The sequence below is a fragment of the Fimbriimonadaceae bacterium genome (assembly GCA_019454125.1).
In the GTDB taxonomy this organism is placed as follows: Bacteria; Armatimonadota; Fimbriimonadia; order Fimbriimonadales; family Fimbriimonadaceae; genus JALHNM01.
Genome location: CP075365.1, coordinates 283,450 through 508,703 on the forward strand (window position 1 = coordinate 283,450; position 225,254 = coordinate 508,703).

At 64.1% G+C, this 225,254-nt stretch carries 235 protein-coding genes, 3 tRNA genes and 1 riboswitch (2 of these 239 only partly in view); of the genes, 97 read left to right on the top strand and 141 right to left on the bottom strand.

All coding sequences use genetic code 11. From position 1 onward, the window contains the following. Positions 1–646: the 5' end (the start) of an alpha-mannosidase gene (locus KF733_01385; protein QYK56137.1), read on the bottom strand. 2,492 nt of this gene lie to the left of the window's left edge; 646 of the gene's 3,138 nt are visible here — the first part of the coding sequence; its start codon is at positions 644–646; its stop codon lies beyond the left edge, outside the window. A gap of 20 nt (positions 647–666) precedes the next feature. Here KF733_01385 and KF733_01390 point away from each other — a divergent pair, with 20 nt between their 5' ends. Next, entirely contained in the window at positions 667–1,626 is a 960-nt protein-coding gene (locus KF733_01390; protein ID QYK56138.1) for a DNA-processing protein DprA, read from the top strand. Here KF733_01390 and ruvC read toward each other — a convergent pair. Then, a complete protein-coding gene (gene ruvC / locus KF733_01395; protein QYK56139.1) occupies positions 1,544–2,080 on the bottom strand; it encodes a crossover junction endodeoxyribonuclease RuvC in 537 nt (178 codons plus the stop codon). The two genes, KF733_01390 and ruvC, sit on opposite strands and share 83 nt — an antisense overlap. 11 nt (positions 2,081–2,091) lie before the next feature. Continuing rightward, positions 2,092–2,355 (bottom strand): hypothetical protein, encoded by a 264-nt coding sequence (locus tag KF733_01400; protein QYK56140.1) that lies wholly within the window; start codon positions 2,353–2,355, stop codon positions 2,092–2,094. 175 nt (positions 2,356–2,530) lie between these two features. Between KF733_01400 and KF733_01405 the strand changes: the two genes are divergently transcribed. After that, entirely contained in the window at positions 2,531–3,784 is a 1,254-nt protein-coding gene (locus KF733_01405) for a type IV pilus twitching motility protein PilT (GenBank protein QYK56141.1), read from the top strand. 86 nt (positions 3,785–3,870) lie between these two features. On the opposite strand, the gene KF733_01410 is transcribed toward KF733_01405, so the two are convergent. The 4 genes from KF733_01410 to KF733_01425 form a co-directional block, all read right to left on the bottom strand. Next, positions 3,871–4,203, bottom strand: coding sequence for a hypothetical protein (locus tag KF733_01410; GenBank protein QYK56142.1), 333 nt, complete (start codon positions 4,201–4,203; stop codon positions 3,871–3,873). Positions 4,204–4,302: 99 nt separating this feature from the next. Then, on the bottom strand, positions 4,303–5,448 hold the full coding sequence (locus KF733_01415) for a hypothetical protein (GenBank protein QYK56143.1): 1,146 nt from the start codon (positions 5,446–5,448) through the stop codon (positions 4,303–4,305). 112 nt (positions 5,449–5,560) lie between these two features. Next, positions 5,561–6,358, bottom strand: a complete 798-nt coding sequence (locus tag KF733_01420; GenBank protein ID QYK56144.1) for a PEP-CTERM sorting domain-containing protein — start codon at positions 6,356–6,358, stop codon at positions 5,561–5,563. A gap of 204 nt (positions 6,359–6,562) precedes the next feature. Beyond that, positions 6,563–7,483: a trypsin-like serine protease gene (locus tag KF733_01425; protein ID QYK56145.1), complete on the bottom strand. Its 921-nt coding sequence runs from the start codon at positions 7,481–7,483 to the stop codon at positions 6,563–6,565. 125 nt (positions 7,484–7,608) lie between these two features. Here KF733_01425 and KF733_01430 point away from each other — a divergent pair, with 125 nt between their 5' ends. The 3 genes from KF733_01430 (at position 7,609) to KF733_01440 (ending at position 11,298) form a co-directional block, all read left to right on the top strand. Further along, positions 7,609–9,027 carry a helix-turn-helix domain-containing protein gene (locus tag KF733_01430; protein QYK56146.1) on the top strand — a complete coding sequence of 473 codons (1,419 nt, stop codon included), beginning with the start codon at positions 7,609–7,611 and terminating at the stop codon, positions 9,025–9,027. A gap of 38 nt (positions 9,028–9,065) precedes the next feature. Beyond that, positions 9,066–10,295 carry a type II secretion system F family protein gene (locus tag KF733_01435; GenBank protein QYK56147.1) on the top strand — a complete coding sequence of 410 codons (1,230 nt, stop codon included), beginning with the start codon at positions 9,066–9,068 and terminating at the stop codon, positions 10,293–10,295. A 76-nt stretch (positions 10,296–10,371) separates the two neighbouring features. Beyond that, positions 10,372–11,298: a TIM barrel protein gene (locus KF733_01440; GenBank protein ID QYK56148.1), complete on the top strand. Its 927-nt coding sequence runs from the start codon at positions 10,372–10,374 to the stop codon at positions 11,296–11,298. Positions 11,299–11,392: 94 nt separating this feature from the next. Here KF733_01440 and KF733_01445 read toward each other — a convergent pair whose 3' ends face one another. The 5 genes from KF733_01445 to dnaA all read right to left on the bottom strand — a co-directional run bounded on the left by KF733_01445 (position 11,393) and on the right by dnaA (position 15,406). Next, positions 11,393–11,548: a hypothetical protein gene (locus KF733_01445; GenBank protein ID QYK56149.1), complete on the bottom strand. Its 156-nt coding sequence runs from the start codon at positions 11,546–11,548 to the stop codon at positions 11,393–11,395. 20 nt (positions 11,549–11,568) lie between these two features. Next, positions 11,569–12,525 carry a prepilin-type N-terminal cleavage/methylation domain-containing protein gene (locus KF733_01450; protein ID QYK56150.1) on the bottom strand — a complete coding sequence of 319 codons (957 nt, stop codon included), beginning with the start codon at positions 12,523–12,525 and terminating at the stop codon, positions 11,569–11,571. 156 nt (positions 12,526–12,681) lie between these two features. Continuing rightward, complete coding sequence (locus tag KF733_01455) at positions 12,682–13,221, bottom strand: hypothetical protein (protein ID QYK56151.1); 540 nt, start codon at positions 13,219–13,221, stop codon at positions 12,682–12,684. 5 nt (positions 13,222–13,226) lie between these two features. Further along, the gene (locus KF733_01460) at positions 13,227–13,988 is read right to left on the bottom strand and encodes a creatininase family protein (GenBank protein ID QYK56152.1); all 762 of its coding nucleotides are present in this window, start codon (positions 13,986–13,988) and stop codon (positions 13,227–13,229) included. A gap of 32 nt (positions 13,989–14,020) precedes the next feature. Further along, on the bottom strand, positions 14,021–15,406 hold the full coding sequence (dnaA, locus tag KF733_01465) for a chromosomal replication initiator protein DnaA (GenBank protein ID QYK56153.1): 1,386 nt from the start codon (positions 15,404–15,406) through the stop codon (positions 14,021–14,023). Positions 15,407–15,602: 196 nt separating this feature from the next. Between dnaA and KF733_01470 the strand changes: the two genes are divergently transcribed. Continuing rightward, positions 15,603–16,241 (top strand): thiamine diphosphokinase, encoded by a 639-nt coding sequence (locus KF733_01470; GenBank protein ID QYK56154.1) that lies wholly within the window; start codon positions 15,603–15,605, stop codon positions 16,239–16,241. A 94-nt stretch (positions 16,242–16,335) separates the two neighbouring features. Then, a complete protein-coding gene (locus KF733_01475) occupies positions 16,336–16,755 on the top strand; it encodes an FHA domain-containing protein (protein QYK56155.1) in 420 nt (139 codons plus the stop codon). Between the two features lie 4 nt (positions 16,756–16,759). Here KF733_01475 and purM read toward each other — a convergent pair whose 3' ends face one another. Beyond that, positions 16,760–17,800 carry a phosphoribosylformylglycinamidine cyclo-ligase gene (purM, locus tag KF733_01480; protein ID QYK56156.1) on the bottom strand — a complete coding sequence of 347 codons (1,041 nt, stop codon included), beginning with the start codon at positions 17,798–17,800 and terminating at the stop codon, positions 16,760–16,762. Positions 17,801–17,868: 68 nt separating this feature from the next. Between purM and KF733_01485 the strand changes: the two genes are divergently transcribed. Further along, a tRNA-Lys gene (locus KF733_01485) sits at positions 17,869–17,941 on the top strand. Between the two features lie 2 nt (positions 17,942–17,943). On the opposite strand, the gene KF733_01490 is transcribed toward KF733_01485, so the two are convergent. Beyond that, positions 17,944–20,082 (bottom strand): alpha amylase N-terminal ig-like domain-containing protein, encoded by a 2,139-nt coding sequence (locus KF733_01490; GenBank protein QYK56157.1) that lies wholly within the window; start codon positions 20,080–20,082, stop codon positions 17,944–17,946. 174 nt (positions 20,083–20,256) lie between these two features. Here KF733_01490 and KF733_01495 point away from each other — a divergent pair, with 174 nt between their 5' ends. Next, on the top strand, positions 20,257–21,060 hold the full coding sequence (locus KF733_01495) for a zinc ribbon domain-containing protein (protein ID QYK56158.1): 804 nt from the start codon (positions 20,257–20,259) through the stop codon (positions 21,058–21,060). Here the strand turns inward: KF733_01495 and KF733_01500 are convergent. Further along, the gene (locus tag KF733_01500) at positions 20,993–22,015 is read right to left on the bottom strand and encodes a stage II sporulation protein M (protein ID QYK56159.1); all 1,023 of its coding nucleotides are present in this window, start codon (positions 22,013–22,015) and stop codon (positions 20,993–20,995) included. The two genes, KF733_01495 and KF733_01500, sit on opposite strands and share 68 nt — an antisense overlap. Positions 22,016–22,143: 128 nt before the next feature. Between KF733_01500 and KF733_01505 the strand changes: the two genes are divergently transcribed. The 4 genes from KF733_01505 to lpxA are packed head-to-tail and all read left to right on the top strand — an operon-like array spanning position 22,144 to position 25,009. After that, on the top strand, positions 22,144–22,998 hold the full coding sequence (locus tag KF733_01505) for a sigma-70 family RNA polymerase sigma factor (protein QYK56160.1): 855 nt from the start codon (positions 22,144–22,146) through the stop codon (positions 22,996–22,998). Positions 22,999–23,023: 25 nt separating this feature from the next. After that, on the top strand, positions 23,024–23,722 hold the full coding sequence (locus tag KF733_01510) for a VTT domain-containing protein (GenBank protein ID QYK56161.1): 699 nt from the start codon (positions 23,024–23,026) through the stop codon (positions 23,720–23,722). Between the two features lie 13 nt (positions 23,723–23,735). Beyond that, positions 23,736–24,164 (top strand): 3-hydroxyacyl-ACP dehydratase FabZ, encoded by a 429-nt coding sequence (gene fabZ, locus KF733_01515; GenBank protein ID QYK56162.1) that lies wholly within the window; start codon positions 23,736–23,738, stop codon positions 24,162–24,164. A 5-nt stretch (positions 24,165–24,169) separates the two neighbouring features. After that, positions 24,170–25,009: an acyl-ACP--UDP-N-acetylglucosamine O-acyltransferase gene (lpxA, locus tag KF733_01520; protein QYK56163.1), complete on the top strand. Its 840-nt coding sequence runs from the start codon at positions 24,170–24,172 to the stop codon at positions 25,007–25,009. 124 nt (positions 25,010–25,133) lie between these two features. Here the strand turns inward: lpxA and KF733_01525 are convergent, their stop codons facing one another. Together KF733_01525 and motA are read right to left on the bottom strand one after the other, a co-directional pair. Further along, positions 25,134–26,021, bottom strand: coding sequence for an OmpA family protein (locus tag KF733_01525; protein QYK56164.1), 888 nt, complete (start codon positions 26,019–26,021; stop codon positions 25,134–25,136). Between the two features lie 57 nt (positions 26,022–26,078). Then, positions 26,079–26,936 carry a flagellar motor stator protein MotA gene (motA, locus tag KF733_01530; GenBank protein ID QYK56165.1) on the bottom strand — a complete coding sequence of 286 codons (858 nt, stop codon included), beginning with the start codon at positions 26,934–26,936 and terminating at the stop codon, positions 26,079–26,081. Positions 26,937–27,140: 204 nt separating this feature from the next. On the opposite strand from motA, the gene mutL reads away from it, so the two are divergent. Then, positions 27,141–28,922, top strand: coding sequence for a DNA mismatch repair endonuclease MutL (gene mutL, locus KF733_01535; GenBank protein ID QYK56166.1), 1,782 nt, complete (start codon positions 27,141–27,143; stop codon positions 28,920–28,922). 71 nt (positions 28,923–28,993) lie between these two features. Here mutL and KF733_01540 read toward each other — a convergent pair whose 3' ends face one another. Beyond that, a complete protein-coding gene (locus KF733_01540) occupies positions 28,994–29,260 on the bottom strand; it encodes a flagellar biosynthesis anti-sigma factor FlgM (protein ID QYK56167.1) in 267 nt (88 codons plus the stop codon). A gap of 24 nt (positions 29,261–29,284) precedes the next feature. Beyond that, a riboswitch (cyclic di-GMP riboswitch) is annotated at positions 29,285–29,360 on the bottom strand. A 104-nt stretch (positions 29,361–29,464) separates the two neighbouring features. Next, positions 29,465–31,219, bottom strand: a complete 1,755-nt coding sequence (locus KF733_01545; GenBank protein ID QYK56168.1) for an Rne/Rng family ribonuclease — start codon at positions 31,217–31,219, stop codon at positions 29,465–29,467. Positions 31,220–31,443: 224 nt separating this feature from the next. Here KF733_01545 and KF733_01550 point away from each other — a divergent pair, with 224 nt between their 5' ends. Further along, positions 31,444–31,563 carry a prepilin-type N-terminal cleavage/methylation domain-containing protein gene (locus tag KF733_01550; protein ID QYK56169.1) on the top strand — a complete coding sequence of 40 codons (120 nt, stop codon included), beginning with the start codon at positions 31,444–31,446 and terminating at the stop codon, positions 31,561–31,563. A gap of 102 nt (positions 31,564–31,665) precedes the next feature. Here KF733_01550 and KF733_01555 read toward each other — a convergent pair whose 3' ends face one another. Next, positions 31,666–32,337: a class I SAM-dependent methyltransferase gene (locus KF733_01555; GenBank protein QYK56170.1), complete on the bottom strand. Its 672-nt coding sequence runs from the start codon at positions 32,335–32,337 to the stop codon at positions 31,666–31,668. A 105-nt stretch (positions 32,338–32,442) separates the two neighbouring features. Here KF733_01555 and KF733_01560 point away from each other — a divergent pair, with 105 nt between their 5' ends. After that, positions 32,443–33,567, top strand: coding sequence for a hypothetical protein (locus tag KF733_01560; protein ID QYK56171.1), 1,125 nt, complete (start codon positions 32,443–32,445; stop codon positions 33,565–33,567). Here the strand turns inward: KF733_01560 and KF733_01565 are convergent. After that, positions 33,564–34,259, bottom strand: coding sequence for a VOC family protein (locus KF733_01565; protein ID QYK56172.1), 696 nt, complete (start codon positions 34,257–34,259; stop codon positions 33,564–33,566). The genes KF733_01560 and KF733_01565 overlap by 4 nt on opposite strands. 123 nt (positions 34,260–34,382) lie before the next feature. Between KF733_01565 and KF733_01570 the strand changes: the two genes are divergently transcribed. The 4 genes from KF733_01570 (at position 34,383) to KF733_01585 (ending at position 36,878) form a co-directional block, all read left to right on the top strand. Then, entirely contained in the window at positions 34,383–35,006 is a 624-nt protein-coding gene (locus tag KF733_01570) for a PEP-CTERM sorting domain-containing protein (protein ID QYK56173.1), read from the top strand. Between the two features lie 82 nt (positions 35,007–35,088). Further along, positions 35,089–35,685, top strand: coding sequence for a DUF1211 domain-containing protein (locus tag KF733_01575; protein QYK56174.1), 597 nt, complete (start codon positions 35,089–35,091; stop codon positions 35,683–35,685). Positions 35,686–35,702: 17 nt separating this feature from the next. Further along, a complete protein-coding gene (locus KF733_01580; GenBank protein QYK56175.1) occupies positions 35,703–35,927 on the top strand; it encodes a hypothetical protein in 225 nt (74 codons plus the stop codon). Positions 35,928–36,020: 93 nt separating this feature from the next. Continuing rightward, positions 36,021–36,878, top strand: coding sequence for a hypothetical protein (locus KF733_01585; GenBank protein ID QYK56176.1), 858 nt, complete (start codon positions 36,021–36,023; stop codon positions 36,876–36,878). Here the strand turns inward: KF733_01585 and KF733_01590 are convergent. After that, positions 36,875–37,723 carry a M48 family metallopeptidase gene (locus tag KF733_01590; protein ID QYK56177.1) on the bottom strand — a complete coding sequence of 283 codons (849 nt, stop codon included), beginning with the start codon at positions 37,721–37,723 and terminating at the stop codon, positions 36,875–36,877. The genes KF733_01585 and KF733_01590 overlap by 4 nt on opposite strands. A gap of 85 nt (positions 37,724–37,808) precedes the next feature. Between KF733_01590 and KF733_01595 the strand changes: the two genes are divergently transcribed. Further along, positions 37,809–38,600 (top strand): PhzF family phenazine biosynthesis protein, encoded by a 792-nt coding sequence (locus tag KF733_01595; protein ID QYK56178.1) that lies wholly within the window; start codon positions 37,809–37,811, stop codon positions 38,598–38,600. 4 nt (positions 38,601–38,604) lie between these two features. Here the strand turns inward: KF733_01595 and KF733_01600 are convergent, their stop codons facing one another. The 7 genes from KF733_01600 to KF733_01630 are packed head-to-tail and all read right to left on the bottom strand — an operon-like array spanning position 38,605 to position 43,291. Beyond that, positions 38,605–39,087, bottom strand: coding sequence for a chemotaxis protein CheX (locus tag KF733_01600; protein ID QYK56179.1), 483 nt, complete (start codon positions 39,085–39,087; stop codon positions 38,605–38,607). 4 nt (positions 39,088–39,091) lie between these two features. Next, positions 39,092–39,457, bottom strand: coding sequence for a response regulator (locus tag KF733_01605; GenBank protein QYK56180.1), 366 nt, complete (start codon positions 39,455–39,457; stop codon positions 39,092–39,094). Continuing rightward, positions 39,439–40,251: a protein-glutamate O-methyltransferase CheR gene (locus KF733_01610; protein ID QYK56181.1), complete on the bottom strand. Its 813-nt coding sequence runs from the start codon at positions 40,249–40,251 to the stop codon at positions 39,439–39,441. The genes KF733_01605 and KF733_01610 overlap by 19 nt, the downstream gene beginning before the upstream one ends. Continuing rightward, a complete protein-coding gene (locus KF733_01615; protein ID QYK56182.1) occupies positions 40,241–41,278 on the bottom strand; it encodes a chemotaxis response regulator protein-glutamate methylesterase in 1,038 nt (345 codons plus the stop codon). The genes KF733_01610 and KF733_01615 overlap by 11 nt, the downstream gene beginning before the upstream one ends. Beyond that, entirely contained in the window at positions 41,275–42,141 is an 867-nt protein-coding gene (locus tag KF733_01620; GenBank protein QYK56183.1) for an HDOD domain-containing protein, read from the bottom strand. The genes KF733_01615 and KF733_01620 overlap by 4 nt, the downstream gene beginning before the upstream one ends. 11 nt (positions 42,142–42,152) lie before the next feature. Continuing rightward, entirely contained in the window at positions 42,153–42,665 is a 513-nt protein-coding gene (locus KF733_01625) for a chemotaxis protein CheD (GenBank protein QYK56184.1), read from the bottom strand. 5 nt (positions 42,666–42,670) lie between these two features. After that, complete coding sequence (locus KF733_01630; GenBank protein QYK56185.1) at positions 42,671–43,291, bottom strand: chemotaxis protein CheC; 621 nt, start codon at positions 43,289–43,291, stop codon at positions 42,671–42,673. 129 nt (positions 43,292–43,420) lie between these two features. Between KF733_01630 and KF733_01635 the strand changes: the two genes are divergently transcribed. The 8 genes from KF733_01635 (at position 43,421) to KF733_01670 (ending at position 49,106) form a co-directional block, all read left to right on the top strand. Then, positions 43,421–43,825, top strand: coding sequence for a hypothetical protein (locus KF733_01635; protein ID QYK56186.1), 405 nt, complete (start codon positions 43,421–43,423; stop codon positions 43,823–43,825). Beyond that, positions 43,825–44,211: a hypothetical protein gene (locus KF733_01640; GenBank protein ID QYK56187.1), complete on the top strand. Its 387-nt coding sequence runs from the start codon at positions 43,825–43,827 to the stop codon at positions 44,209–44,211. The genes KF733_01635 and KF733_01640 overlap by 1 nt, the downstream gene beginning before the upstream one ends. Continuing rightward, on the top strand, positions 44,211–45,572 hold the full coding sequence (gene accC, locus KF733_01645; GenBank protein QYK56188.1) for an acetyl-CoA carboxylase biotin carboxylase subunit: 1,362 nt from the start codon (positions 44,211–44,213) through the stop codon (positions 45,570–45,572). The genes KF733_01640 and accC overlap by 1 nt, the downstream gene beginning before the upstream one ends. Beyond that, positions 45,562–46,167 (top strand): transcription antitermination factor NusB, encoded by a 606-nt coding sequence (nusB, locus tag KF733_01650; protein ID QYK56189.1) that lies wholly within the window; start codon positions 45,562–45,564, stop codon positions 46,165–46,167. Before accC ends, nusB begins: the two co-directional genes overlap by 11 nt. Before the next feature lie 14 nt (positions 46,168–46,181). Continuing rightward, entirely contained in the window at positions 46,182–46,508 is a 327-nt protein-coding gene (locus KF733_01655) for a hypothetical protein (GenBank protein QYK56190.1), read from the top strand. Positions 46,509–46,590: 82 nt separating this feature from the next. After that, on the top strand, positions 46,591–47,337 hold the full coding sequence (locus KF733_01660) for a YebC/PmpR family DNA-binding transcriptional regulator (protein ID QYK56191.1): 747 nt from the start codon (positions 46,591–46,593) through the stop codon (positions 47,335–47,337). Positions 47,338–47,364: 27 nt separating this feature from the next. After that, positions 47,365–48,441: a rhomboid family intramembrane serine protease gene (locus KF733_01665; GenBank protein QYK56192.1), complete on the top strand. Its 1,077-nt coding sequence runs from the start codon at positions 47,365–47,367 to the stop codon at positions 48,439–48,441. Continuing rightward, on the top strand, positions 48,438–49,106 hold the full coding sequence (locus KF733_01670; GenBank protein QYK56193.1) for a lysophospholipid acyltransferase family protein: 669 nt from the start codon (positions 48,438–48,440) through the stop codon (positions 49,104–49,106). The genes KF733_01665 and KF733_01670 overlap by 4 nt, the downstream gene beginning before the upstream one ends. Here KF733_01670 and KF733_01675 read toward each other — a convergent pair. From KF733_01675 to KF733_01715, 9 genes are all read right to left on the bottom strand, one after another. Beyond that, positions 49,082–50,542, bottom strand: a complete 1,461-nt coding sequence (locus KF733_01675) for an HlyC/CorC family transporter (protein ID QYK56194.1) — start codon at positions 50,540–50,542, stop codon at positions 49,082–49,084. The two genes, KF733_01670 and KF733_01675, sit on opposite strands and share 25 nt — an antisense overlap. Positions 50,543–50,577: 35 nt before the next feature. Then, positions 50,578–51,288, bottom strand: coding sequence for a diacylglycerol kinase (locus tag KF733_01680; protein QYK56195.1), 711 nt, complete (start codon positions 51,286–51,288; stop codon positions 50,578–50,580). A gap of 162 nt (positions 51,289–51,450) precedes the next feature. Further along, entirely contained in the window at positions 51,451–51,909 is a 459-nt protein-coding gene (gene ybeY / locus KF733_01685; protein ID QYK56196.1) for an rRNA maturation RNase YbeY, read from the bottom strand. A 7-nt stretch (positions 51,910–51,916) separates the two neighbouring features. After that, positions 51,917–53,401 (bottom strand): HDIG domain-containing protein, encoded by a 1,485-nt coding sequence (locus KF733_01690; GenBank protein ID QYK56197.1) that lies wholly within the window; start codon positions 53,399–53,401, stop codon positions 51,917–51,919. Positions 53,402–53,443: 42 nt separating this feature from the next. Then, complete coding sequence (rpsU, locus tag KF733_01695; protein QYK56198.1) at positions 53,444–53,614, bottom strand: 30S ribosomal protein S21; 171 nt, start codon at positions 53,612–53,614, stop codon at positions 53,444–53,446. Positions 53,615–53,638: 24 nt separating this feature from the next. Then, entirely contained in the window at positions 53,639–54,217 is a 579-nt protein-coding gene (locus KF733_01700) for an HDIG domain-containing protein (GenBank protein ID QYK56199.1), read from the bottom strand. Next, the gene (locus KF733_01705; GenBank protein QYK56200.1) at positions 54,214–54,696 is read right to left on the bottom strand and encodes a very short patch repair endonuclease; all 483 of its coding nucleotides are present in this window, start codon (positions 54,694–54,696) and stop codon (positions 54,214–54,216) included. The genes KF733_01700 and KF733_01705 overlap by 4 nt, the downstream gene beginning before the upstream one ends. Position 54,697: 1 nt before the next feature. Continuing rightward, positions 54,698–56,734, bottom strand: a complete 2,037-nt coding sequence (locus tag KF733_01710) for a S9 family peptidase (protein QYK56201.1) — start codon at positions 56,732–56,734, stop codon at positions 54,698–54,700. Between the two features lie 29 nt (positions 56,735–56,763). Further along, positions 56,764–57,096, bottom strand: a complete 333-nt coding sequence (locus tag KF733_01715) for a histidine triad nucleotide-binding protein (protein ID QYK56202.1) — start codon at positions 57,094–57,096, stop codon at positions 56,764–56,766. 101 nt (positions 57,097–57,197) lie between these two features. On the opposite strand from KF733_01715, the gene KF733_01720 reads away from it, so the two are divergent. The 5 genes from KF733_01720 to KF733_01740 all read left to right on the top strand — a co-directional run bounded on the left by KF733_01720 (position 57,198) and on the right by KF733_01740 (position 61,333). Then, a complete protein-coding gene (locus KF733_01720; GenBank protein ID QYK56203.1) occupies positions 57,198–58,697 on the top strand; it encodes a 2-oxo acid dehydrogenase subunit E2 in 1,500 nt (499 codons plus the stop codon). Beyond that, positions 58,694–59,419, top strand: coding sequence for a gamma-glutamyl-gamma-aminobutyrate hydrolase family protein (locus KF733_01725; protein ID QYK56204.1), 726 nt, complete (start codon positions 58,694–58,696; stop codon positions 59,417–59,419). The genes KF733_01720 and KF733_01725 overlap by 4 nt, the downstream gene beginning before the upstream one ends. After that, positions 59,416–59,847, top strand: a complete 432-nt coding sequence (locus KF733_01730) for an acetyl-CoA carboxylase biotin carboxyl carrier protein subunit (protein QYK56205.1) — start codon at positions 59,416–59,418, stop codon at positions 59,845–59,847. The genes KF733_01725 and KF733_01730 overlap by 4 nt, the downstream gene beginning before the upstream one ends. Continuing rightward, on the top strand, positions 59,844–60,233 hold the full coding sequence (locus KF733_01735) for a hypothetical protein (GenBank protein QYK56206.1): 390 nt from the start codon (positions 59,844–59,846) through the stop codon (positions 60,231–60,233). Before KF733_01730 ends, KF733_01735 begins: the two co-directional genes overlap by 4 nt. A 215-nt stretch (positions 60,234–60,448) precedes the next feature. Next, on the top strand, positions 60,449–61,333 hold the full coding sequence (locus tag KF733_01740; protein ID QYK56207.1) for a hydroxymethylglutaryl-CoA lyase: 885 nt from the start codon (positions 60,449–60,451) through the stop codon (positions 61,331–61,333). Here the strand turns inward: KF733_01740 and KF733_01745 are convergent. From KF733_01745 to KF733_01760, 4 genes are read right to left on the bottom strand one after another with little or no spacing between them, the layout of a single operon-like run. Continuing rightward, entirely contained in the window at positions 61,221–62,186 is a 966-nt protein-coding gene (locus KF733_01745; GenBank protein QYK56208.1) for a hypothetical protein, read from the bottom strand. The genes KF733_01740 and KF733_01745 overlap by 113 nt on opposite strands. Beyond that, positions 62,176–63,354, bottom strand: coding sequence for a glycosyltransferase (locus KF733_01750; protein QYK56209.1), 1,179 nt, complete (start codon positions 63,352–63,354; stop codon positions 62,176–62,178). The genes KF733_01745 and KF733_01750 overlap by 11 nt, the downstream gene beginning before the upstream one ends. A gap of 38 nt (positions 63,355–63,392) precedes the next feature. Further along, positions 63,393–63,716, bottom strand: a complete 324-nt coding sequence (locus KF733_01755; protein ID QYK56210.1) for a zinc ribbon domain-containing protein — start codon at positions 63,714–63,716, stop codon at positions 63,393–63,395. Between the two features lie 17 nt (positions 63,717–63,733). Beyond that, positions 63,734–64,429, bottom strand: a complete 696-nt coding sequence (locus KF733_01760; protein ID QYK56211.1) for a hypothetical protein — start codon at positions 64,427–64,429, stop codon at positions 63,734–63,736. Between the two features lie 98 nt (positions 64,430–64,527). Between KF733_01760 and KF733_01765 the strand changes: the two genes are divergently transcribed. From KF733_01765 to KF733_01780, 4 genes are all read left to right on the top strand, one after another. Further along, positions 64,528–64,758, top strand: a complete 231-nt coding sequence (locus KF733_01765) for a DUF2905 domain-containing protein (GenBank protein QYK56212.1) — start codon at positions 64,528–64,530, stop codon at positions 64,756–64,758. 35 nt (positions 64,759–64,793) lie between these two features. After that, positions 64,794–65,447 carry an HAD-IA family hydrolase gene (locus KF733_01770; protein QYK56213.1) on the top strand — a complete coding sequence of 218 codons (654 nt, stop codon included), beginning with the start codon at positions 64,794–64,796 and terminating at the stop codon, positions 65,445–65,447. Continuing rightward, positions 65,444–66,451 (top strand): tRNA preQ1(34) S-adenosylmethionine ribosyltransferase-isomerase QueA, encoded by a 1,008-nt coding sequence (gene queA / locus KF733_01775; protein QYK56214.1) that lies wholly within the window; start codon positions 65,444–65,446, stop codon positions 66,449–66,451. Before KF733_01770 ends, queA begins: the two co-directional genes overlap by 4 nt. Positions 66,452–66,757: 306 nt before the next feature. Beyond that, positions 66,758–67,054, top strand: a complete 297-nt coding sequence (locus tag KF733_01780; protein QYK56215.1) for a helix-turn-helix domain-containing protein — start codon at positions 66,758–66,760, stop codon at positions 67,052–67,054. Here KF733_01780 and KF733_01785 read toward each other — a convergent pair. From KF733_01785 to KF733_01805, 5 genes are all read right to left on the bottom strand, one after another. Further along, complete coding sequence (locus KF733_01785; protein QYK56216.1) at positions 67,051–68,028, bottom strand: Gfo/Idh/MocA family oxidoreductase; 978 nt, start codon at positions 68,026–68,028, stop codon at positions 67,051–67,053. The genes KF733_01780 and KF733_01785 overlap by 4 nt on opposite strands. Positions 68,029–68,037: 9 nt before the next feature. Further along, a complete protein-coding gene (gene tsaE, locus KF733_01790) occupies positions 68,038–68,451 on the bottom strand; it encodes a tRNA (adenosine(37)-N6)-threonylcarbamoyltransferase complex ATPase subunit type 1 TsaE (GenBank protein ID QYK56217.1) in 414 nt (137 codons plus the stop codon). An 86-nt stretch (positions 68,452–68,537) separates the two neighbouring features. Next, positions 68,538–69,935 carry a hypothetical protein gene (locus KF733_01795; GenBank protein ID QYK56218.1) on the bottom strand — a complete coding sequence of 466 codons (1,398 nt, stop codon included), beginning with the start codon at positions 69,933–69,935 and terminating at the stop codon, positions 68,538–68,540. A gap of 168 nt (positions 69,936–70,103) precedes the next feature. Further along, complete coding sequence (locus KF733_01800; protein QYK56219.1) at positions 70,104–71,126, bottom strand: quinone-dependent dihydroorotate dehydrogenase; 1,023 nt, start codon at positions 71,124–71,126, stop codon at positions 70,104–70,106. Next, a complete protein-coding gene (locus KF733_01805; GenBank protein QYK56220.1) occupies positions 71,095–71,964 on the bottom strand; it encodes a ChaN family lipoprotein in 870 nt (289 codons plus the stop codon). Before KF733_01805 ends, KF733_01800 begins: the two co-directional genes overlap by 32 nt. 55 nt (positions 71,965–72,019) lie before the next feature. On the opposite strand from KF733_01805, the gene KF733_01810 reads away from it, so the two are divergent. Both KF733_01810 and KF733_01815 read left to right on the top strand, forming a co-directional pair. Continuing rightward, positions 72,020–72,583 carry a hypothetical protein gene (locus KF733_01810; protein ID QYK56221.1) on the top strand — a complete coding sequence of 188 codons (564 nt, stop codon included), beginning with the start codon at positions 72,020–72,022 and terminating at the stop codon, positions 72,581–72,583. 21 nt (positions 72,584–72,604) lie between these two features. Further along, positions 72,605–73,099, top strand: coding sequence for an HIT domain-containing protein (locus KF733_01815; GenBank protein QYK56222.1), 495 nt, complete (start codon positions 72,605–72,607; stop codon positions 73,097–73,099). Here the strand turns inward: KF733_01815 and KF733_01820 are convergent. Beyond that, positions 73,096–73,752, bottom strand: coding sequence for a uracil-DNA glycosylase (locus KF733_01820; protein ID QYK56223.1), 657 nt, complete (start codon positions 73,750–73,752; stop codon positions 73,096–73,098). The genes KF733_01815 and KF733_01820 overlap by 4 nt on opposite strands. Positions 73,753–73,876: 124 nt before the next feature. Between KF733_01820 and KF733_01825 the strand changes: the two genes are divergently transcribed. Both KF733_01825 and KF733_01830 read left to right on the top strand, forming a co-directional pair. Next, positions 73,877–74,995 (top strand): FAD-dependent oxidoreductase, encoded by a 1,119-nt coding sequence (locus KF733_01825; protein ID QYK56224.1) that lies wholly within the window; start codon positions 73,877–73,879, stop codon positions 74,993–74,995. A 9-nt stretch (positions 74,996–75,004) separates the two neighbouring features. Then, positions 75,005–76,423, top strand: a complete 1,419-nt coding sequence (locus KF733_01830) for a deoxyribodipyrimidine photo-lyase (GenBank protein ID QYK56225.1) — start codon at positions 75,005–75,007, stop codon at positions 76,421–76,423. Here the strand turns inward: KF733_01830 and KF733_01835 are convergent. Beyond that, entirely contained in the window at positions 76,407–76,694 is a 288-nt protein-coding gene (locus KF733_01835) for a hypothetical protein (GenBank protein ID QYK56226.1), read from the bottom strand. The genes KF733_01830 and KF733_01835 overlap by 17 nt on opposite strands. Positions 76,695–76,758: 64 nt before the next feature. Between KF733_01835 and KF733_01840 the strand changes: the two genes are divergently transcribed. Continuing rightward, the gene (locus KF733_01840) at positions 76,759–77,493 is read left to right on the top strand and encodes a 1-acyl-sn-glycerol-3-phosphate acyltransferase (GenBank protein QYK56227.1); all 735 of its coding nucleotides are present in this window, start codon (positions 76,759–76,761) and stop codon (positions 77,491–77,493) included. On the opposite strand, the gene KF733_01845 is transcribed toward KF733_01840, so the two are convergent. Together KF733_01845 and KF733_01850 are read right to left on the bottom strand one after the other, a co-directional pair. Next, positions 77,432–78,037: a hypothetical protein gene (locus KF733_01845; protein ID QYK56228.1), complete on the bottom strand. Its 606-nt coding sequence runs from the start codon at positions 78,035–78,037 to the stop codon at positions 77,432–77,434. The two genes, KF733_01840 and KF733_01845, sit on opposite strands and share 62 nt — an antisense overlap. A gap of 47 nt (positions 78,038–78,084) precedes the next feature. Then, positions 78,085–79,713 (bottom strand): AAA family ATPase, encoded by a 1,629-nt coding sequence (locus tag KF733_01850; GenBank protein QYK56229.1) that lies wholly within the window; start codon positions 79,711–79,713, stop codon positions 78,085–78,087. A gap of 249 nt (positions 79,714–79,962) precedes the next feature. On the opposite strand from KF733_01850, the gene KF733_01855 reads away from it, so the two are divergent. After that, entirely contained in the window at positions 79,963–81,219 is a 1,257-nt protein-coding gene (locus tag KF733_01855) for a metallophosphoesterase family protein (protein QYK56230.1), read from the top strand. Positions 81,220–81,376: 157 nt separating this feature from the next. Here KF733_01855 and KF733_01860 read toward each other — a convergent pair whose 3' ends face one another. Beyond that, positions 81,377–82,543: a trypsin-like peptidase domain-containing protein gene (locus KF733_01860; GenBank protein QYK56231.1), complete on the bottom strand. Its 1,167-nt coding sequence runs from the start codon at positions 82,541–82,543 to the stop codon at positions 81,377–81,379. 146 nt (positions 82,544–82,689) lie between these two features. On the opposite strand from KF733_01860, the gene rlmN reads away from it, so the two are divergent. The 7 genes from rlmN to KF733_01895 are packed head-to-tail and all read left to right on the top strand — an operon-like array spanning position 82,690 to position 89,027. Next, positions 82,690–83,757, top strand: coding sequence for a 23S rRNA (adenine(2503)-C(2))-methyltransferase RlmN (gene rlmN / locus KF733_01865; GenBank protein QYK56232.1), 1,068 nt, complete (start codon positions 82,690–82,692; stop codon positions 83,755–83,757). 50 nt (positions 83,758–83,807) lie between these two features. Beyond that, the gene (gene lptC / locus KF733_01870) at positions 83,808–84,353 is read left to right on the top strand and encodes an LPS export ABC transporter periplasmic protein LptC (GenBank protein ID QYK56233.1); all 546 of its coding nucleotides are present in this window, start codon (positions 83,808–83,810) and stop codon (positions 84,351–84,353) included. Further along, positions 84,353–85,186, top strand: coding sequence for a hypothetical protein (locus KF733_01875; GenBank protein ID QYK56234.1), 834 nt, complete (start codon positions 84,353–84,355; stop codon positions 85,184–85,186). Before lptC ends, KF733_01875 begins: the two co-directional genes overlap by 1 nt. Further along, the gene (gene lptB / locus KF733_01880; protein QYK56235.1) at positions 85,183–85,959 is read left to right on the top strand and encodes an LPS export ABC transporter ATP-binding protein; all 777 of its coding nucleotides are present in this window, start codon (positions 85,183–85,185) and stop codon (positions 85,957–85,959) included. The genes KF733_01875 and lptB overlap by 4 nt, the downstream gene beginning before the upstream one ends. Continuing rightward, positions 85,956–87,062, top strand: coding sequence for an LptF/LptG family permease (locus KF733_01885; GenBank protein QYK56236.1), 1,107 nt, complete (start codon positions 85,956–85,958; stop codon positions 87,060–87,062). Before lptB ends, KF733_01885 begins: the two co-directional genes overlap by 4 nt. A 2-nt stretch (positions 87,063–87,064) precedes the next feature. Further along, a complete protein-coding gene (locus tag KF733_01890; protein ID QYK56237.1) occupies positions 87,065–88,567 on the top strand; it encodes a DUF3084 domain-containing protein in 1,503 nt (500 codons plus the stop codon). 34 nt (positions 88,568–88,601) lie between these two features. Beyond that, the gene (locus tag KF733_01895) at positions 88,602–89,027 is read left to right on the top strand and encodes a hypothetical protein (GenBank protein QYK56238.1); all 426 of its coding nucleotides are present in this window, start codon (positions 88,602–88,604) and stop codon (positions 89,025–89,027) included. Here the strand turns inward: KF733_01895 and KF733_01900 are convergent. Further along, the gene (locus KF733_01900; protein QYK56239.1) at positions 89,024–90,085 is read right to left on the bottom strand and encodes a hypothetical protein; all 1,062 of its coding nucleotides are present in this window, start codon (positions 90,083–90,085) and stop codon (positions 89,024–89,026) included. The genes KF733_01895 and KF733_01900 overlap by 4 nt on opposite strands. A gap of 144 nt (positions 90,086–90,229) precedes the next feature. Between KF733_01900 and KF733_01905 the strand changes: the two genes are divergently transcribed. From KF733_01905 to KF733_01915, 3 genes are all read left to right on the top strand, one after another. Then, a complete protein-coding gene (locus KF733_01905; GenBank protein QYK56240.1) occupies positions 90,230–91,117 on the top strand; it encodes a prepilin-type N-terminal cleavage/methylation domain-containing protein in 888 nt (295 codons plus the stop codon). Position 91,118: 1 nt separating this feature from the next. After that, on the top strand, positions 91,119–91,313 hold the full coding sequence (locus KF733_01910; protein ID QYK56241.1) for a hypothetical protein: 195 nt from the start codon (positions 91,119–91,121) through the stop codon (positions 91,311–91,313). Positions 91,314–91,431: 118 nt separating this feature from the next. Further along, on the top strand, positions 91,432–91,806 hold the full coding sequence (locus tag KF733_01915; GenBank protein QYK56242.1) for a VOC family protein: 375 nt from the start codon (positions 91,432–91,434) through the stop codon (positions 91,804–91,806). A 6-nt stretch (positions 91,807–91,812) separates the two neighbouring features. On the opposite strand, the gene KF733_01920 is transcribed toward KF733_01915, so the two are convergent. From KF733_01920 to KF733_01930, 3 genes are all read right to left on the bottom strand, one after another. After that, the gene (locus tag KF733_01920) at positions 91,813–92,586 is read right to left on the bottom strand and encodes a prepilin-type N-terminal cleavage/methylation domain-containing protein (protein ID QYK56243.1); all 774 of its coding nucleotides are present in this window, start codon (positions 92,584–92,586) and stop codon (positions 91,813–91,815) included. Between the two features lie 118 nt (positions 92,587–92,704). Next, the gene (locus KF733_01925) at positions 92,705–93,220 is read right to left on the bottom strand and encodes a hypothetical protein (protein ID QYK56244.1); all 516 of its coding nucleotides are present in this window, start codon (positions 93,218–93,220) and stop codon (positions 92,705–92,707) included. 374 nt (positions 93,221–93,594) lie between these two features. Continuing rightward, on the bottom strand, positions 93,595–93,960 hold the full coding sequence (locus KF733_01930) for an endonuclease domain-containing protein (GenBank protein QYK56245.1): 366 nt from the start codon (positions 93,958–93,960) through the stop codon (positions 93,595–93,597). Positions 93,961–94,406: 446 nt separating this feature from the next. Here KF733_01930 and KF733_01935 point away from each other — a divergent pair, with 446 nt between their 5' ends. Beyond that, positions 94,407–94,757, top strand: a complete 351-nt coding sequence (locus KF733_01935; protein ID QYK56246.1) for a DUF2200 domain-containing protein — start codon at positions 94,407–94,409, stop codon at positions 94,755–94,757. Here KF733_01935 and KF733_01940 read toward each other — a convergent pair. Continuing rightward, the gene (locus KF733_01940; GenBank protein ID QYK56247.1) at positions 94,675–95,439 is read right to left on the bottom strand and encodes a hypothetical protein; all 765 of its coding nucleotides are present in this window, start codon (positions 95,437–95,439) and stop codon (positions 94,675–94,677) included. The two genes, KF733_01935 and KF733_01940, sit on opposite strands and share 83 nt — an antisense overlap. A 293-nt stretch (positions 95,440–95,732) precedes the next feature. On the opposite strand from KF733_01940, the gene sdhA reads away from it, so the two are divergent. Further along, positions 95,733–97,664 (top strand): succinate dehydrogenase (quinone) flavoprotein subunit, encoded by a 1,932-nt coding sequence (gene sdhA, locus KF733_01945; protein ID QYK56248.1) that lies wholly within the window; start codon positions 95,733–95,735, stop codon positions 97,662–97,664. Between the two features lie 6 nt (positions 97,665–97,670). Here sdhA and KF733_01950 read toward each other — a convergent pair whose 3' ends face one another. The 3 genes from KF733_01950 to KF733_01960 form a co-directional block, all read right to left on the bottom strand. Then, positions 97,671–97,985, bottom strand: a complete 315-nt coding sequence (locus KF733_01950) for a hypothetical protein (GenBank protein QYK56249.1) — start codon at positions 97,983–97,985, stop codon at positions 97,671–97,673. 59 nt (positions 97,986–98,044) lie between these two features. Then, positions 98,045–98,773, bottom strand: coding sequence for a type II secretion system protein (locus KF733_01955; protein ID QYK56250.1), 729 nt, complete (start codon positions 98,771–98,773; stop codon positions 98,045–98,047). Between the two features lie 562 nt (positions 98,774–99,335). Then, on the bottom strand, positions 99,336–99,950 hold the full coding sequence (locus KF733_01960) for a PEP-CTERM sorting domain-containing protein (protein QYK56251.1): 615 nt from the start codon (positions 99,948–99,950) through the stop codon (positions 99,336–99,338). Between the two features lie 187 nt (positions 99,951–100,137). Between KF733_01960 and KF733_01965 the strand changes: the two genes are divergently transcribed. Beyond that, the gene (locus tag KF733_01965; protein ID QYK56252.1) at positions 100,138–100,746 is read left to right on the top strand and encodes a hypothetical protein; all 609 of its coding nucleotides are present in this window, start codon (positions 100,138–100,140) and stop codon (positions 100,744–100,746) included. Positions 100,747–100,775: 29 nt separating this feature from the next. Continuing rightward, positions 100,776–103,358, top strand: coding sequence for a DNA polymerase I (gene polA / locus KF733_01970; protein QYK56253.1), 2,583 nt, complete (start codon positions 100,776–100,778; stop codon positions 103,356–103,358). Here polA and KF733_01975 read toward each other — a convergent pair. From KF733_01975 to KF733_01990, 4 genes are all read right to left on the bottom strand, one after another. Next, the gene (locus KF733_01975) at positions 103,355–103,603 is read right to left on the bottom strand and encodes a DUF1232 domain-containing protein (GenBank protein ID QYK56254.1); all 249 of its coding nucleotides are present in this window, start codon (positions 103,601–103,603) and stop codon (positions 103,355–103,357) included. The genes polA and KF733_01975 overlap by 4 nt on opposite strands. Before the next feature lie 59 nt (positions 103,604–103,662). Then, entirely contained in the window at positions 103,663–104,862 is a 1,200-nt protein-coding gene (locus tag KF733_01980) for a tyrosine--tRNA ligase (GenBank protein QYK56255.1), read from the bottom strand. A 69-nt stretch (positions 104,863–104,931) separates the two neighbouring features. Beyond that, positions 104,932–106,314 carry a DUF1800 domain-containing protein gene (locus KF733_01985; protein QYK56256.1) on the bottom strand — a complete coding sequence of 461 codons (1,383 nt, stop codon included), beginning with the start codon at positions 106,312–106,314 and terminating at the stop codon, positions 104,932–104,934. Between the two features lie 118 nt (positions 106,315–106,432). After that, positions 106,433–106,627, bottom strand: coding sequence for a hypothetical protein (locus KF733_01990; protein QYK56257.1), 195 nt, complete (start codon positions 106,625–106,627; stop codon positions 106,433–106,435). A 204-nt stretch (positions 106,628–106,831) separates the two neighbouring features. Between KF733_01990 and KF733_01995 the strand changes: the two genes are divergently transcribed. Next, entirely contained in the window at positions 106,832–107,254 is a 423-nt protein-coding gene (locus KF733_01995; protein ID QYK56258.1) for a transcriptional repressor, read from the top strand. Positions 107,255–107,323: 69 nt separating this feature from the next. On the opposite strand, the gene KF733_02000 is transcribed toward KF733_01995, so the two are convergent. From KF733_02000 to KF733_02030, 7 genes are all read right to left on the bottom strand, one after another. Further along, on the bottom strand, positions 107,324–108,949 hold the full coding sequence (locus KF733_02000) for a PDZ domain-containing protein (protein QYK56259.1): 1,626 nt from the start codon (positions 108,947–108,949) through the stop codon (positions 107,324–107,326). Between the two features lie 109 nt (positions 108,950–109,058). Next, positions 109,059–110,051, bottom strand: a complete 993-nt coding sequence (locus tag KF733_02005; GenBank protein QYK56260.1) for a hypothetical protein — start codon at positions 110,049–110,051, stop codon at positions 109,059–109,061. A 25-nt stretch (positions 110,052–110,076) separates the two neighbouring features. Beyond that, positions 110,077–110,526, bottom strand: a complete 450-nt coding sequence (locus KF733_02010) for a zf-HC2 domain-containing protein (GenBank protein ID QYK56261.1) — start codon at positions 110,524–110,526, stop codon at positions 110,077–110,079. After that, positions 110,523–111,101: a sigma-70 family RNA polymerase sigma factor gene (locus tag KF733_02015; protein ID QYK56262.1), complete on the bottom strand. Its 579-nt coding sequence runs from the start codon at positions 111,099–111,101 to the stop codon at positions 110,523–110,525. The genes KF733_02010 and KF733_02015 overlap by 4 nt, the downstream gene beginning before the upstream one ends. Positions 111,102–111,170: 69 nt before the next feature. Then, complete coding sequence (locus KF733_02020; protein QYK56263.1) at positions 111,171–112,043, bottom strand: hypothetical protein; 873 nt, start codon at positions 112,041–112,043, stop codon at positions 111,171–111,173. Then, positions 112,024–112,353, bottom strand: coding sequence for a cyclic-di-AMP receptor (locus KF733_02025; protein QYK56264.1), 330 nt, complete (start codon positions 112,351–112,353; stop codon positions 112,024–112,026). The genes KF733_02020 and KF733_02025 overlap by 20 nt, the downstream gene beginning before the upstream one ends. A gap of 18 nt (positions 112,354–112,371) precedes the next feature. Beyond that, positions 112,372–113,154, bottom strand: a complete 783-nt coding sequence (locus tag KF733_02030; GenBank protein ID QYK56265.1) for an FAD:protein FMN transferase — start codon at positions 113,152–113,154, stop codon at positions 112,372–112,374. A gap of 21 nt (positions 113,155–113,175) precedes the next feature. On the opposite strand from KF733_02030, the gene KF733_02035 reads away from it, so the two are divergent. Next, positions 113,176–113,913: an SUMF1/EgtB/PvdO family nonheme iron enzyme gene (locus tag KF733_02035; protein QYK56266.1), complete on the top strand. Its 738-nt coding sequence runs from the start codon at positions 113,176–113,178 to the stop codon at positions 113,911–113,913. Positions 113,914–113,917: 4 nt separating this feature from the next. On the opposite strand, the gene KF733_02040 is transcribed toward KF733_02035, so the two are convergent. The 4 genes from KF733_02040 to KF733_02055 form a co-directional block, all read right to left on the bottom strand. Further along, positions 113,918–115,204, bottom strand: a complete 1,287-nt coding sequence (locus tag KF733_02040; protein ID QYK56267.1) for a Gfo/Idh/MocA family oxidoreductase — start codon at positions 115,202–115,204, stop codon at positions 113,918–113,920. A 155-nt stretch (positions 115,205–115,359) separates the two neighbouring features. Then, positions 115,360–116,115 carry a prepilin-type N-terminal cleavage/methylation domain-containing protein gene (locus KF733_02045; protein ID QYK57150.1) on the bottom strand — a complete coding sequence of 252 codons (756 nt, stop codon included), beginning with the start codon at positions 116,113–116,115 and terminating at the stop codon, positions 115,360–115,362. 63 nt (positions 116,116–116,178) lie between these two features. Then, a complete protein-coding gene (locus tag KF733_02050) occupies positions 116,179–116,472 on the bottom strand; it encodes a hypothetical protein (protein QYK56268.1) in 294 nt (97 codons plus the stop codon). Between the two features lie 114 nt (positions 116,473–116,586). Then, entirely contained in the window at positions 116,587–118,983 is a 2,397-nt protein-coding gene (locus tag KF733_02055; GenBank protein ID QYK56269.1) for a polyribonucleotide nucleotidyltransferase, read from the bottom strand. Between the two features lie 311 nt (positions 118,984–119,294). On the opposite strand from KF733_02055, the gene KF733_02060 reads away from it, so the two are divergent. Then, the gene (locus KF733_02060) at positions 119,295–120,191 is read left to right on the top strand and encodes a DMT family transporter (GenBank protein ID QYK56270.1); all 897 of its coding nucleotides are present in this window, start codon (positions 119,295–119,297) and stop codon (positions 120,189–120,191) included. A 4-nt stretch (positions 120,192–120,195) separates the two neighbouring features. On the opposite strand, the gene rpsO is transcribed toward KF733_02060, so the two are convergent. Beyond that, positions 120,196–120,477 (bottom strand): 30S ribosomal protein S15, encoded by a 282-nt coding sequence (rpsO, locus tag KF733_02065; protein ID QYK56271.1) that lies wholly within the window; start codon positions 120,475–120,477, stop codon positions 120,196–120,198. Between the two features lie 144 nt (positions 120,478–120,621). Between rpsO and KF733_02070 the strand changes: the two genes are divergently transcribed. The 6 genes from KF733_02070 to KF733_02095 all read left to right on the top strand — a co-directional run bounded on the left by KF733_02070 (position 120,622) and on the right by KF733_02095 (position 126,425). Further along, a complete protein-coding gene (locus tag KF733_02070) occupies positions 120,622–121,623 on the top strand; it encodes an NAD(P)-dependent glycerol-3-phosphate dehydrogenase (protein QYK56272.1) in 1,002 nt (333 codons plus the stop codon). Continuing rightward, complete coding sequence (gene folK, locus KF733_02075) at positions 121,620–122,126, top strand: 2-amino-4-hydroxy-6-hydroxymethyldihydropteridine diphosphokinase (protein ID QYK56273.1); 507 nt, start codon at positions 121,620–121,622, stop codon at positions 122,124–122,126. The genes KF733_02070 and folK overlap by 4 nt, the downstream gene beginning before the upstream one ends. After that, positions 122,098–123,414, top strand: coding sequence for a type II secretion system F family protein (locus KF733_02080; GenBank protein ID QYK56274.1), 1,317 nt, complete (start codon positions 122,098–122,100; stop codon positions 123,412–123,414). Before folK ends, KF733_02080 begins: the two co-directional genes overlap by 29 nt. Before the next feature lie 34 nt (positions 123,415–123,448). Continuing rightward, complete coding sequence (locus tag KF733_02085; protein ID QYK56275.1) at positions 123,449–124,705, top strand: type II secretion system F family protein; 1,257 nt, start codon at positions 123,449–123,451, stop codon at positions 124,703–124,705. An 86-nt stretch (positions 124,706–124,791) separates the two neighbouring features. Next, complete coding sequence (locus tag KF733_02090; GenBank protein QYK56276.1) at positions 124,792–125,901, top strand: J domain-containing protein; 1,110 nt, start codon at positions 124,792–124,794, stop codon at positions 125,899–125,901. Positions 125,902–125,939: 38 nt separating this feature from the next. Then, on the top strand, positions 125,940–126,425 hold the full coding sequence (locus KF733_02095; GenBank protein QYK56277.1) for a hypothetical protein: 486 nt from the start codon (positions 125,940–125,942) through the stop codon (positions 126,423–126,425). A gap of 54 nt (positions 126,426–126,479) precedes the next feature. Here the strand turns inward: KF733_02095 and KF733_02100 are convergent, their stop codons facing one another. After that, a complete protein-coding gene (locus KF733_02100) occupies positions 126,480–128,261 on the bottom strand; it encodes an exo-alpha-sialidase (protein ID QYK56278.1) in 1,782 nt (593 codons plus the stop codon). A gap of 21 nt (positions 128,262–128,282) precedes the next feature. Next, positions 128,283–128,975, bottom strand: a complete 693-nt coding sequence (locus tag KF733_02105) for a tetratricopeptide repeat protein (GenBank protein ID QYK56279.1) — start codon at positions 128,973–128,975, stop codon at positions 128,283–128,285. A gap of 624 nt (positions 128,976–129,599) precedes the next feature. Between KF733_02105 and metG the strand changes: the two genes are divergently transcribed. Both metG and KF733_02115 read left to right on the top strand, forming a co-directional pair. Further along, the gene (metG, locus tag KF733_02110) at positions 129,600–131,579 is read left to right on the top strand and encodes a methionine--tRNA ligase (GenBank protein ID QYK56280.1); all 1,980 of its coding nucleotides are present in this window, start codon (positions 129,600–129,602) and stop codon (positions 131,577–131,579) included. A 274-nt stretch (positions 131,580–131,853) separates the two neighbouring features. Continuing rightward, positions 131,854–132,546, top strand: coding sequence for a GGDEF domain-containing protein (locus tag KF733_02115; GenBank protein ID QYK56281.1), 693 nt, complete (start codon positions 131,854–131,856; stop codon positions 132,544–132,546). On the opposite strand, the gene KF733_02120 is transcribed toward KF733_02115, so the two are convergent. Further along, positions 132,500–132,838, bottom strand: coding sequence for a YraN family protein (locus KF733_02120; protein ID QYK56282.1), 339 nt, complete (start codon positions 132,836–132,838; stop codon positions 132,500–132,502). The two genes, KF733_02115 and KF733_02120, sit on opposite strands and share 47 nt — an antisense overlap. Continuing rightward, on the bottom strand, positions 132,817–133,425 hold the full coding sequence (locus tag KF733_02125; GenBank protein QYK56283.1) for a ribonuclease HII: 609 nt from the start codon (positions 133,423–133,425) through the stop codon (positions 132,817–132,819). The genes KF733_02120 and KF733_02125 overlap by 22 nt, the downstream gene beginning before the upstream one ends. Before the next feature lie 102 nt (positions 133,426–133,527). Here KF733_02125 and KF733_02130 point away from each other — a divergent pair. After that, positions 133,528–133,604 (top strand) — tRNA-His (locus tag KF733_02130). A 34-nt stretch (positions 133,605–133,638) separates the two neighbouring features. Here the strand turns inward: KF733_02130 and KF733_02135 are convergent. Then, positions 133,639–133,956: a hypothetical protein gene (locus KF733_02135; GenBank protein QYK56284.1), complete on the bottom strand. Its 318-nt coding sequence runs from the start codon at positions 133,954–133,956 to the stop codon at positions 133,639–133,641. A 56-nt stretch (positions 133,957–134,012) separates the two neighbouring features. On the opposite strand from KF733_02135, the gene pnuC reads away from it, so the two are divergent. Next, entirely contained in the window at positions 134,013–134,654 is a 642-nt protein-coding gene (gene pnuC / locus KF733_02140) for a nicotinamide riboside transporter PnuC (protein ID QYK56285.1), read from the top strand. Here pnuC and asnS read toward each other — a convergent pair. Beyond that, positions 134,651–136,054 (bottom strand): asparagine--tRNA ligase, encoded by a 1,404-nt coding sequence (gene asnS, locus KF733_02145; GenBank protein ID QYK56286.1) that lies wholly within the window; start codon positions 136,052–136,054, stop codon positions 134,651–134,653. The genes pnuC and asnS overlap by 4 nt on opposite strands. A 143-nt stretch (positions 136,055–136,197) precedes the next feature. Here asnS and KF733_02150 point away from each other — a divergent pair, with 143 nt between their 5' ends. The 3 genes from KF733_02150 (at position 136,198) to KF733_02160 (ending at position 139,109) form a co-directional block, all read left to right on the top strand. Then, positions 136,198–136,554: a hypothetical protein gene (locus tag KF733_02150; GenBank protein QYK56287.1), complete on the top strand. Its 357-nt coding sequence runs from the start codon at positions 136,198–136,200 to the stop codon at positions 136,552–136,554. A gap of 135 nt (positions 136,555–136,689) precedes the next feature. Beyond that, a complete protein-coding gene (locus KF733_02155) occupies positions 136,690–137,370 on the top strand; it encodes a hypothetical protein (protein QYK56288.1) in 681 nt (226 codons plus the stop codon). 11 nt (positions 137,371–137,381) lie between these two features. After that, the gene (locus tag KF733_02160) at positions 137,382–139,109 is read left to right on the top strand and encodes an exo-alpha-sialidase (GenBank protein ID QYK56289.1); all 1,728 of its coding nucleotides are present in this window, start codon (positions 137,382–137,384) and stop codon (positions 139,107–139,109) included. Positions 139,110–139,176: 67 nt separating this feature from the next. Here the strand turns inward: KF733_02160 and fahA are convergent, their stop codons facing one another. Together fahA and KF733_02170 are read right to left on the bottom strand one after the other, a co-directional pair. Then, a complete protein-coding gene (fahA, locus tag KF733_02165; protein QYK56290.1) occupies positions 139,177–140,427 on the bottom strand; it encodes a fumarylacetoacetase in 1,251 nt (416 codons plus the stop codon). Next, positions 140,424–141,329: a hypothetical protein gene (locus KF733_02170; GenBank protein ID QYK56291.1), complete on the bottom strand. Its 906-nt coding sequence runs from the start codon at positions 141,327–141,329 to the stop codon at positions 140,424–140,426. The genes fahA and KF733_02170 overlap by 4 nt, the downstream gene beginning before the upstream one ends. Before the next feature lie 66 nt (positions 141,330–141,395). Here KF733_02170 and KF733_02175 point away from each other — a divergent pair, with 66 nt between their 5' ends. Next, positions 141,396–141,962 carry a response regulator gene (locus KF733_02175; GenBank protein ID QYK56292.1) on the top strand — a complete coding sequence of 189 codons (567 nt, stop codon included), beginning with the start codon at positions 141,396–141,398 and terminating at the stop codon, positions 141,960–141,962. A gap of 52 nt (positions 141,963–142,014) precedes the next feature. Here KF733_02175 and KF733_02180 read toward each other — a convergent pair whose 3' ends face one another. The 6 genes from KF733_02180 to KF733_02205 all read right to left on the bottom strand — a co-directional run bounded on the left by KF733_02180 (position 142,015) and on the right by KF733_02205 (position 148,334). Then, positions 142,015–142,500, bottom strand: a complete 486-nt coding sequence (locus tag KF733_02180; protein ID QYK56293.1) for an Hsp20/alpha crystallin family protein — start codon at positions 142,498–142,500, stop codon at positions 142,015–142,017. 117 nt (positions 142,501–142,617) lie between these two features. Further along, a complete protein-coding gene (locus KF733_02185) occupies positions 142,618–145,719 on the bottom strand; it encodes a PD40 domain-containing protein (GenBank protein QYK56294.1) in 3,102 nt (1,033 codons plus the stop codon). A 44-nt stretch (positions 145,720–145,763) separates the two neighbouring features. Then, positions 145,764–146,201 carry a hypothetical protein gene (locus KF733_02190; protein ID QYK56295.1) on the bottom strand — a complete coding sequence of 146 codons (438 nt, stop codon included), beginning with the start codon at positions 146,199–146,201 and terminating at the stop codon, positions 145,764–145,766. A 105-nt stretch (positions 146,202–146,306) separates the two neighbouring features. Then, the gene (gene ccsA, locus KF733_02195) at positions 146,307–147,047 is read right to left on the bottom strand and encodes a cytochrome c biogenesis protein CcsA (GenBank protein QYK56296.1); all 741 of its coding nucleotides are present in this window, start codon (positions 147,045–147,047) and stop codon (positions 146,307–146,309) included. An 8-nt stretch (positions 147,048–147,055) separates the two neighbouring features. Beyond that, positions 147,056–147,784, bottom strand: coding sequence for a heme exporter protein CcmB (locus tag KF733_02200; GenBank protein QYK56297.1), 729 nt, complete (start codon positions 147,782–147,784; stop codon positions 147,056–147,058). Further along, the gene (locus KF733_02205; GenBank protein QYK56298.1) at positions 147,762–148,334 is read right to left on the bottom strand and encodes an ABC transporter ATP-binding protein; all 573 of its coding nucleotides are present in this window, start codon (positions 148,332–148,334) and stop codon (positions 147,762–147,764) included. Before KF733_02205 ends, KF733_02200 begins: the two co-directional genes overlap by 23 nt. 146 nt (positions 148,335–148,480) lie before the next feature. Between KF733_02205 and KF733_02210 the strand changes: the two genes are divergently transcribed. Further along, on the top strand, positions 148,481–150,409 hold the full coding sequence (locus tag KF733_02210; GenBank protein ID QYK56299.1) for a GAF domain-containing protein: 1,929 nt from the start codon (positions 148,481–148,483) through the stop codon (positions 150,407–150,409). Positions 150,410–150,671: 262 nt separating this feature from the next. After that, positions 150,672–150,983 carry a hypothetical protein gene (locus KF733_02215; GenBank protein QYK56300.1) on the top strand — a complete coding sequence of 104 codons (312 nt, stop codon included), beginning with the start codon at positions 150,672–150,674 and terminating at the stop codon, positions 150,981–150,983. A gap of 26 nt (positions 150,984–151,009) precedes the next feature. On the opposite strand, the gene metK is transcribed toward KF733_02215, so the two are convergent. The 4 genes from metK to cdaA are packed head-to-tail and all read right to left on the bottom strand — an operon-like array spanning position 151,010 to position 154,827. After that, positions 151,010–152,188, bottom strand: a complete 1,179-nt coding sequence (gene metK / locus KF733_02220) for a methionine adenosyltransferase (protein QYK56301.1) — start codon at positions 152,186–152,188, stop codon at positions 151,010–151,012. Positions 152,189–152,240: 52 nt separating this feature from the next. Then, positions 152,241–153,014 (bottom strand): GNAT family N-acetyltransferase, encoded by a 774-nt coding sequence (locus KF733_02225; protein ID QYK56302.1) that lies wholly within the window; start codon positions 153,012–153,014, stop codon positions 152,241–152,243. Next, positions 153,011–153,976 carry a hypothetical protein gene (locus KF733_02230; protein ID QYK56303.1) on the bottom strand — a complete coding sequence of 322 codons (966 nt, stop codon included), beginning with the start codon at positions 153,974–153,976 and terminating at the stop codon, positions 153,011–153,013. The genes KF733_02225 and KF733_02230 overlap by 4 nt, the downstream gene beginning before the upstream one ends. Next, positions 153,973–154,827 (bottom strand): diadenylate cyclase CdaA, encoded by an 855-nt coding sequence (gene cdaA / locus KF733_02235; protein ID QYK56304.1) that lies wholly within the window; start codon positions 154,825–154,827, stop codon positions 153,973–153,975. Before cdaA ends, KF733_02230 begins: the two co-directional genes overlap by 4 nt. A gap of 70 nt (positions 154,828–154,897) precedes the next feature. Between cdaA and pheA the strand changes: the two genes are divergently transcribed. After that, complete coding sequence (pheA, locus tag KF733_02240; protein QYK56305.1) at positions 154,898–155,992, top strand: prephenate dehydratase; 1,095 nt, start codon at positions 154,898–154,900, stop codon at positions 155,990–155,992. A gap of 161 nt (positions 155,993–156,153) precedes the next feature. Further along, entirely contained in the window at positions 156,154–156,657 is a 504-nt protein-coding gene (locus tag KF733_02245) for a hypothetical protein (GenBank protein QYK56306.1), read from the top strand. Here the strand turns inward: KF733_02245 and KF733_02250 are convergent. The 4 genes from KF733_02250 to KF733_02265 form a co-directional block, all read right to left on the bottom strand. Continuing rightward, a complete protein-coding gene (locus KF733_02250) occupies positions 156,654–157,208 on the bottom strand; it encodes an isochorismatase family protein (protein QYK56307.1) in 555 nt (184 codons plus the stop codon). The two genes, KF733_02245 and KF733_02250, sit on opposite strands and share 4 nt — an antisense overlap. Positions 157,209–157,231: 23 nt before the next feature. Beyond that, positions 157,232–158,308, bottom strand: a complete 1,077-nt coding sequence (locus tag KF733_02255; protein QYK56308.1) for a M20/M25/M40 family metallo-hydrolase — start codon at positions 158,306–158,308, stop codon at positions 157,232–157,234. Positions 158,309–158,403: 95 nt separating this feature from the next. Then, the gene (locus tag KF733_02260) at positions 158,404–160,317 is read right to left on the bottom strand and encodes an S-layer homology domain-containing protein (protein QYK56309.1); all 1,914 of its coding nucleotides are present in this window, start codon (positions 160,315–160,317) and stop codon (positions 158,404–158,406) included. A gap of 241 nt (positions 160,318–160,558) precedes the next feature. Beyond that, the gene (locus KF733_02265) at positions 160,559–161,899 is read right to left on the bottom strand and encodes a phosphomannomutase CpsG (GenBank protein QYK56310.1); all 1,341 of its coding nucleotides are present in this window, start codon (positions 161,897–161,899) and stop codon (positions 160,559–160,561) included. A gap of 51 nt (positions 161,900–161,950) precedes the next feature. Between KF733_02265 and KF733_02270 the strand changes: the two genes are divergently transcribed. Next, positions 161,951–162,808 (top strand): deoxyribonuclease IV, encoded by an 858-nt coding sequence (locus tag KF733_02270; protein ID QYK56311.1) that lies wholly within the window; start codon positions 161,951–161,953, stop codon positions 162,806–162,808. 194 nt (positions 162,809–163,002) lie between these two features. Here the strand turns inward: KF733_02270 and KF733_02275 are convergent, their stop codons facing one another. The 4 genes from KF733_02275 to pdxS form a co-directional block, all read right to left on the bottom strand. Further along, positions 163,003–163,734: a hypothetical protein gene (locus KF733_02275; GenBank protein ID QYK56312.1), complete on the bottom strand. Its 732-nt coding sequence runs from the start codon at positions 163,732–163,734 to the stop codon at positions 163,003–163,005. A gap of 5 nt (positions 163,735–163,739) precedes the next feature. After that, positions 163,740–163,988, bottom strand: a complete 249-nt coding sequence (gene secG / locus KF733_02280) for a preprotein translocase subunit SecG (GenBank protein ID QYK56313.1) — start codon at positions 163,986–163,988, stop codon at positions 163,740–163,742. A 3-nt stretch (positions 163,989–163,991) separates the two neighbouring features. Beyond that, entirely contained in the window at positions 163,992–165,122 is a 1,131-nt protein-coding gene (locus KF733_02285) for a DUF1385 domain-containing protein (GenBank protein QYK56314.1), read from the bottom strand. 100 nt (positions 165,123–165,222) lie between these two features. Then, positions 165,223–166,131 (bottom strand): pyridoxal 5'-phosphate synthase lyase subunit PdxS, encoded by a 909-nt coding sequence (gene pdxS, locus KF733_02290; GenBank protein QYK56315.1) that lies wholly within the window; start codon positions 166,129–166,131, stop codon positions 165,223–165,225. Positions 166,132–166,206: 75 nt separating this feature from the next. Between pdxS and KF733_02295 the strand changes: the two genes are divergently transcribed. From KF733_02295 to KF733_02310, 4 genes are all read left to right on the top strand, one after another. Further along, complete coding sequence (locus tag KF733_02295) at positions 166,207–167,334, top strand: hypothetical protein (GenBank protein QYK56316.1); 1,128 nt, start codon at positions 166,207–166,209, stop codon at positions 167,332–167,334. A gap of 97 nt (positions 167,335–167,431) precedes the next feature. Beyond that, entirely contained in the window at positions 167,432–168,391 is a 960-nt protein-coding gene (locus KF733_02300) for a hypothetical protein (GenBank protein ID QYK56317.1), read from the top strand. Then, positions 168,388–169,035: a hypothetical protein gene (locus KF733_02305; protein QYK56318.1), complete on the top strand. Its 648-nt coding sequence runs from the start codon at positions 168,388–168,390 to the stop codon at positions 169,033–169,035. Before KF733_02300 ends, KF733_02305 begins: the two co-directional genes overlap by 4 nt. Before the next feature lie 48 nt (positions 169,036–169,083). Beyond that, the gene (locus KF733_02310) at positions 169,084–169,575 is read left to right on the top strand and encodes a hypothetical protein (GenBank protein ID QYK56319.1); all 492 of its coding nucleotides are present in this window, start codon (positions 169,084–169,086) and stop codon (positions 169,573–169,575) included. On the opposite strand, the gene KF733_02315 is transcribed toward KF733_02310, so the two are convergent. Next, on the bottom strand, positions 169,572–170,342 hold the full coding sequence (locus tag KF733_02315) for a TatD family hydrolase (protein QYK56320.1): 771 nt from the start codon (positions 170,340–170,342) through the stop codon (positions 169,572–169,574). The genes KF733_02310 and KF733_02315 overlap by 4 nt on opposite strands. Before the next feature lie 67 nt (positions 170,343–170,409). Between KF733_02315 and KF733_02320 the strand changes: the two genes are divergently transcribed. Continuing rightward, positions 170,410–171,282 (top strand): hypothetical protein, encoded by an 873-nt coding sequence (locus tag KF733_02320; GenBank protein QYK56321.1) that lies wholly within the window; start codon positions 170,410–170,412, stop codon positions 171,280–171,282. A gap of 2 nt (positions 171,283–171,284) precedes the next feature. On the opposite strand, the gene KF733_02325 is transcribed toward KF733_02320, so the two are convergent. The 3 genes from KF733_02325 to KF733_02335 are packed head-to-tail and all read right to left on the bottom strand — an operon-like array spanning position 171,285 to position 174,675. Further along, positions 171,285–172,991, bottom strand: coding sequence for a long-chain fatty acid--CoA ligase (locus tag KF733_02325; GenBank protein QYK56322.1), 1,707 nt, complete (start codon positions 172,989–172,991; stop codon positions 171,285–171,287). Continuing rightward, positions 172,992–173,333 (bottom strand): rhodanese-like domain-containing protein, encoded by a 342-nt coding sequence (locus KF733_02330; GenBank protein ID QYK56323.1) that lies wholly within the window; start codon positions 173,331–173,333, stop codon positions 172,992–172,994. Between the two features lie 22 nt (positions 173,334–173,355). Further along, the gene (locus tag KF733_02335; protein QYK56324.1) at positions 173,356–174,675 is read right to left on the bottom strand and encodes a DUF58 domain-containing protein; all 1,320 of its coding nucleotides are present in this window, start codon (positions 174,673–174,675) and stop codon (positions 173,356–173,358) included. 20 nt (positions 174,676–174,695) lie between these two features. On the opposite strand from KF733_02335, the gene KF733_02340 reads away from it, so the two are divergent. From KF733_02340 to KF733_02355, 4 genes are all read left to right on the top strand, one after another. Further along, positions 174,696–175,442: an RDD family protein gene (locus KF733_02340; GenBank protein ID QYK56325.1), complete on the top strand. Its 747-nt coding sequence runs from the start codon at positions 174,696–174,698 to the stop codon at positions 175,440–175,442. 240 nt (positions 175,443–175,682) lie between these two features. After that, entirely contained in the window at positions 175,683–176,774 is a 1,092-nt protein-coding gene (locus tag KF733_02345; protein QYK57151.1) for a DNA replication/repair protein RecF, read from the top strand. Between the two features lie 17 nt (positions 176,775–176,791). After that, positions 176,792–177,079 (top strand): DUF721 domain-containing protein, encoded by a 288-nt coding sequence (locus tag KF733_02350; GenBank protein ID QYK56326.1) that lies wholly within the window; start codon positions 176,792–176,794, stop codon positions 177,077–177,079. Then, complete coding sequence (locus KF733_02355) at positions 177,045–178,502, top strand: ComEC/Rec2 family competence protein (protein ID QYK56327.1); 1,458 nt, start codon at positions 177,045–177,047, stop codon at positions 178,500–178,502. Before KF733_02350 ends, KF733_02355 begins: the two co-directional genes overlap by 35 nt. Here the strand turns inward: KF733_02355 and KF733_02360 are convergent. The 26 genes from KF733_02360 to lipA all read right to left on the bottom strand — a co-directional run bounded on the left by KF733_02360 (position 178,499) and on the right by lipA (position 208,512). Then, positions 178,499–181,105: a valine--tRNA ligase gene (locus tag KF733_02360; protein QYK56328.1), complete on the bottom strand. Its 2,607-nt coding sequence runs from the start codon at positions 181,103–181,105 to the stop codon at positions 178,499–178,501. The genes KF733_02355 and KF733_02360 overlap by 4 nt on opposite strands. Before the next feature lie 88 nt (positions 181,106–181,193). Continuing rightward, positions 181,194–182,006, bottom strand: a complete 813-nt coding sequence (locus tag KF733_02365; GenBank protein ID QYK56329.1) for a phosphatidate cytidylyltransferase — start codon at positions 182,004–182,006, stop codon at positions 181,194–181,196. A gap of 112 nt (positions 182,007–182,118) precedes the next feature. Then, positions 182,119–183,132, bottom strand: a complete 1,014-nt coding sequence (locus KF733_02370) for a PKD domain-containing protein (GenBank protein QYK56330.1) — start codon at positions 183,130–183,132, stop codon at positions 182,119–182,121. 8 nt (positions 183,133–183,140) lie between these two features. Then, the gene (locus KF733_02375) at positions 183,141–183,929 is read right to left on the bottom strand and encodes a TIGR00282 family metallophosphoesterase (GenBank protein QYK56331.1); all 789 of its coding nucleotides are present in this window, start codon (positions 183,927–183,929) and stop codon (positions 183,141–183,143) included. Positions 183,930–183,950: 21 nt separating this feature from the next. Beyond that, on the bottom strand, positions 183,951–184,406 hold the full coding sequence (locus KF733_02380; protein ID QYK56332.1) for a RecX family transcriptional regulator: 456 nt from the start codon (positions 184,404–184,406) through the stop codon (positions 183,951–183,953). Beyond that, entirely contained in the window at positions 184,403–185,455 is a 1,053-nt protein-coding gene (gene recA, locus KF733_02385) for a recombinase RecA (GenBank protein ID QYK56333.1), read from the bottom strand. The genes KF733_02380 and recA overlap by 4 nt, the downstream gene beginning before the upstream one ends. Positions 185,456–185,514: 59 nt before the next feature. Next, on the bottom strand, positions 185,515–186,300 hold the full coding sequence (locus tag KF733_02390; protein ID QYK56334.1) for a sulfite exporter TauE/SafE family protein: 786 nt from the start codon (positions 186,298–186,300) through the stop codon (positions 185,515–185,517). Positions 186,301–186,348: 48 nt separating this feature from the next. Beyond that, positions 186,349–186,858 carry a rhodanese-like domain-containing protein gene (locus KF733_02395; protein QYK56335.1) on the bottom strand — a complete coding sequence of 170 codons (510 nt, stop codon included), beginning with the start codon at positions 186,856–186,858 and terminating at the stop codon, positions 186,349–186,351. Positions 186,859–187,027: 169 nt separating this feature from the next. Next, positions 187,028–187,103: transfer RNA gene (locus tag KF733_02400), tRNA-Arg, on the bottom strand. A 50-nt stretch (positions 187,104–187,153) separates the two neighbouring features. After that, positions 187,154–188,560, bottom strand: a complete 1,407-nt coding sequence (locus KF733_02405; protein QYK56336.1) for an MBL fold metallo-hydrolase — start codon at positions 188,558–188,560, stop codon at positions 187,154–187,156. A gap of 17 nt (positions 188,561–188,577) precedes the next feature. Beyond that, positions 188,578–189,360 carry a sulfite exporter TauE/SafE family protein gene (locus KF733_02410; GenBank protein QYK56337.1) on the bottom strand — a complete coding sequence of 261 codons (783 nt, stop codon included), beginning with the start codon at positions 189,358–189,360 and terminating at the stop codon, positions 188,578–188,580. A gap of 27 nt (positions 189,361–189,387) precedes the next feature. Beyond that, positions 189,388–189,885 (bottom strand): sigma-70 family RNA polymerase sigma factor, encoded by a 498-nt coding sequence (locus tag KF733_02415; GenBank protein ID QYK56338.1) that lies wholly within the window; start codon positions 189,883–189,885, stop codon positions 189,388–189,390. After that, on the bottom strand, positions 189,882–190,271 hold the full coding sequence (locus tag KF733_02420) for a hypothetical protein (GenBank protein QYK56339.1): 390 nt from the start codon (positions 190,269–190,271) through the stop codon (positions 189,882–189,884). The genes KF733_02415 and KF733_02420 overlap by 4 nt, the downstream gene beginning before the upstream one ends. Positions 190,272–190,289: 18 nt before the next feature. After that, a complete protein-coding gene (locus KF733_02425) occupies positions 190,290–190,955 on the bottom strand; it encodes a metallophosphoesterase (GenBank protein QYK56340.1) in 666 nt (221 codons plus the stop codon). A gap of 168 nt (positions 190,956–191,123) precedes the next feature. After that, positions 191,124–191,855 (bottom strand): matrixin family metalloprotease, encoded by a 732-nt coding sequence (locus KF733_02430; GenBank protein ID QYK56341.1) that lies wholly within the window; start codon positions 191,853–191,855, stop codon positions 191,124–191,126. Positions 191,856–192,120: 265 nt separating this feature from the next. Beyond that, positions 192,121–193,197 carry a peptide chain release factor 1 gene (gene prfA, locus KF733_02435; protein QYK56342.1) on the bottom strand — a complete coding sequence of 359 codons (1,077 nt, stop codon included), beginning with the start codon at positions 193,195–193,197 and terminating at the stop codon, positions 192,121–192,123. Between the two features lie 36 nt (positions 193,198–193,233). Further along, positions 193,234–194,199 (bottom strand): SPFH domain-containing protein, encoded by a 966-nt coding sequence (locus KF733_02440; GenBank protein QYK56343.1) that lies wholly within the window; start codon positions 194,197–194,199, stop codon positions 193,234–193,236. Between the two features lie 6 nt (positions 194,200–194,205). After that, complete coding sequence (locus tag KF733_02445; GenBank protein ID QYK56344.1) at positions 194,206–194,928, bottom strand: M50 family metallopeptidase; 723 nt, start codon at positions 194,926–194,928, stop codon at positions 194,206–194,208. A 54-nt stretch (positions 194,929–194,982) separates the two neighbouring features. Beyond that, positions 194,983–197,754 (bottom strand): alanine--tRNA ligase, encoded by a 2,772-nt coding sequence (gene alaS / locus KF733_02450; protein QYK56345.1) that lies wholly within the window; start codon positions 197,752–197,754, stop codon positions 194,983–194,985. Between the two features lie 46 nt (positions 197,755–197,800). Further along, positions 197,801–198,601, bottom strand: coding sequence for a UDP-3-O-acyl-N-acetylglucosamine deacetylase (locus tag KF733_02455; GenBank protein ID QYK56346.1), 801 nt, complete (start codon positions 198,599–198,601; stop codon positions 197,801–197,803). Next, a complete protein-coding gene (lpxD, locus tag KF733_02460) occupies positions 198,582–199,631 on the bottom strand; it encodes a UDP-3-O-(3-hydroxymyristoyl)glucosamine N-acyltransferase (protein ID QYK56347.1) in 1,050 nt (349 codons plus the stop codon). The genes KF733_02455 and lpxD overlap by 20 nt, the downstream gene beginning before the upstream one ends. Continuing rightward, positions 199,601–200,356, bottom strand: a complete 756-nt coding sequence (locus tag KF733_02465; GenBank protein ID QYK56348.1) for a hypothetical protein — start codon at positions 200,354–200,356, stop codon at positions 199,601–199,603. Before KF733_02465 ends, lpxD begins: the two co-directional genes overlap by 31 nt. Before the next feature lie 218 nt (positions 200,357–200,574). Continuing rightward, positions 200,575–201,219, bottom strand: coding sequence for an OmpH family outer membrane protein (locus KF733_02470; protein QYK56349.1), 645 nt, complete (start codon positions 201,217–201,219; stop codon positions 200,575–200,577). 9 nt (positions 201,220–201,228) lie between these two features. Then, positions 201,229–202,959, bottom strand: a complete 1,731-nt coding sequence (locus KF733_02475) for a BamA/TamA family outer membrane protein (protein QYK56350.1) — start codon at positions 202,957–202,959, stop codon at positions 201,229–201,231. Between the two features lie 150 nt (positions 202,960–203,109). Beyond that, entirely contained in the window at positions 203,110–207,603 is a 4,494-nt protein-coding gene (locus tag KF733_02480) for a hypothetical protein (protein ID QYK56351.1), read from the bottom strand. A 12-nt stretch (positions 207,604–207,615) separates the two neighbouring features. Continuing rightward, the gene (gene lipA / locus KF733_02485; GenBank protein QYK56352.1) at positions 207,616–208,512 is read right to left on the bottom strand and encodes a lipoyl synthase; all 897 of its coding nucleotides are present in this window, start codon (positions 208,510–208,512) and stop codon (positions 207,616–207,618) included. Positions 208,513–208,579: 67 nt separating this feature from the next. On the opposite strand from lipA, the gene KF733_02490 reads away from it, so the two are divergent. Continuing rightward, positions 208,580–209,263: a redoxin domain-containing protein gene (locus tag KF733_02490; GenBank protein QYK56353.1), complete on the top strand. Its 684-nt coding sequence runs from the start codon at positions 208,580–208,582 to the stop codon at positions 209,261–209,263. Positions 209,264–209,265: 2 nt separating this feature from the next. Here KF733_02490 and priA read toward each other — a convergent pair whose 3' ends face one another. From priA to ribH, 3 genes are read right to left on the bottom strand one after another with little or no spacing between them, the layout of a single operon-like run. Beyond that, positions 209,266–211,695, bottom strand: a complete 2,430-nt coding sequence (gene priA / locus KF733_02495; protein QYK56354.1) for a primosomal protein N' — start codon at positions 211,693–211,695, stop codon at positions 209,266–209,268. After that, complete coding sequence (locus tag KF733_02500) at positions 211,661–212,299, bottom strand: hypothetical protein (GenBank protein ID QYK56355.1); 639 nt, start codon at positions 212,297–212,299, stop codon at positions 211,661–211,663. The genes priA and KF733_02500 overlap by 35 nt, the downstream gene beginning before the upstream one ends. Before the next feature lies 1 nt (position 212,300). Continuing rightward, positions 212,301–212,786: a 6,7-dimethyl-8-ribityllumazine synthase gene (gene ribH / locus KF733_02505; GenBank protein ID QYK56356.1), complete on the bottom strand. Its 486-nt coding sequence runs from the start codon at positions 212,784–212,786 to the stop codon at positions 212,301–212,303. A gap of 114 nt (positions 212,787–212,900) precedes the next feature. Between ribH and KF733_02510 the strand changes: the two genes are divergently transcribed. The 4 genes from KF733_02510 to KF733_02525 all read left to right on the top strand — a co-directional run bounded on the left by KF733_02510 (position 212,901) and on the right by KF733_02525 (position 216,492). Next, entirely contained in the window at positions 212,901–213,710 is an 810-nt protein-coding gene (locus tag KF733_02510; protein QYK56357.1) for a GTP cyclohydrolase I FolE2, read from the top strand. A gap of 96 nt (positions 213,711–213,806) precedes the next feature. Then, complete coding sequence (gene efp, locus KF733_02515; protein ID QYK57152.1) at positions 213,807–214,334, top strand: elongation factor P; 528 nt, start codon at positions 213,807–213,809, stop codon at positions 214,332–214,334. Between the two features lie 42 nt (positions 214,335–214,376). Beyond that, on the top strand, positions 214,377–215,441 hold the full coding sequence (locus KF733_02520) for a hypothetical protein (protein QYK56358.1): 1,065 nt from the start codon (positions 214,377–214,379) through the stop codon (positions 215,439–215,441). Between the two features lie 70 nt (positions 215,442–215,511). Further along, a complete protein-coding gene (locus KF733_02525; GenBank protein ID QYK56359.1) occupies positions 215,512–216,492 on the top strand; it encodes a hypothetical protein in 981 nt (326 codons plus the stop codon). On the opposite strand, the gene rpoN is transcribed toward KF733_02525, so the two are convergent. Continuing rightward, on the bottom strand, positions 216,489–217,868 hold the full coding sequence (rpoN, locus tag KF733_02530; GenBank protein ID QYK56360.1) for an RNA polymerase factor sigma-54: 1,380 nt from the start codon (positions 217,866–217,868) through the stop codon (positions 216,489–216,491). The genes KF733_02525 and rpoN overlap by 4 nt on opposite strands. A gap of 89 nt (positions 217,869–217,957) precedes the next feature. On the opposite strand from rpoN, the gene KF733_02535 reads away from it, so the two are divergent. Continuing rightward, the gene (locus KF733_02535; GenBank protein QYK56361.1) at positions 217,958–218,554 is read left to right on the top strand and encodes a riboflavin synthase; all 597 of its coding nucleotides are present in this window, start codon (positions 217,958–217,960) and stop codon (positions 218,552–218,554) included. Here the strand turns inward: KF733_02535 and glyS are convergent. Further along, entirely contained in the window at positions 218,529–220,646 is a 2,118-nt protein-coding gene (glyS, locus tag KF733_02540; protein ID QYK56362.1) for a glycine--tRNA ligase subunit beta, read from the bottom strand. The genes KF733_02535 and glyS overlap by 26 nt on opposite strands. Positions 220,647–220,701: 55 nt before the next feature. Between glyS and KF733_02545 the strand changes: the two genes are divergently transcribed. Then, positions 220,702–221,211: a hypothetical protein gene (locus tag KF733_02545; GenBank protein QYK56363.1), complete on the top strand. Its 510-nt coding sequence runs from the start codon at positions 220,702–220,704 to the stop codon at positions 221,209–221,211. A gap of 53 nt (positions 221,212–221,264) precedes the next feature. Here KF733_02545 and KF733_02550 read toward each other — a convergent pair whose 3' ends face one another. From KF733_02550 to KF733_02565, 4 genes are read right to left on the bottom strand one after another with little or no spacing between them, the layout of a single operon-like run. After that, positions 221,265–221,999, bottom strand: coding sequence for a hypothetical protein (locus tag KF733_02550; protein QYK56364.1), 735 nt, complete (start codon positions 221,997–221,999; stop codon positions 221,265–221,267). After that, complete coding sequence (locus tag KF733_02555) at positions 221,996–222,181, bottom strand: ubiquitin-like protein UBact (protein QYK56365.1); 186 nt, start codon at positions 222,179–222,181, stop codon at positions 221,996–221,998. Before KF733_02555 ends, KF733_02550 begins: the two co-directional genes overlap by 4 nt. Continuing rightward, positions 222,178–223,662: a proteasome accessory factor PafA2 family protein gene (locus tag KF733_02560; GenBank protein ID QYK56366.1), complete on the bottom strand. Its 1,485-nt coding sequence runs from the start codon at positions 223,660–223,662 to the stop codon at positions 222,178–222,180. Before KF733_02560 ends, KF733_02555 begins: the two co-directional genes overlap by 4 nt. Further along, positions 223,663–224,973: a hypothetical protein gene (locus KF733_02565; GenBank protein ID QYK56367.1), complete on the bottom strand. Its 1,311-nt coding sequence runs from the start codon at positions 224,971–224,973 to the stop codon at positions 223,663–223,665. Between the two features lie 138 nt (positions 224,974–225,111). On the opposite strand from KF733_02565, the gene KF733_02570 reads away from it, so the two are divergent. Further along, positions 225,112–225,254, top strand: the 5' portion of a protein-coding gene (locus KF733_02570; GenBank protein QYK56368.1) for a DUF177 domain-containing protein. Its footprint extends 391 nt past the window's final position; only the first 143 of its 534 coding nucleotides appear in the window; the start codon lies at positions 225,112–225,114; the stop codon falls past the right edge of the window.

Below are 225,254 nucleotides of genomic sequence, written 5' to 3' on the forward strand. Positions count from 1 at the left end.
CGTTCAACGCCCTCAGGACGATCTCGCGCTCGGGGGCCCCTTCCGACAGGGCGTCGACAAGCCCGAGCCCGAACGCGAAATCGCAGGCGAGTTGGATCGCCTCGCCGTCGAGGACCATCAAGAGGAAGCCGCGGTACTCCTCCGGCTCTGGCGAGCGCGGATTCTCCCGGCCGTGCACCGTCGTCTCAGAGTTGTGGGCAAAAGTCTGCACGGTGAGTTCGAACTTCTCGCCGCCGGCCACGCGGTCCGCCAGCCGGCAGTGCCGGTGGGCGTGGTCAAGGCCGCCGAGCGCCTCGCCGTCCCGGTAGACCGTGCCCTCGACCTCCTTGCCGCGCGGCCGCGGGGGGACGCTGGGCTCCATGCCGACCCAGATGTCCGTGTCGCCATAGCCGAGGGCGACGTCCATGCCCGCCCACTCCTTGGGGATGCGCACGGGCACCCGGTACCAGGCCTCGCGGTAAGCCGGGCCCCAGTGGTCGCCCCGCTCGATCGGCGCCCAGGATTTGCCGTCGCCGAGCGCCACCCCCTCGCACGGTCGGGAGTCGGCGACGATGCGGCCCCGCAGTTCCCGGTCGAAGAACTGGCGGGCGCGAGAATGCGTGATCGTGAAGTGCTTCAGCATGGCCCGGGCCCAGGGATTGTACACGGGCTAGGATTGCGCAAGTGGTGAGCGGAGAGAGGTTGGGGGCGGAGGCCGTGCTCGCGGCGCTCTACCTGCGGGGGGCTCCGCACAGCCAGCCGCGGGCCCGTCGGCGTTGGCCGCTCGTCCGGGCGGTGCTGCTCGGCGCGCCGGGGCCGCTCGGCTCCGTCGGCGCCTCCTTGCGGGGGGCGGGCCTCTTCGAGGAGGCGTGGTGCCTCGCGCAGTCCGGAGCGCTCGGCTGGGGCGTCGCCCAAGTCGAATCGCGGCGCTGCCTGACGGCCGCTTCGCTCGCATTCCCCTCCCGCTGGGAGTCGGTGCTCGGCGATGCCGCCCCGCCCTGCTTCTGGGTGCGCGGGGCCTGGCCCGCCGCCCCCTCCGTCAGCGTGGCGGGCTCGCGCACCCCTTCGCCGCGGTTGCGCGCCCTCTGCCGGGGGCTCGGCGCGGCGCTGTTGGCCGAGGGCCGGGCGCTCGTGAGCGGCGGGGCGGCCGGGGTCGACTCCCTTGTCGCGGGGGCCACCCTGCTCGCGGGGGGCGAGGGGCGCGTGGTGGAGATCCTGCCCTGCGGGCTCGACTCGGCCCCTGGGCGCGAGGGCGCGTGCCAGGTCTCCCTTTGCGCGCCTGGGGCGGGATTCAGCACGGGGCAGGCGATGGAGCGCAACCTGTTGCTCTACGCCGCCTCTTCCGTCTCGCTCGTGCTCGGGCCCCGGTTCCGGGCGGGGGGCTCTTGGGCGGGCGCGACGGAGTGCCTGCGGCGGCGCGCCTCTCGGCTCGCGGTGGGGGCGGGGGCAGGGGCCGACGGCCGCCGCGCGGCCCAGGCGCTCGTCGCCTTGGGGGCGGCGCCCTTCGCGTCCCTGGCCGACCTCCCCTCCCTGCTCGCCCTGCCGGATCCCCGGTGGGGGCTCTTCAGCGACGCCGAGTTTGGGGTTTCGGAGCCGCGACGGCCTTATCGGGCGTATCGGCAGCCCCAGCAGGGCCGAGCGGCCTGAGCGCCAGGCAGATCGCCACGGCGAGGGCATCGGCGACGTCGTCCGGCCGCGGGGGCTCGGCCAAGCCCAAGAGCCGCTGCACCATGAACTGCACCTGGGCCTTCTCCGCCCCCCCGTGCCCCACCACGGCGAGCTTCACCTCCGGCGGCGTGATCTCCAAGCAGCCCAGTCCCGCGCGGGCACAGACCAGTTGGGCCACGCCCAGCGCCTTCGCCACGTCGAAGACCGTGGTCTGGTTCTTCGCGAAGAAGAGCCGCTCGCAGGCGACGGCGTCGGGACGGTGCGCCTCCAGCACCTTGCAGAGCTGTTGCTCCAGCATCACAAGCCGCTCGGGAGTGGAGACGCGGGGGGTGGAGAGGAGGCCGTAGGCCACCGAGGTCAGGCGCGACCCGCTGCGTCGGACGAGCCCGAAGCCCATCCGCTCAAGACCGGGGTCCAGCCCAAGGACAAGCACCGCTCAGAAGCTTAGCCCGCGAGGAGCCCTTCGTCCACGACGCCGACGTACCAAGGGTCCCCGGTGTCGTCCGGGCCCTGGTGCCAGTCGTAAAGGTAGCCGTCGACGAGCGGCAACTGGGTCAGCCGGGCGTCGAGCCCGATCGTGGGGACCCAGACCTCCCGCAGCACCGGGTACCACTCGTTGGGCAAGGGCTGCCGCATAAAGCGGTAGTCGTCCGTGACATCCACCACCACCACTTTCGCCAGGTTGAAGGCGTGCAGGTTCCTATCCATAAGGGCCATGCTTCGGATCCGTCCGAGCTTTGGGACGGAACAACCCCGCAATTCGCCGCCCCCAGCGTGCTCAAGGCGCGAACGAATGGGCTAAACTTGGCGTCAATAGAGGGCCGAGCGGTTGATTTCGGCCGCTGCTTCCCCCAGGCGCCCGCGCGACGCCGAGAGACCTGCGATGAACGAGAACCAGCCGACGTCAAACCCGATTCCGCCCAGTGTCGTGAACCCTACAGGCCCGGCACCGTCGGCCGCCCCGCCTGCGGACGCAGCGAACGGCGCCCCCGGCGCCGAAGTGCCCCGCATCGGCGCCACGGGCCAGCCCAAGACCCTTGAAGACCTCCACATCGACGAGCTGCTGCACGTGGTGGTCGATCGCAACTGCTCGGACCTCCACATTTCCGCCAACGTCGAGCCGGTCATCCGCGAGGACGGCGCCCTCAAGCGGCTGAACTATGAGAAGTTCTCCCCGCAACAGACCCAGCGCATGCTCTTCGAGATCCTCTCGGACGAGCAGGTCACCCGCTTCGAGCAGAGCCTCGAGCTCGACTTCTCCTACCAGCTCCCGCGCCGCGCCCGCTTCCGCGTCAACCTTTACCGTGACCGGGGCGCCGTCGCCGCCGCCTTCCGCTTGATCAGTAGCCGCATCCCCACCACGCGCGACCTGAACTTGCCGCCCATCCTCGACCAGCTGACCGAGAAGCCCCGCGGCCTGATCCTGGTCACGGGTCCGACCGGTTCCGGCAAGTCGACCTCCCTGGCGGCGATGATCAACTACATCAACACCTCGAAGTCGGTCCACATCATCACGATCGAGGACCCAATCGAGTACCTCCACCCGCACAAGCTCTCCGTCATCAACCAGCGTGAACTTGGCAGCGACACAAGGAGCTTCTCCAACGCGCTCCGAGCCTGCCTCCGCGAAGACCCCGACGTGCTCCTCGTCGGCGAGATGCGCGACACGGAGACGATCGCCCTTGCGATCACGGCCGCGGAAACGGGCCACTTGGTCTTCGCCACGCTCCACACGAACAACGCGGCCGAATCTATCGACCGCATCATCGACGTCTTCCCCCCAGGACAGCAGGAGCAGATCCGCGTCCAGCTCTCGAACAACATCGTCGCGATCATCGCCCAGCAGCTACTGCCCCGCGCAAACGGCCCGGGCCGCATCCCTGCGAACGAGATCATGATCGCCTCGCCGGCCATTCGCAACCTCATCCGCGAAGGCAAGACGCACCAGATCCCTTCGATGATCCAGACCAGCGCCGCGATGGGCATGCTCAGCATGGACCAGTGCCTCCGCGACCTCTACATGAAGGGCATCATCACGATGGAAGAGGCGCTCACACGGTGCCAGAACGTCGACGAGTTGAAAAAGATGATCAACCTCGGCGGACAGCAGGGCGGACCCCCGCAGCGCGGCCGCTAAGCGCACCGCCGCCACGAAAGAAGGCCGAGCCGCAATAAAGGCGACTCGGCCGGCTCCCTTTTCTCTGCCGCCCCGAAGGGCAACGCTTAGCTTGCCGAAATCTCGCGCCCGTCGGCGGCCTTGCGAGCGAGTTGCTCCGCTCGCGTTTCGACCGTGCTGACGGCGCCCTTGACGTGTTCGCGCGTCATGTCGATCTTATCCTTGGCCCGTTCGGCGACCTGGTCGACCACCGCTTGGCCCTTGGAGGCGATCTCCCGGACCCGGTCGGCCCCGCGCTCCGTCATCTCTTGGGCACGGTCCACGGCTTGCTCGAATTCCTGCCGGCGGTAAGTCGCGTACATCATCGTGGCAGCGACGCCGACAGCGGCCCCGAATAAAAACGTCATGAGGTCGAATCCCCTTTCGTGTCGGTCGTACATGTCCATCACTTCCTTTCTACGCCGGAGACCATAGGGGCGGCATAAGAAATCGTCGGCCCTTCGCAAAGAATGCCGCACGGAAGCGGGCCTAGACCGGCTTCAATACCGGAAGATCGCGGCCGCCTCGCGCTCGCCCGGCACCTGATCGCCCTCGGCCACGACAACGAGGCCGTTCGTCCGCAAGGTCTGGCGGACGGCGACCTCCACGAGGTCTTCGCTGGCCTTGCCACCTTCGCGGGCGAGGTTCTCCCCTTCGTCGTACTCGCCCCAGACCGCGACCGTTGGCGAGACGACCAGTGTCTCCACCCGGCCCTCCGAGGCGGCCCGCAGAATCTCCACTACGTCCGAAGAGGCGATGCCGTGGGCTTGGGCGGTACCGAAGCGCTCACCCAGTTCTGCAAACTCCAGCTGCCAGATAGGCTCCATGATCTCGAGCGCCTTCTCGCGCAAGGTCTCATCCGGCACATGCTCCGGATTGCCCGGTATGGCGTGGGGGACGACGTTCTTGCGCTTGGTGGCGTGCATGAAATCCGGCCAAGTCGAATCGGCCCCCGCGACGATCAGAGGGGTCTCGTCGCCGATCACCCGGGTCACGCCTTCGTCGAGCTGTCGCATGAAGAAGGCGGTGTTCTCGCGCAACTCGGGCTCCTGGTCCGGGCCGTGGCCGTGGGCCTGGGTGACCTGCGTTTGAGCCGACGTGCCTCCACCGTGCCGCCACAGGCCGCGGTCGATGTGGTGGTCCTTGCTCCCGATGGCCGCGCTGTACCGCGTCGCCACGTCGTCGGGCAGTTTCACGCGCTCGACCGAGTGACGCCGACACTCCAACAGCCGCACGTCGTTCAGGCTGACCGCGAGAACGTGGAACGGGCGGCTCGCCAGGATCGGCAGCAGCGGCTTCAGCTGGAACCGGTCGTTCACGACCATGAGCTCCTCCGTCTGCAATGGCAGGCGGTACGCGCGGAAGAACCCCTCGGCGATGAAGACCGCGAGCGCATCGCTCGAATAGAGCCAGAAGGTGGGCTCCTCCAGGAGCTCGCGGGCGGGTTGCAGGAGGTCTCGGGCCAAGGTCGGGCGCATCGGCCGTTCGGTCAACTGCTCCTCTGCGTGGCTCAGAAGGTTCTTCAGCCGTGTCGGGTCACCCTGAGTCTCGCGGCCGGACCGGTGCGTCGGCAGGTAGATCGAGATGCAAGGCGGGTTTGCCGCTTCGGCGAGCGCTTGATAGTCCTCAAAGTTCAGTCGGTCCATGATGGTTCCTTAGCTCAGATAAACGTCGTGGACGCCAAAGCGCAAAGGGCGCGGCTCGGCACGAATCGAGCCCGGCCCGTCCCCATTGGGCCAGACCGGGCGAACCGCTGTCCTAGGCGCCTTTTCGGCGACGCCCAAGGAGACCGACGGCGGCGGCGAGCGTGAGGAGCGTCGCCGGCTCTGGAACCGGGTCCCCAAAGCTGCCGTCGCGCCAACCGACGACCTTGGTGTCCCCAATGTACGTCGCCTTGGCCGTATCCAGGTCCAGTGAGTAGAGCCCGCCATTGACGTCGAGCCCATAGAAGGCCGAGCCGCTCCAAGCAACGCCGTCGATGTCCGCCTTCGCGCCCGAGAGCGCGCCGATCTCGGTGGCGTTGCCCGAGGTCGAGGTCTTGAACACTTTCTGGCCGCCGCTGGTGGAGTCGAGCGTGTAGTAGCTCGTCCCGTTATAGCCAAAGGCCATCGCGCGCCCGATCGAGGAGTCAGGCTTCAGCTTCTTGATCGGCCCCTTCGCGGGCGGGCTGATCACAAAGCCGGTCTCGGCCTCGTCGGTGGCCGCGACGAGCGCGTCGCCTTCCGCCGGGTCGTTCCCGAAATCCAAATCCGGCGTGCCGGTGCCGCCGCCGAGCGTGTAAAGGACGTCGCTGAGCTGGCCCGTCTGCAGGTTCAGGACGCTCTTGAGCTCCCCGGCTCCGTTCGTGACGTAGACGGTCCCCGCATAGGGCGAGCCGTCTCCCGCCCAGATGTGCAGGCCGAAGGCCTCTTCCGAAAGGGTGGCGAGCTTGGTCGCGGCCGCGTTGGACACGTCGATGGAGTACAGGCCACGGTCTTGGGCGACCGCGTAGAGGGTCTGCGCCTGGGAGATGCCGCCCAGAGCGAGTACGACGAGGCTTGTTTTGGTTTTATGCATGATTTCCTCCCGACATGGGTGGGGACCTGCTCAAAGACAGTTGCGCGCGGCGCCTGTCTTTGTGACGTTTCTTGCCATGGGGTTCGCGCCCGGCCCCGAAATCCGCGGTGGCGGTCCGCGACACGACCGGCGCACGAACCCGACGACACCCCCTCAAACGCGCTTTGCGGGGGTGTCGTCGGGAGCGATGCGGGGGTCAGAGGCTTAGTCGCGCTTGCGTCGGAGCCGCAGGACGGGCCCGGCCAGGAGCGCGGCGACGGCGAGCATGGTGCCCGGTTCCGGGACGACCTTGGTATCGACCCAAGCCTGGTTGTCGCGAAGCGCCGTGAAGAAGGGCACCGCTCCATAGACGGACGAGTCTGCGCTCTCCGCGACTCCCGCGATGTGCCACTCCTTGCCGACCTTGATGAAGAAGCCTCCCCCGCTGTCACCCGAAGCCGTGCAGCCTTCGAGCGTTGTCGGTGCCGCGACCGACTCGTTCGCGCCCAGTGGGGAGAACTTCTTCATGGTGTTGTTGGCCTCTTCGCCGTTGTCGAAGTCCACCATGAAAGTGTTCTGGATGATCTTTTCGTTGTTCGTCGGGTTAACGAGGTCGATGGCGTCGATCGCGTTGGTGGCCGCCCGTCGCTTGTCGTCTTTGTCGTCCTTGCCCGTCTTGCCGTCGCCGTAATAGCCAAAGCCGGCGAAGGCGGCCTCCGCTGCGTAAAGGGTCTTCGTGTCCCACTTGCCGCCATAGAACTTAGCCGGGTCGGTGCCGGCGACCTTGTCCTTCAGCTTCAGGACAGCGACGTCGTTGCCCTTGCCCTTCGATTCGCCCTCCTTCCAAGGGTTCTTGTCGTTCAGGCAGATCTCTTCGACTTCGTAGTCCTTGCCGTTCAGCGAAAACGTCAGGTCTCGCGCCTTGAGGCCGTCCACTACGTGGGCGGCGGTGAGCACGTACTGCTCGGCGACGAGGGTGCCGCTGCCCCAGCCGCCTTTGTCAGAGACCTTGCCGACGAACTTGAACTCGTCGCCGAACTTGATGTAGTCGGCGTCGGGCTTCGTGTCCAGCCGGATGATGGCGAAGCTGGCGGTGGTTGCGGTGACGAGAGCCGCGAGGGCGATGTTTCGAATCGTGCTGTTCATGGTCCTTTTCCTTGTTCCCCGCCTTGCCCGGCGGGCATGCCGCAGTTATAGGGCAGGGCGGGGCAACCGACGGCGGTTCTGCGGAAAGTGGAACGGCGTATGCTAAAAACCAGGGAGAGAGGCTGATGGAGGGGGTCGCAACGGTCACCACCAAGCTGACGGCGGGCGAATTCGTCCGTGAAAGGCGGCTTGCCGCCGGTCTCTCGCTCTCAGAGCTGGCCCGCCGGTCCGAGGTCGCCAAGTCCACCCTTTCGCGGTGGGAGGCGGGGAAGGTCGAGCCGGATGTGGCCCCGCTCGAACTGGTCCTCGACGCCCTCGGGACTGGGCCGGCCGAGAAGCTCCGGGTCTTCGGGGCCCTGCGGGCGCCGCGCGGCACCCGCGCCGTGAAGGAGTTCGACCAGGAGGACGGCAAGTTCTTCGACCAGATCGGGGTCTCTGCCCCGGCCTTCGGGAGCGCGTTGCGCGCGCTCCGCGGGCGGAGCGGGCTCTCCGCCCAAGAACTGGCTGACCGGCTCGGCGTGGCGCGCTCGACCTTCGGCCTCTGGGAGACGGGGGACCGGGTGCCGAGCCAGGAGAGCTTGGACCGCCTGGCCACACTCTGCGGCGCGACCCCGGAAGAAAGGGCCTCCCTGCGCGGGCGGAGCCTCACCGTCACATCGGCCGAACCGGGTCGGGACGGCCTGGCCGAATGGCTCCAGGCCTTGGTCGAGACGCTCGCCCGCAACCGCACCGTCAACGAGGTCGAAGCGGCCGGCTTCGAGGCCGAGGCGTGGCGACTGGCCCAGCACGACGACTTCGCCGCGGCCCTCCTCGGCCAGTACTACAACGTGCGGGCGGGCGACCTTTGCGAATCGTTCCGGGTCGAGGAGGTGCGGCGGTACGCGCTCAAGGCGCGGGACTTGCCGTTTTGGGAGGCGCCGAAGCTTGTGAGCCACCTCCCCGAAGCCTGCCTCGCCTGGGTTCAGTACGGCACCGGGGGGATCGACCGCATGGCCCGCGCGATCAGGCGGCTGGAAGAGTGCTTCGCCCGTCCCATGACCTGGTACGAGACGTGGTCTCTACACCTCTTCCTGGCCAAGTTCTACGCGGAACAAGGGAGGGTCGCGGAGATGGAGGCCGCCCTCGGGGCGGCGACCGACCTGGCGGCGGCCAAAGGGGCGCCGGAGATGCAGGAACTGACCGATTCTTACCTGGCGGACTGCTGGGACGCGGCCGGTTTCCCAGAAAGGGCGCTTCGATTGCTTCCCGGCGAGCTCCCCGACGTCTGGGCGGTCCCCGCCCACTTGGAGACGACCCGCGCCAGCGCCCTCGTCCGGCTCGGCGACGAGGATGGGGCCAGGAGATCACTGGAAAGGGTCGGATCCTGGATCGAGCGAAACGGCATCGTCACGGTCGAAATGCGGCAAGTCGCCGCCCGGTTCGAGGCTCAGTTCGCCGCTCCATGCAGCGTTCCCCCAGGCAAAGAACCACCCGCCAACGCCGCAATTAGACCAGCCGATATCGTGGACACGCAAAGGGGAACCGAAACTGAACTTGTCGAGTAAACTCGCCGTCTTCTAAGAGAAGCGCGGGCGACACGCAGATGCCAGTCTATTCCTACACCTTTAAAGACCTGAGCGGGGGCCTTCAGAAAGGCACGGCCGAGGCTGAGGACGAGCAGTCCTTAAGGAACCGGTTCAGCGAGCAGGGCCTCGAAGTGGTCGAGGTCAGCATGATCAAGAAGTCTGGAAAGACTTCGACCAAGCGGACCGGCAGGGTCAAGCTGAAGGACTTGGCCGTCTTCTGCCGCCAGTTCAGCACCATGGTGGACGCGGGCGTCTCCCTGGTCCGCTGCCTCGACGTGCTCAGCCGCCAGACCCAGAACCCCAAGCTCAAAAGGATCTTGCTGGACATCGGCGAGAGGGTCGAGGGCGGCGAAAGCTTGAGCCGCGCCATGCAACGCCACCCTCGGGCCTTCAACAACCTCTTCGTCGGCTTGATCCGCGCCGGTGAGGTCGGCGGCGTCTTGGAAGAGACCCTTCAGCGCCTTTCCATGTTCTTGGAAGCGGACGTCGCGCTGCGCCGCAAGGTGCAGTCCGCCCTCACCTATCCGGTGCTCGTCATGGTCGCCGCGATCGGCATCGTCATCTTCCTCGTCAGTTGGGTCGTCCCGCAGTTCGCCCAGCTCTTCAAGGACATCGGCCTGAAGGACGACGAGTTCCCCGCTATGACGAAGTTCTTGATCGACCTCAGCGCGAACTTCAAGAACAACTGGCTGATCATCCTGATCACCATCGCGGTCGTCTGGGGCGGCTGGAAGCTCTTCGTCTCCACCCGCTTTGGCCGGAGGACGGCGGACCGCATCCGCTTGATGCTGCCCGTCTTCGGCAAGCTGCACCACAAGATCTGCATGGCCCGGTTCAGCCGCACGATGGGCACCCTGCTCACCTCGGGCGTCCCCATACTGCAAGCCATGGAGACGGTGAGCGGCACGGTCGGCAACTCGATCATGGCGGACGCCGTGCTCGACGCCCGCGCCCGCATCCGCGAAGGAGACCGGATCGGCGACCCGCTCGAGGCCAGCAAGATGTTCCCGCCGATGGTCGTGCACATGATCGGCGTCGGGGAGGAATCGGGCTCGCTCGACTACATGCTGCAGAAGATCGCCGACTTCTACGAGGCCGAGGTGGAAGCCCAGCTCGCCTCGCTCACGGCGGCCCTGGAGCCGATCCTGATCATCTTCCTCGGCTTCATCGTCGGCTTCATCGTCATCGCGATGTTCCTCCCGCTCATCAAGGTCATCGAGGGCCTCTCAAGCGGCGAAGCGGAATAGCGCGACCGCACAATTCGCGAAAACGTCGTCGGAGGGCGGGCAGAAATGTCCGCCCTCCGGGTGTAATCCGACCTAGATGTCAGACCGTCCTTCGCGGCGCCAAGTGGTGAAAGGGGGGATCGCCCTGATGGGCGCCCCGCTCCTGAACCTGGCCGCCAGGGCGGAAAGGACGCCCCCGCCTATGGAACCGATGCCCTTCTCGCTGAAATATGCCCCCCACTTCGGGATGTTCTCGAACCACGCCGGGGACGACAAGATCGCCCAGCTCCAGTTCGCCGCAGACGAGGGCTTCAAAGCCTGGGAGTGCAACGAGATGAAGAGCTTCCCGGTCGACGAACAGGAAAGGATCGCCAAAAAGATGGACCAGCTCGGCATGACCATGGGCGTGTTCGTCGTGAACCTCGGCACCGCCTGGTCGGCCACCCTCACCACCGGCAAGCAGGACTCGCTCGACAAATTCTTGGACGAGTGCCGCACCTCGGTGGACGTCGCCAAGCGGGTGAACGCCAAGTGGATGACCGTCGTGCCAGGCACCTGCGCCCACTGGCTGGAAATGGGCTACCAGACCGCGAACGTCGTCGAGGCGCTGCGGCGCGGCGCCGAGATCTTTGAGCCGCACGGGCTCGTGATGGTGCTCGAGCCGCTCAATTACCGAGACCACCCCGAACTGTTCCTCACCAAGGTCGCGCAAGGCTTTCAAATCTGCCGCGCGGTCGATAGCCCCTCCTGCAAGCTTCTGATGGACCTCTACCACCAGCAGATCGAGGAAGGCAACCTCATCCCGAACATGGACCTCGCCTGGAGCGAGATCGCCTACTTCCAGATCGGGGACAACCCGGGTCGGAACGAACCGACCACGGGCGAAGTGAACTATAAGAACGTTTTCGGCCACATTCGGGCCAAGGGCTTTACCGGGGTGATGGGCATGGAGCACGGCATCGCCCAAGCGGGGAAGGAGGGCGAGCGCGCCCTGATCCAAGCCTATCGCAGCTGCGATTCTTAAGCTCGCTGCTTTAAAATCCTTCCGGATCGGAGCCCTGGCGAGAAAAGACCTGCCCTCCCCCCGATAGCGTGGAGGGGAGGGCAGGTGCGCGGCCTTAGTTGACCCGGCCTTCGCCGGGCTCGAGCGGCTCGTTCTTGATGAACTCGTCGTTGTACTGCTTCTGGGCGTTGAATTCTTCCTGGATGGCTTGGTCCGAGCGGCCCATCCGGTCCTCGCACCCGACCAAGGCGAAGCCGGCCGCAACGACCACTATCAAGAGTAGGGACCTCATCATTCCAGCGCCCACATCGGCCACGATTTAGTCCAGACCGGAGCGTTGTTGAGCGAGAACCCGCCGGAGTCGATACCGCATCCCCAGCCGATGCTCGAGACCGTGTACTCGGCGCGAGACGGCGTGTTCTCCAGGAACTTGCGGATGTGCATCGTCCGCGCGCTGCCATCGGCCGTTCCTATGGTGATCTGGTCCATGAACGGGTACTTCGTCTTGTCGATCTCGTTGTTATAGACGCAGCCGAATCTGCCGACCTTAGTCATGAACGAAGGGATCCAGAGGTCCTTGATCGCGACCGGATAAGCAGTCTGGCGGACTTGGAAGGACGGCGTGAGATAGACAGAAGAAAACGTGACGTTCGGATTGAACAGCTCCATCAGCATCATCGCAGCGGAAAGGTCGGGGACGGCCGTCTGGCTCCCGCCCAGGAAGCTGTCGCGGAACTGGCCGCTGTCGTTCGGGCCCTTTCCGTAGGTGTTCAACGAGCCGGTCAAGGCCGTGTTGATGGCCATCGTGCCCCCCATCTGGCCGCAGCCCGACCAAACTCCGCCCGGGCAACTTGGAGTGTCCAGATCCATCGGGGGCCGGGCCGAGTGCTTGAAGATGTCCACACTCTTCGTGTAAGGCCGCACCCACTTCTGCCAGGAGTAGTGGTTCACGCGGTAGAAGTACGGAGCGCCGAGGCAACCGACGCCGAACCGGCTATACGTTTTCTTGTTAAGATCGGGGTTCAGCGACGACTGGTCGACACAGTCGTCCTGGCGCGGATAGATGTCGTTGCTGTCCGTCGCGTACATCAAGATCGCAAGCCCGAGCTGCTTCGTGTTGCTGATCATGGTCGTCTTTTTGGCGGCGACCTTGGCCTGGGCAAATGTGGGGAAAAGGATCGCTGCAAGGATCGCGATGATCGCGATGACCACGAGCAACTCGATAAGGGTAAAGGCCTTACGCTTCATAGAAGAGCTCCTTCGGAGGATAGCGGCCCAAGAACCACTACCCCCCGCAGATTGCCCTGTAGCTTGAATAGGCTATGTTAATAACCTGTTAACAGTCGGGACCGACATACCCGGCACGCGCCAAAACCACCCCAAAATCCCTAAGCGGGTGGGGCCTTAGAACCGGACGAGGCCGTACTGCAGCTGGACGCTGAAGCCGCTGAAGTTCAGCCCGTCATAGCTCGGCATGACGTCGTAGCGGGCGCTGACCGTGAACCGCTCGCCGACATTGATGCCGACCTCGGCGTTGGCGTTGAAACCGATCCGCTTGGCCGATTCGCGCCGGACGCCGGTGACGTCCACCGCGTAGTCGATATAGCTCAAGCCGCCGCGCACGGCGAAGTAGGGCCTCGTCATGTTGCCCGCCATGCCGATGGGTTGCACGAGGCCGATCGAGCCGGCCAGCATGAACACCTTGTTGCCGTCCCGCTCCTTGCTGAAGCCGTTCCAGTCGAAGCCGATATTGCGCTTCTTATAGCCGTCGACCTTGATCCGCGACGCGCCGAAGCTGAACCAAGACGCGCCCAGGCGGTCGCGAAGCGTGGAGTCCGAGGGGAGGAAGAAGCCGACCGAGACCCCGCCGTAATTGTCCTGGGCGAGGGCCGAGACTGCCATGGCGAGCGCGAGTGTGCCGGCGACGAAACGTCCGTGCGTCATCCCCGCTAGCGTACCGGATTCGGCGGCAGGCTCTGGAGGGAAACTCCCTCGGCCATGGCCTTAAGTTGCGCGGTCAGGCCCTCTACGGCGGCCTCCAGGATCGCGCGGCCCGTCTCCGGATCGGCCAAGGTCGCATAACCATACGAGCCCTCCTCGCTGACCTCGTCGAAGTTCCAGGCCAGGCCTTTGAGGCTGGGGTCCGCCAAGCCGTCGTCCCGCAGGCGCCCGGTGCGCACTAGGTCGGGGGCGACGTGCATCACCATGCTGGTCTCCGCCTCGCAAGCGTGCCGGATCGAGCGGACCGGCCCCCGCATCGCCTGCTCGAAGACCTCGGGGCCCACAAAGTCCGAGTACATCGCGTGGCCGACCACGACCTCTTCCCGCCCAGCCTTCAGGCGGCGGCAGGCGATGTCGTTCGGCGCGGCGTTGCCGCCGTGGCCGTTGACGACGAAGAACTTCCAGAACCCTTCGCGCGCCAAGGAGTCGAAGACCGCGGCGAGAGCGAGGTCGTATCCCTCGAAGCTCGCCGAGAGGGTGCCCGCGAAGGCGAGGTGGTGCGCGCTCGCGCCGAGCCAGACGGCAGGGGTCAGCAGCACCTGGCCCGGCAGGGCCTGCTCGGCCCGCGCGGCCACGTGGCTGGCGAGGAGGGTGTCCGTGCAAAGCGGCAGGTGCGGCCCGTGCTGCTCGATCGAGCCGGTCGGGACGAGCACCACGACGTCGCGGGAGAGGTCCCGCACTTCCTGCCAAGTCATCCGCTCAAGAACCATCGCTACGGTGAGTTTAGAGCGAACGGACGCGCCTAGATTTCGGGGAAGAGGTTGTTGATGAGCAACTGGACCGAGGCGTTCAGCTCCTTGTCCCGGTTCATCATCTCGCGGATCTTTCGATAGCCGTGCATCACGGAGGTGTGGTCGCGGTTGCCGAAGAGCGCACCGATGTGCTTCCACGAGTCGCCCGTGATCTCACGGGTGACGTAGACCGCCACGTGGCGGGCATGGGCGATGGGCGCCTTGCGACTGGAGCCCTTGATGTCCGAAGGGGGGATTTTGTAGTGCTTGGAGACGCTGTCCAGGATCTGGTCGAAGCTCGGCTTGGCCGCGCCGATGTTGCGGTAATACTTTTCGACCACTGCTTCGGCCAGGCCCAGCGTGATCCGCCCGCCGTCGAGGCTCGCCTCGGTGGCGATCTTGATGAGCGCGCCCTCCAGGATGCGGACGTTCGAGTGGACGGACTCGGCCAGGTACATCGCGACCTCGTGGTCCAGCTGGATGCGGTCCTGCTTGGCCTTGCTCTGGAGGATCGCGCAACGGCACTCCGTGTCCGGCATCTGCACGTCCGCCACGAGACCCATCTCGAAGCGCGACCGAAGGCGCTCGTCCATCAGGAGCAAGTCGCGCGGAGGGCGGTCCGAGCAAAGGACGATCTGCTTGCCCAGCGAGTGCAGGTAGTTGAAGGTGTGGAAGACCTCCTCCTGGGTGCGTTCCTTGCCCGCGATGAACTGGACGTCGTCCAGAAGCCAGACCTGCACGCCGCGCTGCGCCTTGCGGAACGCCTCGATCCGGTTCGACTGGAGCGCGTGGACGAACTCCTCGGCGAACTGCTGGCCGGTCATGTAGACCACGTGCGCCTGCGCGTTGTGGCGGTGGATCTCGTGCGCGATCGAGTGCAGGAGGTGGGTCTTGCCCAGCCCGCACGACCCGTAGATGAAGAACGGGTTGTAGCGGACCCCTGGCGCCGAGGCCACGGCCTTGGCCCCCGCGTGGGCGAGCCGGTTGCTCTGGCCGACCACGAAGGTGTCGAACCGGTAGCGCTCCGACGGTTTGAACGCGGGTTTGGGCTCGACCGTGATCGGTTGCCGACTGATGACGCCGACCTCGGCCTTGGTCGGCTCGGGCTTGCCGCGCTGCTGGATGCGGATGTTGAGCTTGATGGAGCGGCCCAACTGCTCGGAGAGCTTCGCCTCCAAGAGCTCCGCGTACTTCTGGCGCACCCACTCTGCGACGAAGCTGCCGGGAGCGTCGAGGATCACGGTCGTCCCCTCGGTCTCGGCGGGCGTCAGCGGAGAAAGGAACTTCTCGAAGGCGGTGTCGGGCAACTCGGGACGCACTTCTGAAAGCACCTGCTCCCAAGCGTCACGCAAGGTGACGGCGTCCTCCCGGTCCATCAAAGAATATTGGTCAGACATCGATCGGCAAGTCCAGGAAGAGGCCCCTGGGGTGGGCGAGTATACACACGGGATGCCGCCACAAATGGCAGGGGACTTGTGGAAAATTCCGAGGGATGAACCTGCAGTCGTAAGACAGCCGCACGATCTTAGGCCAGGACGCGATAAAAAACCTTTTGACGAAAGGCGGTGTGCCCGGGACGGATAAACTTATGAGGTGCAGCGACGGGTCCTCGGGGTTCTGGGGGGAGGGGAGACCCCAGAGCCGATGCTCCGCGCCTGGACCGAGTCCGCGGACGTGGTCTACGCCGCGGATTCCGGTGCGAACCGCCTGATCCGCATGGGCTTCACGCCGCACGTCATCGGCGACCTTGACTCCTTCGACCCTTCCTTACACAGCCCGGACATCCGCGTCGTGCAGGACGGCGACCAGCATCGCACCGACTGCGACAAGCTCCTTGACCTCGCCATGGCCGAAGGTGCCACCGCCCTCACCCTGATCGAAGCCGAGGGCGACCTGCTGGACCACGTCATGGCGACCCTCTCCAGCCTGGGTCGGTCCGCCCTGCGGGGCCGCATCGTCTTGCGACGGGCGATCGCTTGGAAGTTGGCCCCGGGCGACCAGGTTGCGGTCCCCGCCGTGCCGGGGGGCCGGGTCTCGCTCATCCCGCTCGTCGCCTCCACCGGCATCTCCCTGAGCGGCGTGCGGTGGCCGGTCGAGGACGCGGCGATGGAGCCGGCCGGCTTCCTCAGCATCTCCAACGAGGCCACCGCGGACCGGGTGGTCGCTTCGCTGGGAGCGGGCCTCGCCTACCTGTTCGTCGAAGCGCCGACCCCGGCCGAACCGGCCTGGTGAGTCAAACCAGCGACAAAAAGCGTCAATCCTCCTACGGATTAGGCCCGGGGTAACCTGGTGGGGCCCCCAATCTTTACCGAGGAAGATTTAAGCGATGACGAACGACGCTCAAGAACTCGAGCCGATGGTGGAAGAGATGGAGCCGATGGCCGAGGAGACCTCCGAGGCCGCGGCCGAGCCGGGGCAAGCCCGGGGGCGGCTGACCGTGGTCCGCGCAGGCGTGGAGACCGAAGAAGTCTTCGAGTTCGCGCCGCCGGCCCTCATCGGCCGTTTCGACCCCGAAGTGGGGCCGATCGACGTCGACCTCGGGCCCTTGCCGGAAGGCTCCTACGTCTCCCGCAAGCACGCCCGAATCGAGTGCGCCGACGGGGTCTGGACGATCACCGACCTCGGCTCGTCGAACGGCACCTACATCCGCCGCGACGACTTCGAACGAGTCGAATCGGGCGAGATCGAGGACGGGAGCGAGATCGCCCTCGGCAACGCGCGCCTGCTCTTCCACGTCCTCGGCTGAGCGCCTAGACGAACTGGACGTCCTGCGACCCGGTGCGGAGCTGGCCGATCTCCGCCGCCGCCTCGCCCATTTCGTTTAGACGTCGGACCAGTTCGGACGCGGCGTCCGCGGAGACGACCGCGACCATGCCGATGCCCATGTTGAAGACGCGGTACATCTCGTCCTCGGGCACGTTGCCTTGGCGCTGGATGAAGCGGAAGATCGGCAGCGGCTCCCAAGCGCGCTTTGAGATCTCCGCGCGCATGTTGGCCGGGATCACCCGCGAGAGGTTGCCCGCGATGCCGCCCCCGGTCACGTGGGCGAGCGAATAGAGCCCGGGCAAGTCGTCAATGATCGGCAAAAGCGGCTTGGCGTAGCACCGGTGCGGCTTCAGCACTTCCTCGCCGATCGTGACCTCCGAATCCGGCATGGGGTCGCGGACGGAGAGGCCCCCCTGCTCGAACAGGACCTTGCGGGCGAGGCTGTACCCATTGGTGTGGAGGCCGTCGCTCGCGATGCCGATGATCCGGTCGCCCGCCTGCGGCCGGATGCGGGGAAGCCGCTTGTCCGCCTCCACAACGCCTGTGATCGCGCCGACGATGTCAATCTCACCGTCGTGGTAGACGCCGGGCATCTCCGCCGTCTCACCCCCCACCAAGGCGCAGTCCACCTGGAGACACGCTTCGACGGCGCCCGCGAGCACCTGCTCGAAGATTGGCCCGCTCAGGCGCGAGCAGCCGAAATAGTCAAGGAAATAGAGGGGCCGCGCCCCTTGGCAGAGGATGTCGTTGACGCAGTGGTTGACGATGTCGAACCCGATGTTCGAGAAATCGCCCGCCATCGCCGCGACCTTGGTCTTGGTGCCGACCCCGTCGATACTCGTGACCAGCACGGGCTGGCGCATCTCGGAGAAGACGGCCGAGAACATAGCCCCGAAACCCCCGATGCCGCCCAGCACGCGCTCGTTGTGGGTCTCGCGAATACGGGGCGCGACGATCCGCAGGACGCGTTCCGCTTCGCCGACGTCGACTCCCGCACTGGCGTAGGTCATGCCAAGGTCGCTCACAGGGGCGTTTTACCCCCGGGCCTGCAAGGCTCAAGAATGAGGACTCGGGTAGATTCCTTCTTCGCAACGAGCCGGTAGCTCAGTTGGTAGAGCAGCGCCCTTTTAAGGCGCGGGTCCTGGGTTCGAGTCCCAGCCGGCTCACATTACGGGTCGATCGGGTGTCGAGACCGGTCAGAGGGCGCCTTCTTCTTCGGCCCAAACTGCTTCGCCAGGTCGAACCCGATCAGCGGCTTAAAGACGAGGGTCGCGCAGCCCCCTTTCTCAAGGTCGATCTCAGCGGTGGCAGCGGAGGCGATAGACCCTTCCGCGCCGGCCCTCAGCCTCGCCGTGGCTTTGTTGGCCAGGCTCGCCAACAGACCGTTGGCCGCGAACGAGACTTCGACCCGACGCTTGGCCGGGGCCAGGTTCAGCACCGTCACCGCACTCTCGTCCCGGCCCCGCCGCTCGAAGGCGAAGAGCCCGGTCCGGTCGTCGGCCGCGAGCAGGCGGTACTGCCCCTCCTGCAAGGCCCTGACCCCGAGACGGAGCTTCACGAGGTCTTGGTAGAACGTGAAGAGGCGGACGTCCCACGTCCTTTTCGTCCAATCCATGGTGCGGCGACAGTCCGGGTCCGCGCCGCCTTCCATGCCGACCTCGTCGCCATAGTAAATGCTCGGCACCCCGGGATACGTGAACTGGAGCATGGCAAGTTGCCTCACCTTGTCCATGTCCCCTTTCGCCACAGTCTTGATGCGCGGGGTGTCGTGGCTCCCTAAGAGGTTGAACATCGCATGCTCCACCCCCTTGGGATAGGAATCTCGGAGAGAGGCGAGACGGAGGCCCATCTCTTTGGGAGTGATCCGGTCCTCGACGACGCCGTCCAGGACGATGCGACGCCAGCGATAGTTCATCACGCTGTCGAACTCGTCGCCGCGCAGGAACCGGCGCGCGTCCCCCCACACCTCCCCAAGGAGGAAGGCGTCCGGATTCGCCCCGCGGACGGCCGCGCGGAAGCGCCGCCAGAAGCCCTCGTCGACTTCGTCGGCGACGTCCAGACGCCACCCGTCGGCCCCCATGTCCTTGATCCAGTAGACCCCGACCTTGGCGAAATATTCCTGGACTTCGGGATTGTCCCCGCGTAGTTTCGGCATGCTGCTCACGCCCGCGAACGTGGCATAGGTTTGCTGCCCTTCTTTCACTTCGACCGGGAACCGGTGGACCGTGTACCAATCGCGATAGGCCGAGCCTTCCCCTTTCTCGCGCAAGTCCTTAAACGCAAAGAAGTCGGGGGATGAATGGTTGAAGACCCCGTCGAGGACGAGCCTTATGCCGATCGCCTTTAGCCTCGCGGTCAAGGCCTTAAAGTCGTCCTCGTCGCCGAACCTTTCCGTGATCTTGTAGTAGTCGACGGTGTCGTATGCGTGGTAGGAACCGGCCTCGAAGACCGGGTTCAGATAGAGCGCGTTCACGCCCAGCTCGTGCAGGTGGCCCAGGCGCCTGGCCACCCCTGCGAGGTCGCCGCCAAAGTCTCCGCGCAGGTTCTTCGTACTGCCCCAGGGCTCAAGCCTTTCTGGGTCGTTGTCGGAGCGGCCGTTCTCGAAGCGCTCCGGGAAGATCTGGTAGAAGACGGTCCGGCCCACCCACTTGGGAACGTTCGGCAACGGCCACCCCTTGGCGTCGATCTTGAAGCCCTCGCCTTCGGGCCAAAGCGTCTCGCTCGGGCCGTCGGTCACTTGGAACCGGTAGCCGACCGTCTCGGCACTGGTGGCGGCGTCCCCCTCCCAATAGTCGTAGAGCTGGTCGCTTTCGGTCACCTGGAGCTTCGCGGTGCCGCCGCCGTCCAGCACGACGGAGACCGACTGGACGTCGGCGTGCCGTGTGCGCAGCCGGAAGCGCCATAGGGCCGCGTCCCGACGGACGACGTCGCGCGCATCTGGCGAGTGGGCAAGGGCCTCCATCGTGACGAACCCGTCCCCGACCACGCCGGGTTGCCCGTCGAAGAACGGCGGCACGACCACGAGCATAGAGTTCGTGTTGCCGTTCGAATCCAGCACGGCGGGCGCGCTCGGGTCGGGGACCCATCTCTTTCCGTCCTCCACGAAGCGGTACTGATAGACGCCCGGCGCGATCTCGACCGTGCCGCGCCAGACTCCGTCCGCGCCCTTCGCGAGCGGGTTTCGACCCCGGTCCCAGTTGTTGAACTCCCCGGCCACCGCGACGGAGACGAGCTCGGTCTTCGGCTTATAGGAGAACGAGACCTCGCGCATCGAGGACATAAGCAGGGCCGACGCGATGATCAGCACGGTCAATTCTGACGACTGGTGGCGGGGCCGGTTCGTGGACCCTTTGGGCCTTTCGCCTAGCTCGGGGTTCCTCAAACCAGCGGCCTGCGCCACCGGCCCCGAGTGCCGGACGCCCGCTTTGAAGGCGGCCAAATGTGAACTCTCTGGGCCTTCCGCCTCGTCACTCTTTATCTAATGGAGAAGCTGGTCAGCTTTCTCGGCGTCCTCGCCCTGGTCCCCATCACGGGGGCGGGCGTGGTCTGGATGGTCCACCGAATGGTGGCCGGCGACGTCGGCGCTCTCCAGGGGCTGGTCGGGATCGGTTGCCTCCTCTCTTGCCTCGGCCTTGCTGCCGTCTCCGGGAGCTTGGTCGTGACCGCGACGGTGGCGCTCGTCCTGCTCGCCGTCATGGTCACACTCCCCTTTGCCGAAGAAAAGCTCGCCTTTGCCGACGTGGACGCAGTGGAGGTCGACCGGTTGGAACGCATGCAGGAGGCCCTGCGAGAGCGGCCCGACAACGCCGCCGCCTGGCTCGCCCTGGCGAAGGGGATGCACGATTTCGGCCTCCGCGGCCAGGCCGTCGCCGTGGCCGACCGCGTCTTAAGCGGCATGTCCACCAGCTACGACCCGTTCTCCAACCGCAACCAGAGCGACATCTTCGCGAACGAGGCGCGGCTCTTGGCGCGGTGGAAGGCCGAACTGCGGCCCCGAGACCTCGCCCCCGTGCCCTGCCCCCGGTGCGGGAGCGCGAACGAGCCCGGCTCCATCGCCTGCAACCAGTGCCAGGGGCCCTATGTTCTGGACGTCGTCCGGCTTCGCACGAGCCGGTCCCGCGTCTTGGGGCGGATCGTGGTCTCGTTCGGCGTGGTGGCCGTGACCCTCGGGTCGGCCGCCCTCATCGGGCTCAGCGTGCCCTCGCCACTAAATATCTTTACGTTGTTCGGGGCGCTCGTTCTGGCGGGCGGGATCTTGGCTTGGCTCTTCCGTCCCCAGTGGTGACCTCGCGGCCATAGCCCACGAAGTAGGCGCCATAGGCCAGCATCGAGAGGGCCGCGACCCCGACCTTGGCTTCCTGGGGGACGGCCGGGCTAAAGCTGAAGAAGCCTTCGATAGGGGCAGCGATCACGATCATGACGAGGCCCACCACGAGCAGACCAAAGGCGTCCTTGCCCGCTTCGGCCAGGGCCTGGCCCCTCGTGCGACGCCCCGGACGGACGACGGCCCAACCCAAGACCAAGCCCCCGCTACCCGCAATGAAGAGCCCCCCGATCTCCGAGACGCCATGCGGCGCGACCGAGGACAGGAGGAAGCCGAGCTTGCCCACCGAGTCCATCTCGGCCGCGAGCGCGCCAATGATGGTGCCGTTCGACCACGAGATGTACACTGTGCCGAGCCCCAGGGTCAAGAGGGAAACCGCGTTCATGAGGATACCGACCCGCGGGTTGTTCCCCGCATAGAGCGCGGTCATCGCGATGGACTGGCCCCCTTCGCGCTCCTTGAACTGGCCCTTCTTCCACTCCGTGAAAAGCTCCTCCATTTGCGAGGGCACGAAGTGTTCGCGGTAGGCGGGCGCGCCCTTCACGACGCCGAAGGCGAAGAACGACCCCGCGAAGAAGATCGAGGCACAAAGGGCCACGGCCCACCACTGGCGGCGGACCACCCGCGCCCCTTCCTCCACCAACCCCGGCAGAGACCGCCAAAACGACCGGCGGGGCCGCAAATACAGCTGGCCGTAGGCGCGGCTCACTATGGCGTTCAGGTAGTCGATCACCTCGACGTTGCTGGTGTGGCTTGTGAGGTAGGCGAGGTCGGCCGACGCCTGGCGGTATAGCCGGACGAACTCGAGGACTTCTGCGCCCGAAAGCCGGTCCCAACCGACGTCCACACGGTCGCCTAGCTGCTTCAATCGAATCCAGCCCGCAGACCTCCGGTGAAGGATCGCCTCCTCGTTCATCGAACTCTCTGCATTGTCGCACGTCCGAAGGGGAAGAGGAGCCGCTACGTCGCGCAACCGGGCGGCGTAGTAACTTGTATCCGGTACGGCACGGAACTTGCCGTACTGGAGGAGGAGGAGTTTAGGCCATGGTGTCTCGCGAGGCCTTTGGATACGATGACCAGCTGCCAAGTTATCTTGGTCGGCTGACTCAAACACCCCTCCTGACGGCCGCGGAAGAGATGACCCTCACCCGGGCCGCCCAAGCGGGCTGCTCCGACTCTCGGAAGCGGATCGTCGAGGCGAACATGCGCCTGGTGGTGAACATTGCCAAGGGCTACCGCCACCGGAGCATCTCGCTGGAGGACCTCGTGCAGGAGGGGGCGATCGGGCTGCTGCAAGCCATCGACCGCTTCGACCCGGAGAAGGGCTTCCGATTCTCCACCTATGCCACCCACTGGATCAAGCAAGCGATCGCCCGAGCGATCACGGGCAAGACGAGCGCGATCCGCTTGCCCGCCCACGTGAGCCAAGCCCTCCGCAGGGTCGAAAGAGAGCGGCAGATCGCGGTACAGCAACTCGGCACGGAACCTTCGTGCGAGCAGCTGGCCGAGCGCCTCGGCATCAGTTCGAGCCGCCTGCGAACGCTCCTGCAGTGTTCGCAGGACCTCGTGAGTCTGGACATCCGGGTCGGCGAGAACGATTCCGCCACCCTGGGCAGCCTCATTAGCGACGACAACGCGATCGACCCCGAGGCGGAGGCCCTCAACTCGGAGGCGATCGAAGAGATCCTCCATGCGCTGAGCGAGCTCACCGAACGCGAACAGAAGGTGATGGCCCACCGGCTCCGGATCGAGGAAGGGGGCGGGGACGCCGGACGCGACGAACTCTGTGACGAATTGAAGCTGAGCCGAGAACGGATCCGCCAGATCGAAGTCTCGGCCGTGAAGAAACTGCGCCGCTTGGCCCAGCGGCGTCGGACCCTTGGCTTTGGCACCGATTGACGGTCCAAACATAATCGCCTGAAGCATGGACAACCCTTCCCTGATCGAGGTTCTTTTGCACCTGGACAAGCACCTTGGATCGGTGATCAACCAGTACCAGGGATGGACTTACGCGATCCTTTTCGGGCTGATCTTCTGCGAGACCGGCTTCGTGATCATGCCCTTCCTCCCGGGCGACACGTTGTTGCTGGCCGCGGGGCTCTTCGCAAACCCGATTCATGCCCAGCTGAACATTTTCACGCTGCTTTTCCTGCTGACCGCCGCCTCGATCCTGGGCGACAACACGAACTTTTGGATCGGCCGCTTCCTCGGGCGCAGCCTCTATAGCAACCCGAACTCCAAAATTTTCAAACGCTCGCACCTGGAACACGCAGAGCAGTTCTTCGAGAAGCACGGCGCCAAGGCGATCATCCTCGGCAAGTTCTTGGCGGTCGTTCGCACGGTCGTCCCGTTCGTGGCCGGCATGGACGCCATGCCGTACCGAAAGTTCTTCACGTTGAGCGTCATCAGCGCCTTCGTCTGGGTGTGGACGTGCACCCTGGCGGGCTATTTCCTGGGGCAGATCGCGTTCGTGCGCGATAACTTCGAGTTAGTGATCCTGGGCATTCTCGGGCTCACCGTGCTGCTCGTGGCTAAAGAAGCCTACTTCTCGCGCCGGGAGAAGCACCGAAAGGCGGTGGCTTTGGACGCGCGTGATAAACTCGGGCAGACCGAAGCACCCTGAAACGGTCTGCGACATGGACGTTAACGAAATCATGCGGCTGTTGCCGCACCGCTATCCCATGCTCCTAGTCGACCGAGTGGTCGACATCGAGCCTGGCAAAAAGTGCCGCGGCATCAAGAACGTGACCATCAACGAGGCGTTCTTCAGCGGCCACTACCCTGGACTGCCCATCATGCCCGGAGTCCTCATCGTGGAGGCGATGGCCCAAGCCGGCGCGGTCATCTTGCTCTCCGAACCCCGGTTCGAAGGCATGGTCCCCCTCATCGGCGCGATCGGCGAAGTGAAGTTTCGACGCCAGGTCGTTCCCGGCGACGTGCTAGTCTCAGACGTCGAACTCTTGTGGCTGAAAAGCGCTGTTGGGCGGATCAAAGCGGTGGGACGGGTGGAGGACGAGATCGCAGCCGAAATGGAACTCACCTTCAAGTTAGTGCCGCGAGATTGACCCCCTTGACCCGAATCCACCCTACCGCCGTCGTCGATCCTGCAGCCGAGCTGGCTGAAGGCGTCGACATTGGGCCCTACTGCTTCGTCGAGGCGGGCGTCGTCATCGGCCGGGAGACCCGGCTGGAATCGCACGTGACCGTGCGGGGCGGAACCACCATCGGCGAAAGGAACGTCTTCGCCCAAGGGTCCGTGATCGGCGGCGATCCCCAGGACCGCAAATGGGCGGGCGAGCCGACCTACCTGAACATCGGCCACGACAACGTCTTCCGCGAGTACGTGACCATCCACCGGGCCACGGGCGAGGGCAACGCCACCGTCGTGGGAGACCGCAACTATCTGATGGCCTTCGTCCACCTGGGCCACAACGTCACGATCCACAACGACGTGACCATGGCCAACTCGGTGGGAGTCTCGGGGCACGTCACGGTCGAAGACCTCGTGAACATCGGGGGGATGACGGGCGTCCACCAGTTCGTCCGCATCGGGCGGGTCGCGATGGTCGGCGGGATGTCGCGAATCGTCCGCGACGTGCCCCCCTTCATGCTGGTCGAAGGGCTGGAACAGACCGTCCACGACATCAATGCGGTCGGCCTGCGCCGGATCGGCGTCACCCAGGAGGCGCGCCTCGCCCTGCACAAGGCGTGCAAGCTCCTCTTCAAGTCGAAGCTGGGGCTCTCGGACGCCATGGAAGTCGTCCGGCGGGAAGTCCGGCCGACGCCGGAGATCGACTACCTCCTCTGGTTCCTTGAACGGCTCTTCCGGGGCAAGAACGGACGCGGCGACCAAAACCTGGAGCCCCACCCCCCACCGCCCCTGGCGGGCAGGGCAAGCCAGTTGCAGTGAAGGCAGCTTTTAGGTGTTCCCGAGTCATGCACTTTTCCTATCAATTGGATCGGCATCGCGCTCGAAAAGATGCCCCGGTCCGCGCCGACGACGGCAAGGTCCTGCGCATCCAGACCGAATACGCCTACTCGCGGCGAAGGTCGACTGCGTCCGGCCCCGCCGGCTTGGGAACCCGGAACACGCCCTCGACCGATTCGCGTGAGACGTCAGCCGGGAGCCCGGCGATCGTCGCCTGCTTGAACGAGTATGGGATCAGGATCGAGACGCGTCGGTTGCTGAAGTGATTGGGGTCCTCAGGCCGGCGGGGCTGCCGCGCCGCGAACCCTCGTACTGCCAAGAACTGCTCCTCCGGCACCCCCCCAGAGCGGAGGAGCCGACGCACCGCGTTCGCCCGGTCGTGGCTCAAGTCAAAGTTGTCGTAGTTCGCGGTGGGTAGCGGGCGGGCGTCGGTGTGGCCGTCCACAACCATCTCTCGGCCCGTCTTCGCGAGGATCGGTGCGATCTTCGCCAGGATCTCGCGGGCGGCCGGCCGCACTTCGGCTCTCCCCAGCTTGAAGAACACCTCGCTGTTCTGTTCGTTCTCGGTGAGCTCGACTATGACCCCGTCGGGGGTCAGCTTCACTTCGACGCCCTTCGACTCCAGAAGTTTCCTCGAAGCAGGGTCCGACTCGGCCGCCTGTTCGATCTGGTCGCGAATGGCCCGCATCACGGCGACTTCCTCTTTCTCCTTGTCCGCGGCGCCGGCCTGACCCATCGGGCTGCGAAGGGTGCCGCCCTCGGGGCCCACGTTCACCGACAGCTTGGGCGGGTTCTTCATGAACCCGGCGGGGTCGCGAAAGTAACCCTGGATCACGTCGCGGGTCTCCTGCGACATCCCCATGATCCACATCACCATGAAGAAGGCCATCATCGCCGTGACGAAGTCGGCGTAAGCCACCTTCCAGGCACCGCCATGGTGACCGTGGCCCTGGACCTTCTTCTTCTTGATAATGATCGGGGTTGCTTCTTGCATGGGGATTGTTCGGGTTAGTTCGGGTTGGTTCGGCTGAATTCCTATTGCGCACTCGGGTTACGCCGCATCCTTTTCCTTGACCGCTTTCTCGAGCTCTTGGAAGCCGGGGCGGATGCTGGGGTCGATGTTGCGGCGAGCGAACTCGACACACGTGATCGGGCTCTCGCCCCGGGCAAAGCTGAAGAGGGCGTACCGGATGCAGTTCATGTACGAGCTAAGCGCCTTGTTCTTCGTGGAGATCGCCTTCGACATCGGGGCAAAGATGACGTAGCCCGCGAAGATGCCCATGAACGTTCCGACCAGGGCCACGCCGACGGAGTGGCCGATCCCGGCGGGGTCGCCGCCGATCTTGCCCATCGTGATGATGATGCCGAGGACGGCCGCGACGATGCCGACGGCGGGCATGGCGTCGGCGATGCTCTGGAGCGCTTCGACCGGGCCTTCTTCCTCGTGGTGGGCGACCTCAAGGTCGAGCTCCATCATCTCGGCGAGGTCGTGGGGGCCGACCGCGCCCGTCAAGATCACCTTCATTGTGTCGCAGAAGAAGTGCTCCGCATGGTGGTTCGCGAGGAAGCTGGGGTACTTCTTGATCACATCGCTCTCGTGCGGGTTCTCGACGTGCTTCTCAAGGCCGAGGAGCCCCTCCTTTCTGGCGATCGTGAAGAGCTGGTACATCATCTTCAGCAGGTCGACATAGGCCTGCTTGCCTGGCGGCGGCTTCAAGAGGCCAAGGACCGCCTTGATCGTCGATGTCAGCATCGGCATGCCGTAGCTGGCAAGGAAGATGCCCACGGCCGCCCCCCCCAGGATGATGATCTCGGTGGGCTGGATCAAAATCCCGACGTTGCCGCCGTGCATGGTATAGCCCAGCAGCGTCGCAACGATGCCGACGACGATCCCGATGAAGGCGAACATGGAGAGACTTAGGAGAATTGTCGGGACGCCAGCCCTGGCTTTCCAGTGGGGACACTCCGGTTTGGGCCCAACCCCCGCAGTAGACTCCGGATGGGGAAAACCAGGGGCGGCGAAAGGTTTTTGGGGCCCGTCTAGACTGCTACACTAATTGGCTTTTTGGCCACAACCGCTGTTGGCGGCCCTGACCCAATCTCCCTGTCGCTTATGCCCGAGCCGATCCGCCTCCTTGATCCCCACACGATCAACCAGATCGCGGCGGGCGAGGTCGTGGAGCGCCCGGCCAGCGTCGTGAAGGAACTGGTCGAGAACGCCCTGGACGCGGGCGCCACCCGGATCCAGATCGAGATCGAGGAGGCGGGGCGCAACCTGATCGAGGTCTCGGACGACGGTCACGGGATCCCTTCCGAGGCCATCCCGCTCGCCATGGAGCGGCATGCGACCTCGAAGATCCGTCGGGCCGCCGACCTCTTGCGGGTGGAAAGCTACGGCTTCCGGGGAGAGGCCCTGCCCTCGATCGCCTCGGTCGCCCGGTTGACCCTGGCCTCCGGCACCACGGACGGGTTGCGCTACGAAGTCGTGGCGGAAGACGGCAAGCTGGCCGGCCCCGACCCGGTTTCTGGCCCCAGGGGGACGACCGTCCGGGTCGAGCGGCTGTTCGGTTCGACGCCGGCCCGGCTCAAGTTCCTGAAGACCGACGGCACCGAGTTGGGCGCCTGCGTCGAGGCGGTCGGCAAAGCGGCCGTCTCCCGGCCGGACGTGCGGTTCGTCCTGAAGCACGGCGCGCAGACCCTGGTGGCGACCTCCGGCTCTGGCGACCCCGCCACCGCTCTCGGCGAGGTCTGGGGCCGGGAAGTGGCCAAGGCCCTGGTGCCGGTGGACGCGATGGCCTCCGGCGTGCGCGTGCGCGGCCTTGTCGCCCCGCCCCACTTCACACGGCCCACACGCTCCCAGCAATGGTTCTTCGTGAACGGGCGGCCCGTCCGGTCGCGGACGCTGCAAGCGGCGCTCGACCAGGCCTTCCGCTCCTTGACGCCGGAGAAGCGGTTCCCCGTCGCCGCGATCTTCGTGGACGCCGACCCGGCCCGGCTGGACATCAACGTTTCCCCGACGAAGAGCGAGGTGCGCTTCCAGCAAGAGGGGGCGGTCTTTGACGCCGTCCGGCGGGCGGTCACGTCCGCCTTGCTCGAGCACGGCATGGTCCCGACCCTGGGGCAGGTCGCTGAAGTGAACCAGGCCCTGACCGCGGCCCGGCCGCTCCCCTTTGGCGCGGACCCCGGTTTGCGCATCGAGGCGGGAGGGGCGCCTGCCCTGGGTGCGCTCTCTTTGCTCGCCCAGCAGCCGCTTTTGCCCGTGAACGGGACGGCCGCCCTGGACTACGCGGCAGCCCCGGCCACGCTGCCGGGCCTGCTGGAAGGTCTGCGCGTCTTCGGCCAAGTCGACGCCACCTTCATCCTTGCCGAGAACGCGACGGGCGTGCTGATCATCGACCAGCACGTGGCCCACGAGCGCATCCTCTTCGAGCGGTTGCGCAACACGCGCGGCGGCGGTGCCGTAGAGACCCAAGCCTTGGTCGCGCCGGAAACGCTCCACGTCGGCGCGGCCGGCGCAAAATGTCTGGCGGAAAGGCTGGACGAGCTTCGCGCGGTCGGCTACGAGCTAGAGCCGTTCGGCGGAGAGAGCTTCGTCGTACGCGCCGTCCCGGCGCTTTGGCGTGGGCGCTCGCCCTTGGCCGCGCTGCGGGACATGGCGGAAGAGCTCGTCGACGGCGCGGGGCAAGGCTGCCTTTCGCAACTGCGCGACGACGTCTTTGCGATGGCCTCGTGCAAGATGGCGGTGAAAGCGGGCGACCCGCTCGCGATCCCGGAGATGGAGCGCCTCCTGCACCAACTCGCAGAGACGGAGAACCCCTATTTCTGCCCTCACGGCCGCCCGATCACCTACGTGCTCCCGAAAGGCGAGCTGTACCGAAGGTTCAAGAGGTGTTGAGGGGCGTTCAGGTTAGTTCGGGTTGGTTCGGGTTAGCGGGCTCGCGCACGCCCACCCGAACCAACCCCGCCTCACCGGATCCGGTCAGCCTTGCCGCGCCGGATCATCGCGTCCACGATGTCGTCGCCCGACACGTTGTACGTGCCGGCTTCGATGCGCGCCTTCAGTTCGGCGACCATGTCATCACGGTCGGGCGTTTCCGCCACTCTTCGCGTGACGGCGGCGATGAGGTCCGCGTCCGTTAGTTTGATCACTGCCGTGTCCACCTCGTTCTCGGTGGGGGTGACTCGCGGCCCGTTGGCCGCGACTTTTTCCAGTTGTTCCAGCGAAATTTTCATAAGCCTCCTTCAATCTATCCTTTGCGAGGCAACCCGGCTGTCTGCGTGAGACCCGTGGCTTTGCGTGATCGGGGTCGCCCCCGTCTTGCCCTTAAACTGCCAAGGCTTATTGTTGCTAGTAGGTATGACGGGACGTCCCGGCGACCTCTTTAGGGTGCGCCCGTAAGAAAAATGTAAGAAAAGAGGACACCCCGTTTTTCTGAGTCACCTTCCGGCCAAGATCACGTCCGCGACCGCGAACGCCCGGCGGATGTCTTGCAACACCACCTTCACGCGCCCGCCGACATGGCTCGCGCCGTCGAGCAGCTCGACGTAGTAGCCCGTGTCGGTCCAGCCGATGACCTTGCCCGCTTGGTCCAGCGCAGAACGGCGCACGTTGCACTCCAAAACCTGGGCGCGGCGGAACCCCATGTGCCGCCGGTCCATCTCCTCCATGTTGCCCGTCTCGATCTCGAAGTCTTCGAAGTCGTAGTCCGGGTTGGCGCGGATGTAAAGCCCCCGCTTGAGTTCGTGCTCGAGTTCCTCGATCGCCTCGCCGTCCGCCCCGATCAGGCTCTCGACCACGGCCGGGTGGCATTCGACGTAGAACGCGTTGCCGCTCTCGTTGAGCTTGCGCCGCATCTCGCGCTCGATCCAAAGCGCGACGGTGTCGCTGCTCGCGATGCGCCCGCGCCCTTCGCACGTCGGGCAGATGTTCGTGATGGCCTCGGTGACGCTCTCGCCGGTCCGCTTGCGCGTGATCTCGATCAGCCCGAGCGAGCTGATCTTCCCGACCCGGGTGCGCGCCCGGTCGCGGGCAAGGATCTTCTCAAAGTAATCGCCCAGCTTCTTGCGGTCGGCCGCCTCGTCCAAATCGATGAAGTCGATGACGATGATGCCGCCCATGTCCCGCAACCGAAGCTGGCGGCAGACCTCGTCCGCCGCTTCCAAGTTCGTCTTAAGGATCGTCTCGTTCAAGCTCGTGGTGCCGACCGCCTTGCCCGTGTTGATGTCGATCGCGGTGAGCGCCTCCGTCTCGTCGACGACCAAGTAGCCGCCGCTCTTGAGCCAGACCTTGTGCTCCAGCAAGCGGTCCAGTTCCTTCTCTATGCCGTAGTGGTCGAAGATCGGCTCCTCGCGGTCGTAGAGGAAAATGCGGTCGCGCAGCTTCGGCGCGACGATGCTTGCGACAAGCGAGACCTTCTCGTACTCCTCGGGGTCGTCGATCACGAGCTTGTCGATCTCGTCGCCGAAAACGTCGCGGATCGTGCGGTAGAGAAGGGTTTGGTCGCGGTGGACGACGGCGGGGGCGCGGAGGCGCTTGGCCGCTTCGAGCACCTGGCCCCAAAGCTGCTGCAGGAAGGCGACGTCGTTCTTGAGCTCGGTCTCGGTGCGGCCCTCGCACTCCGTGCGGAGGATGAGCCCAAAGCCCTCGGGCAGGATCTTCTCGCCGATCTTTCTCAGGCGCTCACGTTCCTTGCGGTCCTCGATCTTGCGGCTGACGCCCACGTGGTTGCCTTCCGGCATCACGACCACGTAGCGGCCAGGCAGGCTGATGCGGGTGGTGACGCGGGCGCCCTTGGTGCCGCGCGGCCCTTTGGTCACCTGCACCATGAGTTCCTGACCGGGCTTGATGAGTTCCTTGATCTTGCGGCGCCGAAGCTCGCTTCGGCGAACGCTGGCCGGGCTGTTGTCGCCCATGTCGTCCGGAATGATGTCTGCGACGTAAAGAAAGGCGTTGCGCTCGAGCCCGATGTCGACGAACGCGGCGTCCATGCCGGGGAGCACGTTCTGGACGATGCCCTTGAAGATGCTGCCGACGACGCGCTCTTCCCGCTCGACGCGGTACTCCATAAGCTGGCCGTCTTCCAGCACGGCGATGCGGGTCTCGCGGCTGGCGCAGTTGACGACGATTTCGATGCGCTCTGGCGGGGCGGCCAGGTTGACGGCGCGTTTCTGGGGTTTTGCTCTTCGGCTCAAGGCTGTTCCTTATGGCCTCCACGCGGGCCAGGCGGACCGGGCCGGCATCCTCAGGCGGGACGACACGTCCGCAACGCCTTTGGGTGGCCACACGATCGTAAGGAAGGATACCGCCGGTTCCCCAAAGATTGTCTCCACGTTGGGACGGCGAAGAGAACGCGTTCGAGCCTTAGGGCAATGGGTATTTAGTCCCGTTTAGGGGGCCACGGCTGTACTATTCGCTTGTGGGTCGAACCCCGTGCGCCCGGTACGGTTTCACGCTCGTCGAAATCCTGACGAGCATCGCGATCATAGCGATCCTTGCGGCGCTGACGTTCTCCATGGGGCAACGCGGGGCGCTATAAGCAAGGCTTCGCCTCTTGGGACCAGCAACGCCAGTACTGGGCCGGCCTGCTCCTTTGGCTGGACGGCAAGGGCCCCAAGCCCACAATGAACCCCTAGGCCGGTCAGTCCTTTAACTTGAGGACCATGGTGAGGCCGTCGCCGATCGGCACCAAAGTCGCAAGCGCCTTGGGGTCGGCGAAGGCTATTCGGTTCGTCTCCCGGATCGCGACCACGTTAGGCTCCGAGTTCTTCGGGTCGGCCACGCGCCCGTCTGCGATCGCGTTGTCGAAGCAGAGCACGCCCCCCACGCGCAAGAGCCGCATGCAGCGATCGTAGTAGCCGGGGTAGCCCTCCTTCTCCGAGTCGATGAAGGCGAAGTCGTAGTGGCCGCTCGCCCCGCTCGCGATCATCCGGTCCAGCGTGTCGAGCCCGGGGCCAAGGCGCAGGGTGACCTTGCCCGCGACCCCTGCCTCCTCCCAATAGCGCTTGGCCACGGATGTGAACTCTTCGCTCAGGTCGCAGCAGTCGATGTGGCCGTCCTCGGGAAGCGCCATCGCCACCGCCAGCGAGGAGTATCCGGTGAACGTCCCCACCTCGAGCGCCTTCTTCACGCCAAGGGCCTGCACCAGGAACCGGAAGAACTGGCCTTGCTCGGGCGCGATTTGCATGTCCGCGTCGAAACCGCCAGCCCTCGTCTCCTCGCGGAGGCGGCGCTGAAGGTCGGTCTCCTCGACCGTGTGCTGGACCAGGTAGTCATGGAGCTCCGGGCTCAGACCGTGCGAGCGGGTGGACATTGCGTCATTCTGACAGGAAGGGCCCCTCCCTCACAAATTCCTCACGAGCCCTCGGTAACATCCCGGCACTGAGCCGTTTGGCCCAGGAAGGGAGGAAATGTTCAGATGAATATCGTCCAGCGGACTCTCGTCCTCGCTGCCGCTGCGGTGCCGTGGATCGTGGCCTCGACCCAAGTGCAGTCGATCGCCTATCCGCGCCTGCCTCAAACGCCCTATGTCTATAGCGACGCAGGCGTGCGCTACCCAGCCCACATCCTCGGCCCCGGGGTGCCGGGCAGCCTTCTGATCGACGACAACACTCCGGCCAACAACCCCATCACCGATGCGGGCGCGACCCTCGGCCGCGTGCTCTTCTATGAGACCCAGCTTTCGCGCAACGGCAAGGTCTCGTGCGGGAGCGGCCACCAGCAGAAGAGCGGCTTCAGCGACCCCGAGCGGTTCAGCCGTGGCCTGAACGGCGGCCTTACGAACCGCCACTCGATGGGCTTGGCCGACGCCAGGTTCTATCGCAACGGGAGGTTCTTCTGGGACGAGCGCGCGGCCTCCCTGGAGATCCAGGTGCTGATGCCCATCCAGAACGAGGTCGAGATGGATCTGACCGTTCCGGAAGCAGTGTCCCGCGTCCAGGCCCTGCCCTACTACAAGCCGCTCTTCCAAGCCGCCTTCGGCTCGCCGGAAGTCACCAGCGGCAAGATGTCCCTGGCGATGGCCCAGTTCGTCCGCTCCCTCGTCTCCTATCGCTCGAAGTTCGACACCGCCTTCAACGCGAACGGCCAGCCGAACTTCCAGGGCGTCTTCACGGCCCAAGAGCTCAACGGCCTCAACATCTTCCAAGGCCCCGGCCAGTGCAACCGCTGCCATGTCGCGAACGGGCAGATCGCGACCCAAGCGCGCAACAACGGGCTGGACGCGGTCACACCGGACGGCGGCCGGTTCAAGGTGCCGTCGCTGCGAAGCGTCGAGCTCCGCGGCGCCTTCATGCACGACGGCCGGTTCTCGACTCTCCAACAGGTGGTCGAGTTCTATAACAGCGGCGTTCAGAACAACCCGAACCTCGACCCCATCATGCGGGGAGGGAACGGCCAACCGCGAAGGCTCAACCTCACCCAGCAGCAAAAGGATGCGCTGGTGGCGTTCCTCAAGACGCTCACCGACCAAGGCCTGCTGACGGACCCCCGGTTCTCGGACCCGTTCGTCCGGCCCGCCGGCGAGCGCCTGGTCACCCCCTAGCCTCTCTTCCTCAAGACCTGGCCGAAGGCAATGTCGTGCCCCTCCAGGTCTTGGACCCCGAACTCCCTCGTGCCCCAAGGGGTGTCGTAAAGCGTGAAGTCGATCGGCGCCCCTTTCTTTTGCACCTCCGCGTACATCGCGCGGGCGTCGTCCACCCAGATATAGGCGTTGTTGGTCTTTCCCGCGATCTTCCAGTTGGGGGTGATGGCCGCGCCGTGCGGCACCTGGGCCAGCATCACGGTAGCGCCTCCCCTCCTCACCATCCCAAAGGTCGGCGGCTCGTTGAAAAGCTCCGCGGCAAAGCCGAGCTTTTCTTCCCAGAACTTTGCCGCCTCGACCACGTTGCGAACGAGCAGGACGGGGGCGACGCTGGTCACGAAGGGAGGGAAGCCGTCCGGGCGCAACGGGTCTGCGCTCTCCGTGCCGACCGTGGTCTTCCACACGCGCACCCGCCACTCCTTGACGAGGCCACCCGTGACATAGGGGTCGCCTTGGGCGAACTCTTCGACGACGGCGGCGGACTCCGCCCGGAAGAAGAGGACGGCCTGGTCGGCCGGGTCTGCGAGCGCCCCGCCCATCTGCAGCGTGCCGGCCAGGTGCGCACGCCAGGCATAGTCCAGGTGCGACTCGCGGAACTCGCCCCGGCGCTCCAGATAGTCGTCGGAGACGTCGTAGAACAGCAGAAAATCCATCGCGGCCCGTATACCCGGATTCGTTATGAAGTGCGAACCTGAACAGTTTTCATGCGGGGCGGGGACGCGTAACGTAAGGCCCCGTCTCCTGCATCGAAGCTAGCGACCCTGAGGTCGTCTGCTATGAAAATTGTCAAGGTTTCAACTCTAGCCACCCTTCTCGCCCTCGCCGGATCGGCGTCGGCCATCACCGACCCGGTCGGGGACTTCATCCCCACCTACACCGGCCCGCAGGCGGGCGACGTCGACGTGACAAGCGCCAGCGTCCAATACGACGGCACGAGCTTCATCTTCCACGCGGAGATGGCGGCCAACATCGGTTTGACCCAAGGCGCGCTCTACATCTGGGGGCTGGACCGCGGCCAAGGGACCGCCCGGTTCTTCCCGGACCTGCCGCAGACCGAGCAGATCAAGTTCGACAGCGTCCTCTTGATGCGGCCGGACGGGTCTGCCACGGTCAACCGTATCGTCGGTGGCGGACAGACCAACTTCGACCCGGGCTCGGTGCTCATCTCGGGCAACCGCCTGAGCTTCACCGTGGCCGCGAGCGAGTTCCCCACGCTCGGGCTTTCCCCCGACAAGTACACCTGGAACCTCTGGCCCCGCGTCGGCACCGGCCAGAACAGCCAGATCAGCGACTTTGCCCCGGACACCACGAACGCCAGCGTCGAGGTCGTGCCCGAGCCGGCCACACTCACGTTCGTGGGTGCGGCGGCTTTGGCGCTGCTCCGAAGAAAGCGGAAGTAAGCGGACGCCACGGCGTCGAAAGACTGTCCTCTTGCATGGCGGGGCTCCCAAAGCCCCGCCTTTTTTGGTAAACACCCAAGCCGTGCAAAAGAGCCGTATGGAGGCGTTCAGCGATGGGGTGCTCGCCATCATCATCACGATCATGGTGCTGGAGCTGAAGATCCCGCCCCAGAGCGACTTTTCTGCCCTGCGGGAGATCGCCCCGTTCTTCTTCAGCTACATCCTCAGCTTCGTGTTCCTCGCGATCTACTGGAACAACCACCACCACATGCTCCAGGCCGTGCATAGAGTGGACGGGCGCGTGCTTTGGGCGAACATGCACCTTTTGTTCTGGCTCTCGCTCGTGCCCTTCGCCACCGCATGGATGGGGCACAGCACCTATTCACCGGAAAGTGTGGCGGTTTACGCCACCTTGTTGCTCCTTTGCGGGATTGCCTACTCGATCTTGCAGAACACCCTCGTCCGGAGCCACGGGCGCGAGTCCGCCTTTGCCCGGGCGCTCGGCAACGACTTCAAGGGCCGCGTCTCGCTGCTCTGCTATGCGCTGGCCATCGCCTGCTCGCTGGTCCAGACGTGGGTGAGCGTCGGTCTCATCATCGTGCCGGCCCTGCTCTGGCTCGTGCCAGACACTCGCATGGAGCGCGCCGTCGTCGAAGAGCGCGCAAAACGCGAATCCTAGACCTTCATAATAACGGCATGGTCGCATGGCTTGCCGCCCTCGCCCTCGGCACCGCGCAGGAAGCCCCTGACCGGGACAGTTTCAGGCGCTGGCTCGCCTTCATCCAGCCGAGCGAGAAGGAGCAGGCCTACAAGCTGGTCGGCTGGCGTAACAAGTTCTGGCCCGCAGTCGAAGAGGCGAGGAAACTCGGGCGGCCTATCCTCTTCTGGACGATGAACGGCCACCCGCTCGGCTGCACGTGAAACAACGGCGTCCGTGGACGCCAAGAGGTCTGGTCAGACCCCGAGATCCAAAAACTTAGCCGAGAGTTCGTCACCGTCGCGGACGAGGTCTACATGCTCTATCCGGAGGACTCCGGCAACCTGGCGCGGGTGCAGAACGACCCCGCCCACCTGTTCTTCAAGAAGTTCGGCGAGTCCATGCCCAAGGGCGACTGGAACCATCCCGGGACGAAGCAGGGCGTCTACATGATCGGGCCGAACGCAGAGTATCTGGAGGGGAGGTTCGCCGCTTCTTCGGACCCGGCCGACATGCAAGCCCGCCTTCGCAGGGCCCTCGCCCGCTGGGAAAAGCTGCGCGAGGAGAAGGGATATGCCGGGAAACCGGTGCCTGCGGTGAAAACCACCATGCCACCGGAGGTGGAAGGCGGGTTCGTCCTGCGGGTCAACATGCGCGACCTGCCGCGAGGCGACGGCGACGACAGCGGAGCGAGGCACGAAGACAGGGACAGGAGCGGCGACCCCTGGATCGGGTTCACCCAGTGGGCGTGGAACGAGAAGTGGATCGGTCTGGAGACGGGCTACCCGTTCGTGCCCGAGGGCTCCGAAGTCGAAGTGGTGGACGAGGCGGTCGTCGGCAGGATCTGGCGCGAGATGCTGGTCGACAATGTCCGGGGCCAAGCGCCGGAGTGGCGGCCGCAGGACGTGAAGAAAGCCGTGCTCACGAAGGGCCGCATCGCCGAGGCAGACGGCACCGTCACCATCGAGTTCCGCGGGGAAGCGATGATGAACGACGGAAGCCGAGGCTATGAGGCGACGGTCTACGGCCAGGGCACCTGGAGCAAGGACGCCTGGGAGTTCACGTCGTTCGACCTTGTGGCGGTCGGGATGCGTAAGGGGGCGTCCCGGTTTAACCAGCGCGAGAACGACCTCGGCCCCGCTCCGATGGGCGTGACCCTCAGCCTTTACCGCTAGACCGGTCCGGCGACCTGCCCGTGCTCGACCAGCCGCTCGTAAGCCCCGGAGAGGTACCACTTCTCCAGTTCCTTCGTTCGGTGGACCGGCATGGGGTGGGTCATCCGCGAGCCGTAGAAGAAGAACACGATGGCCTTGCCGATCGAGTCCAGAGCGCTCATGTCTTGGTAAGCCCTCGATTGGTCCAGGAAGCTTTCGACGCTGGCCTCGTTGTTCAACCGCGAGGGCCCGGCCGTGAGCAAAAGGTTGGCCGATGCGCTGAGGTTGAAGTCCTGGGCGCAGAGCAGCCCGGCGCGGTCCGCAGAAAGCTCGGCCTGGCGCGACCACTCCAGGAACGCGAGGGCCAGCCCGATGCCGAGCGTGTCCCCCAAGCCCAGCGTCCGCCGCCCGATCGCTTCCAGCAACGGGAAGATCACGGCCGCGATCGAGTGGAACAGGAGGTGGCCGCTCTTGATGTGGCCGAGCTCATGGCCCATCAAGTGGAACAGCTGTTCGTCGCTCAGGGCGTCGACGATCGAACTACGGACCGTGATGTAAGGGCGCTCGACCCCGCCCGCGAAGGCGTTCGTGAACGGATTGTTGGAAATGTAGAGCTCAGGTTCCGGCACGTCCAAGATCGCGCAGCACTCGCGCATGATCTCGTACAAAGTCCCGTACTGGGTGGGGCCGCACCGAACCGAAACGGCCATGTTGTAGCAGTACATCCAGCGGTCCCAACCCAGCTCGTGGAACTTGCCCAGCACCTGCGGCAGCAGGGGCAGCCGTTCCAAGGCTGCCATCGCCTTCCTGTCCGTGTCGGCGGTGTACTCGTCCGCGTTGAGGCCGGGGAATCGCTTTCGCTGCATCTTTCTGAAATAGTCTACGCCCGCAGGTTTCGGATCGACCGAAGTCTTGCGTCTCGGGCAGTAAGGCCACCTGTATAATCATCGGGTGGCTCACGCGATTTATTTGGTGGACGCCTTTGCCGAGGACAAGTTCCGGGGGAACCCGGCCGGGGTCTGCATCCTAGACTCCCCCGCCAGCGAGGATTGGATGCAGGCGGTCGCGGCCGAGCTGAACCAGGCTGAGACCGCATTCGTGAACCCGGAGAACGACTCCTGGAACCTCAGGTGGTTCACCCCCCGCACAGAAGTCGACCTCTGCGGCCACGCCACCCTGGCCTCCGCCCACGCCCTCTGGGAAGCGGGGGCTGAGACGGCGGCGACCCCGATCGTCTTCAACACCAAAAGCGGCCGCCTGGTCTGCGAGCTCCGCGAGGGCCAGATCGAGATGGACTTTCCTGCGGAGCCGCCGGTCGAGGCCGACCCCCCGTTCGACCTCGCACCGATGCTCGGCGCGAACCCGGTCTGGTTTGGGAAAACGCCGCGAATGTGGTTCGCCATGCTCTCAAACGAAGAGCGCGTCCGGCACATCAAGCCGGATCCTCCGACGGTCTCCGGCATGGGGCTGCTCGGACTGGTCGTCACGGCGCGGTCCGAGACGCCTGGCGTTGACTTCGTCAGCCGCGTCTTCGCGCCCCGGGTCGGCATCAACGAAGACGCGGTCACGGGTTCGGCGCACTGCGCCTTGGCCCCGTTCTGGTCCCCGATCCTCAAGAGGAACGAGATGACGGGCTACCAGGCATCGGGCCGTGGGGGCCGGGTCGGAGTTCGGCTGGCGGGCGACCGCGTCACCCTCGTGGGAGCGGCCACCACCGTGCTTTCGGGGCGGATCCGGGTTTGAGCCGCTAGGCGGCCGCTTCCAGGATCCGCTCCTTCAGCGAGACATTGATCTCGATCTCGCCCACGTCGCCGACCTTGATCGGGATGACGAGCGCGGGGATGTCTAGCGTCGAAATGTTGACGTTCGTGCCTTTGACGATGGTCGGCGGCGTGATGTCACAGGTGAAGCCCTGCGCGGCGAGGAGCGTCATCGCGTTGCCGCTGATCATGTTGCCGAGCTCGGCGATGGCGGACGCGGCAAGCTGGTCGAACGTGACGACGGGCGCCCCTAGCATCAGCGACGCGATCTTGTCCGCGCAGACGATCGTCATGCCATAGATCACCTGGCCCTCGATATCGCCCGTGATGCCACAGACGATGTTCACCTGTTGGGTCGTGAAGACCTGCGGGCGTGCCTTAAGCTGCCCCCTCTCGGGAGCAACCTGGAGCAGCGTCTGGACGACGCTGATGCCCGCCTGGACGAATGGAAGGACGTATTCGACTTTCATCGCCCTAAGCGGCCAGCTGCTTCGTGATCGCCTCTACGACCCTTTCCGCCTGGAACGGCTTGACGATGAAGTCTTTCGCCCCGGACTGGATGGCTTCGACGACCATGTTCTTCTGGCCCATGGCGGTGCACATCACGACCTTCGCGCCGGGATCCTTGGCGCGGATCTGGCGCAACGCCTCTAGACCGTCCATTTCCGGCATCGTAATGTCCATGGTGACAAGGTCGGGCTTCAACTCGTCGTAGAGCTTGACGGCCTCGTTTCCGTTCGCCGCCTCTCCAACCACCTCAAACCCGTTTTGGGTGAGGATGTTTTTGAGCGTCACCCTCATAAAAAGGGCGTCATCAGTGATCAAGATGCGTTTCGCCATTCGCTTACTCCATTATCGGGTTTCTGGTAGAAAAACGGCAGGTTGTTCTGGAAGCCAATTTCCTCTGAGCGGAAAATGCGTTCCGTACTGCCTACAAACAGGTAACCACCTGGCCGCAAAGCGTTGAAGAAGCGCTCGTAGAGCGCAGATTTCGCCTCGTCCGTGAAATAGATGACGACGTTTCGGCAAAGGATTAAGTCGTAGTTCCTTTCGAAGGGATCGGCTAAGAGGTTGTGCTTCTTGAACTTTAGATAGCGCTTAAGGTCTCCGCAAGCCTTCCACCCTCCGTCCCATTCGGCCAGGTACTTGTCCCGGTACTGTTTCGGGACGCCCTTCACGTCCGCGTGGGTGAAGAAGCCTTCGGCCGCTTGGGCCAGCACCGATTGGTCGATGTCCGTGCCAATGATCTGGTGGACACCGGCGAACTCAAGGTCGAGCGTCATCGCGAGCGAATAGGCTTCCGCGCCATAGCTGCACCCCGCGCTCCAACACTTCAGCCGCAAGTTCGACTCAAGCAGTTTCGGGATCACTTTCGTACGGAGGACTTCCCACTTTTCAGGATTGCGGAACATCTCCGAAACGTTGATGGCGAGTTTGTCCAAGAACCAGGCGACGTTCTCCTTTTTCGAAACGACCCATTCGCCAAACTCTTCAAGGTTTGTGCAACCTTGGTTCTCCGCCATCGAGAGCGTCCGCCGCTGTAGCTGGTTGGCCTTGTACTGGTGCAGGTCCAAGCCCGTCGCCTTCTTGATCCTGGAGTAGAAACTGGACCAGTCGGTTTCCTTAGGATGCACGCCGCACGCTCCCGCTGAACTCAGCGACGACTTCCGCGGCCATCCCGTCGAGGTGCACCTCGCGGTCGATGCCGCCGATCTCCTTGGCAGCCCGCGGCATGCCATAGACCACACAGCTCTCTTCGCACTCGCCGAACATCTTTCCGCCCGCTTGTCGGACGGCGAGAGCGCCCTGGGCGCCGTCGCGGCCCATGCCGGTGAAGACAACGCCGAAGCACCGCTTGCCAAAAGCCTTCGCCGCAGACTCAAACATGATGTCGGCGGCCGGTCGCACGCCGTGGATCGGCGCGCGATCGTCGAGCGACACGCGGCCGGCGGCGTCCACCGTCATATGTTTGCCGCCCGGCGCCAGCAAGGCGAGCCCGGGGGCGAGGCGGTCGCCGTCCTCGGCTTCTTTACAGGCCATGCCGCCCAGTGCGTCGATCCGCCTGGCGAGGCTCGCCGTGAAACCGACCGGCATGTGCTGCACGATGAGGCACGGGGCCGGAAAATTCGAGGGTATGCCCTGGAAGAACGCGACGAGCGCCTTCGGGCCGCCGGTGGAACTCGCGACCAGAAGCACGCGGTCGTCGTTGCCGCTGAAACTGGGAGCCACCCCGGGGCGCGTCGTACGCACGGTCTTCTGGAGGCGGACGTACTTCGCCGCCTTCAGCTTCTGGACCAGTTCTGCCTTGCTCTGGACAAACTTGAGGCTCGACCCGCCGCCCGGTTTGGCCAGCAAGTCGATCGCGCCGACCTCCAGCGCAGTGACGCTGGCATCGGCCCCATCCGTGGTGAGGCTGCTCACCATGATCACAGGCGTCGGACACTCTTGCATGATCCGCCTCAGGGCGGCGATGCCGTCCATCTTGGGCATCTCGACGTCCATGGTGACGACGTCAGGCTTTAGCCTCTTGACCGCTTCGACCGCTTCGGCCCCGTCGTTGGCCGTGCCGACCAGCTCAAAGTCGTCTTCCGCCTTGATCCAGTCGGTCAGGATGCGGCGGATGAAGGGGGAATCGTCGACGACGAGGACTCTAAGCTTCATATCCTCGCCAGCTCCGCGAACAGCTTCTCGTACTCCTCGTAGCCCACCACAAAAGTATCGGCCAGCGCATCGAGATCGTCAGGCTTCAGGCCGAGCCGCTCGAAGCTGCCCTCGCAGACTCGGTACAGAAGTCCGTCGCCGCCGAGTCCGAAGCCCATCGTAAGTGTAAGGAAGTTGCCGACGTGGACGCAGTCCACCAAGGCCGAAGGCTCGGGGCACTCGTCGGGCTCGTGGTGGTAGCGGATCGCCGAGACGATCTCGTCAGGAAGGTTCCATTGGCGGCCCAGATGCTCGCCGACCTCGGTGTGGTCATATCCCAGGATCTTGCGCTCCGCCTCGTCAAAGGGGACGTTGGCCTTCGCGCTGTACTCCGCGATCAAATTGCTCTTGTTCTCGAGCCACACGCTGAGCGCGACCTTTCCGATGTCGTGCAACAGGCCGGCGGTAAAGGCGAGGTCCGGGTCGCACTTCTTGCACTCTTGGGCGGCGAGCTGTGCGCCGAGGGCCGTCCCGAACGAGTGCGTCCACAGCTCCTTCGGCCCGAGGTTGTAGCCGTCGAGTTTACGGCTCATCCAGGGGTAGGTCGCCGCGACCATGCAGAGGTTGCGGACGCACCGCATACCGAGCACGACCACCGACTCCTGGAGGTTCGAGACCTTGCGCTGCAGACCGTAGTAGGCAGAGTTCGCAAGGCGCAGCACCCGTGCCGTCAGCGCCTGGTCTTGAGCCAGGATGTTCGCGATGCTCCGAGCGTTGCTGGTGCTGCTGTCCGCTTCGCGCATGACCTTCATGGCGGCGGCGGGCAGGCTCGGCAAGTCGGGTGTCCGCTTGACGATGTCTTCGAGCGTGATGGTAGATGACATGCGTGCCCTCCCTAAACCCTCAGCGAACAAAGCTGCTGTTCGCCCTTATGGATAGTCTTGACCTTTACGACCCCCGTCGTCAGGTCTGCGATCATAGTTCGGCCCGTTCCGCCCCCCACGTCGAAGGCGACGACCCGCCAGCGAGCCTCGCGCAGCCACTTTTCGACGGCCACAGAGTTCCGTGCGCCGACGTCCAAGCGGCTGGTCGAACTGGGGTCGGCGTTCCCGGCCCGGAAGACTTGGGCGCCTCCCGCATAGGCGACGACGACTTTGCTCATGTCCGCACCGAGCTTTGCCATCCCCTCGGCCAAAGCGGGCAAGCCGGTGTCCGCGAACTTGCCCGGCTTGTCCACCGGCTTGTCCTTGAACGCCTCCGGGAGCATGATGTGCACCATCGCGGAGACGCGGCTCGTCGGGTCATAGGCCAGCAACCCGATGCAACTTCCCAAACCTAGGCAGGAGTAGATGATCGGCCGATCGGATACCTGGAGGTCGGCCATTCCCACCATGACGCTCGCTGCCACCGCCACTAGGCGGCCTCCGGGATCCCCAGGCGCCGCATGATGACGGCAAGGCCGGACTGGGAAGGGAAGCAGAGGAACGTGCCCTTCACGAGCGGCACGTCCGTGCTGAAAAGACTGGTCTCGATCGCGAGCGCGGTCAGACACTCAGACTCGGCCTGGGCCAGCATGCTCGAACTGATCGCGCCGAGCGTCTCGACGGAGACCAGCGGGGGCTCTGCGTGAAGCTCGACCTGGGTCATATCAGAGATGGCTCTTAAGAAGCTCCCGCAGAGGATGTTGCCGATCTCCAAGGCGGTGGAGGCGTAAAATTCGTCGATCTCGGCCGGGCTCGCCGGGCTTTGCCCCAGGAGCATCTCCCAGAGAGCGCAAGAACTCTCCCAGGGGAAGATGAAGGCGGTCGTACCAGTTATCTCGCCCCCGAAAGGCACATAGGTCGCCATCGCGACCGCATCGGGGTCATCGCCCAGCTTCGAGGTGTCGGTCCCGTCCAGGGTGAAGACCTCGGGAATGTCCATGTTGAACGGACGCCCGGTCAGGTCGGCGAGCGATGTCGTCGCGTGTCCGAGCCCGACATTGGCCATTTCTTTGACCGCGGAAGTTTCGAGTAACCCAAGTCCGATCGCCATGTTCCCACCCTGTCACGAGGCGTACGCCTCCAAGCCGTTATCACAGGTGTTCCACGGATGCTTTACCGGGAACCCCGTATTCCCGCGAGGTTGGCGACCGGCATTTGATCTGGACGGTAAAATGGTCGGATGCCCGGCTTGGACGAAGAGGCGATCCGAGGGCTTCTTCGGACGGCCCAGAAGCATGGCCTTCGCCAGGTTCGCCTGAAGATCGGATCGAGCGACTTTTCCGCCGTCTTGCCCCGCTCGGCGCCGAAGAAGCGGTCCCCCGACGCGGTGGCCGCCGTGACCGTCCCGACAGGTCCGGAGGAGGTCGATGTGACGGCCCCGGTCGTGGGCTATTTCGACTGGCGCAAGGAGCCGGTGGCGGTCGGGCAGAAGGTCGAGAAGGGCCAGGTGATCGCCGAGATCGTCGCGCTCGGCCTCGCAAACGATGTCGTTTCGCCCGTGGAAGGCGAGGTCGTCGAGGTCTTCGCCGAGAAGGGCCAAGCGGTCGAGTTCGGCAAGCCGCTCCTCAAGGTGAGACCTTCCTGATGCGGCGCGGCTCCAGCATGGTCGGCGTCTTGGTGGCGGGCCTGATCGTCGTCGTCCTGGCCGTCGTCTTCGCGGTGGGAAGCGGATCCTTGACGAGCCTCTTCGGCGGAACCCCGGAGAACAAACGGCCGGACGGCAAGGGCGCGACCCTGGTCGGCCAGAGCCGGTACGCGGCGAAGGACGCCGTCTGCCGCACCCAGCTGAGCCAATGCCGCCAGGCCGTGCAAGTCAATACCGACCCGGTCGAGAACAGCGCGCCGGCGAGCCTGGAAGACCTTCGCTTGGGCTCCGACCTCGTCCATTGCCCGGTCGGCGGCGAGCGCTACGACTACGACCCCGCGACAGGAAGGGTCGGCTGTCCCCATAAAGGTCACGAGAGCTACTGATGTTCAAGAAAGTACTGGTCGCCAACCGCGGCGAGATCGCCTGCCGAGTTATCCGCGCCTGCCATATGCTGGGGGTCAAGGCCGTGTCGATCTACTCCCAGGCGGACGCGGACAGTCGCCATGTCTCGATGGCCGACGAGAGCGTCTGCATCGGTCCTGGCACCAACGTCGAGAGCTACCTGAACGCCCCGAACGTGCTCATGGCCGCCGAGATCACGGGTTGCGACGCCGTCCACCCCGGCTTCGGATACTTCAGCGAGAACGACCGTTTCGCGGAGGAGGTCGCGGTTATGGGCCTCAAGTTCATCGGCCCTTCGGTCGAGGCGATCCGCGCCATGGGCGACAAAGCCTCGGCCAAGGAGGCCGCGGTCCGGGCGGACTGCCCGGTCGTCCCGGGCTCTGACGGCGTGGTGGAAGGAGAGTCGGAGGCGGCCCGCATCGCCGCCGAGATCGGCTACCCCGTCGTGATGAAGGCGTGCGCGGGGGGCGGTGGCCGTGGCATCCGCCGCGTGAACTCGGCCGACGAGCTCGTGCGCAACTGGGACATGGCGCGGCAGGAAGCCCAGGCGAGCTTCGGCGACGCCGGGATGATCATCGAGAAGTGCGTGGTGCAGCCCCGTCACGTGGAGATCCAGGTCCTCGGCGACGAGCACGGGCGGCTGGTCTACCTGGGCGAGCGCGAGTGCTCGATCCAGAACCGCCGGCACCAGAAGATTGTGGAAGAGGCGCCCTGCGCCTTCATCACGGAAAGCCAGCGTAGGGAGATGGGTGAAGCGGCGGTGCGAGTGGCGCGGACGGTCGGCTACTCGAACGCGGGCACCATGGAGTTCCTGCTCGACCAAGACGGAAAGTTCTACTTCCTTGAGATGAACACGCGGATCCAGGTGGAGCACGGAGTCACCGAAGAGGTGACCGGGTTCGACCTCGTCCAGTGGCAGATCCGCATCGCCGCAGGGGAGCCCCTCGACTTCACCCAAGGCGACGTCGCCATCCGGGGCCACGCCATCGAAGCGCGGATCACTGCCCAAGACCCCGACAAAGACTTTGCCCCGTCCACCGGGAAGATCACGAAGTGGAACCCGCCCGGCTTCGGCGGCGTCCGCCTCGATACCCACGTCAGCACGGGCTTCATCGTCGCGCCGTTCTACGACCCCATGATCGCCAAGCTCATCGTGAAGGGGAAAGACAGGGCGGAAGCGGTGCGGCTGCTCGCGGTCGCGCTGCAAGAGTTCGAGGTCGAGGGCATCCAGACCAACATCCCCTTCCTTCGCAGGCTGGTGGCGGACGCGGACTACCGGTCCGGGAACGTGGACACGGGGTTCGTCGACCGCTTCCTCACCGAGGCTCCGGTTGAAGTCTGAGGCCGCTCCCATACGCTCCCGAAGGTTCGCGCGGCGCGCGGCCTTCCAAGCCCTCTATGCGGTCACGATCGGCATGGCCGAACCGGAAGACGCCCTCGCCACCGCCCTGGACGGGGCCGAGCTGGCGCCAGAGACGAGCGAGTTCTGCCGGGACGTCTTTCTGCGCGCGGCGACCGCCCCTGACGAGTTCACCGACCTCTTCAAGCCGCACCTGGCGGCGGGCTGGGCGCTAGACCGGCTCGCCGTGACCGACAAGCTCCTCTGCCTGCTGGCCTGCGTCGAGCTTTGGCACCGGCCCGAGGTCCCGCCCAAGGTCACGCTTGACGAATACGTCGAACTGGCGAAGCGCTTCGGGTCGGAGACCAGCCACCGCTTTGTGAACGGCGTCCTGGCCAACGTCCTGCGCGATTCGCCGAAGGCGGACTGGTCGGGGCCGCCCGTCGAGCCTGAGGTCGAGGAACCGGGGCCGGCCGAAGAGGCCGAACCGGGTCCAGAACAGGAGGCCGAGCAAGAGGAGTTGCACCAGGTGGGGCAGTGGATCATCCGCCAGCCCCAGCCCCTGGCTGAGGCTGACGAGCCGGCCGAGCCGTCTTAGGTAGCATCAAGGCAATGAGTATCGCAGAGGGATCGCGCGTCAGGGTCAAGGACCGGCCGATGAACGCAGAGGACGCCAAGGCGGGCCTTTACCCCCACATGTGCGGTCTGACCGGCGTCGTCGAGAACTACTACAACGACGAAGAGATCGCGGTGAAGGTCGACTTCGCCTCTATGCCGGACGTCTATCGCGACGTCCACACCGAGGCCACCGACCGGATGCGCAAGAAGTTCCGGGAGAACGAGAGCGAGGTCCGCAAGAGCGCCCTCACCAAGGACGAGCTCGACTTTGTGCCGAACTTCGTCGTCCTCGTCCGGAAGTCCGATATCGAGGCGATCTAAGCCGCGGGGAAAGAACCCGCCAATCTCGCTAGCCCCGTGCGGAGAGGACGGGACGGCAAGCTCTGCCAAAATAGAGATGGTTATGGCGGGGCATAGCAAATGGAAGAACATTCGCCTGCGGAAAGGCAAGCAGGACGCGATCCGCGGCAAGCTGTTCACGAAGCTGGCGCGGGAGATCATCGTGGCAGCGAAGTCCGGTGGGGGCGACCCCGCGATCAACGCCACATTGCGCGTCGCGATTGACAAGGCGAAGGCGGCCTCTGTGCCGAAGGACAACATCGACCGCGCCATCGCCAAGGGCGCAGGCGGCGGCGAAGGCACCAACTACGAAGAGATCCTCTATGAAGGCACCGGCCCTGGCGGGGTCGCGTTCATGGTCGAGGTCTTTTCGGACAACCGGAACCGCACGGTCGGGGAGCTCCGCCACGCTTTCACCAAGCACGGTGGCGCGCTCGGTGAGAACGGGTCCGTCGCATGGCAGTTCAAGCAGGTGGGGCAGATCAGCGTGAAGAAGTCGGCCGTGGACGAGGAGACCCTCACGCTTGCCGCGATCGACGCCGGGGCGGACGAGGTCACCGGTGATGACGACGAGTACTGGACCATCGAGACGCCAGTCAGCGCCCTCCACGCCTGCAACGACGCCCTTAACGCGGCCGGCATCCCCACCGAGGACGTCGAGGTCACAAGGCTCCCGACCAACATGGCGACCCCGGACGCTTCCGTGTTGCCGAAGGTCGTCCGACTCCTCGACGCCCTGGAAGAGCTCGACGACGTCAAAGAGACTTACATCAATGTCGAGATTCCCGAAGACGTCTACGAGAACGCGTAACCGTAATTCGTAGACCGTAAATCGTCAATGACCAGCCCTCGCCTCGCCGTCCCCTGGGCGACCATCGCCTTGGTCTTTGCCTGCCTTGCTGTGGCGTTCTTGGGCGTCTTCGACCCGGGGTCGACCGAGCGGCTCGCCTACCTGCCCGCGCGCCCCAGCCTGGCTGCCGCCCTCACGTGCCTCTTCGTTCATGCGAACCTGGTCCACCTGCTCGGCAACATGGTGTTCCTGGCGGCGGTCGGCCCTCGGGTGGAGTCCGCGGCGGGCCACTGGGGCTTGCTCGCGATCTTCTTGGGCGGCGGGGCGGCCGGGGTCCTGGCCCACCAAGGCATCATGGCGAGCCTGGGAGCGAACACCCCCCTGGTCGGCGCGAGCGGCGCCATCGCGGGGATCGCCGGCTATGCGGCGATCCGCTACATGCACCGCCGCGTTCCGCTCGCCCCCCGGGTCACGGTGACGGTCGGCGCGGTGACCCTCGCTTGGGTGGTGCTGCAGGCGGTGGGCGCGTTCGTGGCCATCGGCGGCTTCCCCGTCACCGCGTTCTGGTCGCACCTGGCCGGGTTTTTCTTCGGGCTGGTGGCCAGCCTCGTGATGCGCGCCCCGGAGCAGGCGCGGCTCCAATTCGGCTATGAGACGCTCGACCGCATGGGCGACCGGGGCCCCGGCGCCGTCCTGCGCGCGGCCGAAGCCCACCTCGCCGAGCACCCCGACGACCCACGCGCCCTGCGCGAACTCGCGGAAGCGCTCCACTCCATGGGCGAGACCGCCCACGAAGCCCAGATCCGGGCGCGCCTGGTCGAAGCCGTCCCGGAAGCAGAACGCGCGGCGGCGCTCGCCGACCTCGCGAGGGCGCAGGGGCTGCGGTTCCTCTCCCCCATCCGCCGCATGCGGCTCGCCTCCGAGCTTAGCGACCCGATTCTGCGCCGCTCTCTCTACGAGAGCGTGCTGGCCGAGCCGGAAGGCGAGAGCCAGCGGCCCTTCGCCCTGCTTAACCTGGTGGAGATGGGCGCGGACGAGGCGGGGGCCCACGTCCGCGAGCTGCGAGAGCAATTCGAGTTCCACCCAGCCAGCGACGCCGCCCGCGCGAAGGGGCTGCTGCGTTGAAGCAGCACTGGCGCAACGTGCGGCCCTACGTCCTGGGGCCGCTCATCCTGCGCTTGGCCCGGCTCCTGGGATCCACCTGGAAGATCCGCACGGTGGGGTACGAGGACGTCGAGGCCTTGCCGGGCGGCAAGATCTTTTCCGGCTGGCACGGGACGACCTTCACGGCGGCGGTGCTTTTCCGGGGCAAGGGAGTCTGGACGATCATCAGCCAGAGCAAGGACGGGGACATGCAGAACATCATCTTCTCCGGCTTTGGATTCCGCACCATCCGCGGCTCGACCGGGCGCGGAGGGGCCAGGGCGGCGGCGGAGAGCATCCGCGTCCTGAAGCAAGGCGCGACGATGGCGTTCACCCCGGACGGCCCCCGGGGGCCGACCCACGTCGTCCAGCCCGGCATCATCGTCATGGCGAAGAAGGCGGGGGTGCCGATCGTGCCGGTCGGCGTCTCGGCCGAGCGCCGGTGGCTCGCGCCGACTTGGGACCGCTACATGGTGCCGAAGCCCTTCGCCCGTTGCGTGATGGTCTTCGGAGAGCCGCACCGCATTCCGCGGGACGCCGACGAAGCCGCGCTAGAAGAGGCGAGGCTCGCCTTCGAAAAGGCCATGCTCGAGGTCGAGGCGGAAGCCGAGCGGCTCGCGGGTCACGAGACGGCGACGCCTTCCTGAACAGAACCCTCTTCCACGGGCTCGAGCCGGATTGCCAGGATGCGGCGTCCGTCCGTGTCTTCGACCGTGAACCGGTATCCGCTCTCCTCGATGGCCTCGCCCTTGGCCGGCTGACGCCCGAACAGTCCGAAGACATAACCGCCGATCGTGTCGAACTCCTCGCTGAGGAAGGCGGTGCCGATCTCGTCGTTCAGGTCGAAGAGGTTAAGTTTGCCGCCCACCACGTAGCCGATGCCGTTCTGGACGATGGGCAGCTCCTCGGGGTCGTACTCGTCGATGATCTCGCCGACGACCTCCTCGACGATGTCTTCGATTGTGACCACGCCCGCCGTGCCGCCGAACTCGTCCTGGACGATCACCATCTGCGACCGGGCGGCCCGCAGCTCCTGGAGAAGGTCGTGGAGGTTCTTGTTCTCGGGAACGTGGACGGCCGGGCGCATGATGTGCCGCAACTCTTGCTTGCCGTTGTGCACCAGAGCCTTTAAGATGTCTTTCGCATGCACGATGCCGACGATCTGGTCGTCTGTGCCTTCGTAGACGGGGATGCGCGAGTGGCCAGACTCGTCGATCAGGATCGCGACCTCGCTCAGCGGGGTCTCGACCGGCACCGCGTCCAGGTCCACACGAGGGGTCATGATCTCCCGGGCGACGGTGTCGCCGAACTCGAAGACGGAGTGCAGCATCTCCTTCTCGGTGCCCTCGATCTCGCCCGTCTCCTCCGCGGTGACGAGGATCTCCTTGATCTCCTCCTCCGCCTGGTTCACGGTCGAGAACGACGCCTTCGCCCCGAAGCGGCGAGTGAGGAGCGAGCCGATCGCGGTCGCCAGCCCGCCCGGGACAGAGAAGATCCACGCGAAGACGCCGACCATGCGGCGCAAGCGCATCGAGGTCATGACCGGGTTGGTCACGGCATAAGTGCGGGCGACAAGTTCCACGACCACGTTCAGGGCGATCGCCACAATGCCGATCGCCATGCAGGCGACGACCACCGAGGGCCAGCCTGTCTCCAAACCCGTCCGCGCCGCGACCCAGGGCTCGAAAGCCAGGGCCGGGACGATGCAGACCACATAGACCCAGAAGCGCATCGTCTGCGAGCCCAAGAAGCAGGTCGCGATGTACTGCGGCTTGTTCTCCAAGAGGTCGGTGAGGGACCGCGTTACCGCCTCGTCGCCGGCAAACGACTTGAGGTGCGAAGCCCGAAGGAGGTCGATGGCCGTCTCCGCCGCGACAAAGGCACCGTTCAGCGCCACAACGATCACCAAGGCAAGGAAGACTTCCAGTCCCAAGAGGGCTGACTGGCCCGGGTCGGAAAGACCCGCTTGGGCCAACAGGGCAAAGGGTGCCGTCAACACCGCAAACCCGAGGACGGTGTACATCGCCGAGCCGGTGCTTTCCCGCGCTCGACGACGCCGGATACTATGGCTTGGGTCGCTCATACAGTGGGCGGAAAATAATTGTACATTGATTTTGGCTATTTAGGCGTGATTCCAAAGAGCAGAATGCCCAAAATCACGCCGACTGTCGCTCCCAGGCTTAGTTCGAATAGGGAGTGGAACTTCGCTTCCCACCGGCTCTGGGCGATCACCGCCGCCAACAAAATGGCGATTGCGGAGACGGCCAAATTGTCCGTCAGGAAAAACACGCAAGTCGCGAAGAAGAACCCGAGGGCGCTGTGGCCGCTCACCAAACCGCCCTGTAAGACCTGGCCGTGCTTGCCAAGGCCCTTTCCGATCACCACGATGATGAAGACGAGGAAGACGCCCGCGATCAACCGCCAAATGATCGGGGCGCCGATGCTCTCCGCCGTCAAGCTGATGCGGATGCGTTCCCATTGGTCGTCGCCGACCGCGATCATCGAGCCCACGATGATCGCCATGATGGTGGTCACGAGCACCGCCCCCGCCGCGATGTCCTTGGCGAACTTGGCCAGCGGGTGGTAGTTCGGGCTCACCAAGTCCACCGTGGCCTCGATCGCGCTGTTGAACATCTCCGCTACCAAAACGAAGGTGATCATGAACATGAGCACCAGGATTTCGCGGATGCGCAGGTTCAAGATGAGGGCACCGAGCACCGTGATCAAGGTCACGAACAGATGGATCCGCATGTGCTTCTGCGTGCGGAAGGTGTGGACGATGCCGCTGAACGCCACTCGGAACGGCCCGGTTATGTCTCGCGTCGCCATGCGCCGCCCCTATTCAACCCGTTTTTCCGTATCCCCCCGAGCCCAAGGGGCGCGTATGGAGGATTTCCCCTCCCCCTTTCCCCCTCCCCAAGCCTGGGGAGGGGTGCCTCAATCCTCTCCTAACCGGTTTCGCCCAGTCAATGCTTGGCGCCGTGCCCGCGATCAGTGCGGAGCCGAGTGCCAATGGGGGTCGGTAGGGAGCCCGCATGCGGCGAGGGTCTCGTTCATGAGGGACACCATTTCGCCGCGCCCAGTGTCCGTCTCGTCGTCATAGCCGAGCAAGTGGAGGCCGCCGTGCACGGCGAGGTGGGCGAGTTCGACATGGACGGGCCAGCCGCGCTCGCGGGCCCCGCGCTCGGCGAAGTCCAGGGAAATGGCGATGTCGCCCAGGGGCGTGCCGGGCGCCCCCGGCCCCGGCCAAGAGAGCACGTCGGTCGATTCGTCCAGCCCTCGATGGTCTCGGTTCAGGGCACGGATGCCTTCGTCGTCGGTCAAGAGCACGTCGATGGTCGCATTTGGGACGCGGTGGCGCTCGCAGAGCGTGGCCAGGGCCCCCCGCAGGGTCGATTGCCGGAGCCTTCGGGCCGTTTCGTTCCGGACAGTGATCTTCGGGCTCGGCACGGGAGGCTCAGTAGGTCGTGTGCGACGGGAGGTTCGCCACGCCGGGCGAGGCCGGCGGCTCCAGGATCTCTTGCTGGCCGGGATAGACCACCCGTTCGTGGCGCAGGGCCTGGAGGGTCTTGGCGAAAGACTCCTCGATCTCGCGGAGCTCGCGGAACGTCAGCTCGCATTCGTCTAATTGGCCGTCGGCTCGGGCAGCCTCGACGATCGCGTGAACGACCGCACCGACGTCCTCGTTCCTGGTGAGGGTGCGGCTCCTGGCCTCGATCTGGTCCGCCAGGAGCAGGATCGCGGCCTCCTTGGTCTGCGGCTTGGGCCCCGGATAGCGGAACATGCGTTCGAGCTCGTCAGGCTCGTCGCTGTCCACGCCCCTCTGGGCGCGGTGGTAGAAAAAGCTGATGAGCGAGGTCCCGTGGTGCTGGCAAATGCCGTCGATCAGCACGCTCGGCAGGCGGTTTTCTTGGGCCAGCTTCACGCCGTCGGTCACATGGCTGGCGATGATCTCTCCGCTCAGGATCGGGGATAGGTCGTCGTGCGGATTCTCCCCCGCCTGGTTCTCGATGAAATAGAGGGGGCGGTTGATCTTGCCGATGTCGTGGAAATAGGCCATCGCCCGCACGAGGACAGGGTTGGCGCCGATGCGGCGCGCCGCGTTTTCACCAAGGTGGGCCACCCCCAGGCTGTGCACGTGGGTGCCGGGCGCCCGCAAGACGAGTTCCTTGAGGAGCGGGGTCTCGGGCGAGCAGAACTCTAACAGGGTCCAATCGCTCACCACGCCGAACGCCTTTTCCATCAAGACTACGCCGAGCCAGAAGATCGAAACGGCCGCGACCGCGGCCACACCCGACCACCCCGCGCTCTGAAAAATGTAGAGGAAGGGGGCGCCTTTCGCGATCTGCAAGGCGGCGGCGATGAGGATCTGGGCAAGACCTTGCGTCCAGACGGCGCGGAGCAAGTCGTTCCGACGCTTCATCGGGTTGACGACGTGCGCCCCGACCGCGCCCGCGACCCAGCCGACCGAGACCAAGTCCGGCGGAAGGGCACCCGTGAAGCCGGCCAACAGGCTCGTCACAGAGAGCGCGACGAGGGCCACAGAAGGGCCGAAAAGGCCGCTCACAAGCATCGCCATCGCCACCAGGGGCGCGATGAGCAGGTATTGCGAGGGAAGGTTGGCCCCGCCGCCGAGCGAGAGCCCGCCAAGCTGGACGCCGACGATGGCGAGCAGCGCCGCGACCCAGCTGGCCCGCTCCGCCCTGTCCGCCATCAGCGGCGAGTAATTCACGTGCTGCAGGTGATAGCGCACGAAAAGCAAGGCCGCGACGCTCATCGCGGCGGAGGCCGCGAAGACTCGAGGATCGACCGGCCACGAGCGGTGCACCACGAGCAAAGCGCCCATGACAAAGGCCCCGAACACTCGGGCGACAAGGATCCCCGCCTCGCTCTCCGCGATCTTAGAAAGGGAAGTGGCCCAGTCCTTCTTAGGCTGGCTCATGGGGTGCTACCTGGACGTGCCAGTCGCCGGCTGACCCTGAGATCAGGGTCGGGAGGAACGGCGTCGTTTAGCCCGGCGGCGCTTCTCGCTCGGCTTCTCGTAGTGCGAATGCTCTTTCAGTTCCCTCAAGAGGCCGCTCTGCTGAAGCTTAAGGTTGAAGCGCTTCAAGGCGGCGTCGATCGATTCGTTCGGGTGGACGTTTACGTAGACCAAGGGGACTCTTCCTCTAACCTACCACTATACCTTATCGGCTTGGACGGCGGTTCCCGCTAGGCCAAGCTTCTCCGCCTGGGACTTCATGGCCTCGAGCATGTTGCCGATGTGCTCTTCCGCCGTGAGCCCGATGGCCTCAGTGGCCTTCTGGATGTGGCCACGGTCCACCGGCGCGGCGAAGGAGGGCTCCTTTAGCTTCTTGGTGACGCTCTTCACCTCGACGTCCAGGACGCTCTTGCTAGGGCGGACGTAGGCCACGGCGGCGATGAAGCCGGTGAGCTCGTCGCAGGCGACCAGGTGCCGCTCCAGGCTCGACTCGGGCTGAACGCCCGTCTTCTCCGCATAGTGGCTCGCGATAGCGCGGACGATGACCGGATCGGTCCCTAGGCGCTCCAATTCGGCCATGCCCCAAAGCGGGTGCTCCTCGGGATGGGCTTCGTAGTCGAAATCGTGCAGGAGTCCCGTCACCCCCCAAAGGTCGGGGTCTTCGCCGAGCTTGGCCGCATAGTGGCGGAGGCACGCCTCCACCCCCAGCATGTGGCGGCGGAGCGAATCGCCCTTCGTGTGCAGGCACACCAAGTCCCAGGCCCGTTCGCGGTTCATCGGGACGATTTTGGCCCGGTTTGCGGCCGGTCGCGCAGGCTGAGGACGAGGCCGACGACTTGGTCAAGGCTCTTCTGCAGCTGGCATTCCCAGACCGTGACCACTGCATAGCCCAGGTCGGAGAGGCTGCTCACGGCCCGTGCGTGCCGGGCCTGGTTGTTCGCCACCTTGGCCTGCCAGAAGGCCCGGTTCTGTGCGGGCGAGCGGTCGCGCTGGCAAGAGGGGCAGCCGTGCCAGAAACAGCCGTGAAGGAAGACGGCCACTTTCTGGCGGCCGAAGACCACGTCCGGCGTGCCCGGAAGCTTGCGCACATTCTTGCGATAGCCGCGGGCGCCGGCGGCCCAGAGGGCGCGACGCAAGGTCCGTTCCGGCTTGGTCTCCGTGCCCCGGTTCCCCTGCATGCTGCGCCGCGTCTCTTCGCGCACGACGAGGGTCTCCCGGAGCCGGTTTATCCCATAAAGCCGGACGGTTTCCGACACGTTATGTAGCGAGCCACTTGCCCCACCACGAGACGATCTCGTTCAGGCGGTGAAGGCGCAGGTCTGGCGGGCCGTTGCGCGATAGACCGTGGCTGGTCGAAGCGGGATAACGCACATAGCGCGACTCGACCCCAAGGGATTGCAGCACGAAGAAGACTTGCTCGCTTTGCTCCACGTTGCAGCGCAAGTCTCCTTCACTATGGATGATAAGCATCGGGGTCTTGACGTTGTCAAAATAGGCGATAGGCGACTGTTGCCACAGGGTCTTGATCTTGTCGTGCTCTCCCCAGGCCTGTCCCCCAAAATAACCGTCTTTGTTGGCGGGAAAGTCGCAGTTCCCGGCCATCGAAAGCCAGTTAAAGACGCACCTGTCCGTGATCGCGGCCCGAAAGTCGTTCGTGTGCCCCACGACCCAGTTGGTCATGTACCCGCCATAGGAGCCCCCCATCACGCCCATCCGTCCGGGATGGATGTTCGGATGGTGTTGCATCCAGTGCATCACGGTTTGCACGTCCTGCCAGTCTTCTTCTCCCCAGTTTCCGCGTATCGCAGCGCAGAACTCTTCGCCATAACCTTTGGAACCCCTAGGATTGCTGTAGACCACAAAGTATCCTTCTGCGGCCAGCAACTGGAACTCGTGGAACAAGGCCCAGCCGTATTGCGCGTGCGGTCCGCCGTGGATCTCCAGAACAGCCGGGTACTTTTGCTTTGCGGTGAACCCGATAGGCTTCATACACCACGCGTGGACCTTCACGCCGTCCGTCGAATCCAGCCACATTTCCTCTGGCTCCGAGAGCGTGATCCCTGCCATAAACTCATCGTTCTGGCGGGTGGTCCGGGTGACCTTGTTGCTTTGGTCAAGGCGCAAGACGCCGACTTCTAACAGCTTCGTGGCGTCGCCGACCAGCATCGCCATGGTCGTGCCGTCTTGCGTCACATTAGAGCCTAACGCGAGGTGCTTCCCTTGGGTCACCCATGTCAGTTTGCCGTCCGCGACGTTTACGGCCGCAACGTTCACGGCGCCGTGGAAACCGATGCTCACGAAAATGCGCGACCCGTCCGGAGACCATTGGACCAGCCCGCTCCCGCCTCCGTCCGCGACGAAGCCGAAGGTCGTGTCGCTCAAAGCCAGGACGTCAAGGCAATAATCTTCCTTTTCAGTAAGGCATTTCGGCGCGCCACCTTTCAAGGGTTGCAGCCAAAGGCGTGTGTTGTGGACGCCCCAAGGGTCGTCCGGATTATCACTGCCCAGAAAGGCGACCCATTCGCCGTCCGGCGAGACCTTCGGGGTCGACTTCGCCCCCTTCGTCGTCGATTTAATCTGATGGGGCTTACCCTTCAGAGGCACGACAAAAAGTTGGTCGTTCGGCTCTTCTAAGAGAGGGCTGGCATTGGCGGAATGGGCCACGACCAACCCGCTCGAATCTTTCAACCAGTCGAAACTGTAGGAGCCTAGAGGGTCTCCCTCATAAAGCAACGTGTGCTTGCCCGATGCCACGTCGCAAACATAAACTTTGTACCTTTGGGCGCCGAAGAAGCCGTCGCCGTCGAGGCGGTACCAGATGTCCTCGACGACCCACGGTGGGGTGCTGCCGCCCTTTTCCTCCCGCTCCTTCTTCGCTTTCTCGGTGCGGTCCGGAGCGGTCTCGCGGAACGTGAAGGCGATCTTCTTGCCATCCGGCGACCAGGCGATCGCGCCGACCGAACCCTCCGGCAGGTCCGTAACCTTGGCCGCCTCGCCGCCCTCGGCCGATAGCAGGAAGATCTGGGGGGAAGGCTTTTCGCGCCCACTGACAAAGGCGATCCGCTTGCCGTCCGGCGACCAGCGGCCGAATCCTGCGCCGCCCTCCCCCTGCGTCCACTGGCGCACCTGGTGCGGCTCCGCGACGTCGACCGTGAACAGGTTCGTCACATACTTGTTCTTGTCGTTGATGTGACGCTTGGCGAAGAGGACCTGCCGCCCGTCCGGGCTCACCTGGGCATCGCCCAAGAACTGCATTTTTAGGAGGTCGTCGGCGCGGATCGGACGTTTCGGCATCACGGGGAGATTACCGAAGACCGGCCCCATCAACCGGGCGGCCAGGCCATGGGGCGGCCGCCAAGGAGGTGCGCGTGCAGGTGGGGCACGGTCTGCCCTGCATGCTCGCCTTGGTTGATCACCAGCCGGTACCCGTTCTCGATCTCCAGAATCTCCGCCACCTTCCTAGCCGCGTTCAACAGGTAAAGGTGGTCGCCCTCTTCGGGAACCTCGGCGAGGCCCGCGATCTCCTGCCGTGGGACGATAAGCACGTGGACCGGGGCCTTCGGGTCGATGTCTCGGAAGGCGACCACGTGGTCGTCCTCGTAGACGATGTCCGCCGGGATCTCCCGCGCAATGATCTTCGTGAACAGGGTTGCCATTCCTTTGAAACTCCGCCTGGCCAAATTCGGGGCTCTAGCAAGTTTAGCGCGTCAAAGGACCGATTCTCGGCTCCCTGCGCCTGTGCCAAACTTGAACGACCATGCCGGAAGTTTCGTTGCGGATCCCCCAGATCGGCGAAGGGTTGCAGGAAGCCCGCCTCGTCGCCGTCCTAAAACAACCTGGCGACACCGTAAAACGCGACGAAGCGATCTATCAGATGGAGACTGACAAGGCCGTCATGGACGTCGAGTCCCCCCACGAAGGCCGCGTCGTGAAGTGGCTGGCCGACCCCGACACGGTGCTGAAGATCGGGGCCGAAGTCATGGTCATGGACGTGGCCGGCGCCGCGCCGACAGACAGCTCCGAAACGTCCGTCCCGGGCGCGGAGGCCCGGCAGGAAGGGGCCGCGAACGAGGTGGCCCTCAAGATCCCGCAGATCGGCGAGGGCCTGCAAGAAGCACGACTTGTCTCCGTGCTCAAGGAGCCGGGCGAAAAGGTCGCCCGCGACGAAGCGCTCTACCAGATGGAGACCGACAAGGCGGTGATGGACGTCGAATCGCCCATGGCCGGAACGGTCGTGCGCTGGCTGGCGGAGCCGGACACGATGCTCAAGATCGGGGCGGACGTGGTCGTGCTCGCCACCGAAGGCGGTGCCGCCCAAGCTGCGGCGGCCAAACCCGCCGCAACGACCGCAGCCGCACCGGCAGCCGCTCCGAAAGCGACAGAAACCGGCGGGCAACGCCGCCGCGACGTGCCGCCAAGGACCCGCACCTATGCCAAGGAGAAGGGAGTCTCGGACGCGGACCTGGCGGGCATCCCGGCCGCAGGCGGCAGACTCATGCCGGCCGACATCGACGCATGGCTGAAAGGCGCAGGGCCAGCGTCCAAGACCGCGGTCTCCGCGTCGGGCAAGTCCTTCGAAGAGAAAGCGGTTCCCCAGAAGCAGCGCGTGCTGGCCAGCCGCCTTCAGCGCGGGAACCAGCTCGTGGTGCCAGGGATGATGTCCGTGGTCGCGAACTGGGGCGGCATCGAAGAGGTCCGCGCCGAGATCAAGCGAGGGGGCGGCGACTTCCAACCCAGCGCCTTCACGATGTTTGCCTACTGCGTGGCGAAGGCGGCGGGCGAAAACCCGATCGTCCGCACGACATTGGTCGGTGACGACACGTTCCGAACCTACCACCACATCCAGCTCGGGATCGCGGTCGCGTTGCCGGGCGATGAACTCGTGGTGGCCGTCGTGGAAGACGCGGACAAACTCAGCTGGCGCGAGTTCGCGACCCAGGCGAGAGAGAAGATCGACCTCGCCCGCACCGGGAAGGACCAAGCGAACGAGACCGTCACCCTCAGCATCACGAACATGTCCGGGCACCAGATCCGCGAGGCGATGGCTGTGGTCGTTCCGCCCGGCGCCGCGACGATATTTCTCGGCGAGGCCTACAACGGCCTTTCGAACGAGACCCCTGGCGAGTTCAAGGTCCAGCGATGCGCGAACGTGGGCATCACGATCGACCACCGCATCATGAACGGGGTGGGTGGCGCGGATGTCCTCCTTTCCATCAAGCGGCACGTCGAGAACATCCGCGAGTTGGTCACGCCATGAGAAAACCGGTGATCGGCATCGTCGGCGACTCGATCCCAACCGGGAACGTGGACGGCGAGAAGGAGCGGTACTACGTCGGCCGCTACTACGTAGACTGCGTGCTTCAAGCGGACGGGGTTCCATTTATGCTCCCGATCGGGGTCGAGGCGCGCGACGTGGTTGACCTGATCGACGGGCTCTTGATCCCCGGCGGGGACGACCTTGACGCCTCGAACTTCGGCCAGGAGAACCACCCCAAGTCGGTGCTCGGCAATCCCGGGCGCTTCACCCTTGAGAAAGCGCTCCTTGAATCGTTGCCGCGCGAAGTGCCCGTCCTTGGCATCTGCTATGGCTGTCAAGTTCTGAACGTGGCGCGGGGCGGCGACCTCATCCAACACTTGCCCGAAAAGGTCGGACACGATCAGCACGCGAGCAAGCAGCTCGAAACGGTCCGCGTCGAAAGGGACACCCTGACTCGCGCCCTGCTGGAGGGGGACGAAGTCGTCGCGCACTCCTCGCACCACCAGGCCATCGGGAAAGTCGGGGACGGGTTACGGGTCTCGGCCTGGGCCACCGACGGCACCGTCGAGGGGATCGAAGACTTGAACGGCCGTTGGCTGGTCGGGCTGCAGTGGCACCCCGAGAGGACGCCGGACGACCGCGCGACCCAGACACTATTCAAAAAGTTCGTGGAAGAAGCGGCCCGGAGCCGGGAGGTCAGAGAGTCATGCGGTACTTGGTGAACGGGCACGAAAGCGACCTCGGGCACGCGCCCGAGAACGTGGAGGTCGTCCGACTCTCGGACCGGCTCAGCGTGCGGACGCCCGAAGGGTCGGCCACGGCCCTGGCCGTGCGCCGTGGCGATCGCACCCTGGTCTCGTTCCGCGGCCGGACTTACGTCGTCACGCCCGCCTTCCAACATGCGGCGGCCGAGACTCCCCTGGCCGGAGAATCCCTCACGCCAATGCCGGGGCAGATCGTCGAAGTCTTTGTCAAAGAGGGCGACGAAGTCGAGGCTGGCCAGCGATTGGTCGTGCTGGAGGCGATGAAGATGCAGCACACGATTTCCGCGCCCTTTGACGGTCGCGTGGCGTCCGTCCTTGTAGCCAAAGGTGATCAGATCGGTGAGGGCAAAGAAGTTGTCCAGATCGATCCGGCTCCTGAGCCATGAGCACAAAACTCGAACCAGCCGCCTTCAAGAAGAAGCTCGACGACCTTCTTGCCATCTACGAGCAAGCGGACAACTGGGGACGGCAAGACGCCAGTAAGCGCCTCCAAGCTTCATTGCGCCGACTCCACTACCTAGAGGTCACGCGTGCGACCGTCACCACCAAGACGGACCCCATGATCGAGATGCGGGGCCGCTTCATGGTCAGCCGCAGGGTCATCGACCTCGTTCTGATCGACCTCCAGACCGTCTGGAACGACACCACCGCCGGGGACGAGGAGGCCTACCACTGCTTCGTCATCACCGAAGACGGATTTGGGGCCCGGTTCGCCAGCGTCCAGGGACGCACTCATTCGACGATCTCGCTGGTTGTGACCGCGGTTCGCTAGATTTTTATAGACTTCAGCGATAACTGTGCTATAATAAACGTGCTGTGAGGGATTAGACGCCCTTTTAGCGACAGGATTCTTATCCGAACAAAAGCCCTGCGTCGACCTGCCTGGCACGGCGACGGCGGGGGACTTCCCTGAGAGACTAGAGTGCAAGGCCCCGCTCCACGCGGGGCCATTTTTCCGTCGTCTCTACTTTACGGTAGGGTTCCAAAATGGTAAGAATCGTCGACGTCGCACCCCGGGACGGGCTTCAAAACGAGAAGACCCCGCTCCCCCCGGAGTTAAAGGCCCAATTGATCACGGGCCTGGCCCGGGCTGGCGTGCGCGAGATCGAGGCGACCAGTTTTGTCTCCCCCAAATGGGTCCCTCAACTCGGCGACGCGGAAGAGCTATGGCCGATGCTCCCGCCGGGACCGGCCTATTCGGCGCTCGTCCCGAATCTCAAGGGCCTGGAACGGGCCCTCCAAACGGGGGTGGACCGGATCGCCGTCTTCACGGCCGCGAGCGAAGCGTTCACCAAGCGCAACATCAACATGACCATCGAAGAGTCGCTGGACGTCTTCGCTGAAGTCGTCACCGCCTTCCGCCAAGCGCGCCCGACCGGGTGGGTGCGCGGTTATATCAGCACGGCCTTTGAGTGCCCCTATGCAGGCCCCGTCGATCCTTCCGCGGTCGCCATGGTCGCCCACCGCCTACGGGCCATGGGTGTCGATGAGGTGAGCCTGGGCGACACGATCGGAGTCGCGGTGCCGAGCGAGGTGATCCGGCTTCACAACACCCTCGGCCTGCCGTTCCGCTTCGTCACTTGGCACTTCCACGACACGCGGGGGACGGCGATCGCAAACGTCGCGGCAGCATTGGAATCCGGGTATGCCGCGTTCGACTCCAGCGCGGGCGGCCTGGGCGGCTGCCCCTATGCGCCCGGGGCAGGCGGAAACCTCGCGACCGAAGACCTCGTGTACTTTATGGAGCGGAGCGGGATCTCTACCGGGATCGACCTGGAACAGCTTGCCCAGGCGACGCTGCCCGTTCTGGAGGCGCTTGGACGCCCGGTCTCTGCGAAGAGTCAATTGGCGGTTCTGGCGGCCTGTAAGTAGCGGCCCGATAGATTCCGAAGCCTGCCAAGGCGAGCGCGAGGAGCCCGACGCCGATCGTCGCCGCGCGCTCCTCGCCCGTCAGCTGGAACTCGCGCCTGTTCACCAGGAGCACGGTCGCGCCGATGGGAACCAGCGCCGGGAGCATCCCCAAGCCGATCGGGAGCAACACCACGACGAGGTAAACGGCCAAGACCGGCACCAGCCAGCGCGCCGTCTCTTTCACGCGCATCTTGAACTTGAAGAGGCACACGAGGAAGGTCGCAATGAAGAAGAGGTCGGCGGGGCCGACGAAGGCGATCGGCTCGACGCGGGCAGTCGTCTCGGCCTCGGGGGTCGCGACCTTGAGCGCAGGCACGTCCATCGCGACCGAGCGGAAGAACTCGGGCCGGCCCTGGATGAGCGCGGTCGTCGGCGAGGCCGGGTTGAAGATGAGGAACGCGTCGAACCCGGCAAGGAAGAGCGCCACCGGCAAGATAAGGTTCTTCTCGCGGATCAACTGCGCAAGAAAGGCGCCAAGGCCAAGCGTCCAGACCATCAGCCCGAGTTGGGCGAGCGCCTGCACAAAGACGGTTGCCAAGCCCACCCGGGGGAGGACGCTGCCCAGGAGCACGGCGCAGCCGGCGTGGAGGGCCGCGCCCGCGACCACGAACGCGATCGAAGACTTAAAGCTCCAGGGGAACGACGCCGCGCGAAAGAAGGCGAGGACGGGCAGGCCGACGAAGAGGACGGTCACGACAAGGGTCAGAACCATCGCGACCGGAGGCGGCGCGCTGACCAAACCCAGCACGACCCGAAGCGCGAAGAGACCGAGCGCCACGAGAAAGTAGTCGCGCAGACCCCGGTCAAACGACAAAGGCGGCCCTCCGCAGTTCTTGGCGCGCGCCGATCACGCCCCGATAGACCGAAGCCATGTCCTCCGCCATGCTCGTGACGCTGAGGTTTGAAGCAGTCTTGCGCGCCGCGGCGGAGATGCGCGTGTAGAGGCGCTCGTCGGATTGCAGCCTGAGTGCGGTCTCGGCGAGGTCCGAAGGATCGTTCGGCAAGACGAAGCCGTCCACCCCAGATTCCAAGTGGGTGGAGGCGCCGCCCCCTTGGACCACCAGGCACGGCAAGCCGTAACTCATGGCCTCGGCCACGACCAGACCCTGGGTCTCGGTCATCGATGAGAACCAGAAAATGTCGGCGGCCGCGTAGAAGTCGCCCAACTTGTCGCGGTCGATGAAACCCCAAAACTTGATACGGTCGCCAATGCCTAAGTCGCTCGCCATCTGCGTATAGTCCGCACGCGCCGGCCCGTCGCCCACCACCCACATCACCGCATTCCGGTTCGCGCTGAAAACCATCTGGAACGCCTCCAACAAAACACCGATGTTCTTCTCACCTGCGACGCGGCCGGTGTAGAGCAAGATCGTCTGGTCGGGGCTTGCGCCGAGCGCCTGTCGCACCTCGGCCCGGTCGATCTGCCTTGGGTTCGGAACGCCTGTCGGGATCACCGTGATCGGCGTGCGGACGGCGTGCCGGTTGAGCCACCTCTTGCTCGCTTCGCTGGGAGTCACGACGTGGTCGACTTGCTCGTAATAATAGTTCGTGTGTTTCGCGATCTTGAACTTCAGATAACGCTTAGGGAAGAACGGGACATAGTGGATATATTTATCGTAATGGGTGTGGTAAGTCGAGACGATCGGGATGCCGCACGACTCGGCCCACCTCAGGCCGACAAACCCGACCGTGAAAGGGGTGTGCGTGTGGACGATGTCGAAGTCTTCCCGGCGAAAACGGTCGAACCAGGGATAGAACGGAGGGATGGAGAGGGGATAGTTGGGCGTCCACGGCGTCAGCGTGCTGAAAAAGCGGTGGACGTTCGGGTCGCTATCGCGGTGTCCCCGGTAGCGCGTGGTGTAGAGGTGGACGCTGTGCCCTTGCTCGCGCAAGGCGCCGATCAAGCCGTCGATGCTGACGCTGACCCCGTTCAGGACCGGCAGCGCGCTATCGGAGAAGATTGCGACCTTGAGCCTCGACACCCTTGGCGTTGTACCAGGGCAAAGTGAGCGTGGTCGCGCTAGTCGTCGCCGCCCTCTTCCATGTCCGTCTCGAATAGCTCTTCCATCTCGTCGGCCATATCGTCGTCCATCGCCTTGCCCATCTCGCGGACGAGGGAGCGCATGCCGGAGGAGGAGTCTGGCTCGCCCATCAGCTCCACCCGGTCGGCGAGCTCGTCTACCCGGTCGTCCTCGCTGCGGCCTCGCCGGAACCGGCTGACGAGTTTGGTGAGGTCGGCCGAGCCACAGTGCGGGCAACAGTCGGCGCCGTCAGAAGCGACGACGCCGACCAAAAGTGTGACCTTGCGGCCACACCCGCCACAGCGGAACTCGTAAAGCGGCACAGGGCGCGAAGACCAGGTCAGTCGATGATCGACATCTTGACCTTCCCCGAGATGAGGAAGCCTGCGATCGGCACGTTCGTCCATTCGGACTCTCGCTTCAGGGTCAGGCCCGTGCCCAGTTCCACCCAGATCGTGCCCTTCGCCATGGCGGGGTCGGAACCCTCGAGCTCCTTGGAGGAGTAGCCGAGCTTCACCGCCTTGCGCGAGCCAAAGTCCTCGAAGCCGAGCAGTTCATAGTCCAGCACGGAGGCGACCACGCCTTGCCTGTCGTTCTTCTCGACCTTCACCTGCCACTTGTCGCCAGGGCCGACCTCTTGCTTCGGCCAGACGATAGCCTCCAGGGTCGCCATGCGGAAAGCGTCCGCCGAGACCATGTCGCCGTCCATGTCGGCAATCCGGCCGGAAGCCTCGACAGTGCTCGTGCTGAGCGCGCCCACGTCGGTCGGCGTGTCCATTTCGTTACCGTCCATCACGACCTTCGCGTTCGTCTGCTCGGTCGAGATCTTGTAGGATCCGTCGTCCTTCGCTTCGAGGATCTTGTCCTGGACGGTCGCCTTATAGGTGATCGGCGTGCCGTTCAGCTCGGTGTCGACGACGAGGGAGTACTTGAAGGTCTCGCCCGGCTTGGCGACCCGCTTCAGGAGGACTTTGTCTTGGGCCATCGCGATGGACCCGATGGCCAAAACGGCAAAGAGCGCTGCGACTTTGTTCACGGCAAGGATTTTGACGCCTAAACCCATGCCCTCGGGCCTTTGCGTCCCAGGCCCCACGAGCGGCGACGGCCGGCCGCGCGTTTCGGTAGAACGAGGACGTGCAGGAAATCGGGAAGTGGGCTGTGGCCGCCGGGCTTACGATCGCCGCCATCGGTGCGGCGATATGGCTTCTGGGCGCGTTCCTCCCGGGGTTGAGGATCGGTCGCCTCCCCGGCGACATCGTGGTGGAACGGCCAAACTTCTCGTTCTACTTCCCGATTGCGACCATGATCCTCGTCAGTGCCGTCCTCACCCTCGTGATGTGGATCGTCGGGATGGTGCGGCGCTGATAAGAGCGGTCACGTTCGACTGCGCAGAAACGCTGATGAGCAGTCGCTGGCACCCTGGGGAAATGGCCGCCTCCACAGCCGAGCGACTCGGCTTCGGAACCGAAGAAGGCGCCGCCCACCGGTTCGAGGCGCTCGCGGGCGAACGTTGGGGAGAGTTCCGCGAGATCAATTTGCGGCGCGACCGCGAAGCCGGGGACCGCTTCTGGCTCGAGGTGATGACGGACTGGGCGCGCGGGGAAGGCCTCCCGGACGGCCACGCGGAGAGGCTTGTCGAAGCGGCCAACGAGCGGATCTTCGGGCAGGGCTCGGAGGTCTTCCGAGTGTTCGATGACGTGGTGCCTTGCCTGCGGGCGCTGGGCGCAGCCGGGATTCCGATGGCGGTGGTCAGCAACTGGGACATGAGCCTTCACCGCACGCTCTCCTCTTTCGGCCTGGACTCCTTCTTTTGTGGCGTCTTCGCCTCGATGGAGACGGGCTACGCGAAACCCCAGGCGGAGATCTTTCGCCTGGCGCTCGAATGTCTCGGAACGGAGGCGCACGAGACGCTTCACGTGGGCGACCACCCGGTCGACGACCTGCGCGGCGCGAAGTCGGCCGGAATGCAGGCCCTCATTGTCGACCGGGGCGCGCCTTCTTCCGCGACCTACATTTCGTCGCTAGAGGAGCTTCCGGCCAGGATCGGGTTGTGAGAGTCGCGGACTTCGACTACCACCTGCCCGAGGAGCTGATCGCGCAAAGCCCGATCGAGCCGCGCGACGCCTCGCGCCTGCTCTATCTTCCGCGAGCAGGGGGGCCGGCGCAGCACCTCCAGTTCCGAGACCTTTCTCGGCTGCTGGCCCCGGGAGACCTGCTTGTGATGAACAACACCAGGGTCACCGCCCTTCGCCTTTTCGGCCACCGCAAGACCGGGGCGAAGCTCGAGATGCTCGTCTTGGGCGAAAGCGAGGACGGTTGGGAAGCGCTCGTGAAGCCGGCGCGCAAGCTCGCCGACGGCGAAGAGGTCGAGCTGGAGTCGGGACTGGCCGCGCGGATCCTTGCGGACCTCGGCGGTGGGCGCAAGCGTGTCGCCTTTCTCGGGGCGACGGATGCCCACGCGGAGCTGGCCGGAATCGGGCAGGTGCCCCTGCCGCCCTACGTGCGGGCCGCCCTGGCCAACCCGGAGCGGTACCAGACCGTTTATGCCGCGTCCCCTGGAAGTGCGGCCGCCCCGACCGCCGGGCTGCACTTTACGCCCGGGCTGCTTGAAGAGCTGGCCGCGAGCGGTGTGAAGACCGCGCACGTCACCCTGGACGTCGGGCTCGACACGTTCCGGCCGGTGGCGGTCGAAGAGGCTTCCCAGCACGAGATGCACGGGGAACGATGCTCAGTGCCGGAAGAGACGGCGGAGGCCGTGGCCGAATGCCGGGGCCGGGTCGTCGCGGTCGGAACGACCACCGTGCGGACCTTGGAGAGCTTTTCGACAGGCCCCCGGACCCTGGAGACCGGGAGCCGTGTGACCCGCCTCTTCATAACGCCAGGTTTTTCGTTTAGGACAGTGGACGGGATGCTCACGAACTTTCATATGCCGCGGACGACGATGCTCTTTATGGTTGCGGCCATGGCGTCTCGCGAGCGACTCATGAAAGCCTACGAAGAAGCCCTTGAAATTCGGTATCGATTTTTAAGCTTTGGCGACGCCATGATGATCCTTTGACAGGCTGGCTTGTACAACTTGTGGAAAAGTCCCGACGCAGAAATCACTCCAATGATACATAGTGACGAAGGGCATATGGCCAACTCGGATCGATTCGACCCCGTGGCCTACATTGAAAGCGCATTTCTGGACACCAATCCAGACGGCGCAGTTAGGCCGACGGCAGAGCCAAAAGCGGGCCGCCGGAAGATTCCCAAGGACCGGTCCGTGCGGTTTCGAAAAACCGCGCTTAACGCTCCGAGGCCTCGTCGTGCGAAAGAGGACACCTCGGGGCTGGAGCCACGCTTCAGGGAGATGCTCGAGCATTTGCCGAGAAGCTTGGAGTTTCTGGGGCGGTTCTTTGACGACGAAGTGACCTCGCACTCCTACCCGGGCGGCTTCGGCGAGACCCGCGAGGAGTTGATCAGGCGCCTCGTCGATCCCGAACTCACGCTTGAGGAAGCGAGCCGGTTGCTGGGGGTGTGCCCGGCGACAGTGCGCCGCTACACCAACCGGAAGTGGCTCGAGTGCCACCGCACGAAGGGTGGGCAGCGACGGTTCCGGCTCAGTGCCGTTGTGAAGTTCGTCGACGAGCACGGTCGGGTTCCCGAGAGTTCCAGCTAGGCCACGGAAGAGAGCGGGGCCGGTGCCTCGGTCTTGAGGCTCTCGTATGCGGCGAGGGCGATCCGCGACGCCCGAAGGCCGTCTTCGCCGGTCACGGTCGGCTCGCGCTTCTCTTCGATTGCGGCAAGGAAGTCCTCGACCAGCTCCAGCGTCAAGTCACTTCCCGTGCCCTGGCTGCGCAGACGGTCGGTCGTCACCCCGAGCCCTTGCTCAAAGAGACTGGTCTCGATCACGCCGGTCGTCCCGACCAGCGACAGGTTCACATCGCCCCAAGTGCGGTACCCCGCCGGCCGCGACCAGCTCGCGTCGATCGTGGCAAAGACTCCGCTCGCATAGCTGAGGGTCACATGGGCCGTGTCGTCGAAACCCTCCGAGTGCATGTTGTTCCCGGTCAGCGCGAACACCGAATCCGGCTCATCGCCGAGCAGACGCCACAAAAGGTCGGCCACGTGCACGGTGTGGTCGATCATCGCCCCGCCCCCTGACTGGGAGGGGTCGGTGAACCATCCGCCCGGGCATTGGCCCCGGTTCGTCGTGTTGACGGCCAGAAGCTGGCCGATATCCCCGGCGCGGAGGTGCGCCAAGGTGCTCTTGAAGGCCGGGGAGAAGGGGCAGGGGAAAGCGGTCGACAACAGCGTCCCGCTTTCTTTCATGGAGGCTTCGATCCGGTGGAGGTCGCGGCGGCTCGCGGCCAGGGGCTTCTCGCAGAGGGCGGGTCGTCCCGTGCGCAGGGCCGAGTCCACCAGGTCTGCGTGCCGCAGGTTCGGCGCGCAGACGATCACGGCCTCGCACTCCCGCAACAGGTCGGACACTTGGTCCTGGAAATTGACGTCGAACCGGCCCGCGAACGTCCGGCCCCGGTCCGCGTCGTCGTCGTAGACCGCCACGAGGGTTCCGCGCTGGCTGTGCCTCAGCGCCTCCCCGAAGCCGCCCGCGTGCACGTGCGCCACGCCCATAAGCCCAACCTTGACCATGCGGCAAGCTTACTCGCCTTCGCCGGGCGGAGAGATTTCGATCACCCGCCCGGAACCCTCGGCCTGGATATGGATCCGCCAGACACGGCTGGCATGCAAGAACCCTGCCGCCCGCTCGGGCCATTCGACGACGACCAGGTGGCTCTCCAAATAGTCCTCCAACCCAAGGCCCGCCGCACTGGAAACACGGTAGAGGTCGCAGTGCACGACCGGCGGCGAGGTCGGATAGACCAAAAGGATCGGGAAGGTCGGCGATCGGACCGGCTCCACCCACCCCAATGCGGCCAAGAGGCCGCGCGCAAAGGTCGTTTTTCCCGCGCCCATCTCGCCCTCCAGAAGCACCACGTCGCCAGCCCGCAGTCGGGGGGCCAGGTTCGCCGCCAATTCTTTCGTCGCCTCTTCGCCCGGTGCCGAGTGCCGCACTTCTGCTAGCTAACCCGGGACGACGAAAAAAGCGCCCGGACTTGCGTCCGGGCGAAATCAAGTCTCCAATTGGCGGCGCGGAGAAGTTAGCCTCGGAGGAGGCCAAGGACGGCTTGCGGAGCCTGGTTCGCCTGAGCGAGGACGGCGAGGCCCGACTGCTGCAATATCTGGAAGCGCGTGTAGTTCGTCATCTCTTGGGCGATGTCCACGTCGCGGATGGACGACTCGGTCGAGACAAGGCTTTCCTTCGTGATGCTCAGCGAGCGAACGTTCGATTCGATCGTGTTGCTCATGAAGGAACCGATGTTGGCGCGCCCCGTGCTGACGGTGGCGATGGCCGCGTCGATGGCGGTGAGCGCCGTGGTCATGTCGCTCCCGGTGATGTCCAGGGTCCCTAGGCCGAGCGCCGTCGCCGAATAGTTGCTGAGGTTCAGCCGGGCCGTCTGGTCGCCATTGGCGCCGATCTGGAACGAGCTCTCGCCCGCGGTGACCTGGATGACACCGGTCTGGACGCCGCTGGTGGCGTTGCCCGTCTCGGTGAGGACGATCTGGTTGCCCTCGCTATCGCGCAAGGTGAGGCCGGAGCCGCTGCTAAAGGTGACGGTCGCGCCGTCGTAGGTGACGCTCGCGACCGCGTTGACGCCCGCGTCACTGGCCGAACCTGCACCGGTCTGGATGAGGCCGGCGGTCACGGTGGTCAGGTTGATCGTCTGGCCCGCGCCGTATTCCCGGCTGCGGAAGCGGATGGCACCGCCCGTACCCGTGTACTCGGCAATGACGCCCGTCTGCTCCGCAACGGAGTTGACCTTGTCCACGACGTTGGCGACCGTCTCGCCGGCTTTCACTGTGAAGGCATATCCGTTCACCGAGAAGTTGCCTGCGGCGATCGTGCTCGCAGATGTCGCGTAAGTCTGAGAACCCGTGATCGTGGCTTGCTCGCCGACGGTGGTGACGTCCACGCTGACCGGCCCGTTCGCGATCATCGCAGCCCCGCCGAACGTGCCCGTGAAGTTGACGCTCTTCACCCGCTCGGGGTTGTTGACCGTGCCGAAAGCGCCCGCCGTCCCGTTCAAGATCTTGCGGTTGCCGAAGGCCGTCGTGGTCGAAATCCTGGTTATGGACGCAAGCATGTTGTTCACCTGCGTTTGGTTCGCCTGCTTCTGGGCCGCGTCGACCGAGCTGTTCGCGTTGGCGACAGCGAGGGCACGAGCGTCACGCAGCAGCTTGCTGACTTCGTCGAGCGCACCGTCCGCCGTTTTGGCGTAGTTGAGCGCGTCTTGGTTGTTTCGCAGGGCCGCGTCCATTCCGCTGATCTGTCGTCGGAAGTTCTCCGATGCAATAAGACCCGCAGGGTCGTCCGCCGCCGAATTGATGCGGAGCCCAGTAGAAAGTCGTGTAATCGACTTGCTGAGTTCCATGCCGCTCTGGCTCAGGTTCCTGAACGCTCCCATGGCGGGGATGTTCGTGTTTACTCGAAAGGACATTTCGTTTCCTCCGGTCAAGCCCAGACGTCGTCGCATTTCGCGCGGCGTTTCGGGCCTTTCAAAATCCCGTGTTCCTGGTTGGACTACCAGGAGTAACAAGTAAAAATACTGTATATAGGCGCAATTGCTGGTTTTATGGCAAACCGGGAATCTTGCTGACCGGAGAAACTACGTGCCTGGAAGGCTCGCCACGATGCGGCCCGGCCACTCCGGGCCGCCATAAACGAAGCCCGTGTAAGCCTGGATAAGGTCTGCCCCGAGGGCGAGCTTCCGCCGGGCGGACTCCCCATCGGTGACCCCGCCGACCCCGACCACGACTTTCTCCGGGCCCAGGATGCGCCGGAGGACTTCGAGGGCGTGATCGGCCCTCGGCTGCAGGAGCCGTCCGGAGAGGCCCCCTTCGAGCTCAGCCATCGGATAGCCAGGATCATCGGGGCCTGGCCGCCGCAAAGTCGTGTTGGTCGCCACGACCCCAGCGAGATCCAGGTCCTGGACCACCTGGGCGACATCGCTCAGGGCCTCTGGACCAAGGTCCGGGGCGATCTTCACGAGCAACGGCTTCGCCTGGTCGATGGCCTTGAGTTCGGAAAGGATCGCAGTTAGGGCGGGCCGGTCCTGAAGGCTCCGCAAGCCGGGCGTGTTCGGCGAGGAGACGTTCACGACCACATAAGTCGCCAGATCTTTCAGCCGGCGGAAAGAATAGGCGTAATCGGAGGCCGCTTCTTCCAAGGGAGTCACCTTGGACTTGCCGATATTCACCCCGACAGGCAGCGAGGGGGTGGAGCGCTCCAGTCGCCGTGCCACCGCGTCCGCCCCTTCGTTGTTAAACCCGAGACGGTTCACCAGGCTCTGCCACTCGGGGATGCGGAACATCCTCGGCTTGGGATTGCCGGGCTGGGCGTGGCGCGTGACGGTGCCGACCTCGACGAAGCCAAACCCAAGGTCGGCCCAGAAATCGACCGCCACCGCGTTCTTATCGAACCCGGCGGCTAAGCCCAACGGATTGCGAAACTGCACGCCGAACCTTTCGACAGGACGGTCGGGCACATCAAAGGTGGGCGCGAAGCCGTGGGCGATCGCCCAAAGACCGAGCTCGTGCGCCCGTTCCGCATCCAGCCGGAAGAGGAGCGGGCGCAGCCATTCATAGAGCGTCATGACCTCAGCGCGGGGGCGGCGGGGAAGCGAAGACAAAGTCTCCCAAGCCCTTGCTCACCTCACGAGGCTCGTCCAGATCGATGCACACAACGTTCAGGCTCTTGCCGGCTTTCCGCTGTGAGATCCTAAAGTTGATGCCCTCGCCATACATCATGTGGCCCGCGCCCACGACGACCACCATCACCTTGTCCGGACGGGAATCAGCCTCGAGACCGTCGATCGCGGCGTTCGCCATAGCCACGTCCCAGGCGCACTGGGCGGCGTACATGCGCTCCATGGCGTCTCCCTCCATCGGGTGGCCGCCGATCAGGGCTTCGAAGACGGCGCGGTGGTTCTTGTTCGAAGTGTCCAGGTTCGGGATCCACTTCTTCTGCTCCTCCGTCAGGGTCTGCGGCCCTTGGCGAGAGATTTGCCGCACCCAGTCGCGAGGGATGTTCAAGGCGAGCAACGGCAGGTCGTTCCACCGGGCCACCTGGAAGATCGGGCGATAGAGCCGGAAGGGCATGCCCCATTGCTCTTTCCACTTGATCTGGCTGAGGAAGTCGGCCTCGACCCCGGGCATCTCGTTCCAGGGCTTTAAGAGGCTCTGGTTGTCCCGCGTGAACATTTCGAAGCCGACCGTGACAGAACGCCCCGAATCTACGAGCGCTTGAATGATGTCGGCTTGGGCTTGGTGGTGCGCGGGTGAGTCGTGCGACTCGCCCACAAAGACGAACTGCGCATCCTTCGCGGCTTCGGCGACCGTTCGGGCCGAGGCCCGGGCTCCGTTCGCCAGGTTTGTGTACCCCATCCCTACCTGCACCCGTTCCGGTCCGTGGAGATCGAGGAGGTAGGGGTCAACGTCGGCCATTGCGGCGACGATAAAGCTGATCACAGACCCATTCTCCGGTACTGAGAGCCCGTAAGTCAACAGGTACCCTTCCCACAAAGTGCGCATATGGCTTGGTGGAGTCGCGGCAGGCCTCATCGTCTTCGGTTGCCGTCCTGCCGAGGAGTCGACGATCGTGGTCCAACCCCCGACCCATAGCGGCTACCGCGCAGAACCTTTAGACACCGACGCGGAACTGGCCGAACAATTGCGGTCGGGGGCCGTTCAGGCTTCGGCCGCCAGCGAGACGATCGAAGAGGCGCTCAAGTTTGCGAAACTCGTGGCGGCGGAGTCTCCGGACGAGACGCGCGAAGCCGCGGAGAACATCTCTGACTACGTCGACAGCGCCGGCGCGACGGTGGTCGACGCGGGTGCGAACCCACCGGTGCTAGGCGACGTGAAGGCCAACTTTGTGAAAGCCGACGACGAGCGCAAGAAGAGGATCGAGAACCTGAACGACGCCTTCCGCGACTTGCAGGAAGCCCTGGGCGCCGCCAAAAGCCTGAGCGAGCAGGACGATCGCTTCGCCCAACTCGCCGACCTGATCCAAGTCGCCATGGACGACACGGGCGACGCGGTGAAGGCCTACGGCGGACAGATCGAGGACGCCGACGCCGGCGAATGAAGGGGCGGTAGGCTTAACCCCATGAGCGAACGGCTTTGGGCGCCTTGGCGGTTCAACTACGTCCAAAAAGCGGACGCCCAGAACGCGACGGGCAACATCTTCGTCGACCTCCCCGCCATGGACGACGACCGCCAGAACCTCATCCTCTATCGGGGTGAGACCGCGTTCGTCCTCATGAACGCCTATCCTTACACGAGCGGCCACCTGCTCGTCGCGCCGTTCCGCAAGGTCGCCGACATTGTCGGGCTTTCGCCCGAAGAGCTCAGCGAGATCAACCAATTGGTGGTCAAGTGCGTCCAGTGGACGCGCGCAGCTTACTCACCAGACGGTTACAATATCGGCGTGAACATGGGCCGTGCCGCAGGCGCGGGGATCCCGGGCCATATCCATTGGCACGTGGTGCCTCGCTGGTCTGGGGACACGAACTTTATGGGCACGGTCGGCGACGTCCGAGTGATCCCTCAAGACCTCACCCAGGCTTACGACCTCCTGCTGGGAATCGTCAAAGGCAGTTAGAACTCCAACCCCAATTGACGGGCTTCCTCGACCGGAGGCGTCCTTTCGCGAAGGCGCACCGCCGTCTCCCAGGCTTTGGCTATATCTTCCACCAAAAGGCGGTACCCGCCATCTGACGAAGCCCCTTGGTTCCGCAAGATGTAGGCGGGGTGCAAGGTCGCGATGGCGCACCGGGCGAACTCGCTGGGAAAGTAGCGCCCCCTCTCGGCCGTGATCTTGAACGCCTTCTTGATGAGGTTCTTCGCCGAAGGGGCGCCGATGCAGAGGACGACCTCCGGCGCGATCGCGGCAAGCTGCGGCAGCAACCAGGAGCGGCAGGCGGCGGTCTCCTCTTCGGCCGGGGGTCGGTTCACGGGCCGCCCCGTAGACCAGTCGCACGCCCGGCACTTCACCGTGTTGCAGATGTAGACCTTGGTGCGGTCCAAGCCGTTCTCCGCCAAGGCCTGGTCCAGGAGCTTGCCCGCCCTGCCGACGAAGGGGCGGCCCGTCCGGTCCTCCTCGTCGCCCGGCCCTTCGCCCACGAGCACCAGAGGGCTAGACGGGTTTCCCTCGCCGAAGACCACGTTCCGACGCCGCTCCGCCAAGGGGCACAGCCGGCACGAATGAGCCCGCAGGGCAAGCTCTTGGAGGCCAGAGCCGGTCAATGTCGCCACACCATTTCGGACGATTCGGGCGGCCCCTGGGTGCCGCTATGGCCCGGCAGGTTTTCAACATTGGAACGCAGGTAACGGAATTTCGGCAAGGGCCGAACCGCCCGGGCCTGCCAATATTGGCAATGTGCGTGTCGCCGTTGTTGGTGCTGGGATCATGGGGCTCTGCACCGCCCGCGCCCTGGCCGATCGTGGCCACCAGGTCGTCGTCTTTGAGAAGGCTGAGCCTGGAAACCGGCTGGGCAGCACTTCGGGCCGCTCGCGGATCGTGCGACAGGCGTACCCCGACCGCTTCTATTCCGAGATCCTCTTGGAAGGGCACGCCCTTTGGCAAGAATTGGAACAGGCAGCGGGCAAAAGGCTGGTCCATGCCGTCGGCCTACTCTATATCGGCCCTCGGGACGAAGCTGAGATCCAGATGGAGGTGCAGACCCTCTCCAGCCTGAACCAGGTGCACAAGCTGGTCGGCCCGGAAGAGGTCCGCTCGGTCAGTCCCACCATCCGCCTGCAGCACCACGAGATCGCGATCCATACGCTCGAGGCGGGCTGGGCCGACGTGCCGGCCGTGCTCGACGCGGTCGCGCTCCTGGCCATGCAGGCCGGCGCCGAGTTCGCGACAAAGGAGGTAAGCCCCGACGAGCAGTTCGAAGATTTTGACCGGGCCGTCGTCACGGTCGGCCCCTGGGTGACGCGCTGGGGCAAGTTGAGACAGGGATCGAACGGGAAAAGCTCCGTCTATGGCGAATCCAGCAACCGGAAGCAGACCGGACTGGCAGTGACTCTGCAGACCTACGCCTATGTCCGAGGCCACCACCAGGGCCCGGTGTGGATCGAGGGCTTTGGCGACCATCTCTATGGTTTTCCGAACGAGCCGGGCAAGGACTGCTTTAAGATCGGGCTCCATTCTCCGGGACCGGTGACGGACCCGGACGACCCCCACCGCATCCCGGACCGGCGCGTGCAGTCCGAGATCAAGGAAGCGGCGCGAAGGCGCTTCGACCTGAAGAGCCCGGAAATCATCGAGGCCCACACGTGTCCCTACACCACGGCCCCGAACGACGACTTCAAGATTGGGTGGCGTGACGACAAAACGCTGCTGGCTTCGCCCTGCAGCGGGCACGGCTTCAAATTCGGCCCTTGGATGGGCCAGTTCCTGGCCGACCTCGCGGAAGGCAAGCAGAAGATCGACGCCTATCCGCGCTGGCACTGGAAGTCCTCAGACGACGCGGCCAAGGCCATCGCGTAGTAACGCCACGTGCCACGCTATAAGTCGATCGTTTGCTGGCTTCGCCGTGACCTGCGACTGGAGGACAACACGGCCCTGGCCGAGGCGACCCGGTCGGCTGAACACGTCGCGGTCGCGTTCGTTTACGACCGTGAGATCCTTGACCCGCTTCTGGACAGGGACGACAGGCGCGTCACCTTTATCCATGAGTCGGTCGGCGAACTTGAGAGAAAGCTTGCGGCAAAGGGGTCAGGGATCGTTACGCTCTATGGCACCCCCGGTGAAGAAATCCCTCGTTTAGCCGAGCAAGTCGGCGCTGAGGCGGTCTTTGCTAGCCATGATGACGACCCTTATGCCCTAACCCGGGACCACCTCGTAAAGGCCAGCCTTAAGTCTGCAGGCCGCGAGTTTTATACATTTAAAGATATTGTCGTCTTCGAACGCACGGAAGTCTTGAACCAATCAGGCGAACCCTTCAAAGTCTTTACCCCTTATAGCAAGGCGTGGAAGGCGGCTCTCCAACCGCCTATGATCCAGCCGGCTGAAGCAGACACCTCGCGACTTGCGCCGCGTAAGCTCTTGCCTTCTTTCGGAAACTTGAGTCTCGACCAGATCGGGTTTCAGAAAGGGGATTTGTGGCTGGAGCCGGGCGAGGACGCAGCGCTACGCCGCCTAGAGGATTTCTTCGCGGGCGCCTGCGACGACTATGCTGAAATGAGGGACTTCCCGGGCATCCAGGGCACCAGCGGCCTGAGCGTCCACCTCCGCCACGGCACGGTCTCGATCCGGCAGTGCTTCCGAAGAGCTTACGAGGAAGAGGGGCGGGGTGCGGCTAAATGGATCGACGAGCTGATTTGGCGTGAGTTCTATCACATGATCCTTGCTAACTTTCCCAATGTCGTCCAGGAGAGCTTCCGTCCAGAATATAGAAACCTTGAATGGCCAGGGTCCGATGAAGACTACAGGGCCTGGGAAGAGGGGCGAACGGGCTACCCAATCGTCGACGCGGCGATGCGCTGCCTTAACGCGACGGGATGGATGCACAACCGGCTCCGGATGGTGACGGCCATGTTCCTCACAAAAGACCTCCTGGTGGACTATCGAAAGGGCGAAGCTTATTTTGCCCGGAAACTCCTCGACTTTGAGCTTTCCAGCAACAATGGAGGATGGCAATGGAGCGCAAGCACGGGGGTGGACGCCCAACCCTATTTCCGCATCTTCAACCCGGTCCTGCAAAGCAAGAAGTTCGACCCCGAAGGGAAATTCATAAAAACCTGGTGCCCCGAGTTGAAGAACTTTAGCCCGGAGCATGTGCACTGGCCGTCCGGGGCCCCGCTGATGGAACAGCAGCTGGCGGGGTGCGAGGTCGGCAAGGACTACCCCTTGCCGATCGTCGACCACGGCACCATGCGGGAGAGGGCCGTGAAGCTCCTTACGCTTCCTTCTTGATAGAATTCAGCGCGTGCCTGCTAATCGGGCACTTGGTGCAAGCCTCATGGATCTGGAGCAGCGTCTCTTGATGGTCGCGCGAGGGGAAGCCTTCGCGCTCATCGCCAAGCTGGGAGAGGGCCGCGAGGGTCTGCGACATGGTGAAGTTGAGCCGACAGGCGAGTTCTTCCGGTTTCGCGTCGTGCAGAGCGTCCAGAATGATGAGCAGCGCCTGCTCGTGGATCGTCCGCGCGACGTGGACGATATCGGGCGTGGCAAGTCTGTTTGGCATAGAACCTAGGAGCCCTTTGAAGTGGAGGCATTCAAGATTGTTGGATAGCGAGAACGTTCCATCTATGACGAAAAACAGGCAGTCAACTCGGATCCAGCTCCCAAGAGAGAACCGGGGCTGGTACGGCTTCGCGGCCTGGCTTGTCCGCAGCCTCCTGGCGACCCTCGGCGGCGGGATCGAGCGGATCGGGTTGGAAAACGTCCCCCTGGAGGGCCCCACCTTGATCGCCCCCGTCCACATGAGCTTCCTCGATCCGCCCGTCATCGGCTCGCTCTGCCCGCGACGGCTCAGGTTCATGGCGAAGGAAGAGCTGTTCCGACCGGCACTTCTCAACGTCCTGATCCGCAGTTTGGGCGCCTTTCCCGTGCGGCGGGGCCACAACGATTCCACGGCCGTGAAGAACGCCCTCGCCATGCTGGCGGACAAGCAAGCCGTGCTCGTCTTCCCCGAGGGAGCCCGCAATGACGGAGAGACCATGCTTCCGATTCAGATCGGCCTCGCGATGATGGCCAAGCGCAGCGGGGCCAAGGTCGTCCCGGTCGGCCTGCAGGGCACCCAGAAGATGCTGCCCAAAGGGGCGAAAGGGCCAAGGCGCACCCGCGTGACCATCGCCTTCGGCAAGCCCTTCACCTATGCCGAGGTCACCGAGGGGCTCCCCGACCGCGAGGCTCGTGCCCGCTTCGTCGAGGTTCTCGGAGCGCGGATCGCGGAGGCTTGCGCCCTAGCGGGCAACCCGATCAAAAGCGCGTCGTCAGACCCGCCGAGAACAGAGTCCCACCCCGTTCAAACACAGCCTTAAACGTTGCGAACGGCACAGGGCGCAGCTCGATGCCACCGGCAAGCCGCAGGCTGTCGTGCTCCGCCAGAAACAGGAGTTTATCGCTGATCGGCAAGCTCACGGCGAAGAACAAAAGCCCGCTTTTGCGGCTCCAAAAGCCGATTGTAAGGTCGGTCGGCACGTCTTGGTTCAGGTCGCCGACGTTTCCGTAGCGATAGGTCATCGCGAGGTAACCGGCCCGCCCCCCTTCCGTCTTGTTGGCCAGGTCGAGAAGCCCGACGCTGATGCCGGGAGCGATGTCCGTGATCGGGGGCGTGAAGTTGTAGGCAAGGTCAAGAGTCGGTTCCCACTGCCCGCCCTCGTTGCGCACGAAGTTGATCTCCCCATCGTACGACTGCAGGAACCCGGCCCCCAGCCAAGCCTGCGCCCGCTCCTCGCCGGGCTGGAAAAGCGCCTCGATCCGGACCTGGCCCTCCAGGAGCTTTCGCCCCATCGGCACCCGAATCTCGCGGTCGGCATGAGCCACGCTGGAAAGCAGGGCCAGGACGAGGGGTGACAGACGCACCCCCGCACCATACCCACCGGGCCGCCGCATCCCTGGCACCCCCGGCTCTAAGCCAGCCGCACCGGCAAGATCCGCAACCGCCGCGCCGGGTCTTGGCCGACACACTCGGCCGCGAGCCGCTTGGACTCCACGATCTGAAGTTGCATCTTCCTCACAGAGGAGTTCTGCGGCGTGAGTTCCACCGGACGCCCGGTGCGAAGCACCGTTGCCACCGCGTCGCTCACCTCTTGCAGGGCGCCCGCCTCAGCGTCTCGGTCGATCCCGCTTCCTCGCAGAACCTCCTCCAGGGCCGAGGCGATCTGGCTGAACGTGTTCGACTTCACCACCACCGTCGGCAAGGGTCGGCCCAGCTCGCGGAGCTTGGCCGGCTTGGCCTGCGCCGTCGAGCGGATCGCGATCACCGCGTCGGCCTGGTGGATGTCGTTCGTGATGTAGGCCGGCGCCTTTCTCTCGCGGATCGCCCGCTCCAGCCTTGTCCGAGCGATCCCGTACGGAAAGATGCGCATCACCTTGGCCGGTTTGGGCTGGGGCTCGGCTTTGGGCGCCTTCTCTGGCTCGGCGGTGGCGGTGCGGCCCTTGCGCCCTCCCCGCTCCGGCGGGTCGGGCGGCTGCGGCTTGCGGGCCGAGAGCGAGGGGAAGCGCTCGTTGAAGCCCGGCTCGTCGATCTCGCCCACCACCTCTTGCTGCACGACCTCGACGTCGCCCTCGGCCCGGCGAACCCGGACTTCCGGCCTCGGCAGCACCCCGCGCAACATCAGGTCCACCGTCTTCTGCACGTCGTGGTGCACGGCCAGCTTGTCGTAGTCGATCAGCTCGATCACCACCTGGAAGGTCGGCGGGGCCTTGCGCTCCAGGATCGTCTTCTGCGTGCCCCTGCGCCGCGCCTCGTCGTCGCTCAAGGTCACCGCCTGGATGCCACCGATGAGGTCCGCCAGCGAGGGGTTCAGCATCAGGTTCTCCAGAGTCTGCCCGTGGGCGGTCGCGATTAGCTGCACGCCGCGCTCGGCGATGGTGCGGGCGGCCATGGCTTCCGCCTCGTTGCCGATCTCGTCGATCACGATCACCTCGGGCATATGGTTCTCCACCGCCTCGATCATCACGTTGTGCTGCTCGCTGGGGCGGCGCACCTGCATGCGGCGGGCACTGCCCACGGCCGGGTGCGGCACGTCGCCGTCGCCCCCGATCTCGTTCGAGGTGTCCACGATCACCACCCGCTTCTCGACCTCGTCCGCCAGAACCCGGGCCACCTCGCGCAACTTCGTGGTCTTGCCCACTCCCGGCCGTCCCAAGATCAAGATCGACTGCCCCGCACGAACGATGTCGTCGATGATGTCGATCGTGCCCTCTAGCGCTCGGCCCACCCGGCAGGTCAAGCCCACCACCCGCCCCTGGCGGTTGCGGATGCAGGAGATGCGGTGCAGCGTGCGCTCGATGCCCGCACGGTTGTCCTCCCCAAAGTCGCCGATCTTCTTGACCACGTGCTCAAGGTCGTGCTCGGTCACCGTGATCCCGTGCCACCGCTCAAAGCCGCTCCGGTACCGCGCCTCGGCAGGGCGGCCGTAGTCCAGAACCACTTCGACAAGTTCGTTGAGGTCCGGGCTCGTGACCAGTTTCTCTTTTATGTGGGAGGGAAGGACGTCGAGGAGCTGCAGCAGGCCGTCATGGATCAAAGACATCGGCTACCTCAATATGGACGCCCACTCCGCCCCACATGTACCAGCGGGGCCCAGAAGATTAAGAAAGGTTAATGGGGAAAGGGTGGGGGCTCAGGCTCGGACTTATGGCTAAACCGAGACCCGCCGCCCCCTGCCCCCTCTCGCCGGACTTCTGTCCAACGCCTGGCCTCCGACTCAAGTCTAACCGCACCCAGGCAGCCTTCACTTGTCCCGGCCGTTCCAGGGACGGGGCGGGTATTTCTGGGGGGTATGGGACCCGTAGCACTTGCCCTAGCCCTTCTCTTACAGCCCGGCGCGCCCCAGCGGGTCTGCCTGACCTGGTCGGGCGACCCCGCGACCACCGCGACCGTCACCTGGCGCACGGACGGAGACCTGGGCGACCAGAAGGCGGAGTTCGCCCTCGCCTCGGCCGACCCCCGCTTTCGCGGGAGCGCCCAGACCGTGGGCGCGCTGAACACCCGGGTGGAGCTCGACACCAAGGCCAGCGCTTGGTACCACCGGGCGACCCTCACCAACCTGAAGCCGGAGACGATTTACGCCTACCGGGTGGGCGACGGCAAGGCCTGGAGCGAGTGGTTCCAGTTCAAGACGGCCTCGCCCGAGTTCAAACCGTTCGAGTTCGTCTACTTCGGCGACGCCCAGAACGAGATCAAGTCCATGTGGAGCCGGGTGGTGCGGCAGGCGCACCGGGACGCCCCCTATGCGGCCTTCATGCTGCACGCTGGCGACCTCGTGAATACGAACGACAGCGACAAGGAGTGGGGCGAGTGGTTCGAGGCGGGCGGTTGGCTGCACTCGCAGATCCCGGTGGTCGCGACCCCCGGGAACCATGAGTACGGCAAGGCGGCGGACGGGAAGCGGCTGACCCCGCTCTGGACGCCGCAGTTCGCCTTTCCCGCGAACGGTCCCGCCGGGCTGGAAGGGTCTTGCTACTATGTGGACTTCCAAGGGTGCCGGGTGGTCAGCCTCAACTCCAATGAGAAGGTCGAGGAGCAGGCCGTCTGGCTCGACCGAGTGCTGGCCGAGAACCCCAACCGCTGGACGTTCGTGACTTTCCACCATCCGGTTTACTCGACGGCGGTGGGCCGGGACAACCCTAAGGTGAGGGGCCAGTGGCAGCCCATCTTCCAGGAGCACAAGGTGGACCTGGTGCTGCAAGGGCACGACCACACCTACGGCCGGAGGAACGTGCCTACCGGTGCGAACGTCCGCGACGGGGCCGGGGTGGTCTATGTGGTGAGCGTGGCCGGGCCGAAGATGTACCGCCTGGGCGAGACGGCGCTGAACGACATGAAGCGGGTGGCCGAGTACACCCAGCTCTACCAAGTGGTGAAGGTCGAGTACGACAAGCTGCGGTTCGAGTCTCGCACGGCGACGGGCGAGCTCTACGACGCCTTTGAGCTGCGCCGTCGACCAAATGGTGGAAACGATCTGGAAGAGATCAAGCCCGAGGTGCCGCAAAGGATCGACCCGAAAGGCGCCTCGGACGAGAAAGACGGGGGATAACCCCCTCCCCCTTACCCCCTCCCCAAGCTTGGGGAGGGGGGGTACCGGTGCCTTGCGTCTTGCCGCGAGGCATGGATCCAGCGCGGAGTGGCGCCAAGTCCCCCCTCCCCAGGCTTGGGGAGGGGGTCAGGGGGAGGGGTGCGCGGGACGCCCAGGTTTATTCCTCTCCCTTCGCCTCGGCGAGGGTGAGGCTGACGTCCTTGACCGCGCCGGACTGCCACACCTTGACCGTGACCTTGGCGCCGGGGCGGAGGGGGGAGACGGCGGCGAAAAAGTCGGTCGGCTCTTTCACCTCCTTGCCGTTGATGCTGGTAATGACGTCCCAGCGGCCGATGCCGGCTTGGGCGGCGGGGAGGCCCTGCTGCACATCCAGCACGACGACGCCATGGTCGGGCGGGTCGGTGGAGGCATTGGCATACTGGCGGAGTTCGGCGCGGGCGTCGGCCATGGCGAGCAGCTGGGAGCGCGGGCTGAGCGAGACCCCGAGGATGCCGTACTTGGCGTAGCCGAACTTCAGGATGTCCTCCACGACCGTCTTCATCCGGTTCACGGGGATGGCGAAGCCGATGCCCACGTTGCCGCCGTTGATGCTGGCGATGCTGGAGTTGATGCCCACGAGCTGGCCGGCCGAGTTCACGAGGGCCCCGCCCGAATTGCCCTGGTTGATGGCCGCGTCGGTCTGGATGCCGTCGATGAAGACGGAGTTGGTCTGGCTGGGCAGTTGCCGGCCGATGCTGCTGACCACGCCCGCGCTGAGCGTGTTCTTGAAGCCGAGGGGGTTGCCGATGGCGAGCACCCACTCGCCCACCTCGAGCTTGCTGCTGTCGCCGAGGTCGATCGGCACGAGGTTCGGGAGCTCGACCTTGAGCACGGCGAGGTCGGCCCGGGGATCGGTGCCGACGATCTTGGCGGGGGCGGTGCGGCCGTCGCTGAGGGTGACGCTGACCGCATCGGCCAGACGGCTGCCACGGAAGCCCATGTCCACGCGGACGACGTGGTTGTTCGTCACGATGTAGCCGCTCTGGTCGATGACGACGCCGGAGCCCTGGGAATAGGGCCGGTCCATCACCTCGCCGAACATGCGGCCCCGCACCCGGGTATCGATGCTGACCACGCTGGGCAGCACCTTCTTCGCGGTCGCCCGGAAGTCGTTGTCGGCGACGCCTTCCAGGCTCGCGTTTTTCAGCACGACGGGGGGCTGGTTCAGCCTGGTGCTGACCTGCCGGGTCTCGACGACGCGGTTCAGTTGCAGCGCCCCGAAGACCCCGGCGAACACGGCCAGGAAGACGCCGACGACCAACAAGACGAGCACGCCTTTCTTCATTGTTAAATTCTACACGCCGATACGGCGGGCGAGTGCCCCGAATGGCGAAGGAAGCGAAAGAGCCCTAGGCGGACGCGCTCCCGGCACAGTCCCCAGCCGGTCTACCGGCACGGGCTTCTGCAGGCCAGGGGGCGTAGAATGAGTTTGTGGACAACCGGCCCGCGCTTGCCGGGCTCCCGCCCGACCGCATGGTCGAGGTGGCGCAGGCCCTTGGGCAACCCTCGTACCGTGGGCGGCAGCTCACAAAGTGGGTCTATCAAAAGGCGGCCCGGAGCTTTGAGGAGATGGCGGATCTGCCCGCCGCCTTCCGCACCCAGCTGGAAGAACACTACCGGGTCTCGCCGCTTGTGGTCGCCGACCACAAGACCAGCCGCGACGGGGTGGAAAAGCTGCTCGTGCACAACGGCGACGAACAGGTCTACGAGTGCGTGCTCTTGCCCTATGCCGACCGCGTCTCGTGCTGCATCAGCAGCCAGGTGGGGTGCCCGATGGGGTGCACGTTCTGCGCGACCGGCCTGGGCGGTTTCGACCGCAACCTGACGGCGGCGGAGATCATCGGCCAGTACCTGCTTCTCCAGTCGCTGAGCCCACGCCGAGTGAGCCACGTGGTCTTCATGGGCATGGGCGAACCGTTGCTGAACCTGGAGGCGCTCGTGGAGGCCATGCGGCTGCTGCACGAAGAGGTCGGGCTGAGCTACCGACACCTCACCGTCTCGACCGTCGGCCTCGTACCGCAAATCAGGCAGCTCGCTCGCCTGAAGCTTCCCATCCACCTCGCCCTCTCGCTCCACTCCCCGCTCGACTCGGTCCGGGAGACGCTCATGCCTGTGAACCACAAGTGGCCGGTGGCGGAGGTGATGCAGGCCATGCGCGAATACCAGGCCGCGACCGGGAGAAAAGTCACGTTCGAATACCTCCTGATAGACCAGGTGAACGATACGCCCGACCAGGCGGAGGCGCTGGCACGTCTAGTGAAGGGCCTCCCGTGTTTTGTGAACCTCATCCCGTTCAATTGGGTCGACACCGGCCAGGGCTTCCGCCGTCCGGAACGCGAGCGCGTCGCCGCATTTCGCCGGGTCTTGGAGAAGTTCGGGGTGGAGGTGGCCGAACGCGTGGAGCGCGGTCACGACATCGCCGCCGCCTGCGGCCAATTGGCGGGGCAGCACACGGGACGGTTCGGCAAGCGGGGACTCACACCCCTACGCGTAGAGTGAAGGACACTTCACGGTTGGGAGGCGGGTCGCGGGCCGGAAAAATCCTCGGCTTGGTCCTGCTTGCCCTCCTCCTCGTCTCCGGCTGCTCCGTCCCCAAGAGGCAGAGGCCGGCTCCAAAGCCGGAAGAGCGGGAGCCGGAGAAGATCACGGCGATCGCGCCCGAGATCACGGTGACCGACAAGGAGGGCGAGAAGGCGTTCGTCGTCCGGAGCGACTCGACCCGGCTTGAGCTCCGCGAAGGTGAAGGAAGCCTCGCGCGCCTCAACCGGATCACGGGCGAGATTTACCGGAACGGGAAGATCGCGAGCCGGATCGAGGCGGATACGGCCCGAGTCGACCAGGCGGCCAAGACCCTCACCGCGTTCGGCAACGTGCGCATGACCCGCGAAGAGGGCGTGGACGCGGGACAAGGCGGCAAGCCCGACCTCGGCGGCCTCGTGATGAACGCGCGCCGGATGGTCTATTCCAAGGGACAAGAACGGATCGAGGCAGAAGGCGACGTCACGGTATCCTCCGACAAGTTCGTGATGGGCCCGATCCCGAAGCTCTGGGCGAACGAGGACCTGACGACGTTCGCCACCCCCGACAAGTTCTAATGCGACGAAACCTCCTGCGCCTGCTCGCCTTGTCCGCTCTCGTGGGAGTCGCCCTGACGGCTGGCTCGCAGCGCGCCCAGCGGCCCTTCCTGGCGGACAAGCAGGGGCGCTTCGCCATCTTCAACGTCGCTTCCGGCCGGGCGGACTTTCAACCGGGCGGAGGGATCGCCTTCGAGGCGGCGGGCACGCCGGTGAACGGATACTCGCTGGAACAGAACCTGGAGTTCAAGATGCGAGAGATCAAGGGCGAGACGGTCCAAACCAAGGGCGGGCCGATGCGGCTGAAATCCGGCCAAGCCCGCGGCGGGGTCGAGATCACCGTGAACCGCAACGCTTCGCGCACCACGCTCGGCACCGAACTCGCCACCATCGCCGACGACGGCGAGGCGGCCAGGATCACGCTGCCCGGCACGTTCACCATGAACGACGAGACGGCAACCGCCAACCGGCGACGGTCGATCCAGGTGCGGGGCACCTCAGGGCGGTTCGTGCTGGAGACCCTCACGAACGCCAAGACTGACCCCTTGCGCACCGCAGACGTCAGCGGGCCCGTGACCTTGCGCATGGTGACGGACTCCGCGCGCCAGGCGGGCACCGACAAGAACGTGATCGACGCCCGGGGCGACTCGATGACCTACAACCGCGCGACCCGCCGCCTGGTGCTCTCGGGCGACGTCACCATCAACAGCCTGCAGTCCCCCGCCCAGGGCGCCGGCTTCGAAGGCGTGATGACAGTCGACCGCATGGAGGTCGAGTTCGACGAGAACTACCAGATCAAGACCGTCCGCACCAGCACCGGGCGGGGCGACTTCCAGGAATCAAGGGGCGGATGAAGGTCCGTTCTGAATCGCTGGTCAAGGCTTATAAAGGGCGCCGCGTGGTGGACGGCGTCAGCGTCACCCTGGAGGAGGGAAGGGTGGTGGGGCTGCTCGGCCCGAACGGGGCGGGCAAAACCACGACCTTCTACATGGTGACGGGGCTGATCAAACCGAACCAGGGGCGCGTGTTCCTCGACGACCGCGACGTCACCTCCTTGCCCATGTTCCGCCGCGCCCGGATCGGGATCGGCTACCTCGCCCAAGAGAGCAGCGTCTTCCGCCGCCTTTCCGTGGAGGACAACTTGAAACTCGTCATGGAGCAGCGCGGGGTGCGGCCGGAAGAGCGCCGGAGGCGCGTGAATAAGCTCTCCGAAGACCTGCACATCTCGCACCTCCTCGGCCAGCCGGGCGGCGTCCTCAGCGGGGGCGAGAGGCGGCGCGTGGAAATCGCCCGCGCCCTCGCCACAGAGCCGCGCTTCATCCTGCTGGACGAGCCCTTCACCGGCATCGACCCCGTCACGATCGAGGAGCTCCAGGGCATCATCCGCCGCCTGGCCGCGAACGGCATCGGCATCCTCATCACAGACCACAACGTGGACGCGACCCTGAGCATCACCGACCACAACTACATCCTGATCCAGGGGAAAATCACCGCCGAGGGGGACGAGGCCCAAATCCGCGCCAACGACCACGTGCGGAAGTACTACCTGGGGCACGGCTTCGGCGTCGACGGCCGGCGCGGCGAAGAACCGGACGGCGACCCCGAAGAGAGGGCCGACCAAGATTGAGCCGGCTGGACCGACTCGTCCTCAGCGAACTGATCGGCCCCTGGGCGTTCGGGGTCGGCATCTTCACCGTGCTCATCATGGCGGGCTCCTTCCTCTTCGAGCTGACGCGCTACCTTTCTGAGGGAGTCTCGCCCGCCATCGTCCTGCAACTGACGGTTTTGCTCCTGCCGGGAGTCCTCGCCAAGACGTTCCCTATGGCCGTGCTCCTGGCAAGCCTGCTCGCCTTCGGCCGCCTCAGCGGGGACAGCGAGATCGTCGCCCTGAAGGCGGCGGGCATCAGCGTCGCGCGGATTGTGGCGCCGGTGGCCGTGTTCGGCCTGTTCGTCAGCGTCCTGGCGTTCGGCTTTGGCGAGGTGCTCGTGCCGAGCGCCACCCAGCGCGCCGTCGACCTGCGCGGGCAAATCGACGCGGACTCCAAGGGCCGCACCGCCCAACCCCGTTCGCGGCCGATCTATGAGGAAGGGCGGCTCCGCGCCTTTCTCACCGCACGGGACTTCGACTTCGTCCGCCGGATCCTCACCGGAGTCACGATTACGATCTATGGCGCGAATGAAGAGCCGACTTACTACGTCTACGCCAACGAACTGGAGTACACGAACGAGAAGAAATGGGAGATCCGAGGCGGGGCGAGCCTGACCCCGGCCGACGGCGGCTCCAAGGTCGAGTTTCAGCGGGCGTTCCCGAGCGAGGTGCCGGCCCTCACGGTCACGCCCGAAGACCTGCTCGCCCAGGCGCTGCGCGACCTCGACGCCCTGAGCATGCGGCAGATGGGCCAGCAGATCCAGCGTGAGAGGGAGAATCCCGCCGCCGACCCGGCCCAGATCGCGAACTTGGAGTTCGGCTACTGGAACAAGCTGACGCTGCCCTTGGGGGCCCTCGTCTTCGGCCTCGTCGGCGCGCCCCTGGGCATAAGGAGCCACCGGACGCCGGCCGCCACCGGCTTCTGGCTCGCCGTCCTCATCATCTTCTGTTATCTTCTTCTGTCGAACGTCATGTCGATCGCGGCGCAGGGCGGGCGTTTCCCGTCCGCTTTCGCAAGCTTTACGCCGACCGTCGTCGGACTCGTCGTGGCGTTCGTCTTGATCCGTAAGAGGGACTCTTAGACTTGGACCTAGTAAGCCTTGCGTTCCTGAGCCTGATCGTCGTCCTAGGCGGTTTCGTCGCCTATTGGGGCGACCTCATTGGTCGCAGGATCGGCAAGAAGCGCCACACGATCGGTCGCCTGCGGCCCCGCCACACGGCCGCGCTCATCACCGGTATCGCCGGGGGACTCGCGACCCTCCTCGCGATCCTGGTGCTCATCGGGGTCAGCGAGCCAGTCCGCGTCTGGGTCTTGGAAGGCAATGCGGCGAGGGAGAAGCTCCGGGCCGTCCAGCAGACGCTCGAACGCACCCAAAAGGAGATCCGCTCCAAAGACGCGAAGCTCGCCGAGACCGACCAAAAGCTTGAAAGGACCGCCGGTCAGCTCGGCCAGACAAGCCAGAGGCTGGAGGACGCACGGACCAGCCTCCAAGACGCCCGGTCGCGCTCCCAACAGCTCGAACAACAGTCCTCCAGCCTCAGCGGACAAGTCAGCAAGTTCTCGCAGGAGCTGCGCTCCGCCTCGACCGACCTCAAGACCACGCGCAAGCGCGTCGAGGAACTCCGCGACCGAGCGAGGAGCTTAGAGACGAGCAACGAGACCTATAGCGTCGAATACAACCGCCTCAGCCAGGACAGCCTAAAACTCCGCATCGAGATCGACGGGCTGGAAAAGTCGATCGGCACGCTCATGAAGACGAGCGAGGAACTCGCCGCCACCAAGAGGCAGCTAGAGGCGGACCTGGCCAACCAAGCCCAAGCGGCCCGAAGCGAGATCGCTGAGTACGAGAGGCAAAAAGACCAGCTCAATGGGGAGCTTTCCAACGCCCGGCGCGACCTGGCGACGCTCAAGAACCTCTTCGACGCGACCTCGACCGTCCCCCGCCTGCAGCCGCCCATCGTCCTGCGGGGGGCGGAGATCAGCCGCCTTCCCATCGGCTCTTCGCTCACCCGGGCGGAAGCGGCCGAAGCGCTCGAGTCCCTGCTCATGCGCGCCTCCCAGGCGGCCCGCGACAAGGGCGCGATCCCCCGAAGCGGCGCCCGCTACGCCGAGATCGTCGAGATCACGGACGCCGCCGGCCATCCGATCAGCGTGGAACGGCAGAAGTCCATGCTCGTCGCCGCAATGTCGGCCCAGCGCCACCCGGCCGTCCTCATCGCAACCTCGATCCTAAACGCATTCCTGGGCGAGCCGGTGCCGCTGACGATTACGATCGCCCCGAACCCCGTGGTCTATAAGCAAGGCGAGACGGTCGCCGAGGCCCGCATCGCCGGGGGTCGCCCCCTGCACGAGATCCTCGTCGACATCTCCTCCTTCGCCCGCGAAAAGCTGGCCCCGGAAGCCATGAAAGACGGGCTCCTGCCCGTGCAGGGCAGTCCCGAACCGCTTGGCGAAATCCCCCTCTCGGAACTGCTCGGCCTCGCCGAACAGATCCAAAGCGTGAACCGCACCCTGCGCGTCCAGTTCGTCGCCGCGCAAGAGACGCGTGCCGCAGACCGCCTCAAGCTCCAGTTCCGCCTTCGCTAAGGCCCTTCCCCAAGTCCAGCTACAATGCGGCCTGGTGAAGGAAACCAGCGAAAAGACCGTCTTGGCGGTGGATCCAGGCAGCTCCAAGTGCGGTCTCGCCCTCGTGCGTCGGGCCAAGAACGGCAAGATCGAGCTGCTCTGGCGGGCCATCGCACCTGTCGAGAACCTTTGCCGGCACGCCAAGGAGGCGGCCGAGGTCTCCCCTTACAGCATGATCGTGGTCGGCTCCGGCACACGTTCGCGCAACATCGTCGAGAACCTTCGCGACGAGCTGCCCGCGGTCGGCATCCTTATCGTGGACGAACGGGACACCACCCTCAAGGCCCGCGAGCGCTATTGGGAGCACAACCCCCGCCGGGGCTGGCGCAAGATCGTCCCTGCGACCCTGCAGAGCCCTCCCGAGCCCGTGGACGACTTCGTCGCCCTCATCCTCGCCGAACGCGTGCTCAGCGCCGACTAGCGCTCTTTCGCGAACAGCGTCTCCAGGATCGTCTCCTCCTGCTCCGCGCTGTAACCCGACCACGCCGCCGCGATCTGCGACTTCGCGGACGTCACGTAAAAGTAGGGCGTACCGGGGACGCTGAACGCATGCTCGGCCGTCCCGGCCGTGTCCAGGACGGAGGCGCCGTGAAGCCGGCCAGGCCCTTTCTCCGCGTCGAGCAAGACTTCCACGATGCGGGCGTCCGCCCGCTTCGCCGCCTCCTCCAGCTTCGGCCAGAAAGCGCCCGCCCGGTCGCAGACCGGACAGTCCGGGCTCGTGAAGACCAGAAGCATCGGCCGGATCTTCGAGGCCTCCACCAAGTCGATGACCTCGCCGCCCAGCACCGTCAGCTTCACCGGCGGCACCGCGTTCCCCGGCCAGAGCGTCGGTAGCTTCGGGTGCTCGATCGGCACATAGCCCCAGGGGATGTCGAGTGAGACCCGCGGCGCCTCGTCGAGCGGCTCGAACCGCATAAAGTCGAACTGGAGCTGGATCTTGCTGTCGGCCACGGCCTGCTCGATCCGGTGCCGGAGGAGCCGGCCTTGGGAATCGATCCACACCTCCTGCTGCGACTCCTGCCCGCCGGAAGCCCCGGAAGGGCGCAGATGGTCGGCCACGACCCCGGCTACCTCCTCCTGTCCCACGACCGTCCAGCCTGGATAGAGCTCATGGAACGGCTTCGGCCAGCGCGCGAGGAGGTAGGGATAAGCCCTAGACAAGCTGGGGGCGGCGGTGGGGGGCGCGTCCGCCCGCACCGGCACGCGCGGATACTCGGCGTACCGCTTGGCCGCAAACTGGAGGTACAAGACGCCCGCACGGCCTTGCCGCAGCGACGTCCGCTCTCCCCCCGCCTCGACGTCCAGCTGCTGGTCGATCTCGCCCGAGACCAGGTACGTGCCCTTCATCGGCGCCCCACCGTTCACGCGGAGCTCGAACTCGGCCCTCAGCCCGGGCTTCCCGCCCACCAAGGCGTCCACCCGTCGCCAAGGGTCGGAGAGAGGCGCCACCCAAGAAAGGGCAAGGAGCAAGGCGGTCAAACTGCCCTCATTATGCCTGCCTCACAAACCCCGAGGAGAAGCACAGACGCCGGGACCGTCCGACTCGTGCCATGGCAACGCGAAATTAGGTCTTAATTCGCCCTTAACACAAGGAGGGAATGATTTCAATTGGCTAGGTTCCACATGAAAAAAGCCTTCACCCTCATCGAGCTTCTCGTCGTCATCGCGATCATTGCGATCCTCGCCGCTATTCTCTTCCCGGTCTTCGCCCAAGCCAAGACGGCCGCCAAGAAGACGACCGCGTTGAGCCAGACCAAGCAGATCGGCACCGCCTGGCAAATGTATGCCACCGATCACGACGACCTTGCCGTCAACGTCAGCTCCGGTGGCAACCAGGGCATTCACCGCACCGACTTCTGGATCGTCATGCAGCCCTACGTGAAGAGCGTCGACGTCTTCTTCAGCTCGGAGCGTACCGAGACCGGTTGCTACTATCACAACGAGAACGACCGCCAGAACACCACCTGGGGCAAGGCGATCTACGATCTCAACCCGAAGGGCCGCTGCCTCGGCTACGGCTATAACTGGGGCCCGCAGATCTATGCCGGCGGCGGCGTCCTCGGCCCCGAGCAGGCCATCCCCGGCGGCGGCACCTTCCAGCCGGGCCGCTCGCTGACCTCGTTCGAAGAGCCCGCCAACCTGTTCGTCTTCGGCGACACCTATGACACCCCGCGCCCGACGATCGGCATGTACCCGAACTCGGCCGGCGGCAAGGCATGGATCCTCGATACCTTCAATGTCACGGCAGGCACGAAACAGAGCCAGTTCCGCTGGGGCGGCCGGTTCCACATGGCTTACGCCGACGGCCACTCGAAGAGCGTCCAGTACCGCGGAGGCTTGACCCCGAACGTCGGCTACGTCTACGTGCCGGCCCAGCTCAAGGACCGCCAGGCCTACTGCGCGAACACCGAAGAGGTCCTCGACGGCAGCCGCTTCAGCCTTGGCCAGATCTCCTGCAAGGACTTCGTCGAGATCCCCTTCACGCGAAACACCCAGTGGTCGCCGAACTAAGATGCGCGGTCTGACCATCGTGCTGGGCTTTCTCCTTCTCGGCCTCGTCGGTTGCGGCGAGCCGGAAGGGGCGAACCTTGAGAAAGTCGAAAAGCAGCCGGAGGCCAATCTAGAGAAAGGGGCGCAAGCCGAAACGATCTCCGATTGGGCATCGGCCAACCCGAAGAACGGCTCGCCAGGCGAAAGCGACAAGTGACCGTGGGGCCGGCCCGGCACCGGGCCAGCCTCCTCTCAAAGCCCCGACCCTCACCACGGCCGGGGCTCTTCTTTCTTACGGGGCCCGACGTGCAGAGAGCCCAGGTAAATTCCGCACCATGGCCCAGCTCGACGCCATCGGCATCGTCGTCAAGGACATGGCGGAGTCCGTCCGCTTCTACCGACTGCTCGGCGTCGCCTTCCCCGAACCCGCCGAGGACCACCTTGAGGCGACCATGCCCAACGGCCTGCGGATCATGCTCGACAGCGTCGAGATGGTGAAGTCTTTCAAACCCTGGGTGGAACCCGTGGGCAACCGTATGAACCTCGCCTTCCTCTGCGAGGACGCGGAGGAGGTCGACCGGCTCTACCGGAAGGTCACCGAAGCCGGGTTCACCGGCGACAAGGAGCCGTGGGACGCGTTCTGGGGCCAGCGCTATGCGCAAGTGGCCGACCCCGATGGAAACGTGGTCGACCTCTTCGCGCCGCTCTGAGCTCGACTAGCCGTTCGGGTAGACGGGGCGCCACGGGCTTGGCGCCTGGCTGCCCGGGGTCCAATACATCGGGACGCCCTGGCCGTTGTACTGGCGGCCGTCGTCCGGCACCAGGTTCGACCGCAGGTACTTTGCGTGGGTGTCGATATAGAGCACGTTCAGGCCCTTGTTGTGCCCGATGAAGATCTCGACCGGGCGGTTCGGGAAGCGCGTCTGGCCGTTCACGTCGTCCGCGTCAAGGTCGGTGTCCGTCTCGCCCGCCACCTTTTCGCCCGCTTCCAGCACCAGGTATTCCGTGCCCGGCGAGAGCCACGTCATGGAGTTCGCGTATTCGAACCCGTTCTCACCCACGATGCTGTCGTTGATCGCGTAGCTGTTGTGGAAGACGTAACGGCCGTTCTTCAGGGTCAGGCGGAGCTCCTGCGGCAAGCCCGGGTAAGCGTCGAACACGTCCGGCTCGATGCCCATCGCCTTCTCGTTCGCAGGGCAACTGAACACGTTGCCCTTCGGCTTGTCCCAGTTCTCAGGACGAGAGGCCAGGTAGGGCGAGATCCAGAACGCCCATAGGTCGTCGCTGTCCGATGAGGCTGGGAACCACTCATTGTAATCGTTGATGTAAAGCATGAAAGCAGTGCCCAACTGCTTGTTGTTGCTGAGGCAAGTCGTCTGCTTTGCCGCGTTCTTCGCCTGTACGAAAACCGGGAAGAGGATCGCCGCGAGAATAGCGATGATCGCGATGACGACGAGCAGCTCGATGAGCGTGAAGGCGCGACGAACCATTGGCGCGCATTATCACTCCCTTAAGTTAAGGTTCTGTTAAAGGCAGGCCCAAGACGAACTAAAGCGCCCCCGAGGATCCAGGGGGCGCAAGGTTCTGGCGGAGAGAGCGGGAACAGCCTTAGAACGTGACGTCCCAGTTCAGCTGGTCCAGGCCGACCCGCCACTTGCCGGCCACGACAGGGCCGCGGTTGTCGACCCAATAGCGGACCTTCATTTGGCCGCCCGCGGCGGTGAACCGCTGGCACTGGTTGATCTGCACCTGGCGGACCGTGTCCGAAAGCGTGATCGGCCCGCGATAGACCTCCACGTACCGGTTCAGGCTCCAGTCCCACATCTCGACGTATTCGACCAGGCCGAGCGTGGTCGCGGCCGACTCGATCACGAGCGACATGGCGGCCGGGTTCGAACTGCCGCAAACCACCTCGCCTTCGACGTCGACGGGGTTGTCATACGGAGAGGTCTTGATGCCGTTCTCCACGACCAAACGGTCGTTGTCGCTTTCGAAAAGGCTGAAGAGGCCACCGGAGACGATCCGCCCGCGGTGCACGTTCAGCATCTGGGGCGGGAAGACGAACGCGGAAGCGACCGTCGAAAGGGCGAACAGCGAGACGATGGCTAAGCCAAGTTTCTTCATACAGGTTCCTGAGCGCGGACTCACTTCCGCATTCGTGGACTCAGATGCAGGTTGGCTAGTTTTGGTTACACAGGCCCGGCGCCGACCACGTGCGCGGCCACTGCGCCCAGATGGACGACGTCCAAACCTGCTACGGCGACCTCGACCGGCATATGGGCTGAGGAGGTCGGCGACAAGGCCTCCCGGCATCGTCTTCGCCGGGGCACTGCCCTTTCCCCTCCCCCTTACCCCCTCCCCAAGCCTGGGGAGGGGGGATTTGGCGCAACCCCGCTCACACTCCTCCCCCCTCCCCAAGCTTGGGGAGGGGGACAGGCGGAGGGGAGATCCTCCATGCCCAACCAAAGGAACCCCCCTCCCCATGCTTGGGGAGGGGGTCAGGGGGAGGGGAGACGGGCGAGGCAGTGGCGATAGATGTCTTCGACGACCGAGTCGACGTCCTGGAAAACGTGCTGGTTGGGATAGCGCAGAGTCAGCCATCCCTGCCCCGCGAACTGGGCGTCCCGCGCCGAGTCGCGAGCTTCGCGACCCTCGTGCCCTTCGCCGTCGAGCTCGACCACGACCTTGGCCGCGACGCAGCAGAAGTCGGCGACGAAGCCGATGACCGGGTGCTGGCGACGGAACTTCAGGCCCGCCACGTTCTTGCGCCTCAGCTCTTCCCAAAGCCGCTTCTCCGCCCACGTCGGCTCTTTCCGCATCCGCCGGGCAGCCGTGACGAGCTCTTCCGGCCTCTTTTTCGCCATGGCCCCGCTTTTACCCCTCCCCCTTACCCCCTCCCCAAGCCTGGGGAGGGGGGATTTGGCCCAACCCCGCGCCTAAATCCATGCCTCGCGGCGAAGTGCAACGCTCCCGTTCTCCCCCCTCCCCAAGCCTGGGGAGGGGGATCTTTCCGCCGCTCCGCACCTTGATCCATGCTTCGCGGCGAAGTGCAACGCCCCGGTCCTCCCCCCTCCCCAGGCTTGGGGAGGGGGTAAGGGGGAGGGGAGAACGGCCAGCCGCAACCAAAGGGAACCCAAGCGAGCCCCCCTCCCCAGGTTTGGGGAGGGGGATTACAGAAATCAGTTCTGACCTGACCTAGGTCGGGACGAAGGCCTTACCGCGCTTCCCCTCCCCCTGACCCCCTCCCCAAGCCTGGGGAGGGGGATTCTGTCTGCGGCTAAAATGGCCCCGGAGAAAAGCAGGCCCGCACATGACGAACGAGCGCGTCTTCAAGATCAAGTTTGGGAGCCTCTACCCCATGTACGTCAAGAAAGTAGAGAGCAAAGGGAGGACGAAAGAAGAGCTCGACCAAGTGCTCCGCTGGCTGACGGGGTACGACCAGGCCGGCCTCGAGAAGTGCAAGGAAGACGGGCGAGACCTGCAGGCCCTCTTCGCCCAGGCCCCGTGCCTCAACCCGAACGTGGCCCTGATCAAGGGCCTCGTCTGCGGCATCCGGGTCGAGGACATCGAGGACCCGCTCATGCAGAAGGTCCGCTATATGGACAAGCTCGTCGACGAGCTGGCCAAGGGCAAGAAGATGGAGAAGATCCTGCGGCAGTGAACGGCGCGTCAAGCCCCGATAAAGCGACTTCGAAGACCCCAAGCCCCGCGAGGGGAGTCTCTTGGCCCGTCGCCGAGCGCACGAACCGATAGGCGACGGCGTAAATCCCGCGCGGCAAGGCAAGCTCCTGCGAGCCGCCCGGGGCGGGGAAGGCGACGAACCCTTGCGAGCGGTACCTCGCCGGGTACGCGTTGCGGTGGACAGAGGCAAGGGGCTGCAGCAGCAGCTCCGTCACCACGCCAGGCGAGTTGGCCGCGTCCGCCGTGAACCTGAGCCCGCCCGCCACCGCGCCCACCGAGAGCCCGAGCCCGTCGCCCAGGAACGGCTTCGTGGGGGGAAGCACCGGCACCGCCGCGCCTGGGTCGACCTGCAAGACCTTGACGCCAAGCTTCGAAAAGAGGAGCTGCGCCGTCGCCCGCGGGCCCGAGTCCTGCCCACCGGCCGCCTCCGCCAGCTCCTGGGCGTAAGCACGCCAAGCCGCGGCCTGATCCAAAGTCAGCGCACGCCATGCCCGCCCCACGCGCCGCAACCGGTCGCGGCTCGCCCGCTGGGCGGCCGTCTGCGGGTCGTGCGGCACCGAACGCTCCTTGAGGACCACGCCATACGGCGTCCGCACGAACGTCGCCGAACCCGCGGACCCGTGCAACCCCGCAACCACCACCCCCGGCGTCAACTTTGCCATAGTGAGATCCTCGGCTCGATCCGGCCTCGTCTGCACCGCGACCCTCCGCCACAACGCACGGCACACGCACGGACACCGCACGGACACCGCAGGGTTTTGTCGGTTTCGCCGGGCTGGCGCCCTTCTGCAGCCCGGTTCCGAACTGCCCCAAAGCGGGGGGCGCACGCCGCCCGAGCGGGGCGCGAGAAAGTCCACTCCGGGGCCATGCCCAGGCATCGCAGGGCGACCGACGCCAGGGACTGGCGCGTTCGGGAGGGCACTGGGTGGGTGGAGTCGCGTAGAATCAGGAGAACATGGCGCAGCGTAAGGTCGTGGTCGTCGGAGGAGGGTTGGCGGGGCTCATGACCGCCATGAAGTTGGCGGAGGCGGGGCACAAGGTGCAGGTCTTCAGCATCGTCCCGGTCAAGCGGAGCCACAGCGTGTGCGCCCAGGGCGGCATCAACGGGGCCGTGAACCTGCGGGGCGAGGGCGACTCGCCCTACCTGCACTTCGAGGACACGATCACGGGCGGCGACTTCCTGAACCACCAGCCCCCGGTCATGCGCATGGCCGAGCGCGCCCCCGCCATCATCTATCTCCTCGACCGCATGGGCGTCCCTTTCAACCGCACCGACGAGGGGCTACTCAGCTTCCGCCGGTTCGGCGGCACCCTCAAGCACCGCACCGCCTACGCCGGCGCGACGACGGGGCAGCAGCTGCTCTACGCGCTGGACGAGCAGTGTCGCCGGTTCGAAGCGGGCGGGCAGCTCGAAAAATACGAGGGATGGGAGTTCATCGGGCTGATCAAGGACGGCCAGGGGCGGTGCCGCGGCATCGTCGGGCAGGACATGCGCACGATGAAGATCGAGTCTTTTCCGGCGGACGCAGTCGTGATCGCCAGCGGCGGCAACGGCGTGATCTTCGGCCGCAGCACGAACTCGATCATCAACACAGGCAACCCGGTGAGCATCTGTTATGAGCAAGGCGCGGTCTACGGCAACCCCGAGATGGTGCAGATCCACCCGACCGCCATCCCCGGCGAGGACAAGTGCCGGCTGATGAGCGAGTCCGTGCGCGGCGAGGGAGGACGGCTCTGGACGCCGCGCGACCCGATGGACGGGCGACCCGCGGCTCAGATACCCGAAGCCGACCGGTGGTACTTCTGCGAAGAGCTCGACCCGGTCTACGGCAACCTGCTGAGCCGCGACCTCGTGAGCTTCACGATCTATTGCGTCTGCCGCATTGGCCGGGGCGTGAAGGGGATGCAGCAGGTCTACCTGGACATCGGCCACCTGCACCGAGAGAAGGGGTGGAGCCGCGAGCTGATCAACGACAAGCTCGGCGGCGTGCTCGAGATCTATGAGAAGTTCATGCGCGAGGATCCGATCGACAACCCGATGCGGATCTATCCGGCCGTTCACTATACGATGGGCGGGCTCTGGGTGGACTATGAGAAGGGCACGGACGGCGCGACGCTGGACGTCGGTTCTCCCCGCAACCAGATGACCTCCATCCCGGGGCTCTATGCGGCCGGCGAGTGTGAATACCAGTACCACGGGGCAAACCGGCTCGGGGCGAACGCGTTGCTGACGTGCCTCACCGGCGGCGAGCTCGCCGCGCTCGGCGTGCAGGCGTACCTGCAGAAGATGGAGGTCTCGGCGGAAGACCTGCCGTCCTCGGCCCGGGACGAAGCTCGGGCCCAGCGCCAGGCGGAGTACGACGGTCTGCGCCAGAGCAAGGGGGCGGAGAACCCCTACCAGCTCGCGGCCGAGCTCCAAGAGCTGATGTGGAACAACTGCGGCATCTGGCGGCTCCAGCGAGACCTCCTGGCCACCCGCGACCGCCTGCAGGAGCTGGGCGAACGGGCCGACCGTTGCGGCCTGCTCGACGAGTCCGGCTGGCAAAACCAGGCCATTCCCTACGTGCGGACGGTCAAGCACATGGTCGAGATGAGCAAGGCCATCGTCGGCGGAGCGATCATCCGGGATGAGAGCCGGGGCGCGCACTTCAAGCTGGACACGCCGGAGCGGGACGACGAGAAGTGGCTGGTCACGACCAAGGCGGCATGGACGCCAGGCGGGCCGGAGTTCGACCTTAGCGAGAAAGTCGAGACCAACGTCATGGCCCCCCGACCCAGGAAATACCGCATCAACCAGAACAAGGTCGTGCGAGAGATCATGGGCGCGGACTTCTTTGAGAAGGCGGGGCTGGGCAAGGCGGACGAGGCGGCACCGGTCGGGCCCTGACCGAGCCTATCGAAAGTGGCCCACGAGGCGTTGCACGGCAATGGCCGTGACCGCTGGCACAAGGCCCGTGATGCCAAGAGCCAGCGGTATGAGCGGCCTGAGTTCGTTCGGGATCTGAGTTGGCACCAATAAGACCACTGCGGCGGCAACAAGGCACCAGCTGGAAAACGCAAACGCCAACAGAAATCCTGGTGTCGGCGGGCACCGCTTCAAGACAACCCTGCTCGCGATTTCAGCCAGGAAAAGTGTGGCCGCGGCAAGCGACGTGTTCGTCAAGAAGCCTACGATGCTATTGTTGAAGAAGAAAAGGACGCTCGCCAAGGGCACACCGCTCGCCGCGTAGGACAAAAACCTGAGGCGGCCATCCGCGTCTTTGTCGGCTACAACCTTTCTTGGATCTGACCGCACTGCTCTTCCATGATTTTCTGCTCGAAATCGGCAAACAGCCAGGGATTACCGCTGCATTCTACGGTTTGGCCCTGCTTGTTCCTAATCGATACCTTAGTGAACACTCTCCGTACGACGCTGGTATCCTCGAGAAGCCGCAAGTAAACGCCCTTGCGCATTGCTAATAGCAAGGGCTCTATAACGCCGCCACTTTCGGACTCGCTGGGGCTTAAGTCAATTAACCAGCCTAAGTTTGAAGAGGCTTTTGCCAACTCGGCATCCGAGACGTTTGCGTCCCGCGAACCTACGAACGAGAGTTTGTACGGTCGAGGGTGAACGGATTTATCACCCAACCTGCCCCTGGAGAGCTGCCTCATAACAATGTTTGAGTAGCCTTCCTGGGTGGGATCAAGGGGTGCAGTACAAAGGCTCGATTGAACCTGGCCCGCCTCGACAAGCTCGAAGCAACTTCTAACCTTGAGACCGTTTGCCTCCGAATAGATTTGGGCTGCTAGTCCAAGTTGGTGGAGCCTAGACGTGGAGTCCGACTGCATCGCCTGTCGCTTTGAAGTGATAAACACTGGTTGCAACACCAAGAAGAGGATCGCCGCGATAGCGACAACGATCAAAACCTCTATCAGGCTCAAACCGCGGCAATCCAGCGCAGATCCCCTAGCGGCTTCCTTTGGGCCAGCTATGGAATACATGTTCCTTCCGGACATTCGGGCGCGTATTCGTGACCTATGCATCCGCCTACCATCACATCCCCGCACAGGGTGTATTGTCCGTTTTGGCACGTGTAAGGAAGATAGGTTCTCTTCCACTTTTCCTGCAGTGCCCCTATCGGACTGCAGGTGAACGAATACTTCGTGAACGTTTGCTGGTACTGAAACTGTTGTTCACAGACTTGGCAACGCTCGGTTTGAATCTTTACTTTGTCCAGCTTTCTCACAAGCGGGCAACCCGGATCTTCCAGCGGGCTCGCTGGTGGCACGATCTTTGGAACAGCTGATGCCGAAAGATACGCACTTGCGGACGAGATAAGACTTGCGACAACTGTCATCCACCAGAATTGTTTCATGGCTACCTGATCGTACTATAAGAAATTCGGACACTGGAAGGGGGGGGACTAAAGACCTAGGGGCTCGTGCCACGCCGAGCTAACGGCACAATGTCAGCGCCCTTTCCACGCAAACCTGCGGAGCGGAAGACGACGGGAAGGCAGCAAACAAAAAGGAGGGGCGCCGTGGCGGCACCCCTCTGTCTATCCTTGCTTTCGGTCGCTTACTTGCGGCGGCGTCGGGCGGCCAAGGCGGCCAAGCCCGTACCGAGGGCCAGCATCGTGGCCGGTTCCGGCACCGGCGCATAGGTGTCCACCTGGAACACGGTGCCATTGATGACGTTCGCCACGCCGTCCCGATAAGACGTCGCGTTCGAGAGCGCCCAGAAGACCGTGCTGTTCGTGCCCGGGCCCAGCTGGTTACCGCCGACGCGTGCGAAGTCGTAACCGATGTTGTCGACCGAGCGGTCAGCCGTGAGCGCGGTCATGCCGAACATGGGGAAGCCGGCCGAGGTGGCATCGTGCTGGGCGACGGCGCTCGTGAAGCCGGTCCAACCGGTGGCCGTCATGCGCGCGATGTGGTCCGCACTGGTCGAATTGTTCTGGATGACCCAGGCGAAGATCAGGTTGTTGCCGAAGGCAGCGTTCGTAGCCACGATCGACGTGAGGGAACCCTGGATGTTGGGGTCGCTGAAGTTGACGGTCTTGCTCGCGAGGATGTTCAGCGAGGGCGTGCTCACGATCGGCACGTTGACCTGCTGGTTGATCCCGACGGCAGTCTGGGCCGAGGCCACCACAGACCCCGAAGCCAGAACCATCATGGGAAGGTATCGTTTCATCAAATTTCTCTCTCCTACTGCCGAGCCCCTTATCGGAGCCGCGACAGTAATTGTATGCGAGAAAAGCTAGACGAGTGACATACCCGCCCTCTTGTTCAGACTCCAGAAGCAAAAAAAGTGCGGGGGCGGGTCTAAATCCCCTCGTAACCATTACGTAGGTAATTTTTGCTCCGGCCCCAAATCGCCAATGACCCTCCTTGAGACCGTCAGCATCCTCTTCTCCGCGGCGCTCACCGTAAGCTTCGTGCGGAACCTGCGCGGGGGCACTCTGGCGCGCGATTACAAGGCCCTCCGCTCGCTCCGCGGCTGGGCCTGGGTGCCTGCGCTCCTGGGCTCGTGGGTCACTCTTGCCGCCATCCTCGCCACCGGCATCCTCCTAGTCACGGCGCTCCCGCAGGTCATGGGCTTCTCCTGGCTACAGCTGCTCGCCACCCCGGAGGAAGCCCCTTCAGCCGGGCAAAACTTGGCCCTGGGGGGCTTGCGCATCCCTTGGTTCGCGTGGGTTTTTTGGGCGCTGCTCATGGTCAACGTGCCGCGACTGGCCATGAACGAGGAGATCGCCTTTCGAAAGGGCCACCGAGGCTGTCGCGCGGTCATCTGGCAGTCGCTGAAGTTTGGCCTCGCCCATTGCCTGGTCGGCATTCCGCTCGGTTTCGGCTTTGCGCTCACCCTCGGGGGGCTGTGGTTCGCCGCCAACTACCTGCGGGGCGGGCTCCGCCGCGCGGCCGCCGTCCACACCCTCTACAACTGGACGGTTCTGGGGCTCGCGGCCCTTTGGCTGGCAGGCGTTCTCTGACCGGACAGGGGCAGGGGTAAGGTTGAAGCGTGGCTCGCAAGCGGCTCGTGATCATCGACGGGTACAGCCTGCTCTTCCGCTCCTTCTACGGCACCAGGTTTCTCAGCACGAGCAAGGGGGTTCCGACCAACGCCCTCTTCGGATTCGTCAACACGCTTGTCGCGATGTTGAACGACTATAAGCCAGATGCGATCGTCGTCGCCTTGGACGCGCCTGGAAAGACGTTTCGCCATACCGAGTTCTCAGAGTACAAAGGGACGCGCCGCGAGACGCCTTCCGAGCTGCAAAGCCAACTCGCCTTTTCGCGAGAGATGATCTCCGCGCTCAATATTCCGACTCTCGAACTTGTCGGGTACGAGGCGGACGACATCATCGGGACCCTTTCGCTCAAGGCACGTGAGAGCGAATACGACACTTTGATCGTGAGCGGCGACCGCGACAGCTTTCAACTTATCGACGAGAGCGTTACCGTCCTCATGCCCCAAACCGGAGGCGGCCATAAGCTTTATGACGTGGCAGCAGTCGTGGAGCGGTTTCAATTCCAGCCCCTGCAGATGATCGACTATAAGGCGCTCGCAGGGGACGCGAGCGACAACATACCGGGCGTACCGAAAATCGGGGACAAATCGGCCACGGTCCTGCTGGAACAATTCGGGACTGTCGAAGGGATCATCGAGCGTTTCGACGAAGTACCGCCAAAGTTTCAAAAGCTCATCGAACCTTATATCGAGCAGATGAAGCTCTCGAAGCGTCTGGCGACGATCGCACGGGACGCACCGGTCCAATACGATTGCGCACCCTATACAATAGACGAAGAGCATGTCGCCCAGATTCGCGACATGATGGAGTCCCTGGAATTCAAGGCTTTATCGCGGCGGCTCGAAAACGCCCTAGGGCCTTACCGCACAGCCTCGGCCGACCGCGCAGCTGCCGAAGTCGGGATCGAGAATCTAGAGCTTGAGATCAAGCCCCCGGTCACATCCTATGAAGAACTGCGTTCCTGGGTCAGTGACCAAGCCTTTTCCCTTGTTCCTCATACAGAATCTGTCCAGCCTTCGATGTTTGAGGAGAGCCGCCCGGAATACTTTGTCGGGTTGGGGGGAGTGGTCCGCAGCGTGCCACTGGAGTTCGTCGAGGCTCTGATGCATGCAACCGCAGCACAAGCTATCGGGCACGACTTAAAGCCGACCTATAAGCGTTTTGCCTTGGACGGCGCGGTGCCGCGCTTCGACTCCATGCTTGCCGGCTATGTGCTTCAGTCCGGACGGTCTGGATACGACATAAACGACCTGAGCCTCGCTTACCTCGAAGTTCCCGCAAGAACCCCAGAACTTCAGGCGAGCGCCCTCCACTACTTGGAGAAAGCCCTTGGCGACCGACTGGACAAAGAGGGTCAGACCAAGGTCTTCAAGGAGATCGAAATGCCGCTGGTTCCGATCCTCGCAAAGATGGAGACTACAGGGATTGCCGTCGACCGCACGTGTTTGGAATCCTTGTCGGGATCGCTCGACGTCAGCATCGGCCAGTGCCAAACTTTGGTCTACGAGCTTGCAGGGGGAGAGTTTAATATCTCGTCGCCAAAGCAGATCGGCGAAGTCCTCTTTGAGAAGCTCGCCCTTCCGGGCGGACGCAAGACGAAGACAGGTTGGGCCACTGGTGCGGAGATCCTTGCGGAAATGGAGCACCCGGTCGCGCGAGAAATCGTCAATTATCGGGAGCTGACAAAACTTAAAGGCACCTACGCCGACGCCCTCCCGAAACTCATTGCCTTCGACGGACGCATCCATACGACGTACAACCAGACTGTGGCCGCGACCGGTCGTCTTAGCTCGAACGATCCCAACCTCCAGAACATTCCTGTTAGAACCGAACTTGGGCGGCAGATTCGAAAGGCTTTCGTGGCTTCTCCCGGCTTCATGCTCGCCTCGTTCGACTACTCACAAATCGAGCTGCGCATTCTCGCCCATATGGCGCAAGACCCGAACCTCGTCGAGGCGTTCGAGAAGAGGGAGGACGTCCACACCGTGACGGCGTCGCTTATGTTCCATCAATCGCTGGAAGACACCACAAAGGAACAACGGAGACTAGCGAAACTCCTTAACTACGCCGTGCTCTATGGCGTCACAGACTTTGGACTTTCTAACCAGTTAGGCGAGGGCTTTTCACGCTCGGACGCGGCTGCGCTCATCAACCAGTACAACGAACGTTTCCCGGCGGTAAAGGCGTTCATGGGCGCGGTGGTGGACGAGGCGAGGGCCAAAGGCTTCACCACCACGCTGCTGGGCCGGAGGAGGTACTTTCCAGAGATCCATGCCGCCAACCGCGGCATTCGCCAATACGCCGAGCGCCAAGCGATGAACGCGCCGCTCCAGGGCACGGCGGCCGATATGATCAAGCTCGCGATGATCCGCGTGGCCCGGTTGCTGGAAGGCAAGCGGACGAGGCTCCTGCTCCAGGTCCACGACGAGCTGCTCTTCGAGGTCGCCCTGGGCGAGGAAGACCTCTTCGGCCCCATCCGCAAGGCGATGGAGGACGCGCTCCCGCTCAACATCCCCGTCGAGGTCGACGGGAAAATCGGGCCGAACTGGCTCGAAATGTCGCCGCTGCCTTAGTTGTGGTTTACGGGCGGGGCGACGGGACGCGCCTGCACCCGGATCGCTTGCGGGCTTGGTCGACGCCGCGCGACGTACCAGATGGCCATGCCGAACATGAGGAGCATCACCACTCCGTCGTCCAACCAGCCGATGAGCGGGATCAAGTCGGGCACGATGTCGATGGGCGAGACCCCATAGACCAACCCGACGAGGATCGGGAAGAGGGCTCTCCAGGCAGACGGGGCGCCATTGCTTCGCGTCATGGGCAGTTCGACGGTATTGGGGCGCCTTCCGTTCGCGGCCCAGCCCCTTCGTCCTGGGACTAGCGCGGCAGCGTCAACCGCACGAACCGGTGCTTCCCGACCCGCAGGACCTTGCCGTCCAGATCCTCCACCGAGAGCTTGGCGAACGGATCGGCGACCTTTTCGCCGTCAAGCCCCACCGCACCCTGCTTGATCAACTCGCGGGCCTTGCCATTGCTCGCGGCGAGACCGAGTCCCACCAAAAGGTTGGCGAGGGGCGCAAGCCCGTCGACAAGAAGCTCCACCGGGAGGGAGACTTCCTCCGCCTCCACCGGTTGTTGGCGCTGGCTAAAGGTGTCGCGAAAATAGCGGTCCGCCTCCTCCGCGGATTCAACCGAATGGTAGAGGGCTACGATCTCGCGGGCCAGCCGTTTTTTGGCATCGTACGGATTGGCCGCGACCGCCTGTCCCGCCTCGTCCATCGGAACATCGGTGCAAAGCTCGAACCAGTTCAAAATGAGCTCATCGGGGATCGACATCGTCTTCCCGTACATGTCGTTCGGGGTATCGACGATGCTGACGTAGTTGCCCAGCGACTGGGACATTTTCTCCTTCCCGTCGGTGCCGACGAGCAGCGGGCTGAGAATCACCACCTGCGCCTCCTGGCCGAACTGTTCCATCAAGTTCCGTCCAACCAAATTGTTGAACTTTTGGTCGTTGCCCCCCAATTCAATGTCCGATTCCAGGGCCACGGAGTCATACCCCTGGCAAAGAGGATAGAGAAGCTCGTGCATGGAGATCGGGCGGTGCTCGTTCCACCTCTTGGTGAAATCATCGCGCTCCATGATCCGTGCCACGGTGTAGCGGGAGCAGAGCCGGACGACGTCCTCGAACGACATCGCCCCGAGCCAGTCGCGGTTGAACCGGATTTCCGTCTTTTCAGGGTCCAAGATCTTATAAAACTGCTGGCTCACGGCGTCGACGTTCGCTTGGACCTCCTCGCGGGTGAGCTGCTTGCGGGTCTTGCCCTTGCCGCTCGGGTCGCCGATCATGGCGGTGAAGTCGCCGATCACGAGGCAGGCCGTATGACCGAGCCGCTGGAAGTCTCGAAGCTTGCGCAGCACGACGGCCCAGCCCAACGTCACATGGGCGGCAGTCGGGTCGACCCCGAGCTTTACCCGCAACGGGCGGCCGAGCTTCAGCTTGCGGACCAGGTCGTCCTCGCTGATGATCTCGGTCGTTCCCCGGCGCAAAAGCGCAACCTGCTCTTCGACCGTCATTCCGCGCCGATTGTACCGATGGCCCCTTCGTCAGGGCGCGCGAGTCGCTTCGCCCTCGCGGTCGAGGCCCTAGCCGAACTGGAACTCCGGCGAGCCGAAGATGAGCCTGGCCACGACTTGGGCCACGTCTCCCGCGTTGCCCGCCGTCACCGCCCCTCCAGACTTCTCGCGGCAGGCCGCGACAAGCTGGTCCATCTTTGCCTGCGGCAAAGACGCGTCGAAGAGCGACACGAGACGTTTCGCGACCCCTTCTGGGGTCGGATCCCCGCGAAAGAGCGGCCAGGCCGGATACCGCACCGACGCTTGCCCCTTGATCTGTGCGACGCCAAAGAGCCGGTCCGCCCACTTCATCCGCTCGACCATGGTGGCCGAGGTGATCCAGGCGTCGCCCGTCTTCCAGCCCGAGACGTCCGGAGGGTACATCAGCTCCATCCCCATCGAGGTCGTGCTCTGGATCAGGAGCAAGGCGGGGCCGGCGGCACGGGTCCCTTGCACCTTCTGGTCGCTGGCAAGCCGGTCGGTCACGGCTTGGCCCAATCCCAATTGCCGCAAGGTGGACACGCAAAACTGGACCGGGTTCTTGATCTCGGCGCGGAGCGCCTTCTCGCTGAGGAACTCGGGGGAGAGGGCAATAGCGCGGACGAGCGAGCTCACGACGAGCCCGTCCCGCACCCAATTCGCGGCCAACCGCTCGATAAGTTTCGGGTCAGGGTCCGGATAGGCGAACCACGACCAGAACTTCGCCGTGAGCCGCAGGGCGGTTTGGGGGTGCCTGGCCAGGAGCCCGAGCACGGCGTCGCCGTCGAAGTCGCCGCTCTGGCCGAGGATCGTCTTTGAGCCGGCGTCGTGCTGGCCGCGTTCGAACGAGAAGCTCACGTTCGGCCCCGGCTTTTCGACCTCCCTGAACCTCGCGCCGCGGCGAATGCCGTAAGTCCAGCCCGTAAAGGCCCGCGCCGCCTCTTGGACGTCCGCCTCCGAATAGTGGCCGATCCCCAGGGTGAAGAGCTCCATCACCTCGCGGGCGAAGTTCTCGTTGGGGCTGCCTTTCTTGTTCTCCCGGTTGTCGAGCCAGTAGAGCATCGCAGGGTCCTTGCTCACTGCGGTGAGGAGGTCCAAGAAGGGGCCGGCACAGTGCTTCCGCAGGGTCTCGACATGGTTGACCATGGCAGGGCCGGAGTCGACCTTTTGGGCGCTTGTGGCGAAGTGGTCGTGCCAGAAAAGGGTGAGGGCATATTCCAGCGGCCGCTGGCTGGAGAGGACCCGCGCGTACCACCAAACTTGGGCCAGCTTCACGGGAAGCTGGCCCTTGGAGTTGGCGAACCGGTCGAGGGGCACCGCGGGCTCGGAAAGAGCCTCGTAGCCGAGCAACCGGTCGACGGCGGCTTCGTAGCCACCCTGGACATAAGAGTCCAGCTCTGCCTCGCTCGCGCCGAGCCCAAAACGGCGGAGCAAGTGGCCGACTTTATCTCGGTCAGTCGCGAATCCCACGACCGACTAGACGGAGAACGCCCGGGACAGTTCAGCTGTCTCGGGCGACCCAGTAGGGAGCCGGGAGCCCGGCTCGGACGACTTAGATCTCAGGAACGTCGGTCGACTTGAAGGTCGCTTCGTTCACGAACTTGAACAACGGGGTGCCCTCGTGCTCTGCCTTGAGCGCGTATCTAACCTGCTCGCCGTTCTTGGTCTTGCGAACCATTTTCGTCTTGCGGACAGCTGACTCCGGGACGTCAACATGCGAGCGGGTCTTGAGGTTGTAAAACTTCATTTGCAGTTCCTTACGCCTGACCTGGTCGGGTTCCGACCTGTGCGGTGCTAACTTACCCGAACCAGAGCAGTTGAGAGTTTGTATCGTAGGTTCAAGCTTCTGCAAGGCCGTCCGGCACTTTTCCTCAATATGTGATGTAATATCCGCGCCATGCCCGTTCGAAGGCCCGCAGTTACGGTCGCTAGACCCATTGGATTCGAGGCCATGGCCATAGACCGCCTCAAATACCATGGCTTTCGCATCACCATGCCGAGGATCCAGGTCATCAGAACGTTGGCGCGGGTCGAGCGGCCGCTCTCGGCCTATGGGATCCATGAAGAGATCGTCACGAACGGGGGCCGGATCGACGTCGTTAGCGTGTACCGAATCTTGGCGACGCTCGTCGAAGTCGGCCTGGTGCACCATATCGGCATCGTCGACGGCTACATCGCCTGCCGCTTCGAGGAAGAGCACCCGTCCCAGTCGCAGCACGTCGTCTGCCGCGTGTGCGGCAAGGTCGTCGAGCTCCCCCTTCCGAGCCTGATCTCCGAGGAGACGGACAAGCAGCTGGCCGATATCGGCTTCACGAACGGCATTACGAGGGTCGAAATCCTCGCGGACTGCCCCGACTGCCAGAAGAACGCCTGACGGCCAGGTCGCCACAAAGAACGGCCCGGGAGATTGCTCTCCCGGGCCGTGTTCCTGAGTTCGGCCCCCTTACTCGAAGGGGACGGTCTTTGTGAACTCGATGGCGCCGCTGTCGCCCATCCGCTTGAACTTCAGCGTGATCGACTTGCCGAACTGCGCCGAACCCATCGCCTCGGTCACGTCCGTCACGGACAAGATCGTCTTGTCGCCGACCTGGGTGAGGATATCGCCTGGTTGCAAGTCCAACTTGGCCGCGAACGAGTTGGGCTCGACCGTGACCACGACGACGCCGGTCGTGCCGTTGGGCAGCTTGAACTGACGGCGGGCGGTCTCATCGACGTTCTGGACCTGCACACCGAGGCGCGGCTTGGCGCCCGGTTGGCGGACTTGCGGCTCCGGCTGGTTCTGTTGCCCCTGGTCCGGGACTCCGAACTCACGCAGCATGTCGTTCGGGTTGCCGAAAATCCTCGGCATGCCGTTGCCCGGTTGCGGCGGGTTGTTCGGCTGCTGGTCGTTCTGGGCCAGCGCTTGCGGCGAGACGAGCTTGATGTTGACCGTCTTAGGGGCGCCGTCGCGGATGTAGGTCACGCTGACCTGGTCGCCCGGGGCCTGGCGGTACATCGCCACGCGAAGGTCGGTCTCGTTCGTGATCGGGTTGCCGTTGATGCCGGTGATCACGTCGCCGGGCCGGATCCCCGCCTTGTAGGCCGGGCTGTCCTGGTTGATCGAACGGCCGTTCTGCAGCTTCTGCTCGTAGATCATCGCACCGCCTTCCAGGCGAAGCTTCTCCTTCTCGAACGGCTTTAGGTCGCGCGGGAGCACGCCCATCGTGCCTCGGTCGAACTTGCCGGTCGAGATCAGCTCGTCGGCCACGACCTTCACGAAGTTGGCCGGGAGGGCGAAGCCGATTCCGGCGCTGGTGCCCGTCGTGCTGACGATCGAAGAATTCACGCCGATGACCCGGCCGGAAACGTCGATGAGCGGGCCGCCGCTGTTGCCCGGGTTGATCGAGGCGTCGGTCTGGATCATGCCGCTATAGATTCGCGGCTGGCGAGTCCGAGGGTCGAATATCTGTCCGTCGCGGCTGAGGCCGCTAATGTGGCCGATCGTGACCGTGTCCTCGATGCCGAACGGGGAGCCGATCGCCAAGGCGAACTGGCCCGGGCGGACGCGGTTGCTGTCCGCCAGGTCGAGCGTGGGAAGGTTCGCGACGTCCACCTTGACCACGGCAAGGTCGACCTGGGCGTCCGCAGCTCGGGTCACTTTGCCCGCCACCGCACGCCCGTCGCCCAGGATCACGGCGACCCGGTCGTTGCCACCGACCACGTGCTCGTTCGTCACGATCCAGCCGTCAGAGCGGTAAACGAAGCCGGAGCCTTCGCCTCCGTCCATGTTCTGCTGCATGTTCCGCTGGAAATCGCCCTTGTCCGCCTCGAGCACGCTGAGGTCCGAAGTGATGTGGACGACGGCTTTCGAGGCCGATTCGGCCAGGGTCGTCAGGGTGTCCTCGATGGAACGGACCGCGTCCATGTTGGGCGGGGTCGGGATCCCGGCCTGCTGGAACTGGATCGGCCGGTTGTGCGCGATCGGCGCAGGCTTCGGCGCCGTTTGCGCCCAGACGAGGCCGCTCACGATAACGGTCCCCAGGGCGAGCACTGGGTAGGGGGAAGTGATCAGTTTTTGAAGTTGGCTCATTGTCGTTTACGCGTCCCGCTCTTCTTAAAATGTTCGGCCGTTGGAGGTCTCGATCTGGACCCGGCCACCATGAAAGGAACGAACCGCCACGTCCGGCGAGTTCCAGGGCCTACTTCTGAACCTCTAAATAACTTTGAAGAAGACCCTGGAAGACGGGATCCGGCAATTCGTCTCCAAATACAGCTTCGATGCTATAAGAGATGCCGTGCCGGTCTTGATCCTGCCAACGCCGGGAGCCTGGCGGCCGGCCCTTGTACCGGTCTTGGCGCCACTGGTAGACCGTGGCGGAAGCCATCCCGTCCGTGATCCGAAAGGCGACGTGGGCCGCCTCACCCTCACCGACGACGTGCACCAGGCTCTCCCGGAACCCATAGGGAAGCGTTTTCGGCCGCCGCGGGGTGAAGCCGACCACTTTGCGGGCCGCCTCCAGGCTTTGGATGCGCCGGGGGGCGTCAAAGACGACCTTGCGGGCGTCATCTGCCTCTGGAGGCAGGTTGAAGTCGCGAAGCGCCTCGGCCCGGTCGAACCGGGCGACCCGTGTCGTGTAAAAGTCGACCGGCGGTTGGTCCGGAGGCTCGACGACCAGCCGGAGCACGAAGTCGCGCTCGGAGTCCACAAGCAGCTTGCGGACCGGCATCGCCCCGTTCTTCGGGACCATCACGAGCTCCCGCACCTTGCGGCCAGCGACCGAACTGTCCTCGCCGAAGGAAGTCTGGTAGTTCCGCTTAATCAGATTCATTCGCCAGGCCACGTCCGGCGAGTACTTGGTGGGGCTGGTCTGCACGACCAGCATCTTCTGGTCCGGCAAAAAGCTCTTGAACTCCTGGGAGTCGTCCAGCGAAACGATGCCTTGCAGGGAAAAGGGCTGTAGGATCGAGACCTTCACCCCTTTGTTCGCGACGATCTGCACCTTGACGAACATCGGCGGGCTGCCGCGGCGAATCAGCCGGTGCTGGAGCAAGACCGCGTCCACCTTCTTCTGGCTCTCCAGGGCCCTCTTGAGGAGCCGCAGTGGATCTTCGTTCTCAACGGCCGCCGCGAAGGGGGGGCGCTTGACGGGGCCGGGCGTCGTCGCCACCGGCACCGATGAGAGGGCCAGCACGGACGCGCACAGCGAAGCCGCGAGGCTAGTTACCGCCAAGGTTCGCCGGAATGACCGGAACCGGACTTCCAAAAGGGTCGGTCGAAGCGACATAGGTCTGGTCAACGGCCCCCTCTACCGCGACGGTACGGCTCGCGGGACTTTCCGCCTCGGACCCGGAGGCCCGATAGAGCCAGACGGCGCCGATCGCGCCCGCCGCCGCGGCCGCCGCAAGGGCGCCGCCGAAAGCCCAGTTGGACGTCTTGCGCCGACGGGTCTCCGAAGCGATCGCAGAACGCAGGCGGACAGGGAGCTCCTTCGAAGGGTCGACCGGCGACAGGGCGGCAAGCTGGCGACAGACCGCGGCCGTCTGCTCGACTTCGGCCGCACAGACAGGGCAATCGGCTAAGTGCGCACGCACCGCGAGCGACTCAGATCCGGCAAGTTCGTGGTCAAGGTAGGCCGACGCAAGCTTGCGGACGCGGCTGCAAGTCATCGAAGCGTCACCCCGCCCCGCGCCTCAAGGTAGCTGCGCAATTGCTTCCGGCCACGGTGAATGCGGGATCGGACGGTTCCGACCGACGTGTCCATGATCTCGGCGATCTCCTCGTACGAAAGACCTTCGACGTCGGCCAAAACGACCGCCGTGCGGAACTCAGGCGTCATCGCCTTCAGCCCCAATTCAAGCGGCTCCTGGACCGTGCACTCCATGAGGGGGGCGTCCGTCCGCGAGGTCTCGTCGGGTAGTTCCCACGACTTCGCCCCGTCCTCCGAAGACTGGTCGAGGCTCACCGTCTTCAGCCTCGCCTTCCTTCGCACCATGTCGATGTGGACGTTCGTCATGATGCGGTACAGCCAGCTCATGAAGGGAAGCGACTCGTCATACCTGGCGAAAAATCGGAAGGCGCGAAGATAAGTCTCTTGGAGCAGGTCTTCCGCGTCGGTCGCGTCGCCGGTCAGCCGGACGGCTGTGTTATAGGCCTGGCGGTAGCTATCCTCCATAAGGCGCTGAAACAGCGCCCCGTCCGTTTCCTTCGTCCGGACAAACCCTTTAATCCACGCCGCTACCATACGCCTCTTGGCTAGTTTACGCGAACCGCCTCCGCGAGAGTTCCTGGCCCGGTCTTCGGGCTCGGAATTCTAACCTCTTCGATAAAGAAGCTCGCAAAAGAGCCAGTCGGAGACGTTGCCCGCCCCGACGTACCCCAAAACAAGACGGTGGGCCTCGACGATCGCTTTTGCGGCCTCGGGACGTTCGGGCCAAGCCCGCAGGGCGTAGTCCGCCGCGATCGCGAGCGCGGCCGCCACCCCCGCCCGCTTCCCGGCCTTTGCCGCCGGAAGCCTTTCCGCTGCCGCCATGAAGCGCTCGGAGAGGGCCAAGGCGCCCCCGACCGGGGCCGTCTCGACCGCGGAGAGCACGGTGGCGATCGCCTCTCGCGCCTCGCTCTGCTCCGGCGCCTCGTCGGTGCCGCCGTCGTCCGGGCAGGGGACGCACAGGCAGCGGGAGCGAATGGTCGGGAGGACGCGCCCCACCTCCGTCGTGGTCAGGATGAGCCGACCCGAGGACGCCGCCTCTTCCAAAGTCTTGAGCAACGCGTTCGCCGCACGGCTGTTGAGCCGGTCCGCCGTCTCGAACCAGACCACCTTGCCGCGCGCCATCAGGGGCGGCGTTCGGAAGAACTGCAGCAACGGCGTGCCCATAAAGTCTTTGTCAGGGTCGTCGTCCGTCGTCACCGCCCCGAGCTTGATCTCGTTCGCCGCCCCGAACGGGGCGATCCGCTGGTAGTCCACCGCGCGCCCCGCGGCAAAGGCGCGGCAGGTCGGGCAGTCCTTGCAGGCGCGGCCCTCGACCGGCTTCGGGCAGAGCCAGTCGTTGGCGAGCTCCTGGGCGAGGGTGGCCAACTGCTCGGCGCGGGGGCCATAGAGCAACACCGCGTGGACGCCGGGCGCCCGTAGGGGAAGGCCCGCCAACAGCCGTTTGGCCGGACTGCTCTCAGAAACGCTCGAACTCATCGACAGGGAGGACGAAGACGACGGCGCCGCCCACAGGCACGCGGACCGGGCTCGGGATGAAGCCGCCGGGGGTCGCGCTCTCAAACGGGGCTACGTTGACGATCTGCTCGCGCGCATGGCAATTCTCGCGGACGATCTCCTTCACGCCTTCGACCTCACCGTCATCAACGCCAAGAAGGACGGTCGTGTTGCCTTCGCGCAGGAAACCCCCGGTGGAGCCGATCACCGTGAATTTGAACCCGGCTTGAACGAGGGCGTCGGTCAACCGGTTCCGGTCGCGACTGTGCACGATGACCACGACCAGCTTCATCTAACCTTCATTATGACCCTAGCCCGTGAAAGATTCCTCATAGACCACGTGGACGCCTTCCGCTTCCATCTCGCCCGTGAACGACCCGGACGGTGAAAGCGAGGCGACGGTGGCCCAGGGCTCCGCCCCCAGACCGGTCCCGCCACAGACCGTCACCCGTCTGGCGGCCGCTTCCCGTTCCGGCGCGCGTGGGTCGAGCAGGTGCCTCCTGCCGGAAGGAGGGAGGAACGGGCCCGAAGTGCACACGGCAGCACGGGCCAAGACCAAGACCCGTCCGTCGGGAAGCTCGATGGACCACCCTTCCGCCCCGGGCGGAGGGGAGCCGCACGCGATGTCGCCGCCACAATCCACCAGGGCGCTCTCGACGCCTTGCCGGGCCAGGGCGAGGAGGGCTTGGTCGGCCGCGTCCCCTTTCGCGATCCCGCCGAAATCCAGCCGCACGCCGGGGCACTGGACCTTGAGCGTGCCCAATTCGGCGTCAAAGCCAAGAAGGTCGAACCCGACCGGGCCGTCTCCTCCCGCGGTCACCGAGCCGACCGTCACATCGAAGAGGCCGCCGCTCAGCCGCCAGACCTGCTGCGACCGCGCCAGGAGGCGGTGGAGGTCGCGGCTCACACGTTGACGCGAGCCGCTCGCGAGCACCCTCCGCGCCTCGCTCTGTGGGCGGTGATCGCTGGCGACGTCCTCCAGCTCCGCAATGCGGGAGAAGGCGGCGCTGCACGCCTCCCGCACGGTCTCCTCCGAACCGCCATAGGCAACGATGCGAGTGCCGCAGCCCATGTGGACCTCGGTAAACTCCAAGCGCGTCAAATTCCTGCCGCCATGCACATTCTGTCTCTCGCCCTGCACATGTCCTTACCCGAGCCCTTCGTCCAAGAGATCCCTGGCTCGCTAGTCAAGTTTACGATGCGCCCGGTCCCGGGCGGTGAAATCCAGATCGACGGGAAAACGCACAAGGTCGGCGACCTCTGGGTCGCAGAGACCGAGACCACCTGGGACGCCTACGACATTTTCGCCTTCCGGCTCGACCTCACCCAGGAGCAGCAGGCGGCGGGAGTCGACGCGAAGACCCGCCCGAGCAAGCCCTATGGCGCGGTCGACCGCGGCTATGGCCACAAAGGCTATCCCGCCATGTCCATGACCCACCACGCCGCGAAGCTCTACTGCGAGTGGCTCACGAAGAAGACGGGCAAGCCTTACCGCCTCCCCTCCGAAGCCGAGTGGCGCATCGCCGCCGGCCACCTGCCCGACGCCACCCTCGACCACTTCGCCTGGTTCTGGGACAATGCCGACGACAAGACCCATCCCGTGGGCAAGCTCGCGCCGAACGCCTTCGGCCTGCACGACATGCTCGGCAACGTCTCGGAATGGTGCGAAGGGGTGGATGGCCAACCCGTCGCGATGGGCGGCTCCTGGGCCGAAAAGGCCGAGCACGTCACGGAAAGCGCGCGCGCCAAGCAGACGCCTGCCTGGAACATGCGCGACCCCCAAAACCCCAAAAGCCTCTGGTGGCTCTCGGACGCACCGTTCGTCGGCTTCCGGGTCGTCCTCGACCGCTGACCGGCTACTTGACGGCGGTGACCGGGTCTTCGACCAAGACCGCCATCCTTCCCTGGCCCGGGTTCGGCACGGAAGGGACCTCCATCGGTCCGAACTCCAGCTTCTCGGGGAACAGGGAGAGGTCCGAGGCCATCACCTCGTCCCACGTGACTTCCTCGCCGCTATAGGCGGCGAGCCGGCCCATGATCGCGGTCAGGCTCGCTTCGGCCACGTGCTTGAGGTCGTTGATCTTCTTGCCGCCGCGCAACGCCTCGATCAAGTGCCGGTGCTCCTCGACGTACGGGTTCTTCGGCTCGCCGCTATAGCGGAAGGCGTTCGCACCCTTGATCCAAGAGTTCGCGTTCGAAGTGCCCTTCGTGCCGACGAGGAACTCGGACACCCGAGAGGCGGTACCGTCCTGCTGGCGGCACATGCTTTGCATGCGCGTTCCGTTCTCATATTCGTACTCGACCGAAAAGTGGTCGTAGACGTAACCATAGGCAGGGTCGGTGCGGACCTGTCGGCCTCCCATGCCGATCGCTTTCACCGGCGGCTGGTTCATCGCCCAGTTCACCACGTCCACGTTGTGGATGTGCTGCTCGACGATGTGGTCGCCGCTGAGCCAGGTGAAATAGAGCCAGTTGCGAAGCTGCCATTCGACGTCCGACCAGCTCTCTTGGCGCGGGTGCATCCAAAGCCCGCCCTGCATCCAGTAAGCGTCTGCCGCGACGATCTCGCCGATCGCCCCGTCGTGGATGCGGCGGATGATCTCGCGATAGGCAGGGTCGTACCGGCGCTGGGTCCCCGCGACCACGATGAGGCCCTTCTCGTCGACCTTGTCCGCCAGCTCGTAGACCATGCGGGCGCCGACCGGATCCACCGCGACCGGCTTCTCTGTGAAGATGTGCTTGCCCGCGTCCACCGCCGCCTGCAAGTGGGCCGGGCGGAAGCCGGGGGGCGCGGCGAGGATGACGACGTCCACGTCGGTCGCCAGGAGGTGCTTGTAGGCGTCCCAACCCGTGAACATCTGGTCCGGGCGGACCTGGAACTTCGCGCCAAGGCTCTTCTTGAGGTTCTCTGCGCAGCTCTTGAGGTGGTCGGGGAAGAGGTCCGCGAGGGCCGTGACGACCACGCCTTCGCTACTGGCGACGGCGTCGCCTGCGGCACCGGTGCCCCGGCCTCCGCAGCCGATCACACCGACCTTGATCGTGTCAGACCCCTGGACGAAAGCGAAACCGTTGTTAGCCATCATCGTTACCGTCGTCGCGGCCGAGACCGCGAGAAAATCCCGTCGGCTGAGGCGAGCGCTCATCTTGAACGGCATGTTACACCCCCAAAACGCGAGATCGCCTTGGGGCAACTACCAGGTGTTGAAAAGAAGAGCGGAAGGGGAAACGCGCGGTTCCGGGCCGCTTTAGCAAGACCACGGAACCAGTGCTTTGCCCCTTCCCTCCGGTCTGGCGAGGGTCAGTCCTCGTTCGACTCTTTACTGTCTATGTTGTGCTTGCCAAAGTTCTTCGGATCGTCAGGCGGCAGGTTGGGGTCCAAGGTCTGCGCGAACTTCAGGTGCTTGGCGTGGCCGTCGGCAAAGCTGTAGTTGTTCCCGCGCTGGTGGCGGCCAACGTTCGCTGGGTCTTTCTCTTGGACTTCGGACTCCAGGTCGCGCAAGCGGTAGCCGGAGCCGTCAAGAAGGCCGCGCTCCCACTGGCCGTCCGGAGCGGTCGCCCAGGGATGGTAGTCGAAGAACGCGAAGTCCTTGTGGCGCTCCGCGATGATTATCTGCTCAGCGGGCCGCGAGACGAACGAGGAAAGGTTCGCGCCATGGGAAAAGAAGCCGTTGATCACGTAGTCTGTCCGGAACGTGTCCCAATAGGTTCGGTCGAGCGGATAGGGAAAGACGACCGGCGCTTGGCTCACGACCGGGTCTTTCAGGACCTCCTTGCTCTTCAAATACGGCTGGAGCGGCATGTACCACGTGTAAAGGTTGGAGAGCGGCTCGCCCACTTCGAGGTCGTGGCGCGTGCGGCACGTGTTGTCGTCGTTGTCACCCGCGTAAAGCATGATCGCCGTGACAAGTTGCTTGTGGTTGCTCAGGTCCGCCGAGTTCTTGGCAGCCGCCTTTGCTTGGGCGAAGACGGGGAACAGGATTGCGGCTAGGATCGCGATGATCGCGATGACGACGAGAAGTTCGATGAGCGTAAACGCCCTGGATGGTGCTTTCATGGGTCCGGAATCCGAGGTCACGGCCGCAGGCGCGGCAAGACGAGGGAGGCTATGGGTTCGGATTCAGACTTGGGGAGGCGAGCGGGCGGGACGCCAGGGGACGGACTCCTCGCTCAAAGCGAGCGGCAGGTCCGGCACCGCCGGCGCGGGAGCAGCCACTGGCAAGGGGACTTCGGCAGGGAACCCGGGTTCGTCACTGACGACGTTCCCGACCAAAACGTAAGGGCAGTCGGTCGCGCAGGTGTGCCGATCCCCGCCCGGCTCGTCTTTGACGAAGCCGTGCAGGAACGGCCCAAACCCATAGAGCAGGACCGCAAACAGGGCCAGCATCGCTGCCAGCTTCGACTGTCTGCCCATGGCTAGTTGCAATTATGTCACAAGCATTCGGCGCTGAGACTTAAAGAACCAGCCCGCCTGGCATTTGCCAAGGGCGGGCTGATTTAGGCGTGTCGCCGTAGGGCTTTGGCGGCCCTAGCGTCGCGGGCGGAAGCGCGCGTTCACGTCTTCCTCACGCTTGCGGCTCGGAAACTCGTCCGGCACTTCCGGGAGCTCGTCGACCTGGTCGCGCTTCGGCGGAACTGGCTCGTCCGTTTCGATCGCGGCCTTTGCGGGTCGCTCACGCCGCTCGTAGCCGCCTCCATTTTCGCGAGGCCCTCGGTCGCGGTCGCCATAGCCTCCACGACCACCCCGCTCGCGACCGCCTCGGCCGCCTCGGTCGCGGTCCCTTCCGCCGCCACCGCCGAAGTTGCCTTCCGCGGCCGGCGGGTTAGGATCGTTGAGACGGGCGTTGTCAGGGTTGAGTCCGATCGCGGTCAGGTTGACACGGCCCTGGCTGTCGACCTCGATGACCTTGACGTTGAGCACGTCGCCGACTGTGACCACATCGTCCGGCCGGCGGATGCGGGCCTTCGTCAGTTGGTCGGTCGGCACCATGCCGTCCTTGCCACCGGGCATTTCGACAAGGGCGCCGCGGCCGATGACACGGGTCACCGCTCCGGTGAACTCCATGCCGATCTCGACGCTGGCGGTCGACCCCTTGATCATGGACACGGCCCGCTCGGCCGCCTCGCCATCGGTGGCGGCGACCAAGACCCGTCCGTCCTGCTGGACGTCGATATCGACGCCTGTGGCTTCCGTGATCTTTCGGATGTTCGCGCCGCCGGGGCCGATGAGGGCGCCGATCTTGCTCGGGTCGATCTGGACGGTGGTGACGCGCGGGGCGGTCAGGCTCAGCTGCTTGCGCGGCTCAGGGATCTCAGCTTCGATCACGTCGAGGATCTGCATCCGCGCGTCCTTCGCCTGCGAGAGGGCGTCGACAAGCACCTGGTCCGGAATCCCGTCCAGCTTCGTGTCGAGCTGCAAGGCCGTGATGCCCTCGCGGGTCCCCGTCACCTTGAAGTCCATGTCGCCGCTGAAGTCCTCGATGCCTTGGATGTCCGTCAGCACCTTGAACGCCTTGCCGTCGCTCATGAGGCCCATCGCGATGCCCGCGACCGGCGCCGAGATCGGCACGCCCGCGTCCATCAGGGCCAGCGTCGCGCCGCAGACCGAGGCCATCGACGTGGAACCGTTCGACTCCATCACGTCGCTGACGATGTGGAGCGTGTAGGGGAAGTCCGGGTCGTCGAGGGGGACCACCGGCCTCAAGGCGCGCTCCGCCAAGGCACCGTGGCCGACTTCGCGCCGCCCCGCGCCGCGCAGCATCCGCACTTCGCCCACCGAGTACGGCGGGAAATTGTAGAAGTGCATAAAGCGCTTGTCGTCCGCCTCCTCGTCGAGGGTGTCCATCATCTGGGCGTCCTTCGGCATGCCGAGCGTCAGGACGCTCATGACCTGCGTCTGGCCCCGGGTGAAGAGGCCGCTGCCGTGAACGCGGGGCAGGAGCCCTGCGACCGCTTCCAGCGGGCGGATATCGCGGAGTCCACGGCCGTCCGGACGCTTCTCGTCCTCGATGATCGACTTGCGGATCATAGACTTGATCGCCTTGTCGACCGCGAGGGCGATGCCGTCCTTCTCGGGGTACTTCTCCTTGTACTTCGCGATGAGCTCTTTGGCGAGGTCGTCCATCGCGGACTCGCGCTTGGCTTTGTCCGGGTCGAACATGTTCGCCATGATGAACTTGGCCTCCTTCTTCTTGATCTCGTCCGCCAACTCGTCGTCGGACTTGATCATGATGGGGTCGCGTTTGGGCTTGCCGGCCATCTCACCGAACTTCTTGAACTCCGTGCAGATCTTTTGGATCGCCTGGTGGCCCACCCGCAGGGCCTCGACCATCAGGTCTTCGCTGACCTCCAGCGCACCGGCTTCCACCATGCTGATGGCGCCCATGTGGCCGGCGACGATCAGGTCGAGCTCGCTGGACTCGAGTTCTTCGTTGGAGGGGAACAGCACGAACTCGCCGTCGATGTAGCCGACGCGGGCCGCGCCGATCGGGCCGTTAAAAGGAATGTCGCTGACCGCCAAGGCCGCGCCCGCCGCGTTGATCGCGAGGACGTCCGGCGGGACCTGTTTGTCGACGCTGAAGGCCATGGTGATGACCTGGACGTCGTTCTTCATCCCTTTCGGGAAGAGCGGTCGAAGGGGACGGTCGATCAGTCGGCTCGTCAGGACGGCCTTGTCGCTCGGGCGACCGCCGCGCTTCATGAAGCCGCCGGGGATCTTGCCGATCGCGTACTTTCGTTCTTCGAAGTCGCAGACCAGCGGAAGGAAGTCAATGCCCTCGCGGGCCTCTTTGCTCATGGTGGCGGCGCCAAGCACCACGGTCTGTCCCATGCCAAGTAGCACAGAACCCCCCGCTTGTTTGGCGATCCGCCCGGTTTCGATGCTGATGGTCTTGCCACCGACTTCGAAGCTATGGGTGTGGATCATTCTCGTTATCTCGCGCAGGGCGTGACTCCGAGGCTCTTAATAGAGGTCTTATAGGGCCTATAAAACTTATAGGAGAACGACTCGGCCACGCCAAAGGGCCAAGCGAGTCCGAATGCCGCTCTCCGCAAACTCCCGCGGGAGGCTCCGAAGAACGGCACGCATCCAGGACTTGGCCAGGTGCAAAGAATACCTGACGAAAAGCGCGGGCCCACGGCGTGGCGGCGCCTCCTGGGAAAACCCCGGCAAAGGGTCTAAGGCGCAAGGTCCGATTCCGGCGGGAAACCCGCGACCCGAACGGGCAAAATTCGCCCGTGCGCCCCGCCGAGACGGCAAGCCTCCTTTCTATGGCCGCTCTCTGGGGCGGGTCGTTCGTCTTCCAGCGCGCCCTTGTCCCGGTCTTCGGGCCGATCCCGCTGACGTTCCTGCGGCTCGCCTTCGCGGGGTCGTTCCTCCTCATCTTCGCCGCCGTCCGGGGGAAGCGCTTCCCCCTCAAGTCCCGGTTGGGTTTCCTCTTCGGAATCGGCCTGCTGAGCTCCGCCGTGCCCTACTCGCTGTTCGCCTTCGGCGCGACCAAGCTCTCGGCCGCCCTTCTCGGCGTCCTGAACGCCACCGCCCCCATGTTCGGCGCCCTCTTCGCGGCGCTCTGGCTTCGGGAAAGGCTCACCGCCCTCCAAGCTACCGGGCTGGTGGTCGGCGCGGGAGGGGTGGCCATCGTCAGCGAAGCCTGGACGGCAAACCTGAGGGACGGCTCGACCTTGGCTATCCTCGCCTGCCTCCTCGCCTCGGCCTGTTACGGCCTCTCGGGGATTGTGATGAAGCTGAACGCCAAGGGTCTCGGCTCGCTCGAGCTGGCCACGGGCGGGCAGGTCTTCGGCGCTCTTGCCCTGGCGCTGCCCGCTGCCATCCTCTGGCCCAGAGCCGCGCCCGTCCCGCCTGCGGACTTTGGCCTGGCGGCAGCCTTCGGCGCCTTCTGCAGCGCCCTGCCGTTCCTGGTCTACACCTGGCTGCTCGCCCGGGTCGGCCCCACGAGGGCACTCACGGTCACCTTCCTCATCCCCCTCTTCGGGGCGCTCTGGGGCTGGCTGCTGTTACACGAACCTCTCCACCCAGTCCAGTTCCTGGGAGGAGGCGTGATCCTGCTAGGCACCTACCTCGTGACCCGACCGAGCAACTCGGCGGCGGCCCAGGAAACGCTCGAAAAGACCTAGCGCGTCAGCGCGGCCGGACTTCGCGGATGCCGAGCTTGCCGATGAGTTCGCGGTACTTGACGACGTCGCGTGCGCGCAGATAGGCCTCGAGGCGGCGGCGCTTACCGACCAGCTTGAGCAACCCGGCCCGGCTGTGGTAGTCCTTCCGGTTCGACTTGAGGTGCTCCGTAATCTGTTGGATGCGGGCCTGCATGATGGCGATCTGGACCTCGGTGGAACCGGTGTCGCCTTCCTTCAACCCGTAATTCTTGATGACGTCTACTTTAACGGCCTTATCGAGCGGCATGCTTTCCTACTTGCTCCTAACCCGATTCCGGCGGTCGGGCGGAGAATCGGGGCGAGAGCGGAATATACCAGAGTTGCCGGCCATGACCGGGGCTCCCAGCCCTTCGAACCCCAAAACCTCGCGACCGTCGCATAATCAGAGGCGGTGCAGGCCACAGTCATTGGCGCGGGAAGTTGGGGCACGGCCCTGGCCCTGGTGCTCGCCCGAAACGGGCACGAAGTGCGGATCGTCGGGCGGGAGTCCGACGCCCTCGAGACGCTCAACGCCCGCCGGGAGAACTTGCGCTACCTGCCCGGGTTCGTGCTGCCGGAAGGGCTCCGCGTCGAGAGTCTCGACGAGGCCGAACCGGAACCCGGCCTCACCGTGATCGCGGTGCCTTCCGCCGCCGTAGGCGACGTCGTCCCCGTCGCGCGAGAAGCGGACGCCGTCGTCGTGGCGAGCAAGGGCCTCGGCGCGGGCGGGCTCCGCCCTTCCGAGACCGTGCGCCGATCCGGTCTGGCCAATCCCCTCGTCAGCCTCAGCGGTCCGAACCTCGCGGTCGAGCTGGCCCGGGGCATCCCGACCGTCGCGGTGGCGGCCGGCGCGCCGGGCGAGTGCGAGACCGCCGCCGAGAGCGTCCGGGACGCCTTTATGTGCCGTTCTTTTCGGGTCTACGTGACAGACGACGCCCTTGGCGTGGAACTGGCCGGCGCCCTCAAGAACGTCTACGCGATCGCGGCCGGCATGTCCGACGGCCTCGGCTTCGGCGACAACACGAAGGGCGCGCTCCTGGCCCGCGGCCTCACCGAAATGGCGCGGATCGGACTGGCGATGGGGGCGAAGCTAGAGACGTTCATCGGCATCGCCGGGGTCGGCGACCTCTTCGCCACCGCGAACTCGCGCCTGAGCCGCAACTACCGGGTCGGCCTTGGATTGGGGCAAGGGCGGGGCCTTGACAGCCTCCTCGAAGAAATCGGCCAAGTCGCCGAGGGCGTCACCACGACCGCCCACGGCCTGGAACTCACGAAACGGCTCGAAGTCGAGGCGCCGATCATGGAGGTCGTCCAGGGCGTTATGGAAGGGCGGTATGACGTCCGCTCCGCCGTCAACAGCCTTATGGAACGCGCGCCGAAACGTGAGGGGCTGGGGCTGCCCGCCAAACCATGACCCCCGTCGTCATCGCGCTCGGCGCGAACCTGGGCGACCGCCGCACGCAGATGGTGGCCGCCCTCGGCCGCATCTCCCAGTTCGTGCGGGTCGAGAGGGTCTCGAGCCTTTACGAGTCCGCACCGATGTACCTCGAAGCGCAGCCAAGCTTTTACAACGCCGTCCTTACCGGCCACACCAAGATCGGCCCCTACGCACTGCTGAAAAAACTGAAGGCGGTGGAGCATGGGCTGGGAAGGCGCACCCGAGAAGCGAACGGCCCCCGCGAGCTGGACCTCGACATCATCCTCTATGGCGCGCTGCTTCTGCGTTCGGCGCGGCTTTGGCTCCCGCACCCCCGGGCGGCCGAGCGGCGTTTCGTGCTCCTGCCCTTGGTGGAGATCGCGCCGGACGCTTGGATTCCCGGTTGGGGCTCCGCGCTCGAACTCTTGCGCCGCGACGAGGTGTCTCAACAAGACGTCCAGAAGGTTGCCGATGCCGACGTTCCGTTTCGAAGGCTCTGATGTCGTCGGGTCTCCCCGCGAGGGGCAGATCACGGCGAGCGACGCGAACGCCGCGGTCGCCCAGCTATCGCGCCAGGGCGTGCGGGTCTCGCGCATCGCCATCGCCACCCAATCGGCCCCAGCCCCGGCCCCAGCGACAAAGCCCCGGCTCACCGCCGCTCCCGCCGTCCGGCCCGCGGCAGTCCAGCCGACGGCGGACCGGCCCCAACCGACGGCGGTCCGCACCCCGAAGGTTTCGAACCGGCACCTCTCGTTCCTCTTCGCCCAGCTGGCCTCGCTCTGGAACGCGGGCGTCGCCCCGTCCCTCGCCGTCTCCCGGCTGGCAGACCAGGAAAGGCGTCCCCACCTGCGGGGTGCGCTCACCGAGATCGCCCGCGAGACCGCCGAGAAGGGAAGCCTGAGCAGCGGAATGGCCCGCTATCCGGACATCTTCGCCCCGGGCACGGTCGGCGCCATCGCCGCCGCGGAAGCGGGCGGCTACCTGCCCGAGACCTGCCGCGAGCTCGAGGAACGCTATCGGGACGCCTCCGTCGTCGGGCTCCACTCGCGCCTTCTGCGGGCAGAGGTCTTGATCGCGGGCTTAATCGGCATCCCCCTCGCGGTGACCTGGACAAAGGCCAGCGTCGTGATGACGGACGAGATCGTAAACGGGGGCGCGGACAGCGCCGACGTCCGCCTCGATATCCTCTTCCGTGAGGCTTGGAGGGCGTTTTTCGGCTGGCCGGTCTGGATGATGGTCGGTGGCTTCGCCCTGTACCTGCTCGTGCGCTGGGCCATGAAGCAGCGCGGACAGCTCTCGCTCCGCCACCGGATCGGTCTGGCGCTCCCCGTTTTCGGCCATTTCGCCAAGCAGCAGAACCTGGCCGCGTTCAACCGGCACCTGGAGCGGCTCTCGGCCGCAGGGCTGCACCCTGCCCTGGCGTGGCGGCTTGCGGCCGGCGCCGTGCCGAACACGGCCTTCCGCGACCGTCTGCTTAGCGGGCTGCAAGGAGCGGGCGAACAGACCCCCTACGCCCAGATCCTCCAGAGGGCGCGGGTGCTCGGCGCGGAGGAGAGCCACGTCGTGGCGAACGCCGAGTTCACGGGGACCCTCCCCGACGCCTTCCGCCACCTCGTCCGCTCGGCCGAGGAAAAGCAGGCGGTTTGGGCCAAAGCCCGGCTCGTCACGTTCATGACCTCGGCGGCGGTCCTGACGGGCCTCTTGGTCTTGGTCGCGCTCACCACTTTCTACGGCGGCTACTACCAGGGCGTGATCAACGCGGCCCTCAAAGGAACCGAGGGAGAATAGACGCGCCTTTCAGCCGATAACAGACGAGGGAACGATGCCGATCTTCGAGTACAGCGCGACCAACCCGGAAGGCCGCACGGTCAACGGCACCGTCCATGGCGCATCCATGGACGCGGCGGCACGGTCGCTGGTCACCCAGGGCCTACAGGTGACCTCGCTCGCCGTCGCGGTCATGCCAGAAGAGCCGCGCCCCGCCTCCCCCGCCGCGCCGCAGACCGAGGGCGTCGCCCCACAGGAAGCGCCCCCCACCACCCCGAGGAGCCGGTTCGTCACCGACGTCGCGGGGCCGCTTGTCGGCCAAGTGCCGCTCACCTCGCTCCACTTCTTCTTCCGCCAGCTCTCCTCCATGATGCACGCGGGCATCAACCCGTCGGACGCCTTGGACACCCTGAGCCACAGCACCACCAGCCCGAAGCTCCGCACCGTGCTCCGCGAGACCCGAGACCACGTCGTCGCCGGCCGGCCGATGAGCGTCGGCTTCCAGCGCTACCCCGAAGTCTTCTCGCCGCTCATCCTGAGCCTCGTGCGGGTGGGGGAACAAGGCGGCATGCTGGACGAGCAGTTCAAGCTCATCGCCGACTACTTGGAGCGGGACATCGCCCTGCGCAACATGATCCGCCGCGAGACCTTTTGGCCAAAGGTGACCGTTTTCTTCTCCATCCTCATCATCCTGGCGGCCAACGCGGTGATCGCAAGCGTTGCCCCGGGGAGGCAGGGGCTTCCCACGCCGACCTTCATCTGGATCGGGGCAACGGTCTTCTTCGCCGCCTGGTTCATCTTTGTCCGGTGGGGCTTGCGAATCCCTGCCGTGAAACACACGGTGGACTCGATCTTGGTCGTCCTGCCCTGGTTCGGGAGCATGGTGAACGGCTTTGCCATGGCCAAGTTCGGACGCGCCTTCGGGGCGCTCTACAAAGGGGGCGTGGCCATCCCCGTCGCCGTGAAGCTTGCCGCCGACGCCTGCGGGAACGAGGCCGTGCGGTCAAAGATCTATCCCGCCGCCCAGCGCCTGGAGTCGGGGGCCGGGATCACCGAGACCTTCGCCGCCACCGGCGGGTTCAGCCGCATCGTGCTGGATATGACCCGCACGGGCGAGACCACGGGCCAGCTCGACCAGATGCTCACAAAAGTGGCCGAGTACTACGAGGAAGAGGGCCAGATCCGCGCCCAACAAGCCACCAAGGTCTTTGGCGTCATAACGCTCCTGATCGTCGCGATCTACGTGCTCTACATCCTGTTCACCTTCTATTCGGGCTACTTCGGCGGGATGATGGGGCAAGCGAACGGGTAAGGGCTTAACGACCAAATTAATCTGAAGCTCGCCAGAGATTTGCGCACGCCCAAACCTCTGCCGCCCCCGTCAGGGTATTAGAAGCTGTGCGGACGCACTACGACACTTTGGGCCTCAAGTGGGGCGCGTCCGTGGAGGACGTCAAGGCCGCCTATCGTCGGCTGGCCCGAGAGGAACACCCCGACGTTTCCAGCCGGCCGGACGCGCAGGACCGGTTCCGGGCCATTCAAGAGGCTTACGAAGTGCTGACCGACGATCGTCGGAAGACCGCCTACGACGCCATCCTCAACAAGAACAGCGAGGCAGAGAAGGAGCGGCGACGCCGCCAGAAGGAGCGCGAGGAAGAGGAGCGGCTCATGCGTCTGGCCGAAGAGCGCATGCGCGACCAAGCCCCTCGGACCCATATCGACCAAGAGGCCGTCCGCCACGTCACCGCCCTCGTCAACCAAGGGCGCTTCATCGAGGCGGAACAAGAAGCCCTCAAGATGCTCCAACAAGAGAGCAGGCAGCCCGTGCCCTATGCCGTGCTCGGGGACGTCGCCCGCTACCGTGGCAACCTCAAGAAGGCGCTGGAGAACTACGGCTACGCGGCCCAGTACGAACCCGCCAACCCCATCTATCAACGCAAGTACGAAGAGGTCATGGTCGCGTTGAACGACCCCGCCGCAAACTATCGCCCCACCCTCACGGACTTGCCGGAAGTCAACGCGGCGCCGCTCGTGGTCTCCATCGGCCTCGTTCTCGGGGCCGCGATCTATACGTTCTTCGCCCAGGACCAGGCCTTGCGCCTGCCCTTGGTCACGGAGTGGACGGCCAGCGTCATCGCCATGCTGCCGGTGGCGGGCGTCGTCCTGGGCGCGGGGCTCGCCGCCTCCGGCGCCATCGCCAAGTACCGGGCCGTGAGCGGCAGCGCCACGATGACCCTGCCTCCTGCCGTCGCCCTGGCCCTCCTTTCGCTGGTCTCGTATTGGCTCGCGGCGGCCGTCTACTTTGTCGTCGGGACGCGGCAGCAGACCTTTAACCGCTCGCTCTCGCTCCTGCTCGGCGCGGTCGGCGCGGTGACCGTGCTGTTCGGCCTCTTCGGCATGTTCCGGTCCGGGACTCTCGGCATGCAGAACCTCGTCTTCGGGGGGAACCTCGTCTATATCGGGTCGCTTGTGGGATGGCTTATCGGAGACGCCCTGCGCCGCATCTGAACGGCGCACGCCGCATTCAGGTCACGGGCATCTCCAGCGTGGGAAAATCCACTCTGGCCCGGGCTCTGAGCGACCGCCTCGGCATCCCCCTCGTGGAACTCGACGAGATCTATTGGGACCCCGGCTGGACGCCGAACCCTGATCGCATGTCCGCGGTCATGGCGGAGGTCGCCCAAGAAGACGAGTGGATCGTGTCGGGGAGCTATTCGAAGTTCCGCCACATCTGGGCCAGCCGCCTCGACGCCCTGGTCTGGCTGGACTTTCCTATCCACATCCCCCTGGGACGCTGCCTTCTGCGGTGTGTCCGGCGGGCGGTGTCCGGCGAGACCGTGTGCAACGGCAACCGCGAGAGCCTAGCGAACACCTTCTTCAGCCGCAAGTCGCTCTTGCTGTGGATCGTGACCCAACACCGCCGAAACCGGCAGTCGACCTTGGCGCTGGCCGAGGCCCTGGAAGCCGAGGGCAGGGTCGTGGTGCGGCTGGGCTCGCCCCGGGCCACGAAGGAATGGCTCGGAAGCCTTTGAACAAGGGGCGTGGCGCGCACCCCCAAGAGCGAGGGTGCGCGCCTGCGAGTCGCGCTATCTCCGCCCGTTAACGTGGAACCGGTCGATCCTCGCCGTCCAGTTCGGCCCTGCGAGGATGCCGCTTTGGCGCCAACCCACGCGAGCCCTCACAGTCCGGGTCGCCGCATCGAAGAAGCGGGCGGGACTCGCCCCCGCGGGAACCGTGATGCGCGTCTCGGTCCCCGATGCCGAGCGGGTGTCGATCGTCTCCCACTGGTTCGTCTGCACGTTGAGCAGCTCGATCTTCTGGGTGATGGAGGAAGGCGGCACGGCCGTGACCGAGCTCGTCAAGTCCACCTCGAGCGAAGCGACCTGGGTCACACCGGTGACGAAGGTCGCCGTGCACCCCGCGTTCGGGCCGGTCGGGCCAAAGGCCGGAGCGTTCCGGACCTCGAAGCGGTTCCCATCGGTCTGGCAGAGCGAGTCCACGTTCCCCGCGATCTGGATCCCCCCGTTCGTGCCGGCCACCGTCGGCGCCGTGAACGGGTTGATCACAACATTGACGTAGCTGTCCGGATCGTTGTTCGGCCAGCTGGCGACGTAGTTGGGATAGACGCGCTGGCCGCCCCAACCCATGCCGAGATAGTCGCCGTAGAACGCCATGGCCCGGTTAAGGCCGTCGTTCATCATGTCGAACTTGAAGTTCGTCAGGATCTCGCGCGACCACGTCGCCCCTTGGTCGTCGCTGTAGGAGTAGTAGGCCTCCGTGATGCAGCTTGCCGTGTTGTTGTCGTTTTGGGGCGTCGACTCGGTGCTGTAGTAGAGCAAGTGGATGCGGCCCGTGCGGTCCACCTCGACCCAGGGGAAGAAGTGGTCTCGGCTGATGCTCGTGTTGCGGAAGAGCGGCGCGGGAGAGGTGAAGGTCGCCCCGCCGTCCGTCGACTTCTGGAAGAAGAGGTCGCAGTTCCGGTTCGAGCCGACCAGGTTGCCCGAGTCGGGCGAGACCGCATAGACCGCGCCCGTCACGGGGTCCACCGCGATCGACGGAATGGCGGGCACGCGGAAGTTGCCCGGGATAATCGGGCAGTCCTCGGTCCCCCAAGTCCCGACGCGGGTCAGCAGGGTCTGGGCGGCCAGGTAGCTGACTCCCCCGTTGGTGCTGCGCCGGAGCTGGAACGTTTGGTTCGAGAAGTTCCAGAAGGAGACGTAGACGTTGCCCTCCGGCCCGACACGGGGGTTGAAGCCCAGGCCCGAGCCGAGCGAGACCGGCGCCAGCCAGGTCAAGCCCAGGTCGTTCGACCGTGCCACGCCAAGGTTGTAAGCCACGTAGAGCCGCGTGCTGTTCGGATCGCCGGGGACGATCCCGGCGGCGCCCCAAACCTTGTCTGTGCCGCCGTTCGCCTGCACCATGACCGGTGCGTCGAATGCGTTCACTCCAGGGGTCTTGCGCGCGAGGTAGACGCCGCCGTTACTCGCAAAGCTGATCGCTCCGGCCCATGTGTTGCCGGTGCGGTAGTCGTAGATCGTGAACGGGTCCCCTTCGACGCCGGACCGGTTCGCAGTTGGCGGGCGCAGGGTGAAGTCGGCCCAAGTGGCGCCGCCGTCCGAGCTGACGCCGACGCCACAACGGATCACTTCGGACCCGGTGCTCTCGCTCCAGTCGTTCCAGGACGTGACGATCTCGTTGCCTAGGGCGCCCACCGAGGCCGCGCTCATCTCGTTCGCGGCGAAGGTGCCCCTGCCCGTGTCCGTCCGGACAGGCGGGCCGATTAAGACGGACTGGGCCGAGACAAGGCCGGCGCAAGTCGCGAGTGCGGCCGTGAGAAGTCGGCGGCGGGTGGATAATCTTCGTTCCATAGTGCGTTCAGTCCCCTTGCCTCACGGCTTGGTGGTGCCGGCCTCCGACCGGACGAGGTCCTTGAAGTGCGCGGGCACCGCGCCGCCGAGCCTCTCACAAGCCTCGATGTGCTTGAGGGCGCCATGGGCGTCACCGCGGTAATAGGTGGCGATGGCCAATCGGTCGTGGGCCTCCGCAATGGTTCCGTCCACCGCGAGGAGGGCGCTCCATGCCGCGACCGTCGCCTCGGCGTCGCCCTTGGCGTCGACGAGCCTGGCCCAGGCCAGGCGGGCGTCCAGGTTCTTCGGCGAGAGCGAAACGGCGGTGCGGACCGCAGCCTCGGCCTCGGCGCTGCGGCCCTTCGGCACCAGCGCTTGGGCGAGGCCGAGGTAAGTCTCCGCCCGCCCAGGGGCCACGATGACCGCCTTCTTATAGGCCTCGATCGCGGCAGGGAAGTCGTTGGTCTCGAAGACGCGGTCGGCTTCGGCGGCAAGTCGTGCGCCGTCGGCGAGCGATCCGCGCGGGGCGATCTTGGCCGCCTCGGCCGTGAGCGTCACTTTGCCGGTAGAGAAGTCGAGACCGCGCAGAGCATCGCGCATGCGTGCCTCCTTGTAGTTCTCGATCGGGCTGGCGCCTCCGCCGCCCGTCTCCTCCGATCCTAAGTTTGTCCTTAAAAAGCAGCCGGCGAGCGCGGCCGCGGCAGCCGCCGCCGCCGTCCATCGTATCCAGTTCATGTTAGGTTCCTGCACCAGACTTGGCCACAAGGCAGGGCTTAGCCCCTGCCCCCAAGCCCCGTCCTCATTGATCCTACAACAGACGGGGGTCGAAAGGTCACGTTTTATTGCAAGGATATTCACTGGGAATCGCTGAATCCCCGCCCCGGGGACTGTAGCCGCAGGTTGTCCGTCGCATGCGCCAGCAGGCGACAGACCCTGCGAAGAAAGCGGGAACTCTCGGGAGCGCAGGGTCCCTCCGGGCGGCTGACGCCGACCTCCGAACAGCCTGCGCCTACGGGTCGCCATGAACCCGGGTCTGCAAACCTGTAGCCGCAGGTTGTCCGTCGCATGCGCCAGCAGGCGACAGACCCTGCGAAGAAAGCGGGAACTCTCGGGAGCGCAGGGTCCTCCGGGCGGCTGACGCCGACCTCCGAACAGCCTGCGCCTACGGGTCGCCACGAACCCGGGTTTGCAAACCTGTAGTCGCAGGTTGTCCGGCCCATACGCCAGCAGGCGACAGACCCTGCGAAGAAAGCGGGAACTCTCGGGAGCGCAGGGTCCCTCCGGGCGGCTGACACCGACCTCTGAACAGCCTGCGCCCACGGGGCGGGGAGGGTGGGAGAAGTACACTTGAGTTCCGCCATGCCCAAGCGCTATTACGTCACGACCCCGATCTACTACGTGAACAGCACGCCCCACGTCGGGCATGCGCTCACGATGCTCGTCTGCGACGTCGAGAAGCGCTATCGGCGGATGCAGGGCGACGAGGTCGTGTTCCTCACCGGCACCGACGAGAACGGGCTGAAGGTGAAGGAGGCGGCGGAGGCAGCGGGGGAGGATCCGATGGTCTTTGTGGACCGGATCAGCCAGACGTTCCGCGACGCGGCGAGCCTTCTCGACATCGACTACGACGTCTTCATGCGGACGACCTCGCCCGAGCATAAGCGGGCGGCACAGCGGCTCTTCGAGATCTTGCGAGAGAACGGGCATATCTACACGGACACGTACGAAGGCTGGTACGACGTGAGCGCAGAGACCTTCGTCAAGGAGAGCGACCTCGTCGACGGTAAGAGCCCGGACGGCAACGAAGTGCGGTGGGTGAGCGAGGAGAACGACTTCTTCCGGCTCTCCGCCTTCGGCGATCGGCTGCTGGAGAAGATCGAGGGCGACCCGCAGTTCCTGCTCCCCGAGGGGCGGCGGAACGAGGTCGTGAGCTTCATCAAGCAGGGGTTGCGCGACCTTTGCGTCACGCGGGCGAACCCAGGCTGGGGCATCCCCGTGCCGGGCGACGAGTCGAAGGTCATCTACGTCTGGTTCGACGCCCTGATCAACTACCTCGCCGCGACCGGCTGGCCGGACGCGACGGACTGGGACCAGACCTGGCCCGCCGACGTGCACTGGATGGCCAAGGAGATCTTCACGCGGTTCCATGCGACGCTCTGGCCCGCGATGCTGATGGGTGCGGGACTGCCGCTACCGAAGTCGGTCGTGGCGCACGGCTGGTTCACCTTCAACGACGCGAAGATGAGCAAGTCCAAGGGGAACGTTCTGCGCTCCGAGGAGCTCGTCGCCTTCTTCGAGGAAGCAGGTTGTGAGCGGCGGCTTGCCGTAGACGCGTTGCGCTTCTGCCTGGCCCGGCTGCTGCCTTTCGAGAGCGACACAAACTTCACCATGTTCGAAATCGAGCGGACGTACAACACCGACTTGGCCAACGACCTCGGCAACGCCCTCAACCGGTCGCTGAGCATGGCCCATAAGTTTGTTGCCGGAAAGGTGCCGGACGCGGACGTCGAGCCGGAGGCGCTGGAGGCGGTGGCGAGCGCCAAAGCGGCGGTCGAGAAGGGCATGGACGCGCACCGCCTGGACGAGGCCCTCGACTCAGCGATGAAGGTCGTGCAGTTCCTGAACAAGCAGATCGACACCTGGGCGCCCTGGGCGCTGGCCAAGGCGGGCGACCCGAGGCTTGGGCCCGTCGTGAAGTCAATGGTCTACTGCCTTTACGCCTCGGAAGGGCTGCTCCGGCCGTTCGTCCCAGGCGCTTCAGACGCGGTGGCGGCGCAGCTGGGACTCGCTCCGACCCTTTCCTGGGCCCAGGTGGGCAATGAGGGCCGGATCCCGGCCGGACACGACCTGGGTACGCCGAAGCCGATGTTCCCGCGCCTTGAGAAGAAGCCCGGACCGCCCGTCTCCCCCCCCAACCCCCCCCTCAGTTCCGCGGGGCACGAACCATCCCCTCAGAACCGAGGGGGGGGCTCCGGAGAAAAGCCCACCAAGAAGGCGAAGTTCGAGCCGCCCGCCGAGATCGAGATCACGGACGTGATGAAGGTGAAGCTCCAGATCGGCCGGGTGATCGAGGCGGAGCCCGTCCCCGGCAGCGAAAAGCTCCTGAAGCTCGGGGTGATGATCGGCGAGGAGCGGAGGCAGATTTTGGCGGGGATCGCCAAGCGTTACAAACCCGTCGATATGGTCGGCCGGCAAGTCGTGGTGGTCGCCAACCTCAAGCCCGCTAAGCTGATGGGAATGGAGAGCCAGGGCATGCTCTTGGCCGCCGACGACGTCGACGGCACCGCGATCCTTCTTGAACCTGAAAGAGAGGCTCCCGAAGGGGCGCACGTCCATTAAGACATCCGCCCTACGGCACTCAACGAAAGCCGACGTAATAAACGTCTAACTGCAGAGACCTCGTTAATGGCTTTCGACACGAAGACGACGGACTCCCCTGCGGGAAGTCGGGAATGCCGGGCGTTGCTCCAACCGGACGACGTCGCCTTTCTCCTTGCCGAATGCCAGCAAGGGGTCTACGTCTCCGATTCCCGTGGCACCGTGCGGTTCGCGAACCCGGCCCTCTTGGCTTGGACGGGGGCGTCGTGCCTGGAGGGCGAGCGTCCACACGTTCTTGGAACGGGTCGGACTGGACGCAGAGCTCATTTCGAAGTCGGGCCAGCGACGCCAGGTGCGCATCGCGAGACGCCTGCTCTCTGACGGGTCCGAGCTCGGGATCGTCACCGACATGTCGATCTCCGGCAGTCTGGGCACGGCTTTGGTCGAGGAAATGCGACGCATGACCCGGCTTGCCGAGGAAGACCCGGTCACCGGGCTGCTCAACCGCCGCGCCTTCAACGAAGGGCTTCGGAGGCTCGAAGAGAGCAGCGGCGGCGACTATGGCGTGATCGTGGTGGACATGGACCAGTTCAAGAAGATCAACGACACGCACGGGCACGTGGCCGGCGATGCGGCCCTGAAGATTTTTGCGGAACGGCTCCGCCAATCGTTGCGCGGCCACGACTTGCTCGCTCGGTTTGGCGGCGACGAGTTCGCGGCCCTCTTGCCGGAGATCGGCGAGGGCGACCTCATCGAGACGGCGGAACGCCTGCGCCACGTGCTGAAAGTCGAGGCCATCGTCGAAGGCACGGCCCTGCACCTGGACGCGACGCTGGGCTATGCCCACGCGACCCCCAACCCCCACACCGTCTTCAAGCGGGCGGACGCAAGCATGTACCGGGCGAAACGACGCAAGAAGCAACTCGCACGGGCGGCGACGCTTAACCCCGGAACGAGCCCGGATAGTGCCGAATCGCTTCCGGCGTGACTGCGATGAAATCGTAGCGCGTCGGACGGTCGGCCGAGCCAGACTTGGCCAGATATTCCTCCACAGCGGCATGGAAGCGGCGCTCCTTGGTCGCGTCTAGGGCGGCCTCGGGTATCCCGCGCTCGCGGAACTTCACCTCGACGAAGACGAGCGTCTCCCCATCCAGCGCGATGATGTCGATCTCGCCGGAGCGGGTCTTCACCCTGCGGGCGACCAATGAGTAGCCCATGTCCAAAAGGTGCTGCGCCGCCCTGTCCTCGTGCTGGGCCCCTAGTCGACGAAGGTTAGGCATGGTTGCTCGATCATCTCCCGGATGCGGGTGAATGAGCGGCGATGGATCGGGCAGGGCCCGTGCGCTCGCAGGGCCTCGAGGTGCTCCGGTGTCGGATAGCCAAAGTGGCGCTCGAAGCCGTACTCCGGATAGAGCCCGCCCATCTCCGCCATGTACTGGTCGCGTGCGGTCTTGGCCAGGATGGACGCAGCCGCGATCGCGGCGTTCTTTCCGTCTCCGCCCACGATCGCCTTGCACTCACAGGGCGCACCGGGAGGCACGATGTTGCCGTCGACGACCGCCTTCTTGGGACACGGTTGGAGCTTGGCCAGGGCGCGAGCCATCCCCGTCATCGAGGCCCAGAGAATGTTGAGGTCATCAACCTCGGCGACGTCGATGAACTCCACCGCCCAACACGCGGAACCGGTGCGGATGCGCTCCGCCAGCTCAAGCCGCCTGTCAGGGTCGAGGCGCTTGGAATCGTCGATGCCTTCCGCGTCGAATCCGCGCCGGAGCACCACCGCCGCGCAGACCACCGGGCCGGCAAGGGGGCCTCTTCCTGCCTCGTCACAGCCGGCTACCCCGGGTCGGAACGGCAAGCACGGCATCTTCTCGGAAGTATGGACGAAGCTCGGGAGGGCGAAGCCCCAGGGGCAAAGGGCCGGTCTCTCGCCCCTGGGTTCTAACGGATATACTCACTCACCCACACGGCGGCGGTAGCTCAGTAGGTTAGAGCGCCAGATTGTGATTCTGGAGGTCGCGGGTTCGAGACCCGTTCGCCGCCCCAACGACAGTTCGTCAGTCCCGTCAGTCGAAGACCGTCAGTCGCTCTCCGCTTGGTCGAGACTGCTTCCCCCGCCTTGGGCGGCGGCATTCCGGGCCGCGTCCTTAGCCGCTTGGCCGACTCCGCCCCCGCCACCGCTGCCTGCGCCCTGGACATTCTCGGCGCCGGTCACGGGGGCCACGCCTCCCGCCCCACCGGTCTGAATCTGCACCGTGCCCCCGCTGGAAGCGGGCGGCGCGCTCTCTCCCATGGCCGGATGCTCGACTTCGACCTCGCCAGAAGGCTCGCCCCCGTTGGTTTGGCAACCGACGCCGCAAACCAGCAAGAGGAGGCCACAGGCCCAAGCGCGTTTCATTGTCGGGACTTTACTCGGTCCGCCGACCTCGCGGACACTTCGGTAACGTGGCCGGGATGGGGCGCTTGTGGGTCGGGCTTGGGGTCGCACTCAGCGCGGTCTTCGTTTGGGCGTGCGCGACTTTTCCTTTCCTGGAGACAGGGTGGGCGGAGGCGGTTGCGTTCGTCTTCGCGGCGTGGTGGATCGTCTTGCTCGTGCGGCAGAACGTATGGAACTGGGCGTTCGCGATCCTCTCCTCGCTCATGTACGCTTACGTCTTTTATGAGTACAAACTCTTTGCTGACTCGGGACTGCAATTCGTTTACGTCGCGCTCAGCATTCTGGGATGGTACTGGTGGCTAAAGGGCGGCGAACAAGGCGAACACTTGCGCGTGAGGCGCACCTCTGGGTCGATGGCGTTGGGGCTTGCCATTTTTGTCGCGGTCGCGACGGGGTTGGGGTATGCGCGGCTCGCGCTCATTCCCGGGACTCTGCCGTTCTGGGACTCCCTGACGACCGGGCTAAGTTTGGCGGGCCAGTTCATGCAGGCACGCAAGCTTTATGAGAACTGGCACCTTTGGATCGTGACCAATTGCATGTACGTCGCGATCTACATCTATAAAGGTCTGGAGCTGACGTCGTTTCTGAGCCTTGTGCTCCTCGGGATGTGCTTCGCCGGCCTTAAAGAGTGGCGCGCCGCTATGAAGGCTACGGGTTAGAACTCGGCCGAGCCCGGCGTCCGGTGGAACGGGATCACGTCGCGGATGTTCTTCATCCCCGTGAGGTACATGATCAGGCGCTCGAACCCGAGGCCAAAGCCCGCGTGCGGTACCGATCCGAACCGGCGCAAGTCGAGATACCACCAGTATGCCGCCTTGTCCAAACCTTGCTCCTCGATCCGCTCCTCAAGTACGGCGAGCCTGTCTTCGCGCTGCGAGCCCCCGATCAGCTCCCCGATGCGCGGCACAAGGACGTCCATCGCGCGCACAGTCTTGCCGTCATCGTTGTTGTACATGTAAAAGGCTTTGATCTCGCGCGGATAATCGGTAAGGATCACAGGCCGCCCCACCTTCTTCTCAGTTAACCAGCGCTCATGCTCGCTCTGTAAGTCGCATCCCCAGCCGACCGGAAACTCAAAGTTTTCGCCGCTCGCTTCGAGCATCTTCACCGCCTCGGTGTAAGTCATCCGCTCGAAACCGCTCTCAACGACGTGCCGTAACGTCGTCAAGAGTTCGGGCTCGATCCTCTTATCGAAAAACTCAAGGTCTGCCGGGCAGTTCTCCATCACGTCCCCGATAACCTCGCGGACGAATTCCTCGGCAAGGTTCATGTCTCCTTCGATCGAGCAAAACGCCATCTCCGGCTCGATCATCCAGAATTCGGCGAGGTGGCGGGGGGTGTTCGAATTCTCCGCGCGGAAGGTCGGCCCGAACGTATAAACGTTCGTCATGCCAAGCGCGTAAGTCTCCACGTTTAGCTGGCCGCTGACCGTAAGGTACGCGGGCTTGCCGAAAAAGTCGTCGGCGAAGCTCGTGCTCTTGAGCCGCATCGTCGCCTCGCTCCCATGCCCGACCGCCTCGGCAAGGGTCGTGACCGCGAACATCGCGCCCGCCCCCTCGCAATCGCTCGCCGTGATGATGGGCGTGTGGATCCAGGAGAAGCCCCGCTTCTGGAAGAACTCGTGGACGGCCCACGCCGCCCGCGCCCGGATCCGCGTCACCGCGCCGAACGTGTTGCCGCGCATGCGCAAGTGGGCGATCTCGCGCAAGAACTCCATGGTCGCCCCCTTCTTCTGCAAGGGATAGCTGGCCGGGTCTGCCTCGCCATAAACCTCGACCGCAGTGGCCTTCAGTTCCACGGACTGGCCAGAGCCGGGCGACTCCACGATCTCGCCTTCGAAGCGGACCGAGGCGCCGGTCGTGACCTGGCGCATGGCCTCCTCCGGCAGCGTGCCCGCCTCCACCACCACCTGGAGGTCGGCGTAAGTCGACCCGTCGTTAAGCTGGACAAAGGCGACCCCTTTACTCTCGCGCTTGGTCTTCACCCAACCGAAGGCGGTGGCCAGAGTTCCGGGCGAAGCCGAGAAGAGGTCGGAAAGGCGCTGTCGCCGGTAGTCCATCGGGGCGCGATTTTACCGGTCGCCTCCCGCTCTCAGGAAGTTGTCAGGGTCCTTATGGCGTCCAAACGGAACATGCTTGCCGTGACCCGCACGGCAGCACCCGCCCAGCCTCGCTGGCGGGACGCTGGCAAGGAAAGCTGGAGGTGCCCCAATCCCTAGGGAACAGGCCGGAGGACAAACTCAGCGCGGCCGAAGCCATGAGCTTCGACCTGGAACTCAGGAAGGACAAGACCTTCTCCCTGCAGTTGGCGTTTTTCCCGATGGAGGGCGAGTGGAAGCTTTCGGGGAGCAAGCTGACCCTGACGCCGACCAAGCTCATGGGCATGGGCGCCAGGGCCGTGACCGAACACAACGGGGCCAGGATGAGCACCAAGACCGAGCCGTTGGAGTTGGCCGTCGCGCCAGACAGGTCGACCCTCACCCTCCGCGAAAAGAAGAAGGAAGGAGCGGGCGAGATCGTCTTCGTCCGCAACGGCGAGGGCGCGCTCGCCAAGCTGTAGAAAAACAGGCGCAATTACCAGATGGTGGCGGGAAGGGGGCGAATCTTCCCCGCCATGCACCGCGTTCGCGGCCTGATCCCCTTATACTGTCGCTGTGGCGGCGGCCCCTGGCCGCACGCTTATGGAGGGAGCTACATGAACAGACTTCTTGCCTTGTTGTTGCCGCTGGGGCTGGCGATCGCCGGCTGCGGCACCGGCGAAGTGGCGCGCATCCAGCCGCACGGCCGGGGCGGCGCCACCCCGGTCGAATCGCCCAAAGAGAAACTTGAGGAACAGCGGATGGCCGACGCCACCCGCGGGCTCGTGATCACGAACCTGGTCCGAACCCAGACAAACCAACCGGCGGACCGCGCCAAAGCCATCAACCTCACCGCCAAGGCGGACGAGGTCTACCAGATCGAGAACTCGTGGTTCCTCAGCGTCGGCGCCTACCGGGACGCGGTGCTTGCGGACCCCTCCTATGCCCCCGCCTATGTCGGGATGGGCAACGCGTTCCTCCTGGAAGGAAAGACCGACCACGCCAAGGCCGCCTACCGCACGGCGCTGGCCAAGGACGCCAAGAACTTGGAGGCCGGCTACCAGCTTGGCCTCGTGGCCCAGATGGACGGCGACTATCGCGGGGCCGTGGCCCAATGGCGCGGGGTCGTGTCCCTCACCCCGACCTATAAAGACACCTTCGCCCGCATGGCCTTGGCCAGCTACTTCGCGGAGGACTATGACGCCGCCTGGACTTACCTGAACAAGGCCAAGGGCCTGCGCCAAGACATACCCGCCCAGTTCGAGGGGCTGTTGCGCGAGGCTTCGAAGAAGGCGTGAGAGACAAGACCATGAACACGAGGCTTAACCTGACCCTTGCCCTGGCGTCCCTCGCGGCCGCTTCGGTCTTCGCCCAGGACCCGGTGGTCCCTGCGCCGGTGCGCATCACGCTGAACAACAGCGCGACCAATGACAACGAGACGACGGGCGCCGCCACCGCAGACGGCCTGGAAGTCGTCGGCGGCTTTAACGAGTACGTCCCTGGCGGGATACGCTCCGCGTTTCCCACGAGCAACGACGGAGGCCAGACGTGGACCCACGTCACCGTCCGGCCGCCCAGCGCGTTCCAGGCGACGGTCGAAGGCGACCCGATGACCGCCTACGACGCCCGGACCAACACGATCTGGGTCGGCGCGATGGCCTTCGCCTCGAACGGCGGCATCTACGTCGCCCGAAAGAACCCGGGGGCCAACACCTATCAGCCGGCCGTCATGGCCCGCATCAACGGCTCGGTCGACAAGGGCTGGATGGCGGCAGGGCCGCGTCCCGGGAACCCCAACACGACCCGGCTCTATTGCACATATAACCAAGGCGTCATTTGGTCGGACGACCTGGGCGCGACGTGGACCGCGCCCATCTCGCTCGGCTCCGGTCTCGGCTTCCTGCCCCGAATCGGCCCGAACGGCGAGCTTTACGCGACCTATTGGAACATCGGCACGGGCGTCGACTTCCGCCGCTCGCTCGACGGGGGCCAGACTTGGAGCGGAGCCATCCGCGCGGCCACCCGAATGGACGTTTGGAGCACGGAATCGCCCAACAGCCGCTTCGCGGGCGCCCACCGCGTGCCACCGCTCCATTCGATGGCGGTGAACCCGGTCGACGGCACCATCGCCATCGTCTACCCGGACACCACGAACATCGTGAACGGGAACCGGAACGTCGACCTCTACCTGGTGCGGTCGAGCAACCAGGGCACGACGTGGTCGACCCCGCAACGGCTGCCCTTCCGCGACCTGGCGACGATCGGCGACATGTACTTCCCGTGGGTGGAGTACACCAAAGACGGCCGGCTGCACCTCCTCGCGTTCGACTCGCAGTACGTCCAGCAGAACGACAACCCGAGCAACGGGTTTCTCGACCAAGACTACGCGTACAGTGACGACAACGGCGCGACCTGGGGCAAGTTCCGGCTGACCGCCCAGTCCTTCCGGAGCGACGCCGCGAGCCCCGCCTTCTTGGGCGACTACCTCGGGATGGGCATCAGCGACCGCTACGTCTATCCCATCCACCTCTCGACGATCACGGGCGAACCGGAAGGCTATACCAGCGTGATCTTCAACCCGAACGTGTTCCCGAACAATGTGCAGCTCTCGCGCGGCCAATTGGTCTCGGGCAACCTCGCCTCGATCCTCCGCAAGGACGGGAACCGGTACCTCGCCAACCCCGGCATCACTGTCAACAACAGTGAGTCGCCCGTGCAAATCGACGTCACCGGCAACTCGGTCATCGCGCCGGGCAGCAAACTGGAGCTCTTCCTCTGGACGAGCGGCAGCGCCACCGGCGTGCAGCAGAAGGTGCAGCTGCTCAACATCCAGACCCAGCAGTACGACACGGTGGACACGCGCCAGGTGACCCTGGCCGATTCCAACACAGTCGTTACGGTGAACGACCCCGTCCCCTACATCACGCCGGGCTCAGGGACGGTGCGCATGCGCCTCGCTTACCGCGCGAGCCAGCCGGTGCCCAACAACAACTGGGAAGTCCGGGTGGACCAGGCCATCTTCCGCGTCTTCCCGTAGGGCTCGGCCGGCAGACCAGACGCCTTCTCGCAAACCGTGGGAAGGCGTCTTCCCTTTCCTTGCGGCCCTAAGCGGTCACGTTGCCGGAGCAATCGCCGAACCCGACGAGGAATCCCTCGCCTTCGGCATAGGCCCGGATCGTCACGGTGTCGCCGTCTTCCAAGAACGTCCGCGTCTCGCCCGTCTCGTCGATAGTCAGGGGCTGCTGGCCCCTCCAGGAGAGTTCGAGCAGAGAGCCTGCCGTTCCCTCGTCGGGGCCGCTGATCGTGCCTGTCGCGTAAAGGTCGCCCGCCTGGATCGGCGTACCGTTCGAGGTCTGGTGGGCGATCTGCTGGCCTAGCGACCAGTAGAGGTGGGCCATGTTCGAGCGGCTTATCAGCTGCGGTTGCTTGGCCCTGGCCGTCTTAAGCCAAACTTCGAGTAGAACGTCGAAGTGCGGGCGGCCGTGCTCGCGCAGGTGAGGGAGCGGGGGCGGGTCTTGCGCCATGCCCTCGATGCGGAAAGGCTCCAGTGCGTCCAGTGTCACCACCCACGGCGAGACCGTCGTCGCGAACGATTTGCTGAGGAAGGGGCCGAGCGGCTGATACTCCCAGCGTTGCACGTCGCGCGCGCTCCAGTCGTTCACGATCACGAGGCCGAGGATGTGCCCTTCCGCCTTGCTCGTGGTGATCCTCTTGCCGTGCTCCTGCCCCTCGGCGATGTAGTAGCCCATCTCGAGCTCGAAGTCCAGCTCCTTTGTCGGGCCGAAGGCGGGCGCGTCCGCATCGGGCGCCTTGGTCTGGCCGCTCGGCCGCTGGATCTTCGTCCCGCTGACCACGACGCTGCTCGCGCGGCCGTTATAGCCGATCGGAACCCAGCGGTAGTTCGGCAGGAGCGGCGGCTGGTCCGGGCGGAACATCCGGCCCACGTTCTCCGCGTGGTGGATCCCGGAGTAGAAGTCGACGAACGCGGGAGGCGAGATCGGCACCATCATCTCCAGCTCCGCTCGCGGCACCATCACTTTCTTCCGCACCTTCTTGTCGTCGCGTAGGGCAGGGTTGTCCTCGCGCAGAAGGTCGTAAATCTCTCGACGGAGGTCGGAGAGCCCGCCCTGGTCGAGCTCGTCGAAGTAGGCGAGGAACGGGGTCGCTTCATCGAGAAGGCCGTGGGCGACCAGGCCCTGAAGGTCGATCGCCTGGTCGCCGATCGCCACGACGAGCCCCTCGCCGTTCTCGGGCGTCACGGCGAGCCCGAAGGGCAGGTTCTGGATCGGGAAGTGGGAAGTCGGCTCGACTTCCACCCAACTTCGAGCCTCGGCAGGAACGACGAACCGGCTCACGCCAGCGCCCCCTTCATCACGCCCATTCGGCGCAGCCCTTCGATCGGCTCCGAGACCGAGCACGAACCGAACCCGCCGAACACCCCCCAGAACTCCTCGATGCCGTCCAGGGTCAGGGTGTGGCCGCCGATCGTGGCCTTTTCCTCGAAGAAGGCGAACGCCTCCGCTTGCTCCAGGCCGAGCACTTCCTCGATCTCACGCTGGCTCAAGTCGTTCGTCACCGCCAGGGCCCCCGCACCCATCGCGTTGAGGAAACCGTGGCGCTTCACGTTCAGTTCGACGTCCAAATAGCGGAGCGGCTCGTGCAGGCCCGCAGTGAACTTGAACGGGGCCTCCAACGCGGCGACCTCGGCGATAAAAGCGGCCAAGTCTGCGACGGTTGGAAACTGGTCCGCAGACGTGCCACCCGTCCGGGCCTTGAAACCGACCTCGTCCCAGGCGGAAATCACCTCCTGCATCGCGTCCACCTGCCCTTCGCCGAACGGGACTTCGGCATAGATCGGAACTTCGCCGATCAGTTTCTCCAGCTTCTTGAGCGCGCCGCCTGCAGCGTGGGCGGCGGTCGGATCGACCCGCACTTCATAGCCCGCGACCTCAAGCCTCCCCGTCTCAGCCGCGGCCAAGACCAAGTCCGCGTCAGCCCGCACCCGGGCGCCAGGATCGGCCCCCAAAGGCGTGCCGATCACATCGACCGCCAGAACCTCTTCGTGCTCGCCCACGAGGCCCGCAAGGTCGGGAAGCGAGCCGACGCCGCAGACGAATCGGTTGACGATCCAGCCGTCCGGGCCGGAGAGCAGGGAGCGGTACTCCCGATAGGCGGTCGGCAGGTCGAGCTTCGCGGGAGGGAAGAGCCCAGCATAATCGATCGCCCCCTCGAGAAGGCCCCGCAATGTGGCGTTCATGGGGCCAGTCTATCCTTTTCCGGGCCGGTATCCTACGGGGCCACCGCTGGGCGGAGAGGCAGAACTATGCGCGTGCTCATCGCGGACGACGATCCTATCATTCGACTTGACCTCAAGCAGATGCTCGAGAACCTGGGTTACGAGGTGGTGGACGAAGCCGAGGACGGCGCCGCCGCCGTCGAAAAGGCGCGCGCGTTGCGGCCAGACGTGTGCGTCATGGACGTGAAGATGCCGAACATGGACGGCATCAAGGCCGCCGCCACCCTCACAGATGAGAACGTGACGCCCGTCGTGCTCCTCACCGCCTATTCCGACCGGGAGCTCGTGGAACAGGCCAAGGAAGCCGGGGTCTTCGGCTACCTGGTCAAGCCCTTCAAGCCCGGGGACCTTGCGCCCGCGATCGAAGTCGCCCGCGCCCGGTTCGAGCAGAACCAGCAACTCTTGACCCAGGTCACGGACTTGAACGAACGGATCGAGGCGCGCAAGGCGGTCGAGAGGGCGAAGGGCGTGCTGATGGAAAAGCACGGGATCAGCGAGGCCGAAGCCTACCGACGCATCCAGACCCAGTCGATGAACCAGCGCGTCTCAATGCGCGAGGTCGCGGACGCCGTCCTGATGGCCAAAGACGTGTGAGGGCCCCCTGGCAGGTGAGCCGGGGAGCCCTCGCGTCAGCGTTCCAAGCGCCTTAGTTGTTGCTCGGCTGGGCCGTCGCCGGCTTCACCGGAACCTTGATCGCGGCCGGCTTGCTCTCGACCGTCTTCGGGATCGTGACCGTCACGAAGCCGTTTTCGAAGGTCGCCTCGACCCTTTCGACGTCGACGTCCTCGGGCAAGCGGACCGAACGGGCAAAGGTGCCCGAGGTGATCTCGCGGCGATAAACCTTGGCGTCTTTGTGCTCCTCTTCGAAGCTGAGCTGGCCGCGGATAGAGAGGACGCGGCCCTCGATGGAGACCTCGACGTTCTCCGGTCGGACTCCGGGGACGCTGGCCCGCACCACGATGCTGCCCTCCTTCTCAAAGATGTCGATCGGCATGCCCGTGCCCTCCGGGGCGAAACGGCTGGCGTTCGCCCGGGTCGGGAAGAACGCGTCGAAGAGGCTCCCAAAGCGCTCCATATCGGCGACGGGGTCGAAAACGGTGATGCTTCGGTTTGGCATGGTTGAACTCCTCACATTATTATTATATGAGCGTTATGCGCTCAAGATTCCTGCGTCCTAGGCCCTCGATACCGAAAAACGAAAGGGGGCCAGGCATGGTGCCTGGCCCGGCTGCTCCGTTTTGAGTTCGACTTAGCGCCGCTCTCTGACCTTCATCAACTCCTGGACTGCCTTTTCCAGCATGGGGTCGCGGCCCGCCGCCCAGGCGTTCGGGTCGAAAGGCACCGGGAAGTCCGGCTTACGGCCGTTCTGCTCAAGGTTCTCGCCGTCGATGGTATAGGCCCCCGAAGCCGGGACCCGCACAGTGCCGCCGTCCCACAAGCTCAAGGAACTTGTCCCGATGACCCCGCCGGCGGTGTCCTCACCCACCACCGGGCCGAGCTTCATGCGGCGGAAGCCCTCGCTGAAGATCTCCGCGTTGCTGAACGAGTACTGGTTCGCAAGGCAGACGGCCGGCAATTCCAGCGCGTTGCCCCGGTAGCTGTTCTCACTCAGCTTCACCCCTGGCCGGTCCCTCGCCGTGCGGATGAGCCAGGGCTCCTTTCGCATGACGTTCAGGATGATGTGGCTTGTGAAGCCTCCGCCGTTATAGCGGACGTCGACGACCACCCCCTGCTTCCCGTCCAGCTCCGTTTGGATCTCGCCCAAGAACTGGTCGAGCGAAGGGGCGTCCATACCCCGGATATGGACATAGCCGAGCCTGTCGCCGCTTAACTTATTGACCGTGGCCCGGTTCCAGTCCACCCAGTCTTGGTAGGTGATGTTCGTCGAGATGCCCCGCGGGGCCGGCTTGATCGCGACCTCTACCAAGGCGCCACCCCGCCGCACACCGAGGACCACCTTGCGGCCAGCCTGGTTCTCCAGCATCGCGGCAAGGTTCGTCACGGGGGCGCCGTTCAGCGTCTCGATGACGTCCCCCGCCTTCAGCTCCGATCCCGGCTGCGAGGCCGGGGTGCGGTCATAGACCTTGGCGACCACGCACCTTCCCGAGCGTAGGACCTCCGCCGGGTCGAGTTCGATCCCCAAGTAAGCGGTCTGCTCGACCCTGGAACCGCGCGCGCCGCCAGGAGCCGACGCCCCCAGGTGCGAACTGTCCAGTAACTCCATCATCTCGGTCATCACGTCGTAGAACTCCTCGCGGCTCTGGACGTCCCGCACGATAGGCTCGAACTTGGCGCGGATGCCCGGCCAGTCCTTACCGTGGTGGGCGGGGTCGTAATACTGAACGTCCAAGGTACGCCATATCTCCTTGAACAAAGCGAGGTCTTCGGCGGCGGAATCGACGTCGAAGACGGCCCGGAACCCAATGGGACTGGCGGTTCCGCCCGAAGCGCCAATACTGTACAGCTTTCCGGCCTGGAGATAGTACAATTTCTTCTTGTCAGCGCTCAGTTGGAGGCCGGAGACCGGCCCTGTGACGCCTGCGAGCGGCTTGACCGTCCCCGTCGACAAGTCCACGGTGGAGAGCTGCCGGTCCACGTTCGAATAAACCGTGCGCCCCTCTGGGCCGGGCCAGACGGCGCTGGCATCGGTCGTGGTCACTTTGCGGCGCCGGTCCTTCAATCCGCGCGGCTCGACCGTGACCTTCACGGGCTCGTCCTCTTTCTTCGGCGGATCGGATTTGTCCAGGTCATCCTCGTCAAACTTGATTTCTTGCGGCTGCAAGTCGACGGCGTAGAGCGGCGAATCGCCGCCTCGCGCCTCGACAAAGTCAAGCCCCTCCACTCCCGGGAAAGCGACCGCCTTCCCGTCCGGGGTGAACCGGGGGAGCGACGCGCCCTTGCCGATTCTGGCCAGCTGGGTGGATCCACTGCCATCGGCCCGAGCGATCGCGACCTCGGTCGAACGGGCCAAGGATGCCCAGTAGACGAGCCATTCGCCGTCAGGCGACCAACTGAACTGAACGTCCCCGGAAAGCGAACTGGAAAAATCGGCCTCGACAACCTTGACCGGCGAGCCGCCCAGATCCGCCGCGACCACCATCAATCGCCGGTCCCCCAGGTGGTAGGCCACCTTCTTGCGGTCCGGGCTCGTCTGCGGACAGTTCATGTCGAGGGTCGGGTCGCTCAAGTAGGGCTTAACGTTCCCGTTCGCATCGACCGTCGCAAGTTCGCGCTTGCCGTTAGGTCCGGTGCGCACATAGAGAACGCGGTCGTCGTCCAGCCAGACGGGTTGGCCGTCGCGCGCCGGGTCTGTGGTCAGCCGTCGCGTCACACCGCCTTTCTCAGGGATCAGGAAAAGGTCGCCGCGAAGCTCGAACACGATCCTCTTGCCGTTCGGGGACACGGCAAAATCGGTCGCGCCCGTGGCGAGGTCGTAGCGGGAGACGGGGTCGCGGCCGGAATCCGCCGGCACCTCGACGTTGATCGGCGCCGCCTTGCCACTGCCGCTATTGAGCAGCCAAACCTGAGAATCGCGCTGGAACGTCATGAGCTTCCCATCGCGGCTCGCGGTCAGCTGGCGGACGGTGCCTTCCTTAAAGTTGGTGAGCCGCTTGGGCGCGCTCCCGCGGAGCGGCCCCATCCACACGTTGGGCGAGCCAGAACGGTTCGAGATAAAGGCGAGGGAAGTGTCGCCGATCCATACCGGGAAGAGGTCGTTGCCCTTGTCCGCCAGCACCATGCGATGGTTGCCGAGGGGCGCGCCGACGTCCGCGATCCAGATCTTGGCTGTGTTCGAACCCATGTGGCCGGGCTTCCGCCAGTTTCCGCTGGAGCCGCCCGAGTTATAGGCGACCATCTGGCCGTTCGGAGAGACGGCAGGGTTGTACTCAAGTTCGAGCGGATGGCCCGTCAACCTGGCCATATCGCGGCCGGGGCCCGACGTCGCAAAGAGGTCCATGCGGCCCCAGGCGTTGGTATAGCCATAGATCAGCTTGCCGTCCGGCGACCAAGAGGTCGGGTACTCGGTGGCGCTCTCGAAGGTCACCCGCTCTGGCGGGCCGCCCTCGGCGCCCATGCGAAAAACGTCGTTGCTGCCGAACCGATCGGAGGCGAAAGCGATCCACTTTCCGTCCGGCGACCAGCGCGGGAACGACTCGGTCGCGGGATGGACGGTGAGCCGTTGGGCACGGCCGCCCTCAGAAGGGGCCGTCCAAATGTCGCCCTGCCAGACGAAGGCGACGGTCTTGCCGTCCGGCGAGATCGCCGGGTCCGTGACGCGCTTGAGCTCGGCGGTCGAAAGAGGGGCCAGTGCGCCAGCAAAGGCGACAAGGGCGAGGCGCTTGAACACCATCGCCCTCTTTGTACTCCTTCTGGCGGCGCGAATGCGCCCGAACCTTACAGCTTCAGGTCCACGACGCCGCTGACCCCCACGCCGTCGACCGCCTTGATCGACTTCGGATCCTTCAGGTTCGTAGCGTTCTCGACCGGGATCAGTGCGCGGATCTTGATCTCGCGGCCGAAGATGTCCACCTCGGGGGCGGCGACGGCCGAAACTTTCTGGACGTTCTTCTTAGCGCCCATCACCTGCGCCGCGCCGATCGCGCCGCGCGTGTTCAGGCCGACCGTGATGATCGGAACGACCTTGGTGAAGTTCGAGTCCGTGTCCTTGTGGCCGGTCAAGCTGTTGAACTGCTTGTTAATGTCTGGCCCGAACTGCTTCACGGCAGCGCCGACCCCGATGATCTTGATGGCCTGCATGATCTGGGTCCCGGCGACGGCCGCGACGGCCAAACAAGCGACGATGGCGACGATTCTCTTGCTACGGGTGTTCATGGTCAATCCCTTTCAAGAATACGACGTCCCACCCCCGCGAGTAAGCGGGTCCGTTAACCTAAATTCGGGTGGCCGCCTGTGGGGTCGTAGCGCCGGAGCTTTGCCTTAGCGCTCCTTGCGTACAGCCACAGGGCGCACCACACCAGGATCGGGGGAGTGGCCACCGCCAGCATTGTCCAGTTCATAGTTCTCCTCGTAAGCGATTTGTGCCAGTCCCGCCTTCACCCGCAGGAGATAGACCATGCGGACGACCAGCGAGAGGGCGAGCAGGTTGCCATAGACGCCCAGCGAATACCACGTATCGAAGCCGCCCTTGGCGACCGTCTGCGACGGGTGGAAGGAAACTTGCTGCACCTGCGGCAGGCGCGGGAAGACGAAGATGAGGAAAAACGCTGGCAGCAGCATCAAAAGCGCATAGGCCGACGATGTGCCCGCCCGGCGAGCCTCGTCCGAGTGTCCGGCCCGCAGGGCGAGCGCCACCATGAACAGCATCATCACGATGAGGAACGAGGTCTGGCGCGGGTCCCATTGCCACCACTCGCCCCACTGCACCTTGCTGAAGAGCATGCCCGTGCTGAGCGCGAGCGCCCCGGTCAAGGCGCCTAGCTCGGTGGCCGCCGCCAGGCGCACGTCCCAGCCCCTCTCCCGGGTGCGCAAGTACTTGAACCCCAGATAGGCGGCGATCGCGATGAACGCCGTGCACGTGAGAGCGGCAGGCAGGTGGAAGAAGATGATCCTCGCCGTTGCCGGGTCGCGGAAGCCTTGGGCGTCCGGCGCCACGAAGCTATAGGCCGTCGTGACGGCCGCGAGAACGAAGGCGAAGATTCGCCAGGGGGTTCCCTTCACGTCAGGTGTCAGTTTATTCGACTTAGCGCCGGTTCTTCCGCGTTCGGGACCTGGTTTCCATCCGAAAGGCACCAGACCTGCGCAATCAGCGTCGGGCCAGACGCGCCTAACACCACCGCCCAGCCCACCAAACCCACCAGGGCCTGGTAGCCGCCCGCCTCGCCCCCGCCCCCCATCGCGGCGCGGAGGACCGAGACGGTCATGAAGACCTGCGGGAAGAGCACGGGCATGGAGACCACCGAGGCCAGCACCCAGCGGTTGGCGGCGCCCACAGCCAGCGCGCCACAGACGGACACCCCCAAAGCCATCCCTGCCGAGGACGCCAAGAGGCCGAGCACGAACAAGGTCGGTGAGGGGACGGCCGCGCTCGTCATCACGATGTAGACCAGGCCGAGCGCCAAGGCGACCACCACCGTCTGCAGCAGGGCATAGAGCGCCTTGCCCGCGAAGGCGGCGGAAGGGTCGGCAAGGAGACGGAGCAAGTCGAACGTGCCCTGGTCGTCCTCCGCCAGGAACAGACGCGGGATCGAGACGACCGCGGCAAAGACGAGCGTCACCGCCAGGACGCCCGAGGAAAGCGCAGGCGGCGGAGTCTGCCCAAAGCTTGCCAGGGACGTGGCGATCACGCTGAGCAAGGCGAACAGCCCCGCCGTGAAGAGCCCGTGGCGCGAACGCATCTCGGAGCGCCACTCCTTTCGGAAAATGGCGGAGGCGCTACGCCACCAGGGAGATTTCATGAGTGGCATGGCGGCGGTCCTCAGGGTCGTTGGTGGCGAGCACGACGGCGCAGGTCGGGCGGACCCGCTTCAGCACCCGGTCCACTAGGGCCCGCCCCTCTTCGTCGAGGGAGGCGGTCGGTTCATCGAGCATCAGCAGTTCGGGCGCGGCCTGGATGGCCAGCGCCAGCTTCAGGCGGACGCGCATCCCGGTACTGAGCGCGGATGCAGGCCGGTCTGCGGCATAGCCCAGCCGCACGAACTCGAGCAGCTCTTCGTCGCTGCCAGGGCACCCGCGCAAATCCCGGCCCAGGGCCAGGTGCTCGGCGACGGTCAAGGCGGGATAAAGCGTGGAGTCCAAGGCAGAGAAACCCACCTTCTCCCTGGCTGGCCGGACGACCCGGCCCTCGGTCGGCACGATGAGTCCGGCGAGGCACTTCAACATGGTCGACTTCCCACTGCCGTTCGGCCCGAGCACGCAGAGGACGTCCCCAGGCCGCACCTCGAGCTCGACCCGTCGAAAAAGCCATCGGCTTCCGAACCGCTTCCCTAGGCCTTGCGCTTGGAGCACGCCCCAGTATGGGCAGCAAAGCTCGGGCCAGGCAAAGACCTGCCTTGTTCCATGTCGCTGCGACCCGCACCCAGGCACTAACGCGAGGATTCCCGGCGCCACCCTCCAAGAAAACCAAATTGGCCCGAAACCTAGAGTGGAGTCTTATGGTCGAGCTTCTGGTCAGGTTCGTCGTTTCGGTCGTCGCGGTCGCGACGTCCTGGCAAACCGGCGCTCCACCTTATGAAACGGCGGTGCGGGCCGCCCTCGTCTTCTTCTGCTATTCCTTCTTCGCCTTCTTGCTGGAGCGCCGAGGCATGCGCAATTCCGGCGTGGCAGGGCTGATCGCCGCGGCCGACGCGGCCATGATCGCCTTCTACATGTCCGAGGCGAAGACCCTCGAGCACTTTGGATTCTTAACCTTGGCCCCGATGGTGTGGGCCGCCGGACGCTTTGAGGCGAGCGCGACCTCGGTCGCCCCGCTGGTCGCGGCCTGGATCTTGGTCGGGGCGAACCTGCCACAAGGCCCGGGCTGGACGCCGATGCTGCTCGGCCAGGCCGTCGGCGTGCTTGCGATCGGCCTCATCGTGCGGGACAAGCCCAGGGTGGTGACCGTGCGGGAGACGGTCGTGGCGGAAACGGGCGAAGAGCCAGAGGGCCCTCCGATGCCCGATGGCTCCGCCATCGAGGACGTCGAGCTTCGCGAGAGCTTCAAGAGCCTGCGCGACCACGCCCGGCAACTGGAGCGCCGCTCGCGGCGGGACCGCTTCGGCCTCCACTTGCTCAGCGCGGCCGAGGCCGCGGCCATAAACCCGTACGAGACCGTCGCCCACATCCTTCGGGAACACTTCGAGGCCAGCGGCCTCACCCTCTTCGTCCGCCAGCCCTTCGGAAGCACCCTCGTTGCGATGGCCACTGCGGGCGACGCCCCGGCCCATGTTCGCGACGCCTCGCTCGAGCTGCCCCGCCAAGGGACTGAGCTCCAGGCCCGCGACCGAATGCTCGCCACGCTCGGTGGCGACCCGGATCGGGCCAACTCGCCTCTCGCGCTCGTCCTGCTGCACCACCAAGGGCGCGTGGTCGGCGCGATCGCGGCCTCCGACAAAAACCCGACCCGGTTAGGGCTGGTCCACGACCAGGCCCGCGAGATCGCGGACGTCCTCGCCAGCACGCTGGCGACCGTGGCCCACCGCGAGCAGGTCCGGCGTCGAGCCCGCGAGGCCGAGCTCCTCTATGAGATTTCCTGCGTGACGACGGGTGCGGAGACGACCCTCACCCTCGCGTCGCGCGTCGTTCGCGAAGTTTCCGAGATCCTGGACGTGGACCACGTGTCTCTGCACCTCGTCGAGGACGGCCAGGACATGGTCGCGGCCTCGTTTGGCCCCCGGGTCGAAACGATGGAGGCCCTCAGCTTCGCGAAAGGGCCGGGACTCGCCGGCTGGCTCGGGATCGGCGCGCCGGAATTGGCCCTGCTGGACGCCCGCATAGACGCCCGATTGCCGCGAGAGGAGTCCCTCCGCCGTCGTATCGGCAGCCTGGTGGTGCTGCCGTTGGAGTTCGGCGACGCCCCGTTCGGCTATCTGGCCGCCATGACCCACCGCCAGAACGGCCTTTCGGTCGACGATCTCGAGACGCTGCGCATCGTCGCGGCGGAGACCTCGCAAGCGGTCGCCCGTTTGGAGCGCAAAGGCGTCGGCCCTGAAGGGCTCGCCACCCCGTCCGAGTTCCACACTGCGGTTCAGGAAGCTGATAGAGGGTATTTAGTCTATCTCGAGGTTCCTCGGAGGGAACAGTTGGTGGAGGCGCACGGTCGAACCGCAGTAGATTTCGCCGTCCGTAAGTTCGCGTCCCGGCTCCGAGCAAGCCTTCCAGCGGACGGACTCATGTGTCGGCGCCCCGAGGGCGACTACGTCGCCTTCCTCCGCTCCGGCGACGAGGCCAAGGCTCGTGATTGGGCCAACGGCGCCGTCGCCACCGCTTCAATGGTCGCACTGACGACCCCGGACGGCCGGGCACGCGTGCCCCTGGCGCTCAAGGCAAAGGTCGCACGCTATGCCCCGCAAGCCGACCGGCTTTCCACATCCGACCATGCCTGAAGCACGAATCCGCAGACAATTACCGTTTCTCTCGGCGCAAGAAATTTGCCACGATGAGAATGAACTTCGCGAGACGACGGAACGTCTCACGGCGTTTGCTTGGGTGGCGTCCGGCCGAGCGGTCGGAGCAGGGGTCGCATCCCGGCTGGAACTGGGCGGTTCACAGAGAGGAGCGAGTACGAAGTTGCATACGAACGATTGGCAAGGCGCGCTGGAATCGTGCCAAAAACTGTTGCGCCGGGACCCGGACCATTTAGGGGCGTTGGAAACTCTCGCCCAGGCCCAGTGGTTTGGCGGGCTCTACGACGCGGTGATCAAGACGACGAGCAGGCTGCTCCAGTTGAACCCGCTCGAGCCGGGGTACCGCTATACCCGAGGGATGGCCTACCTGTCGAAAGGAGAACTCACCCGCGCCCACGCCGATTTCCAGACGGCGCTGCGGCAGAGCCGGAACAAGGAGTTCCGCGTCCAGGTCCAACAATCCCTCGACGCGCTAGAGCGCTGGATGGTCGATTCGCCCGGGTTCCCGAGCAAACGCGGCTTGCCGGAGGGCAGCGGGGAGCGACCGAACTAGCCGCCCCCCTCCACGAGTTTCAAGTCTCACACCAAGGCTAGCTCTTTAAGGGCGTCCACCCGGCTTGTCCGCTCCCACGGGAACGCGACGTTGCCAAAGTGGCCGTTCTTCGCCGTCGGCACAAACTTGGTATTGAGAAGGTCGAGATATTCGACGATGCCCCTCGGGCTCAAGTCGAAGACTTCCCGGAGTTTCTTCGCGATCTGCCCAGGGTCTGCCCTCTCCGTGCCGAAGGTCTCGATGTTCACCGCCACCGGGTGGGGGACGCCGATCGCATAGGCCAGGCCGATTTGGCACCGGTCCGCAAGGCCAGCGGCCACGACCGTCTTGGCGACGTTGCGCGCCATGTAAGCGGCCGAGCGGTCCACCTTGGTCGGGTCCTTGCCGCTGAACGCGCCGCCGCCGTGCGGGCACAGCCCGCCGTAGGTGTCCACGATGATCTTCCGGCCTGTGAGCCCCGTGTCGCCCGTCGGCCCGCCGATCACGAACTTCCCGGTTGGATTGATGTGGAACGTGATGCCGCCTTGGTCATAGTCGGCGTACTCCTCCAAGGTCGGGCGGATCACGTGCTCGTGGACGACTTCCTTCACCGCCTCCGGCGAGAGCGACTCTGCGTGTTGCTGGCTGATGACGATCGTGTCGACCTTGACTGGGCGGCCGTTCTCATAGACCACGCTCACCTGGCTCTTGGCGTCCGGGCGCAGGCCGAGCGACGGGTGCTTCTTCCGCGTCTCGGTCGCGCGGCGCATGAGGGCGTGGGCCATTGAGATGGGCAGCGGCATCAGCTCGCTGGTCTCAGTCGTCGCGTACCCGAACATGATGCCCTGGTCGCCCGCGCCGCCGATATCGACGCCGCGCGCGATGTCCGGCGATTGCTCCTGGATCGCGACCATCACGCCGCAGGCAGCCCCGTCCAGGCCGAGGGCGGTGTCGTTGTAGCCGACTTCGAGGATCGTCTCCCGCACGACGGACGCCACGTCCACGTAGCCCTCCATGGTCAGCTCGCCCGCCACGATGGCCAGGCCGCGCGTGACAAGGGTCTCGATGGCCACGCGCGCATGCAGGTTCTGGGAGAGCAGCGGGTTCATCTCCCGCGCGCGCCGGTCCTCCGCCAGGGCCGCGTCCAAGAGCGCGTCAGAAATTTGGTCGGCCAACTTGTCGGGATGGCCCTCACTCACACTTTCGGACGTGTGGATGGTCGTCATGAAGCCCGAGCGTACTCGAATCGCAACAGCCCACCTGGGAGGGGCCGCGACGTTAGAACTGGTCGGTCATGAAGATCTCAGGGCGGCCGGGAAAGCCGCGGCCCATAAGGATCAATTCGGGCCAGCTGCGGTGCAGCGGAACCCCCAATTGCTCCGTCACCTTCTGCAGGCCGAACCACTCCGTCCGGTCCGGCACGGGCCATTCCTCTAATCCGGCACTGGCCACCGCCTCGCGGACCAGGCCCGGTTCTGCGCACAGATAACCGCCCGGCACGGGCTCGCAAGAGCGGTACGTCCAGCACCAATAGCGCCACCGCTCCTCGTCCCGCCGCAAGCGGGCCGCGTCCCGCGAGGACCACTCGTCGTACGCCTTGCGGACTTCCGGGATCTGCAGGGTCTCCGTATCAGGGAAGTCGGCGCGGCCCTTGATCTCGCCGCGGACGACCTCGTCGATCGGCTCAAAGCCGAGCCTCCGGTAGAGCGCCTCGCTCTGGGCAAAAAGCAGGGCAGGGCCCTCACCCTCGAGCTCGGCTGTGCAGAGGACCTTTTCGAGGAGGGCTTGGGCATATCCGCGCCCCTGGCAGGTCGGCCGGGTCGCGACACCCGCGATCCCAAACGCGCGCCCCCAGCCGAACTCCAGGCGCGCCGTGGTGAGGATGGACTCCATCTGACCGTCTACAAAGAGCGCCCACTTGCGGTTGATGTCGAACAGCGGCTCGGTGAAGAAGACGCCGCGCGCCCGTTCCAAATCCAGGGCGAAGACCAGGCAGAGCAACTCAAGGAACTGGTCGGCCTCCTCCGGCTTGATACGCCGCGCGACGGTCACGCGCCCCCTCCGGGCCTTTCCGGTTCGGCGCGGGGCGTTTGGTCTTCGGGCGGGCCCTCGATCTCCACCGTGACTTCCACCGACGCCTCGCCGACGGTGCGCACCCGCCCCGGGACGTTGAGCTTGGTCGACACCGTGGTCGTCTTCCGCATCGCGGAAAGGTCGATCGGGGCGGTGTCGATCGAGACGAACTGGGCGAGGTCGCTGCTGTCGCCGCGGACCTGCACTTGGCTCGGCTTCACCTGGTAGCCCTTGAGCTTGTAGCCAAAGGGAAGCTGGCCGACCCAGTTGGGTGAGACAAGCACGCGCTTCGACGGTTGGGCGGCGGCGACAGCCGGCGTCACCGTGACCTGGGCGGGCTGCACGCGCACCATCGGTACGGGCTTACCCTTTTCGCCCAGGACCTCGACCGGCACCAGGTACGAACCCCCGGGACGGACCTCGTTCAAGTTGAGGATCACGCGCACCCGCTTTACTTCGGGCAGGCTCTTCTCCGGGCCGAAGATCGTGACCTCGGGCGGCTCGATCGTGCCCCCTTCCACAACGTAGGCGGGCGGGGGCAGACCGGACTGCTCGAGCTCGACGGTCCGCTGAAGGGTGTCGACCTTCTGGATGTCCAGCCGGAGCGTGCCGAACCGCGCGCCCAGCTTGACGCGGCTGCTGACCGGGCCCGCGATCTCCACCGGGTAGCTCCGCTCGCCAGCGACGGCCTGGGTCAGGTCCACCACGGCCTGCACCGTGTCCGTGTCGAGCTGGTCCAGGTCGTCCGCAGAGCCCGTGGCCATGACCTTGACCGACTGCGCGGGCTGCACCACCACAAGGGAATCGGAGAGGCCCCGGTATTCCACGCGGGCGTCGAATTCCCTCTCCCGGTCTGGGACGAAGACGGGCGTCAACGCCGCACGCAACATCATCGCGGTAAAGAGGGCCGCACCCAGGAGCACCAAGTCGCCCCGACTCATCGCTTCACCGCTGGTTCTGACGAGGCGGGCTTCCCGTCGGCACGCTGGGCCGTCGTCTTGGCGTCCCGCATCCTCGAGCTCAAGTATTCGCGCAGCGCCTTCGTACTCTGCAATTGGGTCAAGCGCCCGCTCTCTGCGACCGAGACCGTCCCGCGCTCCTCGCTCACCACGATCGCGAGGCAGTCCGATTGCTCGCTGATCCCGACCGCTGCGCGGTGGCGCATATGGAGGTGGCTGTCGATCTTGGGGTTTTCGCTCAGGGGCAACCGGCAGGCAGCGGCGACGACCTCGTCGTGCCGCACGAGCACGGCGCCGTCGTGGAGCGGGCTGCCTTCGTAGAAGATGGTCGAGAGCAGGGGCGCGGTGACGACGGCTCCCACGGGCACACCGTTGGACGCCACATCGTCCAGGGGCGTGGACCGCTCGAGCACGATGAGCGCCCCCGTGTTCTCTTCGGACATCTCACTCACCCCGGCCACAATCTCTTCCAACGCGTTCGCGCCCATTGTCGTGCGTTCTGCGATGAGCTTCTCCGACCAGTGGCCCAAGCGGCCGAAGCCTTCGATCGCCTGGCGCAGCTCGGGCAGGAAGATGATCGCGATGGCGACCGGGGCGAGGATCGTCGCTTTGTCCAGCAACCAGTGGAGGGTCTTGAAACCGAGAAGGTCGCTGCCCACGAGCGCGGCGACGAAGCCCACGATGCCCAGGACGAGCCGCCAAGCGCGCCCTCCACGCACGAGCTTGAGAAGCCTGTAAACGACGTACGTCACAAGGAGGACGTCCACGACGTTGACCAGACCCTGCCAATTGAGCGTGAATTGCTCAAACAGCCGCCCGATAACTTCTTTCAAGGGACTTCGCGATAGTTTAGCGAATCGGCAGAACGGGGTCAGGCGAGGGGGCGGGGCCATAATCAGCGCCGTGGAAGACCGCCGCACCGTTAAGGAGGCAAGAAACGACATCGACGCCGTGGACGCCGAGATCGTGCGGTTGCTCGGGCGCAGGGCCGAACTCGCCCAAGAGATCGGGCGCCTGAAGGGCGACAGGAGCCAGCCCTACTTCACGCCGGAGCGCGAACACCAGATTTTCCAACGCCTGGCCTCGATCCCGGCCGGCCCGCTGCGTCCCGCCCAAGTCACGGCCATCTTCCGGGAGATCATCAGCGCCGCGCGCGCGGCCGAGAAGCCCATGAGCGTCGCCTATTGGGGGCCGCCCGGCACGTTCAGCCACATGGCCGGCGTCCAGACCTTCGGCCGGAGCACCGAGCTCGCGCCCGTCGACTCCATCTCGGAGGTCTTCCGCAAGGTCGAGAGCCACCAGGCCGATTACGGCATCGTGCCGATCGAGAACTCCATCGCGGGGGTCGTGCCCGAGACTCTGGACAGCTTTCCCGTCACGAACGTCAAGATCTGTGGCGAGACGTTCCTGGCCGTGCACCACTGCCTGGCCTCGGGAGGAACGGCCCTCGGCGAGGTCCAACGCGTCTATGCGGGGCCCCAGCCCCACGCCCAATGCCGCCGGTGGCTGGCGGAGCGCTTGCCCCATGCCGAGGTCGTGAGCGTCGCCCCCACCACACGCGCGGCCGAAATGGCCCTCGCCGACGCGAACGGGGCCGCCGTGGTCAACCATATGGCGGTGGAACTGATGGCCCTCACCCTCTTGGCGGAGAACATTGAGGACGCCACCGGCAACCGCACCCGGTTCGTCGTACTCGGGTTCAACGAACCCGCCCCCACCGGCTCCGACAAGACCAGCGTGATGTTCAACCTGCGGAACCGCCCCGGCGAGCTTTACCGGGTTCTCGGGGCGTTCGATTCGCACCAAGTCAACCTCATGATGATCGAGTCGCGGCCCGCCCCTCGCGCCTCGTTCGAATACCTGTTCTACGTCGACTGCGGCGGCCACAGGACGGACGCGAACCTCGCGGCGGCGCTCGTCGAGATCCGGAAGCAGGCTCTGGAGACTACGGTCCTCGGCAGCTATCCCAGCACGGATCCGAGCCTCAACACGCCCTAGGCACTTTGCCCCTTCGGACGGGAACGGTATGGAACGTGCCCATTAGCGGCCTTGTGCCTGCGAACCGAGGACCTGTGCAAGTCAACCGAATAGACCGCTCCCCGTACGTGGCCAGCGCTCAATCGGCTGTACGCCCGCCGGTCCCGATAGAAAAGCAGGAGTTGGTCCAGCCGGTCGCGGCATCGGGCCTTTCTTCCGCGGGCGCGCGACGGCTGCAGGCCACGGACGACGTCCTGGCCCAAACCTCGGACCTGCTCTACGACGTGCGGACCGGGATCCGCCGCAACGCCTTCCAGGCGAACCCCGACCGCGAGAACGAGCGCCTGCTGCGGTCCGCCTCCGAAACGGTCGCGGACCTTGTCGACAACAGCCGGGTGGACGGGCGCCGGCTCTTTGCGAACGGAACTCCGGCCACGGGGCTGAAGAAGGCGCTCGGAGTCTACGCGAACAGCCAGGCCGAGCCCGCCGCCGTCGAAGCGGCGCTGGTCAAGGCCGAGACCGCCTTGCGCTCGATTCCCAAGGCCCTGGGCGCTCTCGCGCTCGAAGTCCGCGGCGACCCGAACCAGACCGACCGCTCGATCCTCGAGATCGATTCCCAGCTGGGCGACGCCCGGCGCGGCCTCGCCGCAGCGGCCCAGCCGACGAACCTGGACCTCCGCGCCTAAGCAGGCGTGTACCGCTTGACGACTTCGAGCACCTCGCGGAACTTCGGGTGCTCCGCCGATTCCATCCATTCGTAGACCACGGTCTCAGAGTGGGCCATCGCCACACCCTCGTCCCGCAAGCGCTTCAGGGCCAGCTTGTGCATCGATTGCTCGCGGGCCGAGGCGGCGTCCGCGCAGATGACGACGTCGTGGTCCTCGTCCAGGAGCTGGTTCGCGGTCTGCAGGAGGCAGATGTGAGTCTCGATGCCGCAGAGCACCGCGGTCGGGCGGTCCAGCCGTTTCCACGCCTTCCGGAACTCCTTCTCGCCAAAACAGCCGAAGCTCTGCTTCGCCACGGGGTCGTCCTGCAAGAGGGCACGGATCGCGGGCTCGGTGCCGCCCATCTTCTCGGGCACCTGCTCGGTGGCGATCACGGGGACGTCGAGCAGGTTTGCGCACTCGATGAGGAACTGGCACCGCCGGACCACTTCGTCGCGACCAAAGATGGGCCGCAAGAAAGTGGCCTGCATATCGACCACGACCAACACGCTTTCGTCAATTCTTGCGACCATGGGGGGATTGTGACGGATGCCCGTCAGGGAAGGCGCGGCGTAAAGTCCGTGTCGGGACGGACGAGCCGGCAATACCCGGCCATAAGTCGCGCGCAATCCTCAACGTCCTGAAGGCTCAGCAGTTCGCTGGGCGTGTGCATGTACCGGATCGGCACCCCGACCACGCCCGTCGCCATGCCCGCCCGGGTCACCTGCATCGCGTTCGCGTCCGTGCCCGTGGCGTTGCCGTAGGGCCCGATCTGGATCGAGATGCCGTCTTTTTGCGCCGCTTCGCGCAGCAGCGAGAACACGACCGGGTTGACGTTCGCGCCTCGGGTCACGGTCGGGCCCTTGCCGAGGTCCGCTTGCCCATAGCGGGACTTGCTGAGGCCGGGTTGGTCGATCGCGAAGTCCACGTCCACGGCCAAGCCGCTCTGCGCGCCGATCCCGAAGGCCGCCGTGCGCGCCCCGCGCAGACCGATTTCTTCCTGCACCGTCCCCACCGCGTAGACGCCGACCTTCTCGTCGAGCCCCCCGTCCTCGGCCAGGATCCGGAGCGCTTCGGCCACGATGAACGCGCCCATTTTGTTGTCCATGCCGCGGGCGCAGACCCGGTCGCCGAGCATCTCGGCGAACTCCCACTGGTAGGTGACGAACGAGCCGAGCTCGACGGCCCGCTCCGCCTCCTCCTTATTGGCGGCGCCGATGTCGATGTAGAGCTCGTGGATCTCGGGCCGCTTCTTGTCGCCCTCTTCCTGAAGGTGGACGGGCTTGCGCCCGAAGACGCCGACGACCGACTCGCGACCGTGCGACTGCACCCAGACCCTCTGGGCGACCGCCACCATGGGGTCGTGGCCCCCAATCGAGTTGACATAGAGGAAGCCTTCGTCGCTGATGTAGTGGACGATGAAGCCGATCTCGTCCATGTGGCCGGAGAGCATGACGCGGGCCTCGGCCTTCGGATTGAGCACGGCGTGGACGTTCCCATGGACGTCCGTGGCGACTTCGTGGGCGAAGGCGCCGGTGTAGTCCCGGAACACCTGGGCCGCGCGCTCTTCGAATCCGGAGGGGGAAGGGGCGTTCGTGATTTGTCTAAAGAAGTCGAGTGACTCGGCACGCATCGCGCCAAGGTTACTCAAAGCCAGACGCAAAGGAAAGCGGGCCCCGCCTCCTATTGGGAAGCGGGGCCCGCGGTTTCAGCCAACGTTCGCTTGGTTTAGAAGCGGACGGTGAGCTGGGTGCCGAACAGGCCGCCCTTGTAGATGTTCTGACCGGCCGGGTCCAAGCCAGCGCCAGCGGCGCCGCCGAAGTCCAGGTCGCTGAACTGGTACGTGAAGCGGATGTTCGTGTTCGCGCCGAGGCCGTAGTTGAAGCCCACGGTGTACCAGCGCTCCTTCACGTCGTTGCCGGCGACCGGGTTGAAGCGGACGTCCTCATAGCTGAACATGGCGCCCCAGTTGTCGGCGATCTTGTAGTCAAGACCGACGGTGAAGGCGTTCATGTCGTCCATGTTCGCGAACAGGCCAGCGGCAGTGTCCTTCGGCTCAAGGAACTCGCCCTTACCGTAGATCTTGAACTGCTCGCTCGGCATGAAGTAGACATGGGCGTTGAAGCCCTTGATGTTGGTCGGGTTCCAGACGTTGCCGATGCGGCCCCAATCGCCGGCCGCAGCGAAGTTCCTTTCGACCTCGCGGTAACCGCCGCCGACGCCGAAGTTCGGGCCCTTGTACATCGCTCGGACGTCCCAGGCGATGTTGTCCTCATCGATCCGGTTGTCCGTGTTGTAGCTGATGTTGGTCTGGGCGAACGAACCGAAGAACTCGAGGTTATCGAACTTCAGGTTCACGTCACCACCGAACGTGTTGACTCGGTTGGCCGGGCCACCAAGGGTCGGGGTGTTCTGGTCGCTGTCGTGGAACAGGTAGGCGAGGTTGACGCCGCCCATCTCACCGACGGGGAAGGTCAACTGGACGCCGAGGGTGCGGTCGATCTGGCCGACGCCGAACGGGATCGGGTTGATCTCGACGCCGTTGGTCGACTTGATGTTAGAGTTAACACCACCGAAGACCTTGAGGGCGGCGGGGCCGAAGTTGAAGGACAGCACAGCGCCGTCCATCGTGTAGTTGCCGTTGTCCCAGCGATCGTTCACGAAGTACGTCTCAGTGAAATCGTTTCGCTTGAACAGGTACGGGCCGACCTGGTAGCCGAACCGGCCGACCGTGGCGCCGAAGCCCTGGCCGACGAGAGCGGAGTCGAAGGTCACCGCGGCGCGCTGGATGTAGACGTCGCCGGAACCCGCGTTGAACGGGGTGCCGCTGCCCAGGAAGTTCTGGTTGACGAGCGCCTGGTCGCCGAGCATGTTGCCCGCGACGATGGTGGCGTCCCACTTCGGACCCTCTTCGTTCGTGCCCTTGAGGTCGATGGCGATCTCGTGCAGCACGTCGAGGTCGGTGGTGAGACCGACCGGGGCACCGGCCCTGGAGTTCCGGCCAACGCCGAGGAGGCGGTTGTCCGGGGTGAGGCCGAAGTTGTCGTCGGTCGAGTGCGAAGCGAGGACCAGGAAGTCCACGGTGCCGTGGATTTCGACGGCCGGCTTGACTTCCTCGAGCCTGCGGACGCGGGCCTTGATGTCGTCAAGGTCGCGACCCATCTGGTCGACCTTCATGCCGAGCTGGTTGAGCTCGCCACGAACTTCTTCCATACCGCGCTGGAGGGTCTGAATGGCCGATTCCCAGCCCTTCATCCGGTCAACGTCGGCGCGGAGCTCTTCGACCGCCCTGCGGAGGTCGCTGTCGGGACCCATGTCCTCAAGAGCCTTGATACGGCGCTCGTGGCCCTCCCAGAGGCCCATGAGTTCCTTGTAAGCAGCCCACATAGCGGCGGCGAACTCATAGCGGCTCATCGGGCGGTTGCCGCGATAGAGGCGCTGGTTGCCCACCGGGTAGCCGACAAGGATGCCAGCACGGCGAAGCTCGAGAACGGCAGTGTAAGCCCAGTGGTTGGACGGGAAAACGTCCTGGAACTGGGGAGCGTTCGGGTCTTTCGGATTGACCCCGCCCACTTGGGCGAATGCCGGAACCGCCATTAAGGCGAGGACGGCGCCCAGAGCGAACTTTAGCGTTCGGTTCATTTGTTCTGTTACTCCTACTGCGAGCCGACTACCGGTCGGGCCGCGAGGCTCAGAACGCCTAAGTCCCACCAACTTTCCTTAAGTTCCGTGTGAAACCAAGCAATCCTTGCCAGGCGACGCTTCCTGCGTCGGTTCGCTTCACTTTGGGAATCGGAGACCGACCCCACTTGATTATCGCCTCAGCGCTCGCAAGATTGCAAGCGAAGGCGAGAAATAAGCCTTATGGCCGTCTAAGCACCGGCTAGCTTCGGACAAGCGCCAAAAGTTCGTCGGTCTTCTCCTGCATAAGGCCTATATCGCCGCGGGACTCGACATTGAGCCGGATCACCGGCTCCGTGTTCGACCCCCGTAGGTTAAAACGCCAGTTGTCGAATTCGACGCTGAGACCATCGACCTTTTCGACCTTCCCCCGATAGGAGGCCTCGACCTTGGCAAGCACGGCCCGCACGTCGGCAACCTGCGAGTTGATCTCTCCGGAACAGGGGTAAGCCGCCACCATCGCCCCCACCAGGTCTCCAAGGTTGCGCCCGGTCTTGCACACGAGCCGCGCCACCAGGATCAGCGGGATCAGGCCGCTGTCGCAGTACCAGTGTTCTCGGAAGTAGTGGTGGGCGCTCATCTCGCCGCCATAGACGGCATTCTCGGCGCGCATCGCTTCCTTTATAAATGCATGCCCAGACTTGCACATAACGGCTCTCCCGCCGGCCGCCTTGACGATGTCCAGCGTGTTCCATGTGAGGCGCGGGTCGTAGATCACGGTCGCGCCTGGGTTGTCGTGCAACATGGCTTGGGCGAGAAGCCCCACGATGTAATAGCCCTCGATGAAGTTGCCCCTCTCGTCGAAGAAGAAGCAACGGTCGTAGTCACCGTCCCAGGCCACGCCAAAGTCGTAGCCGCCCTTGGCCATCTCCTCCTCGACCGGCCTGCGACTTTCGGGCAGGATTGGGTTCGGCACCCCGTTCGGAAACGAGCCGTCCGGCTCGAACATCATCTCGACGACGTCCATGTTCGTCGTCGGGGCCATGGCTCGCATCGCCACCCCCGCCGCGCCGTTGCCCGCGCTCGCCAAGACCCGCAACGGGCCGATGGCGCCGTCGGCATCGAACTTCGCCAGGTGCCCGACGAAGTCCGGGTAGGCGTCCTTCGAACCAAGGGTGCCCGAGCCGGAACGCTCCCACTTGCCTTCGTAGGTCCGCCGCTCGATGTTCTTTAGGCCGCTGTCCCCGCTGATAGGACGGCTCCCTTCCCGCACCATCTTCATGCCGTTGTACTGGGGCGGGTTGTGGCTGGCGGTGATCATCACGCCGCCGTCATAGCCGTAGTAGGCGGTGGCGAAGTAGACCATCTCGGTTCCGACCATGCCGAGGTCGACGACGTCCACCCCCGCCTCCTTGAGGCCCTTCGCCAAAGCCTCGCTGATCTCGGGGCCGCTCAGTCGAATGTCGTGCCCGACGCAGACGGTCTTGGCGCCCGTCTCGTCGGCATAGGCCCGGCCGATACGGTACGCAATCTCCGGGTTCAACTCCTCCGGTACGACCCCCCGAACGTCGTAAGCCTTGAAGGCCGGTAGCCACTCGCCCATCGCTGGCGAAGTTACCCGGAGCCCCCGAGCTGACGTGTCATCTTAGGGGCAATGGCGGCACGACTGATCGGCGGACACATGCCCACCTCGGGCGGGATCGAGAAAGGGCTCGACCGAGGAAGAGCGATCGGGTGCACAGCCATTCAGGTCTTCACGTCCAGCCCTCAACAATGGAAGCCGCGAGACCTCACCCCCGAGACCGTCTCTCTGTTCAGGACAAAGGCTGAAGAACTTGGCTATACCGGGCGGATCGTGAGCCACGACAGCTACCTGGTCAATCTGGCATCGGAGGATCCCGAGCTTAGGGAGAAGAGCCGAACGGCCCTGACTCGCGAGCTGCACCGCTGCAGCCGGCTAGGCATCCCGTGGGCGGTCTCCCATATCGGCGCCCACGGCGGGCAGGGCTCGGAGGCGGGCCTTCAGCTCGCCGCCGAAGAGGTGCGCCAAGTCTTGGCGGAGAGCCCCGCCGACGTGACCCTGCTCGCAGAGACCACTGCCGGCCAAGGCAGCGTCTTGAACGCGAAGTTCGAGGAGATCGCCCGCTTGATCGAGCTCGTGGGCGGCGACCCGCGGCTCGGAGTCTGCTTGGATACGTGCCATATTTTTGCCGCAGGCTATGACATATCGACCGACGAGGGCTACGACAGCACCTTCGCGGAGTTTGAGCGGCTGATCGGGACGGAGCGTGTTAAAGCCGTCCACGCCAACGACAGCAAACACGCGTGCGGCACCAGGAAGGACCGCCACGAGCACCTGGGGCAGGGCGCCATCGGTGAGAGGGCCTTCCGCCGCTTGGTCCATGACCCACGATTCGAACTTGTGCCGATCGTGGTCGAGACCCCCGAATCGGAAACCCACCACGCGGAGAACGTCGCCCGGCTCTTTGCGTGGGCGGCAGAACCGCTCTGAAGCCAGGAAAAAAGCCGACCCGGCGGAGAGGACAGACCAGATCGGCAGGTTTCTCTTTTTTGTCGCCAACCTCCCGCCTCTTGTGGACGAGTCGGCGTGACGCCCTTGACCTTACGAGACGTCGGGAAAACGCCCTCGCGTCAGTGGACAGCATTTTTACTGTTCAGTGAGACTCAAATGGGCCAGAAGACTTACTAGGAGGTTCCGGTAATCATTTTAGAAGGCCATTCGACCAGGCCACCGGCCAGCCGTCCGTCTTCCCATTGGTACCGCCCGATGTACCGCGCGTGGCTGCCGCCCTGGCAGACGGCGGTCTTCCCGTGGAGCTCGGGCTCGGCCAAGACCGTGTGGGAGTGCCCCCCGAAAATGACGTCGACGCCCTCCAGGCTCGTGGCGAGGCCGACGTCGGCACGGTAGCCGAGGTGGCTGAGCACAAAGAGGACGTCCACTTTGGGGCGGAGCCCCTCGATCTCGCCCTGTAGAGCGGCGAGGGGCGGGGTCCAGAGGAACGCGCTGGCGGCTCGGCTCGCCATCCGCTCGGTGACCATGGGAACGCTCACCCCGACCACCCCGACTCGCAGGCCCGCTCGCTCGACGATGGCGTGGCCGGGAAGCGGCATCGACCCATCCTTGCGGACCAGATTCGCACACAAGACCGGATGGGCAGCGCCGGCCAGCTTCGCCGCGAAGACAGCCTCGAGGACGTGCGTCTCGCGGTTGCCGATCACGGAGGCGTCGCATCGCGCCTCTTGCAGCAATCCCCAGACGGGCTCGGGGCGCAGGGGCACAGCCAGGTTGCCGCTCTTCACGCAGTCGCCGCTGTCGAAGTAGACGTCGGCCTCGGACCGCAAGCTGAGGAGGCCGGGCATACGGGCTTTCACGAGCTTCCCGTGAAGATCGTTCGTGTGGAGGATGCGGAGTGCCAAGCGCCTTAGCGGAAGGCTTGGTGGGCGACGGCGTCCAGGACCAGCATCAGTCCCATGAACGAGACGCCCAGGATGAGGGTGACCTTCGAGATCTGGTCGTCGAAGCTGGCCTTGCCTTTGAACGTCGTGCGGACGCTGCCGCCGCCGCCGGACATGGCGTCGCCCTTGCCCGTGATCAGCACGATCACGGTGAAGACGAGTGCGACCACGATCGCAAGCGCCAGGAGAACGTAGTAGACCGCTTTAATGTCCATCGGCTAGAGCCCAAAGTATACGCGCCATTGGTCGGGCAAGTGAAGGACTTCGGCCAAGCCCCAGAAGGCGAGTTCGGTAGCAAAGGCGCCCGCCATGATCTGGAAAATCCCGCTGTTGGCCAAGCGCTGGACCGGGCTGCTCGAGGCGATGCGGGCGCTTTGAAAGCGTTCTAGGAACTGGCGGCCGGCACGAAGGCCAAGGTTCAGCTGGCCATCGGTCGGTTGCTTTGTCGTGATGAAGTACTGCACGAACGAGCCCAGCGGCCGCCATAAGAGCAGCGTTACCAGGCCGGCCAGGAGCAAGCGGCCCTCAGCGGGGCCGAGCAGCTCGAAGTTCATGATCCCGAGGAAGAGCCCGGCGCCGACCGCCAGGTTCGTCCCGCATCGCGGGTGGACCCGCGGCATCCGCCGCACGATCTCTGGGCGGAGGTCCTCGCCGCGCTCCAGCGCGTGCACCACCATGTGTTCCGCCGCATGGATCCCGCTCAAGGGGAGCAGCCGGATCCCCAGGAGGAAAAGAGCCAGGGTGCCGCCCTGGTAGACGGCCTCGAAGACGTGGCCTCGGTGCCAGGTCGCGGGCAGGGACTCGCTCAGGAGTGCCATGAGGAGGGTCGCGAAGAGGAAGACGCCGAACATCAGCGCGCCGGTGGCGACGAGCGCGCCCGACCCGACCCCTCCGCTCACCACGCCATTGGTCAGGTAGACGCCGAACGGCGTCGCCATCCCGCCCACCTTCCCAAGAAGCTGCCGACTGCCGTGCCGCTCGAAAAGGCGGCTCGGCGTGACCAGCCCGATGAACGAGCCGCGGTCGTCGACCACGCAGGCCAGGAGCGCCCGGCTAGTCTCGAAGGCCCGCAGGGCATCGCTCCCCGTGGCATAGGGCGGGAACACCAGGGGAGAAGGCTCGACAAACTCAGCGATCGGGGCGTCGCGGTCGGCCCCTTCGGCCAGAGCGCGGGAAAAACCGGCTTCCGTGACGACCCCGACGAACCGGTCGCCATCGGCGACGGGCAGGCACGGCAACCCGTTCTCCACTAGGTCGCGGGCGGCGACCCGGATCGAGTCCGTGACTTGGGCGGGCTCGACCGGGCTCGCCAACGACCCGACGGGCAAGGAGAGAAGGCTCGAGACCATTGGAGGGGCTTCCAAATGCTCGGTTCGGGCAGCGCTATCTATGTCCAATGGGTACCCGTCTGATTCTCGGTGCCTGGCGAGTTTTTGCTCTTGCGCGCTCTTACCAGCCGCGTCCCGCCAGCAACTGGCCCTCCGCCAGGGACGAGACGCTGATGCCGACCATCGGCTCCCCGAGCCCGGCGCTGATCTCGGCCAGCTTCTTTGGGTCGTTGTGGAAGAGCACCGATTCGACGATGGCACGGGCCCGCTTGGCCGGTTCGCCGGACTTGAAGATCCCGGAGCCGACGAAGACCGTCTCCGCACCCAGTTTCATCATCAGCGCCGCATCGGCCGGGGTCGCAATGCCACCCGCACTGAAGTTCGGCACGGGCAGCCGGCCCGTCTCGTGCACGATCCTGATCTGATCAAGCGGCGCCTGCATCTCCTTGGCCAGCACGTACAGCTCGTCCTCGCGGGCCGCGTGGACCTGGCGGATCTGGCGGACGATCGTCCGCATATGGCGCACGGCCTCGACAACGTCGCCGGTTCCCGCCTCGCCTTTGGTCCGGATCATGGCCGCGCCCTCGCCGCAGCGCCGGAGCGCTTCGCCCAGGTTCCTCGCGCCGCAGACGAACGGCACCGTGAACGCGTGCTTATCGACGTGGTTCTCCTCGTCCGCAGGGGTGAGCACCTCGCTCTCGTCGATAAAATCGACCTCCAAGGCCTCCAAGATCTCTGCCTCGACGATATGCCCGATGCGACACTTCGCCATCACCGGAATGCTGACCGCCTCCTTGATGCCACGGATCATCTCCGGGTCGCTCATGCGCGCCACGCCGCCGTCCCGGCGGATGTCCGCAGGGACGCGCTCCAGCGCCATGACGCTCACCGCGCCCGCGTCTTCGGCTATCCGGGCCTGCTCCGGATTGACGACGTCCATAATCACGCCGCCCTTGAGCATCTCGGCCAAGCCAACCTTTTCGCGCCAAGTCTTCTTGGCCGTCACGACTCTCCCGTTGAGCGTCGACATCTTTTCATTCTACGGGAGAAGATGACGCCTGCTTCGGGATTTGCGTTCCGTCATGGCCGATCGATCTAGCCAGACATGCTGAAGCCCCACCAAGTCCGCGCCCTTGAGCTTTCCCGGGAAACACCGGCGACCCCCGCCGCCATCCTGAAACTCGAAACCGAGGTGGGAGAAGAGACCGCGCGGTGGGCGTTCACCCAATGGGAGCTGCGAAAGAAGGCGAGGCAGAAGTTCACCCGGGCCGACGAGATGCTCTTCGACCGGGCCGGGCTAGAAATGGCGAGCCACGAAGACTTGGCCCCGAGGGCGCACCGCGTCGCCCCTGAGGGCGAGTTGGTCGGCGACCTCACCTCCGGGATCGGCGGCGACCTTTTGGGCCTCTGCCGGACGGGCCCCGCGCTCGGATTCGAGCTTTCGCCCGAACGCGCCGAATACGCGGCGCACAACCTGGGCGTCTATGGTCGGTCCGCGGAGATTCGGGTGGCGGACTGCCTCGCAGAGCCGTGGCCCTTCGAGTTTGCCTTTGCGGACCCGGCACGGAGGTCGACGACGCGGCGGCACTATGACCCCGCGGACTTCTCACCGAACCTGGAGGCGCTGGGCGAGCGCATGGCCGGACTCCGCCGGGCACTGGTCAAGACGTCGCCGCTGCTCAGCGACGAGTTCCTCGATTCGCTGTCGCCTGACCGATACTTCGTCAGCCACGCTGGCGAGTGCAAGGAAGCCGTGGTCCAGTTGGGCCACGACGCCCAGTTCGTGTGGCCGGGCAAGGGGACCTGGGCGCTCCACGTCGAAACGGGCGAGGCCGTGCCAGGAGAGCGGCCGCTTCGCGAGACACTCGGCAAACCGCTCCGCTTCGTGCTGGAAGCAGATCCGGCTACTATCCGCGCCCATTGCCTGGGTGGCTTCGGGCTGCCCGGGCTCGGGGCCTCGAACGGCTACCTCACCACGGACTCCTTCGAGCCCGCCTGGCACTGGGCCGCGGCTTTTGAGGCCGTGCGCGAGGGCGGCTTCCATATCAAGCTCGTCCGTGCTTGGCTGAAGGAGCTCGGAGGCCGGCTCAAAGCGGTGAAGACCCGCGGCGTGCGGATCGATCCGGCCGAGGTCCGCGCCAAGGCCCGGCCCGAGGGCGACGCCCCTCTAGAGCTGCTGCTCTATCCCGTAGGATCCCAAGTGCGCGCCGTGCTCTGCCGGAGGGTGGGCTAAGGGCCGCAAATCTTCCCAGACCGCTCTAAAGATCGACCCTTCCCGCACCGATCATCCACGTGGCCGCACTCCGTCGCGGCATCGGTCAGGTAGCCAAATGCCGGTCTTAAGCATCGAATGCGAGTTAACCAAGGCCCAGCTTAAGCGCCATCTTTCGGGCGAAAAGTTGCCCGAAGTGCTGCTGCAAGACCTCGAAAAACACCTCAAGGCTTGCCCCGAATGCCTGCAGTACGCCAAATCCCTTAACGCGGTAAAGAAAACCGACCCTGCCCCTGAGAGCGATACGGTACCGCCCACGCCTTTGCAGAAGATCATGCGAATGGCGACGGTGACGGCAAGGCCCGCCAAGGGCTTAAACCCAGAGCCTGGCAAGGATCCTTTCGGCCCTCAAATTATGGAGCTGCTACGCAGGCCGAAAAACATGCTCCTTTCAGTTTTGCTCGCCATGGTGGCGGTCACGATGAGTGCGGCTTTCCGGACACCGACCGCGCTGCTCGGCCCCAAGGCCTCTGAGGTGCGCCAAGACCAGGAGGCGGTTTCCGAAGAGGCGACTGACGAGCCGCTCGCGAAGGAGGAAGAGCCCGGCCACCACGAAGCGGCCCCGAAAGCGGAGAAGCACGAGGCAGAAGACGGCGAGAAGCAACCGGGCGCACCTGAATCGAAGCACCCTGACAGCCACTCCGCGTCTACCTCCGAGCACTCCAAGAAGGAGCATGGGGAGACACCCGCCTCAACTCCGCACGAAGAACATGCCGCAGCCGAGAAAGCGACTCACGAACAGCCCAACTCTCAGCCCAAAACGCACGGCGTCGGCCTGAAAAAGCCTGCTTTATCAAATGCTCATGAACCTTCCGGAACCGAGAAGGTCATTATCGCTGACTCCACCCATGCGCCGGTGGAAAAACCCAAGGTTGTGACTGCGCCGCGTGTCGCCCCTCGTAGACCCACCACCAAAACCAGGACGTTACGACCCGGCACGAAAGGTGCCACGCAAAGAGCTCTCCAAAGTTCACCATCTATTCGCGTTTACGACGAGCACGGAAAACCCAAGTCATGAAATTCTCAAAAGCACTGATCGCCCTCACCATCGCGTCTGCGAGCGCCTTCGCGTTCGGTCAAGAGACCGGCTCCAAGACCCAGACGGATCCCAATTCCGCCATCTCCGGCCATGACGGCCTCGTCACAATTTCATCCAAGGGCTACGACGTCCGCGACGTCCTCTTCGACCTCTTCGTTAAGGGCAAAAAGAGCTTCGTCCTTGACCCCGAAGTCCGCTATCTTCTTTATCTCTCCCTGCAAGATATCGACTTCGACGAAGCGCTGGCCGTGGTCTGTGAAGAAGCCAAGCTGAGCTTTACGCTCGAGAACGGTATCTACTACCTCGCCAAGCGAAAGGAGCAGCCCGTTAAGGTGGTGCAGGCCCAAGAGATCGCTGTCCACAAGCCGGGCAAGCTCGAGGACTCAGAGCTCCTTAAGCACTTGACGACGCGGCTCAAAATGACGGACATTCGCGCTGTCTTTGGGGAGTTCAGCCGACAGACAGGGATCAAGATCGAGGTTTCGAAATCCGTTCCCAACTACAAGTTGGACGCCTATCTCATCGACACATCGCTAAAGTATGCGCTTGACGTGGTCACGAACGCGGCCGGACTCAAGTACACAAAGACCGACGACCGCTCGATCCTAATCGAGACGAAGTAGCCCGTTCCAGGCCCTTAGCCGCCCCGCACTTTCTGTCACACTAGCGACGTGAAGAAGCGGGGCGTCTCCAGATCGCCGCGGAAACAACGTTCTTGGGTGGGCAGGCTCGCTTGGGGAGCATTCATGTTCCTCTTGTTGCCAGCAGGTCTTTTTGCGGTGGGTTACAGCTTGATCGGCCCGCGCATAGGCCAGTACCCTGCGCTTCAAGCCGGGGCGGAGAGGGTCGCCGGTCTGGCAAACAACAAGAAGCCAAACGTTGCGCCAGCACCAGAAAAACCCGCACCAATCATTGAGATTTCCGTAGAGAAATCATCCGGCAAGAAGACGGCGGAAGATAGCAGGAAGACGCCGATAGAGGAGATTCCGAAGCCAACGCCAAAACGGAAGCCTAAGCCAGCCGAACCGGCTCGCGAAAAGGTCGAACCTGAGAAGGATTCCAAGAAGGTGGAGCAGCCAAAGCTTGAGACCACTCCCGCCACGCCAGAGAACGACCCTGCAAGCGGATCTGCGGCCGGCGCCAACGATACCGGCGGCGGCTAACTCGATAACTTCTTGAAGAACGCGTACGCGTCCCTCGTCGTTTGTTCTGCACACTCTCGAAGGGTGATGCCGAGAGTATCTGCCAGAGCCTGCGCAATGTAGGGAAGCCAAGCGGGCTTATTTCGCTTTCCCCGAAAGGGCTCTGGCGCCATCCAAGGGGCGTCTGTTTCGATGACAAGCCGCTCTGGGCTAAGTCCCGCCAGCACGGCGCGAAGATTCTCGGCTTTCTTATAGGTCACAGGGCCATCAACCCCGAAGAACGCCTCTAACTCTTGGGCTTTAAAGGCCTGCTCCTGAGTGCCGGCATAGCAGTGAAAGAGATACGGAATCCGCTGCCTCGGCGCAAGAATCGTTAAGAGATCGTCGTAAGCGTCGCGGCAATGGAACACCACAGGAACCTGCAAGGATTCAGCAAGTTCTAGCTGGGCAAGAAGGCATTTTTCTTGGATTTCTGGCGTTGCATGGTCTCGATAATAATCGAGACCGATCTCGCCCAGTGCGACAACCTTTGGATGGGACAGAAGTTCTGCGTACACCCGTAGGCTGCGGTCCTGAAAGTCAGAAGCTTGGTTGGGGTGGTGGCCAACTACGGCATAAACAGGTTCAAAGTGTTCGGCCAACTCTACGGCATAGCGGCTCGAATCCTCGTCCACTCCAACGACGATCATCTTTTCGACGCCCGCCTCCAGTGCCTCGTCGACCGCCGCTCCAGGCTCTGGGAAGGCGGAGCGGTCGTTCAGATGGCAGTGGGTATCGATCAAGACCAAGGGGGCACCGGGCCCTGAGCCTCGCGAATCGGCCCGGGCCTGCTATCGTATCGTATTCGAGTCGAACATGGCGGGCCGAAAGAAGCGAACGCCTTACCTGGCGAATTACCTGGATTGGTGCGCGACGCAGGAGCGCGCCGCCATGGCCACGTCCATGCCCCTGATCGGGTGCGGGACGACCGTGGTGGCCGGCACGCTCACGTTCTTGGCGAGCAACGCGGCCTTCGGAACGGTGAACGCCCTCCTCTTAGCAGGATTGACGGGCGCAGTGGCGACTTGGATCGTCACGGCGCTGGCAAAAGCGGCGAGCCGCAAGGAACCCGTCAGCGATAAAACACGCCGCGGATGGGAATCGGCGCGAGGGATGAAATCCCTTGCCGACACGCGTAAGCTCCACAAGTGGATGGACTTGCCGAACTTGGAGGTGCTCGACGCGGCAGCATTCCATTGGTCGCGAATCCATGGAAGTCTGAACCAGGCACCCTGGACAGATCAACATCTTCCCGAGCACTGGGTCCGCGTACGCGGCCAGGCCCTCGCCGCGGCCAACGAAGCGATGGCCGACCTCACGATCCTTGCTTCGCAGGTCGTCGGCCCGCCAAGCCGGGACAAAGAGCAGGAACTCGTCGAGATTGTCGAGGATCTGTTTGACCTTGATATCAAAGACGCCCTACAAGGATTGAAGTCGATGACTTCAGGGGACTGGCGGGAGTACACGCACAAAAGCCCCCAAAGCAAGTTTGTGTTTTCCCAGGCGCGGCCGATTGCGGAACGGCTGCAATCTTTAGCTGACGAGATCGAGAGAGCCAGCGTTGAAGTGAGGGAAGACATGACGCCTTTAGACTCTTATGGATCCAACAAGTCTCTTGACGCTGTGCTCTCCGAGCTCCGCGCCATTCGACAGGCAGAGGACGAACTCGAACAGCGACTGGGCCAGTGAACCTACTTCACGAGGTCATCGATTAGTGGCGCGTACTTCTCGCGCACGTACTTCCGTTTAACCTTTAAAGAAGGAGTGAGCTCACCATCTTCAATCGAGAATTCCTTGGTGAGGATGCGATAACGCTTGACTCGCTCATAATCGGCAAGTTGTTTATTGGCCAGCGCCACTTCGTGCCTAAAGATTTGTTGCGCCTCCTCCGATTCGACGAGATCTTCAAGAGATCCTGTTTTGTTCAAGAGCTCCGTCTTGAGCCGCTCGAAATTCGGCACGATGAGGGCGATGCAATGCTCCAGGCCGTCGCCGAAAAGGACGACTTCTTGGATAAACTCGCTCTCTTTCAGCTGCGCTTCGACCCTTTGCGGCGCTACGTTCTTGCCGTTAGCCAACACAAGAATGTCTTTCTTCCGGTCCGTAATCTTGAGGTGCGAGCCGGAAAACTCTCCGATGTCGCCGCTGTGGAACCAACCTTCTGTGTCGATGGCTAGCGCGGTCTCAGAAGGCAACTGGTAATAGCCTTTCATGACGGTCGTCCCACGAATGAGTATTTCTCCGTCGCTAGCGATCTTAACCTCGACCCCCGGAATCGGCTCGCCGACGGTATCGCTCCTGTTCCTATCCGGATGGTTCAGGCACGTTGCGGCCGTCGTTTCGGTCAGGCCATAGCCCTGCAAGATGCAAATGTTGAACCCTGAAAAGAAGTCGTTGACTTGGGGAGAAAGTGCGGCCCCACCGCTGACGAAAAACTTGAACCTTCCCCCAAACCGAGCGCGGATCTTTGAACCGACAAGCCTGTCCAGAACCGGATAAAAGGGGGCGAACTTACCACGCGACTTAGCACGAGCTTGGTCCAAGGCCCCCTCGAACATAAACCGCTGCAATCCCGACATCTTTTGGGCTGATTCCAAGATCCGGGTGCGCATCGATTCATAGAACCGAGGGACCGCGCAAGCGATCGTCGGCCTCACGGCGGCCATGTCCGAGGCCAGCGAGGCGATGGAGCGGGCATAGGCGATCGAGGCGCCGCAGGCGACCGGCAGGACGTGCCCCGCGACCCGCTCAAAAACGTGGGAGAGGGGCAGGAAACTGAGCCAGACGTCGTTCTCGTCAACTGGCCAATGGTTACGGATTGAAGAGCAAACTTGGATAAATCCGGCGTTTGCGAGCACCGCGCCCTTGGGCTGTCCAGTGGTGCCACTCGTGTAGATGATCGTCGCGATATCTTCGGGCCGCAGCTCGGCGGTGACGCGGTGCCACCCCTCGCGGGACAGGCCTCCGTCCGAGGGAAAGCCGCCGTCGGCGAGCGAAACGATGCCCAGCGGGGGCTCCGGATCGACCTTCGCAGCCTGCTTCTTGTCTTGGGCGAGCACGAGCCTCGCGCCAGAGTCTTTGACGATATAGCTGACCTGGTCGGCGGGCAGGGTGGGGAAGACCGGCACCAACACGAGCCCGAGCGTCTGGCACGCCCAGTCGATCAGGGCCCAATCAAGACAGGTCTCGCAGACCAGCGCGACGCGGTCGCCCGGCTTCAGCGCGTAGTGGTCCAGCGCGCGGGCATAGGCATAGACCTTCGCGTCAGCCTCGGAGTAGGTGATCGGCCGGTACCCCTGGCCCTCCGAGACAAGATAGGCGGGCCGGTCGGGCCACTCGCTTACGGCGCGCCGCCACAGGCCGCCTAGGGATCCAGCGTCTTCAATGCGGGTAGGCACTTATCGCTCAACCGTGTGGCCTGAGGCGGCAAATGCCAGCATTCCACCCTTTAAGTTGTACACTTCCGTCCAGCCAGCGTCGAGCATCGCGGAGGCTGCCTTGTCACTCCGGCGACCGCTGCGACAGACGCAAACGATTTCGGTGCCTTGACCAAGTCCTTTCAAATCAAAGCTGGACTTATCTGTCTCAAGAGACTCCAAGAAGGACTCTAGGGGCCAATTCAACGAGCCGGGGATGTGGCCGAGCGCGTACTCTTCGGGCTCGCGCACATCGACGAAGGTCAGCCCTTCGTGCGCCATAGCCTCATCCGGCGAAAGGACGGGCACCTCTCGAGGGGACATGCTGGCGACGATACCCCGCGCCCTAGATGACCGCCCTTTCCTTAAGGGCCGCGTACCGGGCGACGAGCGCGGAGCTGAGCTCGTCCGGCTCTGCTTCCAGGCTCTCGATCCGAGACGCAGAGAGCAGGGCGTCCGCTTTGCGCCGGTCAGTCTGGTACCAGGTCGCTGCTGCCCGGGCGAAGAGGGAACGGTCGTCCACGATCTCCGCGCGACGCAGCTCCTTAAGACGTGGGTCGCCAACGCGCACGACCATCAGCTTGTGGTGTCGGCGGACGTGGCCCAGGGCCTCAGCCAGCTCGCGCGCCTGGTCTTCGTTCTCTGCGTCCGTGAAGAGCACCACCAGCGAGCGGCGCTTCCACTTGGTGGCGAGATAGGCGAACGCGGTCGCGTAATCGGGCTGCACCGGTTCCGCCTGGACCCCATAGACCGCATCCAGGATCGCGGCGACTTGGGCACGGCCGCGCTTGGGAGCGATATAACGGTGGACGACATCGCTGAAGAGCAAAAGGCCGACCTGGTCGCCCGCCCGCTCGGCCGTGTGGAGCAACATCAACGCGGCGTCCAGGCTGTGGTCGAGCTTCTGCACGTCGTCGACCTCGCTGAGCATGTGCCGGCCCACGTCGAAGCAGACGATCACGCCTTGGTTACGCTCTTGCTCGAAGTTCTTGACGACGAGCTTGCCGCGCCGCGCCGTCGAGTTCCAGTCGATAAAGCGGAAGTCGTCCTCGTTGTAGTCGCGCAGGCTCTCGAACTCTGTGCTGATGCCGCGCCGCCGGCTCTTTCGCAGACCGGCCAGGGCCAGGTGCCCCCGGTTCTTGAGCAGCTCGAAGTCGCGCACGGCCTTGACGTTCGGATAGACCTTAACGGACTGCCGGGTCGAAGGGAGCTCGAAATCAAAATAGGCAAGACCGAGCGGCCCCAAGACCCGCACGAACGTGCAAGGAAACTCCGCGTCGCCGCGGGCAAGGGGGGTGAGCACATAGCCTAGGTCAATACGGGTGCCGCCCGCAAGCGAAAACTGGAACTCCTGACGATCTGCCACGCAGTCTTCTGGCAGCTCGTCGCGCACGCGGAGGCTCAGGCGCTGGTCGGTAAAGTTCTCGACCGAGATTTGCACCTTGTTGGCCTGTCTTACGGAAAGGACGGGGTCGGCGCGACGCTCGACCCCAAGGGGCGGCTGGCGCTTCGCAGCCTGGGCCAGGAACACCAGCAGGGCGAGAAGCGCCGCATTGTAAATCCAGAGCAGATACTCCGTACCAGGAACCACCGCGCCGAGCACAGCGAAGACGAGGCCGCCGGCAACGAGCGCCCAGAACCGCGGCTTCGGCACGATCTTTCCCATCCGGCGGTAGCATACATCTGTTGCGGGACCGGTATTTGATCCTCACCCCGGAGAAAGTGGTCGTCTCCTACCGGCTGGCCGGTGTCGGCGCCCGCGTCTCGGCTTATGCGGCCGACCTCGTCATCATCGCGCTCCTCCTTTCGGCCGTCTCCTTTTTGCTGGGCGCACTCACATTTCCGCTGGGGACCGAGGCCGTGACGGCCGTCACCGGACTCCTCTTTTTCGTGCTGTTCCTGGGTTATCCCATGTACTTTGAGGCGTTCCATCGGGGCCAGACGCCGGGGAAGCGGGCGATCGGCCTGCGCGTCGTGATGGCAGACGGCACGCCCGTCACGGCTGCCGCCGCCTCGTACCGCAACTTTCTGCGCCTTGCCGACATGCTTCCGTTGCTCTACCTGGCCGGGTTTCTCGCGATCTTCACAAACGCGCGTTCCCAAAGGTTGGGCGACCTCGCGGCCGGCACTATCGTGGTCCAAGAGCTTGGATCCAACCAAGCGTTCACACCCGCCCCCCACCGGGCCGGACTGCACTTTATGGAGCCCGGACTCACCGACCTGCGAAAGATGACGATGGAGGAGTACGTGGCGATCAAGCGGCTCTGTGACCGTTTTCCCTACCTTCCGCCAGAGACCCAGGTTCAGAGCCTGAAGGAGATATGGCATCCGTTCGCCACCCGGGTCGGAGTGGAGGTGCCTCCTGGCGTCCACCCGATCTACGTGATGGAGGCCGTCGTCATGAAGTACGGGCGTCTCCACAAACTGATCTGAATGATTCGTGGAGAAACGGTGGGAAAAGACGGAGCGCGTTTGGACTGGGATAACCGCGTCTGTTATCCACCGACTTTTCCCCGAAAGCAGGCTCTTCGTGTTAAAGTCTTTTGAACCCGGCGCGGCGTCGCTCTTAACCTGCCGCCCATTTTGGCCCGTGCTTTTCCACCAAACCCACGCGCTAAATATAAATACATCTCTTCAGATAAAGAAGGGGTTCCTTAGAGAAGGGGGTGGGGAATTCCCGTCCTGAGGCGCCTTGCCCTTGAGCGGTTTCGGAACTACTCGTTCATCGACCTCTCTCCCGAGCCGACGATGAACATTGTCTGCGGGCCGAACGGGAACGGGAAGACGAACTTGCTGGAAGGGATCGGCCTCCTTTCGACAGGGAGGCTCCTGCGCGCCACGAAGGACTCGCAGGCTCTGATGCTCGGCGAGACGGAGGCGCGTGCCAAGGGGTTTTGGGAAGATCCGGAATCTGAGATCGAGGTCGTGCTCCGGTTAAAGGGGAGGAAAACGGTCCGCTTGAACGGTTCGACCTTGGCGCGCGGTTCCGATTTGCTCGGCCGCAACCCTTCCGTCTCCTTTTCGACCCGCGACCTCGAGATCGTGCGGGGTGACCCAGCCAGCAGGCGCGCGTTCCTCGACGAGGAAATGGCGCAGACGCACCCGGCCTACTTGCGGCACCTCACCCTTTTTCGACGCGCCTTGGAGCAGCGTAACGCGCTCCTTCGCCACGCGCAGGAAGCCCACGTCCCGGCCGAGGAGTTCGACGCTTGGGAAGTTCCGCTGGCCGAGCATGGCGCGGCGATGAGGGCTATGCGGCGAGACTGGTTGGCCACTTTGGCACCACTGACCGCGGCGGAACATAGCCAGATTAGCCGCGGAGAGCCCTTCTCAGCCACTTATAAGGCGTCGGACGACTCCCAATCGGCCGAGGAGTTGAGAGAGGCCTTGGAGGGCCACAGAGCGGTCGATATCCATCGGGGGTCCACCAGCCGCGGTCCACATCGCGACGACATCGATTTCAAGATCCAGGGGCGGGACGCCCGGCTCCATGCCTCGCAAGGCCAACAGCGAACGGCGGTCGTTGCTGTGAAGCTTGCCACCCTGGAAATGGCGCGCAACCAGCTGGGAGTGACGCCTGTCTTTCTGCTGGACGACGTCTTTTCAGACCTAGACGTCGACCGCAGAAAGCACCTCGTCGCCAGGGCGGAGACTCTGGGGGGCCAAGTGTTCTTGACCTGCACTGAAGCAGAACTGGCCGGAGAAAAATTAAAGCAAAACGCGTGTGTGTTCCGGGTAGAGTCCGGCGGGGTGGTGAAGGCATGAGAAGGCTCTCAGAGCTAATGCCGGTCGTTTTAGAGCAGAAAGAGGTCTTGCGCGCGGCTCGGGCGCAGGTCGCGCTCAGGCGCTGGGAAGAGGCCGTCGGCAAAGTGCTGGCCGAGAAGACCCTCCCGGATCGCTTTGACCAGGGCACGCTTTGGGTCTATTGCACAGGCTCAGCCTGGGCGCAGGAGCTCCGGCTCCACGAAGACCAGATCGTCGAAAAGTTAAACTTTATAGCGGAGGAACATGGTCTTTTCCGCTCAATCAAGATCGGTGTCAGGCCTCCGCGACGAGCCTTCTCCCTTTGAGACGCTCTCCGAGCAGCTAGCCGGTCGGCCCTCTCTTGTGGCCTTCGGCGCCTTGGTGATCGGTTTATCGACCGCGTTTTCGGTCGTCAATGTCGTGTACGCGGTGTTGCTGGCCGCGCTTGTGTTCCGCCGGCTAAAATCGCTGGTCCTCCTGCTAGTCCCGCTTCTTGTCGGCTTGCTCTTGCGGCCCCTTCCGGTCCAACCGGTCACGGAAAAGGGCCAAACCCTGCGCGGGATCGTGGAAGTGGTCGGCGTTCCGAACGTGACGCCAAAGGGGCAGACAATGCCCGTGCTCTTTGAAGGGAAGCGCTACCGTCTCTTTGTCAAGGGCGAGTCTGACGCGACGATGGGCGACCGCCTCGCGGTCGAAGGCGACATCGAGCCCTTTCGGGATGTGGGCAGTTCGCCGCGCTATGAGGCCGGCATGGTCTTCCCTGACTCGCCCCCGACGCTGATCTCGCGCGGTTTCTTCTTTTGGAGGTTGGGCGGGGAAGTCCGGGCGTCGTTCCTGCACTTCTTGGACCAGTTCAGCGACGTGCGGACTCAGCCCACGATCGCGGCGCTTTGCTTCAACGTGACCGCGGGCCTTAGCGACGGGGACTGGGACTTGCTACGGCGCAGCGGCACGATCCATATCGTTTCGACTTCGGGCTTGCATGTGGTCATCGTTGCGGCCGCCTTGGCCCTTGCGCTTGCCAAGACTTCGGTCCCTCGCTGGGCACAGCTCCTCATTCTCCTTGCGCTGCTCTTGCTTTATTCGGCCGCGGCCGGGTTTCGCCCCCCCATGCTTCGCTCGGTGGTGATGGTCCTCGTCTGGCTGGCCGCCTATTTCTTCCGGCGCTCTCCGGACGGGCTCTCGGCCCTTTCGTTCGCGGGGATCGTCCAACTCCTGATTTGGCCTCCCTCGGTTGCCGACATCGGGTTCCAGCTCTCGTTTGCGACGGTCGGCAGCCTAGTCTTGTTCGGCCCGCGGTGGCAGTCGAGGCCGGGGGCATCCGTGGTCAAGCGGGCGCTCTTCGCGGCGCGCGACCTCGTCTGGGTGAGCACGGTGGCGAGCCTTACCGCCCTTCCACTCTTGCTCTACCACTTCCACGAAGCCTCTCTGGTCGCGCCGCTCGGGAACATCCTTGTGGTGCCGTTTGTCGCGCCGGTCGTGATCGGTTCTTTGATCGCGTGGATGCTGTCTGCGGTCGCGCCGGTTGCGCTCTTCATCATGAAAGTCTTGGTAGACCCGCTCGCGGCTTGGATCGGCGTGGCGGTCGGGACGGTGGGGAGCCTTCCGTTCGGCTATTTCGCGTCCGGGCCCGTCTCACCGATCTGGTCCGTCATGATGGGGCTCGGCCTTCTTCTGGCCTGGCGGCCCCGTTTTCGGCCGGCGGACGACGTCGAGGGTGTCGTGCCCACCGGCGTTGTCGTGTCCTAGCCCCCGAAGAGGGCCTTGCGCTCGTGGAGCTTTTGCAGGGCGAGCTCCTTTTCCGCGAGCAGGGCCCGCTGCTCTTCCACCACATCGGCCTTCGCCCGCGCCACGAAGTTCGGGTCTTCTAAACGCTGTCTCAGCTTCACCAAGTCGGCCGAGACCTTCTCGATTTCCTTAGCCACGCGGGCCTGCTCCTTTTCTTCGTCGACCAGCCCGGCGGTCGCCAGGTGCAGGGTGAGCAGTCCCACGGTCTGGGCCAGGGCCTTTTCATTGGGCTTTCCTGGTTCCAGGCGCTCGAGCCACGCCTGGGTGCGGACGATCTCTTCGCCCCCTTCCAGGTCGCCCTCGAAATATGCGGTGGCTGCGACCTTGCCGGGGTCGATGCCGAGTTCGCTCCGCAGGGCGCGGATCGTCCGCACGATCTCCCGCCATGTTTCGACCCGCTCCTCCTCTTCGGGCGCGACCCATGCTTGGTCGATCTCCGGCCAGGCGCTCGCCATGAGGAACGGCGCCTTGCCCTCGACGGGGAGGTGGCTGTAGACCTCTTCGGTCACGAAGGGCATGAGCGGGTGCGCCATCTTCAAGAACGCCTCGAGCGCGGTGACGAGCACCCACTGGGGGGTGCCCCGGCGAGCGGGATCGGTCAGGCGGTGCTTCGAGACCTCGATGTACCAGTCGCACACCTCGTTCCAAAAGAAACGGTAGAGCGCTTGGGCGGCCTGCTGCACGTCGTACGTCTCGTAGGCCGCGGTGACGGTTGCCTCGGTCCGGACGAGCCGGCTGAGCAGCCATCGATCGACGGTCTCGAGTTCGACGGGCTTCACTCCGGTATAGCCCTCCAGGTTCATGAACACGAACCGGGAGGCGTTCCAGATTTTGTTGCAGAAGTTCCTTGCGTCGGTCGTGCGGCGCTCGCTGTACCGGATGTCCTGGTTCATCCCGGTCTGGCTGAAAAGCGTATAGCGGAGCGCGTCAGCCCCCTTTTCTTCGATGACCTCGTTCGGGTCGACGCCGGTGCCAAGGCTCTTGCTCATGCGCTTTCCGTCCTCGGTCAGCACGGTCGCATAGATATAGACCTCGCGGAACGGGATGTCCTTCATGTAGTCCAACCCGAACATCACCATCCGCGCCACCCAAAGGTAAAGGATCTCGCGGCTGGTCACGAGGACGCTGGTGGGGTAGTACCGCGCCAAATCCGGGGCCTGCTGAGGCCAACCCAGGGTCGCGAAGGGCCACATGCCGCTGCTGAACCAGGTGTCGAGGACGTCTTCGTCCTGTTTGACGATCTTCTTGGCGCCCGCTTTTGCCTGGGCGTCCTCCCAGCTGAGCCCCGCGAAGGCCTCACCGTCCTCAGTGTAAAAGACCGGTACCCGGTGCCCCCACCAGAGCTGGCGGCTGATGTTCCAGTCGCGGATGTTCCGCATCCAGTCCAGGTAGACCTCTTTATAGCGGGCAGGGACGAACTCGATCCGGCCGTCCTCAACGCACTCGATGGCGGGGGCCGCGAGCTTCGCCATGTCGGCGAACCACTGCTCGCTGGCGAGGGGCTCGATCACCTCACCGCTCCGTTCGGAGATGACCAGGGCGATTTCGTGGTCCTCTACCTTTTCCAAGAAGCCTTTTTCTTCCAGGTCGGCGACGATCCTTTTGCGGGCCTCGTAGCGGTCCAGCCCGGCGTAGGCACCGCCCTCGGGAGCGATCTTAGCGCTTTCGTCAAGGAGGATGGGCATGGGGAGGCTGTGTCGCCGGCCGACCTCGAAGTCGTTTGGGTCGTGGGCGGGCGTGATCTTCACCGCACCGGTTCCGAACTCGGGGTCCGGGTATTCGTCCGCGATGAGCGGGATCTCGCGGCCGACCAGCGGCAAGACGAGCGTCTTGCCGACCTTGCCGTCATAGCGCTTGTCCTTTGGGTGGACGGCCACGGCGACGTCGGCGAGCATCGTCTCCGGGCGCGTGGTCGCGATCGTGACGTGGCCGGTTCCGTCGGCGAAGGGATACCTGACGTGGTAGAGCTTGCCCTTGGTCGTCCGGCGCTCGGTCTCGATGTCGCTGACGCTGGTCTTCAGCACCGGGTCCCAGTTCACCACCCGCAGCCCCTTATAGATGACGCCGCGCTCGAACCAGTCGACGAAGACGCGGAGCACGGCCTCGTGGTAGCCAGGGTCGAGCGTGTACCGTTCCCGGCTCCAGTCGAAGGCGCAGCCCAGGTCGCGCAGCTGGCGCAGGATGGTGCCGCCGCTCTCTTCCTTCCACTGCTTCGTCCGCTCGATGAAGGCTTCCCGTCCGATTTGGTACGGGCTTGAGCCCTCCTTCTTGAGCAGCTTGGTCACGACGGACTGGGTTGCGATGCCGGCGTGGTCCACGCCCGGCAGGATGAGGACTTCGTAGCCCTTGAGCCGCTTGTACCGGCCCAAGAGATCTTGGAGGGGGTAGCACAGGGCGTGGCCCATGTGCAGCGAGCCTGTGACGTTCGGGGGAGGGATGGTGATCGAGTAGACCGGTCGGCCCGCGCCCGGCTGGGGCTGGAAGAGGCCCGCCTCTTCCCAGCGGGCATACCATTTCGACTCGACGGAGGCGGCTTCGTAACGGCTCGGCAGTTCATCAGGCATGGTGCTTTGGCTCCTGTCTTGAGCGAGAGGAAGTGTACCGGCGGGTGCGGCCGCCTGCAGGACGGCGGGTTTCACGTGTTACAAACCCCTACGGCCAGGGGCCGTTGCGGAACAGCTGGGGCGCGGCGAGAAGCAGGTAGCCTGTGGTGACCGGGGCGGAAAGGAGCAGGCTGTCGAGGCGGTCGAGGACGCCCCCGTGCCCCGGCAACGCGCCCCCGCTGTCCTTTACGCCGGTCGCCCTCTTCAGGCCGCTCTCCAGGAGGTCGCCGGCGAGGCCGAAAGTCGTGGCAAGCGCACCTGCCCCGACCGAGACGGGAATCGGGGCCCCGATCGCCATTCCGATGCCGACGGCGGCAAGGATGGCGCCCGCCGCACCGCCGAGCGCCCCCTCCCACGTCTTGCCAGGGGAGACGGCCGGTGCGATTTTGTGCCGCCCGAGCAGTTTGCCGACCACGAGGGCGAGCGTGTCGCCCGCCCAAAGAGGGCCTACGATGAGGAGCACCACGTTCGGGGAGAAATCCGCGCTCTGCACTGCCTGGCTGTGGGCCAGCACGACCGAAGCGACCGGGGCTCCGAGCCAGCACGCCGCCATAGGAGACGCCCATTCCCGCCGCATCGCCACGGCAACGCCATAGACGCCGGCGACGAAGAAGGCAAAGGCGGCCGCCCACGCAAGCGTCACGAGATCAAGGGCGCGGAGCCCCAGCGGGACGAGGAAGCTCAGGGCCAGCCAAGCCAGCGCCGGCCGTGGACGGTCCTCGATCCCGGTGAGGTGGACCATCTCGATAAAGCCGATCGCCAAGACGCACAAGGCAAGCGCAAGCACGCCCCACGGCTTGTCCCAGAGAATGCCGCCAAGGGCGAGGGCCAAAGTCAAGAGCCCGGTCGTTAAGCGCCTCACCAATCCCCCCGACGACAAAAGCGGGCCTCTCGTCGCAAGCCCGCAGTGTGATAAAGAACGGGGGCCGCCGTCAAGACGGAGACCCCCGGCTTCGCCTCCAACGCCTGTCCCCTTAAGGGTTGATCTCGACCGTCGAGGTGGTCTTGTACGGCTCTTTAAGTCCGTACTGGTCGATGATTGTCAGGGTCACGGTGAACTTGCCCGGTTTGCGGAAGCGGCGTCGGACCACAGGCCCTTCGGCGTCCACTTGGATCCCGTCGGAGTCGTCAAAGTCCCATTGATAGCGCAGCGGCACGGAACCGCCGAACCCGCTCGCGAGGAAGGTCAGCTCTTCGCCCAAGCCGCGGTTCTGCTCCCTCGGCTCGACCTCGCCGTAGATCGGCGTCGCGTCGTTTACGATGCGGGCTTCGCCGACGTTGAACGAGGCGACCGCGTCGCCCGCCAGCGCGATCGACTTGATCTCCTTGTTCGTGTTCCCGAAGCCGCGGATCGCCTGCAACGGGATCGATGCCTTCATCCAGCCCCGTTCGTCGGCGACCCGGCCCTTCACGTCCAGGAAGGCTTCGGAGCGCTTGCCGTCGCTCGTCTCGATCACCAGGCGCACCTTTTCAAGTTCGGTCTCCGCCTGGACGGTGGCCGTGTTCGACTGCTGGTTCGCGCCTGCGCGGCCCCGAGCCCCGGAGCCGGGGTTCTGGCCGCCCGCGGTACTGCCTCCCCGGCCCGCCGGGCTCCCGCCTGCGCCCAGGTCCGGAGCGCCGCCACCGCCCGCACCGGCTGCGCCGCCTCGTTTCCGGGTGAAGGCAGGAGCCCCGCCCTCGCTTGTCTTCGCTCCGGGCACGTGGAGCGTGAACTGGAGCAGGTTGTTCTTGTCCCCATAGGCGTCGGCGAGGGAAACGGCGTTCGAAAACGTGACGATGCCGCCCTGGAAGAAGTTGCGGCTACTGACCCGTAGCGAATTCGAGCCTTCAAATGCGGTCTCGTCCGTTTCGCGGATCGTCCCGCTCCCCCAGCGTTCCAGGGTGATGCCCTGGTCGGCGATCGAGCGGGTCGGCGTATAAACCACTTGGGCACCGCAGACGGCGCCAAGGGCCAGCGCGGCGATGGGGGCGACGGTTCGCAGTTTCATAATGCTTCTCACGGTCGTCGGATGCGCTGGATTGCTAGCGCGCGTCCAGAACTCCCTTCTACCTTAATCACGACGCCGCAAACGACGCCTGGTTTCTCCGCGACCTCAAACCGGGTCGGCAGACCGGTGCGAAACCGGTGGAGAATGATGTCCTTATCGACGCCGATGACGCTAGGCTGCGGCCCGCACATACCGACGTCGGTGATATAGGCGGTCCCGCCCGGCAAGACTTGCTCGTCGGCCGTCGTGACGTGGGTGTGGGTTCCGACAACTGCCGTCGCCCGCCCTTCCACGTGGAAGCCGAAGGCGACCTTTTCGCTCGTAGCCTCGGCGTGGAAATCGATGAACACGTGGGGCGTGTCGCACTGCTCTAGAATCTCGTCGATCGCTCGGAACGGGTCGTCGTAGCCGTCCAGGAAGACCCTTCCGCAGAGGTTGACGACCTTCAATCGAGTGCCGTCCCGCTCGATCGTGGTCACTCCGTAGCCGGGGTTGGCCGAGGGCAGGTTGGCGGGGCGGATGATGTAATGGCTCTTTTTCAAGTAGTCGTAGATCTCCTTCTTGTTGAAGGCATGGTTGCCGAGCGTGACGACGTCGACCCCGCTGATGAAGAGCTCGTCGGCAATTTCCGGCGTAATGCCGACCCCGGAGGCGCTGTTTTCGCCGTTCACGATCGTGAAGCGGGGCTGGAACTCGGATCGGAGCTCGGGAAGGGCGCGGTGCACGGCCTCTCTCCCGGGACGGCCGACAATATCGCCCAGGAACAAGATGCTGTAGGCGTCTTCCACGCCTGCCATGCTACTCCGGAACCCGTCCCCTTAGCCGTCCCAGTCCGGGAAGAAAGCTTCCAGCGCCGAACGGACGGCCTCCTCGCTAAAGCCCCTTCCCGCCAGGAACCGGGCCGCCTTTCCCATGTCCGCCCCCTCTTTGAACTTCGCGCGCAGGGCGGCGAGGGCGTTCTCGCACTCTTCCTTTTCGGAGTATTCCCGGCTCGTCTGGTCGATCACGTCTTCGCCGACTCCGCGGCGTTCCAGTCGGGCGGAGAGCAGCCCGCGCCCGATGCGACGGGGGCCCTTTGCGAGCTCAGTCTCACGTTCGGCGACCCGGGAATCGTCCACGAAACCTTCTTTCGTGAGGCGCGAGGAGATTTCGTCGGCGAGGTCCGGATCGACCCCTTTGAGCTCCAGGTGTAACCTCACCTCGTTCGCCGTCCGGTCGGCCCGCGAAAGGAACCGGACGGCCAGTTGGAACGCGCGTTGACGGTCGGGGCTCACTCTTCGATGATCGAGGCGACCGCGACTTCGACCGGCGGCATCAGGACGGCCTTGACCTTGGCCTCGATCTCGTTCGCCACCTCCGGATTGTCCTCAAGGAAGGTGCGGGCGTTGTCCCGGCCCTGGCCCAGCCTCGTGTCCTCATAGTTGTAGTAAGTGCCGGCCTTCCCGACGATCGAGTGCTGCACGGCGAGGTCCAGCATGTCGCCGCACCGGCTGACCCCGTGGCCGAAGATCAGGTCGAACTCCGCTTGGCGGAAAGGCGGCGCCACCTTGTTCTTCACGATCTTGACCTTCGTGCGCGCGCCGTAGGCGTCGGCGCCGTCCTTCAGGAGCTCGCCGCGGCGGACCTCCATGCGGACGCTCGCCCAGAACTTGAGGGCGCGGCCGCCCGGCGTCGTCTCCGGATTGCCGAACATCACGCCGATCTTCTCGCGGATCTGGTTGATGAAGATGACCGCCGTCTTCGTCTTGTTGACCGAGCCGCCCAGCTTTCGCAGGGCCTGCGACATCATGCGGGCCTGGAGCCCGACGAAGCTGTCGCCCATGTCGCCCTCAATCTCGCTCTTGGGCACGAGGGCCGCGACCGAGTCGAGGACGACGATGTCCATCGCTCCGCTGCGGATCATCCCGTCCATGATCTCAAGGGCCTCTTCGCCGGTGGTCGGCTGGGAGACGTAGAGGCGGTCGGTATCGACGCCCAGCATCTTTGCGTACTCGGTGTCGAGCGCGTGCTCGGCATCGACGAAGAGCGCCATGCCGCCCAGCCTTTGGGCTTGGGCGACGCAGTGGAGCGCCACCGTCGTCTTGCCGCTCGATTCCGATCCATAGATCTCGGTGATGCGGCCTCGCGGCACCCCGCCGACGCCCAGTGCCACGTCCAGCGACAGCGCCCCGGTCGGGATCGCCTCGATCGATTTCGAGGCCTCGTCGCCAAGGCGCATGACCGAGCCCCGGCCAAAGCTCTTCTCAATCTGTTGCAGAGCTAGTTCAAGGGCGCGTTCCTTCTCGCTCGCGCCGTTCTTTTCAATGCTCTCCCCGCGTCTCATACGTGCACATCAGTATACGCAACAGGGCAACGTAACGCAACCCTTTTGACAGGGATTTTTCAGAAAGGCCCGAAGGCCTTCCAGAAGAACCATGCCGTCATGCCAACCCCATAGACGACGATGAGGCGGCGTAAAGTTTCGGAGGGCACGCGCTGGCTGAGCCTTGCCGAGAAGAAACCGCCGAGCACCGAGCCCGCCATAACGGCCAGGCAAGGGCCCCAGGAGACCAGTCCCCGGACGATGAAAAGGGTGCTCGCCGCGATGTTGATGACCACCGAGAGCCAGTTCTTCAACGCGTTCATCCCGTGCACGTCGTGGTCCGCGAGCAGGCCGATCACGGCCAGCATCATGATCCCCATCCCCGCGCCGAAATAACCGCCGTACAAGCTTACTGCGAACTGCAAAAGGCCGCCCAACAGTCCCATCGAACTCGGGTGGCGGCCCTCCGTCCGCTCCACCGCCCATCGCCGGATCGCTGGCTGAAAAGCGAGGAGCAGTGTCGCGATAAGAATAAGAAAGGGTACCAAAACTTGAAAACTTCTGGCTGACGTGGTAACGAGGAGCCAGGCACCCACCGCCGAGCCGAGGACCGTCGGGGGCAGGAGCAGCCACAGGTAGCGCTTGGTCTCCGCAAAGCGGTTCGCATAGCCGAGCGCGCCGGAAAGGGAGCCTGGCCAGAGCGCGACCGAGTTCGTGGCGTTCGCCGGCAACGCCGGCATCCCGAGGCCGACGAGAGTGGGGAAGGACACCAGCGACCCCCCTCCCGCAATCGCGTTCACCGCCGAGGCGGCCAACCCCGCCAAGAAGAGGAGCGCGAGGCCCAAAGGGCTCTCAAGTGCCGGCACGCGAGCGGTGTACCCCAGGGGGAGCGGGATGAGGAGGCGGCTGGCGGGTTATGAGTTCCAGGGCATTCGCTTCAGGGCCAGCGTCATCGGGCAAATGCCGGTGAGGGCGTGGAGCAGGAGCCCAAAAGTGGGGAGCAGGGCGAGGTAGACCCAGCCAAGCGCGACTTCGTTCGCGAGCACAAGGGCCGCGAGCAGGATCAACCCTGCGGCCAGATGGGCTTGGCGGGTCAGGGTTTCGGCATCGGCGGGCTCCGATTCCAACTCGAACCCGGCTGCGCGCCAGGACGCGATTCCCCCGGCAAGGTTGTGCGCCTCCGACGTGCCGTCCAACTGGTTGCAGGCGACCCGCGAGCGGTTACCGGCTGTGCAGACGGAGACCAGGGTCTCGTGCGCCTGGGCCAGCGGGGTCGCGGCGGACTTCTGCCCGAGCGGCGCATTGGTCGAACCCGGAATATGGCTGCGGCGGAACTCGCCCGGAGTCCTCACGTCGACGATCCTGAGCTTTTCCCCGGCGTCCATCCGGGCTCTGATCTGTTGGGGGGTAAGTTCGCGATTCATGGCCTCCGCAGGTTAGAGGCGGCCTCGCGCCGCAAGGGTGCATCGTTATGCGGGTCCGTGACGACCTTCCCGAGCTTGCCGCTTCTTACGTTTCTGAGAGCGGGGCGGGGCGGGCGCGGCTGCGGAAGCAGGAAGCGGCCCGAACGGCGGCCCCGCGGCCCAGGGGGAGTGGCGCCCCGGAGAGGACTCGAACCTCCGACAAACGGCTTAGAAGGCCGCTGCTCTATCCGCTGAGCTACCGGGGCGGGCTGTCCAGTCTACCGACGCCTCGGATGCCTTCCTGGACTTGCCGGGCCTAATTTGCCGCGGCCCGCGGCTCGTGCACCTCGGCAATCTCGGCGTACGTGGCCCGCAGGGGCAACACGTCGGAGAAGCCCGCCTGCTGCAAGACCGAGGCGGCGATGACAGCGCGGGTTCCCCCGGCGCAGTGGATCAGAAGGCGCGTGTCGGCGGGTAGCTCGGCGGCCCGCCGAGCGAGGGAGCCGAGCGGAATGTGCCGGGCGCCCTCTAGGTGCGATCGGTCCCACTCGCTCGCGTTTCTCACGTCGAGGACGACCCCCTTCTCGTTCACTTGTGCGGCTGTCCCAAGCTGAGTCTTTTCCAAGGCTCCGCCCGAAGCCGCATAAGCGCTTAGCTCTGCCGGGCCGAACCAGCCAACGACCCGGTCGAGTCCGATCATGGCCATTTCGCGAGCAGCGCGCTCCGCATCGGCCGCGTTCGCCGCGACGAGCAGGATGTCCCGTTCATAGGGAAGGAGCGATCCTACCCATGTGACGAACTGCCGAGCGAGCGGAATGAAAAGGCTCCCCGGAACGTGGCCCTCGGCGAACTCGGGGGCTGTGCGGAAGTCGACGACCACACGGTTCGGATCCGGCGTCAAAAGGTCGATGTCTTGCCGGTGGGCCGGGGTCGGGAGCTGGCCGAGGATGGGCGCCCCGACCTTATTGAGGCGCTTCATCTCCGCGAAGTAAGCGGGCGGCTCGGGCTGCCCGCTGAGCACTTCTTTCACGAACTCGTCCTCCGATTCCACCTTGAACCCCCAATTCGTGAGGCGCTCATAGCCGAGGGAGCTCACGGGAACGCCCCCCAGGCTCTTTCCACAAGCCGAACCCGCGCCGTGTGACGGCCAAATGAGGAGGTGGTCTGGAAACCGCGCCCAGCTCTGGATCGACGAATAGAGGGCGCGCGCGCCCGGCTCTTGCGTCCCGACGAGCCCTGCGGCTTGCTCCAGTAGGTCCGGCCGACCGACGTCACCGACGAAGATGAAGTCTCCAGTGAAGGCGCCGAGCGGCTCTGGGGAAAGGGACTCGTCAGTCATGATGAATGCGATATGTTCAGGGGTATGGCCTTCAGTCTTGCACACATCTAAGCGAACATTGCCGATTTGGAGGGTGTCGCCATCCTGGACGAGTTTCACATGGGGATCGTGCTCGAAGCCGTACTTCCACTCCGAGCTGCCCTCGTTCGAGAGGTACATGGTTGCGCCGGTTGCGGCACTTAGCTCGCGTGCGCCCGAGACGTAATCCGAATGGATGTGGGTTTCTGCGATCGCGGTGATGCGCAGGCCGTGTTGCGCGGCGGCCTCGAGATAGCGCGCGACGTCGCGGTTCGGATCGATTACAACGGCTTCGCCCGCGCCGGGACAGCCGACCAGGTAGCTTGCATGGGCGAGGCCAGCATGGTAGAAGCGCTCGAAGATCATCTACGCTGTAGAGTATCCTATATTGGGGCTGGTTGCAAGATCTCCTTTGACAGAAGGAAGAGGGCCATTGCGAGGACAAACCATGCGAAGGCGGGGCGCAACTTCCCCCCGTCGATGCGCTTGCCGAGGGCTTGGCCCATGAAGAGCCCGACCAAGGCGACGGCGACCACTCCACCCATGAACGGCCAGTCAACGGGTTCGGGGCGCCCCAGTTCGCCAGTGAAGCCGACCAAGGACTGGACGGCGATGACTCCGAGGGAAGATCCCACCGCTTCCTTCATGCGGAGGCCGGCGAAGAGCGCAAGCGCCGGCACGATCATGAATCCGCCGCCGGCGCCGACGAGCCCGGCGAGGGTGCCGACGCCGAAGCCGAGCAGAGCGAGGAGGGCGGGACGCGTCTCGGTCGCCTGCTCGTCCGGCTCCCTTGAGCGCATCATGAGGACGGCAGCGAACGCCATGAGGAGCGCAAAGATTAAGATTAGGTAAGAGTTCTTAGACACTTGCGCGATTTGGTGGGGAAGGAGCGGCACCAGCCACTTGCGGATGGCGAACACGGTGGCCACGGACGGGATCGCGAAGGGCACCACCCTCGCGAAGTCTACGTTCCCCAAGCGCCATGCCCGGACCGTGCCGACGAGCGCTGTCGCACCGACGACGAGCAACGAGTCACCGGTGGCCAAGGTGGCGGGGACTCCGAACAGGTACACCAGCACCGGCACGGTCAGGATCGAGCCGCCGCCGCCGAGCAGCCCCAGGGTCAGACCGATGGCGAGGGTCGCGATCCAACCGTAAACCTGCATCTCTCTCCAGTTTCGAAGGGAACCAGGCTAGCAGAGCGACTTGTCCAGGCGCTCCCGAATCTGTCTCCGCGCCCGGAAGAGCCGCGATTTCACCGCGGGGACGGTCAGCCCGAGTTCGCGCGCCGTCTCTTCGGCAGACCGCTCCCCAATCTCGCGCAACTCGTAGACGGCACGGTCCATCGGGGTAAGCGACTTGACGGCCGAAGTGATGCAGTGGCGCATTTCTTCACGGGAGATCTCGGTCTCGGGGCCGGGGCCGCTCGCGGGATGCTGGTCGAGCCTTTCCGAATCGACGATCGGCAAGAGCGCCTCCTTTCGTCTCAGGTGCCCGCAAGCCCGCCTGCCGATGCTGGTAAGCCAGCCCCGGAAGGCCCCTTCATCGCGCAGCTTTTCCATGTGGCGATACGCCGCAAGCAACGCTTCGACGAGCACGTCCTCGGCATCGTCATGGTTGCCACAGACGCGGACCATTTGCTTATAGACCGCGTCCTTGTGCTTCGCGACCAGGCGGTCGTAGTCTTTCATCGGGTCTTGGACGAGGTCGATATGACCAAACCGAGTGCGGCGAGGCCGGCGACCGCGGCCGGGGCGAGAGCCGGAGGCAAGTTTCGGCGCTCCGTTTTCAGGGTGAACAACTCTGTGAATCGGGCTAGGTTCCCATCGGTATGCTTGTACATTCCGAAGAGACCCGCCCCAATTCCGACGGCGAAGACGGTGGTGGCAAGGCTCCGCATCGCTGCGTACTTGGTCAGGGCGGCGAGGCTCGTTAAGGCGGCGATGCCGCAGTAGACGATGGGAATCCAACCCTCCCAGTACTCCTCGACAATGTTGCGGTGCTCGAAGCGGACCTCGATGCCGAGCACCAGGAACGCTGCCGCGATGAGGCACAGGAGGAGCGGTCGGCGGTTCACCGAACTATTTTGACGTCTTCACCGACCGGGCCGTAGCGTGAGCAACGTTATTTCGGCAGGGCAGAAGAGCCGTGCCGGCGGCCCAGTGGTGCCAATTCCACGCGATACGTACAAGGGTACTGGCGAATCCTTATAAAAACCGCGCACATAGCGTCGGCCGAGAGCGGAGCCGGTCGGTGCCCAGCCCCACGGGGCGATGAACTGCCCCCCATGGGAATGGCCCGCAATCATGAGTTCGGGCCCGCGCGGGAGCCGGACTACCATGTCCGGTTCGTGCCAGGCGACGACGATCGGGTCCTCGGGTTGGCACTGGCGGATGGCGGCGTAAGGTTCGGCACGGCCGGCGATCTCAGAATCGACGCCGACCCAGTTGACGCCGTCGATCCGCGCGCACTCGTTCCGCAGGAGCCGGATCCCGAGTCGACCTAGGGTCGGCTCCAACCAGGCCGCATCCCCCGCAAAGTAATCGTGGTTGCCCGGCGTCGCCAAAACCCGGCCCGAGAGCGCGGCCAAAGGGGCGAACGCCTCTTCCACCATCTCCAGCACGCCCCGCTTCCAATAGGCGATCAGGTCTCCAGGAATGAGGACTAGGTCGGGCTGCTCTTGGAGGGCCAGCCCGCAAGCCTCCAGTGCCATCTCGATCGAGGGGCGGTCTCGGACATGGGCGTCGGCGAGGACCGCCACCTTATAGCCGTCCAGGCGCTTCGGCCAGCCCTTGAGCCGCAATGTCCGGCGCTCGAGCCGAAGCTTGTAGGCCTCGACGAGGGCCCCATAAAGGAGGGCGCCGGTGCCCAGGAGTGTGGCACCGGCAAGAACATTGCGGAGAGTTTTGCGACCCGTGACCGCCCGATTCTATCGGTTCTGGGCCCGGATGGCCAGGAACTGCTCAGAGGCCCGGCCGTAGCTCGTAGCCTCGTCACGAAGCGACGCCACCGCCTCCGCCTCGATCGGTTCGGGCTGGCTCGGCGTTCGGCCGGGCACCATCGGGCCCATCACTGCGCCGATCTTCGGGCTGTCTGCCAGGCCGAGGACGTGGCCGAGCTCGTGCATGGCAGCGTGGGCCAGGGCGGAGCCTTTGATCGGCTTGCCGGATTGGTCGTTCAGCGCGATTTGCAGGCTCGCAGAAATGCGGGAGGTGAAGTGTCCGGCGCCCCAGTCGGTGACGCGGCGGCTCCAGACGGCGTAGCCGGCGGCGCAGCCCCCGTTGTAGCGCACTTTTGGCACAAAGGCGAAGACGACGTTGGCGCGGGCGAGGGTCTCGGGCTGGAAGAAGCCAGGTTCGTCGAGGCTTACGGACCAGGTTTGGACGGCTCGCTGGACTGCATCGCGGACCACGGGGATTTGGCCCAGGGAGAGGTTCGACTCGTCGATGGCGTAAGTCAGGCCCCGGGGTGCCCAAACGGCCTCGGCCCGTGCCTTGGCCTCCGCATAGCTGCCTTTCTGTAGGCAGGCTTCCATCTTCGCAAGCTCCGTGAGGACAGAGGTGTGGAGCTTGGCGGGCATGCCGTGGGACAAAGATGTGGCGAAAAGAAAGAGCGTCGCCGTCGTCGCGACGCCCCGAGGGGAGACAAATCGTGTGTTCATGCAGTGCTCTTCGGCCCAGCCAGGCCGTCTCCTCAGAGGCTTTTGCCGCATTCGCATAGCAAATAAGCCATTGTTCTTACCGGGAAATCCACTGCTGCCGGATTTCCAGGATATTGGCCACCTTAAGGGATAAAGTTTCCAAGAGCACGCGGAGGCGTACTAGCCGCTAAGCCCAACGGAACTTCGGCCAGACCCCGTCGCTGAAACGCACAAAGTTTCGCGATCCTATTGAGTCCGGCTGGTGAAAATTCAGCCGGTGCGACAATCAGCCTTGGGCGGCTTCACCAAGTTCGCGGGCGAGCCTTTCGGCTTGCTCCGCCTGGTTCAAGGCGTCGATCATGGCCTGAAGGTCGCCGTCCATAAAGATCGGGACATTGTGGACAGTAAGGCCGATTCTATGATCCGTTACACGGTCTTGTGGAAAGTGGTAAGTCCTAACCTTTTCACTGCGGTCGCCGCTGCCGATTTGTCCCCGTCTCAGTTCGCCTCTTTCTCTCGCAAGACGCTCTTGTTCCGCCTCGTAAAGCTTCGAGCGCAAAACGCTTAGGGCCCGCAACTTGTTTTGCTGTTGGCTCCGCTCGTCCTGGCAGGTGACGACGATGCCGCTCGGCCGGTGGACGATGCGGATGGCGGTCTCGTTCTTTTGCATGTGCTGGCCACCGGCACTGGAGCTTCGGAAGGTCGAAATCTCAAGGTCCTTGTCGTTCACCTCGATGTCCGCTTCTTCGGCCTCGGGCAGCACGGCGACGGTGACGGTGGACGTGTGGGTCCGCCCTTGGCTCTCGGTCTTCGGCACGCGCTGGACACGGTGGACGCCGCTCTCGTGCTTCAACTGGCTATAGGCGCCCTCGGCGTCGATCGTGAAGACGACGCGGGAGACGCCGCCGATGCCCGACTCCTCATAGTCGATCACCTCATATTTCCACTTGCGCCGTTCGGCATAGCGGGAGTACATGCGGAACAGCTCGTTCGCGAACAGTCCGGCTTCGTCGCCGCCTGCGGCGGGGCGGATCTCGACGATGACCGACTTGTCGTCGTTAGGATCCTTGGGCAGAAGCAAGACGCGTAGCCGCCCTTCGTAGTCCTCACAGCGGGCTTTAAGCTCTTCGGCCTCCATGGCGGCCATCTCCCTCATCTCGGGGTCGGCCATCAGCGCGTTGGTCTCTTCAAGCTCTTTGCGCGCTCTTTTGAACTGCCGGATCACGTCGACAAGGTCGGCGATTTCTGCGCGCGCCTTGCCCAGCCGTTGGAGTTCCGAGGGCTTGGTCACGATCTCGGGATCTTGGAGCTGCCGTTCAATCTCGGCGTAGCGCTCCTCGATCTCGTCCAGCTTTTCCAACATGAGCCAGGCAATTCTAGCCCGGCGCGGGGCGAGGGCTCACTCTGCGTCTTTCTTCTGGCCCGAGGCGACGCGGAACGCTTCGGCGATCTTGGGCACTTGCTGGAGCGCGGTCGTGAGTTCGGTCGGGAGCGCGATGACCACTGTGTTCGACGGGGAAGCGCCGAGGCTGTCCAGGGATTGCAGCGTGCGGAGCTGCAGGGCTCCTGGCGACTTCGCCATGCGCTCGGCGGCCGCGGCCAGGTTTTCGGCGGCCTCGCGGTCGCCTTCGGCTTTTGTGATCGTCGCGCGCTTTTCGCGCTCGGCCGAGGCCTGCCGCGCCATGACCCGCTTCAGGTCTTCGGGAAGCTCTATGTCTTGGATGCGGATCGCGGCGACGTCGAGGCCCCATCCGTTGATCTCGGTCTCGACCATTTTCTCCACGCGCCTGCCGAGGAGTTCGCGGTCGGCGAGGATCTCGTCTAGGGTCATGGCACCGACGATGTCGCGAAGGGCGGTCTGGGCGTACTCCAGGACGGCGCGGCGGTAGTTCTGCACGCGGATGACTGCCGCCGAAGGATCGTCGACGCGCATGAAGATGACACCGTCCACCCGGACGGGGACGTTGTCCTTTGTGATCGCCTGGCGGTGGGGGATGTCGATGGTGACGATGCGCGTGTCCACCGTGCGCACCGAGTCGATGACGGGCACTATGAAAAACATGCCCGGCCCGGCAAGCCGCTTATAGCGCCCCAGGCGGAAGACCAGGGCCTTTTCCCACTGGGCGGCCATGCGAAACGCCGAGGCCGCCAGGCCCCCGACGAGCACCGAGACGATGATGCCGGCGACCAAGGCGCCCTGCGACGAGGCGAACATCTCGAAGCTCGCGGCGATGCCGGCCCCGGTCAAACCCAAGAAGATGATGGGTTGCAGGGGGTTCGGCATGTTCACGGTCTCGCCCGCGCCCAGGCTCCGGGACGACTTTGAAGAGAGGGTGGATTCACTGACTGGTATGAGGTCTGCCATTGATCTTTAACCCAGGTACGAGCTTTTCGATCGGGAGGATGCGGGGCCGGGCGCGTTTTCCTTCCATGCCGTCACCAAACCTGCCAAGACGGCGATGACCCCCAAGACGAGCCAAAGGCCCGCCCAGGCGACGCTGGGGACGCCGGTGATCTCGGCCAAGATCTGGGCGTCGCTGTGCGCCTCGCTGGTGGATGTCAGGCTATAGAGCTCGAGCAAGGCGTGGAGGCTGGTCAAGGCTTGCTGTAAACCTAGGAACTGGACGGCGAATGCGGCGGTAGCGGGCTTGGCCCACTTGGCAAGCGCGCCGAGGACCCCCATCCAGAAAACCGCGCTCAAGATCCCGATCAAGTCTCCTCTGATGAAGAAGAGAAGGCTGAAAGCAAGGAAGCCGAAGGCGGCCCAGAGGGCGTTCCGCGCGCTCCTGCCAGACCGGCCCGAGGCGATGAAGATGCCGCCGATCAGGGCCGCACCGACATACCCGGCGGAGGCCACGATCAGGGGCGAGCCGCCTGCGACCGGGGTGACGCCGGAGCCGTTCGCGAAGACCAGGATGTGGCGCACTTGGCCACCTGTGGCGACGGCGGCCAGCGCGTGGGAGAGCTCGTGCAGGTGCGTGTTATAAAGCACCAGCGGCAACGCGAAGGGCCGAAGGAGGGGCGTGACCCAGAAAAGCAGGGTCGCCAGCCCTGCCGAAAAGAGGATCGTGCGGTGCCCTCGTTTCTGTTCCACGTATCAATCCGGTACGGCAACGGTGCACTCTGCGGTGCACCAGCCCTAAACCCCCTAGGGCGTGGCCGCCGCCGCGAGGGCGTCTTTCGCCGCCTGCAGCGCAGCCTCGAGCTTGGTGGCGTCTTTTGCGCCGGCAGTGGCGAAATCGGGCCGTCCCCCGCCTCCTCCGCCCGCGACCTTTGCCGCCTCCCGGACCAAGTCGCCCGCCTTCGCCCCAAGGCCCAGCGCTTCCGCACCGACCTTGCAGACAAAGAGGAGCTTGCCCTCGGCGCGGTTGGCCACGAAGGCGACACGTTTCGGATGCCCGTCGACGAGTCGGTCGGCGATGGCTTGGGCATCCTTCGGATCCGCGTCGTCAAGCCGTTCGACCGCGAACTCGATTCCGCCGACGACCTCGACCTGGGCCTGGGAGCCGCCCTGCTGGGCAAGTCGTTCGCGCTTGCGGCGCTCGTCTCGAAGTTGCTCCTGGAGCCGCTCGACCCCGGCGACGAGCTCTTTCGGGTTCGTCTTGAGCAGCTGGGAGGCCTTGGCCACCGCCTCTTCCTGCTCGGCCACCCAGCGGTACGCTCCTTTCCCCGTCACCGCGACGATCCGCCTGACGCCACTGGCCGCGCTGGCCTCGTGCAACACCTTGAAGAGCCCGATCTGGCCCGTGTTGCGCACGTGGATGCCCCCGCAGAGTTCGCGGCTGAAGCTGGGGTCGAAGGGGCCCATATCGCCGATCTGGACGACGCGGACACTATCCCCATACTTCTCCCCGAAGAGGGCCATCGCACCCATCCGGCGAGCCTCGTCGATCGGCACGCCTTCATAGGTGACCACTCCCTCGGCCGCCATCGCGTATTCGTTCACGATCCGCTCCACCTCGGCGATCTCGTCCGGGGACATGGCTTTGCCATGGGTGAAGTCGAAGCGCAGGTGGTCTGGGGCGACCAGCGAGCCGGCCTGGGTGACGTGCTTGCCCAGCGTCGTCCGCAAGGCGGCGTGGAGCAAGTGGGTCGCCGTGTGGTTGCGCACGGTGTCGTAGCGCACCTCACGGTCGACCTTGGCTTGGACGTGCTGCCGGAAAAGCTCCTCGTCCGCCTTCGCCTGGGCGACGTCGGCGTCCATGCCCCTCAACTCAAACGGCAGGTTGACGGGCGTGGCGAGGTGGACGTAGACGCCGTTTTCTTTCGTGACCTCGCGGACCCGCAGGGCGAAGTTCGTCCCCTCGAGGATGCCTTCGTCACTGACCTGTCCACCTGATTCGGCGTAGAAAGGCGTTTGGTCAAGGGCGATGGCAAGGTCGCCAGTGGCCCGCCCCTGCTCGTCCATGACCGGGAGGACGCCAACAATGAGGCTCTCTGTCAGAGTTGTGTGGTATCCGTGGAACAGGGTGGGGGTCGGCCGGTCGTCCGCTTCAGTGACGAAGACGAAGCCGGCGATCACCCCGCCATAAACGGCCTCACGCTGGTCAGCGCCTCGGCTCCTCTCCTGGGCTTCCTCGAACGCGCGCTTATATCCGGGCGCGTCGACCTCGACGCCGCCTTCGGCCGCGATCTCCTGCGTGACCTCGAGCGGGAAGCCATAGGTGTCGTACAGCCGGAAAGCGAACTCGCCGGGCAGAAGGTTCCCGTCCAACTCCGCCAACGACCGGGCAAGCAGCTCCGACCCTTGGTGAAGCGTGCGCCGGAACTGCTCTTCCTCGTTCCGAAGCGTTTCTTCGAGAACTTCCTTCTTCTCCAGCAACTCGTGATAGTGGTCTCCGAAAGTTTCCACAACGACGCTGACGAGCCGGTGCATAAAGGGCTCTTCGATCCTCAGCGCACGCTGGCCCTTCAGCACCGCCCGCCGAATGAGGCGGCGCAGGACATAGCCCCGCCCCGTGTTGCTGGGCAGCACGCCGTCCGCGATGCAGAAGGAAGCGGAACGGAGGTGGTCCGCGATGATCCGGCTCGCCCTGGGGTCTGCATTGCCGGGCCTCGTGAGACGGTCGATCGCGGCGAGGATGGCCGTGAAGGCGTCGGTGTCATAGACCGAGCGGTGCCCGCCCAAGACCGCCGCCGTGCGCTCAAGGCCCATCCCCGTGTCGACTGAGGCGAACGGGAGAGACGGCATCCCCGTCTTGCGGAACCCGCCCTCCGGCATGGGCTCACCCTGCCACTCGAAGCGGATGAAAACGTCGTTCCAGATCTCGAGCCACTTTTCCGCGTCCAGGTCTCGCAGGTAGTCCTCGCAGGTGTAGCCCGCGTCCGTGCTCGGCGGTGCCTCGTCGTTCGGCACCCAGTAGAACATCTCGCTGTTCGGGCCACAGGGACCGGGCGGCCCTTTCGAAAATGCCCCGGCCGGCCAGAAGTTCGTCTCCTCGTCGAGTCGGAAGACGCGCGTGCCGGGCTCGATCCCGACGCTGCGGACATGGGACGACCACGCCTCGAAAGACTCGTCGTCCTCCTCGAAAACCGTGAAGGCAAGGCGGCGCGTCTCGAGGTTCAGCCATTCTGGGCGAGTCAGGAACTCCCAGGAGAGCGCGATCGCGTCGACCTTGTCGTAGTCGCCGAACGAAAAGTTGCCCAGCATTTCGAAGAATGTGAGGTGGCTGTCGTCACCGACCTCGTCGATGTCGCCCGTGCGCAGGCACTTCTGCACCGTCACAAGCCGCGGGTGGGGGGGCTGGGCGATGCCGCGGAAATACGGCTTGAACTGGACCATTCCGGCGCCGTTGAACAGCAGCGACTCATCCAGCCGCCCGGTGACGTCAAAGGGGACGAGCGAGCCGCTGGGAAAACGCTGGTGGTCCTTCGCCTCAAAAAATTCAAGGTATTTCCGGCGTAGCTCACGGACGGTCATCGAAGCACGAGGGTACTCGGATTGAGGCGGAGAGGCCAGGGCGGCCTTACTTTCGGCAGACCTTGGCGTGTTGCCCGAGCTTGAGCGCAGCCGCTACGTTGATCGCATGCCCAGGGCGCTCAGCGACGACGTCGATCTCGTAAAGGGGGACGCCGCTAAGGGCTAAATCTCCGATGAGATCCAGGAGCTTGTGGCGTACCGGCTCGTCAGGAAAGCGGGCCGCATTCTGGTAGCCCGTCTCGCCAAGGATCAGACAACTTTCCTCGCTGAGACCGGCTCCCAGGCCCTTCTCCCGAAGGTAGTCCACTTCTTCGATAAACGCAAACGTCCTCGCCGGCGCAATGTCATGCAGGTATCCGACCTCGCTGAGTTGGACCTCGTACTCCTGTCGTCCAGGCCACCTTTCGCCCGAGTCGAAGATGCACTTCCACCTGCCAGAGCCTTTGGCTATGGCGATTTTTGAACCTTCCTGCTGCACAAAAACGCGCTCGAACAGCGTTGCCGAAACCTCGCCCAACTCGGTGAAGCCAGCTTCCACCATCGCCTGGGCGAAGGGTAGGGAAGAACCGTCCAGGGCCGGCATCTCGCCTCCGAGAACCTCGATTTCGCAATCGGTAACCTGCAAGCCAGCCAACGCGCTTATAACGTGTTCAACGGTCGAATACTTACCGATTTGAGTGCACCTCGCGGTGCTGGATACGCTGGAAGCGATTGCTGGTGCTCTCTCGCCGTCACCTGTAAGAACATAGCCCACATGCGCCGGGTGTAATGTCACGGAGACCGGTTGACCCGAGTGTAGCCCCTTGCCCTCAAGAGTTACTGAACGCTTAAGAGTCTTTCGCGTCACGGTCCGCCTCCTCAATCCTTGCCTCCAACCGCCTCAGTCGGGACAAGAGCTCCGGGAGGCGGCGGATCAAAGCCACGACCCGCATTCCTTGAGCGTAGGGCATGCTCGGGGTGCCGTAATAGGCCCCCGGGTCCTTGATGTCACTCTGCACGCCTGCTTGGCCCGCGAGCATCACATTATCGGCAATGGTGACGTGGTCGCCGATCCCAACTTGACCGCCGAATGTGGCCCGAGCCCCGATGACGGTGCTGCCTGCTATACCTGTTTGCGAGGCGATAAGACCTTCGGGCTGGATGGTCACGTTATGCGCTATCTGAACGAGGTTATCGACCTTGCTTTGGGATCGGATAACTGTCTCGCCCAGTGTCGCACGGTCTATACACGTGTTGGCGCCGATTTCCACAAAGTCTTCAATGACGACCCGACCAATCTGTGGCACTTTCTCTACGCCCCTACTTGTCCTTGCAAAGCCGAAACCATCCGACCCGATGACGCAGCCGCTGTGAAGGATGCAGTCCTCGCCGACCCTGACGTCTTGGACAAGGGTCGCGTGCGGCATAAGTGTCGTCCGAGCGCCGACCGCGCAGCCTGGCCCGACATAGCAATGGGCAAGGAGCCTAGCATTCTGACCGACTTCACACCCCTCTTCTACAACGCAGTACGGCCCGATCGAAGCTGATGGATCTACTCTCGAGCTATCGCTGATAACTGCGGTCGGATGGACGCCATTGATGCCCACAGTGCTTCGCGTGTAAAGGGACAAGACTTCTCTAAAAGCGTTTCGAAAGTCCTTAACCAGGATGTGGGGTTTCTGAGCCTCTCCCAAGCTGGCATCGATAAGGATTGCAGCAGCCTTGCTCGCTTCAGCCGCATCAAGAACTTTGCGCGATCCAGCGAGGACAAGGTCAGTTCCTTCGGCTTTGTCTGGCTCGGAAACTCCCTCTAGAGGAAGGTTTGGATCACCGCGAAGTTCACCAGATACCCGCGAAGCGATCTGCCCTAAGGTGTAGCGCCGAGCAGTTCCTTCCATCGGTGAAACTCTAGGGTGGCGTTCCTCGGCGCCGACCTGCTTAATACTAGTCCATTTACTTTAGCGAACAACGCCGCCCTATCCTGTTCCAGGCGTTCTCTAATCTTGTTGCGGACCGGCCCTGCATCAAGCGAAACGCGGGGAGCTGAGACAGTCGGGATCAAAAGCGTGGCGGCTTCAGAGCCGGCAAAGAGGTAAGACCTTGCCGCAAACTCTTCGATAGCCGGGGGTATTGGCTCTGGCTCCGTAATCTTCTCAGCTCGGCTTACCGCTTTGTCTTTGGCTAAGTCCAGCTCACGGTAGTAGTCGCTGAGCAAGGACGAATAGGCAAAACGATACTGCTGACGAATGGCCTCGAACTCTTCGCGAACCAGATTCCGATACTCAGCCTCGAACGACTGTATGGCTGCTCGCTCTGCAGCGGCGAGGGCTGTGTACTGCCGCTCAATAAAGTTTTGACGCGCGAGAGCAAAATTGGTCGGCGGGCCCGGGTCGGGAAAATCGGCTAGCCAGGCGAGCCTTGTGCGATGTCGCCCCACTGGGTCGGCGTTCTGTCGAAACACGCTGTAAAGCCGATCCTCCACCGCTTCGGTTTCAGGCTTGAGACTCTCAAAAAGGGCTGCCCGATTCGCCGTAAAGCGTTCATCGATTTCCGAGACGTAAAGTGACTCGAGCGTCTTTCGGACGGCCGCCTTATAGTCTTCCGAATAGATCGGTGTTTCCATTGGCTCAGCCTCGGGCGCTAACTGCACCCGCCGAGTCGGGGTCGAGCCAATTGACTCGACCTTTGCTGGGCTGGAACCGGCTGGAAAGAACTCCGGGTTTGAGGAAGATTGTTGGATCGGAACGTCCAGGTGAATGGTGACAGTTTCGGGTCCAGTCGCAGGCGCGCAGCCGGCAAAGAAGGCAAAGGCTGCTACCGCGAAAAGCTGGGCCCTAGACGTCATTTCTTAGCGTCCAACGCCTTGGTGACTTTCTCGGTCAGATCGTTCGCCCCGTAAAGAGCAGTTCTGGGGCTTGCGAGGACAACCGTGTAACCCTCCGAAGCGGCAATCTTCTTCAGGATGTCATTGGCACGCTTGCCAGAGTCGGTGATCATTTGATCCCGCATTGTTTGAAGCTCTTGTTGGAACTGGTTCGACCATTCATCGAGGAGGGCGGTCGTCGACTGGAACTGACTGTTGTACGCGCGCAACCGGTTCCGATCCTCCTCGGTGGGATCTTGCTTCTGGTTAAGAGCATCAAAATCGCGCGAGGCAGACTGGATGTCGCCTTTGATCCTATCTAGCTGCGTCTTCTCGTTCGCGGCGATGTCCGTCTTGAGCGAGAGATCCTTGAAACTGCGCGCCTGTTCGGCAGTCGCGACCCGGTGGGTGCGCATAAAGTCCAGGACGCCTTGCCTGGAGGCCACGGCTTGGTCAAGTCTTTGGGCGTTCAGCTTTCCTTCCTCACTTTCGAAGACGACCTTTTCTAGGTCGATGACAGCGGTCTTTTCTTGTGAACTTTGGAAGCCGGATCCGAGGAAGATGCCCGCGAGGACAGCGGCTGTGACCCATCCCGAGACGAGTGTGAATGTTTGGTTCTTCATGGTGTTTTCTTAAAAGCTAGTGCCGAATGAGAAGTGCGTCCTGTTCTGGCCCTCCTGGTTGAAGGCAAAGTCGATGCGGATCGTGCTCAGCCGCGGTATGCGGAAGCCGACGCCTATCCCATAGGCATACCGCAATCGCGCTGTGCCGGACTGGTCAAAGTCCTTGATGCGACCATAACCGCCCCACGCTCCACCGTAATCCACAAACCCGATCAAGTTGAATGACTTCTGGATCGGCTGTCGATATTCAAGGGAGGATAGGAAGGATTGATTGCCCCAGAACCGCTGGTTCGGGTACCCACGGAGGGAGTCGGCGCCGCCAACAAAGAGCTGCTCGAAGAACGGTACGTTACCGAAGACTCGACCATAACGCGCGCGGAAAGCGAGAACCGGCCGCGGTTGGTCAAAAGGCGTGTCTTTGGGTACGGGCCGAGACCAGTACTGCCGGTATTCAATGCCAGTTTTCACCGACATATTGGTGCCGAGAATGTCCGTAAAATCCTTAACGTTCCCGCCGATCTTTCGGATGTTGCTGTACCCGGGCTCCAGGCTCATGGAGATGAGGCGGCCGGTGTAGGGCTCTACTGTCGGCTGGCGAACGTCGTAGCTCACGCCCATTTGCAGGCTGATCAAGTCGCCGTCTTGCTGAATGAACTCGTCGGTCTTCGACCCGACCTCCAAGGTCCGCGCGTTCTGGCCGCGCAAGCCAATGCTGGCGCGGTAGTCACCGACCGGCCGCGTGAACGAGACCGACGCGCCGGTGCGGCGTTCGTCGAACCGCTCATCGGCCGAACCTCCACCGAAAGGATCAACCCCGCTACCAGTAAAGTTGTACACAACCCGGGAGAAGAGGGAGACGTTCATCGACGTGTCCTTGGAGTCGTAGAAGCGGTTTCCAAAGCCGAGTTCCACGCTCGGCCCGCCTCCCGTCGTCGCTTGGGACAACTGCAGGCCCACGCTCTGACCCCTGCCCATAAAGTTTGAATCCGAATAGCTCGCGGTACCAACCAGCCGGCTCTGAGGATCGAGCGCGACGCCTGCGTTCAGCAATCCTGTGCGCGCCTCCTTGAACTCGATCGCCAAGTCGTATTCGCCAGGGACATCCGTGGGCCTTGGCTCTGAGGGCTTGACTCCGTCGGACTCAAACCAGTACGTGAAGTAAAGCTCCTCCAGGTCCCTTCGCCAAGTCTTAGCGCTTAACAAACCGCCAGGCTTTGTCTTCATAATACGGCGGATGACCTTGGGGTTGGTGCGTGTCAAACCGGTCAGGGTTATCTCGTTCACGCGCGGCTCTATGAGGGAAACCAAAACCGTGCCCGGAGAATCTTGTTCTGGCCCGAGCTGGTCGATTTGGACGAACACCCCCTTGTCTTCATAGAGCTTAGTGATATCGTCACGGATCGGGCGCGCGTTGCGATTGTTCCAAACCTGCCCCAGGGGCTGGTTTTTCTCCACGACCTGGGTGATTGCTTCTGTGGTAACAACCGTGTTCCCTAAAACTTTAACTTCGCGGGCGACAGGATACTCCTCGACTTGTACGATCAGGTCGGCCTCCGTGTCGGAAGCGACCGAACTGAGGATCTTTACGTCTTTGAAGAAACCCAGGGAGCGCACCGACGCCTCGTCGGCCAGAATGTCGCTGGACGTTATTGTTGCGCCCGGCTTAAGTTTCATAATGCCAGTGATGGCGTTCGCATTAATCCGCTCATTTCCGCGAATTTCTACGTTCCGGACGATCAACGCTGATTGGCAGAATGCGACAGCGGTTGTAAGAACTAAGAGTAACGAGAGGCCGATCCTTTTGCCCAAGATGGTTAGCTCCCTCCTATGGAGCAGCACGGTGCAGACGCGCGGGATGCTACCCGATTTCGAAGGCCTAGGCCGCTCGCCTCAGAACCGTCTGCTCCACGAAATCGAGAGCCGCCAGGGCACCGTGTTCGTCACCGCAAGGCTGAGGCGCGTGCGGCCCAGGAAAGCGGCGAACGGCGGTCGGTAGCTCAGGCGCAGTTCCCAATTGCTCGCCGTGCCGCCCCTCCTCTCCAGTTCTTGCACTGCTTCCAGGACAAGCTGCTTCGAGAGCAACTTGCCGGCGTTCAAGACAAACCCCTGAAGCGGGTTATAGGTCACTTCGAGGAAGTCGAGTCCGATGGCCTTCATTACCTCGTTGCTGATGCCGCGCGTGAGCGCGGGAACTGCGATCGAATAAGCGGTCTCGCGCAGGAAACCATCGCGGTCCCCGCCGCCAAATGTAGTTCCTGCCAGGCCCTCGACCAGGTCGCGCTGGCCCAAGACTGCGAGAATCTCGCTCGTCGAGAGGCCGGGCGGATCGCTGACGCCGGTGATCACGAGCGAATCACCGTCTAAGAGGTTGCCACGGATGGAGAGGTCTATGCGATAAGGCTCGAACTGGCCAAGCGGGCTGCGCGCGACGATGCGGCTCGTTCCTTCAAGGTTAACGTCCACCCGCGGAATGGACAAGCCGCTATCGAGTTGGCTGAGCAGGGCTCGTACACGGCCGCCAGGCTGAAGCGCGACAGACGTCGTGGGCAAGCGAAGCTCCCCGCTTTGTAGCATCAAGGGCAAGTCGAGCGCCGGGTTTGCAAGTGATCCAGCGAGGACGCCCGAGCCCGCGAGCTCTAGGTTTCCTACCGGCGTCACGATGCGGCTGCCCTGGCCAACATTTATCGCGACGTTATCAAACAGGATCTCAAGAACAGGGGCTTCGCTCACTGACGCGGTCGCTAGTTCTGTGGGATAAACCTGGGCGTTCTCTAACGTAACCGATCCTGCGGTGCTGATCCTCCCCAGGGTGCCCGAAAGTGTGAGGTTAGTGCTAACGTATCCAGAAGTCGGGGGGCTCGCCGCATCCAAGGTTTGAGAAAGCCTTAGCCGATCAACTCGTACATTGCCCCTTATCTCTCCAGCCAGAAACGTGGAAAGCCCGTCGATGGCTGTTTCAAGGCTCGGTGTCGTGGCGACGATCTCGGCCGCGATTTCCCCTTTTTCTCCACTCTGGGCGTTTGCGGTGAGCGTCGTGATGTTGTTCTCGTGGTTCAGCTCCAAATCTGCGTCGCGGAGCACAAGGTCTGGGTTTTCTAACGAAAGTCGCGTGGCCCGGACTCTAGCCGTAGCCGTCAGGTTTCTTGTGTCCCGGTCAAAGGTATAAAGCGCGCTTCCTGAAACAGTCCCTTCTGACTCTTCATAGCGGATATTCGTTATATAATCACGGAACGCTTCGAGCGGTCGTGACTCGAATTCTGCTGAGACAATTGCTTTCTTGGAAGAATCTGCGTTCTCCGCGAGCGCCTCAAAGGGAACAGTTGCTAAAAGTGTCCCCGAGAAACCTTGATAAGTTACTTTCCCGCTCGCATCGACTCCTTTATTGGAGATCACAGCTTCATCGATGTTAACACTCGCTGGAATTCGTGCCACTTCTCCATCCTTGCCGGTGATAGTGGAAAGGGATGCGAAAAGGCTGGCCCTGCCGACCGGTTCTTTCACCGTTCCGCTCAGGGTAGCCGTCACCGAAAGAGTCCCAGCTACCAGAGGTGCTTCAGGGTTTATGGTGCGTAGCCACGAAAGGTCAAGGCCCACGATATCGACGTTCCCGGTCAACTCATCGTCACCAGAAAGCGACCCATTAGCAGTCAGAAGACCAGCGCCAGTGTTCCATTCTAGAGAGCTCAAATCAAAGTCTGTGCTTGCTTTCGAGCCGGATAGGGTAAGCGCTCCAGCTTGGCGTCCGCTAACGACCAAGTCACTCAGCGTGACTGATAGATAAGGGATTTCTGCGGAGCCGCCCGAAGATCTCGCCATGACCGTGCCAGAGCCGTTACCGGCTAGCGATTCTAGAGTGTTGCGAAGGGTCGCATCCTCAAGACTCCAACTAGCCTTCGACGCTGCGATCAGGGGGCCGAGGTCGACGTTATAGGCCAACGCTTCAGCCGTCCAGCTCCGGTCTTCTGTGTCAAGGTTCAACGCTGAAAGCTCAATATATCTTTCAACCGTGCCGAGGGTGCCATTAGCGCTAAGGTTGCGGCCGACAAGGTTCGCTTCCAAAGTTCCGCTGCCCAATAGGGCGCCCGAGGCCGTCAAGTCTGTCAAGCGACCTTCGAGCCGGCCACTGCTTGACACGCCAGCGCCGCCAGCGCCGAAGAACGTTGCAGATAACGCGCCGGTCAACGGGACATCTGCCGTCAGATCTCTTGGTACCTGCCTTAAATTTAAAGCGGTAACGGTGCCCTGCCCCGACCACGCTTTGCTGCGAATATCATAAGTGCCGCTTGCTTCTGCTGTTCCCCCAAGCACCGAAACCTGTAGCTCTTCAACTGTCACCGTGCTTCCTTTGAGAAGGAAGCGACTCGGCTTCATGCTGGCCTCCGATCTGAGCAGATAAAGATTGTTCGATTCTAGGGTAGCTTCAACAATCGGATCCTCAAGTGAGCCACTGATGACCCCGTTTCGAACCGAGACAGTTCCAAAAACGTCAGGAGTATCAAGGTCAGGAATACGGAAGTTCCTCCCCGAAAAAGTACCGCGAAGGTTCCCTGAATTAACATTCAGGGAGGCCCTTCCGAAAACAGAGCCGTTGAGTGCCGTAGCGATAATACGATCAGCGACAATCTCCTGATTCTTGTACGTGCCGCTTACGACGGCATCATTAAACACGCTGGATGTCTCGCCCCTACTCTTTGCTGCTAGCTCGTACGTAATCAGCGGGGCATCGTATGTCCCCGTTATCGATGAACGACCGTTGACAAGGACTCTCGCGCCTTCCGCTTCGGTGCGCACTTCGACATTCTCAGCGGCGACCTGGAACGCGAGCTTCCGGTTTGCGAGGTTCGCCTCACCACGGGCCAAGAGGTTGCCCTCCTGAGAAGTGCCGGCAAACTGCCGTAAAAGCAAAGTATCGCCCTTTATGGACGCCCTTGCTGTGTAGTTAAACCGCTTATCACCAAGCTGCGGTAAGTCTCGGACGAGCCACGAACCGCGCGAAAAAACCTCAACGTTCGGCCGCGCCAGCGGGCCTTCCACAAGGATCTCGGCGTCGCCAGTCCCGGCCAGATAAGGAACGTCGTAGCGCTGGCCGATTTTGGCCAAGTCGAGTCGCCGCGCGTCAATCCGAGCATGTACCGAGTTGCGTGCTAGATCGAGAATTCCCGAAGCCTGAAACCGCTGGTTTTCGTAGGAGCCCGAGGTGCTAGAGAGGGCCAGCAGTTTGTCGTTTAGGACAAACCTTGTGGTTATATTGCTTAACAGCTGGCCTTCGGCCACAATCCTGCTAGCACGAAAGAGGCCCTGTGCATAGACTTTTTCACCCTCCGTCGCCACCTTTCCCTTAGCATCGAGTTGCGAATACTGCAAGTCTCGAGGAAGTAGCTTGGTAATCTCGGAGGGAAGACCCCTTCTAGATGCAGAGGTCAAGCGGGCATCAGCGACCAATTTGGGGCTAGGTTCCCACTGTAGAGCGCCTTTCGCGGATAAAGTGTCTTGTGCTTGTGAGACATTGGCTACGACATTGGTCGTTATAGAGTCGCCAGACGCAATGATCCGTACGCGAGCATCGTTAAGGTATCCCGGTAAGTTGACAGAATCCCCTTCGATCGAGACCGTGCCGTAGGCGAGGGGTTTGGAATCTGCCGTTCTCAGAAACTCGATGGTCCCGTCGACGCTAAATCGTTCGGCCGTCCAACTTGGTATCGACTCGGAGGAACTTTCAACAAGTCGCGTGATAAAGGGAAGGGCGCTTCGATAATCCGAGTTCCTTGATTGCAGCCGGACCCAGAGTAGATCATGCGACCCGGTTTGGACCGTTAACTCCGAACGCCTGATCCCGGGTGCAGAGACTGTGCCGTGCGAAAGGGACAAATCACCGCTTGATGCAACGTTGAGCCCTTCCACGAGTAGTTTAGTGGAGAGTTGCGGCGATTTAGAAGAGTCGATATAGGTTATGCTTACGGAATCAATCGCGAGCGTAAAAGGTGTCTCTTCCCCCTTTGGGGGGCCACCAGGAACCAAATCGATGATATCGTAGCTACCGCCACCCAGGTGTTCGACGGTCATGTCTCCTTGGGTAGCAACAACCGCAATGGTTCCTCCGACCATGCGGATATCAGCCCGAGAAACTCGTGCGATAGTGCGTTTAGCTCCCTCAATGCTCAGGCCGGTTAGATGAGCCTGTCGCATTTCGAGATCAACGCTATAGTTCTCTACGCGTATCCTGAACGTCTTCCCGCCATTGTTATAAGGGAGCGAAGCAGGCGTTCCCGGGGATAACAGAACTTGAAAGCAGGCAATTGCATAGAGTCCGCCCATAAAAAGGATGAGCGACGGCACAACCCATTGAAACAAGGGGAGCAAGAGCCGTTGCAAAATCCCGTACATGGGCTAACACGCTTAGCGTATCGGAATGGGTTGCAGATCTTCCAGTCGCGAGGACAGCACTTTCTCGCTAAACGCAATCGCGTTATAGGAACTGCGGATAAAGGGGCCGCTAGCCACGAACGAGAACCCAAGTTCGGCACCGATCGTCTCATATTCTTTAAAGATCGACGGATGCACGTACTCGACAACGGGCAAGTGGCGCATGGTGGGGCGCAGATACTGCCCGATTGTAACGGCGTCAACGTTAGCTTGGCGGAGATCGCGCAGTGTCGCTACGACTTCGTCTTGGCTCTCGCCGAGACCAAGCATGATTCCCGACTTCGTAAAGATGTACGGATATTCGAGCTTGACGTTACGCAAGACCGAGAGGGTTCGATCGTACTTGGCTTGCGGGCGCACAATAGTGTGAAGTCTTGCAACCGTCTCGATGTTATGGTTGTAGATGTCGGGTTTGGCTTCGCAAACAGTGCGGATGCACTCCAAATCTCCGCGAAAGTCTGGCGTGAGAACTTCGACGATAACGCCGGGAACCACTTCCTGCAAGGCTTTAATCGTTTCGGCAAATTGTGCCGAGCCTTGATCCTTAAGGTCGTCTCTGGCGACGCTGGTGACGACGACGTGGCGCATCCCCATATCCCGAGCCGTCAGTGCCACATTCTTGGGTTCGTCAGGATCCACGGACAGCCCGCGTCCGACCTTGATTGCACAGAACCCACAGCTGCGAGTGCATGTGTCCCCGAGGATCATAAACGTCGCGGTTTTCTTGCTCCAACACTCGGGCAAGTTTGGACATCGAGCACTCTCGCAGACGGTATGAAGGTTCTTAGACCGAACCATTTGCTGGACGTCGCGAATGGTATCAGGGCGGGGAAGCCGGATCGTCAACCACTCAGGCAACCTTTGCGCCATGCCTCATTATGGCCCGTCGGGCGGCGGGCTCCCGGCGCGATTGGGCGCGCTTGGTTACAATGGTGGCGTGCCCCGACTGCTTCTCCTCCTAACCCTTTTCGGACTGGTGTTGGCGGGCCTCTCGGGTTGGTTGTTGAACGAGGCTTTCAACCGGTCTCCGGGCACAATTGTCTCAGAGGCGCCGAACTTGTTAGATCAAGTCCGGCACCCGGTGACCGAGCCGATGCTCGCTCGCACGGAAGCCATCAAGGGTCTAGAGTGCCCGGAGATCATTCTCCAAGATAGCTTCGGAAAGCCGCTGAATCTGGCAGATCAGTATAAGAATGGGCCGCTGGTCTTGGTGTTTACCAAAGTCGGATGCCCCTGCAGTATGGAGGCTCAGCCGTTCTTCAACGAGCTGGCAAAGAAGTTTGGCGAGGGCGCCCGGTTCGTAGGCGTGATCGACGGCGCCCCCCACGACGCAGCGCGTTATAGGGAAGACCTCAACGTGACATACCCCATGGCATTGGCGGGCGGGGGAGCGATGTTCAAGCTCTTCGATGTCAAGCGCTCTGTCTACGTCTCGCTTGTCGGGCGGGATGGAAAGGTCGTCAAGCAGTGGCCGGGTTACAACAAGGAGATGTTGCAGGACTTGAACAAATCGGTCGCTAAGCAAGCGGGTCGCGACGCGATCGTCCAAAACGTTTCAGAGGCGCCTGACGAACTCAGCTCGGGCTGCGCATTTGATGCGGCCACGCCAAACGGCGAGTAAGGTCACGCGAGGGTGTTCGGGTCGACGTCGATCGTGATCGCGAGAGTCCCTTTAGAATGGCGTGCCAGGGCGGCCAGGGGTGTTGGATCAAGGCCGAGCGGTAGCTTCACCAACACATGACGCCGCCAATTCTGCTGGATTTTTTCGATGGGACAGCTCGCCGGGCCGATCGGTTGCGCGCGAGGCAGGAGGCGCGTAATCTCGGCGCGGATCTCGTGAGAGGCTTTGGTGACCAGCGTGCGGTCCGGCCCTGATACGATCACGTTGACGAGCCGGCAAAGCGGCGGGTAGTGCGCGCCTTGCCGTTCGCTCATCTGCTCCAGAAAGAAGCTCTCATAGTCGTGTTCGCTTGCGAGCACGATCGAGGGATGTCGCGGGTTCAGAGTTTGGATGACGACCCGACCCGGGGAAACGCCCCGGCCCGCGCGGCCGGCGACCTGCGAGAGAAGTTGGAAAGTTCGCTCGGACGAGCGGAAGTCGGGCACGGCCAGCGAAACATCGGCCGCGATCACCCCGACGAGGGTGACCTTCGGGAAGTCCAGCCCCTTCGCTACCATCTGAGTTCCGACGAGAATGTCCAGGTCTTGAAGTCGGAACCTAGTGAGAATCTCGTCCAGGGCTCCTTTTCGCGCCGCCACATCTCGATCAAGCCGGGCGACCCGGGCATGGGGGAAGGTGCTTGCGACCGCCTCCTCGACCCGCTCCGCGCCGATCCCGAAAGGCAGCAGGTGCTCGCCCTGGCACTCTGGGCACAGCGAGGATGCGGGGACCGTGTGCCCGCATTGGTGGCAGAGCAGCTGGTTCGCCCGACGGTGGAAGGCCAGCGAGACACTGCAATTTGGGCACGTCGCGCGGTGGCCGCAATCCCGGCAGATGAGGAACGGTGCGTATGCGCGCCGGTTCAAGAAGAGGATCGCTTGCTCTTGGCGCTCGAGGGTGGCCTCGATCAGCTCCTCGAGCCGCGGGCTCAGGATCGCCGGCTTCTTTGTCCGGTAGAGCTCGCCCAAGTCCACAATCTCGACTTCCGGCAACCGGGCGTTGGCGGTGCGGTTCGGCAGGCGCGCGAGTTTGCGCTTGCCCGCCGTCGCCTCGTAATAGGCCTCGAGGCTTGGTGTCGCCGAGCCCGAGACGATGACGGATGAGTGCCGCTGGGCGAGCCATTTGGCGAGCACGCGCGCGTCGTACCGGGGGGCCTTGTCCTGCTTGTAACTGCCCTCGTGCTCCTCGTCGACGACGATGAGCCCCAAGGACTCGAAAGGCGCAAAGAGGGCGGAGCGGGCGCCGAGTACGATCGGCGCCTTGCCCGCGCGGATCCGCAGCCATGTCTCGAGCCTCTGCCCCGGGGTGAGGTTGGAATGGACGACGGCGACTTGCGGCCCAAAGCGCTCGCGGAGTTGGGAGATCACCTGTGCGGTCAGGGCGATCTCTGGCACAAGGTATAAGATTTGGCGCCCAGACTTTAACGCGGCCTCGGCTACGCGGAGATAAACCTCGGTCTTGCCCGACCCCGTGACGCCGTACAGAAGGAAGGGCTCGAACCGTCTAGCCTGAATCGCCGATTCGATCTCATGGATGGCCGCCTCTTGGTCTCGGTTTGGAACGGGCGGCTGCTGTCGGGGGCCCTCGGGCTCGCTCCCGACTTCCTCCAGGAGTCCGGCCCGGATCAGCGCGTCGACGACTTCGCTGCTGACCCCTGCGAGCGCTTTGATCTCTTGGATCGTGAACGCGCCCGAAGAGGCCCCGCGCAGCTGGAGCAGCGTGGCCGATTGGGCCGGCTTGCGCCGTCCGGCCCCTCGAAGAAACCCCTCGATCTTCGCCTCGTCTCCGATCAGGCGAACCTGTTGGCCCGAGCGGCCCACCTGCCGAGGCTGGCCGAGGACGATCCTTCGGGTCACCACGCGGCGCGCTTCGAGCCCTGCCAGGGTACGCCGCGCGCCGGGCGCCACGGGTTTGGTCCGGCGGTCGGTCAACTCGCCCTTCTCCTGCAAGACCTTGACAACTTCGGCTTCCGCCACGCTCAAGACGCCTTCCGGTTGCTCCTCCGCGAGCCGCCACTCGGTGAAAAGCCGCTCGCGGATGCCAGGTGGGACGGCCAAGGCGATGCAGTTGGGAACCGTCGAGAGCGTCGTGCGGGCCGTTTCCACCAAGAGGTCGATGACGGCGGCGGGCAAGTCCAGGCCTTCGATGCGGTGCCCTAGGGGCTTCAGGCGCCGGGCGTCGAAACCAAGGTCGGCAGGTGCGACGCGCCGCAGGGCCGTGACAAAGCCGATTTCGTGGCGGGCTCCCAAAGGAACCAGGTGTGCCCGACCAATTGTGACAGTTTCATCGGCTAAATATGTATAGATCGCTTCGGCGCCGCCTGCACGCGCGTCTAGGGACACTTCCGCAACGAGAAGTTCACCGCACGCTACCGTCGTCTCCGATCCGTTCAAACCCAGCAGGATAATAGCGGAACGAGACGGTCGCGCCCTCGGCCGCGTCCAAACGCCGCTGTCGGATGTAAGCGCCTTTGGCCCCGATTTCCCAGCCTCGACGCGGGATCGTCTCCACGACCTGGAAGACGACGCCCGGCTTATAGGAAATGCTGAACTGGAAGTCAGTCAGGGGGCGGCTTTGGGCAGGGATGCGGAAAGCGACACAGCGCTCGACGCCGTCCGGCCCCGACCGCTGCACCCGGAACGATGCGGCGCACCGGACGGGCACCCAGGACTTCGCCTTCATCTCGATCGGCGCGGAGTATGCCGCCGTCCCCTCGTTGTGCTGGAGCGTCACCTCGTGGTCGCCGACCCGCATCTTCGGGGTCGTTCCGGGCCAGCAACTGCGGCGATCCGCTTGGAACTGCAACGTTCCTTTGACCGGCTTTTCCCCAGGGTTGTGGAAAAGCGTCGTCGTCTCGTAGGCCGCGCGGCTTAGGTCAAGTTGCACTCGGCTCGTGACCCAAAGGCACTCGACGTCCCGTGGGCCGAGGAAGGCTGGTGCGCTGAACGTCGCGCCCGGAGAGTCCAAGCTCAGGAAGAGAAAGAGGATGGGCGCCATGCTATTCGAACGTCCCGGCGTCCTCCAGGTCTCGGACTTTCTTGAGAACGTCTAGGGTCTCCAGGCAGGCGAGCGCCGCTTCGCGACCCTTGTTGCCGGCCTTCAGCCCAGCTCGGTCGAAGGCTTGGTCTTGGTCTTCCGGCAGGAGGACCCCCCAGCCGATCGGGGTGCCTAACGCCGTCTGCAGATTCATGAGTGCAGATCCAACTTGCGAAGCCAGGAGGCCCGCATGGGACGTTTGGCCCTGCATAATGCACCCTAGGGCCACGATCCCGTCGAAGCGGCCGGTCTCCACCAGTGCGCCGGCCACGATCGGGATCTCCCAGGCGCCAGGGACATAGACCACGGTCGGCTCCATCGCTTCCGCACGGCGCAGTTCTGCAACTGCCCCGTCGACGAGGGAGCTCACCACCATCTCGTTCCACCTGGCGGCGACGATAGCGATAGGGCGCCCAGCCCCTTGCGGCCTGCCTTCCACAATCTCCATGTCGCGAAGTATGGCTCCCGTCCGTTTCGGCTGGTGCGGTTAGGCCGCTTGGAACAGGCGTCCATCCCGGTGCGTAGCCAGTGGGGGCAAGCACTGCCCAAAAGTAAAGCCGCTATGGAGACGCCTGAAACGACCCACGTAACTGACGGGACCTTGCTTCCGGACATCCAGAAGACCAAGGACACTCGCAACATTCCGATCGACAAAGTCGGGGTGCGGGGCGTGAAATATCCGATAACGGTCTTGGACCGGGATAACGGCGAACAACAAACCATCGGCGACTTTACGCTGACTGTCGATCTTCCGAGCGAATTCAAAGGCACGCACATGAGCCGCTTCTTGGAAGTGCTCAACCAGACCGGTCGCCAAGTGAGCGTCCACAGCCTTCCGGAAATGCTCCACCAGATGACTTCCCGTCTCCACGCCCGCCAGGCGCACGTGGCGATCCGCTTCCCGTTTTTCATGGTGAAGCGTGCGCCCGTCACGGGCGCCGAGGGCATGATGCAGTTCGAATGTGGCTTCGATGCGGAAGGAAACGGGGAGTTCGAATCGAAGCTTTTCGTGCGCGTTCCCGTCACAACCCTGTGTCCTTGTTCTAAAGAGATATCGAGCGCGGGGGCCCACAACCAGCGAGGTTGGGTAACGGCTAAGGTCGTCCCGAACGGTCACATCTGGCTAGAAGAACTTATCGAGATGATCGAGGCTTCCGCCTCCTGTGCGCTGTTCCCGGTCCTAAAGCGTCCTGACGAAAAGTGGGTCACCGAAACGGCTTATCAAAACCCTAGGTTTGTCGAGGACATGGTGCGAGAGGTGGCCCTGAGGTTCGATAGCGACGATCGGATTTTGCGGTACGAGGTCGAAGTGGAAAATGAGGAGTCGATCCACGCCCACAACGCCTACGCGTACCTGGCCCGTTCCAAGTGACCTGACAGAAATGGGATCCATGTGCCAAAATCCCCCCGGAGCAACCCCGGCGTGGCAATCGACACCAGCGACTTCAAAAATGGCATCGCTCTCTATATGGATGGAGAGCCGTATCAGATCATAGAGTTTCAACACGTTAAGCCGGGCAAAGGCGGAGCCTTTGTTCGCACAAAGCTTAAGCGACTAAAGACCGGCAATACGCTGGAGCGGACCTTCCGCTCCGGCGAGAAGTTCGATCCCTGCTTCCTCGAACGCAAAGACTTCCAGTTCCTCTTCAAGACGGGCACGGAGATCACGCTCATGGATATGGACTCTTATGAGCAGATCGGTGTCGAGGAATCCCGCATCGGCGACGGAGCCCGTTTCCTGAAGGAGGAAGCGGGAGTGACCGCCCTCGTCGCGGACGGTGAGACGCTCGGCTACGAGCTTCCAAACTTTGTCGAGCTCCAAGTGACCGAGGCCGAGCCGGGCGTCCGGGGGGACACGGCGAGCGGCGGCGTCACCAAAGGCGCCACGGTCGAGACCGGCGCGGACGTCCAAGTGCCCATGCATATCGCCGTCGGCGACGTGATCAAGATCGATACGCGAACCGGTGAGTACCTGGAACGCGTCAGCAGAAAGTGAGGGGCTTACGCGGCCCCAAGTCCGTTGCCGAGCTCGTGGGCTATGAATGTATCTGACGCTATTTCCACGTTCCTGGACCGCGCCTGCCGGCTCCTAGCGCTTCTTGGGACTCTGACCGCGTTAATCGCGGTCGGACTGCTTGTGTTCCAATACACGGCAACTGTCGAAGCTTCCGGTGTCGCGCTCGTCCAAGCGTCACACAATATCGCGGTTTTCAGCAAAGCGGCTTTGTGCGGTGCCTTTGCCGCTGCCATTGCGTTTTCGTGGCTGGCCTGGGGCGAGGAAGTCCTTGGTCCGCTATTGATTATCGTAGCGGCCGCGCTCTACTTTTCCCCGGCCTACCTGCCCATGATGTTGGGCCAGAACACGAGGCAGGAGGGCGCCCAAGCCCTAGAGGCGATTGCGAACGTCGGATTGCCGGTCGGAATCGTCGGCCTGCTCGTGCTGACCCTTGATGTCGCAACTCGCATAAAAACCCGCTCGCGCGAGGGTGCAAAGGCCGATCAAATCAAGTATGGCAAGGGCCTAAAGGAAGAGAAAGAGATCAACAACATCTTCCTTGGTAAGTGCTGGCAACTCCCCTATTGCCGAAAATTTGTGAGGGAGCGGTGTCCCATTTACCATGCTCGCCGGACCTGTTGGAAGGAAAGGGTCGGATGCATGTGCGAAGAGTCCGTCATTCGCAACGCGATGGAAGGGAGAGTCATACCTAGCGACATGGTGGCAGCGGCGAAATACATCCCCGTCAACAACAAGCTCCTGCCCGAACAGAAAGCTGAAAGGTGCCGCCAGTGCGTAATCTATAATGAGCATCAGAAGCATAAGTACAAACTGCTGCTCCCCGTAACAATTCTGTTGTTTGTGGCAGCCTACATCGTGTTCCACGATCCCATGGCGGAAGGTGTAAAGTCTTTGATCGCCGGAGTGGACGTCGTTTTGCGGAAGGCTACACTTGACCAATCCTCGGTCGCTGGTAACACGGAGCAGACAGGACTCGGCGCGGCGGGCACCTCGTTCCACGAGGTTATCCTCATTGCCATCCTCTGGCTAATGGGTACTTATGCCATTCGGTTCATCGAGTACGTCATCTTCAAACTGAAGCTCTAACGTGGATATCTTAGCGGTTAACGGTGCCCATGGGGAGGGTGGAGGAGCCCTTCTGAGGACAGCGGTAGCCATGTCCACACTGACGCAACGACCTGTGCGAATTTATGGCGTGCGCGGTGCGATGCGTAAGCAGGGAATGGCCGCCGAAGACCTCGCCTTCGTCAAGCTCATGGCAGACTCTTGCCGTGCCTACGTCGAAGGGGACGAGATGGGGGCTTCTGAACTCATTTTTCAACCCGCTTCCCAACCCAAGCCCATTCGATCGAAGGTCAGTATCAGCTCCTTTGAACAGGGGCTGGTGCCGGGCAACGCGTTGATTGTTATAGAATCGGCCCTCCCCGTTTTGGCGCGAACGGGAGGGCTCAGCAGCGTTACCGTCCAGGGGGAGACTTATAACAGTAATACGCTGACTTACGACTCATTCGAAACGACAACCTTAGCAGCCCACCGTGCTCAGGGGCTCTACGTGACGTCGCGGCAATCACAAACCGGCTTTGGGTACGGCTCCAAGGGTGAAGTCACCGTCGACGTCGAGCCGAGCGTACTACAAGGGATTGATTGGTCGAAACGTGGCCAACTTCAATCAGTTCGTGGAGTTATAACGTATTCTGACCTTTCGCCCGATATTGCTGAGCGAGGCGCGGCAGAACTGAGCTCGCTGTTTGCTGTTCGTGGCTGGAAAGGGGACATTGAATCGGTTAACGCTCCCGGAAAGACTCCGGGAATTTTTGTCACAGTCTCGGCGCATTTCGATTCTGGCATGGGCTCTGGCTGCGCCATGGGCCAACGTGGCATGCAGATGGAAAGCGTCTGTCGGTCTGCCTGCAAGGCGCTGGATGAATGGATCGATTCCGGCACAAGTGTCGACACTTACTTAGCCGACCAACTGTTGCTTCCTGCCGTTCTCGCAGAAGGGAAGACGACATATGAAACGCCCAAGGTGACCAGAAGACTGACCACTATGGCATGGCTCATGCGCCAGTTTCTGCCGATTCGTCTGACCCTTCATGGCCAAGAGGGCTATCCGGGGCTCGTTACGATAGAGCGCTAGGCACTCCGGCGGTGGCGGCTCGAGAGCAGCTTTGTCTTGTCACGATACTTGTTCACTGTACGACGCGCGACTTTTACCCCTTTCTCGTGTAGGATCTGGGCGATGGACTCGTCGCTAAATGGACAGCTGGGGTTCTCCGTCGAGAGGATTTCTTCAATCATCTTCTGGATGCGTAGGGCGGGCTTGAAGAAGACATCGAAGGAAAGAATTTCTCCTGTCGCGATCTGCACAAACTTGCCGTTTGTCGCCCGACTTACTGAACTTTCGTGAAGACCAAGATGCGCCGCAAGTTGCACCCTGGTCAGGGGATTTAGAAACTTATAGTCTCCGGTGCTGACGAAACCGCTTTGCTGTTCCACGAAGAAGCGGCCGATCTGGAGCATCGTTTTATGCCGTTGCGAAATCGCGTCAATGAAGCGGTTCGCTCGGTCGACAAACTCCTGGATGTGCCCCCGCTCCTCCTTCGGGACTCTGCCCTTAGCGATGAGGCGGTAACGGCTCGCATAAGCGTCGTCGATTCGCAGACTGCAGGCAGTGGGGCCGGGAACCTCAATGCGCCACCCAGTTTCGTCCCGTGCGAGGACCAGGTCCGCTTGGGCGCCCACTGACCGGTCCGCACCGATGCAGACATGAGCCTTAAAGCCTTCACCTGGAAAGGGGTTCAGGCCGGTGACAATCTCGAAGACTTTTCGAATGGCTTCGTCGCTGGTCTTGTACTTTCGCCTCAAGGCCCTGACGTCACGCTGTACGAGGAGATCCCAGTCTTGCCGAAGAATCGTCCGCGCAAGTCTGTGGTCGGCTTCACTGTGTCCCCGGAGCTGAAGAAGAAGGCACTCTCTAAGATCGTTAGCACCAACCCCCGCAGGTTCACACTGCTTCAGGAGTTCGATCGCCTTCGCAGATGACTCTAGTGTGACATTACAGTCTAAAGCAACCTCTTCTAAAGAGACGGTTAGGTAACCGCGATCATTGACGCTAGCAATTAAGTAATTGCCAAGGTCTTTCTCATGATCAGGCAGTTGCGGCAGAAGTTGCGCTCGCAGGTGGTCCCACAAAGTGTCGCTGTCGGGCGTGAAGTCCAACCAGTCGAACTCTTGCTCCCCATCGCGAGGAAGAGACCGTTGCAGTTCACGGTTGTCGCTGGAAGGTTTCAACTCCGCAGGTGCAACCGTCTTAAGGATCTCGTCCAAAGTTACCGGGGTTTCTGAATCCTCAATTCTCTCGAGTGCTGGGTTTTCGGCAAGCTCTGTCTCAACCGCTTGCAGTAGTTCTGCGTGGTTGAGCTGCAGGACTTGGCTTGCTAGAATGACCCGGGGATCGATCCGTACCGAGGTACTGACCCTTGCCCCAACGTGTTGACCCATGCCGTCCGCCATCTTGTGAACCCGCGCTGAGTCAATGATCGGCTGGAATGACCCCCCGGCAGTCGTACGAATTACTGGTTCGGTAAAATACAGACTCGGTAATGTTTACTGGTCTCGTCCAAGCGGTGGGGAAAGTCCTCAAGGTATCGCCTGGAAACTTGCTAGTGGAGAAATGCCTGCCTGTTTCCAACGATCCTTATCTTATCGGAGAAAGTATTGCCGTTAACGGTTGTTGCTTAACCCTTGTGGATTTCGATCAAGGTCTCGAATTTAACCTGAGTGAAGAAACATGGACTCGAACCGCCTTGCGCACATTGAGAATTGGGAGCCGAGTTAACCTTGAGCGTTCTGTTCGCGCGGCTGACCGCCTGGGCGGCCACATTGTGCAAGGCCATGTGGATAGCGTGGCCACCGTCGAGGCAGTAGAAACGCTGGAAGGATCAGTTAAGCTCGTCCTGCAAAACTTAGAACCACGCTATCTGATCCAGAAGGGCTCCCTCACCGTAGACGGCGTGAGCTTGACCGTCAACAACCCCTCGAACGGGCAAGCGGAATTCTATATCATCCCGCATACGGCAGAAGCGACAACGCTTTGTGAAAAGAGAGTGGGGGACGTAGTCAATATCGAGTACGACGTCTTGGCAAAGTACGTCGAGCAGTTAATGCCTTTCGTCAACCTTCGATCACAATCTTCGTAAAGTCCCCTGCTTGTAGGAGGAGGCCGTTCACTTCGGCCAAAAGTCTAAGGCGTGCGTTCCTTACGAGCTCGTCGTCTGCCATAACCATGGTGGAGTCAAAAAACGAGTCGATGGGCTTTGCTAAAGTCCTTAAGCCCGTCACCAATTCGGCGACGTCCGCGCGTTCTGCCGCCGATCGGACCTGTTGGCGCGCCGTTTCGACGGCCCTGAGAAGCGCGCTGGCCTCCGAACTTTGCAAAGCCTCATCCTTCGGCAATCCGGGCTCAATGACCAGGCCCTTCTTTTCCGCGGCAGCGGTAATGTTCAGGGGGCGGGTCGCCGTCTGAATGAACGCTGTCTCAGGGGAAATGGTTTCCATCACTTGAATCCGGAATTGCACCGCCCGCGGATTCAGAAGCGGCATTCCGCCGCTCAAGGCCGCCTGCACGAGGTCATACCGGTGCGACGCCAAGAGGCCTTCATACCGGCTGACAAAGATCTCATGAAGGTGCTGGGTCGCCTTGTCCGCATCAAGCGAGACCTGTCCATCGGCGTAGTTTTTAAACGCACTATCGAGCAAGGGCGTCAGGTCTTGGGCTTCCGGCCATGCCCAACAGGCTTCGATAATTGTGGTGGCGGCGCGCCGCAACCCGTAAGGGTCGCTACTTCCGGTGGGGACGGCACCAATGCCCAAATACCCGGCCAACTTATCGATCTGATCCGCCAAAACCAAGCAGAATGCCGTGCGGTCAGCAACTGCGTCTTCGGTAGCCGAGAAAGATGCGTACTGACGCGAAATGGCTGAGGTCACGGGAGGAGGAAAGTCTTCGCGGGACCCGTAAATACCGCCGATAACGCCTTGCAACTCATCGAGTTCGGAGACGAGGCCAGTGCTCAAATCTGCCTTTGCGTAAAGACCGGCTCTTCGGGCATAATCCTGATCGCTAAGGCTGCCGCCGCTCCACGCGGCGATATCGGCAGCCAACTTAGCGAGCCGGTCGGCGCGATCGCGCACAGAGCCCAGCTTTTCCTGAAAGGTCATGGAACGGGTGCGCTCCAGGAATTCGGAAAGCGTATGCTTCTTATCTTCTAAAAAGAAGTGGCGCGCATCATTAAGCCGCGCGTTCACGACCCATTCGTTCCCCTCCCGGACGGTGTTCTCGTCGCCACCATTGCACACTGAGACGAATCCTGTAGTGAGCGAACCTTGTTGGTTTCGCACAGGGAAGAACCGCTCATGTTTCGCCATAACGGTGATCAGCACGGGATCTGGCAATTCTAAGAACTCTTGGGCGAAGTTTCCGAGGAGGCAACGCGGTTGCTCGGTCAGATAAGCGTTTTCCTCGATAAGGGCTGCGGAGGTGGCGCTGGTGTCGGCGGAGTGGGCTTCCGCACCCGCCCTGATGGCCGCCTTCCGTTTTTCGGCATCGGGTTCAACGTGGCGATGGCGGAGCTCTGCCAGCAAGCCGGCGAGGCCGTTCGCCGCCGAAAATGAGCCCGGAGAGCGGAAGCGGTGGCCATAGCTTAAATCCCCGGACAGAATGCCCTCGAGCTCAAAAGGGACAACTTCAGAGCCGAAAGTTGCCAAGATCCAGCGAATTGGGCGGGCGAACCGAAACCGCCCGGAGCCCCACCGCATGGTTTTGTCGAAGGTCAGGGACCGGATCGCTTCGGGCAGGATTTCGGCGAGAAGCTCGCGCGTCGGCTTGCCCGGGACCACGCGGTGCGCCCAGACGTAGTCGCCTTCGACCTGGACTTGGTCGGGGGTTATGCCCTGGCCCCGGCAGAAGCCTTCCAGCGCCTTGCTTGGTTTGCCTTCGGCGTCGAATGCCGCTTTCACGGCAGGCCCCCGCGAGGCGGTCGGAACATCAGGTTGCCGATCGAGAACGTCCTGGATTGAGACGATGAGCCGCCGGGGTGTGCCGAGCGTTTCATGGGCGCCGTGTGAGACCGAGGCGGCCGTTAGCCGCGTAAGGATCTCGAAAGCGAGTTGGTCGTGCGCACGCCGGATTGAACCGGCCGGTAACTCTTCACAGCCGACCTCGAGCAATAATTCCGGCATTCCGGGAACGAGTTTACCGTCGGCCACCGGTGCCTTTCCGAGGTTCGGCAAGGTAGGATAGGCTGAACTCAACTGGATTGAGTCGCCTCGTCTTTACGGAGGATCCATGAGAAAACACCTGATTCTCGCCGCGCTCGGCCTGGCCGCCCTTGCACCTGCCCAAACGGTGCAAACCCCGACAAACCTTGCGTTTAGGATCGGCTACGTCTATCCGATCGATGCCAAGACCCGCGACAGTGTCCGCAACTTCTTCGGCATCGGAGCGGAGTACTTCTTCAACCACAGCCTCGTTCGGAACGGCGAGCTGACGCTTTCCGCCGACTGGCTTGGCAAGACCGGCAGCGGTGACAAGGGGAACATCTTTCCGATCTTCCTGAACCAGCGGTTCTATGGCGGGTCGCGCACCGGCGACGAGTACAACCGGAGCTACTTTTACGTTGGTGCAGGAATCGCGATCGTAGACGTCACCCGCACGGACACCGTCTTGGCCGCCCGTGTCGGCTGGGGCATGGAGTTCGGTGAGCACCTCTTCGGCGAGACCACGCTCATCCACAGCGACGACGCTTCGGGCGCCCGCGCCACGAGCCTCGGCTTCTACCTCGGCTACCGCTTCTAAGGAACGGCGGCCTCTAAAGACAGGCTCCCGGCTTTGACAAGCCGGGGGCCTGTTCAGTCTAGGTCGGCCATGGCGGCCAAAGTCTCTTCGTCCGACAGGCTGCGCGACCCGTTCCGGTCCAGCACGTAGACCGCAGGCGGGACTTTGCGGAGGCCCCCGGTAGCCGAGTCCAAATCGGCGGCGATTTCCAGCATCCTGAGCGCGTCTTGCAGCACCTGGTGTTGGTTGCGGGCCGCCCAGGGCCCTTTCGTCCGGATCAGATATTCAAAGACCCCCCGGATCCGCTCCGAGCCGGAACCCGCGCACGCATAGTCCGCATTTTGGAACCGGGCGCCCGCCGCATCGAAAAAGTAAACGCCGAAGCGGTCGGCCCGAGGATCATAGGCGGCTGCGATCGGAAGGAACATACCGATGCCGGAGGCGGCGGCCGGAATGTTGCCTTGGAGCGCCCGCGAGATCTCCATCAGTTTCCCCTCGGTCGAGATCTCAACCAAGTTCAGCCTCTCGTAGTACTTGAAGGCGTGGCGAAGGTAGCGCGAGACCTCCAAGGATCGGCCATAAGCGCCGCTCACCGCGACCACAGTGAACCGGTCCAGCGGCACGATCTTGTCCGCATGGTCGAACATGATCAAGTTGCCCGCGGTCGCGCGGCGGTCTGCCACGACGAGGCAACCGGCATCATAGTGCAAGGCGATGACGGTGGTGCCGTGCACCTCGCCAATGGGGCCGGCGGCCACGGGCTCGAAGCCGACCAGCTCCCGAAACGACGCGGCGTTCGGCGCTGTCACTGGCCTGATCGCTGGCGGTACTTTTTCGCCTGCTCCGGGTCGACGCGCTTCATGCGCTTTAGCAGCTCGTTCGGAGCGTCCGGACGACCGATATCGGGCTTAGTGGGCCCCTCGTCGTCCCCCGTCTTGCGTGACGGCTCTTCGAATTCCCGGCGGAGAGTGCGGTCGAATGAAATCGTCATGTGTCTCCTTTTACTACGGTCTCCAGCTCGCTGATCGCGCGGGCGTTTTCGATCCCCGGGCCATAGTCCTTGCCGGGGTCGAGCGCCAACCGCACCTCGCGGCCCTCATCACTGAGGCTAAGGCTGCCCCAGGATACTCCGGCGAGGCTCGGGAGAAACTCCTTGACCGCCTGGGAGCGGACCCGGGCGCGGTTGCTCTCGAAGACGCTCGTCATTCGTGCCCGGACTATTGCGTCCTCTGGAAATGGGTCGATTCGGGCCATTTGGGCGAGGGCGGGCACGAGTCCCTCGTCGGGGTCCAGGTCGTGGTAGGCCAGGTCCAGTGAGCGGAGGGTCGGGTCGTTCCAAGCCAGCCCTTCCGACTCGCGAAACTCATCGAGCAGGCGTTTCTTGGCGAGCCAGTCGATGCGCCGGGCCGCTCTGTCCCCCTCCCCAGCCAGGTCGGCGAGCAGCGATTCAGCCTCGTCGCAGACGGCGAGGAGCTCTGACGCCTCAGGATCGGCGACGAACGTGCGGCGAAAGGCATCTGTGTAAGACTCAATGATCTGGCGGGCGGTGGTCCAATTCGCGCCCTCCAGGTCGATCCGGCCCTCTCCCCGATGCGACCGGCTCACGCTCTGGGCCGCTTTCGGCGGGCTGGGGATGCGCCAAACCGGGGCCTCTTCGGCCATCGCTAAGAGCAAGGCGACCTTGACGAGTCCGGCCTTCCGGTGGGTGGCGGCGGGAAGCATGTTGGCGTCGCCGCTGATGACGTGCAGGCGGATCCACTGACCGGGGTCGCCGTGGGGCTCGTCCCGAGTGTTGAAGACAGGGCGGCGGTAGAGGGTCTCCGCGTTTGCCGCCTCGACAAAGAAATCTGCCCTTTGCGAAAGCTGGTAGTCACAAGGTCCTAGCGCCTCGCTCCCGACCTTGCCCGCGCCGCACAGAGCGATCCTCGCCACGAGCATCGGCATGACGGCGCGGTAGAGCGCCTCGAAGCCGAGCGGCCTCGGGACAAGGTAGCTCTCGTGGGTGCCATAGGAGGCACCGTGCCCGTCCGAATTGTTCTTGAAGACCTTTGTCCGGAGCCCCGTCAGGGCTTCGTAGGCTTCGGCCGTCCGCCGAAGCCACTCCTCGCCCGCCATGTCGTGGAGCGTGAGCTCTTCCAGGCTCCAGCATTCCGGCGTGGCGTATTCGGGATGGCCGTGGTCGTTGTAAAACCGCGCGCCGTTGGGCAACACCCGGTCTGATCGGACGGCCTGGTCGGACTGATGGACCCTGCCTGTATCGAACTTGGCGTCTTCCGGATCGAATGCGAGCCGATCTAGCTTGAACCCGCGAAGGTCTGCCCTGGGGCTCTCAAAACGGTAGTCCCAACCTACGAACGCCCGCGCCGGAAAGGCGCGGACGAATTCGGCACTGTCCTCGACCTGGTCTTCCGCCCCGCGGCCCTGGATCGAGAGCCCGTACTCGGTCTCGATCCCGGCCAGGACGCGGAACATTTATCTGAGGACCACGAAGCTTCCCGTCGTCGGGAAGGGGAAGCCGGCTGGCGGCGTGTCCACCACGAAATCGCCGGTCCGGAGAATCCCGTTCGGCTTTGTAAAGGTGATCCGGGCATTGGCCACCTTGTCCGCACTGCCGTCTCGAATCTGTTCGAGGCTGAAGAGCTTCACCGTGCCCCCTGTCGCCGAGGTCAGCGAGGCGACGCCTTGCCAAAGGGCGGTGACCTTGCCGGTCGCGTTGCGCTGGAAGGCCACGACCTGCATGGCATTCTGGTCGCGCGTCCCGGGCAGGAACACCATGGCGAAGTCAGGGATGTTCGAAAGGACTTCGGTATAGGGGCGGAAGAAGCCTTGGAGGGCGACGATCTTCGCCTCGTCGACCAGCGGGTCTCGCGGGTCGGGCTCGCGGACCGTATAGGTCCCCGGTGCCGGGCGTCCGCCGAGCACTGTGGCCTTCTTCAAGATGCCGGTCTCAATCACGACCGGGTCGAGCAACTCGAAGGAGTCGGTCTCGTCGTACCCCGCGGAGATGCCAATGCTGTCCCCGGAGAAGTGGACCATCTCGGCGGGCTTGCCGTTGCCCAGTTTCGGCCGCTGGGCCTCGGGCATCGTCGTGACGTCGAAGGCGACCATGTCGCTCAGGAACCCATTGATCTTCTTGTTGTACTCCGCGTAGTTCTCGTCGATGAACTGCTGGCGGTTGAAGATGATGCCGTTGACGTTGTCGAACCGCAGCATCGCGTCGTTCAGGTTGACCTGGATGGTCGTCTGACGGCCTGGGAAAAGTTTCGCGTCGAGGTCGAAATACGGCCGGAATTCGATGGGAGGACCGCCATAGACGGTGCTGAAACCGCTCGCACCCTGCTCGTCCATCTGGGCGATCTCCAGGGGGAACTGGGTGTAGGTCTTAAATGGGATCCCAGCGGCCACCGGAACGCTGAACACAGCTTGGTTAATGGTGTAACCATCGAGCTGGATGCGGACCGGGGAGGCAGAACCCTGCTGCTCCTTAGGTTCAAAGTCGGTCGGCGAATTGTAGATTCGCGCGTTGCGGATGACCGCGATCTGCGAGCCGACGGCGCGCCGGCCTTGACCGGACAGGTACAGGATTTGAACCTGGGCGTTATTGCCAAGGTTCACGGTCGGGATGCCGCGGCCACCGCCGCCGCCACCACCGTTTCCTCCACCACCACCGTTGTTGCCGTTACTATTCTCGGCGCTAACGCCGCCACAGCCGATGACAAGCGCACCAGCGACGAATACAAGACACCACTTCTTCAAGCCGTCCACCTCAGTGACCCAGGGCACGCGCAACGATACCTGACAAGAAGCCCCGTCAGGGCGGCGCACTGTTACTACTGGGACGAGCCAGGCTCCCGAAATCGTTCATCAAGCCGAAGAAAGTCGGCCCGAGGAGCGGGTCCCGTGTAAAATGTGGGGTGTCTCATGAAACGCACGGGGCTCCTCGACCTTAACGAGGCGGTCCAACACCCGGGCAAAAAACTGGTATTCGAGGTGCGATCCGAGCTTGGCCAGGAAGAGGACATCGACCTACTAGAACCCGTCACAGGCCAGTTGCAGGCCGTGAG

Coding starts and splice junctions, on each gene's coding strand:
- KF733_01450 (QYK56150.1), bottom strand. CDS start 12,525: ATGAAGCGTAAGGCCTTTACCCTTATCGAGTTGCTCGTGGTCATCGCG.
- KF733_01920 (QYK56243.1), bottom strand. CDS start 92,586: ATGGTTCGTCGCGCCTTCACGCTCATCGAGCTGCTCGTCGTCATCGCG.
- KF733_01655 (QYK56190.1), top strand. CDS start 46,182: ATGAGTATCGCAGAGGGATCGCGCGTCAGGGTCAAGGACCGGCCGATG.
- KF733_02000 (QYK56259.1), bottom strand. CDS start 108,949: ATGAGCCAACTTCAAAAACTGATCACTTCCCCCTACCCAGTGCTCGCC.
- KF733_01995 (QYK56258.1), top strand. CDS start 106,832: ATGGCCATAGACCGCCTCAAATACCATGGCTTTCGCATCACCATGCCG.
- KF733_02295 (QYK56316.1), top strand. CDS start 166,207: ATGCTGAAGCCCCACCAAGTCCGCGCCCTTGAGCTTTCCCGGGAAACA.
- fabZ (QYK56162.1), top strand. CDS start 23,736: ATGGACGTTAACGAAATCATGCGGCTGTTGCCGCACCGCTATCCCATG.
- KF733_01860 (QYK56231.1), bottom strand. CDS start 82,543: ATGAAGAAAGGCGTGCTCGTCTTGTTGGTCGTCGGCGTCTTCCTGGCC.
- KF733_02335 (QYK56324.1), bottom strand. CDS start 174,675: ATGGGAAAGATCGTGCCGAAGCCGCGGTTCTGGGCGCTCGTTGCCGGC.
- KF733_01770 (QYK56213.1), top strand. CDS start 64,794: ATGAGCAGTCGCTGGCACCCTGGGGAAATGGCCGCCTCCACAGCCGAG.
- KF733_01875 (QYK56234.1), top strand. CDS start 84,353: ATGCGACGAAACCTCCTGCGCCTGCTCGCCTTGTCCGCTCTCGTGGGA.
- KF733_02535 (QYK56361.1), top strand. CDS start 217,958: ATGTTTACTGGTCTCGTCCAAGCGGTGGGGAAAGTCCTCAAGGTATCG.
- KF733_01965 (QYK56252.1), top strand. CDS start 100,138: ATGACCCTCCTTGAGACCGTCAGCATCCTCTTCTCCGCGGCGCTCACC.
- KF733_02470 (QYK56349.1), bottom strand. CDS start 201,219: ATGAAGAACCAAACATTCACACTCGTCTCGGGATGGGTCACAGCCGCT.
- KF733_01565 (QYK56172.1), bottom strand. CDS start 34,259: ATGGATTTTCTGCTGTTCTACGACGTCTCCGACGACTATCTGGAGCGC.
- KF733_01675 (QYK56194.1), bottom strand. CDS start 50,542: ATGAGCGACCCAAGCCATAGTATCCGGCGTCGTCGAGCGCGGGAAAGC.
- KF733_01635 (QYK56186.1), top strand. CDS start 43,421: ATGCCCGGCTTGGACGAAGAGGCGATCCGAGGGCTTCTTCGGACGGCC.
- KF733_01555 (QYK56170.1), bottom strand. CDS start 32,337: ATGTCCACCCGCTCGCACGGTCTGAGCCCGGAGCTCCATGACTACCTG.
- KF733_01785 (QYK56216.1), bottom strand. CDS start 68,028: ATGGTCAAGGTTGGGCTTATGGGCGTGGCGCACGTGCACGCGGGCGGC.
- KF733_02055 (QYK56269.1), bottom strand. CDS start 118,983: ATGATCCACACCCATAGCTTCGAAGTCGGTGGCAAGACCATCAGCATC.
- motA (QYK56165.1), bottom strand. CDS start 26,936: ATGTTCGCCTTCATCGGGATCGTCGTCGGCATCGTTGCGACGCTGCTG.
- KF733_02415 (QYK56338.1), bottom strand. CDS start 189,885: ATGAAAGACTACGACCGCCTGGTCGCGAAGCACAAGGACGCGGTCTAT.
- KF733_02545 (QYK56363.1), top strand. CDS start 220,702: ATGAGAAAACACCTGATTCTCGCCGCGCTCGGCCTGGCCGCCCTTGCA.
- KF733_02085 (QYK56275.1), top strand. CDS start 123,449: ATGCCGATCTTCGAGTACAGCGCGACCAACCCGGAAGGCCGCACGGTC.
- KF733_01415 (QYK56143.1), bottom strand. CDS start 5,448: ATGGACCGACTGAACTTTGAGGACTATCAAGCGCTCGCCGAAGCGGCA.
- KF733_02410 (QYK56337.1), bottom strand. CDS start 189,360: ATGCAGGTTTACGGTTGGATCGCGACCCTCGCCATCGGTCTGACCCTG.
- KF733_02210 (QYK56299.1), top strand. CDS start 148,481: ATGGTCGAGCTTCTGGTCAGGTTCGTCGTTTCGGTCGTCGCGGTCGCG.
- KF733_01975 (QYK56254.1), bottom strand. CDS start 103,603: ATGACGCGAAGCAATGGCGCCCCGTCTGCCTGGAGAGCCCTCTTCCCG.
- KF733_01580 (QYK56175.1), top strand. CDS start 35,703: ATGGTCGCATGGCTTGCCGCCCTCGCCCTCGGCACCGCGCAGGAAGCC.
- KF733_01640 (QYK56187.1), top strand. CDS start 43,825: ATGCGGCGCGGCTCCAGCATGGTCGGCGTCTTGGTGGCGGGCCTGATC.
- KF733_01460 (QYK56152.1), bottom strand. CDS start 13,988: ATGGTTCTTGAGCGGATGACTTGGCAGGAAGTGCGGGACCTCTCCCGC.
- KF733_02135 (QYK56284.1), bottom strand. CDS start 133,956: ATGAAACGCGCTTGGGCCTGTGGCCTCCTCTTGCTGGTTTGCGGCGTC.
- KF733_01715 (QYK56202.1), bottom strand. CDS start 57,096: ATGGCAACCCTGTTCACGAAGATCATTGCGCGGGAGATCCCGGCGGAC.
- KF733_01930 (QYK56245.1), bottom strand. CDS start 93,960: ATGGCGAAAAAGAGGCCGGAAGAGCTCGTCACGGCTGCCCGGCGGATG.
- KF733_01925 (QYK56244.1), bottom strand. CDS start 93,220: ATGAAGAAACTTGGCTTAGCCATCGTCTCGCTGTTCGCCCTTTCGACG.
- KF733_02080 (QYK56274.1), top strand. CDS start 122,098: ATGCCGACGTTCCGTTTCGAAGGCTCTGATGTCGTCGGGTCTCCCCGC.
- KF733_01525 (QYK56164.1), bottom strand. CDS start 26,021: ATGCAAGAAGCAACCCCGATCATTATCAAGAAGAAGAAGGTCCAGGGC.
- KF733_02160 (QYK56289.1), top strand. CDS start 137,382: ATGAACACGAGGCTTAACCTGACCCTTGCCCTGGCGTCCCTCGCGGCC.
- KF733_01960 (QYK56251.1), bottom strand. CDS start 99,950: ATGAAACGATACCTTCCCATGATGGTTCTGGCTTCGGGGTCTGTGGTG.
- KF733_01590 (QYK56177.1), bottom strand. CDS start 37,723: ATGCAGCGAAAGCGATTCCCCGGCCTCAACGCGGACGAGTACACCGCC.
- KF733_01725 (QYK56204.1), top strand. CDS start 58,694: ATGAGAAAACCGGTGATCGGCATCGTCGGCGACTCGATCCCAACCGGG.
- KF733_01940 (QYK56247.1), bottom strand. CDS start 95,439: ATGGCAAAGTTGACGCCGGGGGTGGTGGTTGCGGGGTTGCACGGGTCC.
- KF733_01990 (QYK56257.1), bottom strand. CDS start 106,627: ATGAAGTTTTACAACCTCAAGACCCGCTCGCATGTTGACGTCCCGGAG.
- KF733_01980 (QYK56255.1), bottom strand. CDS start 104,862: ATGACGGTCGAAGAGCAGGTTGCGCTTTTGCGCCGGGGAACGACCGAG.
- KF733_02045 (QYK57150.1), bottom strand. CDS start 116,115: ATGAAAGCACCATCCAGGGCGTTTACGCTCATCGAACTTCTCGTCGTC.
- KF733_02155 (QYK56288.1), top strand. CDS start 136,690: ATGAACAGACTTCTTGCCTTGTTGTTGCCGCTGGGGCTGGCGATCGCC.
- KF733_01605 (QYK56180.1), bottom strand. CDS start 39,457: ATGGCGAAACGCATCTTGATCACTGATGACGCCCTTTTTATGAGGGTG.
- KF733_02510 (QYK56357.1), top strand. CDS start 212,901: ATGGAGACGCCTGAAACGACCCACGTAACTGACGGGACCTTGCTTCCG.
- folK (QYK56273.1), top strand. CDS start 121,620: ATGACCCCCGTCGTCATCGCGCTCGGCGCGAACCTGGGCGACCGCCGC.
- KF733_01510 (QYK56161.1), top strand. CDS start 23,024: ATGGACAACCCTTCCCTGATCGAGGTTCTTTTGCACCTGGACAAGCAC.
- KF733_02520 (QYK56358.1), top strand. CDS start 214,377: ATGAATGTATCTGACGCTATTTCCACGTTCCTGGACCGCGCCTGCCGG.
- KF733_01910 (QYK56241.1), top strand. CDS start 91,119: ATGCGCGGTCTGACCATCGTGCTGGGCTTTCTCCTTCTCGGCCTCGTC.
- KF733_02010 (QYK56261.1), bottom strand. CDS start 110,526: ATGACTTGCAGCCGCGTCCGCAAGCTTGCGTCGGCCTACCTTGACCAC.
- KF733_01710 (QYK56201.1), bottom strand. CDS start 56,734: ATGCCGAAACGTCCGATCCGCGCCGACGACCTCCTAAAAATGCAGTTC.
- KF733_02190 (QYK56295.1), bottom strand. CDS start 146,201: ATGAACACCCGTAGCAAGAGAATCGTCGCCATCGTCGCTTGTTTGGCC.
- KF733_02035 (QYK56266.1), top strand. CDS start 113,176: ATGCACATTCTGTCTCTCGCCCTGCACATGTCCTTACCCGAGCCCTTC.
- KF733_02555 (QYK56365.1), bottom strand. CDS start 222,181: ATGACGATTTCATTCGACCGCACTCTCCGCCGGGAATTCGAAGAGCCG.
- KF733_02500 (QYK56355.1), bottom strand. CDS start 212,299: ATGGCGCCCATCCTCTTTCTCTTCCTGAGCTTGGACTCTCCGGGCGCG.
- KF733_02200 (QYK56297.1), bottom strand. CDS start 147,784: ATGAAATCTCCCTGGTGGCGTAGCGCCTCCGCCATTTTCCGAAAGGAG.
- KF733_02395 (QYK56335.1), bottom strand. CDS start 186,858: ATGAATCGCGAACTTACCCCCCAACAGATCAGAGCCCGGATGGACGCC.
- KF733_01560 (QYK56171.1), top strand. CDS start 32,443: ATGAATATCGTCCAGCGGACTCTCGTCCTCGCTGCCGCTGCGGTGCCG.
- lpxD (QYK56347.1), bottom strand. CDS start 199,631: ATGGAAGGAACTGCTCGGCGCTACACCTTAGGGCAGATCGCTTCGCGG.
- KF733_02040 (QYK56267.1), bottom strand. CDS start 115,204: ATGAGCGCTCGCCTCAGCCGACGGGATTTTCTCGCGGTCTCGGCCGCG.
- KF733_02440 (QYK56343.1), bottom strand. CDS start 194,199: ATGGCAGACCTCATACCAGTCAGTGAATCCACCCTCTCTTCAAAGTCG.
- KF733_02015 (QYK56262.1), bottom strand. CDS start 111,101: ATGGTAGCGGCGTGGATTAAAGGGTTTGTCCGGACGAAGGAAACGGAC.
- KF733_02025 (QYK56264.1), bottom strand. CDS start 112,353: ATGAAGCTGGTCGTGGTCATCGTGCACAGTCGCGACCGGAACCGGTTG.
- KF733_01455 (QYK56151.1), bottom strand. CDS start 13,221: ATGACGCACGGACGTTTCGTCGCCGGCACACTCGCGCTCGCCATGGCA.
- KF733_01425 (QYK56145.1), bottom strand. CDS start 7,483: ATGAACAGCACGATTCGAAACATCGCCCTCGCGGCTCTCGTCACCGCA.
- KF733_02405 (QYK56336.1), bottom strand. CDS start 188,560: ATGATCTTCGAGCGCTTCTACCATGCTGGCCTCGCCCATGCAAGCTAC.
- lptB (QYK56235.1), top strand. CDS start 85,183: ATGAAGGTCCGTTCTGAATCGCTGGTCAAGGCTTATAAAGGGCGCCGC.
- recA (QYK56333.1), bottom strand. CDS start 185,455: ATGAGACGCGGGGAGAGCATTGAAAAGAACGGCGCGAGCGAGAAGGAA.
- KF733_01795 (QYK56218.1), bottom strand. CDS start 69,935: ATGTCCTTTCGAGTAAACACGAACATCCCCGCCATGGGAGCGTTCAGG.
- lipA (QYK56352.1), bottom strand. CDS start 208,512: ATGGCGCAAAGGTTGCCTGAGTGGTTGACGATCCGGCTTCCCCGCCCT.
- KF733_01505 (QYK56160.1), top strand. CDS start 22,144: ATGGTGTCTCGCGAGGCCTTTGGATACGATGACCAGCTGCCAAGTTAT.
- KF733_01905 (QYK56240.1), top strand. CDS start 90,230: ATGAAAAAAGCCTTCACCCTCATCGAGCTTCTCGTCGTCATCGCGATC.
- KF733_01835 (QYK56226.1), bottom strand. CDS start 76,694: ATGCCAAACAGACTTGCCACGCCCGATATCGTCCACGTCGCGCGGACG.
- prfA (QYK56342.1), bottom strand. CDS start 193,197: ATGTTGGAAAAGCTGGACGAGATCGAGGAGCGCTACGCCGAGATTGAA.
- KF733_01435 (QYK56147.1), top strand. CDS start 9,066: ATGCCAGTCTATTCCTACACCTTTAAAGACCTGAGCGGGGGCCTTCAG.
- KF733_01955 (QYK56250.1), bottom strand. CDS start 98,773: ATGTCCGGAAGGAACATGTATTCCATAGCTGGCCCAAAGGAAGCCGCT.
- KF733_02250 (QYK56307.1), bottom strand. CDS start 157,208: ATGGTCGCAAGAATTGACGAAAGCGTGTTGGTCGTGGTCGATATGCAG.
- KF733_01585 (QYK56176.1), top strand. CDS start 36,021: ATGCTCTATCCGGAGGACTCCGGCAACCTGGCGCGGGTGCAGAACGAC.
- asnS (QYK56286.1), bottom strand. CDS start 136,054: ATGGACTACCGGCGACAGCGCCTTTCCGACCTCTTCTCGGCTTCGCCC.
- KF733_01440 (QYK56148.1), top strand. CDS start 10,372: ATGTCAGACCGTCCTTCGCGGCGCCAAGTGGTGAAAGGGGGGATCGCC.
- KF733_01500 (QYK56159.1), bottom strand. CDS start 22,015: ATGAACGAGGAGGCGATCCTTCACCGGAGGTCTGCGGGCTGGATTCGA.
- KF733_01665 (QYK56192.1), top strand. CDS start 47,365: ATGACCAGCCCTCGCCTCGCCGTCCCCTGGGCGACCATCGCCTTGGTC.
- KF733_01855 (QYK56230.1), top strand. CDS start 79,963: ATGGGACCCGTAGCACTTGCCCTAGCCCTTCTCTTACAGCCCGGCGCG.
- KF733_02050 (QYK56268.1), bottom strand. CDS start 116,472: ATGGGCAGACAGTCGAAGCTGGCAGCGATGCTGGCCCTGTTTGCGGTC.
- accC (QYK56188.1), top strand. CDS start 44,211: ATGTTCAAGAAAGTACTGGTCGCCAACCGCGGCGAGATCGCCTGCCGA.
- KF733_02370 (QYK56330.1), bottom strand. CDS start 183,132: ATGAAACTGCGAACCGTCGCCCCCATCGCCGCGCTGGCCCTTGGCGCC.
- KF733_01600 (QYK56179.1), bottom strand. CDS start 39,087: ATGAAAGTCGAATACGTCCTTCCATTCGTCCAGGCGGGCATCAGCGTC.
- KF733_01840 (QYK56227.1), top strand. CDS start 76,759: ATGACGAAAAACAGGCAGTCAACTCGGATCCAGCTCCCAAGAGAGAAC.
- KF733_01815 (QYK56222.1), top strand. CDS start 72,605: ATGAGCGAACGGCTTTGGGCGCCTTGGCGGTTCAACTACGTCCAAAAA.
- KF733_02330 (QYK56323.1), bottom strand. CDS start 173,333: ATGTCCCCTCGAGAGGTGCCCGTCCTTTCGCCGGATGAGGCTATGGCG.
- KF733_01620 (QYK56183.1), bottom strand. CDS start 42,141: ATGTCATCTACCATCACGCTCGAAGACATCGTCAAGCGGACACCCGAC.
- KF733_01740 (QYK56207.1), top strand. CDS start 60,449: ATGGTAAGAATCGTCGACGTCGCACCCCGGGACGGGCTTCAAAACGAG.
- KF733_01680 (QYK56195.1), bottom strand. CDS start 51,288: ATGGCGACGCGAGACATAACCGGGCCGTTCCGAGTGGCGTTCAGCGGC.
- KF733_02020 (QYK56263.1), bottom strand. CDS start 112,043: ATGAGTTCGAGCGTTTCTGAGAGCAGTCCGGCCAAACGGCTGTTGGCG.
- KF733_01420 (QYK56144.1), bottom strand. CDS start 6,358: ATGCATAAAACCAAAACAAGCCTCGTCGTACTCGCTCTGGGCGGCATC.
- alaS (QYK56345.1), bottom strand. CDS start 197,754: ATGACCGTCCGTGAGCTACGCCGGAAATACCTTGAATTTTTTGAGGCG.
- KF733_01540 (QYK56167.1), bottom strand. CDS start 29,260: ATGAAAATTTCGCTGGAACAACTGGAAAAAGTCGCGGCCAACGGGCCG.
- KF733_01630 (QYK56185.1), bottom strand. CDS start 43,291: ATGGCGATCGGACTTGGGTTACTCGAAACTTCCGCGGTCAAAGAAATG.
- KF733_01850 (QYK56229.1), bottom strand. CDS start 79,713: ATGTCTTTGATCCATGACGGCCTGCTGCAGCTCCTCGACGTCCTTCCC.
- rpoN (QYK56360.1), bottom strand. CDS start 217,868: ATGGCGGACGGCATGGGTCAACACGTTGGGGCAAGGGTCAGTACCTCG.
- efp (QYK57152.1), top strand. CDS start 213,807: ATGGATGGAGAGCCGTATCAGATCATAGAGTTTCAACACGTTAAGCCG.
- KF733_01720 (QYK56203.1), top strand. CDS start 57,198: ATGCCGGAAGTTTCGTTGCGGATCCCCCAGATCGGCGAAGGGTTGCAG.
- KF733_01400 (QYK56140.1), bottom strand. CDS start 2,355: ATGGATAGGAACCTGCACGCCTTCAACCTGGCGAAAGTGGTGGTGGTG.
- pnuC (QYK56285.1), top strand. CDS start 134,013: ATGGGGCGCTTGTGGGTCGGGCTTGGGGTCGCACTCAGCGCGGTCTTC.
- KF733_02170 (QYK56291.1), bottom strand. CDS start 141,329: ATGAACGCCACATTGCGGGGCCTTCTCGAGGGGGCGATCGATTATGCT.
- KF733_02350 (QYK56326.1), top strand. CDS start 176,792: ATGCCGGTCGTTTTAGAGCAGAAAGAGGTCTTGCGCGCGGCTCGGGCG.
- rpsO (QYK56271.1), bottom strand. CDS start 120,477: ATGCCGCTCGATAAGGCCGTTAAAGTAGACGTCATCAAGAATTACGGG.
- KF733_01735 (QYK56206.1), top strand. CDS start 59,844: ATGAGCACAAAACTCGAACCAGCCGCCTTCAAGAAGAAGCTCGACGAC.
- KF733_01615 (QYK56182.1), bottom strand. CDS start 41,278: ATGAAGCTTAGAGTCCTCGTCGTCGACGATTCCCCCTTCATCCGCCGC.
- KF733_02480 (QYK56351.1), bottom strand. CDS start 207,603: ATGTACGGGATTTTGCAACGGCTCTTGCTCCCCTTGTTTCAATGGGTT.
- KF733_02525 (QYK56359.1), top strand. CDS start 215,512: ATGTCCACACTGACGCAACGACCTGTGCGAATTTATGGCGTGCGCGGT.
- KF733_01430 (QYK56146.1), top strand. CDS start 7,609: ATGGAGGGGGTCGCAACGGTCACCACCAAGCTGACGGCGGGCGAATTC.
- KF733_01700 (QYK56199.1), bottom strand. CDS start 54,217: ATGAACCGCGAACGGGCCTGGGACTTGGTGTGCCTGCACACGAAGGGC.
- sdhA (QYK56248.1), top strand. CDS start 95,733: ATGGCGCAGCGTAAGGTCGTGGTCGTCGGAGGAGGGTTGGCGGGGCTC.
- KF733_02360 (QYK56328.1), bottom strand. CDS start 181,105: ATGCCTGATGAACTGCCGAGCCGTTACGAAGCCGCCTCCGTCGAGTCG.
- KF733_01475 (QYK56155.1), top strand. CDS start 16,336: ATGACGAACGACGCTCAAGAACTCGAGCCGATGGTGGAAGAGATGGAG.
- KF733_02185 (QYK56294.1), bottom strand. CDS start 145,719: ATGGTGTTCAAGCGCCTCGCCCTTGTCGCCTTTGCTGGCGCACTGGCC.
- KF733_02125 (QYK56283.1), bottom strand. CDS start 133,425: ATGCCGTGCTTGCCGTTCCGACCCGGGGTAGCCGGCTGTGACGAGGCA.
- KF733_01935 (QYK56246.1), top strand. CDS start 94,407: ATGACGAACGAGCGCGTCTTCAAGATCAAGTTTGGGAGCCTCTACCCC.
- KF733_01405 (QYK56141.1), top strand. CDS start 2,531: ATGAACGAGAACCAGCCGACGTCAAACCCGATTCCGCCCAGTGTCGTG.
- dnaA (QYK56153.1), bottom strand. CDS start 15,406: ATGTCTGACCAATATTCTTTGATGGACCGGGAGGACGCCGTCACCTTG.
- KF733_01915 (QYK56242.1), top strand. CDS start 91,432: ATGGCCCAGCTCGACGCCATCGGCATCGTCGTCAAGGACATGGCGGAG.
- KF733_02255 (QYK56308.1), bottom strand. CDS start 158,308: ATGCGTGCCGAGTCACTCGACTTCTTTAGACAAATCACGAACGCCCCT.
- metG (QYK56280.1), top strand. CDS start 129,600: ATGCCCAAGCGCTATTACGTCACGACCCCGATCTACTACGTGAACAGC.
- KF733_02265 (QYK56310.1), bottom strand. CDS start 161,899: ATGGGCGAGTGGCTACCGGCCTTCAAGGCTTACGACGTTCGGGGGGTC.
- KF733_02260 (QYK56309.1), bottom strand. CDS start 160,317: ATGAACCGAACGCTAAAGTTCGCTCTGGGCGCCGTCCTCGCCTTAATG.
- KF733_02175 (QYK56292.1), top strand. CDS start 141,396: ATGCGCGTGCTCATCGCGGACGACGATCCTATCATTCGACTTGACCTC.
- KF733_01410 (QYK56142.1), bottom strand. CDS start 4,203: ATGTACGACCGACACGAAAGGGGATTCGACCTCATGACGTTTTTATTC.
- KF733_02465 (QYK56348.1), bottom strand. CDS start 200,356: ATGGAAACACCGATCTATTCGGAAGACTATAAGGCGGCCGTCCGAAAG.
- KF733_02305 (QYK56318.1), top strand. CDS start 168,388: ATGAAATTCTCAAAAGCACTGATCGCCCTCACCATCGCGTCTGCGAGC.
- KF733_01570 (QYK56173.1), top strand. CDS start 34,383: ATGAAAATTGTCAAGGTTTCAACTCTAGCCACCCTTCTCGCCCTCGCC.
- KF733_02285 (QYK56314.1), bottom strand. CDS start 165,122: ATGGTCTCGAGCCTTCTCTCCTTGCCCGTCGGGTCGTTGGCGAGCCCG.
- mutL (QYK56166.1), top strand. CDS start 27,141: ATGCCCGAGCCGATCCGCCTCCTTGATCCCCACACGATCAACCAGATC.
- KF733_02100 (QYK56278.1), bottom strand. CDS start 128,261: ATGGAACGAAGATTATCCACCCGCCGCCGACTTCTCACGGCCGCACTC.
- pdxS (QYK56315.1), bottom strand. CDS start 166,131: ATGTCGACGCTCAACGGGAGAGTCGTGACGGCCAAGAAGACTTGGCGC.
- KF733_01495 (QYK56158.1), top strand. CDS start 20,257: ATGGAGAAGCTGGTCAGCTTTCTCGGCGTCCTCGCCCTGGTCCCCATC.
- KF733_01660 (QYK56191.1), top strand. CDS start 46,591: ATGGCGGGGCATAGCAAATGGAAGAACATTCGCCTGCGGAAAGGCAAG.
- KF733_02120 (QYK56282.1), bottom strand. CDS start 132,838: ATGCCTAACCTTCGTCGACTAGGGGCCCAGCACGAGGACAGGGCGGCG.
- KF733_02320 (QYK56321.1), top strand. CDS start 170,410: ATGGCGGGCCGAAAGAAGCGAACGCCTTACCTGGCGAATTACCTGGAT.
- metK (QYK56301.1), bottom strand. CDS start 152,188: ATGACGACCATCCACACGTCCGAAAGTGTGAGTGAGGGCCATCCCGAC.
- KF733_02270 (QYK56311.1), top strand. CDS start 161,951: ATGGCGGCACGACTGATCGGCGGACACATGCCCACCTCGGGCGGGATC.
- KF733_02230 (QYK56303.1), bottom strand. CDS start 153,976: ATGAGTCGGGGCGACTTGGTGCTCCTGGGTGCGGCCCTCTTTACCGCG.
- ribH (QYK56356.1), bottom strand. CDS start 212,786: ATGGAGATTGTGGAAGGCAGGCCGCAAGGGGCTGGGCGCCCTATCGCT.
- secG (QYK56313.1), bottom strand. CDS start 163,988: ATGGACATTAAAGCGGTCTACTACGTTCTCCTGGCGCTTGCGATCGTG.
- KF733_02430 (QYK56341.1), bottom strand. CDS start 191,855: ATGAACACACGATTTGTCTCCCCTCGGGGCGTCGCGACGACGGCGACG.
- KF733_01690 (QYK56197.1), bottom strand. CDS start 53,401: ATGAGCCAGCCTAAGAAGGACTGGGCCACTTCCCTTTCTAAGATCGCG.
- KF733_02300 (QYK56317.1), top strand. CDS start 167,432: ATGCCGGTCTTAAGCATCGAATGCGAGTTAACCAAGGCCCAGCTTAAG.
- KF733_02375 (QYK56331.1), bottom strand. CDS start 183,929: ATGGCAGGCGTGGAAGACGCCTACAGCATCTTGTTCCTGGGCGATATT.
- KF733_02105 (QYK56279.1), bottom strand. CDS start 128,975: ATGAACTGGATACGATGGACGGCGGCGGCGGCTGCCGCGGCCGCGCTC.
- KF733_02560 (QYK56366.1), bottom strand. CDS start 223,662: ATGTTCCGCGTCCTGGCCGGGATCGAGACCGAGTACGGGCTCTCGATC.